This is a genomic window from Roseococcus suduntuyensis (genome assembly GCF_014196305.1).
Taxonomy (GTDB): Bacteria; Pseudomonadota; Alphaproteobacteria; order Acetobacterales; family Acetobacteraceae; genus Roseococcus; species Roseococcus suduntuyensis.
On sequence record NZ_JACIDJ010000001.1, the window covers coordinates 846,997 to 1,067,998 of the forward strand.

Here is a 221,002-nt window from a genome sequence, read left to right on the forward strand (position 1 = left end):
GAAGCTCGGCAGGCTGGCCCTCGGGCGTCAGGCCGCTCGCATCCATCCGCACGCGGGCATAGGCCAGGTCATAGCGTTGGGCGATGTCGGCCAGGCCCACCCGGCCGGCCAGCGCGTCCTCGATGCGGTTGGCGCGCTCGAAGGCGAGGTCGGCCGCGCGCTCGGCCGCGATCTCGTTGCGGAGTTCGTCGCGCACCTCGGCCAGTTCGCGCCGGCTGGGCGGCGTCACCTCCACCACCCGCAGCACATGCCAGCCGAAGGGCGACTGGATGGGGGGCGAGATGGTATCGGGCGCCAGCGCGAAAGCGGCATCGCCCAGGGTGGCGATGGGCAGTTCCGCCTGGGTGGTCGGGGGCAATTCACTGGCGGCGGCGCCCTCGGCGCGGGCGGCGGCCTGGAAGGTGGCGAAGTCAGGGGCGGCCGCCCAGGCCTCGGCCAGGGTGCGGGCCTGCGCCTCCTCCTGCACGATCACCTGCTGGATGCGCCGGCGCTCGGCCACCTCGAAGCGTTCGCGGGCGGCGGCGTAGGCATCCTCGATCTCGCGCTCGGTCACTTCCACCGCGGCCATCAGCCGCTCGGCGTTCATGGTGATGACGCTGACGTCGCGGTACTCCGGGGTGGAGAAGGCGGCAGGGTTGTTCTCGTGGAAGCGGGCGAGCTGCGCCTCGGTGGGCGCCTCGGGCTCGGGGGCCTGGGCGAAGGGCAGTTCCACCAGCGTCACGCTGCGGCGTTCCAGCGACCAGCCCAGCAGGCGGCGCCCGGCCGTCTCCGGCAGGGCGGCGCCCGCCCGCACCGCGCCCGACATCTGCTGCCGCGCCAGGTCGGTGCGGAGCAGGCCCAGGAAGAAGGCCTCGCTCATGTCGTTGTTGCGCAGGAAGCTGTTGAAGACCTCGCGCGAGAAGCGCCCATCCGCCCCCTGGAAGCCCGGGATGCGGAAGACGTAGTCCCGCACCGCGTCATCGGGCACCACCACGCCCATCCGCGCCGCCTCCTGCTGCAGCACGCGGTCGAGGACCAGGCCCTCCACCACCTGCTCGGCCACGGCGCGGCGCATGGCGGCGTCCGGCTCGAAGCGGCCCTGGAGCGCGCGGCTGATGCGCTGCAGCTCGCGCCGCGCCGCCTCCTGCGCCTCGGGCGCCTCGATGGCCTGGCCCGAGACGCGGGCCACGCTGTCATCGCGCCCGATGCCGCGGATCATGTCCTCGATCCCCCAGACCGCGAAGGACAGGATGAGGAGGATGAAGAGGAGCTTGGCGGCCCAGGTCGCGGCCAGCCGGCGCATGAAGGTGATCATGTCCGCGCGCATAGCGCGCCCACGGGCTGTTGCCAAACATCCGCCTCGGCTATCCCTCCCCCGCAAAGAAGGAAGCCCGCCCATGACCCAAGGGATTCGTCCCCTCATCGCCGGCAACTGGAAGATGCACGGGACCGTGCGTGAGGCCGCGCGCCTCGCCGAGGCGGTGCGCGAGGGGGTGGAGGGCGTGGACCTGCTGGTCTGCCCGCCCTTCCCGCACCTGCATACCGTGTCGGTGGTGCTGCTGGGCGGGCGCGTCGCGGTGGGCGGGCAGGATTGCCACGCCGCCGGCAAGGGGGCCCATACCGGCGATGTGAGTGCCGCCATGCTGCGCGACGTGGGCGCCACCCATGTCATCCTGGGCCATTCCGAGCGCCGGGCCGACCACGCGGAGAATGACGCCGCCGTGCTGGCCAAGACCAAGGCGGCGCTGGCCGCGGGCCTCATTCCCATCGTCTGCGTGGGCGAGACGGAGGCCGAGCGCCTGGGTGGGCTGGCCGAATCGGTGGTGCGCGGCCAACTGGAGGGCTCGGTGCCCTATGGCTTCGTGACCGCCGGCGGCATCGTGGCCTATGAGCCCGTCTGGGCCATCGGCACCGGCCGCACCCCCACCGAGGACGACATCGCTGCCATCCACGCCACCATGCGCGCGGCCCTGGTGGAACGCTTCGGCCCCGCCGCCCGCGCCACGCGGCTGCTCTATGGCGGCTCGGTGAAGCCTTCCAACGCCAAGCCCATCCTGGCCCTGCCCGAGGTGGATGGCGCCCTGGTGGGGGGGGCGAGCCTCGTCGCCGAGGATTTCCTGGCCATCGCCCGCGCCGCTCCCGTCTGAGAATCCCGCCCATGCTGAAGCCCGAACGCCCGCATTTCTCCTCCGGCCCCTGCGCGAAGCGGCCGGGCTTCTCGCTGTCCGCGCTGGAGGGGGCGCTGCTGGGCCGCAGCCACCGCGCCCCCGCCTCCCGCGCGCGCATGGCGGAGGTGATCGAACGCTCCCGCGCCATCCTCGGCATGCCGGCGGATTGGCGGCTGGGCATCGTGCCGGCCTCGGACACGGGGGCGGTCGAGATGGCGCTGTGGTCCCTGCTGGGGCCGCGCGGGGTGGATGTGCTGGCTTGGGAGAGCTTTTCCGCCGAATGGGCCAATGACATCACCCAGGCCCTGAAGCTGCCCGATGTGCGGCTGCTGAAGGCGCCCTACGGGAAGCTGCCGGACCTCGGCGCCGTGGACTGGGCGCGGGACTGCGTCTTCGTCTGGAACGGCACCACCTCCGGCGTGCGGCTTACGGATGGCGACTGGATTGCGCCCGACCGCGAGGGGCTGGCCATCTGCGACGCCACCTCCGCCGCCTTCGCCATGGAACTGCCCTGGGACAAGCTCGATGTCGTCACCTGGTCCTGGCAGAAGGTGCTGGGGGGCGAGGCCGCGCATGGCATGCTGGCCCTCTCGCCCCGCGCCGTGGCGCGGCTGGAAAGCCACACCCCGCCCTGGCCGTTGCCCAAGGTGTTTCGTCTCACCAAGGGCGGGAAGCTGATCGAGGGCATCTTCAAGGGGGACACCATCAACACCCCCTCCATGCTCTGCGTGGAGGATGCTTTGGACGGGCTGCGCTGGGCGGAGAGCGTGGGCGGCCTGAAGGGGCTGGTGGCGCGGGCCGAGGGCAACCTCAAGCTGGTGGCCGACTGGGTGGCGCGCAGCAAATGGGCGGAATTCCTGGCCGAGGACCCCGCCACGCGCTCCTGCACCTCCATCTGCCTGCGCTTCCGCGACCTGGCGCCTGACCACCAGGCCGAGATCGCGCAGCGAATGGTGACCTATCTGGAGGCCGAGGGCGTGGCGCTGGACGCCGCCCATTACCGCGATGCGCCGCCGGGGCTGCGCCTGTGGTGCGGGGCCACGGTGGAGGCCTCGGACGTGGCGGCGGTCCTGCCCTGGCTGGACGCGGCCTGGGGTGCCGCCAAGCGCGGCTGAACCTTCCGGACAGGGCAGGGCGGCCCCATCTGCCGGGCATGATCGTCCGCCGCGCCCTGCCCGCCCTGTTCTTCGCAACCCCGGCCCTGGCCCAGCGCCTGTCGCCGCTGGAGGCCACTTCGCCGGAGGCCGCGCCCCTGCTGGCCCGGCTACGCGCGGGCGGCCACACCCTGTTCTTCCGCCACGCCGATACCGCCGGCGAACCCTGTGACCGCAGCTACCGCGTGGGCGACCGCGGCGGGCAGCGCAACATCTCCCCGCGCGGGCGCGCGCAATCGGCCCGCATCGGCGCAAGGCTGCGCGAACTGGGCGTGCCGGTGGCGCTGCCCGTGCTGGCCGGCCCCGTCTATCGCGCGCGCGACACGGCGGAGCATGCCTTCGGCGCGGAGAACGTGGTGGTGACGGACGAGCTGCTGGCCGATGACTATTCCGGCCCGCGCCTGTCCTGGGTGCTGGACCAGCACCGCCGCCTGCTGGCCGAAATCCCGCCGCCGGGGGTGAACCGCGTGCTGGTGGGCCACCGCACGCCCCCCATCATGATCATGGGCGACCCGGTGGCCGGGCGCGCCTTCCCGGAGGGCGGCGCGCTGGTGGTGGAACCCCTGGGGCCGGAGGGCTTCCGCCTGCACGGCATCGTGGAATTCGCCCCCATCCCCGGGGGCGGGTTTCATGCCTGCTAGCGTCCGATCGCCTTCGGCGGGATCGCCGAAGGCGTGAATCGGCCGCTTCAGGTCGAGGCTGAAGCGGCCGCCACCACCTGGCGCTCCAGATGCGCCACCAACTCGGCCGGAATGCCGAGGCGGTGGGCCAGCGCGTCCAGATAGACGCGCTCGGCCGGCTGGTCGGGGTCCATGGCGAGGCGCGAGGCCAGCCAGAGTTCCGCCGCCTGCTCGGGCGAATTGGCGGCGGCGGCCACCTCCTCCACGCCGATGCGCTGGTTCAGCAGGGTGAAGACGAAGCCCTTGGCGGCGGGATCCAGCGAGGAACGCTCCACCTGCTCGAAGATCTTCGACCGTTCGGCGGCGTCGATATGCCCATCGGCCTGGGCGGCGCCGACCATGGCGCGGATGAGGGAAAGCTCGAAGGGCTCGCCCGCCGCGGCCTCGGTGGCACCAGGGATGAAGGCGGTGTCGGCCGCGGCATCGGGCGGCGCGGCCGGGGGCGCCGAGGCCGGCTGCTGCCCCGCCTGCCAGTTCTGCCAGGCGCGATAGGCCAGCGCGCCCAGCGCCGCCGCCCCGCCATGGGTCAGCACGCTGCGGGCCGCGCCGCGCTTGCCGCCGAACAGCGTGCCCAGCAGGCCACCGGCGGCCAGCCCGCCCAGCGCCGCCCCGCCAGGCCCGGCGCCGGCCAGCAGGTCCCGCGCACGGTCGGTCAGGCTGCCCTGGCCTTGCGGGGCGGGCTTGGTCTGCGGAGGGGCGCTCGGCCATTGCGCGGGCCAGGGCGACTGCGCCTTTGCCGGCGGCTTGCCGGGCGGGAGCTGCCAGGGGCTGCCGCCGTGCGCGGTGCCGCCCCTTCCCAGGAATTGTTCGAGCAGCGACTTCGGATCCATCATGGCGGCGCAGATGGCCCTGCGCGCATGGCACCACAAGCCCACCCCATCTTGCCCCCACCCCGCCCCCCTGCCACACAGCCGGGGCATGAACGACGCCTTCTCCCCTCCGCCCGGGCTGCTGCCCGCGGGCCTGATGGACGTGCTCCCGCCAGCCGCCGAGCGCGAGGCCGCGCTCGTCGAGGCGCTGATGGAGGGTTTCGCCCGCCACGGCTATGAGCGCGTGAAGCCCCCATTGCTGGAATTCGAGGACGGGCTGCTGGCCGGATCGGGGGCCGCCGTCTCCGAACAGATTTTTCGTCTCATGGACCCGGTCAGCCAGCGCATGATGGGTTTGCGGGCGGACACCACGCCCCAGGTCTCGCGCATCGCGGCGACGCGCCTCGGCGCGCAGCCCCGCCCGCTGCGGCTCTGCTACGAAGGCCCCGTGCTGCGCGTGCGCGGCAGCGAACTGGCCCCGGCCCGGCAACTGGCGCAGGCCGGCATCGAACTCATCGGCGGCGCGGCCCCGGAGGCGGATGCGGAAGTGGCCCTGGTGGCCGCCGAGGCCCTGGCGCGCGTCGGCGTCACCGGCATCACGCTGGACATCACCCTGCCGCGCATGGCCCAGGCCCTGCTGGAGGCGGCGGGGTTGGAGGACGCGGTGGCCCGGCGCCTGATCCGCGCGCTGGACCGCAAGGACGCCGCCGCCGTGGCCACCCTGGCGCGCGACGCCGGCCCGGTGGCCGCGTTGCTGCCGCCCCTGCTCGCCGCCGCCGGCCCGGCCGAGGGGGCACTGGCCGTTCTGCGGGGCCTCGACCTGCCCGAGGCGGCCCGCGCCATCGCGGAGAACGCGGCGCTGGTCATCGCCGCCATCGCCGCCCGCGCGCCGGCGCTGCGCGTCACGCTGGACCCCATCGAGTTCCGCGGCTTCCGCTATCATGTGGGCGTGGCCTTCACGATCTACGGGCCAGGCGCCACGGGCGAGATGGCGCGCGGCGGCCGCTACCAGTCCGCGAATGACGAGCCGGCCACGGGCATGACGCTCTACCCCGACGCGGTGCTGCGCGCCGCACCCAAGCCCGCCAGCCGCCCGCGCTGCTTCCTGCCCATCGGCACCGCGCCCGCGGTGGGCGAGGGGCTGCGGCGCCAGGGCTTCGCCACCATCGCCGCGCTGTCCGCCGCCGACGCGCCCGCCGCGCTGCGGTGCAGCCATGTCTGGGACGGCACCGCGCCCGTTCCCGTTACCGAGGAAAGTTCCGTCTGATGGCCAATGTCACCGTGATCGGCGCCCAGTGGGGCGATGAGGGCAAGGGCAAGGTGGTGGACTGGCTGGCCAGCCGGGCCGACATCGTCGTGCGCTTCCAGGGTGGGCATAACGCGGGCCATACGCTCGTGGTCGGCAGCAACACCTACAAGCTGTCGCTGCTGCCCTCGGGCATCGTGCGCGGCAAGCTGGGTGTCATCGGCAATGGCGTGGTGCTGGACCCGGACGCGCTGCTCGCCGAGATCAGCAAGGTGCGCGCGCAGGGGCTGGATGTCGGCCCGCACAACCTCCGCATCGCGGAGAACGTGCCGCTGATCCTGCCGCTGCACCCGGCGCTGGACCGCGCGCGCGAGGCGGCGCGGGGCGAGGACAAGATCGGCACCACCGGGCGGGGGATCGGCCCCGCCTATGAGGACAAGGTGGGCCGCCGCTCGGTCCGCCTCTGTGATCTGTCCGAGCCGGAGACGCTGTCCGCCAAGCTCGATGAGCTGCTGCTGCACCACAACGCCCTGTTCCGTGGCCTCGGTGCGCCGGAGTTCGAGAAGGCGCCGCTGCTGGAGGCGCTGCTGGCGCTCGCGCCCAAGCTGCTGCCCTATGCGGAAGCCGTGTGGGAACGCCTCGACGCCGCCCGCCACGAGGGCAAGCGCGTGCTGTTCGAGGGCGCGCAGGCCGTGATGCTGGACGTGGACCACGGCACCTACCCCTATGTCACCAGCTCCAACACCGTGGCCGGCAGCGCGGCGGCGGGGGCGGGCGTGGGACCCGACCAGGTGGGCCTCGTGCTCGGCATCGCCAAGGCCTATGCGACGCGCGTGGGCAGCGGGCCGTTCCCCTCCGAACTGCATGACGAGACGGGCCGCCTGCTGGGCGAGCGCGGGCATGAATTCGGCACCGTCACCGGCCGGCCCCGCCGCTGCGGCTGGTTCGACGCCGCCATGGTGCGCCAGGCGGTGAAGATCGGCGGCGTGCAGGGCCTGGTGCTGACCAAGCTGGACGTGCTGGACGGGCTGCCGGAACTCAAGCTCTGCACCGGCTACCGCGTGGATGGGGAGGTGATGAAGCGCCTGCCCGCCGCCATGCGCGCCCAGGCCCGCGCCGAGCCCATCTTCGAGGTGATGGAAGGCTGGTCCGGCTCCACCCGCGGCGCGCGCAGCTATGCCGACCTGCCGGCCCAGGCGGTGAAGTATGTGCGCCGCATCGAGGAACTGGTGGAGGCGCCGGTGATGATGCTCTCCACCTCGCCCGACCGCGACGACACCATTTCGCTCAGGGATCCCTTCGCGGGATAGGGGGACGTTAACTCTCTGCCATCAAGGGTGCGGCGTTGGCGGCTGTAGCCGCGCCGACACCTGGCAGAGAGGCTTGTATGCAGATTCGGAAGCTCGTTCCCGCGGTCATGGTCGTGGTTTTCGCCGTGACCTCGCTCATGGCGGGACGCATGGCCTGGCAGGAATGGGGGCGCCGCGCGGAGGCCATCGAGGCCAGCCGCCAGATCGCCGCCGCGGAAAGCCTGCTGCGCCTCGCGGACGCCATGGGCTTCGAACGCTCCTTCGCCTTCATCCGGTCCAACTTGCCCGTCGCGGCCACGCCCACGCAGATCCAGGAACTGCGGGAGATGGCGACTGATACCGACCGCACGCTCGCCGCGGCCATCGCCGCCCTGCGCGTCGCCGCCCTGCCGGAGGTGGCGGCCCAGCAGCAGGCGCTGGAGAACGCCGCCGCGCGGCTTTCGGCGCTGCGCCCCCTCCTGTATGCCGCGATAGCCCTGCCGCTGGCCGAGCGCCGCACCCCCGAGGCGGAGCGCCCCGTGCCCACCTTCGACGCCCTGCTGGCGCAGGTGCAGGAAGCAACGTCCACGGTTCATGCCCGACTGACCCAGCAGGCGCCCGAGCTGGGCAACCTGCTGCAGGTGGCGCGCGGCACCCGGGAACTGCGCTCCGCCACCACCCGCGGCCTGCTGCCCATCAGCGGCGCCATCCGCGGCGGCCGCCCGCTGAACCCCGGCGAGGTGGAGGCCGTGCAGATCCATGGCGCCGTGCGCGACGCCATCTGGCAGCGGCTGCGCGAGGAGGTGGCCCTGTTGGGCGCCCCGCCCCGCCTGGCCGCGGCCGTGGCCGAGGTGCAGCGGCGCTTCGTGGATGAGGGCCTGTCCCAGGTGCGCGCGCTGTTCGATGCGGGCCGGGCGGGCCAGCCCTATCCCATGAGCCTGGAGGCGTATTCGGCCTTCGGGCCCCCGCTCAGCCGCATGCCCGTGGTGTTGATGGACGCCGCGCTGGCCGAGGCCGAGGCGCGCGCCACGGCCCTGCGCGAGGCGTCCGGCCGGGGCGTCCTCCTGCTGGCCGGCCTCGTCATCCTTGTCGCGCTGCTGCTGGCCGGCGCCACCTGGCTGCTGCTGCGCCGGATCGTGGCGCCGCTGGGCCGGCTGACGCCGGCCGTGCGCCTCCTGGCCGAAGGCCGCCACGAGGCGCCGATCCCGCCCCATGGCCACCCGGACGAGCTGGGCGCGCTGGCCCAGGCGCTGGAGGTGCTGCGCCACAACGCCCTGGCCGCGCAGGAGCTGGCCGCGGCGTCGGCGGCGGAACAGGCCGCGAAGATGGCCCGTGCCGAGCGCAACGAGGCCCTGATCCGCGACTTCGAGGACGAGCTGGGCCGCCTCCTTGCGGACCTTTCGAACGCCAGCATCCCGCTGGACGCGGCCGCGGAGTTGATCGGCCGCACCTCCGCCTCCGCGCAATCCCATGCGGAGGCCATGGCGGCGGCGGCCGGCACCGCCTCGCAGAACGTGCAGGCGGTGGCGGCCTCGACCGAGGAGCTGGCGGCCAGCGTCTCCGAGGTCGCCCGTCGTGTGACCGAGAGCGCCGAGCTCGCGGCCCGTGCCGAGCAGGAGGCGCGCACCACCAACACGGTGGTCGAGGGTCTGGTGAAGGTGACGGACCGCATCAACGACGTGAGCGGGCTGATCGGCTCCATCGCCGGCCAGACCAACCTCCTCGCGCTGAACGCCACGATCGAGGCGGCGCGGGCGGGCGAGGCCGGAAAGGGCTTCGCCGTCGTGGCGAGCGAGGTGAAGACCCTGGCGGCCCAGACCGGCCGCGCCACGGAGGAGATCGGGAAGCAGATCCAGGCCATGCAGGCCGAGACGGGCCAGGCGGTGGCCGCCATCCGCAGCATCGGCGGCTCGATCGAGGCGCTCAGCGCGCTCGCGACCCAGGTGGCCGGCGTGGCGGAGGAGCAAGCCATCGCCACCAAGGAGATCGGGCGCGCGGTGGCGCAGGCCGCGTCCGGCACCAGCGAGGTGGCCGGGCAGACGGACGAGGTGCTGACCGGTGCGCGGGCGGCGGCCTCGGCCGGGTCGGAGCTGCGGACCGTGTCCACCCAGCTGACCAGCCAGGCCACCACGCTGCGCGCGCGGGTGGATCGCTTCCTGGAGGCCCTGCGCGCCGCGTGAGCCTCAGCGCGGCAGGCCCTGCTCCACGACGGTGATGGTGGGCGCGCCGGGCGGCAGCTTGAAGGTGTCCATCAGCACCGCGTCCTCGGTGCCGAGGTTGGCGGCCGTCATCGGCGTGTTGGCCGGCATGTAGTAGCAGGTGCCGGCGGGCCAGACCGTGTCCGGGTGGCCTTCCACGAAATCCGTGATGGTGCCGGACAGCACGCAGGTGTGCCCGCCATGCTCGTGCACATGGATGGGCGCGCGCGTGCCGGCGCGCCGAATACCGCGCGTGACCACCAGGCGCTGCCCGTCGGAGGCCGTGATGTCGAGCAGCACCACCACCTCCTCCAGCGGGCGGTAGACGCCGCGCGGGACGACGCCGTTGATGGTGGTGAGCTCCGTGTGGCCCGCATGCCCCGCGTGCTGGGCGGTCAGGGCGGTGGGAAGGGCGAGGGCCGCGCAGAGTGCGACGGCGAAAAGGCGGGTGGGCATGGGGTTCCTCATCTCCGGCGCGCCTGGAAGGGCGGCGCCGGTTGGCGAATGATGTCGCTTTTTCCCGGGGTGGCGGCAACCGCCGCGAAATGGGCGCCGCCCACGCGGGGCGGCGCCAGTGGGGCGATCAGACGCTACAGCCGCACCTTCAGCCAGTTGCCGATCTCGCCCACGATGCCGCGGCGGAAGGCCAGCACGCAGAGCACGAAGATCACGCCCTGGATCACCGTCACCCAGGCGCCGAATTCGGCCAGGTAGTTCTGCATGGTGATGATGACGACCGCGCCCATCACCGGGCCGAAGATGGTGCCCAGGCCGCCGACCAGCGACATCAGCACCACCTCGCCCGACATGGTCCAGAACACGTCCGTCAGGGTCGCGATGCCGAAGACGATGGACTTGGTGCCACCCGCCACGCCCGACAGCGCGGCGGACAGCACGAAGGCCATCAGCTTGTAGTCATCGGTGCGGTAGCCGAGCGAGGTGGCGCGCGGCTCGTTCTCGCGGATGGACTTCAGCACCATGCCGAAGGGCGAGTGGACGATGCGGTGCACCAGCAGGAAGCCGATGAGGAAGACGCCGGCCGTCAGCCAGTACATCGTCATGTCGGAGTTCAGGTTGAACACGCCGAACAGCATGCCGCGCGGGATGGACTGGATGCCGTCCTCGCCGCCCGTGAAGGGCGCCTGGAGGCAGAAGAAATACACCATCTGCGCGAAGGCCAGAGTGATCATGGCGAAGTAGATGCCCTGCCGCCGGATGGCGATGGCGCCGATGACCAGGCCCAGGATGGCCCCCGTGGCGCCACCGATCAGGATGGCGATCTCGGGCGGCAGCCCCCATTCCTTGGCCGCGTGGCCGGCGAGGTAGCCGCCCATGCCGAAATAGGCCGCATGCCCGAAGCTCAGCAGCCCCACATACCCGATCAGCAGGTTGAAGGCGCAGGCGAAGAGCGCGAAGCACAGCACCTTCATCAGGAAGACGGGGTAGAGGAAGAAGGGGCTGATGACGACCAGCGCCACCATCAGCCCGAAGGCGATGAGCTGGGTGCGGGTGAAGCCGAGGAACACCTGTTCCTCGTGCTTGAAATCCCCTCCGGAGAAGCCGGGACCGGCCATGGCTTAAGCCCTCCCGAACAGGCCGGCGGGCCGCAGCAGCAGCACGATGGCCATGACGACGAAGATCACGGTAGCGGATGCCTCCGGATAGAAGACCCTGGTGAAACCCTCGATGACGCCGAGGCCGAAGCCCGTGACGACGGAGCCGAGGATGGAGCCCATGCCGCCGATGACGACCACGGCGAAGACGATGATGATGAGGTTGGCGCCCATCTGCGGGTTCACCGAATAGATCGGCGCCGCCAGCACGCCCGCGAAGGCGGCCAGTGCCACGCCCGCGCCGTAGGTCAGCGTCATCATCCGCGGCACGTTGATGCCGAAGGCCTGGACCAGCGCGGGGTTCTCCGTCGCGGCCCGCAGGTAGGAGCCGAGCTTCGTTTTCTCGATGACCAGCCAGGTGGCCAGGCACATGACGATGGCCACGATCACGACCCAGCCGCGATAGACCGGCATGAACATGAAGCCGAGGTCCCAGGCGCCCTGGAGTTCCGGCGGGATGCGATAGGGCATGCCGGAGCTGCCATACTGGTTGCGGAACAGCCCCTCGATGATGAGGCCCACGCCGAAGGTCAGCAGCAGCCCGTAGAGGTGGTCCAGTTTGTACAATCGACTGATCATTGTCTTTTCAATGACCACGCCGGTGAAGCCCACGATCAATGGCGCCAGCAGCAGGGCCCACCAGTAGCCGATGCCGAGATAGTGCAGCAGCATCCAGGCCACGAAGGCGCCCATCATGAACTGGGCGCCGTGGGTGAAGTTGATCACGTTCAGCATGCCGAAGATGACGGCGAGGCCGAGCGACAGCAGGGCGTAGAAGGCCCCGTTGATCAGCCCCAGCAGAAGCTGGCCGAACAGCAATGGCGCGGGTATGCCGAAGATCTCGTCCATCGGAATCAGTCATCCCTGGCAAGGGTTCGGCCGCCCCACCACGCCCGGCGCAAACGTGCCGGGCAGGGCGGGGCGGCCGTGCCCCGGTGAAGTCACACGCGCCCCCGGGCCGGCCGGCCCGGGGGTATTCCTCAGCTGCGGACCAGGGCGCAGTTGCCCTCGCCCACCGGGCGGAAGGCCTCGGCGGCCGGGGTGGTCTGCAGCAGTTTGTAGTAGTCCCAGGCGCCGCGGCTTTCGGCCGGCGTCTTCACCTCGAAGAGGTAGACGGGCTGCATGCGGCGGCCATCGGGGCGGATCGTGCCCTCGCCCATCGCGTCGTCATTGGTGGGCTGGGCCTTCATGCGGTTGACCGTGTCCACGCCGCTGGCGCGCGCCGCCGGCACCCCCATCTCCGCCACCGTCTTGAGGTAGTGCATGATGGCCGAGTAGCAGCCCGCCTGGCCCATGCCCGGGCGCAGCCCGCCCGGCATGGAGGGCAGCACGCGCTGGGTGAAGGCGCGGGTGCGGTCGTTCAGGTCCCAGTAGAAGCTCTCGGTGCAGACGAGGCCCTGCGCCGTCTCCAGCCCCAGGCTGTGCACGTCGCTGATGAACATCAGCAGCGCGGCGAGCTTGGTGCCGCGGCGCGTCACGCCGAATTCGGCCGCCTGCTTGATGGAGTTGATGGTGTCGCCGCCCGCATTGGCGAGGCCGATCACCTTGGCGCGCGAGGACTGCGCCTGCACCAGGAAGCTGCTGAAATCGGTCGTGCCCGGGAAGGGCGTCCGCACCTGGCCCAGCACCCGGCCGCCGGCCGCGCGCACGAAGCCCGAGGTGTCGCGCTCCAGCGCGTGACCGAAGGCGTAGTCGGCCGTGATGAAGAACCAGGTGTCGCCGCCCGCCCGCACCATCGCGCCACCCGTGCTCTTGGCGAGCATGTAGGTGTCATAGGTCCAGTGGATGGTGTTGGGGCTGCACTGCGCGCCCGTCAGGTCCGAGGTCGCGGCGCTGGAATTGAGGAAGATCTTGTTCCGCTCGCGCACGATGGTGTTGACGGCGAGTGCGACGGAGCTGGTCGGCACGTCCAGGATCACGTCCACATTGTCGCGGTCGATCCATTGCCGCGTGATGGTGGAGCCGACATCGGGGCGGTTCTGGTGGTCGCCCACCACCACCTCGACATTGACGCCGCGCGCGGCCACGCCGGAATCCTGGATGGCCTGGCGCACGCAGGCGACGGAGCCCGGCCCGTTCACGTCGCGATAGAGGCCCGACTGGTCGTTGAGGATGCCGATCTTGACGGTGTTCGCGGCCTGCGCCCGCGCCACATGGGCGGGCAGGGCGCCGAAGGCGGCGGTGGCGGCCGCGCCGCCCAGCAGCGCGCGGCGATGGAATTGGGACATTTTTCGTTTCTCCCGGGAGGTGCAGGCAGGGCAGGCGGGGGCGGGGTTGTTGCCCCCGCCCCCTCACGCGTCAGTTCAGCTGCGGACGAGCGCGCAATTGCCGGCGGCCATGGGGCGGAAGGCTTGGTCGGCGGGCACGGTCTGCAGCAGCTTGTAGTAGTCCCAGGCGCCGCGGCTCTCCTCCGGCGTCTTCACCTGGAACAGGTAGGCGGGGTGCAGCTTGCGGCCATCGGCGCGGATGGTGCCCTCGCCGAAGGCGTCATCGCTGGTCGGCATGGCCTTCATGCGGGCCACCGCCTCGGCGCCATTTGCCTTGGCCGCGGCCACGCCCATCTCGCCCACCGCCTTCAGGTAGTGCAGCACGGAGGAGTAGCAGCCGGCCTGCACCATGGAGGGGCGGGTGTCATTGGGCATCGCGCCCAGGCGCTGGGTGAAGGCGCGGGTCTTGTCGTTCAAATCCCAGTAGAAGGTCTCGGTCAGCACGAGGCCTTGCGCCGTCTGCAGGCCCAGCGCATGCACGTCGGTCGCGAAGACCAGCAACCCCGCCAGCCGCACGCCGCGCCGCGTGATGCCGAATTCGGCGGCCTGCTTGATGGAGTTGATGGTGTCGCCGCCGGCATTGGCCAGCCCGATCACCTGCGCGCGAGAGGCCTGGGCCTGCAGCAGGAAGCTGCTGAAATCCGTCGTGCCCGGGAAGGGTGTGCGGACATTGCCCAGGATGCGGCCGCCAGCCTGGCGGACGAAGGCGCTGGTGTCGCGCTCCAGCGCATGGCCGAAGGCGTAGTCGGCCGTGATGAAGAACCAGGTCTGGCCGCCGGCCGCCACCATCGCGCCGCCGGTCGAGTTGGCCAGCATCCAGGTGTCATAGGTCCAGTGGATGGTGTTGGGGCTGCACTGCGCGCCCGTCAGGTCGGACGTGGCGGCACCGCTGTTCAGGAACACCTTGTTCCGCTCGCGCACGATGGTGTTGACCGCCAGCGCCACCGAGCTGGTGGGCACGTCCACGATCACGTCCACATTGTCGCGGTCGATCCATTGCCGCACCACGGTGGAGCCGACATCCGGGCGGTTCTGGTGGTCCGCCTGGATGACCTCGACAGTGACGCCGCGCTGCGCGATGCCGCTTTCCTGCACCGCGAGGCGCACGGCCTGGGTGGAGCCCGGCCCCGAGAGGTCGCGGTAGAGGCCCGACTGGTCGTTCATCACGCCGATGCGGATGGTGTTGGCCGCCTGGGCGCGGGCCGAGCGGTAGGGCAGCGCGCCCCACACGGGCGCCGTGGCGGCGGCGCCGAGCAGGGTGCGGCGGGAAGTGGTGCTCATGGGGGGAACTCCTTCCTCTGTTGCGCTTGGCCGCTTCAGCTGCGGATGAAGCCGCAGCCGCCCTCGGCCAGGGGCCGCCAGGGCTCCTCGGCGTCGGTGGACTGCAGCAGCTTGTAGTAGTCGTGCCGGCCGCGGCTTTCGGCCGGGGTCTTCACCTCGAAGAGGTAGGCGCGGTTCAGCTTGCGACCATCCTCGCGGATGCGGCCCTCGCCGAAGGCCAGGTCATTGGTCGGCATGGCCTTCATCCGCGCCACCGTGTCGCGCCCGCTGGCCTTGGCGGCGGCGACACCGAGGTCGGCCACGGCCTTCAGGTAGTGCAGGTTGGCCGCGTAGTCGCCCGCATGGCTCATCGCCACCGGCATGTCGCCGCCGGCCAGCGCCAGGATGCGCCGCGACACGTCCCGCGTGCCGTCGTTCAGGTCCCAGTAGAAGGTGTTGGCGCAGACCAGGCCCTGCGCCACCTCCAGCCCCAGCGCATGCACGTCGGTGATGAACAGCAGAAGCGAGGCGATCTTGGTGCCGCGCCGCGTGATGCCGAATTCCGCCGCCTGCTTGATGGAGTTGATGGTGTCCACGCCGGCATTGGCCAGCCCGATCACCTTCGCGCGGCTGGCCTGGGCCTGCAGCAGGAAGGAGCTGAAGTCGGTCGTGCCGGGGAAGGGCGTGCGGACGCTGCCCAGCACACGGCCGCCGGCGGCGCGCACGAAGCCCGTGGTGTCGCGTTCCAGCGCATGGCCGAAGGCGTAGTCCGCGGTCAGGAAGAACCAGGTGTCGCCGCCCGCGCGCACCATGGCCGCACCCGCCACCTTGGAGAGCATGTAGGTGTCATAGACCCAGTGGACGGTGTTGGGGCTGCACGCCCGGCCCGTCAGGTCCGAGGTGGCGGTGGAGGTGGCGATGGCCACCTTGTTGCGCTCGCGCGCCAAGTCCGCCACGGCCAGCGCCACGGAGGAGGCGGCCAGGCTGCTCACCACGTCCACATTGTCGCGGTCGAACCACTGGCGGGCGGTGGCCGTGGCGACATCGGGGCGGTTCTGGTGGTCGGCCACCACCACTTCCACGTTGAAGCCGCGCGCCGCGAATTCCTGCACGGCGAGGCGCGTGGCCGCCACCGTGTTCGGCCCGTTCAGGTCGCGGAAGGTCCCGGACATGTCGGTCAGCACGCCGATGCGGATGGTGTTGGCCGCCTGCGCGCGGGCGCGCGACATCGGCAGCGCACCCCAGGCCGGCGCGGTGGCGGCGGCCCCGAGTAGGGTGCGGCGGGTGGTGGTGGTCATTTCCTTGGGTTTCCTTCCTTGGGGTTTCCGGTCCGGCCGCTTCTTGTCGGTCTCAGACGCCCAGATATTCGTGCAGGCGATCCAGCGAGGCGTTCAGCTCCGCATTGCCCACCATGTCCACGACCCGCCCGTGTTCCATCACGTAGTGGCGGTCGGCCACGGTCTGCGCGAAGCGGAAATTCTGTTCCACCAGCAGCACCGTGAAGCCGCGGCTCTTCAGCTCGCGGATGGTGCGGCCGATCTGCTGCACGATCACGGGGGCCAGCCCCTCGGAAGGCTCGTCCAGCAGCAGCAGCTTGGCCCCGGTGCGCAGGATGCGGCCGATGGCCAGCATCTGCTGCTCGCCGCCCGAGAGCTTGGTGCCTGGGCTGTTGCGACGCTCCAGCAGGTTGGGGAACAGCTCGTAGATGGTGCCGACCGGAAGCCCGCCCGGCAGCACCTCGGGCGGCAGCATCAGGTTCTCGTAGACCGAGAGCGAGGCGAAGATGCCGCGTTCCTCCGGCACATAGCCGATGCCCGCGCGCGCGATGATGTCCGACCGCGCGCCGATCAGCTCCCGCCCGTCATACTTCACGGAGCCCGCGCGGCGCCCTACCAGCCCCATGATGGAGCGCAGCGTGGAGGTCTTGCCCGCGCCGTTGCGGCCCAGCAGCGTCACCACCTCGCCGGCGTTGATGTGGATGTCCACGCCGTGCAGCACGTGGCTTTCGCCATACCAGGCCTCAAGGCCCTTCACCTGGAGCAGCGGGGCGTCAGCCATGGTGCGCGCCCTCCGGAACGCCGACGGAGGAGGGGTCGGTGCCGAGATAGGCCGCCTGCACCTCCGGGTTGCGGCTGACGGCGGCATAGTCGCCCTCGGCCAGGATCTGTCCGCGGGCCAGTACGGTGATGCGGTCGCACAGCCCTTCCACGACCTTGAGGTTGTGTTCCACCAGCAGCACCGTGCGGCCCGCCGAGACGCGCTTCACCAGGGTGACGATGCGGTCCACATCCTCATGCGTCATGCCGGCCGTGGGTTCGTCCAGCAGCATCATCGCGGGGTCCATCGCCAGCGTGGTGGCGATTTCCAGCGCGCGCTTGCGGCCATAGGGAAGCTGACCCGCGCGCAGATCGGCGTATTCGGTCAGCCCCACATCGGCCAGCAACTCATGCGCGCGGTCGTCATATTGCCGCAGCACCTTTTCCGAGCGCCAGAAGTCGAAGCTGGCGCCGCGCTGGCGCTGCAACGCCATGCGGACATTCTCCAGCACGGTCAGGTTCGCGAAGACCGCCGAGATCTGGAAGGACCGCACGAGGCCGAGCCGCGCCACCTCGGCGGGCTTCATCCGCGTGATGTCGCGCCCGTCATAGGTGATGCTCCCGCGCGTCGGGATCAGGAATTTCGTGAGCAGGTTGAAGCAGGTCGTCTTGCCCGCGCCATTGGGCCCGATCAGCCCATGGATGGTGCCCCGCTGCACATTGATGTTGACGTCCTGGACGGCCAGAAAGCCGCGGAACTCCTTCGTCAGATTCTCCGTCTGAAGGATGATGTCGCTCACCCGGATCCGTCCCCCACGCCATTGTTGAATCCGGGGTTTGCCCCGGCGGCTTGTGTCCCTGCCGGGTTGCTTATTCCGCAGCCCAGCCATGCCTGTATGGCCAAGCCCGCAGCGACATGCAAGCGCCTTTACGGCCCCGATTTTATTGCCTTTAAATTGAGCAGAAGCCGCTCCGGCGTGGCTGGCAAGTCGAGGTGGACCAGCCCCGCCGCGTCGCGCAGCGCGTTCACCACGGCGGTGGCCAGCAGCAGCGGCGGCTCCCCCACCGCCTTGGAGCGGAACAGTGTCCGCGCCCGCCCGGCCGAGCCCGCCAGCAGCCGCGTCTGCAGCACCGGGGGCACGTCACGCGAGCCGGGAATCTTGTAGGTGGAGGGACCGAGCGTGCGCTGCCGGCCCTCGCCGTCCCACCACAACTCCTCGGTGGTGAGCCAGCCCATCCCCTGCACGAAGGCCCCCTCGATCTGGCCGATGTCGATGGCCGGGTTCAGGCTGCGCCCGCAATCCTGCACGAGATGCGCGGACAGGCAGCGATGCTCGCCCGTCAGCGTGTCCAGCAGCACCTCGGCCACGGCGGCGCCATAGGTGAAATAATGGAAGGGTTCGCCCTTCAGCGCCTCCGCGTCCCAGTGGATGTCCGGCGTCTTGTAGAAGCCGGTGGCCGAGAGGCTGACGCGCGCCTTCCAGCACAGCTTCGCCAATTCCCCGAAGGTCAGGCGCTTGTTGCTGCCGGCGCGGCTCGCGAAGACCTGCCCCTCCTCGAAGACCACCTCCTCCACCGGGCAGCCGAAATGCTGCGCGGCCACCTCGGCCATGCGTTCGCGCAGGGTCGTCGCCGCCGCATGGGCGGCCCAGCCGTTGAGGTCGCTGCCGGTGCTGGCCGCGGTGGCGCTGGTGTTCGGAATTTCGGCGGTGGAGGTGGCGCTGAGGCCCACCGTCTCGACTGGCACGGAGAACACCTCCGCCACCACCTGCGCCACCTTGATGAACAGCCCCTGGCCCATCTCCGTCCCGCCATGGGCCAGCCGGATGGAGCCATCGGTGTAGACATGCACCAGCGCGCCCGCCTGGTTCAGGTGGACGATGCCGAAGCTGATGCCGAAGGCGCAGACGAAGGAACCGAGCCCGCGCCGCAGCGTGGGGTGGGCGGCGTTGAAGGCGGCGATCTCGGCGCGCTTGGCGGCCCAGCCGGCGTCCTGCTTCGCCTCGGCCAGCACGCGGCGCGTGAGGCTCGGGTCCAGCGCCTGGCCATAGGGGGTGCGGCTGGCGAAGTTCGCCTCGCGCACCGCGTCCACCTCGCGGCCCAGATGCGCGGCGACCGCGTGCAGCACCTCCTCCATCAGCAGCGCGCCCTGGGGTCCGCCGAAGCCGCGGAAGGCGGTGTTGCTGACATGGTTGGTCTTGACCGCGCACGCGGTGATGCGGTGCGCCGGCACGCCGTAGCAGTTCAGCGCATGGGTCAGCGCCCGGAACACCACGCCGGCCGACATGTCCACCGAATGCCCGCCATCACCCGCCAGCAGCGCATCCAGCCCGAGCAGCCGCCCCGTATCGTCGAAGCCCACCTCCCAACGATAGAGGAAGGGGTGGCGCTTGCCGGTAGCCGCCATGTCGGCACGGCGGGGCAGGCGCAGCTTCACGGGCATGCCCGTCAGCCGGGCGGCGACGGCGGCGGCGGCGGCGATCCAGCTGGCATTGCTTTCCTTGCCGCCGAAGGCCCCGCCCATGCGGCGGCACTGCACCGTGACGCGGTGATAGGGCACGCCCAGCACCCGCGCCACGATGTGCTGCACCTCGGTCGGGTGCTGGGTGGAGGAATGGACCAGCATCTCCTCCCCCTCGCCCGGGATGGCCAGCGCGATCTGCCCCTCCAGGTAGAAATGCTCCTGCCCGCCGGCGCGGAACTGGCCCGCGAGGCGGTGCGGTGCGGCCTCCAGCGCGGCCGCCGCATCGCCCGCCACCATGGTCTGCGGCTTGATGATCCAGGCCTCGCGCGCCAGACCCTCCTCGATGCTCAGCACCGGCGGCAGGGGTGTCACGGCGGTGGTCACGGCGGCCGCCGCGCGCAGGGCCTCGTCGCGGGTATGGGCGACCACGATGGCCAGCGCCTGGCCGTGATGCTCCACCACCGCCTCGGCCAGCATCACCTCGCCCGTCGCGATGGGGGCGATGTCGTTCTCGCCCGGGATGTCCATGGGCGTGATGATCCGCACCACGCTGGGCATCGCGGCGGCGGAGGCCGTTTCCAGCGCGTCCAGCTTCCCATGCGCCACGGGCGAGAGCACCAGCGCCGCGTGCAGCAGGCCCGCAGGTTCCGCCAGGTCGTCGAGGAAGCGGGCCTCGCCGGAGGCGTGCTTCAGCGCGCTGTCATGGCGCATGGCCTGGCCGGCATGCTTCAGGCGGAAGCTGCCGCCATCCATCATGCGAAGACCTCCGCCGGCAGCCCGGCATGGCGAAGTGCGAGGCGCCGCAGCAGGCCGCGCGCCGCTTCCAGCCGGTATTCGGCGCTGCCGCGCCAGTCCGCCATGGGCGCGAAGTCCAGCGCCTGGCCGGCGCCCGCCAGCGCCCCGTCATCCAGTTTCCGGCCGCGCAGCGCGGCCTCGGCCGGGGCGCAGCGGCGTGCCGTCGCGTCCATGCCGCCGAAAGCCAGCCGCGCCTCCCGCACCACGCCATCCTCGAAGGTGATCAGCGCGGCGAGCGAGACGGCGCTGATGTCCTGGTCATGCCGGCGCGAGAGCTTTTCCGCCGCCAGGAAGGCGCCCTCCGGCGGGCGTGGCAGGTGGATGGCGACGATCAGTTCCTCCGGCGCCAGCGCGTTGCGGCGATAGCCCGTGAGGAATTCGCCCACCGGCACATGCCGCACGCCGCGCAGCTGCGCCACCTCCACCACCGCGCCCAGCGCCAGCAGCACCGGCAGCGCATCCCCGATGGGCGAGGCCGTGCCGAGATTGCCCGCCACCGTCCCCAAGCCCCGGATTTGCCGCGACCCCAGCCGCGACAGATAGGGCACCAGCGGCGCCCAGGCGGCATCGGCCCGGCAGGCGCGCAGCCATTCGGCGTAGCTGGCGGCGGCGCCGATGCGCAGGCCGGTGGGGCGGACCTCCACCCCCTTCATCTCCGCCACGTTCAGCAGGCAGAGCACCTGGGCCGGATGCTCCCGGTGCTCGGAAAAGCGCAGGCCGAGATCGGTGCCGCCCATCAGCACCAGGGCCTCCGGCCGCACGGCGCGCAGCGCCAGCGCCTCGTCCAGCGAGGCCGGCAAATGGAAGCCGCCGAACTTGGCGCTGTCCGGGACCACGGGGGCGGGCGGCGCCGCGCCGTCATCCTGTAGGCGCGCCATGGCGTCCAGGATGGGGCGATAGCCCGTGCAGCGGCAGAGATTGCCCGCCAGCGCCTCATGCGGATCGCCGCCCTCGCGCGTATGGGCCCAGGCGGACATGACGATGCCGGGGGTGCAGAAGCCGCATTGCGTGGCGTCCGCCTCGGCCAGGGCGCGGGGGACGGTGTGCTGCGGCCCGAGCCCCTCCACCGTGCGGATGGCGCGGTCATGTAGCTGGCCCAGCACGCAGAGGCAGGCATTGACGGGGGTGCGGCCGCCATCGGCGCCCTCCAGCACCACGGTGCAGGCGCCGCAATCGCCCTCGGCGCAGCCCTCCTTGGCGCCGGTCAGACCCTCGGCGCGGAGCCAGTCCAGCAGGGTGGTGGTGGGGCTCTGGTGCGGTGGCAGGGTGCGGGGCGCCCCATTCAGCACGAGGCGAATCTGGTCATCCATGGCGCGGCCGGCGGTTGGTCATCGCAAACCATCCGTCCCCACGATGTCCTTCACCTCCAGCCCCCCAATGCGCGGCAAGGGCCGCCCCCCGGTGGTCAGCGCCAGGCAGAGCAGGATTTCGCCCGCCATGGGCGCATCCGTGCAGCGGAACTCGATGGCGTCGAAATGCGAGCGGACAAAGGCCGCGTCCTTGTGGCCGAGCGGGATATCAATGGCCGTGCCCATGCCGCCGCGCTTCTTCGCGGAAGGAATCAGCGCCGGCCCCTTGCCCAGCGCGGTGCGCACCGGCGCGCCCATCCTGGGGTGCAGCAGGGCGGCGGCGTGTTCCAGCTCGCCGCCCTCGCCCACCACGGCGGCCTTGCCGAAGCTGTGGACCTGCTCGCCCGGGATGCCCAGCGCGGCCACGGCGCGCGCGGCCAGTTCCGCGCCCAATGTCTCGCCCGCCTCGATCAGGGGCGCGAGGTCCTCGACATAGCGCCCCGCGAAGGGGTTCAGCAGCACGCAGGCGGCCACGGCGCGGCGGATAGGGGGCGTCACGGTCTGGCCCTGTTCCAGCGCCACCTCCTCCACCAGCGCGATGTATTTCCGGATGATCATGCCACCACCTCCGGGATGCGCGCGGCGGGCGGCGTGTTGCGGCTGCGGGCGGTCTTCACCTCGCCATCCACCATCACCATGCCGATGCCGGGCAGTTCGCCAAAGCTGAAGGCCTGGGCGGCATCGCTGCCCGCCCCGCCGATGGGGGCATCCAGGAACACCAGGTCCGCCGCGCGGCCGACGGCGATTGTCCCCGCCTCGATCCCGCGCCAGCGCGCCGTGTTGCCGCCCGCCGCCGCGATGGCGATGGCCGGATCAAGCCCGCCCAGGCTGCACAACAGCGAGATGGTCCGCATGACACCCAGCGGCTGCACGCCCGACCCCGCCGGGCTGTCCGTGCCCAGCACCAGCCTGTCGAGCCGCCCCATCTCGCGCAGCACGTTCATGGCGTGGATGGCGTTGCGCGGGTTGCCGTTGTGCACCACCTCGATGGCGCGCCTGGTGCCCTCGATCACCTTGGTCAGTTCGGCGGCGGGCAGGCTGGTGGGCCCGCCATTGATGTGGGCGACGATGTCCGCATCGGCCGCGATCACCACCGGCGCCTGCATCAGGTTGGACCCCGCGATGGAAGGCCCGCCGCAATGGATCATGGCGTTCAGCCCGGCGGCGCGGACATGGCCCATCACCTCCACCACCTCGGCCTCGTCCTTCACGGTGCCCAGGCCGAACTCGCCCACGAAGCGCACGCCGGCGGCCGCCATCTCGGCGTAGTCGGCGGCGGTCAGGCCGCGCTCGGGCACCGGGGCGCCGGCCAGCACCCGCGCCCCCATGGGGCGGAAGGCGCTGAAGCAGCGCTGGGCGGCGATGGCGAGCGCCTTCACCCCCACCGGGTCCTTCGGACGGCCGGGCAGATGCACCTCGCCCGCCGAGATCAGGGTGGTGGTGCCGCCATGCACCATGGCCTCGATCCAGCCCAGCTGGTTCTGGCGCGGGGTCCAGTCGCCGAAGGCCGGATGCACATGGTTGTCGATCAGGCCGGGCATGACGGCGCAGCCCTTGGCGTCAATGACCGTGGCACCCTCCGCGTCGAAATCCGCCGCGCGGCCGATGCCGGCCACCTTCCCGCCCTCGATCAGCAGGGCGTCGGCGTCCCGCAGGGGGGTGTCCATCTCGCCCGTGAAGAACAGTCCAATGCCACGCACCAGCACCCGCGCCATCCAATCCCCCTTGCGCCTGATTTCCCAGCCTAGTTTCCGATTGAGCGTGTCGCCAAGGGAAAGCACAATCCGTTGCGATGACGGAGGCAGGATTTGCGACACCCCCACCTGGCGGCCCGCCCATGACCGACCGGACCGAGCAGTTCGGCGCCCGCGAGGGGAATGAGGGCATCGTCCGCTGCGACGCCTGCCCGGTGCTGTGCCGCATCCGCCCCGGCCGCGCCGGGGCCTGCCACCGCTATGCCAACGAGGACGGGCGCCTCATCCGCACCGACCCGCTGGTGCTGCTGCACCAGGCGGTGGAGGAGGGCACGCCGCTGGTCCCCTTCCTCGACGCCGCCGAGGATTGGGCGGGCGATGTCACGCCCCCGCCGCAGGTTTTCGTCACGGCGATTGGCGCCGGCACCACCTATCCCGACTACAAGCCCGCGCCCTTCATCGTGGCGCAGAAGCATGAGGGGGTGGACACCGTCACGGTCGTGACCGAGGGAATCTTCAGCTATTGCGGGCTGAAGGTGAAGATCGACACCGACCGCCATCTCGGCCCCGAATGCGCCCCCGTGCTGCATGAGGGCGAGCAGATCGGCCATGTCACCACCGCCGAATATGGCTCGCAGATGCTCTCGCTCGGCGGCGTGCGGCACCTGACCGGCGGCTCCAAGCGCGAGGGCCAGGTCACCTGCGCGGCCATGCTGGCGCTGTGTCGCAAGCAGGCGATCGAGGTGACGATCCCGGGCGGTTCCCGCGTCATCTTGCAGGCCGGCGCGGCCCCCATCGTCAACGGCGTGGCCGAGACGCGCATGCGGGTGGGCTGCGGCAGTGCCGCGGTCGGCATCTTCGCCCAGCAATGGCAGGGCCATGTGGACGAGGTGGTGGTGGTGGACGACCACATTACCGGGGTCCTCACCGAGCACCAGGCGGGGCGCTGCCTGAACATGCGCCCCTCCGGCCTGCGCGTGCGCGGCCGCCGCTCCACCCCCGGCCGCTATTTCCAGGTGGCCCACCCCGGCACCGGCTGGGGCGGCACCGACGTGACGGACCCGCTGACGCTGATCGAGAGCCTGGACCCCAAGCTCGCCTGGCCCGGGATGCGCGTGCTGATGACCAGCACGACGGGCGAGGACAGCCTGTGGCTGGAACTGGACGAGGCCCTGCGCCCCGTCCCCGCCCCCATGCCCGACGCCGTGGCCCAGACGGTCGCCCGCATCGGCGAGAATTGCGAACCGGCGCTGACTTCCATCCTCTTCATGGCGGGTGCCGGCGGTTCGCTGCGCGCGGGTGTGACGGACAACCCCATTCTGCTGACCCGCGCCGTCCAGGCGGGCGAGGTGCGCGTCACCATGGGCGGCGCGCCCTGCACCCTCTGGCCCGGCGGGGGCATCACCATCATGGCCGATGTGCTGGCCATCCCGGACAACGCCTTCGGCCATGTGCCGACGCCCGCCCTGGTGGCGCCCATCGAATTCACCTTGCGCGCCGGGCTTTACGCCGCACTTGGAGGGCATGTGGACCAGGCCATCGCCCTCGAGACCCTGCTTGCCCGCCACGCGGAGGCCGCGGTGAACGCCCCCTGGCCCCGCGCCAACCCCTGGCCCGACGCGCCCTCATGACCGATGGGGGCATGAGCGCCTGGCCCGCGCCCCGGCGCGCCATGCTGCCCGATGGGCGGTTGCATCTGCAGGACGGGCCCATAGACCTCGTCATCGGCATCGAGGGCCTGCGCCCCGCCGTGCTCCAGGCGCGCGAGGCCGCGGCCGCGGCTCTCACCGGCCTGCTGCCTGCCCTCGCGATGGAATTGCCGCTGCTGCGGACGCCCCTGCTGGGCCGGATGCCCAGCTTCCGCCACCCCGTCGCCCGCCGCATGGCCGAGGCCGCATGGCCGCACCGCGCCATCTTCATCACCCCCATGGCGGCGGTGGCGGGTGCCGTGGCCGAGCATGTGCTGGCCGCCATCGCGGCCGTGCCGGGCGTGCAGCTCGCGCATGTGAACAATGGCGGGGACATCGCGCTGCACCTGTCCCCCGCCAGCACGCTGCGGGTGGGGCTGGTGGAGGGGCCGGAGGCCGGTGTGCCCGATGGGCTGGCCGTGATCCGGGGGCGAGATGGGGTGCGGGGCATCGCGACCTCCGGCTGGCGCGGCCGCAGCTTCTCGCGCGGGATCGCCGATGCGGTGACGGTGCTGGCCGACCGCGCGCCCGAGGCCGACGCCGCCGCCACCATCATCGCCAATGCGGTGGATGTGGACCACCCGGCCATCCTCCGCGCCCCGGCGGAAAGCCTGGACCCCGACAGCGACCTGCGCGACCTGCCCGTGACCACGCATGTGGGCGAATTGCCCCCGGCGCTGGTGGCCGAGGCGCTGGATCACGGCGAGGCCTGCGCCGAACGCCTGCTGGCGCGCGGCCTGGTGCTGGGCGTCTGCCTGCGGCTGCAGGGCCAGGTGCGGCTGCTGGGCGCGGCCGATGCGCTGGCGGCGATGGACCGCGCGGCTTCCATCCGATGATGGCGGTGCGGCGTTGACGAGGATCGGGCCGGGACGGCGCCGCCCTTGGCGCTCCGGAACGCGGAGGAACGGACATGGATGAACACGGGCGGCTGAAGCGGCGGCTGCTGATCTTGCGGGTGCCGGTCGCGACCGCGTTGCTGCTGCCGGCCGGCGCGGCCCTGGCGCAGAAGACGCCGGCCCCGCCCGAGCCCGCGCCGAAGGCGCCACCGGAGCCCCGGCGCGCCCCGCCGCCGGTCACCGATTCCGACCCGTCCGATCCGCCTGGCCAGGGGCGGGGAGGTGGCGGCGGACGAGGCGGTGTCACCGATTCCGATCCCAATGATCCGGTGGGGCGCGGGCGGGGCGGTGGGCGTGGCGTGACCGACTCCGACCCGGACGACCCGGTGGGGCGCGGACGCGGCGGTGGGCGCGGCGTGACCGATTCCGATCCGAATGACCCGCCGGGACGCGGACGCGGCGGGCAGCGGCCCCAAGGCCCGACCGACAGCGACCCGCATGACCCGGTGGGCCGCGGCCGCGGCAGCGGGCCCCGCACCTACAGCACCTGAACGCCCCGCCTCAGCCGCGTGCCGCGCCCCGCGCGCATTCCAGCGCGAAGACGCGCAGCCGGCTGGTCAGCGGTTCCGCCGCATCGGTGCGCGTCGCGTCCTGCTCGGCGATGAGGGCCGCCAGCGGCATGGCGCGGCGGGCGGCCTCCTCCTCCAGCGCGGCCCAGAAGGCGGGCTCCAGCGCGATGGAGGTGCCATGCCCCGCCAGCCGCAGGCTGCGCTTCACCAGATGCCCGGTCACGGCCGCAGCATCGCCTCCGGCTTCACCCAGGCGTCGAAATCCTCGCCCGCCACGCCCTCGCGCGCGGCGGCGTCCCGCAGCGTCAGGTCCTCGTGCAGCGCGAGCTTGGCGATGGCGACCGCGCGGTCATAGCCGATATGCGGGTTCAGCGCGGTGGCGAGCATCAGCGACTTCGCCAGGTTCTCGGCCAGGCGCGCGTGGTTCGGTTCCAGCTTGTCCACCATGTGGCGGGCGAAGCTGGTGGCGGCCTCGGCCATCAGGGTCGCGGATTGCAGCACCGCCTGGATGATGACGGGCTTGAAGGTGTTGAGTTCCAGATGCCCCTGGGACGCGCCGATGGTGACCGTCACCTGGTTGCCCATGACCTGGGCGCAGACCATGGTCAGTGCCTCGCTCTGGGTGGGGTTGGTCTTGCCGGGCATGATGCTGGAAGACAGGCCATCATCGGGCACGATCAGCTCCGCCAGCCCCGCGCGCGGGCCGCTGCCCAAGAGGCGGATGTCATTGCCGATCTTCATCAGGGACGCCGCGATGGTGTTCATCGCCCCGTGCAGTTCCAGCAGCGCGTCATGCGCCGCCATGCCCTCGGACTTGTCGGGGTTGGGTGTGAAGGGCAGGCCCGTGCGGGTGGCCACCACCTCGCAGAAGATACGGTCGAAATCGGGGTGGCGGTTCAGGCCGGTGCCGGCCGCAGTGCCGCCCTGGGGCAGTTGCAGCAGGCGGGGCATGGCGGCATCGAGCCGCGCCACGCCATGGATCACCTGCCGCGCCCAGGTGGCGAATTCCCCGCCGAGCGTGACGGGCACGGCGTCCATCAGGTGGGTGCGGCCCATCTTGATGATGCCGGCCCATTCCTCCGCCCGCGCGTTCAGGCTGGCGGCGAGCGTCTCCAGCGCGGGCTTGAGGCGGCGCTGCGCGGCCTCGGCGGCGGCGAGATGCATCACCGTCGGGAAGCTGTCGTTGGAGGATTGGCCGCGGTTCACATGGTCGTTGGGATGCACCGGCGCCCGTGCGCCCAGCTTCGCGCCCAGCAACTGGTTGGCGCGGTTCGCGATCACCTCGTTCGCGTTCATGTTGGTCTGGGTGCCGGAACCCGTCTGCCAGATGGTCAGCGGGAAATCCGCGTCGCGCTGGCCCGAGATGATCTCCTGCGCGGCCTGCTGGATGGCATCCGTCAAATGGCGGGGCAGTTCGTCCAGCCGCGCATTGGCCTCCGCCGCCGCCCATTTCTGCTGGCCCAGCGCGCGCAGCAGCAAAGGCGGGAAACGCTCGGTGCCGATGGCGAAGAGGTGGCGGGCGCGTTCGGTCTGCGGGCCCCAGAGGCGCTCGGCGGGAATCTCGACCGTGCCGAGGCTGTCGGTTTCGGTGCGCGTGGTCATGTGGCCTCAACCCCTTGTGGTGGGGCGGAGAATAGCACGGCACCCCCACCCGCGCGCCAAACGCGCGAGAGGGGCGCGCGGATGACGAACCGCGCCGGTTTTCAGTCGGAGTAGGTGGCGATCTCGATGAGGTTCTGGTCCGGGTCGCGGCAATAGACGCTGGTGATGGGCCCCAGCGCGCCATCCTTGGGCACCGGCCCCTGTTCCACCATGACGCCGCAGCGGTGCAGGTGTTCCACCACCTGCAGCGCGCTGACGGTGACGATGAAGCAGAGATCCTGCCCACCCGGCGCCGTGGCCACGCCCGAGAACCATTCGGATTGCGTGGCCTCGACGGGGCGCAGGTTCATCTTCTGTCCGCCGAAGCGCAGCGTGGTGCGGCGGTGCGGGCCGAATTCCACGCGCTCCATCCCCAGCACGCGCTGGTACCAGGCGGCGGTGATCTCCACGTCCTTGCAGGTCATGACCAGGTGGTCGAGGCGGTCCACGGCGAAGCGCATGGGGGCGGTCCTTAAAGCGGGATGCGTTGAGGTGTCGTCACCGAAAACGCTGAATCCCACGGCAAATGGCGGGCTGGGGCAGGCGGCGTGAACGCGGCATGCCCTAGCCTCGGGGCTGGCGCCGCGCGGTGACTTCGATCTCGATGCGCATGGCATCGGTCTGCAACTGCGCGTGGATGAGGGTGGAGGCGGGGCGCGTCTCGCCGAAGTATTTTTTCAGTATGGGCCAGCAGGGGGCCCAGTCCTCGCGGCGGGGCACGATCACCAGCATCCGCACCACATCCGACAGCGTGGCATCGGCCTGGGCGAGGGCGGCGCTGATGTTCTTCAGCGTCTGCTCGCACTGGGCCGCCACGTCGTCCACGATGGTCATGGTGGCGTAGTCATAGCCGGTGGTGCCGGAGAGGAAGATGAAATCCCCATCCACCACGGCGCGCGAATAGCCGATCTCTTCCTCGAACTTCGAGCCGGAGGAGATGAGGCGACGGGTCATGGGATGTTCCTCAGGCCAAATTTCTCAGGCGGGGGCGACGAAGCGTGCGACAAGCCGCCGCACCAGCGGCAGCACGACGAGCACGGTGGGGAAGGCGAAGACCCAGGAGGTGAGCCAGGCCGGCGGCCAGGCGGCCAGCATGGCCTGGGTGGGACCCAGCGCCATGAGGGTCGAGATGCCGGAGATCACGAAGGTCATGATCGCCGTCAGGAAGAAGCCCGTCACGGGGAGGGTGTAGCGGGCGGGCAGGCGACGGTCGGTCACTCTAGGCCTTCGTGGAAGTCGTTGCCAGCAGGTCCTGTGGACGCCGCCGGCGGCCACGGGCCAGCAAAAGGGAAGGGCAAAGCGACGCCGGCTGCATCACTCCAGCCCCTCGTAGAAATCGTTGCCCTTGTCATCCACCACGATGAAGGCCGGGAAATCCTCCACCTCGATCCGCCACACCGCCTCCATGCCGAGCTCCGGGTATTCCAGCACCTCGACCTTGCGGATGCAGTCCTGCGCCAGCCGCGCCGCCGGGCCGCCCACGGAGCCCAGGTAGAAGCCGCCATGCTTCTGGCAGGCCTCGCGCACGGCGCGGGAGCGGTTGCCCTTGGCCAGCATCACCAGCGAACCGCCGGCGGCCTGGAAGGCCGCCACATAGCTGTCCATGCGCCCGGCCGTGGTGGGGCCGAAGCTGCCGGTGGCCATGCCCGTCGGCGTCTTGGCCGGGCCCGCGTAATAGACGGGGTGGTTCTTGATGTAGTCGGGCAGGCCCTCGCCGCGGTCGAGCCGTTCCTGCAATTTCGCGTGGGCGATGTCGCGCGCCACCACGATGGTGCCGGTCAGCGAGACGCGGGTCTTCACCGGGTGCTTCGCCAGCTCCGCGCGGATCGCGTCCATGGGCCGGTTGAGGTCGAGCTTCACCACCTCCCCGCCCAGGATGTCGTCGGTGGCCTCGGGCAGGTATTTCGCGGGGTCGTGCTCCAGCTCTTCCAGGAACACGCCCTCGGCCGTGATCTTGGCCTTGATCTGCCGGTCGGCGGAGCAGGAGACGCCGATGCCGATGGGCAGTGAGGCGCCGTGCCGCGCCATCCGCACCACGCGCACATCATGGCAAAAATACTTGCCGCCGAACTGCGCGCCGATGCCGAGGTTCTGCGTCAGCTTGTGGATCTCGGCCTCCAGCGCGCGGTCGCGGATGGCGTGGCCGGACTTGTCGCCCGTCTCCGGCAGCCCATCCAGGTAGCGCGTGGAGGCGAGCTTCACGGCCTTGAGGTTGGCCTCGGCACTCGTGCCGCCGATGGCGATGGCCAGGTGGTAGGGCGGGCAGGCGGAGGTGCCCAGCGTCTTCACCTTTTCCTCGATGAAGGCCAGCAGCTTGGGCTTGTTCAGCACCGCGCGCGTCTGCTGGTAGAGGAAGGTCTTGTTGGCCGAACCGCCGCCCTTCAGCACGAACATCAGGTGGAATTCGTCAGCATGGTCCTCGCCGGGCGAGGCCAGGATGGTGAACTCCACCGGCATGTTGTTGCCAGTGTTCGCCTCGTCGAACATGGAGAGCGGCGCCATCATGGAATAGCGCAGGTTCGTCTCGGTGTAGGTGCGGGCGACGCCGTAGGACAGCGCCTCCTCCTCATTGCCCTCGACCCAGACGCGCTGGCCCTTCTTGCCGAAGACGATGGCGGTGCCGGTGTCCTGGCACATGGGCAGCTTGCCGCCGGCGGCGATGTTGGCGTTCTTCAGCAGGTCCAGCGCCACGAAGCGGTCATTCGCGCTGGCCTCCGGGTCCTTCAGGATGGAGGAGAGCTGGGCCAAGTGGCCGGGGCGCAGCAGGTGGGAGACGTCGCGGCAGGCGGCGAAGGCCAGCTCCTCCAGCGCCTGGGGCGGCACCTTCAGCACGCGCTTGCCGTCCACCTCGATGACCTTCACCCCCTCGATCGGCAGGCGGCGATAGGGGGTGGTGTCCTCGGCGAGGGGGAAGGTCGGGCTGTAGTGGAAGCCTTCGGGGCGGGCGGGGGTGGCGCTGTCGAGCAAGGTGTGGGCTCCGGGCGGGGTGTCAGTCGCGCTTGCGGCGGAAGGCGTCGAGGCTGACGACCTGTGGCTGGGGGGCGGGTGCGGGGTCTTCTTCGGGGGCCGTGGCGGTGGGTTCGGGCGGCGGCAGGTCCGCCGCGTCCTCCTCGCCGTCATATTCGGGCTGGAAGCGCAGGCCGAACTGGGCATGCGGGTCCTGGAAGGCGGTGAGCGCCGCGAAGGGCACGACCAGCGAGGCCGGGATGCCCGAAAAGGACAGCCCCACCGAGAAGCGCTGCGCCACGCGGTCCACCTTCAGGTCCCAGAAGCGGTGCTGGATCACGATGGTGATCTCGTGCGGGTATTTCGCCTTCAGGAACGCCGGCACCGAGGTGCCCGGGTGGTCCGTGCGGAAGGAGATGTAGAAGTGGTGTTCGCCCGGCAGGCCCTCGCGCGCCGCGTATTCGAGCGCGTCCACGACCACCGAGCGCAGCGCGCGCGTGGCCCAGGCTTCGTAGGGGAGCAGGCTGGGGGTGTTGGTGTCTGTCATCGGCTATTCCTGGCGCTGCACCATATGGCGGGTGGCGGCGCAAGGGAAGGAAGGGGAGTGACGGGCGGCGAACGCGCCGTAAATCGCCTGCGCCGCCCGGCGCCTGAGGGCGATCAGTACACCTTCCCCACGCTCCGGCTGCACAGCGGCCGGCGCGCCCTTCAGGGCGCGAAAGCCAAGGCCGCGGACGCGGCCGCCCGGCGCCTGAGGGCACAAAAAAACTTGATCCCTGTGCCGAGGCCCGATGGGCCTCGGCACAGGGATCAAGCGGGGGGCTTCTGTTGCCCGGTGCCCCCCAAACCGCGCTTACCTATTCCTAGGCAGCGAGCGCCACGTCCTCGCGGACGTTATCGTTGGCACTTGTGATTTAGCCCGATAACGGCGGTACAATGCCGGGCAAAAGCTGCGTCTTTACCACGCACGTCGAGCCTGTTTCGTCCCCGTGCCACGCGCCCCGATAAAGGCGGTTGGAGTGGTGGAGACGCCGGGCACTGCCCCCGGGTCCGTAACGATTATTCCACGCAACGTTTATCACCATAGCCGCAAGCGGCACCCCGACATGTAGGGCATCGGCGCCGCGATTGCCAGAGGCGGGCCGGCCCTTGCGCCCGGCGCCGGCCCCGTTCAAATCCCCGCGCACAGAAGGGGCACCCCATGGCACTCACCCAAGCCCAGCAGGCGGAACTGACCGAGGCCCAGGCCGCGCGCCACGAGACGCGCCGCGCCACCGTGCCCGCGCTCGAGGCCATGCTGTTCACGCCCATCCCCGTGCTCGACCACGGCTTCGTGCGCGTGGTGGACTACATGGGCGATGACGGCGCCGTGGTGCAATCGGCCCGCGTCTCCTACGGCCGCGGCACCAAGGCCGCCAACGAGGACCGCGGGCTGATCCGCTACCTCATGCGCCACCGCCACTCGACCCCCTTCGAGATGTGCGAGATCAAGTATCACGTGAAGCTGCCCATCTTCGTGGCGCGGCAATGGATCCGGCACCGCACCGCCAATGTGAACGAGTATTCGGCGCGGTATTCGGTCATGGACCGCGAATTCTACATCCCGGCGCCGGAGCAGCTCGCCGCGCAATCCGCAAGCAACCGCCAGGGCCGGGGCGATGTGCTGCAAGGCGCGGAGGCGGAAGAAGTGTTGCGCCTGCTGCGCGAGGACGCCGCCCGCAACTACGACCACTACGCCTGGATGCTGAACGAGGACGAGGCGGGGAACGTCCAGGACGAATCCCGCTCCGGCCTCGCCCGCGAACTGGCGCGGATGAACCTCACGCTCAACGCCTATACGCAGTGGTACTGGAAGACGGACCTGCACAACCTGCTGCATTTCCTCAGCCTGCGCGCCGACGCCCACGCCCAGTATGAAATCCGCGTCTATGCCGAGGCGATGCTCAAGATCGTCCAGGCCTGGGTGCCGCACAGCTACGAGGCCTTCGCCGACTACCGCATGGGCGCCGTGACGCTGTCGGCGCAGATGCTCGCCATCGTGAAGCGCATGCTGGCCGGCGAGGGCGTGACGCAGGAGACGAGCGGCCTGTCCAAGCGCGAGTGGCGCGAGTTGATGGAGACGCTGGGCCGTGCCGCCTGACCGGCTGGCCGCCATCCAGGGCTTCCTGAACCTGTGCGACCGGCTGAAGCACGTCCACCGCGCCGCCCGCACCCAGGGCCGCCTGGAGAACAGCGCCGAACACGCCTGGCATGTGGCGATGATCGCGGTGCTTCTGGCGGAGGAGGTGGACCCTCGCCCGGACCTGGCCCGGGTGCTGTCCATGATCGCGGTGCATGACGTGATCGAGATCGAGGCCGGCGACACCTTCGCCTTCGACGAGGCGGGCCTCCTCACCCAGCAGGCGCGCGAACAGGCGGCGGCGGCGCGCATCTTCGGCACTTTGCCGCCCGATCTCGCCGCGCGGCTTTCCACCCTCTGGGCCGAGTTCGAGGCGCAGGACACCCCCGATGCCCGATTCGCCATGGGCTGCGATCGGCTGCAGGGCTTCGCCCAGCAGGTGGATTGCGGCGCGCCCGCGTGGAAGGAAGTGGGCCTGACCCGCGCGCGCAGCCTGAAGCGGATGCAGCCCGCCCTCGACCTCGGCCCGCCCTTCGCACCGATGATCGAGGCGCTCTACACCCGCGCCATGGCGGAGGGGCTGCTGCGGGAGTGAGGCCGCGCCCTCACTCCATCACGATGCGCGGCCCGGCGGGGGCCACACCCGCCTCCAGCTTTTCCCAGATGCGCGCGGCGATGGCGCGGTAGAGCCCGGCCTCCTCGCTTTCGGGCGCGGCCAGCACGATGGGCGTGCCGGCATCCGAGGTCTCGCGGATGGAAAGCTTGAGCGGCAATTCGCCCAGGAAATCCAGACCCAGCCGCGCCGCCTCCGCCCGCGCGCCGCCATGGCCGAAGATGTCGCTGCGGTGGCCGCATTGCGGGCAGCAGAAGAAGCTCATGTTCTCGATCAGGCCCAGGACCGGAACGTTCACCTTCTCGAACATCTTCACGCCGCGGCGGGCGTCGATCAGCGCCATGTCCTGCGGCGTGGAGACGATGACCGCGCCCGCCAGCGGCACGCGCTGGCTCATGGTGAGCTGCGCGTCGCCGGTGCCGGGGGGCATGTCCACCACCATCACGTCCAGCTCGCCCCAGTCCACCTGGCCCATCATCTGCTCCAGCGCGCCCATCACCATGGGGCCGCGCCAGATCATCGCCGTCTCCTGCTCCACCAGGAAGCCGATGGACATGGCCTTCAGCCCCCAGCGCGCGATGGGCTGGATGCGGTTGTCCACCGCGCGGGGCTTCTCCTGCGTGCCCAGCATCAGGGGCAGGGAGGGGCCGTAGATGTCGGCGTCCAGCAGCCCCACGCGCAGCCCCTGCGCGGCCAGCGCGACGGCGAGGTTCACCGCGGTGGTGGACTTGCCCACACCGCCCTTGCCCGAGGCCACGGCCACGATCTTCCGCACGCCCGGCAGCAGCATCTGCCCCTGGCCCGGCGGCGGGCGGGTGGAGGTGGCGGGGCCGGCCGGGGTCTGCACCTCGCGGTGCGCCGTCATCACCACCGTGGCCGAGATCACGCCCGGCACCGCGGCGGCGGCGCGTTCGGCCGCATGGCGCAACGATTCCAGCTCCCGCGCGCGCTCCCGCGGGACGGCGAGGGCGAACTGCACCAGGCCGTCGCGCACGCTGACGGTCTCGACCATTCCGTTCTCGATCACGCTTTGGCCGGTCTTCGGGTCTCGCACGGCGCGCAATGCGCGTTTGACCCCTTCCACGATGGCTTCCGACATGCGGTTGACCTTTCCTTGAGCGCTGGGCGTCCTCATATGCACGGCCAGACGGGTTGTGCACCCACCCCCCTGCGGGGCATGTGTAGGACAGGTAATGCAGGCGGTGCGCCATGGTGCGCGCCAGACGGGAGATCACCACAGAGATGGCGTGGAACAATGGCGGCCCCAGCCCTTGGGGCAACCCCCGTCCCGGTGGCGGGGGACCCTGGGGCGGACCGCCACAGGGCGGTGGCGGGGGTGGCGGCGGTGGCCGTGGCCCGGGCCAGGGGCCCGACATCGAGGAAATGATCCGCAACGCCCAGAACGCGGTGCGGCGCTTCCTGCCGCGCGGCACGGGTGGCGGCCGCGCCATCGGCGCCGTTCTGCTGATCGTGGTCGCGATCTGGGGCGCCTCGGGCTTCTACCGGGTGCAGCCGGATGAGCTGGGCGTGGTCATGCGCTTCGGCGCCTTCAACCGCACCACGCCGCCGGGCCTGAACTACGCCATCCCCTGGCCGGTGGAGCAGGTCACCACGCCGCGCGTCACCCGCATCAACCGCGCCGATGTGGGCTTCCGCGCCGGGGCGGACAACACGGGCCGCATTATCCCCGCGCGCGACGTGCTGGCCGAAAGCCTGATGCTGACGGGCGACGAGAACATCATCGACGTGGACTTCTCGGTGTTCTGGCGCATCCGCGACGCGGGCGAGTTCCTCTTCAACACGCGCAACCCGGAAGAAACGGTGAAGTCCGCCGGTGAGAGCGTGATGCGCGAGGTCATCGGCCGCACGCCCATCCAGCCCGCGCTGACCGAGGCGCGCGCCGCCATCGAGCAGGAGGTCCGCCGCCTGACCCAGGCGATGATGGACCAGTATGGCTCCGGCGTGGAAATCACGCAGGTGCAGCTGCTGAAGGTGGACCCGCCGGCGGCGGTCATCGAGGCCTTCCGCGACGTGCAGCGCGCCAACACCGACCGCGAGCGCCTGCGCAACGAAGCCGAGAGCTTCCGCAACGACATCATCCCCCGCGCCCGAGGCGAGGCCGAGCGGATGGTCCAGGAAGCGACCGGTTTCCGCGACAGCCAGATCGCCCGCGCCCGAGGCGAGGCCGGCCGGTTCAACGCCGTGCTCGGGGCCTACAGCCTCGCGCAGGACGTGACGACGCGACGCATCTACCTGGAAACGATGGAGGAAATCCTCCGCCGCAACAACATGATCCTGGTGGATGACCGGCTGCAGGGCCTGGTGCCCTTCCTCCAGCTCGAAGGTGGGCAGCAGGCACGCGGTCAGGGCGGCACCCGGCAGCCGCAGGCGCAGCAGCAGCTCTCGCCGGCCGTCATGGCGCCGATGATGAACCAGCAGAGACCCGCCAACCAGGGAGGCACACGATGAACAAGCTCGCGATCCTGGGCGGCGTCGTATTCGTCGCCCTCATCACCCTGGCCAGCACGCTCTTCACCGTGCACCAGACCCAGCAGGTGCTGATCACGCAGTTCGGCGAGCCCGTCCGCGTGATCCGCGAGCCGGGGCTGAACGTGAAGCTGCCCTTCGTGCAGAACGTCATCACCTTTGACCGCCGCCTGCTCGACTTCGAGGGCGGTGGCGAGGAGGTGATCCTGGGCGACCAGCGCCGCGTCATCGTGGACAGCTTCACCCGCTACCGCATCACCGACCCGCTGCTGTTCTTCCAGACGGTGGGCGCGACCGAGCAGGGCATCCGGGGGCGGCTGAACTCCATCGTCAGCTCCTCCATGCGCCGCGTGCTCGGCAGTGAATCCCTGCTGTCCATGCTCTCGGCCGACCGGCCGCGCATCATGGGCGCCATCCGCGACCAGGTGAACGACGAGGCCTCGCGCTTCGGCATCGTGGTGACGGATGTCCGCATCCGCCGCGCCGACCTGCCGGAGGAGAACACCCAGGCCATCCTGGCGCGCATGCAGTCCGAGCGTGAGCGCGTGGCGCGCGAGGCCCGCGCGGAAGGCGCCGAACAGGCCCAGCGCATCCGTGCCCAGGCCGAGCGTGACCGCACCGTGCTGCTGGCGGAAGCCGAGGCCAATGCGGCCATCCTGCGCGGTGCGGGTGAGCAGGAAGCGATCGGCATCTTCGCCGAGGCCTTCAGCCGTGATCCGGAATTCTTCCAGTTCTGGCGCACCATGCAGGCCTATCGCACGGTCTTCGGCGAGGGCGAGGCACGCCTCGTGCTCACCCCGGACAGCGATTTCTTCCGCTTCTTCCGGGATATGCCCGGGATGACCCCGGTCCAGCGCTGATTGCGCGCTGGCCTTGCGGCACCGGCGGCGTGTAACCGCCGGTGTCCGAAGGGGACAAGTTGCAACCCTCGCAACTTCCCCGCCCCACGACTGTTGCGGTGCGGTGCCGTCGTGACACATCCTGGGCTCCCGGCCCGGCCCCCCGTTGCCGAACAATGATGAGGTTCCGCCGCATGCGTCGTCTCTTCCTGGCCATCTTCCTCCTGGGCGCGCTGCCAGTGGCGGCGCAGCAGGCGCCCGCCCCGGCGCCGCAGGCAGCACCGGCACCCGAGGCGACTCCCGCCCCGGGCACCACCGGCCCGGCCAGCCCGCCGCCCGGCGCGCCCGAAAGCTTCGCGCCGCTGGTGCGCCGCCTGCTGCCTGCCGTGGTGAACATCTCCACCACGCAGAATGTGGGCGCGCGTCCCGGCCCCGGCGGCCGTCCGGACGCGCCCGCGCCTCAGGCCCCGCCCGGCTCGCCCTTCGAGGAATTCTTCCGCGACTTCTTCAATCGCCAGCGCCCCGGCCCCCAGGGTGAGGCGCCGCCCGCCCCGGGCCGCCCGCCCCAGGGCGCGCCGCAGCGCCGCGCCCAGTCGCTCGGCTCGGGCTTCGTGGTGGATGCCTCTGGCATCGTCATCACGAACAACCACGTCATCGAGGGCGCGGACGAGATCAACGTCATTCTCCAGGACAACACGACGCTGCGCGCCACGCTGCTGGGCACCGACCCGCGCACCGACCTGGCCGTGCTGCGGGTGAACCATTCCGCGCCGCTGCCCTATGTGGCCTGGGGCGATTCCGACACGGCCGAGGTGGGCGACTGGGTGCTGGCCATCGGCAACCCCTTCGGCCTGGGCGGCACCGTGACGGCGGGCATCGTCTCGGCGCGCGGCCGTGACATCCGCCAGGGCCCCTTCGACGACTTCATCCAGACCGACGCCGCCATCAACCGCGGCAATTCGGGCGGCCCCCTGTTCAACCTGCGCGGCGAGGTGGTGGGCATCAACACCGCCATCTATTCGCCGACGGGTGGTTCCATCGGCATCGGCTTCTCCATCCCCTCCAACCTGGCGCGCGGCATCGTGCGGCAGTTGGCCGATGGTGGCCGGGTGCGGCGTGGCTGGCTGGGCGTGAACATCCAGCAGGTGACCGACGAGATCGCCGAGAGCCTGCAGCTTCGCAACGGCACCCGCGGCGCGCTAATCGCCCGCGCGCAGGAAGGTGGCCCCGCCGCCGCCGCGGGCCTGCGCGCCGGCGACGTGGTGCTGCGCTTCAACAACCAGGAGGTGCGCGAGATGCGCACCCTGCCGCGCATCGTGGCCGACACGGCCGTGGGCACGCGCGTGCCCGTGGTGGTGTGGCGCGATGGCCGCGAGGTGACGGTCGAGGTCACGCTGGGCGAACTGCCTTCGGAGCAGGCCCAGGCCGGCGCGACGCCGGAGCCGGCCCGCCCGGATCAGCCGGTGGAACTGGCCGGCCTCGGCATGCGGGTGGCCGGCGTGACGCCGGAGCTGCGGGAACGCTTCCGCCTCCGCCCCGAGGCGCGCGGCGTGGTGGTGGTGGACGTCACCGGCGGCTCTCCCGCCGCCGAGCGGGAAATCCGCCCCGGCGACATCGTGCTGGAAGTCCAGCAGGAGCGCGTGACCACCGCGCAGGAGCTGCAGGAACGGATCGAGCGGCTGCGCCGCCAGAACCGCGCCACCGCCCTGTTCCTGATCGAGAGCCAGCAGGGCCAGCGCTTCGTGCCGCTGCGCCTGGCCGCGCCCTCGCGCTGACGAAGGCCGGAGGCTGACAAAAGGGGCCGCCCGTGGTTGCGGGCGGCCCTTTCCCGTGGTCGCATCCCTCATCGCCTTGTTGATGGATGGAGCCCGCGCATGAACACCGAAAGCATCGAAGCCAAGATCACCGCCTGGCTCGCCACCCAGCAGCAGGCGATGCTGGACGTGCTGGCGGATCTCGTGAACACCGATGGCGGCAGTTACGACAAGGCGGGCGTGGACGCGGTCGGCGCGCGCATCAAGGCATTCTGCGAAAGCCACGGCCTGAAGGTCGAGACGGTGAAGGGCGAGCGCTTCGGCGACTGCCTGCGCGCCATCCTGCCGCACGAAGGCACGGCGCCCACCCGCGGCAACCACGCGGCCAACATCGTGCTGATGGGCCACCGCGACACCGTCTTCCCCAAGGGCGAGCCGGAGCGCCGCCCCTTCACCATCAAGGATGGCCGCGCCTACGGGCCCGGCGTGGCCGACATGAAGGCCGGGCTGGTGATGAACATGTTCGTCCTCGCCGCCTTCGCGAAGTTCGGCGGCGCGCCGGGACCGATGGTGGGCCTGTTCACCGGCGACGAGGAGATCGGCAGCCCCGAGGGCCGCGCCGTGATCGAGGAGGAGGCGCGCGGTGCCCGCGTCGTGTTCAATTCGGAACCCGGCCGCCCCTCGGGCAATGTCGTCACTGGCCGCAAGGGCGGCGTGTTCATGGTGTTCGACATCGAGGGTAAGGCCAGCCATTCGGGCGGCAATTTCCAGGCGGGCATTTCCGCCATCGGCGAACTCGCGCACAAGATCGTGGCCATCCATGCCCTGACGGACCTGGAGCGCGGCATCACCTTGAATGTGGGTCTGGTGCAGGGTGGGCAGAGCGTGAACACCGTGGCCCCCAGCGCCCAGGGCCAGATTGACCTCCGCTACGTGAAGCCCGAGGACCGCGAGGAGGTGATGGCCAAGATCCATGAGATCATCGGCCGCAGCTACGTCCCCGGTACCAAGGCGAAGCTCACCATCAAGGGCGAGTTCAACGCGCTCACCCAGGATGCGGCGGCGAAGAAGCTGTTCGGCCTCTACCAGGGTGCCGCCGCCGATGCCGGGTTGAAGGTGGAGGGCGAATTCTCGGGCGGCTGCGCCGACAGCGGCTTCACCGCCCAGCAGGGCGCGCCCACCATCTGCGCCGTGGGGCCGGTGGGCGGGCTGGCGCACAGCCCGGAGGAATACCTGGAGATCAGCAGCTTCGTGCCCCGCGCCCAGGCGATGGCGCGGGCGGTGCTGCGGCTGGAGCACGCGGGGCTGTAGAGCATGCGGCGTTCACATGCGTTCACGCCGCCTGCTCCAACCTTGTTGAGAGCGGGATTCAGCGTTTTCGGTGATTCCACCTCAACGCATCCCGCTCCAGGCCAGGCTTGAGGCGGCTGATGGCCTTCGGTGTCTCCATCGAGGGCCATCACGCCGCCCATATGGCGGCTTACCCCGTCTGGATGCCGTTCTCCCGCACCACGCGGCCCCATTTCTCCCAGTCGGCGGCATAGGCGCGGGCGAAACCGGCGCGGCCACCCTGCCCAGGCTCGCCCCCGAAGCCACGGATGCGGTCAATCACATCCTGCTGGCGCAGCACCGCTTCCACCTCATCCGCCAGGCGGTCGAGGATGGCCGGCGGCGTGGCGGCGGGCGCCAGCAGCCCGCCCCAGAAGATGACCTCATGTCCCGGCACGGTTTCCGCGAAGGTGGGGATGTCGGGGTGCGTCGGCAGGCGTTCGGCGCTGGTGACGGCGATGGCGCGCAGCCTTCCCTCCAGCAATTGCGGGCGCGGGGTGGAAAGCCCGTCATGCGCCAGGTCCACCTCGCCGCGCATCAGCGCCGTGATGGAAGGCTGGTTGCCGGTATAGGGCACCAGCGTCGGGTCAATGCCCGTCTGCCGTGACAACAGCACCATGGCCAGGTGGTTGATGGCGCCGGTGCCGGGGTGGGAGACGGTGAGCGCCTGGCCGCGCGCCCGCGCCAGTTCCAGGAATTCCGGCACCGTCCGCGCGGGGAAATCCGCCCGGCTGACGAGTGCGAGCGGCGCGGATTGCGCCATGATGACCGGCGCCAGGGCCCGCATCGGGTCAATGGTCGCCGTCCGGTTCACCAGCACGCTGATGAGGGTGGAGGGCGAGGTGTAGAGGAAGGTCAGCCCGTCCGGTGCCGCCCGCGCCACATGGTCGGCCGCGACCTGGGTGCTGGCACCGGGGCGGTTCTCCACGATGAATTGGCTGCCGGCCATCCGCTCCGTCAGCTTGCCCGCGATGATGCGGGCCATGATGTCGTTCACGCCCCCCGGCGCGAAGCCCACGACGAAGCGCACCGGCCGCGCGGGCCAGGCCTGGGCGCGCGCGATGCCGGGGCCAAGGAGGAGCAACGGCGCGGCGAGGCGGGCCGCCTTGCGCCGGGTGATGACGGACATGGATGGACGCTCCGGTTTATGGTTGCCCGAAGCGTGGCGCCCGGCGGGGCGGGAGTCCATGGCGAAGACGGCCCACGGCATGCAGTTTGCATAACCCTCTGTGAACCGGAGGGTTTTTCATGCTTCGCCGTGGTATTTTGTCCTTGCCCGCCCTGCTGCCATTCGCCGCCGCGCGGGCGCAATCCTTCCCCGACCGGCCGCTGCGGCTGGTCGTGCCCTTCCCGCCCGGCGGCGCGGCCGACTTCCTGGGCCGCGTGGTGGGCGAGCGCCTGTCGCGCGGGGTCGGCCAGCCCGTCACCATCGAGAACCGCAGCGGCGCCGGCGGCAATATCGGCACCGCGGCCGCCCTGGCCGCCGAGCGTGATGGCCACACCCTCATCCTGAATGGCGTTCCGGTGGCGGTGAACCGCTTCCTCTTCGCCCGCCTGCCCTTCGACCCGGATGCGGACCTGGTGCCGGTGGCGATGATCGCGCTCTCGCCCAACATCATGGTGGTGCCCAACAGTCTGCCGGTGAACAGCGTGGCGGAATTCGTGGCCTTGGCGCGCACGCGACGGCTGAACTACGCCTCGATCGGCAATGGCACCTCGCTGCACCTGGCCGGCGCGCAGTTCGCCATCGCGGCCGGGCTTGAGATGGACCACGTGCCCTATCGCGAGACGGGGGCGGCCAATACGGACGTGATCGCCGGGCGGGTGGAGGTGATGTTCCAGACCATCGCCGCCGCCGCCGACCTGGTGCGCTCCGGCCGGATGAAGGCGCTGGCCGTGACCAGCGCCGAACGCGCGCCGGGCTTTGACGACGTGCCCACCCTGCGCGAAGCGGGGGTGGATCTGGTGTCGGTGGGGTGGTTCGGCCTCTTCGCCGGGCGCGGCACGCCCGCCGAGCGCGTGGCGGTGCTGGAGCGCGAGGCGCTCGCCGCCGTGCGGGACGAGGCCGTGGCCACGCGCATCCGGGGCAGCGGCAGCATCCCGCGCCCCATGGACGGGGCGGAGTTCCGCGCCTTCATCGCCTCCGAGGTGACGCGCCTCAGCGAGACCGTGCGCGTGGCGGGCATCCGGGCGGACTGAGCTCGCCCTCTTTTCACGCGACAAGAATGTGCATATGCCCCGCCCGGATATTCCGAGGCGGGGCCGTATGTCGTTGCGCGTGAATGTGCTGCTGGGGCTGCTGCTGCTTTGCGGCGGTGCCGTGGCCCTGGGGATGTCCCAGGGCGGCCGGGTGGCCTTGCTGTGGCTGATCGGCGCGGGGCTGGGGGTGGCGCTGTTCCACGCGACCTTTGGCTTCGCGGGCGCCTTCCGCCGTCTGCTGGCCGAGGGCAGGGGGGCTGGGCTGCGCGCCCAGATGCTGCTGCTGGCCGTGCTGGTCGCCTTCTTCCTGCCGGCACTGGAAGCCGGCGAGGTGCTGGGCGCGCCCGTGCGCGGCTTCGTCTTCCCCGTGGGCTGGGCCTTGCTGCTGGGCGCCTTCCTCTTCGGCGTGGGGATGCAGATGGGGGGCGGCTGCGCGTCGGGCACGCTCTACACGGCGGGCGGCGGGGCGGTGCGGATGTGGATCACGCTCGCCGCCTTCGTGGCCGGGGCGACGCTGGCGGCGTGGCAGGCTGATTTCTGGCTGCCCTGGCGGACCCTGCCGGCGCTGTCCCTGCCGGGCGCGCTGGGCCTCTGGCCGGCGCTGGGGCTGAGCCTGGGGGTGCTGGGCTTGGTGGCGCTGGCCTCACGCGCGCTGGAAAAAGCACGTCATGGAAGTGTGGAACCCCTGGCCTGGCGGGGCGGCGACCCGTTGCGCGGCCCCTGGCCCCTGGCCTGGGGCGCCGTGGCGCTGGCCGTGCTGGGCATTGCCACGCTGGTGGTGGCGGGGCGGCCCTGGGCCATCACGGCCGCCTTCCCGCTCTGGGGTTCCAGCCTGGTCGAGGCGCTGGGCTGGGACGACCCCTCCTTCTGGACCTATTGGGAAGACCCGACGCGCGTCGAAGCCTGGCTGCGCCCCGTGTGGACGGACCGTATCACCTTGATGAACCTGGGCCTCATGGCCGGTGCCTTCCTCGCGGCGGCGCTGGCGGGGCGGGCCTCCGGCTGGCGGCTGCCGCGCCTGGGCGAGGTGGCCACCGCCATCCTGGGCGGCTTGCTGCTGGGCGTGGGCGCGGTGCTGGCGACGGGGTGCAACATCAGCGCCTATGTGGCGGGCATCGCCTCGGGCAGCATGCATGGCTGGGTGTGGATTGTGCCCGCGCTGCTGGGGAATTGGGTGGGACTCAAGCTGATGAATCTGGTGAATAGACGAACGCCTAATTGACAAGATAAAATCGTTCAAATAGCAGGGTGGGGCCATGTCAAATCCACGCCTGCGCCGACGCGCCCTGCTCACCCTTCTCGCCCTGCCCTGGCCCGCCGCCGCGGCCGGGCTGCAGGAGGCGATCCGCGACGCCGTGGGCGAGGGCGCGTTCACTGAAGCCGGCATCACCCTCGCCCTGCCCGCCACCGCCGAGAATGGCGGCCAGGTTCCACTCACCGTCCAGGTGGAAAGCCCGCAGACCGAGGCGCTGCACGTCACCGCCATCCACATCTTCGCCACCCGCAACCCGACGCCGGGCGTCGCCAGCTTCCGCCTGACGCCGCTGCTCGCCCGCGCCGAGGTGCAGACGCGCATCCGCCTCGCGGAACACCAGCAGGTCATCGCCATCGCGGTGATGAGCGACGGCACCCGCCGCCGCGCGGTGGCCGAGGCAAGGGTCTCCACCGGGGGGTGCCTGGCATGAGCGCGCCGCTGGCCACGCCCCGCCTGCGCGTGCCCCGCAGCGCCCGCCGCGGCGAGGCCTTCGAAATCCGCTGCCTGATGACGCACCCCATGGAAACCGGGTTGCGGCCGGATGCCCCGCCCCGCGACATGCTCAACCGCCTGCTGGTGCGGGTGGAGGGCCAGGTCGCGCTGGATGCCACGCTGCGCAACGGCACCGCCGCCAACCCCTACCACGTCTTCTTCCTGCGCCTGGAGCGCAGCAGCGAGATCGAGTTCATCTGGTCCGACGAGGGGGGCCGCAGCGTGCGCGCCACCGCGCGGGTCACCATCGCCTGACAGCCGGAACCGCCGCCCCATGATCCAGCTTCGCCGCCTGACCTTGGCCCTGCCGATACTGCTGGCCGCGCCTGCTCTCGCGCAGCCCGCCTCCAACGGCCCGCTGCTGGCGCAGGCCTGCCTGGGCTGCCATGGGCCGGGGGCGGCGGGGCAGGATGGCGTGCCGGCCATCGCCGGCCGCCCGGCGCCGGAGCTTGTCGCGCAGATGACGGCGTTCCGCGCCAATGAACGCCCCGGCACCATCATGGGCCGTATCGCCCGCGGCTACACGCCCGAGGAAATCACGGCCGTCGCCGCCTATCTCGCCCAAGCCCGCTGATCTCGTCCCGTTGAGAGGCGCCCCGCACATGACCTTCACCACCCGCCGCGCCCTGCTGGGCGCCGCCCCGGCCCTGATGGCCGCCCCCGCCCTTGCGCAGAACCAGGGGCAGGCGCGCCTCGTGGTGGTGGGGGGCGGCTTCGGCGGCGCCTCCGCCGCCCGCTTCGCGCGCATGACCTACCCGTGGCTGGACGTGACGCTGATCGAGCCCAAGACGCGCTTCGTCACCTGCCCCTATGGCAACCTGGTCCTGGCCGGGACGCGGCGGCTGGAGCAGATCAGCCACGGCTATGACGGGCTGCGGGCGCGCGGGGTGAACGTGGTGCATGACTGGGTGGCGGGCATTGATCCCGCCGCGCGCAGCCTGCGCCTGCGGGGTGGTGCCACGGTCGCCTATGACCGGCTGATCCTCTCGCCCGGCATCGCGCTGCGCTGGGATGCGCTGCCCGGCTATGACGAGGCCGCGTCGGAAATCTTCCCCCACGCCTGGGTGCCCGGCGAGGGCGCGCAGACCACGCTGCTGCGCCGCCAGATCGAGGCGCTGCCCGAGGGCGGCGTGGTGGGTCTCGCCATCCCCGACAACCCTTTCCGCTGCCCGCCCGGCCCTTATGAGCGCATCAGCATGATCGCGGCGCACCTCAAGCGGCACAATCCGCGCGCCAAGATCCTGGCCTTCGACGCGAAAAACGCCTTCAGCAAGCAGGGCCTGTTCCAGGACGCCTGGGGCGAACTCTATCCCGGGATGATCGAATGGGTGCCGGCCAGCCAGGATGGCCGCATCACCCGCGTGGACCCCGGCGCGCGCGAGTTCGAGAGCGAGTTCGGCACGCGCCACAAGGTGGATGTGGGCAATGTCATCCCGCCGCAATCCGCCGCGCGCATCGCCATCGAGGCGGGGCTGGCCAATGCCGGCGGCTGGGTGCCGGTGGACCCGCTGACCTTCGAGGCCCGCCAGGCGACGGGCATCCATGTGATCGGCGATGCCAACGTGGCACCCCCCATGCCCAAGTCCGGCTATGTGGCGAACAGCACGGCGAAGCAGGCGGTGGCCAGCGTGGCCGCCCTGCTGCGCGGCGAGGCGCCGCCTGCGGCCCCGGTCTATTTCAACACCTGCTACAGCCATGTGGGCGAGGACTACGGCATCTCGGTCGTGGGCGTGTTCCGCCCCAACCCCGATGGCAGCGGCTTCGTCGAGACGCCGCAATCGGGCGGCGTCTCCCCGCGCGGCAACCACCCGGAGCAGCGCCGGCTGGAGGCGCTCTACGCCGATGCCTGGTATGCCAGCATCACCCGGGACATGTTCGGCTAGCGTCTGATCGGCTTCGGTGGAATCGCCGAAGCCGTGAATCAGCCGCTCGGCGCTAGCGTCTGATCGCCTTCGGCGGAATCGCCGAAGGCGTGAATCAGCCGCTCCGATCACATGTCCCGGCCGGGCTTCAGCCCAACTGGCGTTCCGCCGCCGGCGGCAGGAAGCGGTCGGTGAAGAAGCGGTCCGGCGTGGGCATGTCGCCCAGGCTGAAGGCCGCCTTCACCGCGTCGATCTGCCGCTGGAAGCGCGGGGCCTCCATCATGCCCAGGCCCAGGCGGCGGACATTGGGGCTGTCCACCAGCTCGGCCATCGCCATGTCCTGGCGGATGGTCTCGATGGCCACATCCGTCAGCGCCTCCCGCGCGCGCAGCGCCTGGATGGCGGCGGGGCGGTTGGCGAAGGACCAGCGCAGCGAGCGGATCATGCCATGCACCACGGCGCGCACCGCATCCGGGTTCGCGTCCATGTAGCGCCGCGTGGTCAGCAGCACCGAGCCGTAGAAGAAGTCCAGCCCATGCTCGCGGTAGCGGAAGATGCGCTGCGCCGGCAGGTCCATGCCCAGCGCGCGAAGCGACAGCGCGGTGGAGGTGACGAAGCCCGTGATGCCGTCGGCGCGGCGCTGCACCAGCATGGTCTCGCGCAGTTCGGGCGCCACGCTCATCCAGGTGATGGAGCTGAGCGGGATGTTGTTCACCGCCGCGAAGGCCGGGAACACCTGCCGCCCGCCGTCGAACTCCGGCGCGGCCAGCGTCTTGCCCGCCAGGTCCGCGATGCTGTTGATGGGGCCGTCCGCGCGCACGGTCACGGCCGTCGGCGCCTGGTCCCAGAGCAGGCCCACCGCCACCAGGTCGTTGTTGGGGTTCTGCGACATGAAGCGCAGCACGGGCGTGGGGTCGGCCATCGCGATGTCGAAGGTGCCGGCCGCCATGTCCAGCGGCACGCGCGCCGAGCCGAAGCCGCGCTGGATGGTGATGTCGATGCCCGCCTCGCGGAAGAAGCCCTGGCGTTCGCCGGCGATGCCGAAGGCGTAGGGGCCGTTCAGGATCCAGTCATAGGCGAAGCGCACGGTGGGGCGCGCCTGGGCGTTCGCCACATGCGGGGCGGCCAGCAGGCCCGTGCCGGCGCCGAGCGCGGCCCGGCGGGTGAGACGCAGCGTCATGAAATGCTCCTGTTCTCCGGCCCGTGATAGAGCCGCGCGACTGTCCCGGAAATTGGCGAGGTGGGCCGGGGCGCGGCAAGGGCGAAGGCGGGCCCGCTTGCGGCGTCGCGCACCGCTTCGCCGCTTCCGCGGGCAGATGCGCCGCCGCCTGCCTCTTGATCGGGCGTTCATCGCGCCGCGCCGCCGCGCAGGTCGCGCTGCACCCATGGCAGGCCGCGCCCGGCATTGCGACATAAAAGGGCCGGGAGAGGAGTTGGTGCCCATGCAGGTCGGCGTGTTCATTCCCATCAACAACAATGGCTGGCTGCTGTCCGAAACGGCGCCGCAATACATGCCGAGCTTCGACCTGAACCGCGACATCACCCTGGCGGCGGAGCGGCATGGGCTGGACTTCGTCCTGTCCATGATCAAGCTGCACGGCTTCGGCGGGAAGACGGAGTTCTGGGACCACGGGCTGGAGAGCTTCACGCTCATGGCCGGCCTCGCCGCCGTCACCACGCGCATCAAGCTGTTCGCGTCCGTCGCCACGCTCACCATCCCGCCCGCCATCGCGGCGCGCATGTCGGTCACGATCGACAGCATCTCGGGCGGGCGCTTCGGGCTGAACCTCGTCACCGGCTGGCAGAAGGCCGAGTACGACCAGATGGGCCTCTGGCCCGGCGAGAGCCACTTCTCCCGCCGCTACGAGATGCTGGACGAATACGCCACCATCCTGCGCGAGTTGTGGGAGACGGGCGAAAGCGACCTCAAGGGCGACTTCTTCACCATGGACAAGTGCGTGCTGTCGCCGCGCCCCTCCGTGCCCATCAAGATGATCTGCGCGGGTTCCTCGACCGAGGGGCTGCGCTTCACGGCCAGGCACGCCGACTACAGCTTCTGCCTGGGCAAGGGCATCAACAGCCCGACCGCCTTCGCGCCCGTGGCCGCGCGCATGCAGGAATTCGCGAAGGAGACGGGGCGGCCGGTGGAGACCTTCGTCCTCTCCATGGTCATCGCCGCCGAGACGGATGAGGAGGCCTGGGCGCGCTGGGAGCACATCAAGTCCGGCGCGGACCACGAGGCGATCCGCTGGATGCAGGGCCAGGCCGCCGCCGATGCCCGCCCCAACGCCGACACGAACGTGCGCCAGCTGGCCGACGCCACCAGCGCGGTGAACATCAACATGAGCACCTTCATCGGCAGCTACGCCAGCGTGGCGCGGATGCTGGACGAGGTGGCGGAGGTGCCGGGCACCGGCGGCGTGCTGCTCACCTTCGACGACTTCCTGAAGGGCGTGGAGGATTTCGGCACGCGCATCCAGCCACTGATGCGCTGCCGCCAGCATGTCGTGAAGGAGGCCGCGTGATGACCGCCACCGATTCACGCCTCCGGGCTTGCGCCCTCCAGCGATCGGAGGCCGCGTGATGACCGCCGGATACGCCCCCGAAGCACCTCCGCGCTCCCCCTTCATCCTGCCCGCGCGTCCCGAGCCCATCCGGTTGAACCCGGCCGAGACGGCGCTCATCATCGTGGACATGCAGAACGCCTATGCCTCGCCGGGCGGGTATCTGGACATCGCGGGCTTCGACATCGCGGGGGCGGCCGCCTGCATCAGCCGCATCGCGACCGCGGCCGATGCGGCGCGGAAGGCCGGCATGCCGGTGCTCTATTTCCAGAACGGCTGGGACCCGGAATACACCGAGGCCGGCGGCCCCGGCTCGCCCAACTGGCACAAGTCCAATGCGCTCAAGACCATGCGCAAGAAGCCCGAACTCCAGGGCAAGCTGCTGGCCAAGGGCGGCTGGGACTATGCGCTGGTGGAGGCGCTTGCACCGAAGCCCGGCGACATCGTGGTGCCCAAGACGCGCTATTCCGGCTTCTTCAACACCAACATCGACAGCCTGCTGCGCGCGCGCGGCATCCGCAACATCGTCTTCACCGGCATCGCGACGAATGTCTGCGTGGAATCCTCGCTGCGGGATGCCTTCCACCTGGAATACTTCGGCATCGTGCTGGAGGATGCGACGCATGCGGCCGGCCCGGACTTCGCGCAGAAGGCCGCCCTCTACAACATCGAGACCTTCTTCGGATGGGTCTCCACCGTCGCGGATTTCTGCGGCGCGATCGGACAACGCCCCCAGGCGCAAAGCGAGGACTGAACCACCATGCCCTTCACCCCCGTCATCCCCGCCGGTTCCGGCAAGCCGCTCGCCCCCTACTCACCCGGCGCCACCGCCGATGGCGTGGTCTATGTCTCGGGCACTCTGGCGCTCGACAAGAACAACGACGTGGTGGCCCCCGACGACGCCACGGCCCAGACGCGCCATGTGCTGGAGACCATCAAGTCCGTGCTGGAAGCGGCCGGCGGCGGCATGGCGGACGTCGCCTTCAACCACATCTTCCTGAGCGACTGGAAGCACTACGCGCCGATGAACGCCGTCTATGCGGAGTATTTTCCAGGCGACAAGCCCGCGCGCTACTGCATCCAGTGCGGCCTGGTGAAGCCCGGCGCGGTCGTCGAGATCGCCACCATCGCGCATATCGCCAAGTCGTGAGGGCCTGGTGAAGTATCGCCTGACCGGGGTGCCGGAGGGGGAGGTCGTCATCCTCTCCGCCGGCCTGGGCGGGGCCGCCACCTTCTGGGCGCCGCAGGTGCCCGCGCTGGAACAACACTTCCGCGTGCTGCACTACGACCACCGCGGCACCGGCGCCAACCGCGAGGCGCTTCCGGACCAGTACAGCATCGCCCACATGGCGCGCGATGTGGCCGAGATCCTGGACGAGGCCGGCATCGCCCGCGCCCATGTCCTGGGCCATGCGCTGGGCGGTCTGGTCGGGCTGGAGATGGCCCGCCGCGTGCCGGAGCGCGTGGGCAAGCTGGTGCTGGTCAATGCCTGGGCCAAGGCGGACCGCCACACGGCGCGCTGCTTCGACGTGCGGCTGGGCATCCTGGCCGCGCAGGGGCCCGCCGCCTATGTGGCCGCGCAGCCGCTCTTCCTGCACAGCGCGGCCTATGCCTCGGCGCATCACGAGAAGATCCTGGCCGAGATCGCCCATGGCACGGAGAGCTTCCAGGGCGAGGACACGCTCACGAAGCGCATCGCCGCGCTGCGCGCCTTCGACGCCACGGCGGATTTGCCGCGCATCATGGCCCCCACACTGGTCGCCGCCGCGAAGGATGACCTGCTGGTGCCCTGGACCGCCTCCGAGGCCCTGGCCGCGGGTCTGCCCGACGCCACCCTCTGGCTGACGGACCACGGCGCCCATGCCTGCACGGTGGAAGACCCTGAGACCTTCAACCCCGTGATGATGGCGTTCCTGAGGGGATAGCATCGTTTGAGCGACTGATTCGCCGCTCCGGCGATTCCGCTTCCGCGGAGCAGTCGCTACTCCTCGCCCTCCAGCCTTTCGATGTCCTCGTCCGAGAGGCCGAAATGATGCGCGATCTCATGGATCAGCACGTTGCGGACCAGGGCGAACAGGTCCTCCCCCGTCTCGATCCATTCCAGCAGGATGGGTTCGCGGTAGAGGAAGATGGTGTCCGGCTCGCGCGGGGTGTCCAGGCTCGATTTCTGCGTCAGCGGCACGCCGCGATACAGCCCCGTCAGTTCCCAGGGGCTGTCCAGTTCCATGTCGGAGATGGTCTCGTCATCGGCCACCTCCTCGACCACAATGGCGGTGCCGCGCACCATGTCGCGCAGCGGCTGGGGGATGGCCGCGAGCGCATCCTCCGCCATTTCCAGGATGTCCTCGGTCGACGGGGGCGTGGTGGGGCGCATGCCCCCGCTTTGGCACAGGAAGGGATGCATGGTCGAGAAGCTCGATGCCGCGGCGCGCGCCGGCCTGGCCGCCGAACTGCCCCAATGGCGCCTGGTGGAGGGGCGCGACGCCATCACCCGCGCCTTCCGCTTCCAGGATTTCAGCGCGGCCTGGGGCTTCATGGCCCGCGTGGCCCTGCTGGCCGAGGCGCAGGACCACCACCCGGAATGGTCCAATGTCTACAACCGCGTCGAGATCACGCTGACCACCCATGACGCGGGCGGTCTTTCGGCGCGCGACGTGAAGCTGGCGCGGAGCATTGACGCCCTGTGCTGACGCTGGATGCGCCCCAGCGCACGCTCCGCGTCACCCGCGCCGCCACGCGCTTCTGCCTGGCGCAAGGCTGGGCGCCGGTGACGGAGGTGCCATTGCCCGATGGCCGCCGCGCCGATGTGCTGGCGCTGCGCCCCGATGGCGGCATCGTCATCCTGGAGGTGAAGTCCTGCGCGCGGGACTACCTGACGGATGCGAAATGGCAGGATTACTGCGCCTGGTCCGATACCTTCCTCTTCGCCGTGGACGCCGACTTCCCGCAGGAGCTGATCCCGCCCGAGGTCGGCCTGCTGCTCACCGATGACCGTGAGGCCGCCCTGCTGCGCGACGGCGCCTGCGCGCCACTGCCGGCCGCGCGCCGCAAGGCGCTGACGCTGCGCGTGGCGCGGCTGGCCGCACAGCGCCTCGCCTTCCAGCTGGACCCGGCCGGTGCCGTGGAGATGCGCGCGGCGCTGCGGCTGGAGTGATGACGAGCGGACGCTACCCCCGCATCGGCGTGGCGCGCAGCAGGGGCAGCCAGGTCTCGCGTTCGCGCGCGTAGAAGGCGTCCACCTGCTCGGGGCTGGGCGGGCCATCGGGCAATTCGCTGCCCATCTCGGCCAGGCGCTGCCGCAGCCCCGGGCGGGCGAGGGCCGCGTTGAACCCCTCGGCCAGCGCCGCCAGCCGCGGCGCGGACAAGGCGGCCGGCCCCGCGATGCTGTTCCAGGTGCTGCCGGTGAAGCCGTCCATCCCGGCCTCGATCATGGTGGGCAGGTCCGGCGCGGCGGGCAGCCGTGTTTCGGCCGCGACACCCAGGATGCGGATGCGCCCCGCGCGGTGATGCGGCAGGGCCGTCAGTGCCGCGTCGAACATGAAGGTCAGCCGCCCGGCCATCAGGTCGGTCAGGGCCTGGGCGCTGGAGGGGTAGGGCGCATGCACCAGGTCGCCCCGCGCCAGCCCCGCCTGTTCGACGAAGCGGGCCCCCACGATATGCGTGGTGGTGCCGATGGGGCCGGAGCCATATTGCACCGGCCCGCCCTGGCGCAGCCGGCCCAGCAATTCGGGCAGGTTCCGCGCCGGGTCGGTGCCGGAGACGCAGAGCACCATGGGCACGCGGTTCACCATGGCGATGCCGCGGATGGCGGTGGCGACGTCCACCGGTGGGTTCGGGAACAGCGCCAGGTTCATCACGAGTTGCGAGGCGGTGCCGAAGAGCAGCGTCTCGCCATCGGGCGCGGCGTTGGCCACGGCCTCCACGGCGCGCATGCCGGAGGCGGCGGGCATGTTCTCCACCAGGATGCGGCGTTCGAGCACGCCCTCGGCCTCGGCGGCCAGCAGGCGGGCGACGACATCGGCGTTGGCCCCCGCCGCCGAGGCGACGATGAGGCGCATGGGGCGTGCCTGCGCCAAAGCGGGGAGGGCCAAGGGCAAGGGCAGGGCGAGGGCGGCGGCCAGGGCCGCACGGCGTGGGATGACCATTTCTTCATTATGATATTGCGAGGCATTATCATCAAGGGAGACTTTGCGGACAATCGCAAGTTCGGTATTGGCGTGCATGCCCTCCCTTGCGCGCCTGGCGGCCGGTTTCATTCCCTTGACGCCCTACGCCTACCAGGGCCGCGCGGACGCATGCTGCATCTGCGGGGGGCGGGAAACCCTGCCCCTCTCGGCGCATGACAGGCGGCTGAAGCGCCTCACCACCGTCATCTGCGCGGGCTGCGGGCTCATCCGCACCGACCCCATGCCGACCGAGGCGGAGCTGGCCGACTACTACCGCCACCACTACCGCGCCGACTACCAGTTGGTCGGGCGCAGTCCGCCGCGCCGCCACCTGGCCCGCACCCGCGCCGAGGCCGCCCGCCGCGTGGCCCTGATGGGCCTGCCGGCGGGCGCGCATGTGCTGGACTATGGCTCGGGCTCGGGCGAGTTCCTGGAGGCGGGTGCCCGGGCCGGCTGGCGCATGGAAGGCGTGGAGCCGGGCGAGGCCTATTCCACGCATGCCCGCGGCCAGGGCGCCGTGGTCCATCCCCGCCTGCCGCCCGAGGCCGGCCCCTTCGACGCCATCACCGCCCACCATGTCTTCGAGCATCTGCGCGACCCGCTGGCGGTGCTGCGCGAACTGGTCGCGGCTTTGAAGCCGGAGGGTGTGGTCTATCTCTCGGTGCCCGACATGGGCCCCAACCGCCGCCCCGCCTTCGACCGGCTGCACTTCGCCCATGTCCATGGCTTCGTGCCCGAGACGCTGGACCTGCTGGCCGCCCAGGCCGGCCTGGTGCCCGATCCGCGCTTCCCGCGCGAGCGGACCACTTCCGTCTATGCCCGTGGCGAGGCGGTGGTGGCGCCCGACCCCGGCCTCGCCGCGCGCATCCGGGCGGGGTTCAACATGACCACGCCGTTGCGCCATGTGGCCAGTTTCGGCTGGCTGGCGCCCACGCTGCGCCGCCTCTCGCGCGACGTGCGGGACAGTTTTCGGCCGTAGAGCGCGATCCGCGAAGGCGGCAGCGCCGGAGCGGTGAATCGCCCTCTCATCCCCGGGCTTGCCCAGCCGCGCGCGACGGGTCCACCCTTCGGCCAACGCTAAGGGAGAAGACGATGCGCCGGGCATTCCTGATCTGCGCCATCACCGCCATGGCCATGCCCGCGCTGGCCCAGCCGACTCCCCTGGTGGAGGAGGGCGCCCGCCTGGCCCAGCAATGGTGCGCCAATTGCCACGCCATCGCGCCCGGCCAGCAGCCGCCCATGGGCGATGCCGCGCCCACCCTGCCTGCCGTGGCGCGCCGCGCCAGCGACGGCTCGCTGCGCGCCTTCCTCCAGCGGCCCCATGCCAACATGCCGGACCACAATTTGACCCGCGCCGAGCTGGACGCGGTGGTGGCCTATATCCTCTCCCTGCGGCCATGACGCTCTTCTTCCACCCGGGCAGCCCCTACGCCCGCATCATCCGCATGCTGTGGCGGGAGCGCGGGCCGGCGCTGGCCGAGCAGGAGGTCACCCTCCGCGCCGCCGATTCCGCCCTGCTGCCGCACAACCCGGTGGGCCGCGTGCCCTCGCTGCTGCTGGCCGACGGCACGCTGCTGTCCGAAACCCTGCTGATCCTGGCCCACCAGGGCTGGCTGCCACGCGACAATGCGGGCATGGCGCGCCTGGGCCGCGTCATGGGCATGCTGGACGGCATCGCCATGTGGAACCGCGAACTGCGCCGCGTGGAGCACGAACGCGCCCCCGGCGTCATCGCGCTGGAGGCGACCCGCGCCGACCGCATCCTGGCCAGCCTCGACCCCGCGCGGCATGACATGGCCAGCCCGGAGGGCATCGCCCTTGCGTCCGCTTTGGGTTATGGCGAACGCCGTCACACCGTCTGGAATTGGCGCGCGGCGAACCCTTCGCTGGCGCCCTGGTTCGAGGCGGCCGCACGCCGTCCCGCCTTCCAGGCGACTCTACCACCCGTCTCAGGAATTTGACCGATGCAGAACAGCGAACCCGTCTGGCGCCACGTGGATGAGAAGGCGGGCCCCGCCATCGAGCTGTCGGACCGCGTCTGGGGCATGCCCGAGCTGGCCTACAACGAACACCGCTCCGCCGCCGAACACACCGCCTACCTGCAGGCCGAAGGCTTCCGCGTGACGGAGCAGCTCGCCGGCATCCCCACCGCCATGATGGGCGAAGCCGGCGAGGAAGGCCCCGTCATCGCCATCCTGGGCGAGTTCGACGCGCTGCCGGGCCTGTCCAACGAGGCCGGCGTGGCCCAGCACACCCCCGTCCCGGGCGACGGCAACGGCCATGCCTGCGGCCACAACCTGCTGGGCGCGGCCAGCCTGCTCGCCGCCACCGCGGTGAAGGACTACCTGGCCGCCAACGGCATCAAGGGCCGCGTGCGCTACTATGGCTGCCCGGCCGAGGAAGGCGGCGCCGCCAAGGGCTTCATGGCCCGCGCCGGCCTGTTCGACGATGTGGACATCGCCATCTCCTGGCACCCTTCCGCCTTTGCCGGCGTGAACGAGCCCATCTCGCTCGCCAACACGCGCATTGACTTCACCTTCCATGGCCGCGCCAGCCACGCCGCCGCCGCGCCGCATCTCGGCCGCTCCGCCCTCGACGCGGTGGAGCTGATGAGCGTGGGCGTGAACTACCTGCGCGAGCACATCCCCTCCGAAAGCCGCATCCACTACGCCTATCTCGACGCCGGCGGCGTGGCGCCCAACGTGGTGCAGGCCAAGGCGAAGGTCCGCTACCTGATCCGCGCGGCCGATGTGCAGAGCCTGAACCGCCTGGTGACGCGCGTGCGCAAGATCGCGGACGGGGCCGCGCTGATGACCGAGACGCGGGTGGAGACGCAGGTGATTTCCGCCGTGTCCAACCTGCTCGGCAACACGCCGCTGGAGCGGCTGATGCAGGACAGCCTGGACCGCCTCGGCCCGCCCCCCTTCGACGCCGAGGACATGAAGCGCGCCGCGGAATTCCAGGCGACGCTGAGCGAAGAGGACATCGAGAGCGCCTACAAGAAGGTGGGCATGCCGCGCACCGACTCGCCGCTCGCGGACCGCATCGTGCCGCTCGACAGCCCGCGCGCGCCCATGGTGGGCAGCACGGATGTGGGCGATGTGTCCTGGAAGGTGCCCACCGTGCAGGCGCGGGGTGCGACGCATGCCATCGGCACGGCGCTGCATTCGTGGCAGGCGACGGCGCAGGGCAAGCTGCCCCACGCGCACAAGGGCATGGTGCATGTGGCGAAGGTGATGGCCGGCACGGCGGTGGACGCGCTGAAGCGCCCCGAGATCATCGCCGCCGCCAAGGCCGAGCACCACGCCAAGACGGGCGGCGTCTATCACTGCCCGCTGCCCGAGGACGCCACGCCGCCCATCGGCATGTCGCTGACGGTCTGAGCCTGACGGGGCGGCGCAAGCCGCCCCCCATGAACGAGGTTGGGAGGACGCCATGAAGGTGGTGCGGGATGCGGCGGCGCTGGCCGCCGCCGTGGGGGAATGGCGGGCCGCCGGGCAGCGCGTGGCCGTGGTGCCCACCATGGGCTACCTGCACGAGGGGCACCTCGCCTTGGTGGCGCGCGCCCGCGAACTGGCGCCGCGCGTGGTGGCGACCATCTTCGTCAACCCGACGCAATTCGCCCCGCATGAGGACCTCGGCCGCTATCCGCGCGACGAGGCGGGGGACATCGCGAAGCTGGAGGCGGCGGGGTGCGACCTGCTCTTCGCGCCGCCGGTGGAGGTGGTCTACCCGCCCAGCTTCGCCACGCGCATTGCCATGGAAGGCCCGGCGCTGGGGCTGGAGGGCACGCACCGGCCGCAGATGTTCGGCGGCGTGGCGCTGGTCTGCACCCGGCTGTTCGGCCTGACGCGGGCCGATGTGGGCGTCTTCGGCGAGAAGGATTGGCAGCAGGTGATGGTGATCCGCCGCGTGGTGGCGGACCTGGCGCTGCCCATCGAGATCGTGACAGTCCCCACCGTGCGCGCGGCGGATGGCTTGGCCCTGTCCTCGCGCAATGCCTACCTGGATGCGGGCGCGCGGGCGAAGGCGGTGGCGCTGCATGCGGCGCTGGTGTTCGCGGCGGAGCGGTTGCGCGCGGGCGAGACGGCGGGCGAGGCCTGCGCGGCGGCGGAGAAGCGGCTGCTGGAGGCGGGGTTTGACCGGGTGGATTATGTGGCGGTTCGGCGGGAGGGGGATTTTTTTGAATTGGACCGGTTGGAGGGGGCTGCGCGGGTGTTGGGGGCGGCTTGGTTGGGGAGTGTGCGGTTGATTGATAATTCGACAACATAACGTACATGTTTGGCGCACAGCGGATTGTCAGAACGGTGGAGGTATCTTTATTTCCTCCTTATGATCGTAATCTAAATCGTCTGGATCAAGCGCATTATTGACGTTTTCATATTCACTTACATCTACGTTGGCGAATGCAAGCGGCAATGCGTTGTGATTTATGATATTGCTATTTGCTAGAGAGCTTTCCACGAAAAATGCCTCTTGCAAATTTATTCTATTAAAGGCGGGCCATTCTTGTGCCTTCCATTCATAAAATATCGGCCAATCTTCACGGCTATCCTCAGTAGGTTGAAGCCTTTCAAATGGCAAGGCGTACTCTTCAGCGCCCCAATTAAGGCGATGATGCGCATGATCCAAGGCTGCAATGACCGATAGCGCGTGGCCACTTTTCATGATACTGAGAAGGAGGTCACTATGAATATCGATTTCGAGTATATTCGCGGCATATATGGTCCAAATTATTTCGGAGTCATGGCGAAGATCGGCATGAATACGAATAAATCTGTCGAATACATCTGACCATAATTCTTCATCGATGGCGCCAAAAGTAAATTTCCGCCATATCAAAATAGCGTATACATAATCGCAGCAATGACTGGAAATTTGCATGAACCGCAATAAGTACGGCTCGATTATATGCCAATAAAGACCTTTCTTTCCCCACTTATCTATTTTTCTTAATGTATATTTTAACGCACCATCGTCGTTTGATTTCTTCACGTACTGCAACGCAAATTCTAAGGCATCACGCACCTTCTCGGGTTTCTCTGACATCGACTCCACAGCGTGGTCAAATCGTAAATCGATTTCTGCTATGCCAAGATCAATAAAATCAAAGTTAGAGTCAAAAATCTTTGTTTTGCTTTCATTTATATCAAGCTCAAAGCTTTGTATGGCTGTTCTATAGAATCCCAGAATAGATTCAGCAGTTTCGTAGCTATGGGCACCAATCCATACGTCATCAACATGGCGAACAATAGTTGCAGATCGATCTAAAATCAGATTTTTAGCCGTTAAATCTATCGCGCAAGAGACGATTTCCGCGGTAATTCGAGAGGCATCTGGCCCTACGGGTATCCCAATTGTTTGACCATCTTGCCCGTTCCTAAATATTCTATCTAGTTGATTAAATAAAAGAGAGTCAGTTTTATTTGCTTTCGCTTGCACTTTCCCATGAACCGCCCATGGGATGGTGTGCGTATAAAGAGAGTGATAAAATCGCGAAATGTCAGTCTTCGCAATGTATCGGTATCTTGATAGTTTTTCGAGCTTTGTTTGATCCATTTCATGCTGTGAAGTTATTACCACAGCCCGCCGCGAACTAGGCAATACTTGGGGGATTGAATAAGAGAAAGTGTCCTGACTGAATATTTGTGAGACATCGCGCCAATTACGCTCTAAAAATAAAGAGGAATTATACGCCATTGATGGGTGAATTGCAGAAAAAATTCGCCTATGTCCGCCCCGTTTTGAAGCGTTATATGGGGAATGCTTATTTAATTTTTTTGATAAATCGCTTCCTGAATAATATTCGGCGAGTCGGGTGCCAAGTAGATGCGATCCAAACGAAGGGGGAAGATTTTCTGGCAGCATCCCTTTTCTGAGTAGATCAAGCTTCGAAATAATGTCCATTCCAGCCACCACGCTTGTATGCAGGGAAATTAGCTTTGAGCGTTACCGGGCACAACGTGTTTCGGCTGCCATTAGCCACCCCAAACCCCCCTCCTCACCGCCCCAGCCGCCAACACCCCATAAGCCGTAATTCCCAGCGCCACCGCCAAAAACTGCCCCGCCATCCCCATCCCCACCACGTCGCTCAGCAGCCACCCACCCACCACGGCAATCCCCAGCCGCGAAAAGCCGGCCACCACCGGCCAGCCCATCTTCCCCGCGCCCATCGCCGCGAAATACATCGCCATCCCCAGGCCGAAGCCGCCAAAGGCCGGGCCGATCCAGCGCAGCGCCTCCGCCGCGATGCGCGCCACCTCGGCGTCCGAGGCGAACAGCATCGCGAACCCCATCGGCCACACCGCGACACTCACCCCGATGGCCGAGCACAGCGCCAGCGCCATGCCCCCGCCCACCCAGGCCGTGCGCCGCGCCGTCTCCCAATCGCCCCCGCCCACCGCGCGCCCCACCAGCGCCGTCAGCGCCGAACCGACGCCGAAGGCCAGCGGGATCATCATGAATTCCAGCCGCGCCGCCACGCCATAGGCCGCCACCGCCGCCGCCCCATGCACCGCCAGCCGCGCCGTCACCAGAATGGTGGTCAGGTTCGCCACGAAGGCCAGCAGGCAGGCCGTGGCGCCCACGGCCAGGATGCGCTGGAACCGCGCCCAGCGCAGCGGCACGCGCAGCTTCACGGCGAAGCCCGCCGCCCCGCTCGCCACCACCGCCGCCATGACGCCCGCCGCCACCCAGAAGCACAGCGCGAAGCTCAGCCCCAGCCCCACCAGCCCCATCCCCAGCGTGTCCGCCAGCAGGAAGCCCAGCGCGGGGTAAGCGAGCCAGGCCAGGTTCAGCACCCGCGCCGCCAGCCCATGCCGCCCGCCGCCCCGCAGGATGGAGGCCAGCGTATTGGCCAGCCAGGCCGGAATGGCCCCCAGCCCGAACATCACCGCCGCATAGGGCGCGCCGGCCGCGGCGGCCACCGGCCCGCCGATCCAGCCCAGCACCGTCCAGGGAAACACCGCCAGCACCACCACGAACATCATGGCGAAGCCCAGCGCGATCAGCAGCGCGTGCAAAGCCAGCGCCGCCGCTTCCTCCGGCTGCTTCGCCCCCAGCGCGCGGGCGATGGCGCTGACCACCCCGCCCCCCATCGCGCCCGCCGACATCTGCCCCAGCAGCAGCGCGAAGGGCAGCACCACCGCCCAGCCCGCCAGCGCCTCGCGCCCCAGCCGCGCCGCGATCCAGGTCTCGACCAGCAGCGCCGCCACTTGCAGCGCCGAGAGCAAGGTGGTCGGCGCCGCCAGCGCCAGGATGCGTCTGGCCAGTTCGCGCGCGCTGGGCCTCATGCGAAGCGCTCCGCGGCGAAGGGCGAGAGGTCCGTGTTCGGGGTCGGCCCCAGCATGGCCCCCGCGATCAGCGCGCCGGTGGGGGCCGAGGCCGTCAGCCCCAGATGCCCATGCCCGAAGGCGCACCACAGCCCGGGATGCGCGGCCACCGGCCCCATCACGGGCAATGTGTCGGGCAGGCAGGGGCGGTGGCCCATCCAGTGCGGCTGGGCGCCTTCCGTGCGCGCCTGCGGATAGACCTTCCGCAAATCCTCCAGCAGCAGGGCGGCGCGGGCCGGGGTGGGGGGCGCCTCGGTGCCGCCGAACTCGACGGTGCCGGCGATGCGAAGCCCGCCCTCCATGGGGGTGATGAAGGCCTTGCGGTCGGCCGGCACCAGCGGGCGGGTGGGCATGACGCCGGGGTCGGGCAGCATGACGTGGTAGCCGCGCTGGCTCTCCAGCGGGATATGGATACCAAGCGGCGCCAGCAGCCTCGCCGACCAGGCGCCGGCGGCCAGCACCACGCGGTCGGCCGGCAGCGTCTCGCCGCCCGCGCGCACGCCCACCACGCGCGGGCCATCGGTGGCCAGCGCCTCGACGGTCGCGCGGCGGATGGTGCCGCCCATGCGCTCGATCCCGCGCGCGACGGTGCGGGCGTGGCGCAGCGGGTTCACGCAATGGCTTTGGTCGGGGAGGAAGACGCCGACCCGGTAGGCCTCCGCCACGCCGGGTTCCAGGGCCAGCACCCCGGCGCGGTCCAGCACCTGCGTCACCTGGCCGTATTCGCGCCGCAGCGCCCAGGCGGCGTCGTCCTTCTTCAGGTGTTCGGCGTCCCGGTAGAGGTAGAGCTGGCCGTGCTCCTGGATCAGGTCCAGCGCGCCCTCTGCGGCGAGGATTTCGCGATGCCGGTCCTCGGCGCCGCGCAGCAGGGTGGCCATGCCGGCGGCGATCTCGCGCACGCGCTCGGGCTTGGCGCTGAGGACGAAGCGCCACAGCCAGGGCAGGGCGGCGGGCCAGTAGCGGGCCGGAATGTGCAGCGCGCCCTTGGGGTCCAGCAGCATGGAAGGCACCTGCTTCAGCACGCCCGGCATGGCGAGCGGTGCCACCGATCCTGCCGAGATGGCCCCGGCATTGCCGGAGGAGGTGCCCTCGCCCGGCCCATCACGGTCCAGCAGCGTGACCCGGGCCCCTCCGCGCGCCAGGTGCCAGCCGACGCAGAGGCCGACAATGCCGGCGCCCACGATGATCACATGTTGCGGAGGTTCCATTGGGGGATGCTTGCCCAAAGCCAGGCGCACGTGAAGCCGTTGACCCCGTGCCCAGGCGCGCGGAAGGTCCATGCCGGGACAAGGGGACACGCCATGAACGCCACGCACCAATCCGTCCGCGCGCAGATCACCGCCATCCTGCTGGCCTGGGGCAGCCCGCCGGCGCTGGCCGAGACCACGGCCGAGGTGATGACCGAGACGGACCTGATGGGCGTGGACAGCCACGGCATCTCGATGCTGATGGGCTATGAGGAATTGCTGCGCCTGGGCCAGCTGCGCATCGCCGGCCAGCCGCGCGTGGCGCGGGAATTCGGGGCCACGGCCCTGGTGGATGGCGGCGACGCGCTGGGCCACCCGCCCGCCGTCCTGGCCATGCGGATGGCGGTGGAGAAGGCGCGCATCCATGGCATCGGCGCGGTGGGCGTGGTGAACAGCCACCATTTCGGCGCGGCAGGCTATTATGCCCGGATGGCGGCGGCCTCGGGCTTTGTGGGGATGGTGTTCTCCTCCACGCGCGGCATCAGCATGGTGCCGCCGCGTGGCGCGGAACCGGTGCTGGGCACCAACCCCATCGCCTTCGCGGCGCCCAATGGCGAGGGGCAGCCCATGGTGCTGGACATGGCCACCACCACCGTCGCGGCGAACAAGGTGAAGGTCTATCACCTGAAGGAGAAGGACGTGCCGCCCGGCTGGGTGGTGGATGGCGCGGGCAACCCCGTGACGGACCACGCCGAGGCCAACGACTACGTGTTCAAGCGGCAGGAAGGCGGGCTGACGCCGCTGGGCGAGCACAAGGGATACGGGCTGGCGCTGATGGTGCACATCCTGGCGGGCACCATGGTGGGCGCCAGCTTCTCGCCCATCCGCAACCGCAGCCAGCGCAGCGACGAGCCGAACAATATCGGCCACATGATGCTGGCGCTGGACCCGCGCGCCTTCCGCGACATGGACGCCTATACGGCCGACATGGCCGGCGTTGTGGAGGTGCTGCGCGGCGCCCGCCCGGCCAACCCGGAGGAACCCGTGCTGATCCCCGGTGATCCGGAGGACATGTCGCGCACGGAGCGGCTGGAAACGGGCATCCCCATCCCGGCGAGCCTGGAGCGGCATGTGCGGGAGATCGCGGAACGGGCAGGGGTGCCCTTCGTGCTGGAGGCGGTGCCCGGCGCCTGAGGGCCGGGAACATCACCCCGCCGCCTTACTAACTTACCATCTTACGATCTTACCGCGGGGAAGGTGCCGACCCCGCGGCGTCGGCCTAGCTTCATGCCAGGAACGCCCTGAAAAGTCAAGAAAATCATGGCATGCCAGTGGCCCTGGAGCGGGTGCGACGCTGCCACCTCCGCCAGGTAACGCCGCCTTGCGAGGATGCGCCGGCACAGCCGGCGCCGCGCCCGGACCGACCGCACGGCCAGCGCGCCTTACGCGGCGCGCAAGCCAAGCGGCCGGAGGCCGCGCCCGGCGCTTGAGGGTCAAAAAATCAGTGTCGCCTTGCGAGGATGCGCCGGCACAGCCGGTGCCGCGCCCGGACCGACCGCACGGCCAGCGCGCCTTACGCGGCGCGCAAGCCAAGCGGCCGGAGGCCGCGCGTCACGCGAAGGCGTGCCTCCGGCACGACGCGCTTGAGGGCTTAAAAAATCACACCGAACGGAGTTCGGTGTGAAAGCTCTTCGCCACGATCCGCCAGCCCTCATTCGTCTTCAGCAGCAGCAGAAAGTCCGTGAAGTAGCGCGGCGGGATGCAGCAATTCACCTTCACGCAGGCCGCGTCATCGCCCGCCATGTCAATCGCCAGGATGCGGTCCTCCCGCGCCAGCCCCTGCGACTGCGGCGAGGGCCGGCCCTTGATGGCCGTCAGCCAATCGGCGCGGGGGAAGTCCACCACCTCGCCCTTGGGGGCGCTGTAGAGATGCGCGCAGGGGTGGAAGGCGGCGGCGATCTTGTCGGCATCGCCCTCGTGCAACCCGTCGAGATAGGTGCGGACCACGGCCTCGATGGCGGCGAGGGCGGGCAGGGTCATGGAACCTTCGGGCATGGCGTCCTCCTGTCGTGTTCCTGGCAACATGCCACAGGTGCAGGGCTTCCGCACGCGGGGATGACGGGGGAGTATGCCGCCCAGGAGGACCATCCATGGCCAGACCAGCCCACAAGGCGGCATTCGACCAGCGCCCACCCCTGACGGAGACCACGCCATGAAGGACGTGCAGGCCCTGGTGTTCGACGTGTTCGGCACGGTCGTGGATTGGCGCAGCGGCGTGGCCCGCGCGCTGGCCGAGTTCCTGCCCGCCCGTGGCGGCGCGCATCTCGACCCCTTCGCGGTGGCCGATGCCTGGCGCCGCCGCTACCAGCCCGCCATGGAGGAATGCCGCGCCGGCCGCCGCCCCTTCACGCGGCTGGACGTGCTGCACCGGGAAAACCTGGAACTGGTGCTGAAGGACCATGGCGTTGACCTCGCCTCCTGCACCGAGGCCGATCTGGACCACCTGAACCGCGCCTGGCACCGGCTGGACCCCTGGCCGGACGTGCTGCTCGGCCTCTCGCGGCTGCGTCGCAAATACTTCCTGGCGCCGGCCTCCAACGGCAACATCCTGCTGCTGGCGAACATGGCCAAGCGCGCGGGCATTCCCTGGGATGCGGTGCTGGGGGCCGAGGCGACCCAGGCCTACAAGCCGCAGCGCGAGGCCTATACCCGCACCGCCGAAATCCTGGGCCTAGCGCCGCACCAAGTATGTCTTGTCGCCGCGCACAATGGCGATCTGCGCGCGGCGCGGAAGGCAGGGCTCGCCAGCGCCTTCGTGGCACGGCCGACCGAGCATGGGCCGGCGCAGGGCACGGACCTCGTGGCTGAGGACCCGTGGGATTGCGTGGCGGAGAGCTTCGTGGACTTGGCGGCCAAATTGGATTGTTGACCGCGTCCGATCGCCGCAGGCGTGAATCGGCCGCGCAGTTGCTTCACGCCGCCTGCTTCGCCACCTTCAGCACGTTGGAGACCAAGCCCCGCGCGGCCTTGATCCGCGCGTCGAACGGCAGTTCGCGGGCCAGCACCATCTTCCCGTCCGGGCGCAGCACCACCACGCCCTTCTGCGCCTGGACCCAGTTCACCAGCCCGCCCGGATTGGCGAAGCGCCCCTTGTGGAAGGCCAGCACCACGCCCTTGGGGCCGGCATCCACCTTCTCCACGCCGGCGGCGCGGCAGGCGAGCTTCAGCGCCACCACCTGCAGCAGGTTCTCGACCTCGGGCGGGATGGGGCCGAAGCGGTCGGCGAGTTCGGCGGCCATGGCCTCCACCTCGCCCTCGGTGGCGAGGCTGCCGATGCGGCGGTAGAGGCCGAGGCGCACCGGCAACTCCTGCACGTAGCTTTCCGGGATCAGCACGGCGAGGCCGAGGTTGATCTGCGGCGTGAAGTTGCCCTCGGACTCGCGCTTGGCGCGGGAGCCGGCGCGCAAATCGGCCACCGCCTCCTCCAGCATCTCCTGGTAGAGCTCGATGCCGACCTCGCGGATCTGGCCCGACTGTTCCTCGCCCAGCAAATTGCCCGCGCCGCGGATGTCGAGGTCGTGGCTGGCCAGCGTGAAGCCGGCGCCGAGATTGTCCAGCGTCTGCATCACCTCGAGGCGCTTCTGCGAGGTGGGCGCGAGGCGATGATGCGCGGGCCAGGTCAGGTAGGCATAGCCGCGCTGCTTGCCGCGCCCCACGCGGCCACGCAGCTGGTAGAGCTGGCCGAGGCCGAACATGTCCGCGCGATGGATGATGAGCGTGTTCACCGCCGGCATGTCGAGGCCGGATTCCACGATGTTGGTGGCGAGCAGGATGTCGTATTTGCCATCCGCGAACTCGGTCATCACCTGTTCAAGCTCGGTGGCGGAGAGGCGGCCATGCGCCTGGACCACGCGTGTCTCGGGCGCGATCTCGGCCAGGCGCTCGGCCATGCGGGCCATGTCCTCGATGCGCGGCACCACGCAGAAGATCTGGCCGCCGCGGAAGCGTTCGCGCTGGATGGCCTCGCGCAGCACCAGCCCGTCCCAGGGCATGATGAAGGTGCGCACCGCCAGGCGATCCACGGGCGGGGTCGCGATCACGCTCATTTCCCGCACGCCGGAGAGCGCCAGTTGCAGCGTGCGCGGGATGGGCGTGGCGGTCAGCGTCAGCACATGCACGCCGGCCTCCAGCTCCTTCAGCCGTTCCTTGTGCTTCACGCCGAAATGCTGCTCCTCGTCCACGATGACGAGGCCGAGGTCGGCGAAGGTGATGCCCTTGCCCAGCAGCGCATGGGTGCCGACCACGATGTTCACCGTGCCATCGGCGAGTGCGGCCTTCACCTCGGCGGCCTCCTTCGCCGTCACCATGCGCGAGAGCTGCGCGATCCGCACCGGCAGGCCTTCGAAGCGGGCGGTGAAGGTGCGGTAGTGCTGGCGGGCCAGCAGGGTGGTCGGCACCACCACCGCCACCTGGGAACCGGCCATGGCGACGGTGAAGGCGGCGCGCAGCGCCACCTCCGTCTTGCCGAAGCCCACATCGCCGCAGATCAGCCGGTCCATGGGGCGGCCGGCGGCGAGGTCCTCCAGCACGTCGGCGATGGCGCGGCCCTGGTCTTCCGTTTCGGCATAGGGGAAGCGGGCGCAGAATTCGTCGTAGCTGCCTTCGGGGGGCGCGATGACGGGGGCCTCGCGCGTCTGGCGTTCGGCGGCGATGCGGATGAGGCCGGCGGCCATGTCCGCGATGCGCTGCTTGGCCTTGGACTTGCGCGCCTGCCAGGAGGCGCCGCCCAGCTTGTCCAGCGCCACGCCCGCCGTCTCGGTGCCGAAGCGCGAGAGGATTTCGATGTTCTCGACCGGCACGAACAGCTTGTCGCCGCCATCATAGATCAGGCGCAGGCAGTCATGCGGGGCGTTGCCGACATCGAGCGTGGCCAGGCCGTCATAGCGGCCGATGCCGTGGTCGCCATGGACCAGCAAGTCGCCCACCTCGATCTGCGTGGCGTCGGCGATGAACTGGTCGGCGCGCTTGCGGCGGCGGGCGGGGCGGGCGATGCGCTCGCCCAGCAGGTCCTGCTCGGCGGTGATGGAGAGGCCTTCCGCGAGGAAGCCGCGTTCCAGGCCCAAGATGCCCACGCCCACCACGCCGGGGGCGAGCTTCTGGAAGGCGTAGTAGTCCTCCACCGGCTCGGCCGGCACGCGGTTTTCGCGCAGCAGCGTGACCAGGCGCTCGCGCGAACCACGGGTCCACGCGGCCAGCATGGGGCGGCGGCCGCGGCCCTGCTCGGTCTCGGCATGGGCGGCATAGGCGCGGAACACGTTCTCGCCGGCCTGGCGGATGTCCACGAACAGCCGCCCCGGCCGCCCGCCGGCATCCATTCCCGCGGCGCCCGAGGCCTGGGCGAAGGGCGAGAAGCGCAGCACCTGCAACCCGTCCAGCATCGCATCCCAGCCGCGCTGATCCAGATACAGCAGGCGGGGCGGGGCGGGCCGGTAGGGCACCTCGTTCTCGTTGAGGCGGGAGGGGGTGCGGCGGGCCTCGTAGTGGTCCGCGATCATCTCCAGCCGCGCGGCCAGGGCGTCCTCGGCCTGGTGGTCCAGGCTGACGCTGGCGCCGGGGAGGTAATCCAGCAGCGTCTCCATGCCGTCATGGAACAGCCCGGCCCAATGCTCCATGCCCGGATGCCGGCGCCCGGCGCTGATGGAGGCATAGAGCGGGTCCTCGGCCGAGGCATTGCCGAACAACTCGCGGTAGCCGACGCGGAAACGTTCGATGGAGGCGGGGTCGAGAAACACCTCGCCCACCGGTCGCAAGGTCAGCCGGTCCACCTGGGCGCCGGAACGCTGGGTGCCGGTGTCGAGCTTGCGCAGGCTCTCGATCTCGTCGCCGAAGAAATCAATGCGGAGCGGCTCCGCCTCGCCCGAGGGGAAGAGGTCCAGGATGCCGCCGCGCTGCGCGTATTCGCCCGGCTCCATCACGGTGCCGGTGCGGTTGTAGCCGTTGGTTTCCAGGAATCCCGTCACGGCTTCGATCGCCACGCGGCCGCCCTTGCGGAGTGCCAGCGCCGCACCGGCGAAGACCGCGCGGGGCGGCACGCGCTGCACCAGGGCGTTGATGGTGGTCAGCACGATGCGCGGGCGGGCGGCGGGCGCCGCCAGTTCGGCCAGCGTCGCCACCCGCTCGGCCACGATCTCGGGGTTGGGCGAGACGCGGTCATAGGGCAGGCAATCCCAGGCCGGCAGGCGCAGGATCTCGGCCTCGGGCATGAAGAAGGCCAGCGCATCGGCCAGGCGGGCCATGCGGGCATCGTCCCGGCACACATGCAGCACGGGGGCCTGGCTTTCCGCCCGGCGCGCCCGGATCAGCAGGGCGTCATAGCCCTCGGGCGTGCCGTGGACGTCCAGTGTCATCGCAGGTGGTCCGGCTTGCCCGCGCCGGGGGTGGCCGATTCGGCGGCGATCCGCAGCAGCAGGGGACCACGCGCCTCGGGCGGGATGGGGCGGCGGCCGGAGAGCCAGTCCGCGAGGTCCACATCGGGCATTTCCAGGATGGCCTCCAGCTCCTCCAGCGCGGCCGGGTCCAGGCTGGCGATGTGGCGGCGGACGAAGCCGCCCAGCATCAGGTCGCATTCCTTGGTGCCGCGGTGCAAGGCGCGGAACAGGAGGCGGCGTTGGCGGGGCGGAAGCTCGGGGGTTTCGTCAGTCGGGGTCACGGGTGGCATATAGGGGCCTGTGCCCAATCCTGTCAGCCTCCCTGCCCTGTTCGCCGCCCTGGACACCCTGCCGGGGGTCGGGCCCGCGCGCGCGGCTCTGATCGAGAAGGCGGCGGGCGGCGGCCGGGTGCTGGACCTGGTCTTCCACCTGCCGGAGCGCATCACCGAGCGCGTTTCCGTCGCCCGGCCGGAGGAGGCGCCGGAGGGGGTGGACGCCATCCTGGCCGTGACCCCGCTCGCCGCCCGCGCCGCGCAAAGCCGCGTCACCCGCCGCCGCTATGTGGAGGTCCGCACCGAACAGGGCGTCACGCTGCGCTTCATGGGCGGCTTCCTGGGCACGGTGGAGCGGCAATTGCCGCGCGGCCTGCCCCGCTGGATCGCGGGCCGCATCCGGCCGGAGGGCGACGGGTTTTCCTGCATCAACCCCGAGGTGGCGGCCGACCCCGCGGCCCTCCCCACGCTGGAGGCCATCTGGCCCCTGACCGAGGGGCTGAGGCGCGGCTACATCGCGCCCGCCATCCGCGCCGCGCTCGCTTTGCTGCCAGACCTGCCCGAATGGCATGACGCCCCCCTGCTGGCGCGGGAGAAATGGCCGGGCTTCGCCGCCGCCCTGCGCGCCCTGCATCTGCCCGACCAGCGTCCCGGCCCTGCCCCCTGGGAACGCCTGGCCTATGACGAGGTGCTGGCGGACCAGCTGGCGCTTGCCCTGCTGCGCCGCCGCAACCGCGCCGTGCCGGGCCGCGCCCTGGTGGGGGACGGCAGCCTGCGCGCCGAGGCCCTGGCCCGCTTCGGCCATGAGCCCACCCCGGGGCAGGCCATGGCCCTGGCCGAGATCGGCGCCGACATGGCAGCCCCCCACCGCATGCTGCGCCTGCTGCAGGGCGATGTGGGCTCGGGGAAGACGCTGGTGGCGGTGCTGGCCATGCTCCAGGCCGCCGAGGCCGGGGCCCAGGCGGCGCTGATGGCCCCCACGGAAATCCTCGCCCGCCAGCACCTGCGGACGCTGGAGGCTTTGAGCCCCGTGCCCGTCGCCCTGCTGGCCGGCAGCGTGAAGGGGGCGGAGCGGCGGCGGGTGCTGGCGGGCTTCGCGGACGGGTCCATCAAGCTCGCCGTCGGCACCCATGCGCTGTTCCAGGAGGGGGTGGCGTTCCAGGACCTCGGCCTCGCCGTGGTGGACGAGCAGCACCGCTTCGGCGTGGCTCAGCGCCTTGAGCTGGCCGCCAAGGGCGCGCGGGCGGACATGCTGGTGATGACCGCCACCCCCATCCCGCGCACCCTGCAATTGACCATGTGGGGCGAGATGCAGGTCAGCCGCATCGCCGAGAAGCCGCGCGGGCGCCAGCCCATCGCCACAAGGGTGGTCAGCGCGGCCCGCCTGCCCGATGTGATCGAACGCCTCGACGCCGCCCTGGCGCGGGGCGAGCGCGCCTATTGGGTGGTCCGCGCCATCACCGGCGGCGAGCATGACGACAGCATCGCCGCCGAGACACGCTTCGCCGAACTCAGCGAACGCTTCCCCGGTAAGGTGGGCCTCGCGCATGGCGAGCTGGACATGCCGCTGCGCGAGGGCGCCCTGGCCGATTTCGCCGCAGGCCGCACGCAGATCCTGGTGGCCACCACCGTCATCGAGGTGGGGGTGGACGTGCCGGAGGCGACCATCATCCTGATCGAGCAGGCGGAACGCTTCGGCCTTTCCGCCCTGCACCAGCTGCGGGGCCGGGTGGGGCGGGGGTCGCGGCCTTCTTCCTGCCTGCTGGTCCATTCCGAGGAATTGTCCGAGCGGGAAAAGGAACGCCTGCTGATCCTGCGGGACACCGAAGATGGCTTCGTGATCGCGGAGGAAGACCTGCGAATCCGCGGCGGGGGGGACGCGCTGGGCACCCGCCAGGCCGGCCAGCTTCTTTACCGCCTGGCCCTGCGGGGCGAGGACGAATCCGACGCCCAGCGCGCCGCCGCCCGGATGCGCGACCTGATCGCCATGGCCGCCCAGGACGCGGAATTGCTGCTGCACCGCGACCCCGTGCTGGACACCCCGCGCGGCCAGGCCGCCCGCCTGCTGCTGGCGCTGTTCGGCAAGGAGGAGGCGGCGGCCTTCCTGGCGGCGGGTTGAATTCTTGGCTTGGCACGCCGCCGCCCGCCAACCGGCGTGCGCCATGCGGCCGGCCGCATGGCTTGCATTGCCGCCCCAGGCTTTTAAATCGAGGCGCCGGAGTATGCAGGGGGCATCGTGACCGCACTGATCGAGATCGAGGGCCTGACGAAGCGCTTCGGCGGCTTCACCGCCGTGGACGGCGTGTCCTTCACCGTGGCGCGGGGCGAGGTGGTGGGCTTCCTCGGCCCCAACGGCGCCGGCAAATCCACCACCATGCGGATGCTGGCGGGCTTCATGCTGCCCAGCGCCGGCACGGCCCGCATCTGCGGCGAGGATGTGGTGGAACGCCCCGTTGCCGCCAAGCGCCATTTGGGCTTCCTGCCGGAAGGCGCCCCCACCTATCCCGAAATGGCCGTCGAGGATTTTCTTCGGTTTTGCGCGCGCATCCGAGGCGTGGGCCGCGCCGAGGTGGCCCGCGCCATGGCGCTGACGCAACTGGAAGGCGTGCGGCTGCAGCCCATCGAGACGCTGTCCAAGGGCTTCAAGCGCCGCGTGGGCCTCGCGCAATCCCTGCTGCATGACCCGCCGGTGCTGGTGCTGGACGAGCCGACGGACGGGCTCGACCCCAACCAGAAGCATGAGGTGCGCGCGCTGATCCGCGAGATGGCACCGCAAAAGGCCATCATCATCTCCACGCACATCCTGGAAGAGGTCGGCGCGCTCTGCACGCGGGCCATCATCATCGCGCGCGGCCGCGTGCTGGCCGATGCGACGCCCGCCGAACTGGTGGCCGATGGTCGCAGCATGGACGAGGTGTTCCGGGAACTCACCATGAGGGATGCGGCATGAGACGAGCGACCCAGCAGCCTCATCTGCGGCGGCCGACGGCCGCCGAGGCGCCGAATGGCGCCCGCCGCAAATGCGGCGAGCCAAGCGCGCGGAGCGCGCGCCCGGCGCCTGAGGGCAAGGAATGCCATGCCCGCGGCCATTACGAATGGCCGCGGGCATGAGGGCCATGCTCGCCGTCGCGCGGCGCGAATTCGCCGCCTATTTCGCAACCCCCGTCGCCACCGTCTTCATCGTGATCTTCCTGGTGATGTCGGGCACGCTGACCTTCACGGTGGGCGGCTTCTTCGCGCGCGGGCAGGCGGATCTGCTGCCCTTCTTCAACTTCGTGCCCTGGCTGTTCCTGTTCCTGGTGCCCGCACTCACCATGCGGCTCTGGGCCGAGGAAAGGCGCCTCGGCACCGTCGAACTGCTGCTGACGCTGCCCATCACGGCCGGGCAGGCGGTGGTGGGGAAATTCCTCGCCGCCTGGGCGTTCTGCGCGGTGGCGCTGGCGCTGACCTTCCCGCTGGTCATCACCGTCAACTACCTGGGCGAGCCGGACAATGGCGTGATCCTGACGGGCTATCTCGGCTGCCTGATGGTGGCGGGGGCCTATCTCGCGGTGGGGGCGGCCATCTCGGCCATGACGCGCAACCAGGTCATCGCCTTCGTCCTCGCGGTGGCGGGGTGCTTCCTGTTCGCGGCGGCGGGCTCGACCATCGTGACCGAGTTCCTCTCCACCAACCTGCCCTGGCTGGCCGAGGTGGCGCGCGGGCTTTCCGTCGCCGAACGCTTCGCGGGCTTCGCGCGCGGCGTGATCGCGGCGCGCGACGTCGTCTTCTTCGCGAGCTTCATCGCGGTCTGGCTGCTGCTGAACGCCGCCATCCTCGAACACAGGAAGGCCGATTGATGCGCCGCACCCGTCTTGCCTTCTCGACATTGGGCGTGCTGGCCGCGCTGCTGCTGGCCATCGGCGTCAATTTGCTGGCCGACCGGCTGCTCTCCTCGGCCCGCCTCGATCTGACGGAAAACCGCCTCTACACCCTCTCGCCCGGCACGCGGCAGGTGCTGGAAGGGCTGCGCGACCCGGTCACGCTGCGCTTCTTCTACTCCCGCCGCCTGGGTGCGGAGATCCCGCAATACGGCGCCTATGCCGAGCGCGTGCGCGACATGCTGCGCGAATATGTTGCGGCCTCGCGCGGGATGGTGCGGCTGGAACTCTATGACCCCGAGCCCTTCTCCGAGACCGAGGACCGTGCCATCGCGCTGGGCCTGCAGGGCGTGCCGCTGGACCAGGGCGGCGAGCAGGTCTTCTTCGGCCTGGCCGGCGCCAACCTCGTGGACACCGAACGCGCCATCCCCTTCTTCCAGCCCGAGCGCGAGCGCTTCCTGGAAGCCGACCTGACGCGTGTCGTCTTCGAACTGTCCAACCCCGAGAAGCCCGTGCTGGCCGTGCTCTCGCCTCTGCCGTTGAGCGGCGATCCGCGCGCGATGATGATGCGCCAGCCGCAGCTCGCCCAGCCCCAGGTCGTGATCCGCCAGCTGCGCGAGGCCTATACGGTGCAGGACCTCGGCTATGACGCCCAGGTGATCCCGCCCGAGGTGCAGGTGCTGCTGCTGGCCCATCCGCAAAACCTACCGGAAGCGGCGCAATACGCGGTGGACCAGTTCGTGATGCGCGGCGGGCGGCTGATCGTGATGATCGACCCGCACAGCGAGATGCAGGCGACGCGCCCCGGCCCGACCGGCCAGCCGCCCACCGACACGGCCTCGCGCCTCGACCGCTTGCTGGAAGCCTGGGGCGTGGAGGCCCCGGCCGACCAGGTGGTGCTCGACCTGCGCGGCGCCTGGCGCGTGCGCGCGGGCCCGAATGAGCGCGTGCAGGCGGTGGACTACGTCGCCTGGTTCAACCTGCAGGGCGACAGCCTGAACCGCGACGAACAATCCACCGCGCTGCTGGAACAGGTGAGCGTGGCGTCCGCCGGGCATCTGCGCGCGCGGCAGGGTGCGGGCATCGAGTTCATCCCGCTGCTGACCAGCTCCGCGCAGTCCATGCTGCTGGACGCGGCGCAGGTGCGGCGCGAGCCCTCGCCCACACGCATTCTTGCCGAGTTCCGCGCCGATGGGGAACGCCGGGTGATCGCGGCGCGCATCCGGGGGAACCTGCTCTCGGCCTTCCAGGACGGGCCGCCGGCCCTGGCCGAGGGCGCCACGCGGCCGGAGGGTTTCCCCGCGCATCTGGCGCGCAGCAATGGCCCCGCGAACCTCGTCGTCATCCATGACAGCGACATCCTGGAGGACCGCTTCTGGGTGCGCGTGCAGGAGTTCTTCGGGCAGCAATCCATCGCGCCCTTCTCCAACAACGGGCCCTTCGTGGTGAACTTGGCCGACAGTCTCTCGGGCAGCGACGCCATGATCGGCCTGCGCTCGCGCGGGGAGAGCCAGCGGCCCTTCGAGGTGGTGGAGGACATCCGCCGCCGCGCCGACGCCCAGTTCCGCCAGACCGAGCGGCAACTGACGGAACGCCTCCAGGCCACGGAACGCCGCTTGCGCGACCTGCGCCAGGGCACGCCGGGCGAGGGCGCGCGCAACACCAACCAGGTGGTCATCACCGAGGCGCAGCGCGCCGAGATCGAGCGCGCGCGCGAGGAGATCGCGGCCACGCGCAGGCAGCTCCGCGCCGTGCAGCTGGAGCTGCGGCGCGACATCGAGGCGCTGGACCGCAACCTGCGCATCCTGAACATCGTGGCGGTGCCGCTGCTGCTGACGCTGCTGGCCATCGTGCTGGGCGTCCTGCGCGCGCGGCGTCGCGCGGCGGCGCGCGCATGAGCCGGTTGCGGCGGCGCGCGCATGAGCCGGCATCTTGCGGCGGCGCGCGCATGAGCCGGCACCTTGCGGCGGCGCGGGCGTGATGCGCCGGCGCAGCGTGATCGTCGTCGGTGGGCTGGGGGCGGTGGCCGTGGGGGCCGCCATCCTGCTGGCGCCGGCGGGCGAGCGGCCGGGCCAGTTCACACCGGGCGCGCCGGCCTTTCCGGACCTCGCCGCGCGGCTGCCGCAGGCGGCGCGCGTCGAGATCATCCGCCACGCCGAGCGCAGCACCATGCTCCGCATGGGCGAGGGCTGGGGGGTGGAGGAACTCGCCCTCTACCCCGCGCGCGTGCCGAAGCTGCGCGAGTTGCTGTCGGGCGTGAGCGAACTCCGCCTTGTCGAGGAACGCACCAGCGACATGTCCCTGCACGCGCGCCTCGGCGTGGATGACCCAGCCACGCCGGGCAGCACGGCCACCCGCCTGCGCGTGCTGGACGCGCAGGGCGGCGTGATCCTGGACGTGATCCTCGGCACGCGCCGCACCCGCCCCCAGGCGCAGGTGCCGGACGCCGTCTTCCTGCGCCGCGAGGGCGAGGCGCGCTCCTGGCTGGCCGAGGGCCGCGTGGTGCCCGATGGCGACCCGCATCTCTGGGTGGACCGAGAGATCGCGATGCTGGCGCCCGACCGGCTGCGCCGCGTGGACATCCAGCGCGCGGGCGAGGCACCGCTGGTGCTGGAACGCGCGGGCGAGGTGGACGCGCCCTTGCGCGTCACCACGCCCGCCGAGGCCCCCGGCACCGCGCCCGCGGCACTTGAGGATGTCGGCCGCGCCTTCGACCTGCTGACCTTCACCGATGTCCGCCCCGCCACGGCGCTGGCGGGAGAGGCGCTGGGCGAGGCCCGCTTCACCTACACCGACGAGGTGAACATCACCGCCTGGCCACGCCTGCTGGACGGCCAGCTCTGGGTCGTGCTGCGCGCCGATGGCGGGCCCGAGGCCCAGGCGCTGCACGCGCGCTGGCAGGGCTGGGCCTACCAGGTGGGCGAGTGGAAGGAAAAGGCGCTGATCCCGCGCCTCGCCGACCTGCTGCCCTGATGAGCCGCGAATATCCGGACCGTCCCTGGATCGGCATCGGTGTCATCGCCTTCCGTGGGGATGAGGTGCTGCTGGTCCGCCGCGGCAAGCCGCCGCGCCTGGGTTCCTGGTCCTTGCCCGGCGGCGCGCAGCATTTGGGCGAGACGGTTCAGGAGGCCGCGCGGCGCGAATTGCTGGAGGAGACGGGCATCGAGGTCGGCCCCCTGCTGCTGGCCGATGTGGTGGACGCCGTCACGCATGATGACGCTGGCGCGGTGCGCTACCACTACACCATCGTGGATTTCTGCGGCGAATGGGCGGGCGGAGAGGCCCGGCCCGGCGATGACGTGGACGCGGTGGCCTGGGCGCGCCCCGAGGCGCTGGACGCCTATGCCCTGACGCGCGAGGCCCAGGCGGTGATCGCGCTCGCCCGTCTCAGGATGCAGGCTGAAGCGGCTGATTCACGCCTTCGGTGATTCCACCAAAGGCGATCAGACGCCTTCGTCCTGACGCGGCGGATTCACACCCTGGTCGAAGCCGGCCAGGGTGATCCGACGCTACCGCCGCTTCATCGCCCGTGTCAGCGCCACAACCGGCAACAGCCCCGCCACCACGATGAGCAGCGCGGAGGTGCTGGCCTCCGCCAGCCTTTCGTCGGAGGCGAGGTTGTAGACGCGCACCGCCAGCGTGTCGAAGTCGAAGGGGCGCACGATCAGCGTGGCCGGCAGCTCCTTCATCGTGTCCACGAAGACCAGGATGGCGGCGGTGAAGATGGCCCCGCGCGAGAGCGGCAATTCCACGCGCCGCACCGCCTCGCCCGGCCCGCAGCCGAGCGAACGCGCGGCCATGCCGAAGGAGGGCTTGAGGCGTGTCAGCCCGCTTTCCACCGCCTGCAAGGCCACGCCCAGGAAGCGTGCGAGATAGGCGAAGACCAGCGCCACGATGGTGCCCGACAGCAGCAGCCCCGTGCTGATGCCGAAATTGGCGCGCATCCAGGCGTCCAGTGCGTTGTCGAACAGGCCGAAGGGCACCAGCACCCCCACCGCGATGACCGAGCCCGGCACGGCATAACCCAAGGATACCAGCCGGTTCGCCGCGCGCTGCCCCCGCCCCGGATGCAGCCGCGCCGCCCATGCCAGCCAGGCGGCGATGATCACGGCCAGGAAGGCGGTGATGGAGGCGAGCGTCAGCGAGTTCAGCAGGAAGGGCAGGAAGCGGTGCGGCGAGAGTGGGTCCCCCGCCTCCAGCATCAGGGCGAAGAGCGCGCCGGCCGGCACCAGGAAGCCCAGCGCCAGTGGTGCCAGGCAGGCCAGCAGTGCAAGCCACGCCTTTACGCCGCGCAGGGGCACGGGCTGGAAGGGGGCGTGGCGCGTCGTCATCGGGTGGAAGCGGCGGCCGCCGCGGCTCGCGTGTTCCAGCGCCAGCAGCAGGGCCACGCACATCAGCAGCACGGCGGCCAATTGGCTGGCCGCACCCCGGTCGGCCATGCCGAACCAGGCCTCGTAGATGCCGGTGGTGAAGGTGCGCAGGCCGAAATACTGCACGGTGCCGAAATCGGCGAAGGTCTCCATCAGCACCAGGGCCACGCCGGCGGCCAGGGCAGGCCGCGCCAGCGGCAGCGCCACATGCCAGAACACCCGCCCGAGCGAATGCCCCAGCGTGCGCGAGACCTCCACCAGGCAGGTGGATTGCGCGAGGAAAGCGGCCCGGCACAGTAGGTATACATAGGGGTAGAGCACCATGGAGAGCACCAGCGCGGCGCCCTCCAGGCTGCGCATCTCGGGGAACCAGTATTCGCCGAAGCGCAGCCCCGTCACGTCGCGCACCAGGCTTTGCGCGGGGCCCGCCACGTCCATCAGCCAGGTCCAGGCATAGCCGGCCACATAGGCCGGCATGGCGAGTGGCAGCAGCAGCGCCACCTCCAGCACGCGATGGCCCGGAAAGCGGCAGCAGGTGACCAGCCAGGCGGTGACGGCCCCCGCGCTGCCGGCCAGCAGCGCCACCAGCAGCCCCAGCACCAGGGTGGTGGCCAGCATCTCGGGCAGGAAGGTGGTGGCGATGTGCCACCACACGGCGCCCGCCGGCGTCACGGCCGCCGCCAGCACCGCCCCGATGGGCATGGCCAGCACGAGCGCCACCAGCAGCGTCAGCCGCGCCCAGGCCGGGGTGCGGCGGGGGCGGGCCATGCTGGGGGGGGCCGTCGTTACGCCCATGGGAAGGTGCGAGGCATTCTCATCTCGCGCAGCCTTACCCGAAGGCGGCCGGGCCCGCCATGCCCCTGCGGGTCATGGCCTGCGGCGGGCGGCGCCTGCCGCCGGTGCCGCGCAGCCAGGCGCGCGGATGCGCGCGCCCGGCGATGGAGGGCAGGAAGGGCCTCAACCCTTCTTGCGGGCCTCCCACTCCGCCATGGTCAGGCGGGGCACCTCGACCCGGTCGGTGGTGCGGGCATACCAGCCGCGGCCGTGCATGCGGCCCACGAGGTCGAGCTTGGGGGTGTCGATGTAGTGGCGGGCGGGGTCCATCACCGCGTCGTCGCGCACATGCATGCCCACGACCTTGCCGAGCACGATGGTGTGCTCACCGGCCTCGACCAGCTGGAAGGTCTCGCATTCCAGGGCGACGGGGCTTTCGCCGATGCGGGGCGGCTTCACCTTGGCGGAGGGCACCTGGGTGAGTTCCGCCTCGGCCAGCTCGTCCACGCCGGGGGCGAAGTCGGTGGCCGTGATGTTCATGTGCTGGATGTGCGAGAAGGGCACCAGGCACACCACGAACTGGCCGGTGGCCTTGATGTTGGCCAGCGTGTCCTTCGGGCTGCCCTCGGGGCGCGGCCCGCAGCCGATGCCCACCACCACGGGGTTCGAGGAGAAGGCATTGAAGAAGGAATAGGGGGCGGCGTTCACCACGCCCGCCTCGTCCTGCGTCACCACCCAGGCGATGGGGCGCGGCACCACGGTGCTGACCACCAGCTTGTAGCAGTCGGCGGGGGACATCTTCTCGAAATCGAACATCATGGGCGGGGGCCTCCGGTTGTGGCCGCAAGTTGGGCGGGGTCGCCCTGCCTGTCGAGGGGGTGGTGTTCATCGTCGCTTAAGCGGCGTGGGCGATCCTGGGCCCGATCGGCCTGCGAGGAAAACCCATGCGTGTCTTCAATAACCTGCGTGTCGCGACGAAACTGTCTATCAGCGCGGGCCTGACCATCACGCTGCTGACGGCGCTCGCCGCGGCCGTGATGTTCCAGGCCAACCAGCTGGAGCGCGCCAATGGCGAGGCGCGGCAGGGCAGCGAGGCAAGGCACTATTCCATCGAGGTCGGCCAGGGGGTCTGGCGTGCCTACAGCCACGAACGCGGCGTGGTCCTGGCCCAGTCGGCGCCCGAGCTGGAGCGGGAGGCGGAGGCCCAGCGCCGCGCCCTGGCCGATGCCGCCGCCGCGCTGGGTGCGGCGCGGGACCGCGCGGGCACGGCCGGCCCCGCCGTGCTGGCGGCACTTTCCGCCGCCGAGGCCCGGCTGCGCGAGCTGGAGGCGCTGGCCGCCTCCCTGGTGGAGGCGCGCGCCGCGCTGCTGACCACGCGCGATGGGGAATTCTTCGCCCGCCAGCCGGATTTCGACCATGCCGTGGAATCCTCCAACGCCAATGTGCAGTTCGCCGCCGAGGGCGAGCAGCGCGAGGAACTGCGCGACACGCTGAATACCTATGTGCAGGCGGTGAATGAGACGCGCCTCAGCGCCCAGCGCTTCCTCGCCACTGGCGATGCCGCGGCGGTCAACCGGCTGCGGCGCGCGGCCGCGCAGTCTCGCGTGCATGGGCGGCGCTTCGCCTCCCAGGTGCCGGAGAGCATGCGCTTCGAGGCGGAGCGCCTGACCGATGCCGGCGCCGCCGTGGCCAGTGCGGCCGAGGCGCTGGCGACCCGCAATGCCGAGATCGCGACCATCCAGTCCGAGCGCCTGGCGCCGGCGCGCGACGCGCTGATGTCCACGCTGGACACCGCCGGGGCGGGGCTGCGCGCCAGCAGCGAGGACCTGGCCGCGGAGGCCATGCAGAGCGCGTCCCTGCTGCAACAGGTGGTGGTGGTGACGGGCGGCGTCATCGTGGCCTTCATGCTGGCCTTCGCCGTCCTCACCACGCGGGCCATCGCCACGCCGCTGTCGCGGCTGGCCGGCGCCATCCGCGACATCGCGGCGGGCGACACCGCGGCCAGCGTGCCGCACCAGGACCGCAGCGACGAGATCGGCCGCATCGCCGGCGCGCTGGAGGGGCTGCGCGGCGAGGTGCGCAAGGCCTTCGCCCAGGGCCAGATGCTGGAACAGCTGAACATCGGCGTCATGACCGCCGACCCGCGCAATGACTTCCGCATCACCTATGTGAACCCGGAGGCCGTGCGCGTGATCCGCGCCGTGGAGCATGTGCTGTCGGTGAAGGCCGATGCGCTGATGGGCGCCAGCATGGACAGCTTCCACAAGAACCCCGCGCACCAGCGCGAGATGATGACCGATGACCGCCATCTGCCGCACCGCACCCGCATCAGCCTGGGCGGCGAGGTGATCGAGCTGAACGTCACCGCCATCCGTGACCGTGAGGGAACCTATGTCGGCCCCATGCTGACCTGGCAGCTGGTGACGGCCCAGGCCCGCCTGGCCGACAGCTTCGAGGTCGAGGTGGGTGGCGTGGTGGATGCCGTGGCCAATGCGGCGGGGCAGATGCAGAGCTCCGCGAACGGGCTGACCCAGGCGGCCGCGCTGTCGGGCCGCGAGGCGGAGGCGGTGGCCGAGGCCTCGGCCCGCGCCGGCGCCGATGTGCAGGCCGTGGCGGCCAGCGCCGAGGAATTGGCCGCCTCGGTCGCCGAGATCACGCGCCAGGTCTCCGAAGGCGCGCAGGTGGCGCGCAGCGCGGCCGAGGAAGCGCGGGCGACGGATGGCACGGTGCAGGGCCTGGCCCAGGCCGCGCAGCGCATCGGCGATGTGGTGCGCCTGATCAGCGACATCGCGGGCCAGACCAATCTTCTGGCGCTGAATGCCACCATCGAGGCCGCGCGCGCCGGTGAGGCCGGCAAGGGCTTCGCCGTGGTGGCGAGCGAGGTGAAGAACCTCGCCGCCCAGACCGCCAAGGCCACGGAGGAGATCGCGGCGCAGATCGGCGGCATCCAGGGCACGACCGAGCAGGCGGTGACCGCGCTGCGCTCCATCACCGCCACCATCGAGCGCATGAACGAGGTGACGGCCGCCATCGCCGCCGCCGTCGAGGAGCAGGGGGCCGCCACGCGCGAGATCGCCCGCAGCGCCACCCTGGTCGCCGACGGCACGGCCGTGGTGGCGCGCCGCATCGAGGATGTGCGCCGCGTCTCGGGCGAGACGGGCGGCGCGGCCGGCCATGTGCTGGAAGCGGCCAATGATCTGGCGGACCAGGCCGGATCGCTGCGCGGCAAGGCCTCCGAATTCCTGCGGCAGGTGCGGGCGTAGGCTTGTTGCGCGACTGATTCACGCGGCCGGCTGTGCCGCCCGCGATCAGGCGCGGGTCGCTGCGCGACTGATTCACGCGGCCGGCTGCGCCGCCCGCGATCAGGCGCGGGACAGCGGGTGGTGCTCCGCCAGCACCGCCCGCAGCTTCTCCTCCATCACGCGCGTGTAGATCTGCGTGGTGGCGATATCGGCATGGCCCAGCAGCATTTGCAGGCTGCGCAGATCGGCGCCGCGCGCCAGCAGGTGCGTGGCGAAGGAATGGCGCAGCACGTGGGGGCTCACGCGCTCGGGGTCGAGCCCCGCCGCCTCGGCCGCCTGCTTCAGCAGCAGCCCCACGCTCTGCCGCGTCATGTGGCCATTGGCCCCGCGCGAGGGCAGCAGGTAGCGCCCCGTGCGCGGTCTGCCCTTGGTGCTTTCCACCAGCCCCGCCCGTGCCTGGGCCGCCGCCTCCTTCGCGCGGCGTGACAGCGGCACCAGCCGTTCCCGCCCGCCCTTCCCGCGCACCATGACCAGCGGCGTGTCCTCGCGCAGCGCGCCGGCGGGCAGCGTCACCAGCTCGGAGACGCGCAGGCCGGAGGCATAGATCATCTCGATGGCGGCCACGGCCAGCGCGGCCTTGCTCTCGGGCAGGGTTTCGGCGCCGGCCAGCAGGGCTTGCACCTCGGCCTCGGTGAGCGCCCGGGGGAGGGGGGCGGGCAGCTTGGGGCTGTCCAGCAGCTCGGTCGGGTCGTCGGCGCGGTGGCCCTCGCGCGCCAGGAAGCGGTAGAACTGCCGCAGGGCGGAGAGGCGCCGCGCCTGGGTGCGGGGCGAGAGACCGATGGCGGCCAGGCCGCGCAGATAGGTCCGCAGCGAATCGGGGTCGGCCGTGGCGAGGTCGCCGCCCAGGGCGACCAGCGCATCCTCCAGGTCACGGCGATAGGCATCTGTGGTGTTGCGGGCGGCGCCGCGCTCGGCCGCCATCATCTCCAGGAAGGCTTCGAGCAGCGCGCCGGACACGCTACCTCACCTGGAAGCGATCATTCGGAATGATGCGTTCCACCGCGGTGGGCGTCACCGGCGGGGGGAAGGCGGCGAACCACAGCACGGCCCCCGCGGCACCGAGCAGCAGAAGCAGGATCAAGGTCAGGATGGGGCGGCGGAACATGATGGGCGGTGCGTCCCCTCGCGCGAACAGGCCCGTGTGCTACCTTCCGTCGCCGTGTCACGCAACCTCGCCCCCCTGAGCCCTTTTCCCGAAACGCCATCCGCGCGCAGCATCGTGCTGGTGGGCATGCCGGGCGCCGGCAAATCCTCCATCGGCAAACGCCTGGCGGCGCGCTGGGGCATGCCCTTCCTCGACGCCGATTCGGAGATCGAGCAGGCGGCCGGCATCCCCATCACGGAAATCTTCGCCCGCTATGGCGAGGCGCATTTCCGCGAGGGCGAACGCCGCGTCATCGCGCGGCTGCTGGCGCGGCCGGAGCCCATCATCCTGGCCACCGGGGGCGGCGCCTGGCATGACCCCGTCACGCGCGCCGCGGTGCGCGAGGCGGGCGCGCTCTCCGTCTGGTTGAAATGCCGCCTGTCCGTCCTGCTGCGCCGCGTGGCGGGCCGCGAGCACCGCCCGATGTTCCAGAACGCCGACCCGCGCGCGGTGCTGGAGCGCCTGATGACGCAACGCCACCCGAGCTATGCCGAGGCCGACATCACCTTGCTCTGCACCGACGAGAACCCCGAGGTCACGACGCGCCGCCTCGCGGAGGCCATCGGCGCGCACCGCCCGCCCGCGCGCATGCAGGTGGCGCTGGCGCGCGGCGCCTATGACATCCTGATCGGCCCCGGCCTGCTGCGGCGCGCGGGCGCCGAGATCGCGCAGCGCGTCGAAGGCCGCCGCGCCGTGGTGGTCAGCGACGCCGCCGTGGGGCCGCTGCACCTGCCCGCGCTGCGCGAGGGGCTGGCGGATGGCGGCATCCAGCTCGCCGCCGAAATCCTGGTGCCGCCGGGCGAGGCCAGCAAATCCTTCGCGGAATTCGAACGTGTGGTGGATGCCATCCTGTCCGCGCGTGCCGACCGGCGGCTGGTCGTGATCGCGCTGGGGGGTGGCGTGGTGGGGGATCTCGCGGGTTTCGCCGCGGCCTCGGTGCTGCGCGGCCTGCCCTTCGTGCAATGCCCCACCACTTTGCTGGCCCAGGTGGACAGTTCGGTGGGCGGCAAGACCGGCATCAACACGTCGCACGGCAAGAACCTGGTGGGCGCCTTCCATCAGCCCAGGCTGGTCCTGGCCGACACCGCCACGCTGACCACCCTGCCGCCGCGCGAACTGCGCGCGGGCTGGGCGGAGGTGGCCAAGCACGGGCTGCTGCAAGGCCCGCTCTGGGATTGGTGCGAGGCGAATGGCGCCGCCGCGATGCAGGGCGACGCCGCCGCGCTGACGCACGCCGTGCTGGAAAGCTGCCGCCTCAAGGCCGGCGTGGTGGCGGAGGATGAGTTCGAATCCAAGGCGGAGGGCGGCCGCGCGCTGCTGAACCTCGGCCACACCTTCGGCCACGCGCTGGAGGCCGAATGCGGCTATGGCGGCGAGCTGCTGCATGGCGAGGCCGTGGCGGTGGGCCTGGGTCTCGCCGCCGAGATCTCCGCGCGCATGGGGCTGTGCAGCCAGGAATGGCCCGGCCGCGTGCGCGAACACCTGCGCGAGGTGGGCCTGCCCGCCCGCATCGCGACGCTTCCGCGCGTGTTTTCGGCGACGAGGCTCATCGCGCGGATGAAGGCCGACAAGAAGGCACGCGAGGGCGCCATGCGCTTCGTGCTGCTGCGCGGCGCGGGCGAGTGCTTCACCGATTCCTCGGTGCAGGAAGACGCCGTGCGCCGCCTGCTGGTGGATGAAGGATGTTCCGAATGACCGATAAGAACCTGCAGGTCCTGCTGCGCCGCCGCCCCCAGGGCGCCCCCGTGCCCGAGGATTTCGAGGTGGTGGAAACCGCCATCCCCACCCCTGGCCCGGGCCAGGTGCTGGTCCGCGCGCATTTCCTCAGCCTCGACCCCTATATGCGCGGCCGGATGAGCGACGCGAAGAGCTACGCCAAGCCCGTGGCGCTGGGCGCCGTCATGGAAGGCGCCACGGTGGGCGAGGTGGTCACCTCCAACGACCCGTCCTTCAAGCCCGGCGATGTGGTGATGGGCGGCCAGGGCTGGCAGCGCTTCTGCGTGATGGATGCGGCGCGGCTGCGGAAGGTGGATACCTCGGTGGCGCCGCTTTCGGCCTATCTCGGCCTGCTGGGCATGCCCGGGCTGACGGCCTGGGTCGGCCTTGAGGATATCGGCACGCCCAAGGCCGGCGAGACGGTGGTGGTCAGCGCCGCCTCCGGCGCTGTGGGCCAGGTGGTGGGGCAGCTCGCCAAGGCGCGCGGCTGCCGCGTGGTGGGCATCGCCGGCGGTGCGGCCAAGTGCGACTTCGTGGTGAAGGAGCTGGGCTTCGACGCCTGCCTCGATCACCGCCAGCCGCTCGACCCGCAGCTCGACGCCGCCTGCCCGGACGGCATTGATGTCTATTGGGAAAACGTGGGCGGCCATGTGCAGGAGGCGGTCTTCCCCCGCTTCAACGATTTCGGCCGGATGGTGATGTGCGGGATGATCGCGCAGTACAACATCGCCCCCGGCGCCGATGCGGCCGGCGCGCCGCCGGGCCCCAACCTCGGCCCCGTGGTGCGGAAGCGGCTGCGCATCCAGGGCTTCATCGTGAGCGACACGGGCTGGGGCCGCTATGACGCCTTCCTGGCGGAGATGACGCCGCTGATCGCCGAGCGCCGCATGCGCTGGCGCGAGGATGTGGCCGACGGCCTGGCCGCCGCGCCGCGCGCCTTCATCGGCCTTCTGCAGGGCGAAAACTTCGGCAAGCTGGTGGTCCGCATCGGCTGAGTTGCGCGCGGGGCCACAAGGCCCCGCGCAAGTTCTCTTCGACATAATTTGGGCGTTTTTTCGGAACCCGCGCGCCGCTGGCGGGTTGGTTCAGCACGGGCCGCCCACGTGGCGGCACCGTAGCGGGGGCTTCAGCCGATGACGGCGACGCCCACCCCAAGACCAAGGGACCCGTGAACCAACGCGCCGCAAGGCGCGGAGGAAGAACTGCGGCCTCCGGGCCGCAAACACACCCGTCTCGAGGAGAACAGTTGCATGAAGAAGCATTTCATCACCACCACCGCGCTCGCGGGCGTCTTCGCCATCGGTATTGCTGGTGCGCCTTTCGCGCAGGGTGTGAACCCGAGCGCCCCCGGCAGCGCCGCCGGTGGCACCATGGCCCAAGGTGGGACCCAGGGCGGAACCGCTGGCACGCAGGGCGGCACCACCGCGCCGGGCGCCGGCCAGGCTGGCACGCAGCGCGGCCCGACTTCGCCTGACGCCCGCAGCGGCACGCTGGGCGGCGCGACCACGCCGGGCGGCCAGGCTGGCACGCAGGGCGGCACCACGACCCCCGGCGGCCAGACCGGCACGCAGGGTGGCCAGCGCGGCACCCAGGGTGACGCCACGCGTCCCGGCCAGGGCACGCAGGGCGGCGCGACCCAGCCCGGTGGCCAGCGCGGCACGCAGGGCGGTTCGCTGATGCAGGACCAGCCCATTCTCGCCCAGGCCACCGTGCCCGGGCAGACCGGCGCGCAGCCCGGCCAGATGGGCGCCCAGCCCGGTATGACCGGCGCGCCGCAGGCCGGTGCGACGGGCCAGCGTGACCCCATGCGTCCGGGCGGTGCGGCCCCCGGCCAGCAGGCCACGATGAACGAGGAGCAGATCCGCGGCATGCTCTCCGCCCGCGGCTACACCGACATCAGCGGCGTCGAGCGTGATGGCGATCACTTCAAGGTGAGCGAGGCCAAGCGTTATGGCCGCGACGTCGAGGACCTGCGCGTCAATGCCCGCACCGGCCAGGTGCAGGACGAGGCGCGGCTGAACGAGGACCAGGCCCGCAACCTGCTGGAGCAGCGCGGCTACACCGAGGTCAGCGACGTCTCGCGCGATGGTGACACCATCACCGCCCAGGCGAAGCGCGATGACCGCGAGATGCGCGTCCGCATTGACGGCAATACCGGCGCGGTGATGCCGCAGCCCGCCTCGAACTGAGGCATGGCACCGGCCGGGCGGGGGCATCCCCGCCCGGCCATCTCCGATGAATGGCCTGTCCGAACACGGCAACCGACGCCCCCGCGCCGGCGCTATGCCTCCAAACACAAGGACGCAGAACATGAACCACGAGATCACACGGCGACCCCCCGGGCGGGCCAGCCTGCTGGCCACCGCCGCCATGGGCGCGACGCTCGCCTTCGGCTTTACCGGCATGGCCCAGGCCCAGCAGACCCAGCCGCAGCAGCCCCCCGCCCAGGCCCAGCAGGGCCAGCAGCAGGCCGCGCAGCAGTTGCAGCAGGCCGAACAGCGCCTTCAGCGGGCGCAACAGCAATTCCAGGGCAGCGGCAATGCCCAGCCCCAGGCCTTGCAGCAGGCCCGCCAGGCCGTGCAGCAGGTGCAGCAGGCCATGGGTCAGGTGCCCGAGGCGCAGCGGCAGGAGCAGGGCTATCGCCTCGCCCAGCAGCATGTGGCCGCGGCGCAGCAGACGCTGCAGGGTGACAATGTCAACGCGCAGCAGGCCCGCACCGCCGTGCAGAACCTCCTGGGCGTGATCCCTGCGATGCGCGCGCAGCTCGCCGGCGGGCAGCCCGCCCCCGGCCAGGCCCAGGCGCAGGACCAGGGCGCGCGGGAATCCGCGGTGGTCGTGGAGCAGCCGACGGCGCAGCTCCAGGTCACGCAGGCGCCGCCGCAGGTGACGGTGACGCAGCCCGAGCCCGTGATCACGGTCATCGTGCCGCAGCCCGAGATCATCGTGCGCCAGCCCGCCCCGCAGGTGACGGTGCAGATGCCCGACCCGCAGGTGCAGGTGGAGCAGGAGCAGCCGCGCGTGGCCCTCTCGGAAGCCGCGCAGCCGCAGGTGCGCGTCTCGGAAGGCCAGCCGCGCGTGCAGGTGCAGCGGGTGGAGCCGCGCGTGATCGTTCGGCAGGCCGAGGGCCAGCCGCAGATCCGCTACGAACAGCAGGGCGAGGCCACGGTGCGGCATGAGCGCCAGGCCGAGGCCCAGCAGCCCGCCGCCGCGGCGCAGCAGCCCGCCCCGGCGCAGCAGCCCGCCCCGGCCCAGCAGGCCGAGGCCCAGCCGCGGCCCGCGACTGGCGTCACGGTCGAGCAGGCCTCCGGCCTGATCGGCACCAATGTCGTCGGCGCAAATGGCCGCGATGCCGGCGAAGTCGAGAATCTTCTCGTGGACAACCAGGGCGTCGTGCGCGCCGCGGTGGTCGAATGGGGCGGGTTCCTGGGCATCGGCACGCGCCAGGCGGTGGTGCCGATCGAGAACATCAACATCAATGGTGACCGCGCCGAGATGAACCTCACGCGCCAGCAGCTCGAAGAGCTGCCCCGCTACGAGCGCGGCAACGTGGCGCAGGTCGGCCAGCAGCGCGGCTGGGACGGCGTGCGGATGTACCGCTAAAAGCGGGCGGGGCTGTAGGGCGAGGGGTCCAGCCAGGGCGCCTCGCCCGTCATCATCTCCGCCAGCAGACGCCCCGTGCTGGGGCCGAGTGTGAAACCCTGGTGCGCGTGTCCAAACGCGCACCAGGCATTCGCCTGTCCGGGCATCGGGCCGATCACGGGCAGCATGTCGGGTGTGCAGGGGCGCACGCCCATCCAGGGCGTCTCCTCCACCGCATCCGCCAGTGGCAGCAGGCCGCGCGCGATGGGCTCGGCGCGGGCCAGTTGCACGGGCGTGGGCGGTGCCTCGTCGCGGGTGAATTCGGCGCCCGTGGTCAGCCGCACCCCCGCGCGCATGGGCGCCAGCAGGAAGCCGCTGCCCACATCCAGGATGGGCCGGTTCAGCACCGCATTCCCCGACAGCGCGAAATGCCGGTGATAGCCGCGCTTGCCGAACAGCGGCGGCGCATAGCCCAAGGGTCGCGTCACCCGCCCGGCCGCGGCGCCCAGCGCCACCACCACATGCGCCGCCTCCTCGCCGCCCGCGCGCCATCCGGCGCCGGCGCGTTGCAGCGTGGTGGCATCACCGCGCACGAAGCGCCCGCCCGCCTCCTCGAAGCGCCGCAGATAGGACAGTGTCAGCGCATGCGGATCGCTGACCGAGACGGGGTCGGTGAAATGGATGGCGCCCAGGCGCGGCACCTTCAGGTGCGGCTCGGCCGCCGCCAGGGCCGCGCCGTCCAGCAGGGTGTAGTTGATGCCGTAGCCCTGGCGCGCGGCCTCGGCCTGGGCCAGCGCGGCGTCGAGCTTGGCCTGGTCGTTGTAGAGGCGCATCCAGCCGATGGGCCGCAGCAGCGGCATGGCCTCGGTGCCCTGAGCGAGCGCCATGTGCTCATCCAGGCAGGTCGCGATCAGGGCGGCATGGCCGGCCACGGCGGCGGCATAGCGGCGCGGTTCGGAATGCCACCAGTAGCGCAGCAGGGGCGAGGCGAGGCCGGCCAGGGCGGAGGGGTGATAGGCCACCTCCACCGTGCGGTTGGAGGCCATGCGGCGCAACTCGGAAAAATCCCGCGGGAAGGGGTGGGGAAAGACCGCCTCGCGCTGGATCAGCCCGCCATTGCCGAAGGAGGCACCTTCGCCCGCGCCATCACGGTCCAGCAGCGCCACATCCCAGCCGCGGCGTTGCAGGTGCAGCGCCACCGAGACGCCCACCATCCCCGCCCCCAAAACCAGCGCCGACTTCGCCATCACAGCCCACCCGTTCCCCAGGCTGCCACGCTGCGGAAAACCGCAGAGCGCGGCAAGCCCCGCGCGCGGAGCGCGGAAAGCCCCGCGCGGGTCAGGCCCGTTGCGGGCGCTTGCCGGGCGGGCGGCCCATGGGCTGCATGGGTTCCACGCGGATATTCGCATCCTCGCCCACCGCGCGGCGGGCGGCGGTGGCGAAGCGGCCGGCGGCATAGGGCGCCACCTCGAACTGCGTCTCGCGCTCCATGATGCGCATGCGGCCGATCTCCTGCCGCGTCACATGGCCGCGGCGGCAGAGGAAGGGCAGCAGCCAGCGCGGATCGGCGTTCTGCGCGCGGCCCACATCCATGCGGAACCACACGCCCTGGCCGCCGCCCTCTTCCGGCGTGGGGCGCGGGTCGCGCGGCCCAGGGTCGCGCGGAAAGGTGCCGCGCGGGGCGGGGCGTTCCTGGATTTCCGACAGCTCCTCCGGCGCCGGCAGCGGCGCGCGCAGCACGCGCACCAAGGCGGCCGCCAGCGCCTCCGTCCCGCGCCCGGCCAGCGCCGGGTCCGCCATCAGGCGCCGCGCGATGGCGAGATCCTGTTCCGCCGGTTCCTCGGCGGCCAGCGCCAGGGCTTGTTCGGCCAGGCGCTCGGCATCGCGCGCGCGGATGGCGTCGGCCGAGGGCGCGGGGCCCCAGGACGCCTTCACCTTCGCCGCCTGCAACAGCCGCTCCGCGAGGCGCCGGCGGATGTGCGGCACCAGCAGCAGGCTGACACCCTTGCGCCCGGCGCGCCCCGTGCGGCCGCTGCGATGGAGCAGCGTCTCCGGATCACGCGGCAGCTCGGCGTGGATGACGAGGCCGAGATCGGGCAGGTCGATGCCGCGCGCGGCCACGTCGGTCGCCACGCAGATGCGCGCGTGCCCGTCGCGCAGGCTTTGCAGCGCGCGCAGCCGCTCGGTCTGGGACAGCTCGCCGGAAAGCGCCACGGTGGAGAAGCCGCGTTCCGACAGATTGCCGCGCAGCCGCGCGACCGTGGCGCGGGTGGCGCAGAAGATCATGGCGATGCGCGGGTTCTCCAGGCGCAGCACGTTCACCACCGCGCGCTCCAGCTCATGCGGAGCGACGAGGGCGGCGCGGTATTCGATGTCGCCATGCGCCTCGCCCTGGCTGGTGGCCTCGATGCGCAGCGCGTCGCGCTGGTAGCTCTTGGCCAGGGCCGCGATGCCGCGCGGCACGGTGGCCGAGAACATCAGCGTGCGTCGCTCGGCCGGCACCTCGTCGAGGATGGCCTCCAGCTCCTCGCGGAAGCCCAGATCCAGCATCTCATCCGCCTCGTCCAGCACCACGGCGCGAAGCGCGGCGGGGGCGAGGTTGTTGCGCTCCAGGTGGTCGCGCAGCCGGCCCGGCGTGCCGACGACGATGTGCGCGCCCTGCATCAGAAGTCTTTTCTCCGCCACCGGGTCCATGCCGCCCACGCAGGAGACGATGCGCCCCCCGGCCGGCGCGTAGAGCCAGGTCAGTTCCGCCTTCACCTGCAGGGCGAGTTCGCGGGTGGGGGCGACGACGAGGGCGAGCGGCGCGCCGGCGGCGGGCAGGCGGGCGGCCTCGCCCAGCAGTTCGGGCGCCAGCGCCAGCCCATAGGCCACGGTCTTGCCTGAGCCGGTCTGGGCGGAGACCAGCAGGTCACGCCCCGCCGCCTCCGGCTGGAGCACGGCGGCCTGGACGGGAGTGGGGGCGGCGTAGCCGCGGCCGGAGAGGGCGGCCTGCAGCGGGGCGGGCAGATGGTCGAAGGACATGAGGCGGAGGGGTGTGCCCGCGCGCGGGCCGCGTCAAGCGCGGATCGCGCGGGGCAGCCACCTGATTCGCGGCCGATTCACGCCCGGCTATGCCGGGACGATCGGGCGCTACCCCGCCAGCTCCGGAATCACCCAGAACGGCTTCTGCCCCCGCGCCACGCGCTGGCAATTGTCGAAGGCGTTGCGGAAGCGGGCGAGGACGTTGTCGGCCGTGGGGCCGGCCAGATGTGGCGTCAGCACCACATTGTCGAGCGTGAAGAGAGGGTTGGCGGGCGAGGGTGGTTCCTGCTCGAACACGTCCAGCCCCGCGCCCGCGATGCGGTTCGCGGCCAGCGCGTCATGCAGCGCCACCTCGTCCACCACCGGGCCGCGGCTGGTGTTCACCAGGATGGCGCTGGGCTTCATGGCGGCGAGTTCGGGCGCGCCGATCATGTGCCGGCTCGCCGCCGTCAGCGGCACGTGCAGGGTCACGATGTCGGACAGCGCCAGGATTTCCGGCAGCAGGCGGAAGCGCACCTCCAGCGCGTCCTCCGCTTCTTCGGTCAGGCGGGCCTGATCGAAATAGATGACGTGCATGCCGAAGGCGCGCGCCAGCCGCGCCACCTTCTTGCCGATATTGCCCAGCCCCACGATGCCGAGCGTGCGGCCGCGCAGCTCGATCAGCCCCGGCTGGTCGTTGGACTGGCCGCGCCAGCCGCCGGCGGTGACGGTGCGGTGCTGCCAGATGAGGCGCTTGCCCACCGCCAGCATCAGCATCAGCGCGTGCTCGGCCACCGCATTGCCGTTGGCGCCGCCATTGGTGCTGATGGGCACGCCCGCACCCCGGGCCGCCTCGATGTCGCAGCGGTCATAGCCGGCGCTCAGCAATTGCAGCAGCCGCAGCCTGGGCGCGCCGGCATAGAAGGCGGTGTCCAGGCCCGCGCTGGCGAAGCCCACCAGGAAGTCCGCGTCCTGCACGGCCTCCGTGAAGGCGGGCGTGCCGGGGCGGGCCACCACCATGTCGAAGCCGCGCGGCAGGATGTCGCGCGCCATCTCGGCGGGGCTCATGGGGTTTTCCATCAGGACGAGCTTGTGGGTCATCGGGCGTCTTTCTCCATGCCGGAATGATGGGCATGGACGCGGCCCGGCGACCAGCCGCGTTGACTTCGCTTCGGCGCGCACGGACCATTCCGCCATGCAGGAGAAACGTTGGGCCGCGGTGGCGGAGCTCTACCACGCCTATTTCACCGGGCTGATTCTCACGGTCAGCAGCCGGCGCGGCGGGGCCGACGCCGCCAAATGGGTGTTCCGCCTGTTCCGCCACCAGCACCACGAGAAATTCCTGGCGAGCCTGGGCAAGCTCGGCCTGTCGCATTTGCCGGACGCGGTGCGGGCGGCGGCCTATCACTACCTCTCCAACCAGGTGGGCGGCGTGTCCGTCGAGTTCATGCGCGAGAGCGACCGGAAGGCCTGGGTGCGCTTCGTGCCGCCGCGCTGGGTCTACCCCGGGGCGTCCATCTGCGGCGTGCCGTCCGAGGTGTCGCGCGCCATGCTGCGCGGCTGGTACGCCCAGAACGGGGTGTCGCTGGGCAACCCGAGGCTGGGCTTCGTCTGCACCGCGCAGACCACCGACGGCCAGCACGGGCTTTCCGGCTACTTCCTGGAACACGACCGCGACCTGGCGCCGGAGGAACGGCTGCTGTTTCGCCCCGGCGAGGACCCGCCGCCCTTCGATCCCGATGCCGCCCCCCGCCTGCCGGCGGCCGACTGGCCCGCCGAGCGCCAGGCCAAGGCCGCGCGCAACTACGCGATGGAATATATCCGCAGCGGATTGCCGCGCCTCGCGGAGGTGCTGGGCCCGGCCGAGGCGCGGCACCTGGGCAATGTCGCCGGCCGCCTCGTCGGCGCGCAGAGCTTCCACGCCACCGCCGAGGGCCTGGGCGTGGCGGGCGAGGGAGGGGCGATGGGCTTCGCTCGCCTGCTCGTCGCCTGGGCGGAGGCGGAAGGGGATAGCGCCGAAATCACGCAGGAGGGCGCATCGGTGCTGGTCCGTCGCACCGGCTTCCGCCTGCTGCGCGGCCTCGGTTCGCTGCACCCCTGCGTCTTCGAGGGCTGGCAGGGGCTGGTGGAGGGCATGCTCCAGGTCCATGACCGCTTCCTGCTGCTGGACACGCCCGAGCGCGCCGACTGGGGCGACCCCCACACCACCTGGCGCATCCGCAGGAGGCCCGCCGCATGAGGTTCAACCACGTCGCCAACCGGATCGACGCTGCGCATTTCGAGCTGGTGGTGGCGATGCTGCGCGAATGCCTGGGCTTCGTGGAATTGCGCCGCACCGAACGCGCCATCTGGCTGCGTCAGCCCGGCGCCAATGTGGACCTGCAATTCAGCCGCAGCGCCACCACGGCGCGGGACGACGACAAGCTGCGTTCCCAGGTCGCCTTCCTCAGCGACACGCCGCGCGCGGACTTGCAGGCCCTGGCCGATTGGCTGGGCGCGCGCGGGCTGGAGGCGATGGTGGGCGCCTATTCGGACCGCGAATTCTACCTCGACGCGCCCTCCGCCTTCGTGGATTTCGTGATCGAGGCCATGCGGCCCGAATTGGCGGACTACGACATCCCCGCCTGACGGCTTGCGGCGCGCCCCGCCCGCACGGAGACTGGCCGCCGGAGGGAACCCATGCCGGATGCTGCCGAGGCCAGCGTGGAGACGCGCGCCTCCTGGACCATCGCCTTCGCCACCACCACCATGCTGGCGCTCGCGGCCGGCGCGCCGCTGACGGTGGTCATCGGCCTCGTTCCCATCGCGGAGGATCTCGGCACCGGTCGGTCCTTGCCCTCGCTCGCCACCTCGCTCGCCTATCTGGGCACGGGCGTGGGCGGGGTGATGTGCGGGCTGCTGGCTTCGCGCTTCGGGCAGCGGGCGGTGGCCATGCTGGGGGGCTTCGCCATCCTGGCCGGGCTGACGCTCGCCTCGCTGGGCGAGGCCTGGTCGCTGCTGGTGGGCATCGGGCTGGGGGTGGGGCTGTTCGGCAATGGCGCGTTGTTCGCACCCATGGTCGCCTATGCCTCGCTGTGGTTCGACCGGCGGCGGGGGACGGCGCTGGCGCTGGTTTCGTCGGGGCAATACATCGCGGGCTTCGTGTGGCCCTTTGTCTTCGAGCGCGCCATCGCCTGGGTGGGGTGGCAATGGACGATGCTGGGCTATGGCATCTTCGCCTCGGCGGTGGTGGTGACGCTGGGCGCGCTGGTGATCCGCCCCGCGCCGGTGCCGGTGGGGGGATATGGCGGGGTGCGGGCCTCGGCCGGGCGGCGGGTGTTGGGGATGCGGCCCAATGTGGCGCTGGCCGTCATCGCCTCAGCCTCCTTCCTCTGCTGCATCCCGATGGCCATGCCGGCGGCGCATCTGGTGGCCTTCTGCGGCGACCTCGGCATCGCGGCCTCGCGGGGGGCGGCCATGCTGTCGGTGCTGCTGCTCTGCGCCTTCCTGGCGCGGCAATTCTGGGGGTGGCTCTCGGATCGGATCGGCGGGCTGTGGACGGTGATGTTCGGCTCGCTCGCGCAGGTGGTCGGCATGCTGGGCTTCCTGGCGACGCAGGACGAGGCGGGGCTGTTCTTCGTCTCGGCCGCCTATGGCTTGGGCTTCGGCGGCATCATTCCCGCCTATGTGCTGGCGGTGCGCGGGCTGTTCCCGGCGCTGGAGGCGGCGTGGCGCGTGCCGGTGCTGTTGTTCGTGTCGCTGTCCGGCATGGCGGCCGGCGCCTGGCTGGCCGGCTTCATCTATGACCGGGTGGGCTTCTACGCGGCCGCCTGGTGGGTGGGGATCGCGGTGAACCTGGTGCAGCTGGTGATCATCGCGGAGCTGCTGCGGCGGCAGCACCGCGAGGGGCGCAGCGCCTGATCCGCGGAGGCGGAATCGGCGGAGCGGTGAATCAGTCGCGGCAAAGCGCCTGATCCGCGGAGGCGGCAGCCGGCGCGGTGAATCAGTCGCGGCAAAGCGCCTGATCCGCGGAGGCGGCAGCCGGCGCGGTGAATCAGTCGCGGCAAAGCATGGCGCAGCGCCTGATCAGGCAGGGAGTATCGCCTCGATCTTCTCGGCAAGGGCCTCGGGTTTGGTGGTGGGCGCGAAGCGGTCCACGACGCGGCCCTGCGGGTCCACCAGGAACTTGGAGAAATTCCACTTGATGGCGCTGCCCAGCACGCCGCCCTTCTCCGCCTTCAGCCATTGGTAGAGCGGGTGGGCGCCCTTGCCGTTCACCTCGATCTTCTGGAACAGCGGGAAGGTCACGCCGAAATTCTTCTCGCAGAAGGTCGCGATCTCGGCATCGGTGCCCGGTTCCTGGTGGCCGAACTGGTCGCAGGGGAAGGCCAGGATGTCCAGGCCGCGCGGGTGCAGGCGCTCATACAGCGCCTGCAAACCCTTGTATTGCGGGGTGAAGCCGCATTTGGACGCGACATTCACCACCAGCACCGCGCGGCCGCGATAGGCCGAGAGCGGCTGCTCGGTGCCGTCGTTCAGCGTCGCGGTGAAATCATGGAAGCCCATCTGCCCCTCCCTTCCGGTCAGCGCGGCTTTTGCGCCACCGCCAGCACGTAGTCGAGGGCCGCATAGACCCGTTCCGCAGGTAGCCGCCGCAGCAGCCGGTAGGGCAGGCGGCCCGAGGCGGGCAGGCGGGCGAAGAGCGCGGGGTCCTCGGCCAGGGCGCGGTGCCAGCCGGGGAAGACGTCGTGGCCAATGGACGTGGCGGTGGTGCCCTCGAAGCCCGCCGCGCGGAACTTTTCCAGGTAGGCGTCGCGCGTGTCGGCATTGGCGGCGGGGATGTCGAACTTGGTGGCGAAGCCGCGCCAGCTCACCTCCTGCCAGCGGCGGCGCATGGGGTCCGCGTCAGGGGCCGCGCGGATGATATCGGCCAGCACCAGCCGCCCGCCCGGGCGCAGCACGCGGAAGGCCTCGGCCAGGAAGGCCTCGCGCGTGTGGAAGTGGAAAGCGCATTCCACGGCCGTCACCACGTCGCAGCTCGCATCAGGCAGGGGCATTTCGGTGGCCGAGCCCAGGCGCAGCGTGATCCGGTCGGCCAGACCCGCCCTCCGCACCCGCGCGCGGCCGAGCCGCACATGGACCGGTGTCACATTCAGCCCGGTGATGTGTCTCGGCCCGAAGCGCCTTGCCCAGAGAATGTCCTGGTCGGCGAAGCCGAAGCCCACATCCACCACCTCATCCGCGGGCCCCATCGCGGCGGCCTCGGCCACAAGGGTGGCGAGCGCGGGGCACGCCTCGTCAATGGTGCGGGCGGTGCGCCAGAGGCCGAGGTTCAGGTAGAGCCCCTCCCGCGTGAAGGCGCGGGTGGCGAGGTTTTCGTAGAGATCGGCCGCCGCCAGCCGCCGCCAGGGCGTCCAGGCCCAGAGCAGCAGGTCGGCGGCGGCGGGGAGGGGGCTGCGTGTCACCCCCTCCAGATGGGGTGTCCTACAGCCGCCAGAAGGGCTTTTGCGCTTCGGCCGCTGCTTCGCTGCGCGAGATGCCGATGTCGTGCAGCTGCCGGTTGTCGAGCTGTGCCAGGAGGCGACGGGTGCGGCGGCGTTGCGCGGCGTCCTGGCACCAGGCGACGAAGCGGTGCCAGGCGCCACGCGGCGCCGGCGGGGCCCAGGGATCGCGCGCGCTGGCCTGCGGCTCGCGCAACGGGGGGAAGGGGCGGGTGGGCAGATGTGTCATGGTACACTACCTCCTTGCGGAGACACATCGGGCCAGTGTCACGCTGATGTGTCAATCGAGCATTTCGCAGCGCAGCAACATCCGGAGGATATGGGAATGATTGATATTCAAGGGTTTCACACCATCCATGTGCGACTCGACGGGCAGCCACGCCTTGGCTACAAGTGTATTGGCACATCCCTAGCCAGGAGCCCGGGACACTGACCGACTGGACCCCCCGCCTCTCCCCCGGAACCGGCCTCGCGCATGAGCGGCTGTCCGCCGCCCTCGCCGAGGACGTCACGCGCGGCCACCTGCCGGTGGGCGCCCGCCTGCCCGCCCACCGCGAACTCGCGCGGGAGCTGGGCCTGAGCGTCGGCACCGTCACCCGCGCCTATGCCACCTTGCAGCGCCGTGGCCTGGCACGGTCCGAGCATGGGCGGGGAATGTTCGTGCTGGCCGCCCCCCGCCGCGCGCCGGACCGGCTGGATTTCAGCGTGAACCTGCCCGCGGCCACCCTCACGCCGCGCATGCTGTCGGACATGCTGGACGCCGCCGCAGCGGCGCTCGACCCCACCCTCTTCGCCAGCTACAGCCCGCCCGCCGGCACCGCGCAGGACCGGCAATTCCTCGCCGCGCACCTCGCCGCCGCGCGAGGTCTGCGGGTGGAGCCGGGGCATCTGCTCATCACCACCAGCGCGCAGCACGCCATCTTCATCGCCCTGGCCACCGCGCCGCCAGGCCCCGTGGCGGTGGAGGCGCTGAGCTACCCCCAGGCGCTGACCGCCGCGCGCCGGCTGGGTCGGCGCCTCGTGCCCATCGCGCTGGATGCGGAAGGCGTCTGCCCGGACGCGCTGGAGGCGGCACTGCGCGCGCCCGACCCGCCGCGCGCCCTCTACCTCGTTCCCACCTTGCAGAACCCGACGGGTGCCGTGATGTCCGCCGCGCGCCGCGCGCGCATCGTGGCGCTCGCCCGGCGGCACGACCTGATCCTCATCGAGGACGATGTCTATGCCTGCCTGGCGCCCGAGGCGGGGCCCTCGCTGGCGGAACTGGCGCCGGAGCGGGTGTTCCACGCCTCCAGCTTTTCCAAGAGCCTCGCTCCCGGCCTGCGCCTCGGCTACCTGGCCTGCCCGCCCACCCTGGTGGACCCGGCCTGCGACTGGCTGCAATCCACCACCTGCATGACCAGCCCGCATTCCTGCGCGCTGATGCGCCACGCGGTGGCCGATGGGCTGCTGGATTCGGTGGCCACCTCCATCCGCGCCGAGACCGCCCGCCGCCACGCCCTGGCGCTGGAGGTGCTGGGCGATGCGGTCTTCCCCACCGCGCTGCCGGGGCTGCAGGTGTGGCTGCCCATGCCGGTGGGGCGCGCGCGCGACATCGTGCGCCGGGCGGGGCAGCGCAACATCCAGATCGCCTCGCCGCTGGCCTTCATGGCGGACCCTACGGCGCAAGATGCCGGGCTGCGCCTCTGCCTGGGCAATGTGACCGAGGCGGAGCTTGGCCCCGCGCTGGAGATCATCGCCGGGCTGGTGCGCGACGAGGCCGCGGCGCGGCTGGACGAGGGCGCGGTGATCTAGCGTCCGATCGTCGCCGCGCAGCGGCGGCGTGAATCGGCCGCGTGGCCAAGGCGCCCGATCGTCGCCGCGCAGCGGCGGCGTGAATCGGCCGCTCAGCCCGCCGCGATCCACTCCGCCAGCACCGCGATGGCCTCCATCAGGTCCGCCGTCTCCATCGCCTCGCGCGGGTTGTGGCTGCCATTCGCGTTGCGGACCAGCAGCATGCCCGTGGGCACGCCGGCCGCCGCGAAGTTGTTGGCGTCATGGCTGCCCGGGCTGTTCAGCCGGGGTGCCGCGACACCCAGCCGCGCGGCCGCGCCCGCCAGCCCCTCCACGATGGCGGCATCCATGATGCCCGGCGCCGCCCAGCTGCGTTCGCCCAGCACGATGGTGACGTGGCGGCGTTCCGCCACCTCGGCCGCGATGGCGCCGAGCTGTGCCTCCAGCGCCTGCAGGTGCCCCGCATCATAGGCGCGCAGGTCGAGGCTGAGGGTGAAGTCGCCCGGCACCACCGTCATGCTGTGGCGGTCGGGCAGGGTGTGGAAGCGGCCGATGGTGACGGCCATGGGGTAGCCCGCATCCTCCTCGGCCAGCCAGAAGCGTTCGAGGGCCAGCGCGAAATCCGCCCCGGCCATCGCGGCATCGCGGCGGAAGCGGTGCGGCAGGCCGGTATGCGCGTCCTCGCCCAGGATGCGGATGCGCGGGTGGCGCAGATTGCCCGGCGTGGCGAGGCAGATGCCGAGCGGCGCGCCGGCCTCGATCAACTGCGGGGCCTGCTCGATATGGATTTCCAGGTAGGCCCCGATCTCGCGCGGGTCGCGCAGGGGCAAGCCCGCGCGCAGCCGCGCGGGGTCGCCGCCGCAGGCCGCGATGCTTTGCGCCAGGTTCAGGCCGGTGCGGGCGTGCGGCAGGTCCAGCGCGCCCGGAGGCAGCCGCGCCAGCATGCCGCGCGAGCCCACCAGGCCGAGGCCGAACCACACCGCCTCCTCGCAGCGCAGGGCCAGCACCTCGATGTCGCGGCGCGGCGTGATGCCGGCGGCCTGCAGCGCCGCCACCGCGCCCAGCCCCGCGATGACGCCCGCGGCCCCGTCGAAATTCCCGCCCTGCGCGATGCTGTCCAGATGCGAGCCGATCAGCAGGGGTTTGCCGGCGGGCTCGCGCGCCGCCCAGCGCAGCGAGAGGTTGGCGGCGGCATCCGTGCTGGCCGCGAGGCCCAGTGCCGCGCCGGCCTCGGCCACCAGGGCGAAGGCGGCGTTCTCGCCGGGGCCGAAGGCCTCGCGCGTGATGCCGGGCGGGTCGGCACCCACCCTCGCCACCTCATCGAGCAGCCGCTGCACCAGGGGCGCCTGCGCGGCCACGGCGTCGCGCAGCCCGAGGGAGGGCAACGCCATGGGCGGGAGGACGGGGCCGGGGCCGCCGCGCGGCCTCATGCGCGCGGGGCCTTTGCCGCCTGGGTGCGGGCGCGGTGGTCCAGGATGCGCTGCCTGAGCCCCGGCCGCGCCACGGAACGCGCCAGCGCCGCGAGATCGCCCGCGTCATCGGCGCGGCGCGTGCGGCCATGCAGCGCGGCGACGGTGGGAGCATCGAGGCGCAGCGCGGCGGTGCGCGCGGCGGCGATGGCCTTGGGCAGCGCGTCTTCCGGCAGGTGTTGCGTGGCGAGGCCGATATGGGCCGCCTCCTCCGCCGGGAGGGCGCTGCCCGCCAGCAGCAGGCGCCGCGCCACGCCATCGCCCACCAGCCCGGCCAGCCGCCCGGTGCCCAGCACCAGGCCGAAACCGGCGCCGGGGAAGGCGAAGCTGGAGCCTTCCAGGGCGAGGCGGTGGTCGCAGACGGCAAAGAGGTCCGCCCCCGCGCCCATGGCCCGGCCCTGTGCGATGGCGAGCGTCGTCACCGGCAGGGCGTGCAGCCTTTGCAGCAGCAGCTCGATCCGCAACACGCGCAGCGCCAGGTCGCCTTCCGAGGCGGTGTCGAGGTCCGAGAGATCGAAGCCCGTGCAGAAATGCCGCCCCTCGCCGCGCAGGATGATGAGGCGCGTGCCGGCGGCGAGGCTCGCATCAAGCGCCGTCTCCAGCGCCTCCACCAGCTCCGTGCCCAGCGCGTTGCCGCGCGCGGCGCGGTTGAGCCAGAGGGTGGTGACGGGGCCATCATGCTCCGCCCGCACGGCATCCGTGGTCGTGTCGTTCAAGGGCCTTCCTCGTCCTGCCTCAGCGGCAAGGGTGACGCGGAATGCGCGTCGCGTCGAGGCAAAGCAACCGGTCAGAACGCCGAGGCAATGACGAGGAAGAACAGGATGAACAGCGGCGGCACGCCCAGGAAGCCGTCGCCGAACAGGAACAGCTTCAGGAAGAAGAACAGGAAGGCCCCGTAGAGCGAGACGGCGAAGGGCAGCAGGAAGCCCGGCGAGAGGGGGGCGACCAGCGCCAGCATCGGGTCCGTCAGGCGCCGCAGCACCACGAAGAAGGCGATGTCGCGGTCCACGCCGATGGCGAATTCCAGCACCCCGCGCGAGAAGAGCAGCGCCGTGATGGCCGTCAGCGCATAGGTGCCGCCCAGATAGATGGCGACGATGGGCGGCGCGCCCCCGATCAGGAAGGTGCCCACCGCCAGCACATAGGCCAGCGCCAGGTAGAATAGGCCACGAAGGGCGGAAGCCTGCATCCGGTTGCCTCATGCGGAAGGGGCGCGGGACCATGATGGACCCCGCGCCCCAGATGATGTTCGGTAAGAACGGGGCGGCCGGCAAGCCGGCACGCCCCGCCCCGTTTCAGTGCGTCTGCACCATCATGTTGCCGCCCTTGGGCAGCCGCAGCCGGTCCACGAAGTCCTGCATTTCAGGACTGGGTGGCGGCGTCACCAACGAGACCACGATGGTCACGATGAAGGCCACGGGCACGCCGAAGATGCCCGAGGAGATGGCGGCGACGCCGAACCAGCTGATCTCGTCGCCGGTGCGTGGCGTGAGGTCCATGCCGTAGACGCTGCCCACCAGGTAGAACATCGTGACCCCGAAGCCCGCCGCCATGCCGAGGATGGCGCCTGCATTGGTCGTGCGTTTCCACCACACGCCCAGAACAAGGGGCGCGAAGAGGCCCGCGGCCGCGATGGAGAAGGCCCAGGCCACCATGGACAGGATGTCCGATGGCTGGGTTCGCGCCAGCAGCGCCGCCGCGATGGCGACGACCACCAGCAGGATCTTCGCCACCAGCAGCCGGCGCTTCGTGTCGGCCTTGGGGTCGATCATCTTGTAGTAGACGTCGTGGCTGAGCGCGTTGGCGATGGCCAGCAGCAGGCCATCGGCGGTGGACAGCGCGGCCGCGAAGCCGCCCGCGCCCACCAGCCCCACGACCCAGATCGGCATGCCCGCGATGGAGGGCGTGGACAGCACGATCATGTCGTTGTTCAGCCGCAGCTCGCTGTAGGGGAAGCCCCCCACATGGCCGCGCGCCTCGCAGGCCGCCTGGATGGCCATGACGCTTTCCGCCTTCACCCCGCAGATGGTGACGAGCTGGTGCCCCGCGATGGAGCCCCATTCGAGCATCCAGGCCGGGATGGCGGTGAAGGCCAGCCGGTAGCCCTCCGCGTTCACGAAGAGGCCCATCAGGTTGAACTTCGAGAAAGCGGCGTAGGCGGGCGCCGTGAAGTACAGCAGGAAGATGAAGAACAGCGACCAGCCGACCGACTTGCGCGCCTCACGCACGGTGGGCGTGGTGAAGAAGCGCATCAGGATGTGCGGCAGCGAGGCGGTGCCGACCATCAGGCAGAAGATCAGGAAGAAGAAGTCGCGCGCGCTGTAGGTCTGGAACGGGGCCACATGGGTCCGCGCCACGTTCAGGATGCGCTCGTATTCCGCGATCTGCGTCAGCGCGCCGCCATACATGATCTGCGGCAGCGGGACGCCGGTCTGCACCGTGGACATCCAGATGGCCGGCAGCAGGTAGGCCACGATCAGCACGATGTACTGCGCCACCTGCGTCCAGGTCACCGCCTTCATCCCGCCCAGCATGGAGCAGACCAGGATGCCCGCGAGGCCCGCGAAGACCGCCCAGCGGAAGTCGATCGCCAGGAACTGCGAGGCGATGATGCCGGAGGCATAGACCTGCGCCGTGATGTAGGTGAAGGAACAGGCGAAGAGCACGATGATGCCGACCAGCCGCGCCGCGTTGCCGCCATAGCGCGTGCCCAGGAAGTCCGGCACGGTGTAGGCGCCGAATTTCCGCAGATAGGGCGCCAGCAGCACGGCCACGAGCACATAGCCGCCCGTCCAGCCGAGCACGAAGGCGAGCCCGTCATAGCCCAGCACGAACAGCGTGCCCGCCATGCCGACGAAGCTCGCCCCCGACATCCAGTCGGCGCCGGTGGCCATGCCGTTGTAGACCGCGGGCACCGAGCGTCCGGCCACGTAGTATTCCGAGACCTGCGCGGTGCGCGACATGATGCCGATGAAGGCATAGATGCCGATGGTCGCGGCCATATAGGCCCAGAGGATCCATCGGTCGGGCACGCCGACCATGGACGCGATGGCCATCAGCACGACGAAGGCGGCAAAACCACCGACATAGATGCCGTAGATCTTGCCCAGGTTGTCCGTGAAATCACCCTTCATGGAGAGGGACATGTTCATTCCTCCCCTCAGTCTTCGGCCACGCCGAATTCCTCGTCGATCTGATTTTGCCGGTGCGCGAACCAGAAAATCTGAATGACGAAGACAATCAGCGACCCCTGCGCGGCCATGTAGAAGCCAAGCGGGAAGCCCGCGATCACGACGCCGTTCAGCACCGTGACGAACATATGGATGAAGAAGCTGAAGACCGCCCAGATGGCCAGCGAAACCCACATCAGGTTTCGCGTCTTGGCCCAGTGCGCCTCCGCCACTTCCGGTGGCAGTTTGTCCGACAACGCCCATCCCTCCCATCGTGATGGGGAGAAGGCCACGCGAAGACGCCAGTCCGTGCGTCTTCGGACCCACCCCCTGGTTGCACGCGCAAACATCCCGGGCCTTGGCCGGAGTCAGAATTTCGGTTCCGCACGGTGTCTGACGACCGATTGCTGCGCGAAACAATGGTCTCGCAGCAAGGCAACGGGCGTCAAACAGAAATTCTGTCAATTTTCATGTGAAATTGTCGGTGTGCTTGCGGCGGCCCTCCGGCCCCCTGCACACTGGGCGCAAATGGGGGGGTGACATGGCGGTGCAGGGCTGGATCGGGGCCATCTTCAAGGAGGCGCGCGGCCGCGCGGACTGGCCCGCCGCCGTGGAGGCCATCCGCGCCGGCGCGGCCTACCTGGCCCAGGGCGCGAGCTATTCCTACCTGCGCGCCCGTACATTGCTGGCCGGGCCGCGCCTGTTCCAGGACGCGGATTTCGGCTTCGCGCTGACCATCTGCAAATGGGAGGGCTTCGGCGTCGCCGCGCAGGACCTCATCCTGATCCTGGAGGCGGAACTGCGCGACCGCCTGCCGCCCGACCCCGAAGCCCGCGCCCCCGTGCTGGCCGCGCTCTACCGCGAGGTGCTGGAGAGCGAAGCCCTGCCCGAGCACCGCGCCGCCGCGGGCTGGGATGACCTGGTGGCGGAGTTCGACGCGCGCCTGCCCGTCTTCCTCTCCCGCCCGCCCTTGAAGCCCGACGCCATCTCCATCGCCACCGCGCTGCGCCTGCTGGAACACGCCCCCATCGAGGAGAGCGTGCGCCAGGCCGACAAGATGATGGTGGTGAACAACGTGGCGTTCCGCTTCATCGAGTATCAGGCGAAGCTGCGCCGCAAGCTCGACCTGCCCGGCCTGGCCGAGGAGCTTTCGGCGCGGATGCGCGTGCCGTGACCATCTCCGCCGCCACGCCGCTGATCGCGCTGGAGGTGGCGGTACTGGACACGGAAACGACCGGCCTCGACGTGCGGCAGGACCGCATCGTGCAGATCGGCGCGGTGCGGATGCGCGGGGCGGAGCTGGTGCCGGATGCACCCTTCGACCGCATCGTGAACCCCGGCCGCCCCATCCCGCCCGTGGCCAGCCGCGTGCATGGGCTGACCGATGCCGACGTGGCCCAGCACCCACCGCTCCCCGCCATCCTGCCCGAATTGCTGGACTGGCTGGGCGATGCGGTGGTGGTCGGCCACTCCATCCATTTCGACCTGGCGGTGCTGCGCCACGAGGCGCGGCGCCACGACCTCACCTGGCGCGAACCGCGCGTGCTGGACGTGGCCTTCCTGGCGGCCGGGCTGGATCGCGGGCTGGTGGACACCTCGCTGGACGGGCTGGCGCTCGGCCTCGGCATCGCGGTGGAGGGGCGGCACACCGCCTGGGGCGATGCCCAGGCCACGGCCCGCATCTATGCCGCGCTGCTGCCGCGCCTGCAGGAAGCCGGCATCCGCACCCTGGGCGAGGCGGAGACGCTCTCCCGCCGCGCCACCGATCTCATCGCGCGGCAGGAACGCGCGGGCTGGTTCGACCGCATGGCTGGCGGCGGGCGGCCGGACTACGCCCTGGCCGCCATGCGCGCGGGCGGGCAGCGGGCGACGGACAGCTTCCTCTACCGCACGCGCCTTGGGGATGTGATGTCGAGCCCCGTCATCGCCATCGCGGAGACGGCGACGGTGCACGAGGCCGCGCAGCTCATGCACGCGCGCGGCATCGGCAGCGTCTTCGTGGAGACCGCCGAAGGCCACGGCATCGTCACCGAACGCGACATGCTGCGCGCCATGTCCCAGATGGGGGCGGAAGGCGGCGCCATGGCCGCCCCCATCGCGCGCTTCATGAGCCGGCCGGTGCTGTCCGCGCCCGCCGACACCTTCCTCTACCGCGCGCTGGGGCTGATGGCGCGGCGCAACCTGCGCTACCTGGGCGTGACCGAGGGCGGGCGGCTCTGCGGCATCTTCACGCTGCGCACCCTGCTGCGCGAACGCGCGCTGGCCACGCTCGCCGTGGGCGACGAAATCGCGGCCGCGACGGGGGCCGCCGACCTCGCGCGGGTGCAGGCGGCGCTGCCGGGCCTGGCCGCCGGGCTGCTGGCCGATGGGCTGGAGGCGCGCGCCGTCGCCGCCATCATCGCCGCCGAGAACCGCGCCATGACCGCCCGCGCCGCCGAACTGGCCGAGGCCGAGCTGGGGTCGCCCCCGGCCGACTACGCGCTGCTGGTGCTGGGCTCGGGCGGCCGGGGTGAGAGCCTGCTGGCCCCGGACCAGGACAACGCCCTGGTCATCGCCGATGGCTACACCGGCGACCTGGATGCGGCCGAGGATTGGTTCACGCGCCTCGCCACCCGCGTGAACGCGATGCTGGACCAGGCGGGCATTCCGCTCTGCAAGGGCGGCGTGATGGCGCGCAACCGCCCCTGGCGGCGGCGGCTGTCGGAATGGCGGGCGCAGCTGGCGGAATGGGCGCGGCGGCCGGAGCCGGCGGCCATGCTGAACCTCGACATCTTCTATGACTTCACGCCGGCCCATGCGCCCACGGCGGGCGGCGCGGCGCTGGCCGAAGGTTTGCGCGTGGCCGCCACCGAGACGGCGCGCGGTGCGCCCGCCTTGCTGCGCGCCATGGGCGAGATCGCGGGCGGGCACACGGCGCCGCTGGGCCTGTTCGGCCGCATCCGGCGTGATGAGGCCGGGCGGGTGGATCTGAAATCGGGGGCGCTGCTGCCCATCACGGCCGGGGCACGCGTCATCGCGCTGCGCCATGGCGTCACGGCGCTCGCCACGCCGGAGCGGCTGCGCCAGGCGGCGGCCCAGGCCGGGCGCGGCGAGACGGATGCCGCGTTGCTCGCCGATGTGCACGGCTTCCTGCTGCGCCTGTTGCTGGCGCAGCAGATCGCGGATCTGGAGGCCGGCATCACCCCCGGCAACCGGGTGGAACTGGCGCGGCTGTCGCGCCAGGACCAGGACCACCTGAAGGACGCGCTGGGCCGCATCGAGACGATGCGCGAGATGCTGCGCGACTTGTTGCAGGGGGTGTGAGCCGGCGTCAGGCCAGCGCGGCCTGGATCGCCTCCGCCACCAGCCGCCCGCTCTCGGCCGCGCCGTTCATGTAGCCGGAGTGGTCCTCGCTCATGTGTTCGCCCGCGAAATACAGGCCGGCGCGCGGGGCCAGGGCCTCGGCGAATTCCGTCATCTGCCCGGGCGCGAAGCAGGTGTAGCTGCCGCCCGCATAGGGGTTGGAGGGCCAGTGCATCCGGTTGGCGCGGCCGTTGAACCCCGCCCCGGCCCCCGCCAGCGCCGGGTCCACCGAGGCCATGGCGGCGCGGGCGCGCGCCTCCGGGCGGCCCGTGCGGAAGCCGAGCCCCGCCTGGCCGCCTGCGAAGATGGTCATGGCCCCCGCGCCCGTGCCGGGGCGGGCGTGGTCCTCCCAGATGGTCTGGTAGCCCAGATCGTTCAGGCATTCGCCGCTCTGCCCCGCCGCGCGCCAGGGGCGGGCATTCGTGCCGGCGAAGAGCTTCGCGTTGGTGCCGTAGCGCGTCTCCGCGATGGCGCGCCGCGCGAGCGGTGGCAGGTCCAGCGTGATCTCCACCTGGCGCAGCATGGTCAGCGGCAGGGCGAGGACCATCATCTCCGCCTCCACCGCCCCGCCGCCCGCGAAGACGGCGCGATACCCCTGGCCCGCGGGGCGCAGCGCCACCAGCCGCCGCCCCGTCTCGATCCGTCCCGCATGGAGCCGCGCCAACGCCGCCGGCACGCGGTCATTGCCGCCCGCCACCTGGTAGCGCTGGTCGGAGGCGAAGAGGCCGCGACGCAGCATTTCCGGACCCGGCGTGAAACTGTGGGAGAAGTAGAGGCCGGACATCAGCTCCGGCTCCAGCCCCATCTCCTGGGTGAGGCCGATGTCGAGCAGGCGGCGCAGCCAGCCGGTGATGCCCGCCCTGTCCATCATCGCCGCCGCCGACATCGCATCCTGTTCCGCCTCGGGCAGGGATTTGAGGCGTTCGAGTGCGGGCATGAAGCCGCCGGCCTCGGCCACGATCTCGGCCACGCCCCGCCGAGCGCCCTGCACGAAATAGGTGGTCTCGAGGTCGGCGGCGGGGCCTTCCTCGCCATCCTCCAGCGCGAGGCCGAGGCGGCGGGCCATGGCCAGCATGTCCTCGTGCTCGGAGTTGATGAAGCTGCCGCCCAGCTCCACCACCGTGCCGGCGCCCAGCAGGTCGGGTCCGCTGTGGATGCGCCCGCCGAGCCGGGTGTTTGCCTCGTGCAGGGTGACGCGGGAGAGGCCGGCGGTGACCAGACGGTCCAGCACCACCAGCCCCGCCAGCCCACCGCCGATAATGGCGACGCGCCGGTCGCTCCGCGCCAGCCCAGGCTGGGGGCGGGCGATGGCCAGGGCCGCGCCGCCGCCCAGCAAGGCGCGCCGGGGCAGGCGGTGATGGAGCAGGGCCTCGGCGGACGGTGCGCCGGGGCGCCGCGCCCAGGCGGCCAGCGCGAGGGCGCGTTGCAGATGGCCGAAAAGCGGGGTGCGTGCCATGGCCTTCGGCCCTTCTCCTGGACGTGCGGCTGTTGCCGCTTGCGGCCAAGGTTAAGGTTCCGGGCACGCGCCCTGCAACCAGGACGTGTGCGGCGGCCTGGGTCGCGGGTTGGGCGGCCGGTCAGGCCGCCCTCGCGGGCGCGACTAGATCCGCAGGTTCAGGCGCCGGATCATCACGCCCTCCTCCTCGAAGGTCCGGCGGGCGAAGGCGGCGTAGTCCTCGCTGTTCATGTACCAGGGCAGCATGTCGTAGCGGTCCAGCACGTCCAGATGCGCCCGGTCCTCCAGCGCCTCCTTGAAGGCGTCGTGCAGCTTGGCCACGATCTCGGCCGGGATGCCCTTCGGGCCACCGAAGCCATAGGGCGAGGCGGAGACGACGGGCACACCCACCTCCTGCAGCGTCGGCACGTCGGGGAAGCGCTTCGCGCGCTCACGCCCCCACACCGCCAGAACGCGCACGCGGCCATCGAGCGCCAGCGGCGCCCAGCCCGAGCTGTCGGCCAGCACGTCGATCTGCCCGCCCAGCAGGGCCGCGATGTTCTCCGCGAAGCCGCGGAAGGGCACGTGCAGGAACTCGGCATCGGCGGCCAGCGCGATCTGCTCCATCGTGATGTGCAGCGAGGTGCCCACGCCCGGCGAGCCGTAGGAGAGGCGGCCAGGCTGCGCCTTCGCGCGCTCGATCAGCTCCTGGTGGGTGCGGATGGGGCTGTCGGCGCGCACCACCGTGCCGAACAGGTAGCCCGTCAGGTGGATGACGTAGGTGAAGTCCTCCAGCGGGTTGAACAGCGGGCGCTGCACCATCTGCGGGTGACGGAACACGCTGATGGGCAGCTGGCCCAGCGTGTAGCCATCGGGCTGCGCCTGCGCGACCGCCTGCGGGCCGATGACGCCGCCGGCACCGGGCCGGTTTTCGATGGAGATGGGCTGGCCCAGCTTGCGCGACGCGATTTCCGCGATGGCGCGCATCTGCATGTCGGTGCTGCCACCCGGCGTCCAGGGGCAGATCAGGCGGATGGGGCGGTTGGGGAAGGGCGACTGGCCGATGGCGGGCGTGGCGAGGGATGCGGCGCCCGCGGCGCCCAGCATGAAGGTGCCACGGCGGCTGATGCCGCCCGCGCGGATGATGGTCATGGGTTTTTATCCTCCCGGTGGATCGCCGGACATGCCGAGGCAGTCCGTCTGGTCGAGGCGCAGTTTGGAACCGCGAGCCCCCGGGCGCAACCCGCGCCCCCCGCCTCAGCCGCCGGCCAACGAGAGGGTGCGCCGCGCGCGGATCAGGATGGGTTCGTCCACCATCATCCCGTCCACGACGAAGGAACCGCGCCCTTCGCGCGCCGCCGCCTCCGCGGCCGCGAGCTGCCGCCGCGCGAGGTCCACCTCCGCCGCACCGGGCGAGAAGCCCTCGTTCAGGATGGGCACGACGGAGGGGTGGATGCAGCTCGCCCCCACCAGCCCCGCGCGGCGCGAACGCGCCACCAGGGCGCGCAGCTTCTCGGCGTCGCGATAATCGGCCACGGTGCCGAGCGTGCCCAGCGGCGCGACACCCGCCGCGACGGCGGCCAGCACCATCTGCCGCTTGGCCAGCGCGATGATCTCGTCATCCGGCGCCGCGCCGATCTCGGCGGCCAGGTCCTCCGCGCCGATCAGCAGGCCCGCGACCAGCGGCGAGGCGCGCGCCATCTCCGTCATGCGCGGCAGGGCGGCGGCGGTCTCGATCATCACGATCATGCGCATGGGGCGGGGTGCGGCGGCCAGCATTTCGGCCGCCAACTGCACATGGTCTGGCCCCAGCGCCTTGGTCAGCAGGATGCCATCGGCCCCCGCCGCCATTGCGGCCTCGATGTCGCCCACGGCCAGGGCGAGGGGCCGGTTCACGCGCACCAGCACATCCGCGCCGCCGCCGCGCGCGGTGGGCACCGCTTCGGCGAGAGCCGCGCGGGCCTCCGCCTTGCGGTCGGGCGGCACGCTGTCCTCCAGGTCCAGCAGCACGGCATCGGCGCCGGCCGTGGCCGACTTCGCCACGAAACGCGGCACGTTCGCCGGCACATAGAGCATGGAGCGCCAGATGCGGTTCATGGATTGCGTCCTCCATCGAGCACCACGCCGGCCGCGCGCAGGCGGGCGAGTTCGGCCTCGCCCAGCAGCGGCGCCAGCAGCGCGTCATTGTCTTGCCCCAGCGCGGGGGCCGGGTTGCGCTGGATGCCGGGGGTGGCGGAAAGGCGCGCCGTCTCGCCCGCCGTGGGCAGCCAGCCGCCGGGCATCTCTTCGTCCGGCACCTCGATCAGCGCCTCGCGTCCGGCCACGTAGCGGTCCTGCGCCAGGCCCGCCACGTCCATGATGGGACCGATGGTGACGCCGTCGCGGTCGAACTGCGCCAGGGCCTGTTCCATGGTCAGCTCCGCGATGGCGTCGCGCACCACGCCATCGATCTCGTCCAGATGGCGGATGCGGTCGGCATTGGTGCGGAAGCGTGGGTCATCCACCAGCTCGGGCCGGCCGATGCTGCGCATCAGCTTCACGAACATGGCCTGGGTGGAGCTGGACAACCCCACCCATCCGCCATCCTTCGTGCGGTAGGCGTTGCGCGGCGCGGTGTTGGTGCTGCGGCTGCCGGTGCGCGGCTTCACCTTTCCGGTGATGCGGTGGTTGGCCATCTGCGGCTCCAGCACCGTGAAGATCGGCTCGAAGAGCGAGAGGTCCATCACCTGGCCTTGCCCGGTGGCCTCGGCATGGCGCAGCGCGATCATGGCCGTCGCCGCGCCATAGAGGCCGGCATAGGCATCGGCCATGAACATCGGCGGCAGCACGGGTTCGCGGTCCTCGAAGCCGTTGATGGCGGCGAAGCCCGAATAGCCCTCGACCAGCGTGCCGAAGCCCGGCTTGTGCGCGAAGGGCCCCGTCTGCCCCCAGCCCGAGATGCGCGCGATGACGAGGCGCGGGTTGATGGCGTGCAGCGTGGCGGGGGCGAGGCCCATCTCCTCCAGCACGCCGGGGCGGAAGCTTTCCACCAGCATGGCGGCGTCTTCCACCAGGCGCTTGATGATGGCGATGGCGTCCGGCTGGCGCAGGTCGAGGCAGAGGCTGCGCTTGTTGCGGCACCAGGTCTTCCAGGAGGTCTCGATGCCGCCGACCTTCCAGGCGCGCAGCGAATCCCCTGCCGGCGGTTCGACCTTGATGACCTCGGCGCCGTGGTCCGCCAGCACCTTCGTGAGCATGTTGCCGGCGACGAGGCGCGAGAGGTCCACGACCCGCACACCCTCCAGCGCGCCACGCGCGCTCGCGTCGAATTCCCGCCGCGTGAGCATGGGCGTTGCCTCCTCCAGACTGGCGGGGCGACGCTATGGGCTGCCCCGGGGCGGGTCAATGCGACCCGCCCCGGTGCGATTTAGCGACTGATTCACCGCTTCGGCGATTCCGCCTCCGCGGATCAGGCGCGTATTTTCAGCGACTGATTCACCGCTTCGGCGATTCCGCCTCCGCGGATCAGGCGCGTTGCCTCCTCAGGCGCCGACGAGGTTGTCGGGGATGTTCTGGCCCACTTCGCGCAGGTAGCGCGCCGCACCCGGGTGGTAGGGCAGGAAGGTGTTCTTGCTGGCGTTCTCGGCCAGCGTCTCCGAACCCGCCGCAATGGCCTGGCGCAGCCGCGCATTCTGGCCCAGCACCGCCTTCGTCATCTCATAGGCCAGCGTCTCGGGCAGGCTGTGATGCGCGATGGCGAAGTTGAACATGCCCACCACGTTCAGCGCGCGGCCGGCCGTGCGATAGGTGGTGGTGGGCAGCGTGCTGGCCGTCAGCTCGGGGAAGCGCTCGGTCAGGGTGCGCGTCTCGGCCGCGGTGAAGTCGATGAAGTTCACCTCGCCCTGCGTCTCGGCCTCGGAGAAGGCCGGCACCGGCACGCCGGAGGCGAAGAGGAAGGCGTCCAGCAGCCCGTCCTGCAACTGGCCCGACATGTCGCTGCCCGAGCCGAAGCGGATGGCGGCGGGGCGGATGTTCAGCGCCTCGAACATCAGCGGGAAATAGGTGCCGGGCGTGCCGCCGCGCGGCCCCACGCCGACATTCTTGCCCGCCAGCGCGGCCATGTTGGTCAGCCCGCTGCGCTTCAGCGTGATGCCGTGGAAGGGCGTGTCATACATGGGGAACAGCGCGCGGATGTCGCGGAAGCGGTTGCCCTGCGTCCAGGGCGCCGTGCCGTTCCACGCCTGCAAGGCCACACCCATGGTGACCATGCCGACTTCCACTTCGCGGCGCTGCACCAGGATGATGTTCTGGTTCGGGCCCTGGGTGGTGCGGTAGGAGATGTTCACACCCGTGGCTTCCTGCGCGAGGCCGCCCCAGGCGGGTCCATACAGCGCGTAGGTGCCGCCGGGTGCCGCGGTGCCCATGTTGATGGCGCGGGGCCAGGAAGGATCGCGGGGCTGGGCGAAGGCCCGGCCCATCAGGGCGGGCGCGGCGAGGCCGAGCGCGGTGCCGGCCAGCAGGATGCGACGTTGCATGTTTCTATAACCTCCCGTGACATGATCGCGCCGCGTATCAGTCCGCGCGGCGCTGTGCCTCATTTGTGGCGACCTGTCGGGTTAACCACGGATGGCCCGGCCAGATCAATGCGCGAGGGAGTGGGGCATGCGTCTCAGGGACAGGGTGGCGATCGTGACGGGCGGGGCCTCGGGCATCGGGCGCGCCATCGCGCGGCGCTTCGCGCAAGAGGGCGCCGTGGTCGTCATCGCCGACGTGACCGAGACGGTGCGCGAGGGCGGTGAGCCCACCCGCGCGCTGATCGAGGCGGCGGGCGGCACGGCGCGCTTCCACAGCTGCGACGTGGCGCGCTGGCCTGACATGGACGGGTTGGTGACCGCCACGGTGGCGGAATTCGGCCGGCTGGACGTGATGGTGAACAACGCGGCCATCGGCGGGCGCGGCGGCCGACTGCTCGATGTGGATGACGGCGAATGGGACCGTGTGATGGCCGTCAACGCCAAGGGCGTCTTCTTCGGCTGCAAGCGTGCGGTGCAGCAATTCCTCACCCAGCCCGTGCTGGGCGAGGCGCGGGGGCGCATCGTCAACATCTCCTCGCAGCACGGCATGGTGGCCGCACCCGCCGACATCGCCTATGGCACGGGCAAGGCGGCGGTGGTCTATCTCACGCGGCAGGTGGCGGTGGACTACGCTTCGGACCACATCCTTTGCAATGCCGTGGCGCCAGGCCGCATCCTGACCGGCAAGCCGCTGGGCGATGCGCCGGACAGCCTGGAATATTCGCACATGCGCACACCCTGGCCACGGCTGGGAAGGCCGGATGACGTGGCCTCGGCCGCGCTGTTCCTGGCGAGCGACGAGGCCACCTACATCACCGGCCACAACCTGATGGTGGATGGGGGGTGGATGGCCTACTGACCGCGCCCGACCTCAGCCGAGCCCCACCCGCTTCGCCAGCCGCCCGCGGATCAGCGGCACGGCCAGCACCACCAGGATCATCGCGATCACGATCTGCGACACCACCGAGGAGACGAGCTGGATGTAGTCCCCCTGCGCGATGATGAGTGCCAGGCGCAGATTGCTCTCCGCCATGCCGCCCAGCACCACGCCCAGCACCACCGGCGCCAGCGGGAAGCGCAGCCGGTCCATCGCGTAGCCGATCAGGCCGAAGCCGAACATCAGGTACACGTCGAACATGCTGTCCTGCACGCTGTAGACGCCCACCACGCAGAGCCCCAGCACGCAGGGCGCCAGCAGCGCGGAGGGGATGCGCAGCACATTGGCGAAGAGCCGGCTGGCCACCACGCCGCCGAAGAAGATGATCAGCACGCTGGTGATCAGCATCTGGATCATGAAGCCATAGACCACGTCGCCATGGTCGCGGAACAGCGCCGGCCCGGGCTGCAAGCCATGGATCAGCAGCCCGCCCAGGATGATGGCCGTCACCGCGCTGCCCGGGATGCCGAGGGTGAGCGCCGGGATCAGCGCGGCCGCGTTGTCGGCGTTGTTGCCGCACTCGGCGGCCGCGATGCCGTTCTCATTGCCCTGGCCGAAGCTGTCCGGGTCCTTCGAGGCGCGCTTCTCCTCGTTGTAGGCGAGGAAGGCCGCGAGCGAGCCGCCCGCCCCGGGCAGGATGCCGATGGCGATGCCGATCAGCGAGGAGCGGATCCAGGTGCGGATGAACTTCGTCCAGCCATGGAACAGCCCCACCGAGGCGCGCAGCACGGCCATGCCTTCCCCGGCCTTTCGCCGCGCGGCGTCCTCGGCCAGCATGAAGATGGGCGGCAGCGCGTAGAGCCCCGTCAGCACCACCACCACATGCAGGCCGCCGGCCAGGTTCATGTCGTCGAAGGTGAAGCGTTCATGGCCCGAGACGCCGTCAATACCCACCGTGCCCAGCAGCAGCCCGAAGCAGGCGGCGATGAGGCCCTTCACCGGGTCCTTGCCCAGCAGCACCGAGACGCTGCACAGGCCGAACACCGCCACCCAGAAATACTCCGCCGGGCCGAACAGCAGCGTGACCTGCACCAAGGGCGGGGCGAGCGCGATCAGCGCGATGGCCGACGCCATCCCCCCCACGGTCGAGGACAGGCAGGAGATCTGCAGCGCGCGCGCCGCATCGCCCCGCTGCGCCATGGGGTAGCCGTCCAGCGTGGTGCAGACGGCGGCCGGCGTGCCGGGAATCCGCAGCAGCACGGCGGGGATGGCGCCGCCATACATGGCGCCATTGTAGATGCCGGCCATCATGCCGAGTGCGACCAGCGGCTCCATGCCGAAGGTCAGCGGGATCAGCACCGCGATGCCCATGGTGGCGGAAAGCCCCGGCAGCGCGCCGATGACGATGCCGCCGATGGTGCCCACCACCATGGCCAGCACATTCTGCCAGGCGAAGACGCCCGGGATCGCATGGAGCAGCCCGTCCCACATGGCGCGTTGTCCGTCCGGTCAGTTGTCGAAGAGGAAGCCGGGCGGCAGGCGCCGGCTGAAGGCGGCGACGAAGACGAGCCACACCGCGCCCGTGAAGGCCGCGCTGGACGCCAGCACCAGGAGCGGCCGGCGCAGGCCGAGGGTGAAGGCCAGCACCGCCACGAAGACGAAGGTCGCGGGGAAATACCCCACCGGCTCCACGGCGATGATGTAGAGGGCCGTCAGCCCCACCGTGATGGCGAGGTTGCGGGCATGCTCGACGAAGGGCATGTCCGGCGCGGCACGGCGCAGCCCGGTCGTGAACATTACCACGGCCAGGATGCCCATGGCGCCCAGGATCAGGCGCGGGAACATGGCGGCGTCGGTCGCCACCCCTTGCAGATCGTACCAGCCCCCCGCCACCAGCAGCAGGATGAACAGGGCGGCGATGCTGTCGCGGTGCAGGACCATGGCGGGATCAGCGGCGCCAGGGGTCCTCGCGCCAGAGTCGCCCGATCTCCTCGTTCAGCCCGGTGAGGTAGGTGCGGTATTCCGCGCGCGGCATGGGGGCCAGGAAGAGCAGCTGCTCGCGCGCCTTCACCTGGAATTCGGGGTCCGCCAGCGAGGCGGTGACGGCGGTGGACAGGCGCTCGATGATCTCGGTCGGCGTGCCGGCGGGCACGGCGAGGCCACGGTCGGACCCCGCGACGACATCAATGCCCTGCTCGCGCATGGTCTTGGCGTCGGGCAGCTCGTCCCAGCGGTTGGCGGCCATGAAGCCGAGGTTGCGGATCTGCCCTTCCTTCACGAAGGGCGCCGCCTCGCCGATCCCGAAGGTGCTGGCCATGATGTGCCGGCCCAGCAGCGCGGTGCGGTTGGGCGCGGTGCCGGGGAAGGGCACCAGCGTGGCGCGGATGTCCACCTTCCGCATGAAGGCCAGCGTGGCCAGGTGCATGGCGGAACCCGTGCCCTGCATGCCGATGGTCATGCGGCCGGGGTTCGCCTTCGCCCAGGCCACCAGCTGGTCAATGGTCTGGAATTCGCTGGACGGATGGACGTTGATCGAGGCCGGGTCGGAGACGAGGTTCGCGACGAACTCGAAGCTCTCGAAGGTGTATCGCGTGCGCCGCTCGTGCGGGATGGTGATGAAGGCGGGCGCGTTCAGCATGCCGATGGTGTGGCCATCGGGCCGCGCCTGCGCGAGCTGCGTGAAGCCGATCTCACCGCCCGGCCCCGGACGGTTCACCACGCCGATGCGCGCGCCGCCGCCCAGGTGCTTTTCCATGAAGGGGGCCAGGGTACGGGCCAGGATGTCCGTGCCGCCGCCCGCCGCGAAGCCGATCAGCAATTCGATGGGGCGCGAGGGCCAGGTTTGCGCGCTGGCGTGGGGCGCGATCGCGGGCGTGGCGAGCACCCCCATGGCCGTGGCGGACAACAGGCTGCGTCGGTGAAGGCGCATCATGGCGTTGGCTCCCGTTCTGTTCTGTTTCATGGACACAGGCGCCCGATGGCGCCCGCCTCCCCCTGTGCTGGCGCACGGTAACACGGGAGGGCGCGCGGTCAACGTGAACGCGGCCTCAGGCCTCGGCGCGGGGCGTGGCGCGGGCGATGCCGCCATAGGCGTCCAGCAGGCGTTCGCGCCAGGACCACACCGGATCATCCTCGGCCAATAGGCGCAGCGGGCTTGTGCCGCGCGCCCACATGAAGGCGCCCATCACGACATGATCGGCGTAGTCGGGCGCATCGCCGCCGAGGAAGGGCTGCGCCAGCACCGCGTCGCGCAACGGGCTGAGCATGGCGCGGAATTCGGGCAACCGCGCCTCGCGGTCGCGCGTCACTTCCGCCAGCTTCATGCCGAAGCGCTGCTGCCGGCTCTCGATGAAGTAGCTCCGCGCCTTCTCGTCCAGCAAAGGCGGCACGTCCGAGACGATCAGCCGGATCAGCGCGGCATGGAACACCGTGCCGGTCCAGGACTGGATGAACCGATAGGCGTGGGCGCGGCCGTGCATCAGGCTGGGCCGTTCCGGATAGGCCTCGTCGAGATACCGCGCGATGGCGAAGGAGTCCGGCACCACCCGCGCGCCATCCACCAGCACCGGCACCTTGTCGTGCTTCGCGAAGGCAAGGCGCTCCGTCTCCGTGAAGCGCCAGGGGATGCTCTCGAAGTCGAGCCCCTTGTGCGCCAGCGCGAAACGGCTGCGCCAGCAGAAGGGGCTGAAGACGCGGGCGGGGTCGGTGCCGCAGAGTTCGTAGAGTTGCCGCGCCATGGCTCAGCCCTCCCAGGCCACGACGCGCTGCGCCGCCGCGCGCCAGGCGGTCCAGGCGGCGTCGGCCGCGCGGCCGCTGCGTTCCGCCGCCACCGAGGCCGCGTTCAGCGCCACGCGCGCCGGTTCGCGCTCCGCGCCCGTGCGGTCCTCCAGCGCGCGGCGGGCGCGCAGCAGGGTGGCCTCGGCGGCGGCGTGGTCGCGGGCGGCGGTGCGGAAGGCGTCCATCAGCCGCAGCGCCTCGGCATAGGCGGCGATCAGCCCTTCCAGCCCGGCGCGGCCGGTGGCGTCCGCGGGGAGGCGCTGCAGCACCTCGCGCAGCGCGGCCAGGCGGTCGGTGCCGCCGGGCAGGCGGGCGGTGTCGCGGTCGAGGCTGAGGTCACGCCAGATGGGCGGCAGGGGCTCGGGCAGGGCCGGGTCCCAGAGGGGGATGATGCGGGTGGAACGGCGTTCCCATTCGTAGCCATGCTCGGCGGCGGCGCCGGCCAGCGTCACCTCCACGCGCAGGCCGAAATCCCCTTCGGCGACGGGCTGGAATTGCGGGGTCTCGCCGCGCCGCGCGGGCAGGTCCAGCATCAGCGTGCCGCGCTGGGCACCGCCATCCACCGCCAGCCGCAGCCGGTGCACCGCGCGCTGCGCCACCAGCACCGCGCCGCGCCGGAAGGTGACGCCGGTGGGCTCGGTGCGGTCGTCGCGCGCCGTGCTGAGCTGCACGCCCTGGTCGCGCCCGAAGGCCAGCAGCCGCGTGGCGCCCGCCGGCATGCCGGGCAATTGCGCGTCGCCCAGGAAACCGTCCGTCTCGGCGCCCTGGCTGCCATAGATGGTGGCGAGGCCCGGCGGCAGCGGGTGGTCCGCCGCGTTGCGGAGGCGCAGCGCCTGGAGCGGGTGGCGCGCGGCGAGGTCCTGCACCCACCACACCCGCTCGGCCGGCAGGCGCATGTCGAGGAAGGGGACGTTCGCCGTCTCGCCCGCCTGGATGGTCACGGGGTCCACCAGCACGAAGGCCACCCGGCCGAGGGAGGCTTCTGTCGCGACCGGGGGTGCGGCGGGGGCGGCCTCCGCCACGGGTGCCGCCGCCGGCGCGGGGGCGGGCAGGGCGAAGGCGCGGGCCAGGCGGGCCGGCGGGGGCGTGGGCTGGGGGCGGTCACCCGTGTCGGGCCGCACCTCCACCTGGCCGCTGCCCTCGATGGGCAGTTCGATGCGCGGCAGCAGCACGGGGGTGTAGAGCGCCTGCCGGAAGGCCGCCGCCTCGCTGGAGACGAGGGAGAGCCGGATACCCGACCAGTCCGCGCCCGTGTGGTTCTCCACCACGGCCCAGCCCATCAGCCGTGCCTCGGATCCCGTCTCGCCGAAGCCCGGCACGGTGATCCGCCAGGAGGGCTTCCACAGCGGCGCGCCGGCCACATAGACGGCGGCGATCTCGCGCGGGGCATTGGCGCCCGCGCGCAGCGCCACGGTGACCGTGCGGGTGTCGGCGGTGCGCGTCTCGGCCAGCGCGGCGGCGGCGCGGGCCAGGCGCGCGGCCAGGCCGGCGTCGCGCAGCTGCACCTCATCGGCGGGGTCGAGCGCCAGGGCGCGCAGCCCCGTCGCGGTCAGCAGCGTCAGGCGCAGGCGGCCCTCATGCTCGCCCGCCTCAGCGATGCGGCCCTCGATGGCGCCGACCGTCACCTCCTGCCCGCGCAGCGCGTTGAACAGCGCGGCGCGGCTGTCGAAGTCGTGGGGGCGCAGCGGCAGGCCCCGGAAGGCCTCGGCGGCAAGGTCCTGGGCGGGCAGGCGCACGCCCTCCACCCGCCCGGCCGGGTCCGCGACCACCAGCGAGCGCAGGATGTCGTCCACATCGGCCAGCGGGACGCGGAAGGTCACGGCGCCCGCATCGGGCGCCACCATGCCCCCCCGCATGATCTGCGCGAGGCCGGAGGAGGAGAGCATCACCCCCCGCACCGGCAACTCCGTCGCCAGGGCCGGCGTGGCGAGAACCAGCAGGAGGGCAGGCAGCAAACTGCGGCGGATCATGGGCTTGGCCTCCGTGTGCATGCGGGGCGCGTGGGCGCCCGACACGGCATCTGACCATGGCGGCCCGCCCCCGGCCACCCGCCTGCAACCGTCCAGGCGGCGGCCACGTTTAAACTCATGTGACATTCGGTCTTATCTATTTTAATTGAAAGTTGAGCGTCGGAGCGATATTTTTCATTAAAGTTTAGGGGAAACGCCATGGACAGCGTCGCAGCGGATCGGGTCGCGGCAGGCCGCCTCTGGCAGGGCCTTTCCGAGCCCAGCCATGCCATACGGGCCGCCGATCGCTACTTCGCCCTTATGGGCCGGCCGATGATGCAGGTGCGCCGCGCGAATGGCGAAGCCGTGCTCTTGGCGCTGGACCCCGCCACGGGCGCGTTTCTCCCCAGCTACGCCTTGCAGAACCGGTTCCGTGACGGGCTGCTCGACGCGCAGCCGCTGGATCACGCCGCGTTCCACGCTCTGGTGCGGCGTTGGCGTGCCCGGGCGCTGGCCGAGTGCGAGGCCAGCCCCATCCTCTGGACGCGCACGACCGATGCGGATTTTCCCTATGCCGCCACCCGCGCGGGCCAGAAGCTGGCGCTGCGCTGCGGGGGGCATCTGGCGGAGCCGTCCTGGACCCTCTTCGCCGCCGGCGAGGAGGTGGGCGAACTCACCGCCTGGCCCGCCGCCTGGAACTGCGAGGAACCCCGCGTCAGCGGCGCTCGAGCCGCATGGGCAGCGTCTCGCCTGGCCGCAGGCTGAGGCGGCTGACGGCCTCCGCCACATGGCCGGGGCGCAGGCGCGGGCGGAAATGCTGGGCCAGCGTCGCCACCGCGATCATCGCCTCGTAGAGCCCGAAATGCTGGCCGGTGCAGATGCGCGGCCCCAGCGCGAAGGGCAGATAGGTGAAGCGCGCGGGCGCAGGCGCGCCGGGCAGGAAGCGCTCCGGCTTGAAGGCGTCGGGGTCGTGCCAATGGGCGCGGTGGCGGTGCACCACCCAGGGGGCCACGATGACGATGCTGCCGCGGGGCACCGGCACGCCCGTCACCTCCGTGTCGGTCGCCGCTTCGCGCGCCAGCAAGGGGATGGGCGGGTAGAGGCGCAGCGTCTCTTCCACCACCGCCCGCGTGTAGGGCAGGTTCGGCAAATCCTCGAAGCCCGGGGCGCGGCCACCCAGCACGCGGTCCAGCTCCCCGTGCAGCGCGGCCTCGGCCCAGGGCGCCTGGGAGAGCAGGTACCACACCCAGGCCATGAGGTTGGCGGTGGTCTCGTGCCCGGCCATGAAGATGGTGATGGCCTCGTTGCGGAAGGCCTCGCGCGTCATGCCGGGGTGGGAGGCCATGCCGGCCACCAGGGAAAGCTCGCCCCCCGCGGCGTTCAGCACCTCCTCGATCAGCCCGTCCACCACGCGATGGATGCGCCGCACCTCGCCGCGCCGCAGCAGCCCGTTCAGCCGGGGCGTCCAGTCGGGCAGGCCGATGATGGAGGTGAGGTCCGTGTTGGAAATCCGCGCCTGGTAGCGCGCGAAGGCCCCGACCACGGTCGAGGTGGCGCGCCGCCCCACCGCCGTGCCGAAGATGGTGCGGCCGATGACCTCGGCGGTGAAGCGGCCCATCTCCTCCAGCATGTCCAGCTCGGCGCCCTCCGGCAGGGCGGCCCAGGCGTCGCGGGTTTCAACGGCGACCGCCGTCATCACGGGGGTGAGGCTTGCGATGCGCGAGGGGTGGGTGACGGATTGCACCACCCGCCGCCTCTCCTTCCACACCAGCCCGTCCGAGATCAGCAGCCCGTCGCCCAGCAGGGGTTCGAGGGCGTGGCGCATCTGGGGCGACTTGCGCTCGAACACCTCCGGCTGGCCGATCATCACCGACTGGATGGCCGGCGGCATGTTGAAGACGAAGATGTTCCGGCTCAGCACCTTCATCCGGATGTGCGGCTGGTCGAAGAACTGCTCGCTCCAGACGCCGAGCAGGTTGCGCCGCGCGATCAGGAACAGCCGCCAGATGGGCAGCCGCCCGCGGTGCCGGGACGGCCTGGGGGGCAGGTAGGGCTCGGCCGGGGGGAGGGAAATGCTCAGGCGGCGGCCTCGGACCAAGGGGAGGGAACCCAGGCGGTAGACCAGCCCCGGGCGCGATGTCCAGGATGATGGCCCAGATGCGTCACATGCGGCCGCGTCACATGGGGAAACGCGATGTGAACACTCCCCGCGCTGCGGGCACCTGGCTAAAATGCCATATCCCAGGCTTGTCAGGGTCGCGGGAGCGGCCTAGTGGCCCGCATCCTTTCATGATAACCCGCCCGAACAAGACTCGGGGGGAAGCCGGCCCGGATGTCGGGCCCGCGGCAGCAGGAGATTTTCGCGATGAGTGAGACCGCCGAAAAGGTGAAGAAGATCGTGGTCGAGCATCTGGGCGTCGAAGAGGCCAAGGTGACCCCCGAGGCCTCCTTCATTGACGACCTGGGCGCGGACAGCCTCGACACTGTCGAGCTGGTGATGGCCTTCGAGGAAGCCTTCGGCGTGGAAATCCCCGACGATGCGGCCGAGAAGATCCAGACCGTCAAGGACGCGATCGAGTTCATCGAGAAGCAGCAGGCCGCGGCCTGAGCTTTCTCCGCGGGGTTTCATAACGTGTTTGCGCCAGGATTCGCGCCGCGTCGCGTCGTTGTCACCGGCATGGGAATCACGGGCCCGCTCGGGCTCGGGGTGGAGCGCTTCTGGCGCCGGCTGGTCAATGGCGAAAGCGGCATCTCCGCCATCCAGTCCTTCGACGTGAAGGACCTGCCGGCCAAGATCGCGGGCCAGGTTCCCCCCGGAACCCGCGCCGAGGGCGGCCTGGACCTCAACGAATGGATCCCCGTCAAGGAACAGAAGAAGATGGGCCGCTTCATCCAGCTTGCCTGGGTGGCCGCGGCCGAGGCCATCGAGGACAGCGGATGGGCCCCCGAGGATGAAGCGGGTCGTTGCGCCACCGGCGTGATGATCGGCTCCGGCATCGGCGGTCTGGAAGTGATCCAGGAGGCCGGCCTGCTGGTGGCCGCGGGCAAGTCCCGGCGCCTCTCGCCCTTCTTCATCCCCTCCGCGCTGGTGAACCTCGCCTCCGGGCAGGTCTCCATCCGCTACGGCTTCAAGGGCCCGAACCATTCGGCCGTGACCGCCTGCGCCACGGGCGTGCATGCCATCGGTGACGCCGCGCGCCTCATCGCGCTGGGCGATGCCGATGTGATGGTGGCCGGCGGGGCCGAGGCGGCCATCTGCGAACTGGGCATCGGCGGCTTCTGTGCCGCGCGCGCCCTGTCCACCACCTACAACGACACGCCGGCCGAGGCCTCCCGCCCCTGGGACAAGGGCCGCGACGGCTTCGTGATGGGCGAGGGCGCGGGCGTGGTCGTGCTCGAAGAGTATGAGCACGCCAAGGCGCGTGGCGCCAAGATCTACGCCGAGATCATCGGCTACGGCATGAGCGGCGACGCCTACCACATCACCTCCCCCACCGAGGATGGCGAGGGCGGCTACCGCGCCATGAAGGCCGCGCTGGCCTCGGCCGGCATCACGCCCGACCAGGTGCAGTATGTGAACGCCCACGGCACCTCGACGCCCATGGGCGACGACATCGAGCTTTCGGCCGTGGAGCGCCTCTGGGGTGACGCGGCCCGCGGCCTCGCCATGTCCTCCACCAAGTCGGCCACGGGGCATCTGCTGGGCGCGGCGGGCGCGGTGGAGGCGATCTTCTCCATCCTGGCCATCCGCGACAACGTGGCGCCCCCCACGCTGAACCTGGACGAGCCCTCGCGCCCCTCCCCGATCGATCGGGTGGCCAAGACCGCGCAGGAACGCAAGATCGAGGTGGCGCTGTCCAACAGCTTCGGCTTTGGCGGCACCAACGCCTCGGTGGTGTTCCGGGCGGCGCCTTGACGCGGGTTTCCGGGCGCCCCTCGCGGCGGCGCCCGGGCTTTCCCCTGCCGGTCAACTTCTGATGTTGCGCGTGCTGCGCCTGTTGGGGACGCTTGTGCTCGCGCTGGCGGTGCTGGCCGGCATCCTGGCCTTCATGGCTTGGCGCGAGGTGGATGCGCCCGGCCCCCTGGCCGAACCCGCCCAGGTGGTGATTCCGCGCGGCGGCACGGGGGCCATCGCCGATGCCCTGGCCGAGCGGGGTGTCATTTCCGACGCCCGCCTCTTCACCGCCGCCGCCGTGCTGACCCGCAGCGAAGGCCCGCTGCGCGCCGCCGAATTCGCCTTTCCCGCCCGCGCCTCCATCCGCCAGGTGCTGACCGTGCTGCGCGAGGGAAGGCCCGTGCAGCGCCGCCTGACCATCGCCGAGGGGCTGACGGCGCGGCAGATCACGCTTCTCATCGACAACATGGAAGGCCTGACCGGCGAGACGCCCCCCATCGCGGAAGGCGCCCTGCTGCCGGAGACCTATGCCTTCACCCTGGGCGACAGCCGCGCCTCCCTCGTGCGCCGCGCCACCGCGGCCATGGAGCAGGCGGTGGAGGAGGCCTGGGCCGCCCGCACGCCCAACCTGCCACTGGCCTCCCCGCGCGAGGCGGTGATCCTGGCCTCCATCATCGAGCGGGAGACGGGCGTGGCGGGGGAACGCGGCCTGGTGGGCGGCGTCTTCATCAACCGGCTGCGGCGCGGGATGATGCTGCAATCGGACCCGACGGTGGCCTATGGGGCGGGGCAGGGCATGCCGCTGGACCGCGCGCTGACGCGGGCGGATTTGAACGAGGACCACCCCTTCAACACCTACCGCATCCGTGGCCTGCCGCCCGGGCCCATCGCCTCGCCGGGCCGCGAATCCCTGCGCGCCGCCACCCAGCCGGAGACGACGGACTACCTGTATTTCGTGGCGGATGGCACGGGCGGCCACGCTTTCGGCCGCACGCTGGAGGAGCACAACAGGAATGTCGCACGCTGGCGCGCGCTGCGCAGGGCGCAATAAGGGCGCGCTGGCGTGCGCTGCGCAAGGCGCAACAAGGGCGCGCTGGCGTGCGCTGCGTCGGGCGCAATAAGGGTGCCCTGGCGCGCGCTGCGCAAGGCGCAGTAACGCCCGCCGAAAAGGCGAAGGGGGCGCGAAGCCCCCCATCCCTCAGCCCGGCTGTTCTTCCTGCTGCGGCGCGGCCCGGCGGGATTGCGGCATGGGCAGGGATTCCGCCTCGCCGGCCAGCTCGGCCTCCAGCGGGTGGGAGCCGCCATTGCCGTTGTCCTGGCCTTCGCCCTCGCCCTCCTGCGGGGAGGAATCGGGGGTCTCGCGCTGGCGGCGTTCCTGCGGCGGGGGCTGCTGCTGGGCCGCGGCCATGGCGCCCAGGATGCGGAAGTAGTGTTCCGCGTGCTGGAAATAGCCCTCGGCTGCCACCCGGTCCCCGGCGCTGGTCGCGTCCCGGCCGAGCTGGAGGTATTTCTCGAAAAGTTGCTGGGCGGTGCCGCGAAGACGGACATCAGGCCCGCTGGAATCAAAGACGTGATTCCGGTTGAGGGGTTGGTTTCCGCTATTGCCGCCGCCCGTGTGCCGGAACTGACCGCCACCGCCGCCGCCACCACCGCCGCCATGGCGATGGCCACGGCGCATGCGCTTCATGTTCATCCGCTGCTGTGCTTTTGCTGTCTCATGAAGGCGGGCCGGCCGAACCGGTCGCGCCATTCGCTGCACTTCACCGAGGCCCCGCGGGCCCGAGCGTTGTTCACCGGCCTTCCGACCCCTGTGAACATGCCAACCTTAGCCCCTGTGCGCGTCGCCGCCAATGGCTTTCTGCCCGGATTCCAGAAGGATTGCGCGCGGAATGCCCGAAAGATCGGCGCGCAGGCCGGCCACGGACAGTCCGGCGGCCCGGGCCAGCGCGCCCACCGCCCCGTCCTGGCCCTGGCCAAGCTCCAGCACCGCCACCCCGCCGGGGGCCAGCAGGCCGGGCAGGGCGGTGGCGAGGGCGCGGTAGGCGTCCAGCCCATCCGCCCCGCCATCCAGCGCGGAGGTGGGTTCATGGCGCGCCACCTCGGGCATCAGCGCCGGGATTTCGCCGGCCGCGATGTAGGGCGGGTTGGACAGCACCAGGTCGAAGCGGGCATCGAGCGCCGTCGCCCAATCCCCGGCCAGGAAGGCCGCGCGGTGGGAAAGGCCCAGCCGTGCCGCGTTGCGCGCGGCCAAAGCCGCCGCCTCGGGCTTCAGGTCCACGCCCAGGCCGGTCGCCTCCGGGAATTCGGACAGCACCGCCAGCAGCAGCGCCCCCGTGCCGGTGCCGAGGTCCAGCACCCGGCGCGGGGCCACGCCGCGCGCCATCACGGCCTCCACCAGCGTCTCGGTGTCGGCGCGCGGGATGAGGGTGTGGGGGGCCACCTCCAGCTCCAGCGTCCAGAAGCCCGCGCGGCCGGTGATGAAGGCCAGCGGTTCGCGCGCCGCGCGGCGGGTCAGCGCCGCCTCGAAACGGGCGGCGGCGTCCTCGCCCACGGGCGCCTGGGGGTCGCGCAGCAGGGTTTCGGGCGTCGTGTTCAGCACATGGGCCAGCAGCCAGCGCGCCTCCATCCGGGCATTCTCGATGCCCGCCTCCCGCAGCGCCGCCCCGCCCCGGCAGAGCAGGGCGCCCACGCCGGGCATCAGGCCTCCGCGGCCAGGCGCTGGGCCTCGTCCTCGCTGATGAGGGCGTCGAAGATGTCGTCGAATTCGCCCATCATCACCCGGTCCACCTTGTGCAGGGTGAGGCCGATGCGGTGGTCCGTCACGCGCCCTTGCGGGAAGTTGTAGGTGCGGATGCGCTCGCTGCGGTCCCCGGTGCCGACCTGGCTGCGGCGGTCGGCGGCGCGGGCGCTGTCGAGGGATTGGCGCTGGGCGTCGAAGATGCGCGCGCGCAGCACCTTCATGGCCTTGGCGCGGTTCTTGTGCTGGGACTTCTCCTCCTGCATCGCGACCACGATGCCGGTGGGGAGGTGCGTGATGCGCACCGCGCTGTCCGTCTTGTTCACATGCTGCCCGCCAGCGCCCGAAGCGCGGTAGGTGTCGATGCGGAGGTCCTTGTCCTCGATCTTCACATCCACCTCCTCCGCCTCGGGCAGCACGGCGACGGTGATGGTGGAGGTGTGGATGCGGCCCTGCGTCTCGGTGGCCGGCACGCGCTGGACGCGGTGGACGCCGCTTTCGAATTTGAGGCGGGCGAAGACGCCGCTTCCCTCGATCTCGGCGGTGGCGCCCTTCACGCCGCCCAGCTCGTTCTCGTCATATTCCAGCACGGTGAAGCGCCAGCCGCGGGTTTCGGCGTATTTCTGGTAGGCGCGGAAGAGTTCGCTGGCGAAGAGCCCCGCCTCGTCGCCGCCGGCGGCGGGGCGGATTTCCAGGATGGCGCTGCGCTCATCCGCCGCGTCCTTCGGCAGCAGCATCAGGCGGATTTCGCGCTCCATCAGCGGCAGGCGCGCCTTGGCGTCGTGGAACTCGGCCTCGGCCAGCTCGCGCATCTCGGGGTCCGAGAGCAGGGATTCCGCCTCGGCCTGGGCGTTTTCCAGGGCGCGGTATTCGGCGACCTTCTCGACCAGCGGCTCCAGCGTGGAGAGCTCCTTGGAGAGCGCGCCGAATTGCGACCCGTCGGCGGTTTCCAGCTCCGCGCGGAGTTCGGCGGCGCGCGTCATCAGGCGGTCGAGGCTTTCGGGGAGAGGCATGGGGTGGGCGATGCCCCAGGGGGCGCGCCAGCGCAAGAGGTTGGGCGCGTCAGCGCAAGAGGTTGGGCGCGTCAGCGCAAGAGGCTGGCGCCTCAGCCAACCTTCCCCGCGCGCTTCAGCCAACCCTCCCCGCGCGCCTCAGCCAGCCTTCCCCGCGCGCCTCAGCGCGACCCCGCCGCGGCGATGAGCTGCTCGGCGGTCACGAAGCCCAGGAATTGCCAATCCGCGCCGCGCGGGCGGAACAGGCCCATGGACCCTTCCGGGAATTCCGCCTGGGCGAGGCCGCGCCCCAGGATCATGCCCAGCGGCACGATGTGCCCGACCATGACGCGGTTCCCGCCCGTGGCAGGCTGCGCCAGCCGGCGCGAGACGGCGCGAGCATCCTCGGACGCGCTGCCCGGCGTATAGTCATCGGCGATCAGGTCGCGCTCCACCCGCGCCTGGCCGAAGGCGAGGTCCGCGGTGTCGGCGGCGCGGAAGACCTCGCTGGTCAGCACCTCCGCCACCGGGATGTCCAGGGCGCGGAAGGCCTGGCCCAAGGCGCGGGCCTGTTGGCGCCCGGCCTCGCTGAGGTTGCGCTGCCCCGCACGGTCGCCGCGGCGGCCGGTGTCCATCTGGGTGCGGTCGGTGATGGCGTGGCGGATGTAGAGGTTCAGCCCGCCCGCCCGCAGCAGGGAAAGCGCCTCGGGCGTCGGGATGAAAGCGTGCTGGGCGGTGGCGGGCGCGGCCAGCAGGGGCAGGGCCAGGAGCGTGCGGCGGTGCAACATGGGCAAACAGATGGGTTTCACGCCCGCCCGAACAAGCGCGCCATCTCGCCCGCGCCCAACCGCAGATAGGTGGGTCGCCCATGGCTGCAGGTGGCGGCGCGGGGCGTGCGCTCCATGGCGCGGAGCAGGGCGTCCATCTCGGCGGGGGTCAGGCGCCGGCCGGCGCGCACCGACCCATGGCAGGCCAGCCGCGCCACGGCGGCATCGAGGCGCAGCGCCAGCGCCTGGCCCTCGCCGCCCTCGGCCAGTTCCTCCGCGAGGTCGCGCAGCATGGGCGCGGGGTCGGCGGTGCCGAGCAGGGCTGGCAGGGCGCGCACCAGCACGGCGCCCTGGCCGAAGCCCTCCACCTCCAGCCCTAGGCGGGCGAGGTCGGGCGCGGCCTCTACCAGCCGGGCTGCACCCGGCAGTTCCACCACGGCGGGGATCAGCAGGGGTTGGGACCGCACGCCGCCTTCCAGCAATTCGGCGTTCAGGCGTTCATGGGTGAGGCGTTCATGCGCGGCGTGCTGGTCCACCAGGATCAGCGCGCCATCGGGCGCCTCGGCCAGGATGTAGGTGTCCATCACCTGCGCCACCGCCCGGCCGAGCGGGTGGTCCGCCGGCACGGGCTCGGCGGGCGCCTGTTCCACCGGCGCGGGCGGGGCAAAGGTGAGCGGGAGGCGGGCCTCCGCGAAGCCCGTCAGCGGCGGCGGCGGCGTGGAGAAGCGCAGGCCGGAAGGCCCCGCATAACCCAGCGAGCCGCCCCCCACCCCCCCTTGGCCGACCCCCTGGCCCAGCGCGCGGCGCAGCGCCGAGATCACCGCGCCCCTTACCCCGGCCGAATCGCGGAAGCGCAGTTCGGTCTTCATGGGGTGGACGTTCACATCCACCTCGGCGGGGGGCACTTCCAGAAAAAGCGCCGCCACCGGGTGCCGCCCGGGCGCGGTGACGTCGCGATAGGCGGCCCGCAGCGCCATCCGCAGCATGGGGTCCTTCACCGGGCGGCCATTCACCACGAAATGCTGTTCGGCCGAGGTGGCACGGGTGAAGGCCGGGCCGCCCGCGAGGCCCGTGATGCCGGGCCCCTCCACCGGCCGCGCGGCGGCGGCGAATTCGGCACCCAGCAGCGCCTCGATCCGCGCCTCGCGGCTGGACGGCGCGAGGTTCAGCACGCGCCGGCCGTCCTGGCTGGCCTCGAAGCCCACAAGCGGCCAGGCGAGCGCCAGGCGCCGCAGCGCGTCCATCGCCGCCTCGCCCTCGGCACGCGGGGAGCGCAGGAATTTCCGCCTGGCCGGGGTGGCGAAGAAGAGGTCCGTTACCTCCACCCGCGTGCCCGGCGCGCCGGAGGCCGGCTGCACCAGCCCCTTGCGCCCGCCCTCGACGGTGATGCGGTGGGCGACGCCGTCGCGCGATCCTGACGCGGCTCCGCCGCGGGGTGCGGTCGTGATGAAAAGCCGCGCCACCGCGCCGATCGAAGGCAGCGCCTCGCCCCGGAAGCCCAGCGTGCCGATGGCGAAGAGGGTCGCTTCCTCGGGCAGCTTGGAGGTGGCGTGGCGCTCCACGCACAGCTCCAGGTCCTCGGGCGACATGCCATGGCCGTCATCCTCGACCAGCACGCGGCCTATGCCGCCTTCCTCCAACTCCACGCGGATGTGGCTGGCGCCGGCGTCCAGCGCGTTCTCCACCAACTCCTTCACCACGGCGGCGGGGCGCTCCACCACCTCGCCGGCGGCGATGCGGTTGGCGGTGGCGTCGGGGAGGAGACGGATCATCCCCCGCGCAGCCGCAGCAATTCTGTCAGCAGGCCGGCCGTGCTGGCATCATGCGCGCCCACCTCGCCCGTCTCCAATTCGCGCACAATGGGCGTCGCCATCACCTTGCCCAGCTCCACCCCCCATTGGTCGAAGGGGTTGATGCCCCAGAGGGCGCCCAGCACGAAGACCTTGTGCTCATAGAGGGCGATCAGCGCGCCCAGCGCCGCCTCGTCCATGCGCGGCATCAGGATGGTGTTGGAGGGCCGGTCGCCGCCGAAGACGCGGTGCGGCAACAGGCGCGTGATCTCGGCCTCGGCCACGCCCGCGGCTTCCATCTCGGCCCGCACGGCATCCGCGTCGCGGCCCATCAGCAGCGCCTCGGCCTGCGCCAGGCCGTTCGCCAGCAGGATGTTGTGGTTGTCGGCATGGGTGTGGTCGGGGCACGCCACCAGGATGAAGTCCACCGGCACATGGCGCGGCCCCTGGTGCACCAGCTGCATGAAGCTGTGCTGGGCATTGGTGCCGGGCTCGCCGAAGACCACGGGGCCGGTGGCGCGGGGCACGGGCGCGCCGTCCACGGTCACGCCCTTGCCGAGGCTTTCCATCTCCAGCTGCTGCAAATGCGCGGGCAGGCGCCGCAGCCGCTCGTCATAGGGCAGCACGGCGCGGCGGTGCAGGTCGAGGCCGTTGACATGCCAGGCCTCCACCAGCGCCAGCAGCACGGGCAGGTTGGATTCGAGCGGCGCGTCGAGGAAATGCCGGTCCATCGCCCGCGCCCCGGCCAAAAGTGCCGCGAAACGGTCCCAGCCCAGCGACAGCGCCAGCGAAAGCCCGATGGCCGACCAGAGCGAGAACCGCCCCCCCACCCAGTCGCGGAAGGGAAACACCCGGTCCTCGCCGATGCCGAATTCCGCGGTGGCCTTCAGGTTGGTGGAGAGGGCGGCGAAATGCGAGGCCGCCCCATTCGGCCCCACGCTGGCCTCCATCCAGCGCTTCACCAGATGGGCGTTGGCCATGGTCTCCTGGGTGGTGAAGGTCTTGGAGGCCACCAGCACCAGGGTCCGCCGCGCATCGAGCTGCGGCAGCACCGTCTCCCACCCATGCCCGTCCACATTGCCGAGGTGGATGGGCCGCATCGGGTCGCCCGCCCGCCACAGGGCGCGGCCCACCATGACCGGCCCGAGGTCCGAGCCGCCGATGCCGATGTTCAGCACCGTGTCGAAGCGCTGGTTGGTGGCGCCGCGGATTTCGCCGCGATGGATGGCGGTCGTGAAGGCCTCCATGCGGGCCAGCACCTCGGCCGCCTCGCGGTGGGCCTCGCCGCCCGCGCCGGGGAGGTCGCCGCGCAGGGCTATGTGCAGGGCGGCGCGGCGCTCGGTGCTGTTCACCGCCTCGCCGCGCGCCATGGCGTCGCGGCTTCCCGCCACATCGGCCGCGCGGGCCAGGTCCAGCAGCGCGGCCAGCACCGTGTCCGAGACCGAGGTCTTGGAGATGTCCAGCAGCAGCCCGCCGCCCTTGTGGTGGAAGCGGGCGAAGCGGTCCGGATCGGCCGCGAAGAGCGGGCGGATGGCGGCCGCCCCGGGCGATGCCGCCAATGCCTCGACCTTCGCCCACGCCGCTGACACCGCTGCCGCCATCCTGGCCTCTCCTGAAAACCTTTGCCGGACGGAAGGTTACAGCCCTTGCGGCTGCCCCGCCACTGCAAGGGCCAGGGTGTTCGCGCGCAGGAAGCGCCGCCCCGCGCGCATCACATCCTCGCGCGTCAGCGCCGCCAGCCGCGCCGGCCGCCCGGCCAGCCATTCCGGCGTGCGGCCCGTCTGGCGCAGCCCCAGCAGCAGCGAGGCGCTGCGCCGGCTGTCGGTGAATTGCAGCGGCAGCGAACCGGCCAGGAAGGCCACCGCGTCGCGCAGCTCCTCCTCCGTGGGGCCGTCCTGCGCCATCTCGGCCCAGCCTTCGCGCACCAGGCGCCAGACCTCGCTGGCCCGGGCGTTCTCGGTGGAGACGACGCCCTGCACCAGCGCCTGGCCGAAGGCGACGGACAGCCCGGCGCCGATGCCATAGGTCAGCCCGCGCTGCTCGCGGACGGTCCGCATCAGGCGCGAACTGAAACCCCCGCCCGCCAGGATGCGCAGCGCCACCTGGCTCGCCTCCCAATCGGGGTCGGTGGGGGGCAGGGCGTCCTGGCCGAAGACCATGTGGGATTGCGGGCCCGGCATGGGGCGCAGCACCTTGCCGAACATCTCCATGGGGCCGGGGGGCGTGAGCTCGGGCGGGGTGCCGGCCGGCAGGGCGCCGAACAGCTCGCCCAGCAAGGCGCGCAGCCCGGCCGCGTCCAGCGCGCCGGCCGCCACCACCTGCACGCCGCCGCGATGAAGCTGGGCCTCCAGCGCCGTGCGGATGTCGCCGGTGGTGAGGGTGGTGATGGTCTCGGGGGTGGCGGCGCGGCCGAGGCTGGAGCGGGGGAAACCCGCCTCCCAGAAGGCGCGGCGGGCCACGGCGCCGGGGCTTTCCGTCTGCTGCCGCGCGGCCAGCAGGGCGCGGGCGCGCACGCGGGTCACGGCGTCCTCATCCAGCCGCGGCGCCGTCATGGCCAGCCGGGCCAGCGGCACGGCCTGGGGCAGGGCGTCGGTCAGCGCGCGGAAGCTGCCCTCGAAGACATCGGCGCGGGCGGAGAAGCCGAGGCCGATCCCTTCATCGGAGAGCGCATCGCTGAACTCGGTGGCGCGCAGATCCCCCGCGCCCTCGGTCAGCAGCGAGGCGGCCATGCCGGCCAGCCCCTCGCGCCCCTCGGGCTCCAGCGCCTGCCCGCCGGCCCAGGACCAGGCGACCGAGACGACGGGAACCGAATGATCCTCCACGAGCCAGGCGGTGACGCCGCCCGCCTCGACGATCTGGATGGGCACGGAGAAGCCGCGCCGCGCGGGCAGCGTCACGCCGAACTGGGTCTCGGACATCAGGCGTCTCCGGGCAGCAGCCAGCCGGCCATGTTGGCCCCCGGCGTGCCCAAAACCTGGCGCGCGGCGGCATTGACCTGTTCAAGGGTGACGGAGGCGAGGCGTTGCGGCCAGAACTCCACGGCGTCCAGCGGCAGGCCGATGGACAGCGCGCCGCCCAGCATGCGGGGTGCGGCGCCCAAGCCATCCAGCGCCAGCAGGGCGCCGGCCGTCTCCTGGCGGATGGAGCGGCGCAGTTCCGCCTCGGTCGCGCCGGAATCCAGCAGTTCCGACAGCACGGTGTTCAGCGCCTGCTCGATCCGTTCCGGGCTCACGCCCGGGCGGGGCGAGGCGTAGAGGAAGAAGCTTCCCACCCCCAGCACCTGGCCCGAATAGGAAGCGCCGGCGCCGACGGCCAGCCCTTCCTCCACCAGCGCCTTGTGGATGCGCGAGCCCGCGCCGCCGCCCAGCAGATGCGCCAGCACGTCCAGCGCGTCATGGAGCGAGCGGTCGCCCCAGGTGGCGGAGGGCGCGGCGAAGGTGCGCAGGAAGGAGGGTTCGCGCACGCCCGGGTCGCGGCGGATCAGGCGCGCCTCGCCGGCCGCCTCGGGCGGGGCCGCGCGGTCGCGTGTCACCTCGGGGCGGGAGGGGACGGGGCCGTAGAATTCCTCGGCCCAACGGCGCAGATCGGCCTCGCGCACATCGCCCGCCACCACCAGCGTGCAGTTGGAGGGGGCGTAGAAGCGGGCGTGGAAGTCGATCATGTCCTGCCGGGTGATGGCGCGGATTTCATCTTCCCAGCCGATGATGGGGCGGCCGCGCCAATGCTGCGGGCCCCATAGGGTGGCGTCGAATTCCTCGCGGAAGCGGCTGCGCGGGTTGGATTCGATCACCTGGCGCCGTTCTTCCAGCACCACCGCGCGCTCGGCCTCGTATTCGTCGGGCGGCATGAGGGGGGAGGCCAGGCGGTCGGCTTCCAGGCGCATCATCAGCGGCAGGCGCGAGGCCTCGACCGTCTGGAAATAGGCCGTCATGTCCCGGCTGGTGAAGGCGTTGTCCTGCCCGCCCTCGCGCGCCACCACGCGGCTGAAGGCGCCGGAGGGCACGTTGGGGCTGCCCTTGAACATCATGTGCTCAAGGTAGTGGGCGATGCCGGACTTGCCGGCCGGGTCCTCGCCCGAGCCCGCGGCCACATAGAGGTAATGGGCTGCGACGGGCGCGCGGCGGTTTTCGGCCAGGACCACGCGCAGCCCGTTGTCGAGCGTCCAGGTCACGGCGCCGAACAGAGGCTGGTCCGGCCCGCGGCGAGCGGTGCGGAGCGGGGTTGTGGCCGCCTGCGCCAGCCCCTCGCGCGGGGTGGCGAGGGCGGGCAGGGCCAGGCTGGCGGCGGCGCCCTTCAGCGCGGTGCGGCGGGTCAATGCGATCATACGCCGCATGTGGGGAGGCGGGGGCGGCTTCGCCAGAATGCCGCCAAGCTTCCCATGGCCTGGATCACCAGAAGCGCAGGCGATCCAGGCTGAGGCTTTCCAGCACCCCGCGCCGCTCGGGCTGGATGATGGGCGTCTCGCCCTCCGCCACGGGGCGGCCCAGGGCCGCGTTTTCGCGCAGGCGCTGGGCCTCGCGGTTCGGATCCACCGGCACGCCGGGGGGCGGCGGGTCGCGCCAGAACAGGGCGCGGTCCACCAGGGTCCGGTTCACGTTCTCGGTCCGGGTGGCTTCCTGGTCGAGGGTGGAGCGGATGTCCTGCGGCACGGGGGTGGCGGTCTGGGCCAGCAGGGCGGCCTCGCCCGGGGTGGGGGCGGCGGGACGGCCGGGCACGCCGCCGGTCAGCAGCGCCTCGGCCTGTTCGCGCGCGGCGCGTTCCTGCGGGCGGGTGCTGCCCGGGCGCGGCGGCGGCAACTGCCCCAGCGAGGGCGGCATGGACAGCGGCGCGCGCGTCATCACCTGGAATTCATCCGGCGCATCGCGCGTCAGGCCCAGGGTGCGGGAGGTGTCCTGGCCGCAGCCGGCCAGCAGGCCCGCGACCAGCAGGGCGCCCAGCAGGGGGCGAAATTGAGGGGCAAGCTTCATGACGCTTCCTTGCGCTTGCTTTCCGGCCGGATCAAGGCGTCCCCCACCAGGGCGACGACCCCGCACACGATGGCCGCGTCCGCGACGTTAAACACATACCAGTGCCAGCCCCAGCCGTGAACGTCCACGAAGTCCACCACCGCGCCAAATCGCAGCCGGTCAATGACATTGCCGATGGCCCCGCCGATGACGGCGCCCAGCGCCAGGGCTACCAGCCGCGTCTCGGCGCGCGACAGCCAGCGCAGCAGGAACCCCGCCACGACCAGGGCGATGCCGGCCAGGATGACGTGGTTCCAGGCGCCCTCGCCCGAGAACAGCCCGAAGGTGACCCCCCGGTTCCAGACCATGGTGAGGTCAAGCCCCACCGGGCCCAGCGCCAGCAGCGGGATGTGCTGGCGCAGCGGCAGTTCCACGACCTCCAGGATCCACCACTTGCTGGCCTGGTCGGCCAGCAGCAGCAGGGCGGCGAAGACGAGGCCGGTTCGCAGCGGATGGGTCACGGCCCGACCACGGCCTCGCAGCGGCGGCACAGCGTGGGGTGGGCGGCGGATTGGCCCACCTCTTCCAGCACCTTCCAGCAGCGGTCGCATTTGTGGCCGGGGGCCAGCGCCACGTCGAGGCTGGTTTCCGCCCCCTCCGCCAGCGTGACCTTCGAGACGATCAGCGTTTCTGCCCAGGTCGCGGCGTCCAGCGTGGCGGCGGCATCCTCCGGCGCCAGCGTCAGGGTGACCGCGGCCTGGAGCGAAGAGCCGAAGGTGCCATCGCGCCGATGGTCCTCCAGGCTGCCCGTGACCAGCTTCCGCAGCCGGCGGATTTCCGCCCACTTCGCCGCCAGCGCGTCATCCCGCCAATTCTCCGGCAGTTCGGGGAAGAGCTGGAGATGCACGCTGCCCGCGCCCTCGCCGAAGCGGGCCGTCCAGGCTTCCTCCGCCGTGAAGACCAGCACGGGGGCCAGCCAGGCGCAGAGGCAGCGGTGCAGGCTGTCCAGCACCGTGCGCGCGCTGCGGCGGCGGAGACTGTCCTTGGCGTCGCAGTAGAGGCTGTCCTTGCGGATGTCGAAGTAGAAGGCGCTGAGGTCGGTGGCGCAGAAATTGTGGATCTCGGGCAACACGCCGTTCCAGTCATGCGACCGCACGGCGCGGCGCACGCGGGCGTCGAGTTCCGTCAGGCGGTGCAGCACCCAGCGTTCGAGTTCCGGCATCTCGGCCACCGGCACGCGCTCATGCCCGTCGAAGCCGGCCAGGTTGCCCAGCAGCCAGCGCAGCGTGTTGCGGATGCGGCGATAAAGCTCCGCCTGCTGCTCCAGGATGTTCTTGCCGATGCGCAGGTCTTCGGCCGTGTCGGAGTTCATCACCCACATGCGCAGGATGTCGGCGCCATACTTGGCGATGACCTCCTGCGGGGCGGTGACGTTGCCGAGCGACTTGGACATCTTCCGCCCGCCTTCGTCGAGGACGAAGCCATGGGTCAGCACGGCCTTGAAGGGTGCGACCCCGCGCGTGCCGACGGATTCCAGCAGCGAGGACTGGAACCAGCCGCGATGCTGGTCGGAGCCCTCCAGGTAGAGATCGGCCGGGAAGGGCAGGTTCCGCGGCGGCAGGACGAAGGCGTGGGTGGAGCCGGACTCGAACCAGACATCCACGATGTCCATGACCTGCTCGTAGTCGTCCGGGTTGCGGGTATTCCCCAGGAAACGCGCCGCCGCATCGGGCTGGTACCAGGCATCCGCGCCCTCGCTGCGGAAGGCGTCCACGATGCGCGCCATCACGTCGGGGTCGCGCAGCACCTCGCTGGTGCGCTTCTCGACGAAGACGGCGATGGGCACGCCCCAGGCGCGCTGGCGGCTGATGCACCAGTCCGGCCGCGAGGCCACCATGCCGCCGATGCGGTTGCGGCCCACATCGGGGATGAAGGTGGTGGCGGCGATGGCGTCCAGCGACTTTTGCCGGATGGCATTGCTGTCATCCATGGCGATGAACCATTGCGGCGTGGCGCGGAAGATGACGGGCTTCTTGGAGCGCCAGCTGTGCGGGTAGCTGTGCGTCAGCTTCGACTTCGCCACCAGCGTGCCGGCCGTCTCGCAGGCGGCATAGACCGCCTCATGCGCGCGGAAGACGTGCAGGCCTTCGAAGCCCGGGGCATGGTGGGTGAAGGTGCCGTCGTCGTTCACGGTCTCGGGCACCGGCAGCCCATGGGCGCGGCCGAGGTTGAAGTCGTCCTCGCCATGGCCGGGGGCGATGTGGACGAAGCCGGTGCCGGCCTCGGTGGTGACGAAGTCGCCGGGGAGGAGGGGGACGTCGAAATCGTAACCCGCCCCGCGCAGGGGGTGGGCGGCGATGGCGCCTTCCAGCTCCGCGCCCTTCAGCACGCGATGGAGGCTGTGCGCGCCCAGCCCCGCATCCTCGGCAAACTTCGGCAGCAGCGGCAGCGCCACCAGCAGCGTCTCGCCGACGCGCAGATGGCTGCCCTCGGCCACGCCCTCCACATGCACCAGCGCGTAGTCGATCTCCGGCCCATAGGCCACGGCGCGGTTGCCCGGGATGGTCCAGGGGGTGGTGGTCCAGATCACGACGCTGGCCCCGGCCTCCGGCCCGGAGACGATCGGAAACCGCGCCCACAGCGTCGGGCTCACATGGTCGTGGTATTCGATCTCCGCCTCGGCCAGCGCCGTCTTCTCGACCGGGCTCCACATCACCGGCCGCAGCCCGCGATACAGGCTGCCATTCATCAGGAAGCGGCCGATCTCCTCGACGATCACGCTCTCCGACGGGAAATCCATCGTGGCATACCGGTTCGCCCAGTCGCCCGCGACGCCAAGCCGGGCAAACTCCTCGCGCTGCACCTCCAGCCAATGCGCGGCATAGGCGCGGCATTCGGCGCGGAATTCCAGGACGGGCACCTCGTCCTTGTTCTTCTTCTTCGCGCGATACTCCTCCTCGACCTTCCACTCGATGGGCAGGCCGTGGCAGTCCCAGCCGGGCACGTAGTCGGCATCATAGCCCGACATCTGCGCCGCGCGGTTGATGACGTCCTTCAGGATCTTGTTCAGCGCGTGCCCGATGTGCAGCGGGCCGTTCGCATAGGGCGGGCCGTCATGCAGCACGAATTTCGGCCGCGCGGCCGCGCCGTCGCGCAGCTTCCGCCACAGATCCTGCTGCGCCCAGCGGGCCAGCATGGCGGGCTCGCGCTTCGGCAGGTCGCCCTTCATGGGGAAGGGGGTCTGCGGCAGGAAGACCGTCTGCCGGTAGTCGCGCGGGGGAGGGGCGTCGTTCATGGAATGTCTCATCCCCGCCGGGGCGGGGCGTCAGGGGTGGCGCGCGAAAGGGTCCCGGCCCTCAGCGGAGGACCGGGCCGGGAATTCGGAAAGGCCGCGCCGGGTGCATGCGTGGGATATGCGTGCCCCCCGGCCCCCTGGTCAAGCCAGCAGGGCCCGGGCGGCCGCCGCATCGGCCGCGATCTGGGTGGTGAGTTCCTGGAAGCTCGCGAACTTCCGCTCGTCGCGGATGAAGGCGAGCAGCGCGACCTCCACTTCCTGCCCGTAGAGGTCGCCCTGGAAATCAAACAGATGCGCCTCCAGCCGCGAGACGGGGTCGCCCCCCAGGGTCGGCCGGCGGCCCAGGTTGGCCACGCCCGGCACCACCCGCCCATCGGCCAGGGTCGCGCGCACGGCATAGACGCCCCGCGCCGGTTCCAGGTGCCGCCCCAGTGGGATGTTGGCGGTGGGAAAGCCGATGGTCCGCCCCCGCGCATCGCCATGGGTCACGGGGCCACGAATGGCCCAGGGCCGGCCCAGCAGCACCGCCGCGCGCTCCGGATAGCCATCCTGCAACTGTCGGCGGATGCGGGTGGAGCTGATGGGCCCCTCCGCATCGGCCAGATGCGGCACGATGGAGAGGCCGATGCCCCGCGCCTCGGCCGCCGCCTGCAGCACGCCGATATTGCCGCCGCGCCGGTGGCCGAAGGCGAAGTCGCCCCCGCAGGCCAGGTGCCTGGCGCCCAGGCCCTGGTGCAGCACGCCCTCCACGAATTCCTCGGCCGACATGGCGCTGAACGCCCCGTCGAAGGGCACGGCCACCACCGCGCGCACGCCGAGTGCGGCCAGCGCCGCCGCCTTGGCGGGCAGCAGTGTCAGGCGGAAGGGCGGGTCGTCGGGCCGGAAATGCTCGCGCGGGTGAGGCTCGAAGGTGAGTGCGACCAGGGGCAGGTCGGGCCGCGCCTGGTGGGCAGCCGCCAGCACGGCCGCATGGCCGCGGTGCACCCCGTCGAAATTGCCGAGCGCCACCGTCCCGCCGCGCGCCTCGGGCGGCAGGGCGCGCCAATCGCTGTGGATCATGTCTCGGTCTTCGTCATCCAGCGGGTGATGGCGGGCGGGGTCCATTGGGCCAGGGCATCCAGCGCGGCCTCGGGCGAGCCGGCGCGGAGTGCGAGGCCGGCATGGCGCGCCTGTACGAAGCCGCCCTTCACCATGCGGTCCAGCAGGGCGAAGAAGGGCGTCCAGTAGCCATCCGTGTCGAGATAGACCAACCCCTTCCCATGGATGCCAAGCTGCGCCCAGGACTGGATTTCCACGCTTTCCTCCAGCGTGCCGATGCCGCCGGGCAGCACCACGAAGCCGTCGGAGAGCTCGTTCATCATCTGCTTGCGGACATGCATGGACGGCACCACGCGCAGTTCCGTGACACCGCCATGGCCCAGCTCGCGGTCCATCAGCGCCTCGGGGATCACGCCGATCACCTCGGCGCCGGCCTTGATGGCGGCGTCCGCCACGATGCCCATCAGCCCCACCTTGCCCCCGCCATAGACGAGGCCCAGCCCCCGGGCGGCGATGGCGCGGCCGAGGGCCACGGCCAGTTCGGCATGGCGCGAGTCGGTCCCCGGCTGGGCGCCGCAGAAGACGCAGACGCGGCGGAATGCCGGGGTCGTCACGGCCTCATCCACGGGCGGGCACCATGACCGTGGCCTCGCCCTCGATCACCGGCTTGCCGCCGACGAGGCAGGTGGTGGAGAGGGTGGCGCGGCGCTTGGCCGGGTCCAGCGCCGTCACCTCCACCACCGCCGTCACCGTGTCGCCGATCTTCACGGGCGCGCGGAACTTCAGCGTCTGACCCATGTAGATGGTGCCCGGCCCCGGCAGCCTGGTGCCCAGCACGGCCGAGATCAGCCCGGCCGAGAGCATCCCATGCGCGATGCGCTGCTTGAACATGGTGCCGGCGGCGTGCTCGGCATCAATATGGACGGGGTTGGTATCGCCCGAGACGGCGGCGAACATCAGGATGTCCGCTTCGGTGATGGTCTTGGCGAAGCGCGCCGTCTGGCCGACGCTGAGTTCCTCGAAGGCGAAACCATCCATATTGCCGCTGCCCCTTTCGGCCTTTGCCAGGCGGCCGATTCACGGCTTCGGTGAGCCCACCGCAGCCGATCGGACGCCTGCGGCCAGGGTGTAGCCGCTCAGGCGGGGCGCGCAACAGGGTTCAGCGGCGCGTCTCGGTGCGCCCCACCTGGCGGCCCTGTGCGTCGTAATGGCGCGTCACGCCGCCCCGCGTCTCGGAACGCCCGGTCTGCCGGCCCTGGGCGTCGTAGTGGCGCGTGGTGTCCCCGCGCGTTTCGCTGCGGCCCGCGGCGCGGCCCTGGGCGTCATAGAGGCGGGTGGTGTCGCCCCGCACCTCCGCCCGGCCCTGGGCGCGGCCCTGCGCGTCGTAGTCGCGCCGGGTGTCGCCGCGCAATTCGCTGCGGCCGATCGGGCGGCCCTGCGCGTCATATTGTCGCAGCGTGGCCCCTCGCTGCTCCTCGCGCCCCAGGCTGCGCCCCTGCGCGTCATATTCGCGCTTGGACTGCGCCGAGGCATCGAGGGCCGGCAGCGAGAGGAGGAGGGCGGTGAGGAAAGCGGGCCACATGGGGCGAAGCCTTCCCTGCCCTCATGGCGTCAAGAAGGCAGCAATCGGGCGATGGTGACTTCGCGCAGCGTGCGATCCTCCAGTTCCAGGGAGGTCGGCACGGCGTGGCGGGAGAGGGGTTCCAGCCCCTCGCGCGGGAGATAGGCGCGGCCCGGATCGGCCAGCCAGACCTCGACGCCCGCCGCCGCCATGGCGCGCAGCCAGGGCAGGATATGGGCGGTCATCGGCGCCTCGTAGCAGACATCGCCGGCCAGGATGACGTCCCAACGGGGCGGATCACCCACCACGTCGCGGTCCAGCGCGGTCACGGACACGCCGTTCAGCACGGCGTTCAGGCGGATGGCGGCGACCGCCATGGGGTCAATCTCGGCGGCCTCGACCTGTGCCGCGCCGGCCTGGGCGGCGGCGATGGCGGCGATGCCGCAGCCCGCCGCGAAATCCAGCACCCGCCGCCCGCGCACCCGTTCGGGCGCGTCGAGGATGCTGCGCGCCAGGGCCTGCCCGCCCGGCCAGGCGAAGGCCCAGAAGGGGGGCTCGATGCCCGTTTGCGCCAGGAATTCCTCGCTGGCGTGCCAGATGGGGGTGATCTCGCTGGCCAGGTGCAGCCGGATTTCGGGCACCAGGGGGGCCACGCCGATGGTGGTCTGCGCCGTGATGAAGCCCTCGGCGTTCAAACCCGGCCGACCAGCATGGCCAGCGCCACGGCGAAGCCCACCTCGCGGTTGAACTTGAACAGCGCGAGGCAGCGCGCGGGATCATGGATGTCCAGCGCGCGGATCTGCCAGGCCAGCATCCCCGCCGGGACCAGCAGGGCCACGTAATACCACGCGGAAAGCCCCGCCACCGCCCCGGTCAGCGCCAGCAGCGCCACCGTCCCGGCATAGCAGGCGGCGAGGAAGGGGCGCGTGCGCTCGCCGAACTTCAGCGCGGTGGAGCCGATGCCCAGCATCGCGTCATCCTCGCGGTCCTGGTGCGCGTAGATGGTGTCGTAGCCGAGAATCCAGAGGATGGTGGCCGCGTAGAGCGGCAGCACCTCCCACCCCAGCCCGCCCGAGGCCGCCGCCGGCCCCATCACCGCGCCCCAGCCGAAGGTGAAGCCCAGTACAAGCTGCGGGTAGTCCGTCACGCGCTTGGCCGCCGGGTAGAGCAGGATGGGCAGCAGCGACAGCACGCCCAGCCAGATGGCGGTGGCCGAGAGTTGCAGCAGCACCACCAGCCCGATGGTGCAGAGAAGTGCGAGGAAGGCCACCGCCTGCCGCGGCGTGACGGCGCCTGAAGCGAGCGGCCGGCCCCGCGTGCGCTCCACCTTCGCGTCAATGTCGCGGTCCCACAAATCGTTCACCACGCAGCCCGCCCCGCGCATCACGAAGGCGCCCAGCAGGAACAGGAAGGCCAGCCACAGGCCGAAGCCCCAGGAGGGCGCCAGCAGCGCGATCCCCCACAGCCCCGGCAGAAACAGCAGCCAGGTGCCGATGGGCCGGTCGGCGCGCATCAGCAGCGCATAGGGCCGCCAGGACGCGGGTAGATGCGCGACCCAACCCTGGGTTCGGATGTCGGTGTAGCCTTGCACGGCGCCATGCAGCACGGCACATCGGGCCATGTCCATCCCTCGGGTCCACATGGAACAGGCGCTGGCGGAGGGCGCGGAATGCGCCCTCACCCCCGCCCAGGCGCATCATCTGGGCGTGGTGCTGCGCCGCGCGCCGGGTGCCGCCCTGCGCGCCTTCAACGCCACCGATGGCGAGTTCGAGGCGGAACTCACCGCCCTGCGGAAGGAACGCGGCGCGGTGCGGATCGGCCCCCGGCGGCGCGAACCCGTGGTGGAGCCCGAATTGCGCGCCCTGATCGCCGGCCTCAAGCGCGACGCCATGGGCTGGGCCGTCGAGAAGGCCACGGAACTGGGTGCGACGCGCATCATCCCCGTGCTGACCCGCCGCTGCGTGGCCGAGGGCGGCAAGACCGAACGCCTGGCCACCATCGCCCGGGGTGCCGCCGAACAATGTGAGCGCCTGTCGGTTCCGGTCGTGGACCCCGCCCGCCCGCTCCATGCCGTGCTGGACGCCTGGGACGGCGCGCCCCTGCTGGTGGCCGCCGAACGCCGCGAGTCCCGCCCCCTGCTGGAATTTTTGCCAGGACTGTCAGCGCCTTGTGCCTTCCTGGTCGGCCCGGAGGGCGGCTTTGAACGGGCCGAACTTGACGATCTGGCCCGGCGGCCCTTTGTTTCACTGGCCTCGCTCGGGCCGCGCATCCTCCGCGCGGAGACGGCGCTGGTGGCGGGTCTGTCGGCGATGTCCCTCTCGCTCGACCACCCGCCTGACGCATCAGGAACACGAGCACCGCATGTCCAACCCCGGCCAGGCTGACCCGACGCCGATCACCCACGCGCGTCAGTTGGCGGAGTGGTTCGCCGCCGGCTCCAAGCCGCGCGACGCCTGGCGCATCGGCACGGAGCACGAGAAGTTCGGCTTCCGCCGCCAGGGTGGCACGCCGCCCAGCTACGAGGACCAGGGCATCCAGGCCATGCTGGAGGGCATCCAGGCCAAGGGCTGGGCGCCCATCACCGATGCCGGGAACGTCATCGGCCTGACGCGGGATGGCGAATCGGTCAGCCTGGAGCCGGGCGGGCAGTTCGAGCTGTCCGGTGCGCCGACGCAGACCCTGCACGAGACGCGCCTGGAACTGGCCGCGCATCTGCGCGACGTGCACGAGATCGCGGCGCCGCTGGGCCTCGGCTTCGCCGGCATGGGCTTCCACCCGGTGGCGACGCGCGAGGCGATGCCCTGGATGCCCAAGTCCCGCTACAAGATCATGCGCCGCTACATGCCGCTGAAAGGCGGCCTCGGCCTCGACATGATGCTGCGGACCTGCACCGTGCAGGTGAACCTCGACTTCGGCGACGAGGCCGACATGGTGGAGAAGCTGCGCGTCTCTCTGGCGCTACAGCCGCTGGCCACGGCGCTCTTCGCCTCCTCGCCGCTGCTGGAGGGCACGCCCTCCGGCTTCAAGTCGCTGCGCGGCCGCGTCTGGACCGACACCGACCCCGACCGCACCGGCATCCCCGCCTGCGTCTTCGAGGAGGGCTTCGGCTTCGAGCGTTTCGCGGAATATGTGCTGGACGTGCCCATGTATTTCGTGGCGCGCGACGGCATCCTGCACGACGTGGCGGGTGCGTCCTTCCGCGACTTCATGGCCGGCCGCGTGGAGGCCCTGCGCGGCATCCCCGCCACCATGGGCGACGTGGCCGACCACGTGACCACCGTCTTCACCGAGGTGCGCCTCAAGAAATTCCTGGAGATGCGCGGCGCCGATTCCGGCAGCGCCGCCATGGTGCTGGCCAAGCCCGCCTTCTGGGTGGGGCTGCTCTATGACGACGCCGCGCAGAAGGCCGCGCGCGCGCTGACCCGCAGCTGGACGCTGGACGAGATCATGGCCATGCGCGCCGAGGTGCCGCAGCAGGCCCTCCAGGCGCGCATCGCGGGACGCGAGTTGCGCGACGTGGCGCGCGAGGTGCTGGCCATCAGCGCCGACGGGTTGCGCGCGCGCGGCCTGGGCGAGGAGGCCTATCTCGCGCCCCTGTGGGAGATCGCGGAAAGCGGCATGACGCAGGCCGACCGCATCCTCCAGCTCTACCACGGCCCCTGGGCGGGTGATGCCGCCCAGGCCCTGCCTTTCTGCGAGATGTGACCATGCTGCACGGTCGCCGGATCCTGCTGGTCGTCTCGGGCAGCGTCGCGGGGTTCAAGGCGCTGATGCTGGCGCGGCTGCTGCGCGCCGAGGGCGCCACGGTGCGCGCGGTGCTGACGGCGGCGGGCGCGCGCTTCGTCACGAAGGAATCGCTGGCCGCCATCACGGGCGAGGCGGTGCAGGACGACCTCTGGGCCGCCGAGGCCGAGATCGGCCATATCCGCCTGGCGCGCTGGGCGGAGCTGGTGGCGGTGGTGCCCGCTTCCGCGAACCGCCTGGCGCAGATGGCGCATGGCCTGGCCGATGACCTGGCGGGCTGCATCCTGCTCGCCACCCGCGCGCCGGTGCTGGTGGCGCCGGCCATGAACCCGGCCATGTGGGAACACCCGGCCACGCGTGCGAACATGGCGCTGCTGGCCGCGCGCGGCGTGCGCTTCGCCGGCCCCGTGGAGGGCGCCATGGCCGAGCCGGAGAGCGGCGCCGGACGCCTGATGGAACCCGATGCCATCGCCGCTGAAATCCGCGCCGTGCTGGCGGGCGGGCCTTTGTCGGGGCGCCATGTGCTGGTGACCAGCGGGCCCACGCATGAGCCGATAGACCCCGTGCGCTACATCGCCAACCGCAGCAGCGGCAGGCAGGGCCATGCCATCGCGGCCGCGCTTGCCCGGCTCGGTGCGCGCGTCACGCTGGTCAGCGGCCCCGTGCAGGTGCCGGACCCGGCGGGCGTGACGGTCCGCCGCGTGCAGACGGCGCGCGAGATGCTGGCCGCCTGCGAAGCGGCACTCCCCGCCGACGCCGTCATCTGCGCCGCCGCCGTGGCCGATTGGCGCGTGGCGGCGGAGGCCGGGCAGAAGATGAAGAAGGAACCGGGTGCCGCGGCGCCCACGCTCGCCATGGCGCTGAACCCGGACATTCTCGCCACCCTGTCGTGCCACGCGCAGCGCCCGCGCCTGGTGGTGGGTTTCGCCGCGGAGACGGAGAAGGTGGTGGCGCACGCGCGGGACAAGCTGGCGCGCAAGGGCTGCGACTGGATCGTGGCCAATGACGTGTCCGGCGATGTGATGGGGGGCGCGGAGAACGCCGTCCACCTCGTCACCGCATCCGGCGTGGAAGACTGGCCGCGCGCGCCGAAGGAGGAGGTGGCCGCCCGCCTCGCCGCGCGCGTGGCGGAGGCACTGGCATGACGCGCCTGATCGTCGAGCGGAGCGAGACGTGAATCAGCCGCGCATCAACCCGCGCCTGATCGTCGAGCGGAGCGAGACGTGAATCAGCCGCGCATCAACGTCCTCGTGCAGCGCCTGCCGCACGGCGCCGATCTGCCGCTGCCCGCCTATGCCACCGAGGGCGCGGCGGGCATGGACCTGCTGGCCGCGCGCGACCTGACGCTGCCGCCCGGCGGGCGCGCCCTGGTGCCGACCGGCCTCGCCATCGCGCTGCCCGAGGGCTACGAGATGCAGGTGCGCCCGCGCTCCGGCCTGGCACTCAAGCATGGCGTGACCGTGCTGAACGCGCCCGGCACGGTGGACGCGGATTATCGCGGCGAGGTCGGCGTCATCCTGATCAACACCGGTGATGCGCCCTTCGCCATCGCGCGGGGTGACCGCATCGCCCAGGCCGTCTTCGCGCCCGTGACGCGCGCCGGCTTCGAGGAGGTGGTGGTGCTGCCCGAGACGCGGCGCGGCACCGGCGGCTTCGGTTCCACGGGCTGAGCCGCCATGAATCTCGATTTCACCGAGGACGAACTCCAGCGTTACTCCCGGCACATCCTGCTGCGCGAGGTGGGCGCCATCGGCCAGGCCAGGCTGCGTGCGGCGCGGGTGCTGATCGTGGGCGCGGGGGGGCTGGGGTCGCCGCTGGCCATGTATCTCGCCGCCGCCGGCGTGGGCACGTTGGGGCTGGTGGACCATGACGTGTTGGAACTGTCCAACCTGCAACGGCAGATCGCGCACAGCACCGCGCGCATCGGCCAGCGCAAGGTGGACAGTGCGGCCGAGGCGCTGCGGGGCCTGAACCCCGAGGTGACGCTGGAACTCCATCCCCGCCGCATGGACGCCACCGCCGCGCGCGAACTGATCCCCCGCTACGACGTGATCTGCGACGGCACCGACAACTTCCCCACCCGCTTCCTGCTGGGCGATGCCTGCCACCTGCTGGGCAAGCCGCTGGTGAGTGCAGCCGTGCTGCGCTTCGAGGGCCAGCTTTCGGTGTTCCGCGCGCATGAGGGCGCGCCGCATCCCTGCCACCGTTGCCTGAACCCCGAGATGCCGCCACCCGGCCTTGTGCCCAGTTGCTCCGAGGCCGGCGTGCTGGGCGCCGTGGTGGGCGTGATGGGCACGCTGCAAGCCACCGAGGTGCTGAAGCTCATCATGGAGGTGGGCGAGGGCATGTCCGGCCGCCTACTGCTGTGGGACGCGCTGGATGCGCGCTTCCGCACGGTGCGCCTGAGGCGCGACCCGGGCTGCGCGCTGTGCGGCGAGCACGCCACCATCCATGACCTCTCGGCGCATGAAGCGCCATGAGCGCCCCCCCCATCCAACCCAGCATGGGCGTGCTGCTGATCTCGGGCGGGCATGAACGCGCGCATTACGCGCTGATGGTCGCCACCGCCGCCGCCGCCATCGGCCGCGAGGTGACGCTCTTCGCCACCAATGCCGGATGCCGCGCCCTCCTGGCCGACAACCCCCTGTTGCTTGATGCGCGCGAAGCGATGTTGGCGGAAGCGGGCGTTGCCACGCTTGCCGAATTGCTGGAAGCGGCCGAGGCGCTGGGCCTGCGCCGCATCGTCTGCGAATCCGGCCTGCGCGCCGAAGGCCTGCAGGAGGCGCCACTCGCGCCCGGCGTGGAGCTCGCGGGAATCGTGACCTTTCTCGCCGCCGTGGGGCCAGGCCAGATCGTCACCTTGTAATCCCAGGCTTGCGCCGCCACGGGCCGATGCGGCAGCCTTCCGGCAAGAAACCCACCGGGGGGTGAGAACTTGGCCTACGCGCTGCAACAGCTGATCAATGGTGTGGCCCTGGGAATGATCTACGGCCTCATCGCCGTGGGCTACACCATGGTCTACGGCATCATCGGCATGATCAACTTCGCCCATGGCGACATCTTCATGGTGGGCGCCTTCGTGGCGCTGATCACCATCGTGCTGCTGCTCTCGGGCGGGATCATGGAGGGGCCGGGCGCCATCATGCTGGTGCTGCTGGTCTCGATGTGCGTCACCGCCCTCTATGGCTGGACGGTGGAGCGCGTGGCCTATCGCCCGCTGCGCGGGTCCTTCCGGCTGGCGCCGCTGATCTCCGCCATCGGCATGTCCATCGTGCTGCAGAACTATGTGCAGGTGGCGCAGGGGGCGCGGGTGAAGCCGCTGGAACCCATCGTGCCCGGTGGCTTCACGGTGATGACGGAGGGCACCTTCGTCGTGCAGGTGAGCTGGATGCAGCTGGTCATCGTGCTGGTCACGCTGGCGGTGCTGGCGGTCTTCACCTGGCTGGTGACGCGCACCGCACTCGGCCGATCCATGCGCGCCTGCGAGCAGGATCGGCGGATGGCGCAGCTTCTCGGCATCAACACGGACCGCGTCATCAGCATCACCTTCGTGATCGGCGCGGCGCTCGCGTCCGTCGCGGGCATGATGTACCTGCTGCGCTATGGCGTGATTGATTTCTACATCGGCTTCCTGGCCGGGGTGAAAGCCTTCACGGCGGCCGTTCTCGGCGGCATCGGCTCCTTGCCCGGGGCGGTGCTGGGGGGCCTGTTGATCGGGCTGATCGAGACCTTCTGGTCCGCCTATTTCAGCGTGGCCTACAAGGACGTGGCCACCTTCGCCATCCTCGCCATCGTGCTGATCTTCATGCCGACCGGGCTGCTCGGCCGCGCCGAGGTCGAGAAGGTATGAAGGGCCTCGACCCCCAGGCGGCGCTGAAGGACATGCTGCTGGCCGGGCTCGTCGCGCTCGGCCTCTTCGCGCCGCTGGTGGGGCTGCGGACGGATGTCTCGCCCACCGGCGCGCTGTTCATCCGCACGCGCTGGACGGATGTGGCCATCATCGTGGGCCTCGTCATGGCCGGGCGCCTCGCGATGCACATCTTTCTCGCGCGGCGCGAGGCGCGGGCGGCCATGGCGGATTTGTCGAAGCCCGGCCGCTTCGCCACCCAGGCGGCCTTCCTCGCGCGCATCCTGGGGCCGGTGCTGCTGGGCGTGGCCCTGCTGCTGCCGGCCATCCCGGGGATCGGGCGCTATGAGCTGGACCTCGGCATCCTGGTGCTGACCTACATCATGCTGGGCTGGGGGCTGAACATCGTGGTGGGCCTGGCTGGCCTGCTCGACCTCGGCTACGTCGCCTTCTATGCGGTCGGCGCCTATTCCTATGCGCTGCTGGCGCAGTATTTCGGCTTCTCCTTCTGGCTGTGCCTGCCGCTGGCGGGCATCCTCGCCGCCTTCTGGGGCATCCTGCTGGGCTTTCCGGTGCTGCGGCTGCGGGGCGATTATCTCGCCATCGTCACGCTGGCCTTCGGCGAGATCATCCGCATCGTGCTGCTGAACTGGGTGTCGCTGACGGGCGGTTCGAACGGCATCTCCGGCATCCCGCGGCCGTCCTTCTTCGGCCTGCCCTTCTCCATGGAGGGCGGCCCCGGCACCTTCGCGGGCTTCTTCGGCATCGAACCCTCGCCGGTGCACCGCGTCATCTTCCTCTATTACCTGATCCTCGCACTCGCGATGCTGACCAACTGGGTCTCCATCCGCATCCGCAAGCAGCCGCTGGGCCGCGCCTGGGAGGCGATGCGCGAGGACGAGATCGCCTGCCGCAGCCTCGGCATCAACATCCGCAACACCAAGCTCTCCGCCTTCATGATCGGCGCGATGTTCGGCGGCTTCGCCGGAGCCTTCTTCGCCACGCGCCAGGGCTTCATCAGCCCCGAGAGCTTCACCTTCATCGAGAGCGCCATCATCCTCGCCATTGTCGTGCTGGGCGGGCTGGGCAGCCAGATCGGCGTCGCCATCGCGGCCATCGTCATGATCGGCGGCTTCGAGCTGTTCCGCGACCTGGAGGAATGGCGGATGCTGGTCTTCGGCGCCGCCATGGTGCTGATCATGGTGTGGCGCCCGCGCGGCCTGGTGGGCAGCCGCCAGCCCACGGTGGTGCTGCGCGAACGCCGCCGCATCGGCAGCGAGCATGTGGCCGAGGGGCGCGGCTGATGGCGGCCCCCATCCTGGAGGTGGACGCGCTCTCCATGCGCTTCGGCGGCCTCAAGGCGGTGGATGAGGTCAGCTTCACCGCGCATGCGGGCGACATCACCGCCGTCATCGGCCCCAATGGCGCGGGCAAGACCACGGTGTTCAACTGCATCACGGGCTTCTATCGCCCCACCTCCGGCCGGCTGCGCCTGCACCGCGACGGCCGCGCCACGGAATTGCAGAAGCTGCAGGGCCACGACATCGCGCGCGCGGGCATCGCGCGCACCTTCCAGAACATTCGCCTCTTTCCCGGCATGACGGCGCTGGAGAATCTGCTGGTGGCGCAGCACCGGCCGCTGATGCGCGCCTCGGGCTTCGCCATCGGCGCCATCCTGGGCCTTTCGGGCTATCCGGCGGCGGAACGTGCGGCCATCGCGCGCGCGACACGCTGGCTGGAGGCCACGGGCCTGATCGAGCGTGCGGACGATCCCGCCGGCGCGCTGCCCTATGGCCAGCAGCGGCGGCTGGAGATCGCGCGGGCCATGTGCACCTCGCCTTTGCTGCTCTGCCTGGACGAGCCCGCGGCGGGGCTGAACCCGCGCGAATCGGTGGACCTCGCACGGCTGCTGCGCGCCATCCGCGACGGGGAGGCCGCCGAGGGCGAGCCGCCCTGTTCCCTGCTGCTGATCGAGCATGACATGGGCGTCGTGATGGGCATCTCCGACCGCGTGGTGGTGCTGGACCACGGCAAGAAGATCGCCGATGGCACGCCCGCCGAGGTGCGCGCCGACCCGCGCGTCATCGCCGCCTATCTGGGCGAGGGCGACGAGGACGAAGTGCCCGCCGAGGCCGCGCCATGACCATGCTGCACCTGGACAATGTCACCGCCGGCTATGGCGCGGTGCAGGCGCTGAAGGGCGTTTCCATCGAGGTCCATCCCGGCGAGATCGTGACGCTGATCGGCGCCAATGGCGCGGGCAAGTCCACCCTGCTGATGACGCTGTGCGGCGACCCGCGCGCGCGTTCGGGCCGCATCAGCTTCGAGGGGCGCGACATCACGCAGATGCCCACCCACGAGATCATGCAGCTCGGCCTCGCCCAGGCGCCGGAGGGACGGCGCATCTTCCCGCGCATGACGGTGCGCGAGAACCTGCTGATCGGCGCGCAGGTGGCGGGCCACGACCCCGCGCCGGAGCTGGAGCGCGTCTTCGCCATCTTCCCCCGCCTGCACGAACGCCAGGCGCAGCGCGGCGGCACGCTTTCGGGCGGGGAGCAGCAGATGCTCGCCATCGGCCGCGCGCTGATGTCGCGCCCGCGCCTGCTGCTGCTGGACGAGCCCTCGCTCGGCCTCGCCCCGCTGATCGTGCGGATGATCTTCGACACCATCCGCCGCCTGAACCAGGAGGAGGGCCTGACCGTGCTGCTGGTGGAGCAGAACGCGAACCAGGCGCTGCGCCTGGCCCATCGCGGCTACGTGCTCGTCACGGGGCAGATCACCATGGCGGGCACGGGCGCCGAATTGCTGGCGCGGCCCGAGGTGCGCGAGGCCTATCTGGGCGGGCATTAGGCTTTGCCGGGAGGGCGATTCACCGCTTCGGCGATTCCGCCTTCGCGGATCGCGCTACGTTGCCGGGAGGGCGATTCACCGCTCCGGCGATTCCGCCTGCGCGGATCGCGCTCCCGAAGCTTTCCTGTTCCCCCGCGCGCCGCGCTTCGACTAGCCTTTCACCACGGGCCAGCAAGGCCCCATCCAGGAGGAACTCATGTTCAACAGACGTGTCCTGCTCGGCGCCACGGGTGCGGCGGCGCTCTCGGCGCCCTCCCTCGTCCAGGCGCAGTCGGGCCCCATCCGCGTGGCCTCGGTGGGGCCCATGACGGGCCAGTATGCCGCCTTCGGCACGCAGCTTCGCGTGGGCGCCGAGGCCGCGGTGGCCGACCTCAACGCCGCCGGCGGCGTGCTGGGGCGCCAACTGGCGCTGGAAATCGGCGACGATGCCTGCGACCCGCGCCAGGCGGTGAGCGTGGCCAACCAGCTCGCCTCGCGCCGCGTGCGCTTCATCGCGGGGCATTTCTGCTCCGGCTCCTCCATCCCGGCGCGCGACGTCTATGCGGAGGAGGGCGTGCTGATGATGAGCCCGGCCTCCACCAACCCGCGCTTCACCGAGGAGGGCAAGTGGAACACCTTCCGCGTCTGTGGCCGCGACGACCAGCAGGGCATGGTGGCGGGCACCCACATCGCGCGGCAGATGGGCAACCAGCGCGTCGCCATCCTGCACGACAACTCCGCCTATGGCCGCGGCCTCGCGGAGGAGACCAAGAAGGCGATGAACGCGGCCGGCAAGCAGGAGGAGATCTTCGCCGCCTACACGCCCGGTGAGCGCGACTACAACGCCATCGTCTCGCGCCTGCAGGCGGCGAACATCCAGGTGCTCTACATCGGCGGCTACCACACCGAGAGCGGCCTCATCCTGCGCCAGGCGCGCGAGCGCGGGCTGAACCTGACCCTCATCGGCGGCGATGCGCTCGTGACGAACGAGTTCTGGCAGATCGCGGGCCCGGCGGGCGAGGGCACGCTGATGACCTTCGCCTCCGACCCCCGCCGGCGCCCCACGGCGGCCGAGGTGGTGGCCCGTTTCCGCGCCCGCAACGTGGATCCGGAAGGCTACGTTCTCTACACCTACGCCGCGATGCAGATCTGGGCGGCGGCCATGGCGCGCACCAATGCCGATGACCCGCGCCGCATCGCCGCCACGCTGAAGTCGGGCGGGCCGTGGCAATCGGTGCTGGGCCCGATCAGCTTCACCGACAAGGGCGACCCGACCGAGCCCGACTACGTCTTCTACCGCTGGAGCAACGGGGCCTACGCCGAAATCTCCTAAAATCCAGCGGTCAGCCGCAGCCCCAGCAGCACCGCGTCCGGCAGGGCGCGCGTGTTGCTGCGGCGGGTGTCCGGTTCGCCGGCGGCGGGGTTGAACATGGCCTGCACGAAGGGCCGCACCGCCAGCCGGTCCTCGATGACCGAGAGGTTGTAGTTCACCTCCAGCACCGTCTCGTGGCTCCGCACGGGGCGGTCCTCGCCGAAGGCGATCAGGTCGCGGTCCAGGCGGCGCGACCGTGCGCCGATCCGTGCGTGCGAGACGCCGACCGAAAGCGTATCCGCCTCGCGCCCGAAGGGCCCGCTCCAGGCCAGGCCCGCATCCAGTTGCAGGGAGACGGCGTTGCGATCCCCGGGCTGGGCGAAGCCGCGCGCGAAGACCGCGACATGCTGCCCCTCGCCGCGCCAGACCACCGCCTCGGCCACGGCATAGCCGCCGTAGTTGCCCGCGCGGCGGCGGGGCTGGCCGCTGCTGTCCGGGTCCGCCAGGGAGAGGCCGATCTCATCCCGTCGCACATCGTCGAAGCGCGCGGTGTGGTACCAGCCGCCCAGCTTCACCGCCCAGGGGCGCGGGGTGTGGGCCTCGGGCGCGCTGCCGCCCGTGACGGCCTCGGCCATGAGGAAGGCGCCGCCGCGGGTGCTGAAGTTCAGCCCATGGCGGTTGTGGCGCTGCGGGTCCGCATCCGCGAGATACCGCCCGCCCGGATCGCCCGAGAAGACGCCGATGCGGAACCCCGTCGCGTCCTCCGGGTCGCCCAGGGCGAGGCGCAGGCCGGGTGTCGCCAACGGATAGGCCGGCCCGCCCGAGGGCAGGGCGCCGGCCAGTGCCACCGGCCAGCCGAAGGTGCCGTTGACCAGGTGCTCGGCCGCGCTGGCGGTGGCGAATTCGCTGTCGGCCGCCAGTTGGCCGAAGCGGAAGGAGCCAAGGCCGAAGAGGTCGCGCTCCAGCCACAACTCGAACAGGCGGAAGGTGGTCAGCGCCTCGATGTTGCTGGCGGGTGCCAGGCTGCCCACCCGGTCCAGCGTGGGCTGGCGGCCCCAGATGCCCATGGCGCTGGCATGGCCGCGCCAGCCATCCAGCCCCACCAGCACGCCGAAATCCGCCGTCAGCCCCAGCCGCACCTGGCCCACGGCCGAGACGCCGCGCCGCACCCCGCCGGTGGCAACGCCCACCGTGTCGAGGGTGCCCTGGACGCTGGCGCAGAGGCCAGGGGTGAGGGCCAGGCCCTCCTCGCAGCCATTGTCGCCATGGGCATGGGCGGTGGAGAAGGCCAGCAGCGGGGCCAGCAGCGCAGCGGGGAGGCAGCGAAACATTGAACGACCCTACATATGTTCAGGTATTGTTATATTATAACATGAAGTGCTCCTGACGACCAGCGGGCATGGGTCCGGAGGGGCCCGGCGCCTGATGGGCGTTGGCCCCTCAGGCGGCCGCCCGCCGTGGCAGCGCGATCAGGATGCCGCCCGCCGCGATCACCGCCGCCCCCACCAGCGTGAACAGGTCCGGCCAGTCGGCAAAGACCAGGATGCCCGCCAGCATCGCCCAGATGAGCTGGCTGTAGGAGAGCGGCGCCAGCAGGCTGGCCGGCGCCCGCGCATAGGCCAGCACCAGCAGCCCGTGGCTCAGCGCGCCCAGCAGCCCCACCATCACCAGCCCCACCCACTCGATCGGCGCGGGCGGCATGAAGACGAAGGGCTGCAGCAGGCTGGCGGCCAGGGCGGCGGCGATGGCCGTGTGCATGATGGTGGTGCGCGGGTCATCCAGCTTGGCCAGGCGCCGCGTCAGGATCTGGTAGAAGGCGAACATGGTGGCGGTGCACAGCGGCAGCAGATAGGCCCAGTGCAGCGCCTCGCCCGTCAGGAAGGGCGGCCGCACCGCGATCATCACCCCCACGAAGCCGATGGCCACCCCCGCCCAGCGCCGCCAGCCCACCGGTTCGCGCAGCAACACCGCCGCGAGTGCGACCGTGATGAGCGGCGAGGCGAAGCCCACGGCCGTGGCATCCGCGATGGGGATATGCGCCAGCGCCTCGGTGAAGGTCAGCGTGCAGCCCAGCAGCAGCAGCGATCGCAGCACCTGCAAGCCCGGCGCGCGGGAGCGCCAGGGCAGGCGGCCCATGACCAGCCGCAGCGTGATGGCGACCGCGAGCGCCGAGAAGGTGAAGCGGGCCCAGGCCAGCTGCACGGCGTGGAAGTCGGACAGCAGCTTGAACAGCGTGTCCATCACCACGAAGAGCATGAGTGCCGCGAGTTGCAGCGCCACGCCGTGAAGGGGCCGGTCCATCAGGGGCCTTTATCCGGCGCGGCCTGCGCGCCGGACCATGAAGCCTGGCGTGTTACGCCGCGTCCTCGCGCCGGTCCTTCACGCGGACATAGGCGACGGCCGCGTGCTCGGCGCAATAGGGCTTCCCGTTCAGGGATTCCGCCGTGCAGAAGCGGAAGCCGGGCGTGCCGGGCTCGCCGATCGGCCAGCAGCAGCTGCGCGCGCTGGCACGGGCGAAGGGCCGCAGCACATTGGCGGGCTTGGGCGCGCCGAGGGCGGCGGGCATCTCGGCCACGCGCGGCTCGGGCCGGCGCGCCTCCGGGCGCGGGGGCATGGGGGTGGCGGCGGGCGCGGCCATCACGGCGGCCGGCACCGGCGCCACGGGCGGGGCGGCGGCCACCACGCGCAGCGGCGGCAGCGTGGGGCGGCGGCCGGCCGCGACGGGGCGCGCGGCGGCGGGGTCGCGCCGGATGGGGCTTGGCCGCGCGGGCAATTGCAGGCGGTGCGCCTTACCCACAACGGAATTTTTCGAGACGCCCATGCGGCGCCCGATCTCCGCGGTGGAATGCCCTTCGGACCACAGCGCGCGAAGGCGCTCGATCGCTTCCGACGTCCAATCCATCTGGATGCCCCTTGGCTGAATACCAGATGATGTAGCAAAGCGGACTATTGACCTACAAGCACTGGATTGTCCCGAGTCGGCAGAAACTTGTGGAAAAGCCTTGTCACTCCACTTTGGGTGGTGGCCGAATCCTGCGGGACTCATTGGGAATCATTAACGCATTGCCATTTTATGGCGATGTCGCTGGATTTTCACGAAATGCAAATCTTTCAGCGCGTGCCCAGCAGCACCAGCACCACGCCCGCCACCAGGATCAGCGCGCCCAGAACGTCCTTGCCCTTGAGCCTCTCGCCCAGGAAGAAGCGGCTGAACAGCAGGGTGAACAGGATTTCCACCTGACCCACCGCGCGCACCAGGGCCACCGGCGCCAGCGCGAAGCCCATGAACCAGCAGGACGACCCCGCGGCGGACAGCGCCCCCACCTTCGCGCTGTCCCGCCAGGTGCGGAATACGGCGGTGAGCTGCCCGGGCTCCCGCCACAGCAGCCAGCCGCCCTGCATCACGGTCTGCATGGCGTTGGTCAGCACCACGGCGAAGAGCGCCTTCAGCAGCACATCCTCGCCCGGCAATTCGGCATTGGCGGTGCGGATGCAGATGGCCGTCAGCGCGAAGCAGAAGCCCGACGACATGCCGCGCAGCGCGGCCGGCTGGGTGGTGGCGCGCAGGATTTCGGCGGGGCTCAGCCCGCGGCCCGCCAGGGTCAGATACATCACCCCGCCCACGCTGATCGCGATGCCGGCCCAGGAGGTCAGCGACAGCACCTCGCCCAGCACCACCACCGCGATGATGGAGGCCTGCACCGCCTCGGTCTTGGAATAGGCCGTCCCCACCGCGAAGCCGCGCGGCCCGAAGGAGGAGATGAGCAGGTTGGTGCCGAAGATCTGCATCAAGCCGGCCATGGCGCAGAGCGCCAGGAACCACAGCGTCGGCGTGCCGAAGCTGCCGCCGAAGACCAGCCAATATGTGCCCAGGATCATCAGCCCGAAGGGCACGCCATAGAGGTAGCGCACCACCGCCGCGCCATTGAGGGAGAGCTGCCCGCGCAACCGCTGCTGCAAGGCCGTGCGCCAGGTCTGGAACAGCGCGGCGCAGAGCGTGATCAGAACCCAAAGCGACAAGTGGCGGCCCCCGAAGTCCGGCCACGCTAGACCCGGCGCGGGGCGGCGTCAGCCCCCCGGGCGCGCGATGCCGGTGTCAGGAACGCGGCCCATCCCGCTCCAGCCAGCGGGAAAGCCGGACGGGCACCTCGGCCATCCCGGCCTCCACGCCGCAATAGCTGAAGCGCAGGAAGCGGCCCCCGCGCGCGCGGTCGAAATCCACGCCGGGCGTCGCGGCAATGCCCGCGCCCTCCAGCATGCGGGTGCAGAATTCGAGGCTGTCATTCGTCAGGTGGCCCACGTCGCACCACAGGTAGAAGGCGCCATCGGCGGCGGCGATGCGGTCCAGCCCCGCGCGGGGCAGCCCTTCCAGCAGCAAGGCGCGGCTGCGGGCATAGCCGGCCTTGATGGCCTCCAGCTCCTCGGTGCAGTCCATCGCGGCTTCGGCCGCCACCTGGGCGATGTGCGGCGGGCTGATGAACATGTTCTGGGCCACGCATTCGGCCGGCCGCACCAGGTCCTCGGGCAGCACCATCCAGCCGATGCGCCAGCCCGTCATGCACCAGTATTTCGAGAAGCTGTTCACCACGATGGCGCTGTCGCTGAAGGCGGCGGCGCTGGCCTCGGGCACCGTGTCCCAGGAGAGGCCGTGATAGATCTCGTCCGATACCAGCCGCACGCCGTTGGCGTGGCACCAGCGCGCGATGGCGGCCAGTTCCTCGGGCGGCAGCATGGTGCCGGCGGGGTTGCAGGGGCTCGCGATGACCAGCCCGTCCGGGCGCGGGTCCATCGCCTCAAGCAGGGCGAGGGTGGGCTGGAAGCGCGTCTCGGGGCCGCATTCCAGCAGCACCGCCTCCATGCCCAGGCTTTCCAGGATGTTGGCGTAGGGCGGGTAGAAGGGGGTGGCCATGGCGATGCGGTCGCCACGGTCGAAGGCGGCCAGGAAGGCCAGCGGGAAGGCGCCCGAGGCGCCCACCGTCACCGCGATGCGCGACATCGGCACCACCAGCCCGTAATGGTCGAGGTAGTGCCGCGCGATGCGCGCGCGCAGCGAGGGCAGGCCGAAGGCCTCCGTATAGCCCAGCGCGTGGCCCGAGCGCATGGCGCGGGTGGCGGCCTCGACGGCCCCTTGCGGCGCGCCATGGCCCGGCTGGCCGACCTCCATGCGGAGAATGCCCGGCGCGCCGGGCGGCAGGGCCGCGGCGCGCGCATTGGCCGCCGCGATCACGTCCATCACCAGGAAGGGCGGGGATTGCGCCCCGCGCCCGACCTTCAGCACCTCAGCGGTCCGTGGCACCCAGCGCGACGCCGGCGCCGCGCGGGTCGGTCAGTGTGGTGCAGGCGCCTTGCAGCCCCGGCAGGTAGCGCGCGCAGGCGCCGAGCTGCACGCGCCCGGGCTCCGGCACCGCGGCGAGCGTGGCGTCGGGCGCCGCGCCTTGCAGCATGATGGCGTGGGTGGGCGCGGCCACGGCCAGCGGCGCCGCCCCCTGGCCCGAGCCCGCCGCCGCCATCCGGAAGGCGCGGATATTGGGCGACCAGCCGAGCGAGGCCGAGAGCAGCGGCGCGCGCCCCGGCTGCGGCGCGGCCGCCAGCAGGAAGCCCATGCCCGGCATGGTGCGCCCCGTGCCAAACAGGTTGTTCAGGGTGAAGGCGCAGCTCACGGCATTGCCGTTGCGGTCATAGACCATCAGCCCCGCGCTGGCCGGCAGCAGGGCCGGCTGCGGCGCGGGGGATTGTCCCGCCGCCAGCGCGCGGAAGGCCTGGGCCGCCGCCGCCTGGCCGCCATCGGCCTCGGCCGGCAGGAAGGCGATGCGGTCGCCGCCCCGGCCCTCGATCACCACAGGGTCCACCACGCGGGGCAGGGCGGGGCGGAGTTCCGCCACCGTGAAGGCGCCGCCGCCCGCCGCGCCGGAAAGTTCCTCCAGCCGCCGCGCCAGGTTGCCCTGGTGCAGGTCGCCCACGCCGGCCGTGCGCAACTGCGCCAGCGTGGCCGAGAGGGCCGGGTTCCGGAAGCTGCCGCCCACCGGGACCACGTCGCCGGCCGGCGTGCCATAGACGGCGCGCGCCTCGGCATCGGCGAAGAGGGGGCCGCGCACCGCCGTCAGGTCCTGGTGCAGGGCGCGCGACATGGGCGTGCCGAAACGGGCCAGTTGCTCGGCGGGGGAGATCAGCTCCTCGAAGGGCCGGCCGCCGCTGATGCGCGTGTGCAGGGCGAAAAGGCCGCGCGCCAGCATGGGCACCGCCGCCGGGCGGTCGCCGCCCGCCCCGGTGCGGGCGTCTGGCAGGAAGAGCAGCGCCTCGGTCGTGTTGCGCCGCGCGTCAAACACGAGGCAGGCGCCGCCTCCGCCCAGCCCCACGCGCGAGGGCAGGGTGTGCGCCATGGCGAAGCCCGCCGCCACCGCCGCATCCGCCGCGTTGCCGCCGGCCGAGAGCACGTTGCGCGCCACCGCCGCCGCCTGGGGTTCCTCGGCCGCGACCCCGCCCAGGAAGCCCTGCACGAAGCCGGGCGTGCCGGCGGGGATGCTGGGCTCGGCGCCCACCAGGTTGCGGGCGGTGCCGCAGCCCGCAAGCGCCAGCAGGGCGGCGCCCAGGACCAGGGGGCGAAGCGCCCGCGGGGCGGTGTGCGGAAATGTGGCCGTGCTGGTCATGCTGGCGTCGTGCGTCCCCTGCGTCGGCGGCGCCCGGGAGGGGCCGCGCCTGCGGTATTCATGATGCTCCGGGCATAGACGCCTTCCGCCCCAGCGGCAACCGCGCCCCTTTGGCCCCCCCTTGGCGCCCCCCCTTGGCGCCCCCCCTTGGCCCATGGCCCGCCCCGAGGGAACATGCGCCCGCACCAAGGAGCTTGCCCCATGAACCGACGCCGCCTGATCGCGCTGGCCGGCGCCGCGCTGCTGCCCGGCACCGCCCTGGCCCAGGGCCTCAACGAGGCGCAGCGGGCGGAGGTGCTGGACATCCTCCGCCGCGCCCTGCGCGAGGACCCCAGCATTCTCCGCGACGCCTTCGAAAGCCTGGAGCGCGCGGAGGAGGAAGCCCGCGCCGCGGCCCGCGCGCAGGCCATCGCGCAGAACGCCCAGGCCCTGTTCCAGGACCCCGCGGCACCCATCAAGGGCAACCCCCAGGGCCGCGTGGTGCTGGCCGAGTTCTTCGACGTGCGCTGCGGCTTCTGCAAGCAGCTGCACCCCGTCATGGACCAGCTGGTGCGGCGCGAGAGCGATGTGCGCGTGGTGCTGGTGGACCTGCCCATCCTGGGCCCGGCCTCGGTGCTGGGCGCGCGCGCGCTGCTCGCCGCGCAGCGCCAGGGCCGCTACGTGCCCCTCTATGACGCGCTGCTGCGCCTGCGCGAGGAGATCACCGAACCCGTGATCCGCCGCGAGGCCGAGCGCGCGGGTCTCGACTGGGCCCGGCTGCGGCGCGAGATGGACGAGGCCACGACCACCCAGCGCATCGAGCGGAATTTGGGCCTCGCCCGCGCGCTGGACATCCAGGGCACGCCCGCCATCCTGGGCGGCACCACCCTGCTGCCCGGCGCGGTGGACCTCGCCACCCTGCAACGCCTGACCGCGCAGCTGCGCGGCTGACCCACCCCCGGTAGACTGACCGCCACGCTTGGGTAATCTGCGCCCCATGGGTCTGGACCTTCCCCCGCGATGAGCCCGCCGCAGCCCACGCCGCTGGCCGCGCTGCTGGACGAGGCCGGCGCGCCGCCGCGCAGCCTGGTGCTGCGCGCGCCCGATATCGGGCCCTGGCGCGCCGGAAACGGCATCCCCGGCGTCTGGAGCTTCGCGGCCGAGGCGCCGGGCCCGCATGTCTGCGTGATGGCGCTGACCCATGGCAACGAGATCGCCGGCGGCATCGTGCTGGACCGGCTGCTGCGCGCCGCCACACGCCCAGCCGCCGGGCGGCTGACGCTGGTCTTCGCCAATCTCGACGCCTTCTCCCGCTTCGACCCGGACGACCCCACGGCCTCGCGCTTCCTGGAGGAGGACATGAACCGCCTCTGGGACATCGAGGTGCTGGAAGGCCCCCGCCGCAGCGCGGAGCTGCGCCGCGCCCGCGCCCTGCGCCCCGTGCTGGACACGGCCGATGTGGTGCTGGACCTGCATTCCATGCTCTGGCCGTCGGACCCGCTGTTCCTCGTCAGCGGGCGTTCGCCGGCGGTGGAACTGGCCACGCGCGTCGGCGTGCCGCCGCTGGTGGTGGCCGATATGGGCCATGTGGCGGGCAGCCGCGTCATTGACTACGGCCCCTTCGGCCAGCCCGGCAGCGGGCGGCGCGGCCTGCTGCTGGAAGGCGGCTGGCATTGGGAGAAGGCCACGGTGGCGCGCATGGAGCGCGTGACGCGCCGCCTGCTGCACGAGACGGGCGTGCTGCCCGGCGCGCCCCTGGCGCCCGACGCCCCGCCGCCGCGCCAGGCGCAGGTGACGCACACCGTCACCGCCCGCACGACGGAATTCACCTTCACCCGCCCCTGGCGCGGCGGCGAGGCGGTGCCGCGCGCCGGCACGCTGATCGCGATGGATGGGGGCGCGGAGGTCCGCACCCCCCATGACGACTGTCTGCTGGTCCTGCCCTCGCTGCTGCCGCAGCCGGGGCAGACGGCGGTGCGGCTGGCGCGCCTCGTTCCGCCCCCCGGTTGACGCCCTTCCCATCAGGCGGCGGAATGCCGGCAGATCAGTGAGGAAACCTCCATGAAGCTGCTGCGCCACGGCCCCAAGGGCCAGGAAAAGCCCGGGATGCTCGACGCCCAGGGCGTGATCCGCGACCTCTCTTCCGTGCTGAACGACATCAATGGCGACACGCTGGCGCCGGGCGTGCTGGCCAAGCTCGCTGCCATCAACCCCGCCGAACTGCCCGCGGTGCCGGCCGGCACGCGGCTGGGTTCGCCCGTCACGGGCATGACGAACCTGATCTGCATCGGGCTGAACTACGCCGACCACGCGGCCGAGACGGGTGCGGAGCCGCCCAAGGAGCCCATCGTCTTCCTGAAGTCGCTGGGCGCGCTGAACGGGCCCTTCGACGACATCATCATCCCGCCGCACAGCCGCAAGACCGATTGGGAATGCGAGCTGTGCGTGATCATCGGCACCACCGCGCGCTATGTCTCCGAGGCGGACGCGATGAACCACGTGGCCGGCTATGCCGTCGGCAACGACGTGAGCGAGCGCGAATGGCAGGCCGAGCGGGGCCCGACCTGGGACAAGGGCAAGGGTTTCGAGACCTTCGGCCCGCTGGGCCCCTGGCTCGTCACCAAGGACGAGGTGCCGGACCCGCAGGCCCTGCGGATGTGGACGGACGTGGACGGCAAGCGCGAGCAGGATGGCAGCACCGCCACCATGATCTTCAACGTGCGGCAACTGATCAGCTACGTCAGCCAGTGCATCACGCTCCATCCGGGCGATGTCATCTTCACCGGCACGCCGCCGGGCGTGGGCCTGGGCAAGAAGCCGACCCCCTGGTTCCTCAAGGCGGGGCAGGAGCTGCGCGTGGGCATCGAGGGGCTGGGCGAGCAGCGCAGCCGCACCGTGGCCTACCAAGGCGCCTATGCCAGCTGAGACCCCCACGGTCATCCTCCAGATGGACTTCGCCTCGCCCCCGCCCTGGGGCGAGGCACGGCGCGAGGCCCTGCGGGCGCTGGCCCATTCCATCGCGGCCGACACGCCCGGCCTCGCCTGGAAGATCTGGACCGAGGATGAGGCGGCCGGACGCGCCGGGGGCCTCTACGCCTTCACCACCCGCGACGCCGCGCAGGCCTACCAGGCCATGCACACGGCGCGCGTGACGGCGCGCGGCGCCACCGACATCCAGGCGCGCATCTGGGACATCAACATGGAACTTTCCGCCATCACCCAAGGCGTCCGCGCGTGAGGCGCGTGCTGGTCACCGGCGCATCCTCCGGCATCGGGGCGGCCGTGGCGCGCGCGCTGGCCGCGCCGGGCGTCTCCGTCCTGCTGCACGCCCGCCACAACCGGGAGGGGCTGGAGGCGGTGGCCGCGCAGGTGCGCGAGAAGGGGGGCGAGGCGCATCTGCTGCTGGCGGACCTCGCCGAGCCCGAGGCCCCCGCGCGGCTGGTCGAGGACACGGCGCGGCTGCTGGGTGGGCTGGACGTGCTGGTTTCCAACGCCGGCTTCGCCGACCGCACCCCCGTGGCCAAGCTGACCGATGAGGGCTTCGGCCGCAGCCTGGACGCCGTGCTCTGGGCCTTCCTGCGCCTGGCACGCGCGGCCCGGCCGCATCTGGAGGCGGGGGAGGCGCCGCGGCTGATCGCCATCTCCTCCTTCGTCGCGCACATGTTCCGCAACGACGCCGCGACCTTCCCGGCCACCGCCGCCGCCAAGGGCGGCGTGGAGGCGCTGGTGCGGGCGCTGGCCATCGAATGGGCGCCGCGCGTCACGGTGAACGCCATCGCCCCCGGCTACACCCGCAAGGACCCCGGCGCCCATGCCGCGATGACGCCCGAGCAATGGCAGGCCACCATCGCGCGCATCCCCATGGCGCGGCTGGGCACGCCCGAGGACGTGGCGCATGCGGTGGCCTGGCTGGCCAGCCCGGGGGCAGGCTATGTCACGGGGCAACTCGTGCATGTGAATGGTGGGATCGCGCTTTAAAAACCAAGCGCCCCACTCTCCATTGCGGCAATTTAAGCCCGTTCCCATCCCCTGGATGGCTCAAGACAAGCAATACTCACCCTGTCGTTCCGCGGTTCGAAAGAACTGCTGGCAATGACAACGGTGGAGGCTATTTCCCGGCAAGCCGAAGCCATACTGGCCTTTGCGCCACGGGCCGGCCGAATTCATTTCGGTCGGCCCGCTTCTTTTTGCGGTGCAAGAAAATCTAGCCGCCCATCTGCCGGATTTCCAACCGCCGCACCCGTTCCAGCATCTCGGCCCGCAGCGTCTCCAGCAGGTCATTGACGTAACCCACGGACAGCGCGGGCGAGAGCGCGGGGGCCGCCGGCAATTCGCCCGAAAGCCGGGCCTCGATGGCGGCCAGCCGCGCCTCCATCTCCCGCCGCAGCGCCGCCACCTCCTGGCGCAGCGCCATCACCTCCTCCAGCGTGGCCGGGTCATGGGCGGTGGCGGGGGCGGCGGCGTCGCGGCGCGCCAATTCCTGGCGGAACCACTCGGTGCGCAGCCGCATCTGCGTCGCCAGCGCCTCGTGCGGCGGCACGGCGACGAGGCTGGGGTCGAGCCTGGTGCCGCGGCGGCGCCCCTCCTCGCTGGCCACCATGGTCGCCAGCGCCTCGGCCCGGTGCTCGGGCCGGCCGCTGATGAATTCCAGGTAGTGGGCGAAGCCCTGCTCGTCCGGCCAGCGGCCCAGGATGCCGAGGTAGAGGTTCACCACCACATCCTCGTCGGAGCCATGCAGCAGGTCGGCGGCGCGCAGTGTCATGCGGGGGGCTCCGGCCAGGCCACGCCCAGCCTTGCGTGCAGCGCGGCCAGCCGCGCCGTGTGGCGCTCGGGGGTGAAGAGGGCGGCGCGGGCGGGGCCCTCGGCCTCCAGCCGGCACCGCAGGTCGTCATCGGTGTCGAGCGCGATCATCGCCTCGGTCAGGGCGCGCAGGTCCACGGGGTTCACCTTCAGCGCGGCATCGCCCACCACCTCCGGCATGCAGGAGGCGTTGGAGGTCAGCACCGCCGTCCCCGCCTGCATGGCCTCGATGGCGGGCAGGCCGAAGCCCTCATAGAGGGTGGGGAAGCACAGGCTGCGCGCGTGGCGCAGCAGCACGTCCACATCGGTGCGCGGCAGGTAGCCCAGGTGGCGGATGCGCCCGTCGCGGGAGCGGGTGCCGCCCGCCTCCGTCAGCAGGCGGAGTTCGGGCTCCGCATTGCCGCTCTTGCCGCCCACGATGATCATGGGCCGCGTGATGCCCGACGCCATGTAGGCGTCCAGCGCGCGGGCCAGGTTCTTGCGCGGGTCCACCGCCGAGAGGCAGAGGTGGTAGCCCCGGTCCTCCAGCCCGAAGACCGAGGCCAGCCGTTCTCGTGACATGCGCGGGTCTAGGCCGTGCGTGGGCGGATAGACGGGCTGGTAGATGTTGCTGATCCGCTCCTCCGGGATGCCCAGCAGCGAGATCAGGTCCCGCCGCGAATGCTCGGAGACGGTCAGGATATGGTCCGCCGTCGCGGCCACGGCGCGGGCGGTGCGGACCCAGGCGCCCTTGTGGTCCAGCGTGGCCCAGGGCAGGCGCAGCGGGATGGCGTCATGGATGGTGTAGATGTTGCGCGCGCCCTGAAGGCGCACGCCGTGCATGTGCGTCCAGTGCATCAGCGCCGGCGGCGGCGCGCCCTGCACCGAGACGCGCAGCAGCCGGCTTCGCACCCGCATGTTCACCACCGCGCGGCCGAAGATGTCGTGCGCGTTCCACAGCGCGTCGCAGGGCGGAACATTGGCGGTGGAGAAGGTCTGGTGCAGCCCGGTCGAGGTCAGCCCGCGCTCCACCGCCCCCGCGGCGGGCACGGGAATGGCCCGCTGCGGACCCCAGATGCCCGCCAGGCGGCGGGCCAGCCGGTAGTCCAGCTGGGTGCGGCTGTCGAAGAAGGCGATCTCGCGCGCCATGGGCGCGCCGCCCGCCCCAATCGGTCTGCCATAGAGCAGCCCCAGTCCGAGCCCGGTTTCGCCCAAAGTGGCGGCCAAACCTCGTGAATAGGTCGCGATGCCCGTGCCGCCCACGAGCGAGAGGCCGAAGCCATCCATCCAGACGCGGGGCGATCCCCGGGGCGCGTCGTTCGGCATGGGCGCAACTTGCCTCCGTCCCCCGATCGGGACAAGGTCAGCCCCGCCGCCGCGCCGCGCCCAGACCACAGGAAGTCACATTCGCATGAGCCTGAACGACATCGTGCCCGTCCTGCTCTCCGGTGGCACGGGAACGCGCCTGTGGCCCCTCTCGCGCGAGGGGTTTCCGAAGCAGTTCTGGCCGCTGGTCTCCTCCCGCAGCATGATCCAGGAGACGGCGCTGCGCGCGGTGGGCGAGGGGTTCGCGCCCGCCGTGGTGGTGGCGAACGAGGCGCATCGCTTCCTGATCGCGGAGCAGCTGCGCGAGGCCGGCATCGTCGCCCCCCGCATCCTGCTGGAGCCGGAGGGCCGCAACTCCGCGCCCGCCATCGCCGCCGCGGCCGCGCTGGTGGCCGAGGCCTCGCCGGGTGCGGTGCTCTGGATCATGGCGGCCGATGCCGCGATCAAGGACGTGGCGGCCCTGCACGCGGCCCTCGCCCAGGCCGCCCATGCGGCGCGCGAGACGGGGCGTATCGTCACCTTCGGCATGCGGCCCACCGCGCCTGAGACGAGCTTCGGCTACATCGAGATGGGCGCGCCGCTGGGCGATGCGCCGGGCGTGCACGCCGTGGCCCGCTTCACCGAGAAGCCCGACGCCGCCACCGCCGCCGCCCTGCTGGCCGATGGCAAGCATGTCTGGAACAGCGGCATGTTCGTGGCCACCGCCGCCACGCTGGTGACGGAGCTGGAGCGCCACGCGCCCGAGGTCATCGCCGCCGCCCGTGCCGCCCTGGCCGCCGCCACGCGCGACCTGGACTTCATCCGCCTCGGCGCCGAGGCCTTCCGCGCGGCGCCCTCCATCTCGATCGACTACGCGGTGATGGAGCGCACGGGCCACGCCGCCGTCATCCCCGCCGAACTCGGCTGGTCGGATGTGGGGAGCTGGGACGCGCTCTGGACCATCGCGGAGAAGGACGGGGCGGGCAATGCGCTGCAAGGCCCCGTCACCGCCGTGGATTCCCGCAACTGCCTGGTCCGCAGCGAGGGCATCCGCACCGCCGTGCTGGGGCTGGAGGATGTGGTGGTGGTCGTCACCGAGGACGCCGTGCTGGCCATGCCGCGCCACCGCGCGCAGGACGTGAAGAAGGTGGTGGAGACGCTGCGGGCCGAGGGCGTGGCCGAGGCGGGCGCGCACCGCCGGGTCTATCGCCCCTGGGGCCAGTATTCCGGCCTCATCATGGGCGACCGGTTCCAGGTGAAGGAGATCGTGGTGCGGCCGGGCGGCAAGCTGTCCCTGCAGAAGCACCATCACCGCGCCGAGCACTGGGTGGTGGTGAAGGGCACCGCGCGGGTGGCCCGCGACGCCGAGAGCCTGCTGCTGAGCGAGAACCAGTCGGTCTACCTGCCGCTCGGCTGCATCCATCGCCTGGAGAACCCGGGCATGATCCCGCTGCACCTGATCGAGGTCCAGGTCGGCTCCTATCTCGGCGAGGACGACATCGTCCGGATCGAGGACACCTACGGGCGAAGCTGAGGCATGGCGCGCCTCCTCGCCGACCTGACGGACCTGCTGCACTACTTCCGGATCAACCGGCTGCCGCTCGGCGTGCCGCGGGTCCAGATGGCGCTGACCGAGGCGGCTTTGGCGGCGCCCGAACCCCTGCTGGAGCCCATGGCCTTCGACCCGGCCAGCGGCCGCTTCCGCGCGTTGCCGGGCCAGGAGCTGCTGGCCCTGCTGGCCACCGCCCGCCGGGGCGCCGACATCGAGGCGCCCGACTGGGTGGCCGCCCGCGCCACTCTGGCCACGGCGCTCGAGGCGGCCCCCGAGATCGGCTTCGCCGCCGGCGACCGCGTCTTCACCCCCGGCCTGCCCTTCCTGGTGCCCGGCCAGATGCATCGCCTGCGGGAGCTGCGGCAGGCGCATGGCGTGGCGCTCTGCGCCCTGTTCCATGACGCCATCCCGCTGGTGGTGCCCGAGCATTGCACGCCCGAGCTCACCTCGGGCTTCGCGGACAATTTGCTCTCCATCTGCCTGCAGACCGACCGCGTGGTGGCCACCAGCGCCTGCGCGGCGCGGGATTTCCGCGAATGGCAGCGCCGCCTGCTGCCGGAGCTGGACATCCCGGTGGTGGCCATGCCGCTCGACGCACCGCTGCCGCCGGTGGGCGGCGAAGGCGAGGAGGCCCCCCCGCGGCCCGAGGCGCTGGCGGATGGGCGGCCCTATGTGCTCTGCGTCTCCACCCTGGAGAGCCGCAAGAACCATGTGCTGCTGCTGCACGCCTGGCTGACCCTGCTGCGCCGCCATGGCGAGCATGCGCTGCCGCGCCTGGTGCTGGTGGGGCGCCAGGGCTTCGGCGCCGATGCCGCGCTGCGCCTGCTGGAGCACGCGCCCGAGCTGCGCCGCAACGTCGTCTGGCTGCGCGACGTGTCGGACGCGCAGCTGGCGCGGCTCTACAAGGACTGCCTCTTCACCATCTTCAACAGCTTCTACGAAGGCTGGGGCCTGCCGGTGACCGAGGCGCTGTCGCACGGCAAGCTGGTGATCGCCCCCGACCATTCCAGCCTGCGCGAGGCCGGCGGCACCGCCGCCCTCTACTTCACCCCTCAGAGCGAGCCGGAACTGGCGGAACTCGCCTGGGGCCTCATCCGCGACCCCGCCCGCCGCGCGGCGCTGGAGGCGGCGCTGCCCGGGCGCGTGCGGCTGCGCGGCTGGCGCGAGGTGGTGGAAGGGCTGGCGCGGGAATTGGCGGCGCCGCTGGTGGCCCTGCCGGGACCCTTCGCCCGCGCGGGCGCCATCACCGGGCGGCGCATCGGCTTCGAGATCCAGCCCGCCATGCCGCCGGCCGCCATGCGCGCCGCCCATGTGGGCAACGCCCTGATCCTGGAGGGGGATGGCTGGAGCATTCCCGAGGCCTATGGCGTGTGGCTGACCAAGGGGCGGGCGCGGCTGCGCCTGCCCGCGCTGGAGCGCAGCGGCATGCGCCTCTTCCTTGAGGTCAGCGGCCCGCCCGTCGCCGCGGAGACAGGGCTGCGCCTGCACCTGCCCGATGGCACCACCGGGCCGTGGCTCAGCCTGCGGCTGGCCGCGCAGGAGCGCCGGCACCTGGAAATGACCCTGCCCGCCGGCCCGGCGGGGGTTGTCGTGGTGGAGTTCGACACCTCGGGCGCGCGGCCCATTCCGGATGACGACCGCCTGTTCTCCCTTATGCTGCACGGGCTGATGCTGATCGCCGACCACGACCTGCAGCGCACCTATGAATACCTGGGTGATCGCCTGCACCTGTCGCGCCTGGGCTGACGCCCCACTGCCTGCGCTGACGCCCTATCGCCTGGGCGGCCAATATCATAATTTTCGAGATAATGAGGCTGGTCTGGGTGATTTCAGGCATCCTGGTCGGCGCCGTCTTCATCGGCGCCTCCGGGACGGGACAGGCGCAGCCGCAACGCGGCCGCGCCGCGGAAGCGCTTTTGCCCCTGCCGCCGCCGCCCACGCCCGCCGCGCCCCCGATGCGGGCCGCGCCGCCCCCCCAACCCGCACCGGCCGCGCCGCCGCCCCCCGTCGCCACTGCCCAGCGCGGTGCGCAGACGCCGGTGGTCTGGGCCACCATCTATGCCGCGGCACCTCCGTCGCGCGCCTATGGCATCAGCCCGGCCACGCGCGACCGGCTCATCGCCCACCAGCGCGCCGAGGCGCAATGCCGCGCCGGGCCGGGCGGCAACACCTGCCGCCGCCTGGTCGAGATCCAGCAGGGCTGCGCCGTGCTGGTGCAGGGCGCGCGCGACGACCGGTTGCTGCCCTTCACCACGCCCGACCCCAACCAGCCGGTGATGCTGGCCGTGGCGGGCGCGGGCTTCACCGTGGAGGACGCGACGCGCGACGGCATGGACCAGTGCCAGCGCCGCCAGCGCGGCGCCATCTGCCGCGTCATCGCCTCGATCTGCGCGCGGTGAGCGTCTGAATCAGCCGCTCGGCGTGTCCGGGCGACTGATTCACCGCTCCGGCGATATCGCCTTCGCGGATCAGGCGCCCTCATCCTCCCGCGCCGTCGCCACCAGCCACTCCGCGAAGAGGGAGAGCGGCGCGGACACCCGACCCGGCGGCAGCACCAGCCAATAGCCGTCGCCCGCCGGCAGCGCCGCGGGCGCCAGCGGGACGAGGCGCCGGGCCCGCACCTCCTCCCGCACGAAGCCGGGCGGGCAGATCACGGTGCCCAACCCCTCCAGCGCGGCCTGGATGGCGAGGGTGGTGCTCTCATAGAGCAGGGGCGGCGTCGCCTCGGGCAGCCCGGCGCCTTGCCGCCAACGCGCCCAGTCGCCCGGCCGCACGCGGCTGCCCAGCATCCGCCCCGGGATGGGCGCCTCGGGCGTGCGCCGCGCCGCCAGCGCGGGGGCGGCGAAGGGCGCGATGGTGACGGGTTGCAGCGCCCGCGCCGTGGGCGAGGGGGGCGCGCCCAGCGGGCCGGTGCGGACGGCCGCATCCACGCCCTCCCGCGCGAAATCCACGGGGGCGATGGAGGTGCTGACCTCCACATCCAGCCCCGGGTGGCGGCGCTTGAACTCCGACAGGCGCGGGATCAGCCAGCGCAGCGCCCAGGTGGTGTAGGCGCGGATGCGCAAGGGCGCCGTCTCCGCCCGCATCTCCCGCGCCGCCGCCTCGATGCGGGCGAAGCCCTCGCGCAGGCCGGTGGCGAGGCGCGCTCCCGCCTCGGTCAGGCGCAGCGCGTTGGGGCTTCGGTGCACCAGGGCGCAGCCCAGCGCCGCCTCCAGCTCGCGCAGGCGGCGGCTGATGGCGGGCTGCGTCACCCCCAGCGCGGCGGCAGCGCGCGTCACGCTGCCCGTCTCGGCGATCAGGTGGAAGGCCCGCAGGCTGTCCAGCGGGGGCAGGGCGCTCGGCATGGCGCAGCATAACACAGGGTTGGGGCAGGGTGCGAAACTCTGCGGCTTCCCGCGCCGCGCCCGATGGTGCTTTGAATGGCAGGTGCCGGCCACGACCGGTGCGATGGAGGAACACCGAGAATGAACCGACGCACCGCCCTGCGGCTCGCCCCCGCGCTGGGCCTTGGCCTGCCCGCCCTGGCCAGCGCGCAGCCCGCCTTCCCCGACCGCGCGCTCCGCCTGGTCATTCCCTTCACCCCCGGTGGCAGCAACGACATCGTGGGCCGCCTCATCGCCGAGGGCATGTCGGCGCGGCTGGGCAAGCCCATCGTGGTGGAGAACCGTGGCGGCGCGGGCGGGCTGATCGGCAATGACCTGGTGGCCAAGGCGCCGGCCGATGGCCACACCCTGCTGCTGGCCGGCAGCGGCAGCTTCCTCATCTCCTCGCTGGTGCAGCCGCGCCTGCCCTATGACCCGGTGCGGGACTTCGCGCCGGTGGGCTATATCGGCGCCGCGCCCAACGTCATCACCGTCCATCCCTCGGTCGAGGCGCGCAACCTGGCCGACCTGCAGCGCGTGGCCCGCGCTGCGCGCACGCCGCTGCGCTTCGGCACGCCGGGCGTGGGCACCACCGGCCATGCGCTGGGCGCCATGATCGGCGTGGTGCTGGGGGTGGAGCTGGACGCCATCCATTACCGCGGCACCGGCCCCTCCATGGCGGACGCCATCGCGGGGCGCATCGACATCCTGACCAATGCCTCGGCGCCGCTGCTGCCGCCCATCGCGGCGGGGCAGTTGCGGCCGCTGGCCATCGCGGGCCGCACGCGCAGCGCCGCCCTGCCGGACCTGTCCACCAGCGTGGAGCAGGGCTTTCCGGACCTCGATTCCGCCACCTGGTATGCCATCCTGACCACGGCCGGCACGCCGCCCGACCGCATCGCCACGCTGCACGCCGCGCTGAATGCCGTGCTGGCCGAGCCCGAGGTCCGCCGCCGCCTGGTGGAGAGCGGCGTGGACGAGATCGCCCCCAGCGCCCAGCCCGCCGACCTGACGCGCTTCCTGGCGCAAGACCGCACGCGCTGGACGCAGGTGGTGGAGCGCGCGCGCCTGCGCGTCGAATAAGGAACACCGAGCATGACCGAAGACAGCGCCATCCTTCTCACCACCACCGAGGGCGTGGCCACGCTGCGCCTCAACCGTCCCGCGCGCCGCAACGCCATTGATGACGCGACGCGCGCCCTGATGATCGAGGCGCTGGAGGCGGCGGCGGTGGACCCTGCCGTGCGCGCCCTGGTCGTCACCGGCACGGGCAGCGCCTTCTGCGCGGGCGGCGATGTGCGCGGCATGCAGCAGCGCCTGTCGGCCCCGCCCGAGGAGGTGGCCTTCAACGGCTGGCGCCGCCAGGGCCGCACCCACCGCGCCGTCGCTTTGCTGCACAACTTTCCCAAGCCCACCATCGCGGCGGTGAACGGCGCGGCGGCAGGGCTGGGCTGCGACGTGGCCCTGTGCTGCGACTTCATCATGGCCGCCGAGAGCGCCCATTTCACCATGAGCTTCATCGCCCGCGGGCTGATCCCCGATGGCGGCGGCATGTATTTCCTGCCCCGCCGGGTGGGCCTGGCCCGCGCGAAGGAGCTGGTGTTCAGCGGCCGCCGTGTCGGCGCGGCCGAGGCGCTCTCCATGGGCATGATCGAGCGCGTGGTGCCCGATGACGCGCTGATGGCGGGCGCGGAAGCCTGGGCGCGCGAACTCTCCGGCGGGTCGCTGGCCGCGCTGGCCCTGGCGAAGTCGGTCATGGACCGCTCGCTGGAGATGAGCTTCGAGGATGTGCTGGCCGAAGGCTCCAAGGCCCAGGCCATGTGCTACACGACCGGCGAGCACCGCGCCTCGGTGGCGGAATTCCTCGCGAAGTCCAAGCGATGAGTGCACTTGCCCGGCTGCTGCGGCCGCGCAGCGTGGCCGTCATCGGCGCCTCGGCCGATGCGTCCAAGATGACCGGCCGGCCCGTGGGCTACCTGCAGCGCCACGGCTTCCCGGGCGACATCTGGCCCGTGAACCCGCGCGCCGAGACCATCGCGGGCCTGCCCTGCTTCCCCGATGTGGCCTCCCTGCCCGGCGCGCCGGACGCCGCCATCGTGCTGCTCGGCCCCGAGCGCGCCGAGGCGGCGGTGCGCGACCTCGCCGCGCGGGGCTGCGGCGCCGCCATCGTGCTGGCCAGCGGCTATGGCGAGGCCAATGCGGAGGGCGCGGCGCGGCAGGAGGCGCTGAAGCGCGCGGCCGGCCCTATGCGGCTGCTGGGGCCCAACACCATCGGGCTGGTGAACCTGACCGATGGCATCATGCTCTCGGCCACCGGGGCGCTGGAGGTGGGCGACCTGCCGGCGGGCGCCATTTCCGTCGCGTCGCAGTCGGGCGGCATCTTGGGCGCGCTGCTCTCCCGCGCGGCGGATCGCGGCATCGGCTTCGCCAAGCTCGTTTCCACCGGCAATGAGGCGGACCTGGACAGCAGCGACCTCATCGCGGAGCTGGTCGAGGACGAGGCCACGCGCGTCATCGCGGTCTACATGGAGGGGCTGCGCCGGCCGGAGGCCTTCCGCGCCGCCGCCCGCCGCGCCGCCGAACTCGGCAAGCCCATCGTGGTCTACAAGGTGGGGCGTTCGGAATCCGGGGCGCGGGCGGCGACCTCGCACACCGGGGCGCTGGCGGGAGCTGATCGCGTCTATGACGCGTTGTTCCGCCAATCGGGCGTGATCCGCGCGGAGAGCTTCAACGACCTGCTGGATATTCCGGCCGCCCTTGCCCATGGGCGGCGGGCGGCGGGGAACCGCGTGGCCATCCTGACCTCCACGGGCGGGGCGGGCACGCTGCTGGCCGACAATTGCGGGCTGGCGGGCATCGAGGTGCCGCCGCCCGATGCCGAGACCACCCAGCGCCTGGCCACCCTGCTGGACGAGGACCAAGCCACCATCGGCCGCAACCCGGTGGATGTGACGCTCGCCGGGCTGCGCCCCGATCTGTTCCGCGGCGCCATCACGGCGCTGCTGGACAGCCCGCTCTATGACGCGGTGGCGGTGGTGATCGGCTCCTCCGCGCTGGCGGCGCCGGACATCGTGGCGGGCGCCATCGTCGCGTGCCAGGCGACGAGCGCGAAGCCCATCCTGGCCTATGTCAGCCCGCACGCGCCGCACCTGGTGCGGCTGCTGAACGGCAAGGGCATCGCGGCCTTCGCCACGCCGGAGAGCTGCCCCACCGTGCTGCGGGCGCTGCGCGCGCCGGTGCTGCCGGCGGTGGCGGAGGGCGTGGTGGTGGATGCCTCGGCCCTGGCCGGGCTGCCCGCCGGCAATTTGAACGAGGCCGAGAGCAAGGCGCTGTTCGCCCGTTTCGGCCTGCCCGTGACGCGTGAGGCGGTGGCGCCCGACGCCGCCGCCGCGCAAGCCGCCGCGGAGGCGATGGGCGGCGAGGTGGTGCTGAAGATCCTCTCCCGCGCCATCGCCCACAAGAGCGAGCTGGGCGGGGTGAAGCTGGGCCTGACGCCCGCTGAAATTCCCGCCGCCTGCGCCGAGATGCTGGCGCGGGTCGCGGCCGCCGGCGCCCCCGCGCCCGAGGGTTTTTTGGTGCAGGAACGCCTGCGCGGTGGGGTCGAGATGATCCTGGGCTTCCACCGCGACCCGCAGCTGGGCCCCGTGCTGCTGCTGGGCGCGGGCGGCGTGGCGGCGGAGCTGTGGGAGGACACGGCGCTGCGCCTGCTGCCCCTGACCCGCGCCGATGCCCAGGCGATGCTGGAGGAACTGAAATCCGCACGCCTGCTGCGCGGCTTCCGGGGCGCCCCCCCCGCCGATGTTCCGGCCCTGCTCGACGCCATCATGGGTTTCGCCGCCATGGTGGGCGCGGCCGGCGAAAGGCTGGTGGAGGCGGAGATCAACCCGCTCTTCGTCCTGCCGGAGGGGCAGGGGGTCAGGGCGGTGGATGGGTTGGTCGTTTTGCGGTGACGCTCAGGCTTTCCGCCAGGTCAGCACCAGCACGTCCCGGCTGGAGGGCAGGGCGGGGTCGGCGGGTTCCACCGGCGTCACGCCGTGCATCACCCGCCGGTCATCCATCACGGCCAGGTCCAGCAGCCCGTCCAGGGTGAAGCGCGCCAGTTCGGCACCCTCCGGGTCCGTCACGCGGGTTTCGCCGCCGCGCAGGTTGCGGCGGGCCAGCATGGCGATCAGCACGACGTCCACGCCGTCATGGTGCACGCCCTCGGGCGTGGGCAGGCCGGGGGTGCCGGCGGCGGCCTCGATGCGGAACTGGTGCATTTCCACGAACCAGGGCGTGTCGGGGTGCAGGTTGTCCGCCACCTCGCGGCCCAGGGCCAGCAGGCCCTGGCAGGCGGGGTGGGCGATGGTGGCGTCCTCCACCGGGGCGAACCACCGGTCCACGCCGCCATTCAGCGTGTTGTGGACCACCGCCTGGAAATGCGGCCGGTGCAGGCCGCGCACATGGTCGGGCCGGCCGGGCAGGGCCAGGAAATTGGCGAGGCGGCGGCGGCGGTAGCGCCCGCCATCGGCCATGAAGGCGTCGGTTTCCAGCCGCTGCCAGCTCGCCGCGAAATCGGCCAGCAGGGGGGCGGGCAGACGCAGGCGGGCGAGGCTCTCCTCCGGCCGCAGCCGCGCGAAGCCGTGGGTGCGGACCTCGTCCAGCAGGGCCGTCATGACGCGTCTCCGATGGGCGGCGCCTCATGCGTCATGTCGGCCAGCACCTCGGCCACGTGGCGCACGCGCACGGGGCTGCCCTCGCGCTTCAGGCGCCCGGCCATGTTCAGCAGGCAGCCCATGTCGCCCGCCAGCAGGGTGTCGGCGCCGGTGGCCGCGATGTCGGCGGTCTTGTCGCTGACCATGCGCGTCGAGATCTCGGGGTATTTCACGCAGAAGGTGCCGCCGAAGCCGCAGCAGATCTCGGGCTCGCGCATCTCGGTCAGCGTCAGGCCCGCCACGCTGCCCAGCAGGGCGCGGGGCTGCGCCTTCACCCCCAGCTCCCGCAGGCCCGAGCAGCTGTCGTGATAGGTGGCGCGGCCGTCATAGCGCGCCGCCACCCCCGTCACGCCCAGCACATCGGTCAGGAAGGACACCAGCTCATGCGTCTTGGCCGCCAGACGCTCGGCGCGGGCGCGGCCCTCGGGGTCGCCGGCGGCAAACAGGCCCGGGTAGTGGTGCGAGATCATGGCCGCGCAAGAGCCGGACGGCGCCACGGTGAAGTCATAGGGCAGGAAGGCGTCGATCACCTGGCGGGCGATGTCCTGCGTCGTGCGCCGGTCTCCGGAATTGAAGGCGGGCTGGCCGCAGCAGGTCTGGAGCGCGGGCACCTCCACCTGGCAGCCGGCCTCCTCCAGCAGCTTGATCGCGCTGAAGCCGACCGCGGGGCGGTGCAGGTCCACCAGGCAGGTAACGAAGAGGGCGACGCGGGGCTTGGCCATGGTGGCAAATTAGGGGTGAACCGCCCGGTCGGGAATGGAGGGCATGCGCGATTTCCGCGCATGCCAGCCCCTCAGATGAACTCGCCCCGGAGAAAGCCCAGCGCGGGCAGCGGCCGCCACTTCCGCGGCAGGTCCGAACGCCGGATGGGCGTTACGGAATAATGCGGCACCGGCCGCTGGGAGCGGCGGAGGAAATCCTCATAGGCCCGCACCTGCTGCGCCCGCCAGGCGCGGTCTTCCAGGGCGGCGGCGCGGGAGCGGTAGATCTCGGCGACGCGATGCGCGCGGCCCACCGTGGCCACCACGGCCCACCAGCTGTCCTCATCGCCGCGCGGCACCGCCGCCAGATCGCGCATGGAACAATAGAAGGGAAGGCGGCCGCGCCGGGTCAAGCGGAAGCTTGAAAAAGAAAGGGCGCGCCGGAGTTTCCCCCGGCGCGCCCCTGATCACTGGCTGGAGTGCGATCCGCGAAGGCGGCATCGCCGAAGCGGTGAATCGCCCTCCCGGCAATCTGGAGTGCGATCCGCGAAGCGGTGAATCGCCCTCCCGGCAATGCCCAGGCGTCAGCCCAGGCGTTCGCCGTGCTGCGTGACGTCGAGGCCCTCGCGCTCTTCTTCCTCGGTGACGCGCAGGCCCACGATCACGTCCACGATCTTGAAGAGGATGAAGGAAGCCACCGCGGTGAAGACGAAGGTCGCGGCCACGGCGTAGAACTGCTTCACCAGCTGCTCCATCGAGCCGCTGATGCCGGCCGGGTCCGCCGTGGTGGCCGACAGCGCGCCATACGCCAGCACGCCGGTCAGCAGCGCGCCCACGATGCCGCAGACGCCGTGAACGCCGAAGGCGTCCAGGCTGTCATCGTAGCCCAGCGCCTTCTTGAGCGCGGTCGCACCCCAGAAGCCGAACAGGCCGCCCACCACGCCGATGATCAGCGCGCCGTCCGGCAGCACGAAGCCGGCCGCCGGGGTGATGGCGACGAGGCCCGCCACGGCGCCCGAGATGGCGCCCAGCACCGACGGCTTGCCCTTGAACATCCACTCGGCCAGCAGCCAGGAGAGGGTGGCGGCGGCGGCGGCGAGGTGCGTCACCAGCATGGCCATGCCCGCACGGCCGCCGGCACCGACGGCCGAGCCCGCGTTGAAGCCGAACCAGCCCACCCACAGCAGCGAGGCGCCCACGACGGCGAGGCCCAGGTTGTGCGGCGACATGTTGTCCGTGCCGTAGCCCAGCCGCTTGCCGATCACGATGGCGCCCACCAGGCCGGCCACGCCCGCGTTGATGTGAACGACCGTGCCGCCCGCGAAGTCGAGCGCGCCGAGGGCGAAGATCCAGCCGTTCGGGTGCCACACCCAATGCGCCACCGGCGCATAGACCAGCAGCGTCCAGAGCGAGATGAACACCAGCAGGGCGGAGAACTTGATGCGGTCCGCCAGCGCGCCCGTGATGAGGGCGGCCGTGATCACCGCGAAGGTGCCCTGGAAGGTGATGAAGACGCTTTCGGGGATGGTGGTGGCCACCGCGCTGTCACCGCTGCCCAGGGTGAAGGGCGCGCTCCAGTTGGTGCCCACGCCCGCCAGCATGAAGCGCGACAGGTCGCCGATATAGGCGCCGCCCTCGCCGAAGGCGATGCTGTAGCCGGCCACGACCCACAGGACGGAGACCAGCGCGCACACCACGAAGGACTGCGCCAGCGTGGACAGCACGTTCTTCTTGCGGACCATGCCCGCATAGAACAGCGCGACGCCGGGGATGGTCATCATCAGCACGATGGCCGTCGAGATGAGCATCCAGGCGGTGTCGCCCGTGTCCACCGTCGCCTCCTGCGCGAAGGCGGGCGCGCCAGACAGCGCCAGCAGCGGTGCGGCCATGAGCGCGCCGCGCAACCAGGACTTCATGTTCGGAATTCTCCCAAGGTTGGGCGCGCGCATCACAGCGCCGCCGCGTCGGTTTCGCCGGTGCGGATGCGGAGCGCGCGATCCACATCCAGCACGAAGATCTTGCCGTCACCGATCTTGCCGGTGCGGGCGGCGGCGGAGATGGCCTCGACCACCGCGTCCACCATCTCGGCCGGCACCGCGACCTCGATCTTGAGCTTCGGCAGGAAGCTCACCTGGTATTCGGCGCCACGGTAGATCTCGGTCTGGCCCTTCTGCCGCCCGAAACCCTTCACCTCTGTCACCGTCAGCCCCTGCACGCCGAGCGGGGTGAGCGCGTCGCGCACCTCGTCCAGCTTGAAGGGCTTGATGATCGCCATCACGAGCTTCATCAGCCTGCCTCTCTCCCGATACGCGGCGGTGCCGCACCGCCGGTCAACCTACGGGTATCCAAATCCCGTGCCATTCGGTTCGGGCACGATTCATCGGGGGGTTGCGCGGGGGTTGCCTGTTTTGCGTGCAGAGTGACCCCATGCCACGGCGTCGGAACGCCCGACTCTTGCGCGTTCACGGAATCAACTAAGCTGTCGCTCATGAACCAGACGCTCGAAACCGAAGTCGCCATCCTGGGCGCCGGCCCCGTGGGGGCCACGCTGGCCGCCGCCCTCTCCGCCCGCGGCGTGCCCTGCGCCATCCTGGACGCCGCGCCCCTGCCGCCCATGGAACTGCAGGGTTTCGACGGGCGGGCCTATGCCATCGCGCTGGCCTCGCGCCGGGTGCTGGAGGCTGCGGGCATCTGGGACCGCCTGCCCACCACCCCCTGTCCCATCCAGGGCATCAAGGTGGCCGATGGGCGCATCGGCGAACGCCCCTCCTCGCTGGACCTCGACTTCGAGGCGGCCGAGGTCGCCGAAGACCCCTTCGGCTGGATGGTGGAGGCGCGCGCGCTCAGGGTCGCGCTCAACGCCCGCCTGCCCGAGCTGCCGGGCGTGCAGGTCTTCGCGCCCATGACGGCCGAGGTGGCGCGCGACGCGGACGGCGCCACCCTCACCCTGCGCGACGGGCGGCGCCTGCGCGCGCGGCTGGTGGTGGGGGCGGAGGGGCGCAATTCGCCGCTGCGCGCCTCGGCCGGCATCGGAAGCGCGCGGCACGACTACGGGCAGATCGGCATGGTGGGCGCCTTCGCCCATGAAAAGCCGCACAATAACCGCGCGCTGGAGCTGTTCCTCCCGGCCGGCCCCTTCGCGCAACTGCCGCTGAACGACCAGCACGAGTTCGGCACCAGCCACCTGCCGCACGCCTCGGCCTTCGTGCTGGCGGAAAGCCGCGGTGTCGCGCAGCGCCTGCTGGCCATGGACGATGCCCGCTTCAAGCGCGAACTCCAGCGCCGCCTGGGCGACTGGCTGGGCGAGATCGAACCCATCGGCCGCCGCTGGTCCTATCCGCTGACCGCCATGCACGCGCTGCGCTACACGGCCGAACGCATGGCGCTGGCCGGCGATTCCGCCCATGGCATGCACCCCATCGCGGGGCAGGGGCTGAACATCGGCTTCCGCGACGTGGAATCCCTGGCCCGCCTGGTGGGCGACGCCCATGCCGCCGGCGAGGATGTGGGCAGCCCGGCCCTGCTCCGCCGCTACCAGGCCGAGCGCCGGCCCGATGCGCTGATGATGATCGGCGCGACCCACGCGCTGGAGAAGCTGTTCGGCAACGACATCGGCGTGGTGCGGCTGGCGCGGCGGCTGGGCATCGCGGCCGTGGACCGCATCCCCGCGCTGAAGCGCGCCTTCGCGCGGCAGGCCATGGGGTTGCCCCTGCGCGCATGAAGCTGTCACGGAGGTGACGTAAAAGTTTCATTCACACGGGCTATGATGGCTGTTCGCGTCGCGAATTGGCGGTTTGGCGCGGCATTCCCAGCTTCCTGGACAAGGGGACCACAGGGTCCCGCGGCCTCCGGGCCGTCATTTCGACAGGAGTTTGGTCATGACCGTGAATATCCGCACCCTCGCCGCCGGCGCCGCCCTGCTGCTGGCCCCCGCCTTCGCCGCGCCCGCCCTGGCGGCGGACAGCGTGGTGGTGTCGCCCCAGTTCGGCACCCCCGCCTATTCTTCGGACAACCGCAACGTGGTGGGTGGCGGCGAGGCCCGTCTGGTCGGCTCGGGCGAAAGCCAGCGGGTGGTCCATATCGGCCCCACCCAGGCGCAGGAGCCGGTCTTCGCGCATATGGTCGGCACGGGCGAGGATGCGCGCATCATCTACAGCGCCACGCCCGACCGCGCCCAGGCGCTGAGCGAGGCGGGCTACCTGCCCGGCACGCGCGGCTGATCCAGGCAAGGCGCTGAAACAGGGGGCGGCGGGGCGAAGGCCTCGCCGCCCTTCGTGTTGAGCCTTCCAGGCGCCGACAGGTGGCACCTGCGCGCGGACGATGCCCGCAGCCTGCGCGGCATCGGCCCGGCATGCCCTCGGGCATGCCCTTGACCGCATGGCGCCATGAGCATGTGGACGTCCATGCTCCATTGGCGATGGTGATGATGATCCTTCACGGTCGTGACTTGAAAGATACCGACCGGTCACTCACATTGGGCGGCAACGGGATCGTCGATCCCATCGGCCCAAGGGCCACCCCGACAGGAGACCACCATGACCATCAACTTCCGCACCATCGCCGCCGGCGCCGCCCTTCTGCTGGCGCCCGCCTTCGCCCAGGCGCAGGAGAGCGTCGCCTACCCCCGCGACTTCGGCACGCCCACCTATCAGGCGCCGCAGGGCTCCAACGTGCTGGGCGCCAACGTGCTGGGCGGTGGCGAGGCTCGGCTGGTCGGCAACGGTGAGGACGCCCGCGTCGAATACACCGGCCCCGTCCGCAGCCAGGCGCCGATCTACTCGCACATCGTGGGCTCGGGCGAGGACGCGCGCATCATCTACAGCGCCTCCCCGGACCGCGCGACGGCATTGAGCGAGGCCGAGCGCGCGACGCGCGGCCAGCGCGGCTGACGCGCCGGGCAACCGGCTCAAGGGGGCGGCGGGGCGAAGGCCTCGCCGCCCCTTTTGCGTTCAGCTCTTGCTGACGCCCCAGAAGAACGGCACCGGCGCATTGACGATGCCCTGCACGTTCCGGCGGAAGGCGGTGGGCTGGATGATGGTGCCCAGCGGCACGAAGGGCACGCTCTCGAAGGCCCGCGCCTGGAGCGCCATGGCGATGCGCTGGCCCTCCGCCGGGTCGGTGGCCGCGATGAATTGCGTGCGCAGGCTTTCGATCTCGGGGTCCGTCGGCCAGCCGGCCCAGGCGGGGGCGCCATGGGCGCGCAGCGGCAGATGCAGCGCCGGACCCGCGACATCCAGCCCCACCCAGGAGGTGTGGAAGATGCTCCACCCGCCCCGGTCCGGCGGGTTGCGGTTGGCGCGGCGGGCCAGCAGGGCGGACCAGTCGGTCGCCACCAGCTCCACATTCATGCCCATGCGGCGCAGCAGGTCGGCCGTCACCTGCGACATCTGGCTGTTGGCCGGGTTGTCCATGGCGGCCAGGATCACCACCGGCTCGTTGTTGTAGCCGGCCTCGCGCAGCGCCGCGCGGCCGCGTTCGAGGTTGCCCGGCATCACCCCCGTGCCCTGGTCCGTGCCGATGGGCGTGCCGCAGGCATACATGCTGCGGCACAGCGCCGAATATCGCGGGTTGCCCACCACCGCGTCGAGATAGGCCTGCTGGTCCGTCGCCATCAGCACGGCGCGGCGGATGGCCGGGTTGTCGAAGGGCGGGTGCAGCTGGTTGAAGCGGATCATCATCAGCGAACCCATCGGGTCCGTGATCTCGATGCGGACGTTGCGGTTGCGCGAGATGACCGGCAGCAGGTCGAAGCTGGGCTGCTCATACCAGTCCACCTCGCCCGTCTGCAGCGCATTGGCGGAGGTGGAGGCGTCGGGGATGATGCGCCACTCCACCCGGTCCACCAGCACGCGCTTGCCGCCGGCCGCCCCGGAGGAGGGCTCGGCGCGCGGCACATAGCCCGCGAATTTCTCGAAGGCGGCCAGGCTGCCCGGCACCCACTCGTTGCGCAGGAAGCGGAAGGGGCCGGAGCCCACCGTCTCGTTGTTGGGCACCTGCGGGTCGGAGTTGCCCACGCGCTCCGGCACCACGAACAGCGCCTGGGTGGAGAGCTTGCCCAGACTGTCCAGCATCAGCGGGAAGGGCTGCTTGAGGCGCATCTCGAAGTCGCGGTCCGAGGTGGCGCGCATCTCGTCCATCACGGTCATGAGCGTCTGGCCCATGGTGTCGCGGGCGCCCCAGCGCTTGATGGAGGCGATGGCATCCACCCCGCGGACGGGTTCGTTGTCGTGGAAGCGCAGTCCCTCGCGCAGGCGGAAGCGCCAGGTCCGGCCATCGGCCGAGGTCTCGTGGCTTTCCACCATCTGCGGCTGCACCTTGAAGTCGGTGTCCACCGCGAAGAGCGTGTCATAGACCATGAAGCCGTAGTTGCGGACGATGTAGCCCGAGGTCGCCACCGGATCCACCGCGCCCAGATTGGCGTGCGGGATGAAGCGCAGCGCGCGGGCGGCGGCGCCCTGGGACAGCGCGGGGGTGGACAAGGCGGCAAGCCCGGTGCTGGCGAGGAAGGCGCGGCGGGAGGTGGCCATGGTCGGTCTCCGGTCTAGGTGCCCGGGGAGGGGACCACGCAGGAAACCGTCATCGCAAGGCGAAACTGACTCTTTTTGAGGCGAATCCCCAATGCGGGGTCATGTCTGCCCGATGTGCGGGCAAGGCTGCCTTAGCGCCCCGGCGGGTCCCGGCTCAGCCCCTTCTCCGCCAACGCCACCTCATAAGCCGCCCAGCGCGTGCCTTCCTCCTCGCCCAGCTTCCGCAGCCAGGCCCAGGAGTAGATGCCGCTGTCGTGCAAATCGTCGAAATGCAGCCGCACGGCGTAATGCCCCACCGGCTCGATCTTCATGATGCCCACATGGCGCCGCCCGGCGATGAGGCGCTTCTGCTCGGGCGAATGGCCCTGCACCTCGGCCGAGGGGCTCTCCACGCGCAGGTATTCCGCGCTCAGCGCGAAGCGCGCGCCATCGTCGAAGGCGATGTGCAGCACACGGTCCGCCGCGCGGTAGCGCAGCTCCGTTACCGTCATCAGGGCAGCTTGCGCGCCTGGTCGGGCAGCATGATGGGAATGCCGTCGCGCACCGGATAGGCCAAGCCCGCGGCGTCGCTGATCAGCTCGCCCCGGTCGCGGTCATAGCGCAGCGGTTTCTTCGTGACCGGGCAGACCAGGATTTCCAGGAGCTGCGGGTCCACGGCGCCGCCGGCGGGAGGGGGGGTCTGGTTCATGGGAAAGTTCTAGCTGGGCCGCGCATCGGGCGGAAGGTCGCCGCCATCATGGGCGTCCATCCGCAGCAGGGTGACGAGGGTGGAGACGCGCTCGGTCAGGGTCGGAGCCTCCAGCAGCGCCTGCTTTTCCGGGATGGCGAAGGGGCAGACCATGGCGAGCGTGGTCACCAGCGTGGGCCCCGACATCTCCTCAATGGCGGACCAGTTGGCCTCGATGCCCTTGGCCGCGAAATAGGGGCGCAGCGCGTCCAGGATCTCCGCATGGGGCACCGGGTCCACGGGCGGGTCGAGGTCGGCCAGATAGGCGTCGTAATCCGCCCGCACGCGGCGATAGCCGCGCCGCATCTCGATTTCCTCGGCCACGCGGAAGCGCAGCACGCCGGTCAGCGTCACCAGCAGCCGCCCATCCTCCGTCTCCGAGAAGGAGGAGACGCGGCCGAGGCAGCCCACCCCATAGGGGACGCTGCCGCGCTCGCCGCGCGGCTTGGACGGGTCGCCCTGGATCATGCCGAACAGCCGGCCATGCGCCAGGCTGTCCAGCGTCATGGCGAGATACCGCGGCTCGAAGATGTTGAGCGGCAGCCGCCCGCCCGGCAGCAGCAGCGCGCCGGACAGCGGGAAGATCGCGATCTCGGCGGGAAGCTGCTCCGGCGCGGGCTGGAAAGGGTCCATGCTCAGCGGAACAGGATGGTCGAGAGGCCGCGCCGGGCCTTCATGGTGGCGGGGTCGTCGAAGCCCCAGGCCTCGAAGAACTTGAGAAGCTGCTTGCGCGCGGCCTCCTCGTTCCAGGCGCGGTCGCGGCGGATGGCCTCCAGCAGCGCGTCGGCCGCCTCCTGCCGCTTGTTCATGCCGGCCAGCGCCACGGCGAGCTCGATGCGCGCCTCATGGTCATCGGGGTCGGCGGCGATGCGCTGCTCATACTGGCCGAGCATGCCCGCGGCCGCGCGGCCCTGGGCCGCCAGTTCCATGGCGGCGCGCACGGACGAGATCTCGGGGTGGGCCTTCAGCTTGTCGGAGAGGCTGTCGAGCATCTGCTGGGCCTGCTCCTCCTCCTCCAGCGCGATGAGGCAGCGGGCGAGGCCGGCCAGGGCCTCGGCATTCTCGGGTTCCTGCTGGGCGAGGCCCGCGAAGAGTTCGAGCGCGCCCTGGGCGTCGCCGGCTTCCAGCAGGGCCTTGGCTTCCGCCAGAATCTCGGTGGCGGGCATCTGCCCGCCGGCGAGCTTGAGCAGGTTCTCGATGAACTTCTTCACCTCGCCCTCGGGCAGGGCGCCCTGGAAGAGGTCCGCGATCTGCCCCTTGTAGAAGGCGGCGACCGTCGGCACCGATTGCAGCGGCAGGCCGAGCTGGGCGAGCTGCTGGACGAGGGCCGTGTTCTTGTCGATGTCGATCTTGACCAGCTTCACCCGCCCGCCGGCCGCGCGCACCACCTTCTCCAGCGTCGGCGTCAGCGTCTTGCAGGGCCCGCACCAGGTCGCCCAGAAATCCACCAGGACCGGCACCTCGCGCGAGGCGTTGATGACGTCCTGCATGAAGGTCTTCTGGTCGCCATCCGACACGGGGTCGGGGCGCTGGGACGGGTTCTGGGGGTCGAGGATCACTTCCATGGGAATTTCCTGGGGCCGCCTGTAGATGTTCCGGCGCAGGGATAAGGCAAGAGCGGCATCTTGTCTTGTCCGGTTGTCCCGTATGGGGCGCGCGACAACCCGTCCGGACCATTGCGGCGGCGGCCCAGCCATGGCTAGCATCCCTTCATGGACAGCCCCGACCCCGATCGCCCCGCGACCCACGACCTCGGCGGAAACCCGCGCTTCCGCTGCACCCCCGTCGAGCCGGATGACGACGCGCCGCCCAGCGCCTTCGACAAGCGGGTGGACGCCGTGCGTTCGGTCCTGCGGGAGAAGGGGTTGTTCACCGTGGACGAGATGCGCTTCAACATCGAGGCGCTGCATGAAACCGAATATTTCGGCCTGACCTATTACGAGAAATGGCTGCGCTCGGTAACGGCCGTGATGGTCCGCAAGGGTGTCATCACCTGGGAGGACATCAAGTGAGCCACGGTGTGCAGGACGTGGCCGAGGCCCGCTTCGCCCCCGGCGCGCGGGTGCGGGTGAAGCCCGGCCGGCCCGAGCGCATCGCCCCCATGCACCTGCGCACGCCGCACTATGTGCGCGGGCGCGAGGGCGTGGTGACGCGCGCGCTGGGCCGCTTCCCCAACCCCGAGGACCTGGCCTTCGGCCGCCCGGGCACGCCGCGCATCCTCTACCATGTCGAGTTCGCGCAACCGCCCGTCTGGGGCGAGGGCGAGGCCGGCGACACCGTGCTGATCGAGATCTTCGAACATTGGCTGGAGGAAGCCTGACATGGCCGGAACCCCGCTGCCCGAGAGCGTCGAACTCCTGGACAAGCTCGTCGCCGCGCTGAAGCGCCGGGGCGTGCTGGTGGAGGAGGACATCGTCCGCTGCCAGACCCAGGCCGAGCGCGCCCAGCCCGAAACGGGCGCCCGCATGGTGGCCCGCGCCTGGCTGGACCCCGAATTCCGCGCGCTGATGCTGCGCGACGGCACCGCCGCCGCCGAGGCCTTCGGCGTGGGCATGAAGGGCGCCCCCCCGCTGGGCGTGCTGGAAGATACGGACAGGCTGCATCACCTTGTCGTGTGCACGCTGTGCTCCTGCTATCCGCGCGCGGTCATCGGCTACCCGCCGCACTGGTACAAATCCGCCGCCTATCGCGCGCGGGCGGTGCGTGAGCCGCGTGCCGTGCTGGCCGAATTCGGCACGGTGCTGCCGGCGGGCGTGCAGGTGCGCGTGGTGGACAGCACGGCCGACTACCGCTGGATGGTGCTGCCCACCCGCCCCGCCGGGACCGAAGGCTGGAGCGAGGAGCAGCTCGCCGCCATCGTCACGCGCGATTGCCTGGTGGGTGTCACCCTCCCGCAGGCGGAGAAGCGTCAAATCGCGGCGTGAGTGGCTCCGACGCCGATGGCCTGCCCCCCGGACGGCGGGGGCTGGCCTCGGCCTGTATCGCCGCCGGCATCACCGTCACCGTGCTGGACGCGGCGATGCTCAACATCGCCCTGCCTTCCGCCGCGGCCGATCTCGGCCTGACGCCGGCCGAGGCGGTCTGGATCGTCAACGCCTACCAGATCACCGTGGTGGGCACCCTCATCCCCATGGCGGCGCTGGGGGAAATCTTCGGTTTCCGCCGGGTCTGGGCCTGGGGGCTGCTGGTGTTCTCGCTGGCGGCCATGGTGTGTTCGGTCGCGCCCAGCTTCGAGGCGCTGCTGGCCGCGCGCATGGTCCAGGGCCTGGGCAGTGCGGCGGTGATGAGCCTGACGGCGGGGCTGGTGCGCCACACCTATCCGGCGGCGCAACTCGGCCGCGCCATCGGGGTGAATTCCATGACGGTGGGGTTGGCCTCGGCGGCGGGGCCAAGCCTGGGCGCGGCCGTGCTGGCCGTGGCGCCCTGGCCCGCCGTCTTCATCGCGCATGTGCCGCTGGGCGTGGCCGCGCTGATCCTCGGCCTGAAATTCGTGCCCCGCGTGCCGGGGCGCCGGCGGCCCTTCGACATCACGGCGGCGGGGCTGAACGTGGCCGCCTTCGGCCTGGTGTTCCTGGGGATGGATTTGCTGCTACACGCGCCCTGGGTGGCGGTGCCGGCGCTGCTGGGAGGCATGCTCTGCGCCGCGGCGCTGGTGCGGCTGGAAATGGCGCGGCCCGTGCCGCTGCTGCCGCTCGACCTGCTGCGGATCCGGGTGGTGCGCTTCGCCGTCTCGGCCTCGGTGCTGATGTTCGCGGCGCATATGCTGCTGGTCATCAGCCTGCCCTTCCACCTTTCGGCGGCGGGGTTCAGCCCGGTGCAGATCGGGCTGATCATCACGCCCTATCCGCTGGCGGTGGGGTTGCTCGGCCCCATCGCGGGGCGCTGGGCGGACCAGGCCAATTCGCCGCTGACCTGCGTGCTGGGCGGCGTGTTTCTCGCGACGGCGCTGGTCATCCTGGCGGTGGTGCCGCCGACCATGGTCTGGGCCGTGTGCGGGGCGCTGCTGCTGGCCGGGATTGGCTTCGCCGGGTTCCAGTCACCCAACAACCGCGCCATGCTCTCGGCGGCACCCCGCGCGCGGGCAGGCAGCGCGGGCGGCATGCAGGCCACGGCGCGGGTGCTGGGGCAGAGCACCGGCGCCGTCACCGCCGCCGCCTGCTTCACCCTGGCGGGGCCGTGGCTGGGCTTCCTGTGCGGGGTGGGATTCGCGCTGGCGTCCAGCACTTTGAGCCTGGTGCGGGGGAGGGGTTAGCGGCTGGCGCTACAGGAACCGCAGCGCCACGAACCCGCCCACCAACAGCACCACGAACAGCGTGAACATCAGCCCCAGCCGCTTCTCGATGAATTGCTGGATGGGTGGGCCGAACTTCCACAGCAGCGCCGCCACCAGGAAGAAGCGCAGCCCCCTTGCGGCGATGCTCGCCACGATGAACACCGGCAGCGACAGCGCCGTGGCGCCCGAGAGGATGGTGATGACCTTGTAGGGGAAGGGCGTCACCCCGGCGATAAGCACCGCCCAGGCGCCCCATTCGTTGTAATGGCTGGAGAATTCCTCGAAATAGGCCGCCTTGCCGTAGAACTCCAGCACCGGCCGGCCCAGCGTCTCGAACATGCCGTAGCCGATGAAATACCCCGCCACGCCCCCCAGCACCGACGTCACCATGGCCACCCCCGCGATGACGAAGGCGCGCGAGGGCCGGGCGATGATCATGGGAATCATCAGCACGTCGGGCGGGATGGGGAAGACGGAGCTTTCCAGGAAGGACACCACCGCCAGCGCCCAGAGCGCATGCGGCGTGCGCGCGAGCGAGAGTGTCCAGTCATAGAGGCTGCGAATCATTCCAGGAGGCGTCCTCGGCCAGGGCCCGGCGCGAGGCCGGGGGTGGTTGCCCGGGGCGGGAACCCGCAGACGCCCCGGCCCTTAACACCGAAGGCGGGTGGGGCGCCATGCCGGGCGGCGCTGACAAATGCCCTTTGCCCGGCCTATCCTGCCCGCAACACCGGAGGACAATGCCATGCTCGACGCCACCGCGAAGCTGCCGCTGAAGGACCCCTCGCTGTTCCGCGAGGCCAACCTCATCAACGGCGAATGGGTCCAGGCCGACAGCGGCAAGACCGTCGCTGTCCGCAACCCCGCTACGGGCGAGGTCATCGGCCATGTCCCCGCCATGGGCGTGGCCGAGACGCGCCGCGCCATCGAGGCCGCGCACGCCGCCTTCGGCGCCTGGCGCAAGCTGCTGGCCAAGGAACGCGCCGCCATCCTGCGCCGCCTGCATGACCTGATGCACGCGAACGCCGATGACCTGGCCGCCATCATGACGGCCGAGCAGGGCAAGCCGCTGGCCGAGGCCAAGGGCGAGGTGGCCTATTCCGCGAGCTTCCTCGAATGGTTCGCGGAGGAAGCCAAGCGCGTCTATGGCGACACCATTCCGCCCAACGCGCCGGGCCGCCGCGTCATCGTGATGAAGGAGCCGATCGGCGTCTTCGCCGCCATCACGCCCTGGAATTTCCCGAGTGCGATGATCACCCGCAAGGCCGGCCCCGGCTGGGCCGCGGGCTGCACGGGCGTGATCCGGCCCGCGAGCCAGACGCCCTTCTCGGCGCTGGCGCTGGGCGTGCTGGCCGAGCGCGCGGGGATGCCGCCCGGCGTGTGCAACGTCATCACCGGGCCCGCCGCCGCGACGGGCGGGGAGCTGACCTCCAACCCGCTCGTGCGCAAGTTCAGCTTCACGGGCTCCACGGAAGTGGGGCGGCAGTTGCTCGCGCAATGCGCCACCACGGTGAAGAAGACCAGCATGGAGCTGGGCGGCAACGCGCCCTTCCTGGTGTTCGAGGACGCGGACCTCGATGCGGCGGTGCTGGGCGTCATGGCGTCCAAGTATCGCAACACCGGGCAGACCTGCGTCTGCGCCAACCGCATCCTGGTGCAGTCGGGCGTCTATGACGAATTCGCGGCCAAGCTGAAGGAGGCGGTGGAGGGATTGAAGGTCGGCAACGGGATGGAGCCGGGCGTGACGCAGGGCCCGCTGATCAACGCCGATGCGGTTGCCAAGGTGGAGGAACACATCGCCGACGCCACGTCGAAGGGGGCCAAGGTGCTGACCGGCGGCAAGCGCCACGGAAATGGCGGCAATTTCTTCGAGCCGACCATCCTGACCGGCGTGCCGGCGGGTGCCCTGTGCTTCCGCGAGGAGACCTTCGGTCCCGTCGCCCCGCTCTTCCGCTTCGAAACGGAGGAGGAGGGCATCGCTCTCGCGAACGACAGCGAATTCGGCCTGGCCGCCTATTTCTACGCGCGCGACGTGGGCCGCATCTTCCGCGTGGCCGAGGCGCTGGAGAGCGGCATCATCGGCATCAACGAGGGCATCATCTCGACCGAGATCGCGCCCTTTGGCGGCGTGAAGCAGTCCGGCCTGGGCCGCGAGGGCAGCAAATACGGCATCGAGGACTATCTCGAGATCAAGTATCTTGCCCTGGGCGGCGTCTGACCGCCATGCGCGACTTCGACGAGGCCAGCATCACCGAGGCGGTGCTGGCCCGTTTCGAGACCACGCCCGACCCACGCCTGCGCCAGGTGATGCAGGCGCTGGTGCGCCATCTGCACGGCTTCGTGCGCGAGGTGGAGCCGAGCTTCGAAGAATGGCAGGCGGCAATTTCCTTCCTCACGCAGACTGGCCAGAAATGCGACAACACGCGGCAGGAATTCATCCTGCTGTCGGACACGCTGGGCGTGTCCATGCTGGTGGACGCCATCAACCACCGCCTGCCGGAGGGGGCCACGCCCACCACCGTGCTCGGCCCCTTCCATGTGGCGGGTGTCGCGGAAAAGCCGCTCGGCAGCGTGCTGGCGCAGGGCGTGGGCGGCGAGCGGCTGCACGTCTCGGGCCAGGTGACGAGCGCGGATGGCACGCCGCTGGCGGGCGCGCTTCTGGACATCTGGCATTCGGACGCGGAGGGCTTCTACGACGTGCAGCGCGCGGAAGGCCCGGTGCCCGAATTGCGCGCCGTCTTCCGCACCGACGCCGAGGGCGGCTTCCACTTCTGGACCATCACCCCCACCGCCTATCCCGTGCCGACCGATGGCCCGGTGGGCGCCATGCTGGAGGCCACGGGCCGCCACCCCATGCGCCCGGCCCATGTCCACTTCATGATCAGCGCGCCCGGCCACGAGACGCTGGTGACGCATGTCTTCGCCGAGGGCGATGAATACCTCGACAGCGACGCGGTCTTCGGCGTGAAGGACGCGCTGGTGGTGCCCTTCGCGCCGCAGCCGCGGGGCGTGGCGCCGGACGGCACGGTGCTGGACGCGCCCTGGCGGGTGCTGCGCTATGACTTCGCGCTGAAGAAGCTGGGGTAGCGTCCGATCGCCTTCGGTGGAACACCGGAGGCGTGAATCGGCCGCGTGGCAAAGCGTCCGATCGCCTTCGGTGGAACACCGGAGGCGCGAATCGGCCGCGTGGCAAAGCGTCCGATCGCCTTCGGTGGAACACCGGAGGCGTGAATCGGCCGCTCGGGCTTCAGCCCACCAACGCCGTCGCGATGGCCGGCACGAAGGCGATCAGCACCAGGGCGGCGCCCATCACCAGCACATAGGGCAGGGCGCCGGCGAAGATCGTCTCCACCCCCACCCGCGGGTCGCCGAGCGTGGCTTTCACCGTGAAGACCGAGATCCCGAAGGGCGGCGTCAGCAGCCCCATCTCGACGGCGATGATGACCATGATGCCGAAATGGATCAGGTCGAACCCCATGGCCTGCGCGATGGGCGCGCCGATCGGCACCATGATCAGCAGGATGGAGGTGCTGTCCAGGATCATCCCCATCAGCAGCACGATCACCACGAAGGCGGCGAGGAAGCCGTAGGGGCCGAGGCCCATGGTCTCCACCATCTCGCCGATGGCCTGGGGCACGCCCGCCATGGAGAGCATGCGCGAATAGAGGCTCGCCGCCACCAGCAGGAACAGGATGGAGGCGGAGACCAGCCCCGTCTCGCGCAGCACCTGCCAGAAGCGCGCCCAGCCCAGCTGCCGCCGCGCGAGTGCGATCACCAACGCGCCGGCCGCCCCCACCGCGCCGGCCTCGGTCGGCGTGAAGAAGCCGGTGTAGAGCCCGCCCAGGATCAGCACCACCAGCGAGAGGATGGGCACGGCCTTGGCCACCATCTCGCCCACCGGCATGTCGCGTTCCGGCATGTCACGTTCCGGCGGGGCGGGCGCGGGGGCGGCGGCGGTCATGATCTGGTGCGGGAAGAAGGCCGCGCGCACCCAGATCAGCGCGACGAAGCCCAGCGCGATGAGGAGGCCGGGCAGGATGCCGGCGATGAACATGCGCCCGATGGAAACCTCGGCCAGCACGCCATAGACGATCATGAGCAACGAGGGCGGGATCAGCATGCCCAGGATGGAGCTGCCCGCCACCGTGCCCGTGGCGAAGCGCAAGGAATAGCCATGCCGCACCATCTCCGGCACCGCGACCTTGGTGAAGACGGCGGCGGAAGCGATGGAGACGCCCGTCACCGCCGCGAAGATGGCGTTCGCCCCCACGGTCGCCATGCCCAGCCCGCCGCGCACGCGCCGCAACAGGGCCTGCGCCACCTCGAAGGTGTCGCGCCCCACATTGGAGACGCTGACCAGCAGACCCATCAGCACGAAGAGCGGGATGGTGGCAAACAGGTAGTCCTGGATGCCTGAATAGGTGGACATGGCCGTGAAGCGGAAGGCCAGGTCCGGATTGTCGCGGATGAGCCAGACGCCCACCGCCCCCGTGCCGATGAGCGTGATGCCGATGGGCAGGCCCAGCATGATGAGGCCCACCATGACGCCGATCAGCGTGAAGCCCAGCGTGATGTCTTCCATCGCTCAGCGTCCCCGGATGGCATTTGGCAGCAGGGCCAGGTGCGCGATGGCGCCCGCCGCACCCCCCAGCACGATCAGCGCGCGGAAGGGCCAGGTGGGCACAGTGAAGAGGCCCTGCACGCCGAAGAATTCCCGCAAGGCCAGCGAATTCCACACACCGGGCCAGGCCGCCCAGGCGATGAACGCCATCACGGCCGCACCGACCAGCAGGAACACGACCTCCATGGCGCGGCCCAGCGCGGGCGCCGTGCGGACGATGCGGTCAATGAGGAAGTCGGCCCGCGTCATGCGGCGCTGGTAGATGGTGGCGCCGATCTGCAGGAAGACGATGCCCACCACGGAATGCGCCGCGATCTCGGCGACGCCCGTGATGGGCGCGTTCAGGAAGGAACGCCCGATCACATCCGCGCAGATCAGCAGCATCAGCCCGAAGGTCCAGATGGTGCCGATGGCGGCCAGCGCATCGAGCGCGAGCCGCACCGGGTCGAAGCCCCGCGGTCCGGGCGCGGCGTCCAGCGCCGCCATGTTCGTCTCATCGGCCATGGCGGCGCTTTCCTTCCGGCTTCAGGCGGTCACTTCGCGGTCCCAGTCGCGGCCGGGCGTCTGGCCCGCGCCACGGATGGCGGCGAAATAGGCGTTCAGCACGTCGCGCGAGGCGGGGCCGGAACTGCGCGCCCAGGTCTGCGCGATGTTGGGCAGCCCGCTGATCCAGCGCTGGCGCTCGGCGGGGGCGAGCGTGGTGATGATGGCACCCTTCTGCACCATCTCGGCCTCGGCGGCCGCGATGCGCGAGGACACGTCCTGGATATGCGCGACGGTGCTGGCCTTGCCCGCCGCCGTCATCGCGCGCCGCACCGGCTCGGGGAAGCGGCCGAAGCGCTGGCGGTTGGCCGCGATGCCGCCCACATACATCGCGCCCACATCGCATTTGCAGATGTGCCGCGCGACCTCATAGACGCGCGTGGGCAGGATACCCACGAAGAAGGAGAGCGCCCCTTCGGACACACCCGTCTGGATGTCCGTGTAGTAGGTGGTCAGCGCGCCATCCACCGGCGTCGCCCCTGTGCCGGAGAGCCAGTTCGCGCTGGTGCCGGGCGCCGAGATCTTGCGGTTCCGCAGATCGTCCAGCGTCCGCACCGGGAAGGTGGACCAGATGTGGTAGGTGTCCGTGATGAAGGACGACAGCGGCACCATGTTCAGCGAGGACCAGTTCTCGCGGATGGCCGGCACGTTCTCGTTCATCGCCTCGAAGGCATTGGCCACCACGGCGTGGTCGCCGGTGGCGAAGGGCGTGAAGTAGGTGACGTTCTGGAGGGGCATGGTGCTGCCCTCCCACAGCGTGCCGACATAGCCGATGTCGGTGATGTTGTCGCGCACCGCCTCCATCGTGTCCTGGAAGCGATAGAGCGTGCCGCCATAGGCCTCGCGCCAGTTGATGCGGTGGGTGTTGCCGTTGTCGCGCAGGAATTTTTCCGTCTCCGGCTGGAAGACGTTCTTCATCATGGACACCCAGAAGTTGGCTACCGGGTGGGATGAGGCGATGGTGACGTTGAGCGCCGTCTGCGCCTGCGAATGCACGGCGAACAGCGGCAATGCGGCGGCGCCTGCCGCCAGGCTGCGGCGATGGATGGACATGTTGTTTCCTCCCGTTCCCGGCATCAGATGCGGCCCAGCGCGGCCAGGATGCGCGCGGGGGTGAAGGGTTGTTCCAGCACGCGCGCACCCAGCGGCGCCAGCGCGTCATTGATGGCGTTCATCAAGGCACCCGGCGCGCCCGCCGTGCCGGCCTCGCCCGCGCCCTTGGCGCCAAGCAGGCTTTCCTTCGTGGGCGTCTCGACATGGCCCACATGGATGTCCGGCATCTCGGCCGACATGGGCACCAGGTAGTCGGCCATGGTGGTGGTGAGCAAATTGCCGCGCTCGTCATAGACGCAGTGTTCGTAGAGCGCGCCGCCCAGCCCCTGCACCACGCCGCCGCGCACCTGCTCATCCACCAGCAGCGGGTTCACGACGCGGCCGCAATCCTCCACCACCCAATGCTCCAGCAGCTTCACCATGCCGGTGTCGGTGTCCACCTCGGCCCAGCAGGCCTGGATGCCGTTGGTGAAGGCGAAGGGGTATTCCTTGGTGATGAAGTGGCGCGTCTGCACCAGCTCGCGCGGCAGGTCACGCGGCAGGGTGTCGCCGCGGAAATAGACGATGCGGCCGAGTTCGTGCAGCGACATGCGCTGGGCGCCGCTCGCGCGGTCGGTGATGTGGCCCATCACGATGTCGAGACTCTCGGGTGCCGCCTGGAGCATGGCGCCCGCCACCTCCAGGATCTGCGCCTTCAAGGCCAGCGCCGATTGCAGCGCCGCCTCGCCGCCGATGCCCGCCCCGCGGCAGGCCCAGGTGCCGCCGCCATAGGGCGTGTTCAGCGTGTCGCCGGTGATGATCTTCACGCGCTCCACCGGCACGCCCACGCCGTGGGCCACGATCTGCGCCAGGATGGCTTCGGTGCCCTGGCCCTGTTCCGTGACGCCCGAGGACGCCACCACGGAACCATCCGGGTCCATCCGCACCGTGCAGCCATCCTGTGCCGAGATGCGCGCGCCGCCGATGCCATACATGAAGGGCGAGGGGTTGGTCAGTTCGATGAAGGCCGCGAAGCCCAGGCCCCGGTGCACGCCTATCGCGCGCTGTTCCGCCTGGTCCGCGCGGATGCGCGCCACCGGCACCATCTCCAGCAGCTTGTCGAGGCTCGCATGGTGCGACAGCCCCTCGAAGCGCATGCCGGGCGGCGAGGTGAAGGGATAGGCGTCGTCGCGGATCATGTTGCGCCGGCGCAGGTCCAGCGCGTCCATGCCGAGCTCGCGTGCCGCCATCTCGACCAGCCCCTCGGTCACGGCGGTGGCAATGGGGTGGCCGACGGCGCGATACTGGCAGGTGGGCGCCTTGTTCTGCAGCACCACGCGCGTCGTGCAGCGGTAATGCGCGAAGTCATAGGGCCCGCCCACCAGGTTCACCACCTGGTTGCCCTCCATAGCCGAGGTGCGCGGATAGACGGAATACGGCCCGATGCCCGTCAAATCATCCACGTCGAAGCCGATGATGGTGCCGTCCGCATTCACCGCCATGCGCGCCTTGATGCGATGGTCCCGCGCATGGATGTCGGAGGCGAAGCTCTCGAAGCGGTCGGCGATGAACTTCACCGGGCGCCCAAGCACGCGCGCCATGGCGGCGACGGCCACCTCGTCCGGATAGACATGCACCTTGATGCCGAAGCTGCCGCCCACATCCTTGCAGATGACGCGGACCTGGCTCTCCTCCAGCCGCAGGTGCTTCGCGAATACGTTCTGCATCATGTGCGGCGCCTGGGTGGCTTGGTGCACCGTCAGCATGCCGTCCGCGCGGTTGTAGTCCGCGATGATGGAGCGGGGTTCCAGCGTCACGCCCGTGTGGCGACCCGTGACGAAGGTGGCCTCCACCACCTTGTGCGCGGCGGCGAAGGCCGCGTCCACATCGCCCTTGGTGGCGGTGCGGGTGAAGACCAGGTTGTCACCCAGCTCGGGGTGGATCACCACGGTGCCGGCGTCCAGCGCCGTCTCCATGTCGGTCTGGGCGGGCAGGGGGTCCCAGTCCACCTCGATGGCGGCCACGCCATCCTCGGCGGCGGCGCGGGTGTCGGCCAGCACGGCGACCACCGCCTCGCCCTGCCAGGTGGCGCGGTCCAGCGGCAGCGGGTGCTGCGGCGCGGACTTCATGCCCTTCAGGTGGTCCAGCACCGCCACCCAGGGGTCACAGACCTTCGCCAGGTCGGCGCCGGTGAAGACGCGCACCACGCCCGGCACCGCCAGCGCCGCCTCGATGCGGATGGCGAGAATTCGCGCATGCGCGTGCGGGCTGCGCAGGAAGGCCGCGTGCAGCATGCGCGGCAGCACCACGTCATCCGTGTAGGTCGCGCGGCCCTGAACCAGCTTGGGCAGGCTTGGCCGCGGCACCGAACGGCCGATGTAGGAGTTGGGCAGATCCTCGCGCGAGAGGCCGATGCTGGCCGGCGTGGGAATCTCGTTCATCGGCGGGCCTCCCGCGTGCGATCACCTCGGCCGGCATCGGCCGAGGTGTGAATCGCCCGCTCCGAGAGCGTTGCGGCTACCGCCTCCACGATGGCCTGGTAGCCGGTGCAGCGGCAGTAGTTGCCGGCGAGATGCTCGCGGATCGCGGCGCGGTCGGCATCGGCGTGGTGGGCCAGGATGTCGGCCGCCGCCATCACCATTCCCGGCGTGCAGAAGCCGCATTGCGCGGCGTTTCTCGCCACGAACTGGTCCTGCAAATCGGCCACCTCGCCGCTGTCGGTCAGGCCCTCGATGGTGGTGACCTCGGCGCCGTCCAGGCTGGCGGCCAGCACCAGGCAGCCGCGCACGATCTCGCCATCCACGCGCACCGTGCAGGCGCCGCAGACCCCATGCTCGCACCCGGCGTGCGAGCCGGTGAGGCCGAGGTCCAGCCGCAGGAAGTCGATCAGGTGGCGGCGGGGTTCGACATGGCGCGTCACGCGCTCGCCATTGACGGTCAGGGTGATCATCATGCGGCCTGCTCCGTGGCGGGCGTGAGGGATTGCAGCGCGCGGCCCAGCAGCACGCGGCAGAGGTGGCGCTTCATGGCGGGCGGGCCGTGCAGGTCGGCCGGCGGGTCGAGGTCCGCGTCCAGCGCGGCCTGCGCGGCGGCGATGGCGGCGGCATCCAGCGCGCGGCCTTCCAGCGCGGCATTGGCGCGCGTGGCCAGCACCGGGCCGTCGCCCACGCCGAAGAAGGTGAGGCGCGGGGCGGTCACGCGGCCATCCGCGCCGAGGTCCAGCACCGCCGCCAGCCCGGCCATGGCATAGTCGCCGCTGCGCCGCGCCACTTCCAAAATCACCGCGCGCTGCGACGGCCCGGCCAGGGGAAATTCCACGGCGGCGATGATCTCGCCCGGTTCCAGCGCCGTGGTCAGCAGCCCGGTGAAGAAGTCGGTCGCCTTCACGCGCCGCTCACCCCCCTCGCGCGCCAGCACCAGCGTGGCGTCCAGGGCCACGGCGCAGGCCGGCAGCTCGGCGGCCGGGTCGGCATAGGCCAGGCTGCCGCCGATGGTGCCGCGGTTGCGGATGGCGGGGTGGGCGATGTGCGGCACGGCCTGCGTCAGCAGCGGCGCGTGGCGCGCCACCAACGCATCCCGCCCCAGCTCCGCATGGCGGGTCAGCGCGCCCACGCGCAGCACGCCGCCCGTGACGGAGATGCCGCGCAGTTCGGGAATGCGGGTGATGTCCACCAGCGTGCCGGGCTCGGACAGGCGGAAGGCGAGGGTGGCCAGCAGCGTCTGCCCGCCCGCCAGGATTTGCGCCCCATCCCCCAGCGCGCGCCACAGCTCATCCAGGCTCGACGCGCGCAGATATCCCAGTGCGGGCCACTTCATGAACGCTGCTCCCTGCGCGAGACTTGCCGCCACGCGCCACTTGTTGATCAATTGATCAGCGGCGGGCAGCATGTTGTCAAGCGAGAGGAAGCAGAGGTTTGGACGGACCCCCGCCGCCATCGCCACGCCGCCGGCTGGAGCCCGAGGCGCGGCGCGAACAGATCCTGGACGCCGCCGTGGCCCATTTCGCCGAGGTGGGGCTGGGCGGCACCACGCGTGACCTCGCGCGACGCGCGGGCGTGACCCAGGCGCTGGTCTACCAGTATTTCGGCAGCAAGGCGGAGCTGACCGAGGCCGTCTTCGCCCGTGTCTACCTGGGCCGGCTGGAACCCGGCTGGCCCGACGCCATCCGCGACCGCGCCACCCCTATCGAGGCCCGCCTCTGCGCCTTCTATGCCGAATACACCCGCGCCATCTTCACCTATGAGTGGATGCGCATCTTCATGTGGGCGGGGCTGACCGGCGAGGTGCTGAACCGCCGCTACCTCGACCATGTGGGCGAACGCCTGCTGGCGCCGCTGCGCGAGGAGATCGCGGCGAGCCCTGGCCTCATGGCCCCCTCCATGGAGGACATGTGGAACCTCCATGGTGGCATCGTCTATATCGGCATCCGCCGCTTCATCTACCATCTGCCCACGCCGGAGGACCCCGCGCCGGCCATCGCCTCCGCGGTGCGGCGCTTCCTGGCGGGGCTTGCCGCGCCCGCTTGAATCCGGGCCGCGCGCCGCGCATATCGCCGCCGCCCAAGACCTTTGTTGAGGACCAGATCATGACCGAATCCGTCGAACGGCACAGCTTCGGCGCCGAGGTGGGCCGGCTGCTGGACCTGGTGGTCCACGCCCTCTACTCCGAGCGCGAGATCTTCCTGCGCGAACTGGTGGCCAACGCCGCCGACGCGGTGGACCGCCGGCGCTTCGAGGCGCTGACCAACCCCGACCTCTCCCTGCCCGACGCGCCGCGCGTGCGCGTGGTGCCTGACAAGGCGGCCCGCACGCTCACCATCAGCGACAACGGCATCGGCATGGACAAGGCCGAGCTGGCGCAGCATTTGGGCACCATCGCGCGTTCCGGCACGCTGGCCTTCACCCGCGCGATGGCGGAGAGCCAGGCCAGCGACAAGCCCAGCCTCATCGGCCAGTTCGGCGTGGGCTTCTACTCGGCCTTCATGGTGGCGGAGCGGGTGGAAGTGACGTCGCGCCGCGCGGGCCAGCAGGAAGCCTGGGCCTGGGCCTCCGAAGGGCGCGGCGAATATACTTTGGCGCCGGCCACGCGCGAGGAGGCCGGCACCGACATCGTGCTGCACATGAAGGCCGACGCTGAGGAATTCCTGGAACCCATCCGCCTGCAGACCATCATCCGCAAATGGGCGGACCACATCACCCTGCCCATCATGGTGGTGAAGGATGGTGAGGAGCAGGCGGCGAACGAGGGCACGGCACTTTGGCGCAAGCCCAAGTCGGAGATCACCGAGGAAGCCTACGCCGATTTCCACCGCCATCTGGGCCATGTCTTCGACACGCCCTGGGCCACGCTGCACTGGCGCGCCGAGGGCACGCTGGAATTCACCGCGCTGTTGTTCATCCCCGGCATGAAGCCCTTCACGCCGGTCGAGGAGGCGCGCGAAAGCCGGCTGCGCCTGCATGTGCGGCGGATGTTCATCACCGACGAGGCGGCCCTCCTGCCGCCCTGGCTGCGCTTCGTGACCGGCGTGGTGGACACCGAGGACCTGCCGCTGAACGTCTCGCGCGAGATGCTGCAGGCCACGCCCGTGCTCGCCCGCATCCGCCGCGCCGTCACCGCCCGCGTGCTGTCCGAGCTCAAGACCCGCGCGAAGGACGCCGAGGCCTACACGCCCTTCTGGGAGAACTTCGGCGCCACGCTGAAGGAAGGCGTTTGGGAGGATGCCGAGCACCGCACGGAACTGGCCGGCCTGCTGCGCTTCCGTTCCTCCGCGCAGGAGGGTTGGACCTCGCTCGCCAACTACGTCGCGCGCATGAAGGACGGCCAGCAGGAGATCTACTTCCTGGTGGGCGATGACGCGGCGGCCCTGGCGAAATCGCCCCAGCTGGAGGGCTTCCGCGCGCGCGGGCTGGAAGTGCTGCTGCTCTCCGACCCCATTGACGCCTTCTGGCCCGAGCGCCTGGCGAGCTTCGAGGGCAAGGCGCTGCGCAGCATCACCCAGGGCCAGGTGGACCTCTCCGAACACAAGGTGGAAGGCGAGCCGGCGCCCGATCTCGCCGCGCTCCTGCCCCTGCTGCGCGAGGCGCTGAAGGAGGATGTCGCCGCCGTCGAGGAAACCGCGCAGCTCGTGGACAGCGTCGCCGTGCTGGCCGCCCAGGCCGGCGCGCCCGATCTGCAGATGCAGCGCATGATGCGCCGCGCCGGCCGCGCCTTCGGGCCGGACCGTGCCGTGCTGCGCCTCAACCCGCGCCATCCGCTGGTGCGCCGCCTGGCAGCAGGGGCCGAGGCCGGCGAGGACGTCACGGAGATGGCCGGGATGCTGCTCGACCTCGCGCGGGTGCAGGATGGCGACGCCCCGCGCGACCCCGCCGGCTTCGCGCGGCGCGTGGCGGCGGCGCTGGCAGACGTCCGATCGGCTTCGGCGGAATCGCCGGAGCCGTGAATCGGCCGTCCAGAAAGCGTCCGATCGGCTTCGGTGGAATCGCCGGAGCCGTGAATCGGCCGCTCGGCAGGCGTCCGATCGGCTTCGGCGGAATCGCCGGAGCCGTGAATCGGCCGCCCAGAAGGATCTGATCAGCCCAGCCGCGCCGAGCCCCGCCGCACCACCCGGGCGCCCAGCGTGATGGTCTCGTCGGGGGCGAAGGGGTTGGCGATGCGCGCCTCCAGCAGGTCCAGCGCGCGCGTCACCATGGCGGAGAGCGGCTGGGCCGCGGTGGTCAGCGCATAGGCGGGGCGGGCGGCCTCGGCGATGTCGTCGAAGCCGGTGACGGAGACATCCTCCGGCACGCGCAGCCCGCCGGCGCGCAGCGCGTCCATCACGCCCAGCGCGATGATGTCGCTGACGGCGAAGACCGCATCGGGCCGCACATCCACCAGCCGCTGCCCGGCCGCATAGCCGGCCTCGTAGGAGGACACCGCCTCCTCCCGTGCCACCGGGGTGAGGCCGGCCTCGGCCAGGCGTTCCAAGAAGCCGTGCTCCCGCTCCAGCCCCGGGGAGCTGCGGCCCCCCACATGCACCACGGCGAAGCGCCGGTGCCCGGCCTCCAGCAGCAGGCTCGCCATCTCGCGCGCCCCGGCGCGATTGTCGCAGGTGACGGCGCTGGCGTGCAGCCGCGCCACGCGGCTGACCATGACGACGGGCACGCGATGCCGCGCGCAGATTTCCGCCGCGCGCGAGGACAGGTCCGCCGAGGTGATGAGGCAGCCATCGAGCTGATAGCCGAGGATGGCGCCCGCCGTGTCCTCGTCCACCGCGCCCTCGCCCGCATGCATCACGAGGAAGCGCAGCCCGCGCGTCGCGGCCTCCTGCACGGCCAGTTGCAGAAGCTGGGTGTAGAGCGGGTTCTCGGTGGGCCCCAGCGCCAGGCCGATCAGGCCGCTGCGCCCGGAGGCCAGGCCCCGCGCCACGGCATTGGGCAGGTAGCCCTCCTCCGCCGCCAGGGCCGCGATGCTGCGGCGCACGGATTTGGAGATGCGCGGATCACCCCGCAGCGCGCGCGAGACGGTGGAGGGCGAAACGCCGGCGCGGCGCGACAAGGTCACGATGGTCACGCGTGGGCCGTTGCTGTCGTCCATGCCTGTCTCTGTTCTCCATGCGGCGGGGATGCGCAAGCGTCAGCGCAGCTTACCGCAAGCTGGCACCAAGAAGGCACGCAAAACCTCGGAAAAATTTGTGCGAACGTTTGCGCAAAACCGCTGGACGTCTCCCCGCCCCCGCGCCTAGGTTCGGACCAGAGGAAACAAAGGTGCCACGCCCCATGTCCATGAAAGATGGCCGCCAGATCGCCATGGTCGGCTTCCTGCAGGCGCAGAACTGCTCCATCGCGCCCGGCTCCTGGCGGCACCAGGCGAACCCCATGGACTTCCTGACGCCGGCCTATTTCCAGCGCATCGGCCGCGTGCTGGAGGAGGGGAAGTTCCACCTGGCCTTCTTCGACGATCGCCTGGCCATGCCCGACATCTATGGCCACGACCACCGCGAGGCGGTGGAGAACGGCATCCGCGTGGTGAAGATGGACCCGGCCACCATCCTGGTCTCCATCGCGGGCGCCACGAAGCATCTGGGGCTCGGGGCCACCTACTCCACCACCTATTACGAGCCCTTCCACGTGGCGCGCCTCTTCGCCACGCTCGACCTGATGACGGAGGGCCGCGCGGCCTGGAACATCGTCACCTCGCTGAATGATTCCGAGGCCGCGAATTTCGGCCGGGCCGAACACCTGGAGCATGACCTCCGCTACGACCGGGCGGATGAATTCGTCGAAGTCGTCATAGGCCATTGGGACAGCTGGGAGGAAGGCGCCATCATCGGCGACAAGGCCAGCGGCCGCTTCGCCGATGGGTCCAAGGTCCATGCGCTGAATCACCAGGGCGAGTATTTCCGCTCCAAGGGTCCGCTGCCGGTGCCGCGCTCGCCGCAGGGGCATCCGGTGCTGATCCAGGCGGGGCAGAGCGGCCGCGGCCGCCGCTTCGCCGGCCGCTGGGGGGAGCTGATCTTCGTCGTCTACCCGACCATCGAGGCGGGCCGGAAGCAATATGCCGACCTGAAGCAGGCCGTGGCCGATGCGGGGCGTGATCCGGACAAGGTGACCGTGGCGCCCGCCTGCTATGTCTGCGTGGCCGAGACGCGGGCGGCGGCCGAGGCGAAGCGCGACTATGTGCTATCGCTGGCCAAGCCCATGGACGCGCTGGTGCTGCTCTCGGAAGTGACCAATTTCGACTTCGCCAGCAAGGACCTCGATTCCGAATTCACGGACGAGGAACTGCGCAAGATGTCCTGGACCGGCTTCAAGGACCGCGTGGTGGCGCTCAGCGGCAAGCCCAACCCGACCGTGCGCGACTTCGTGCATTTCTCGGGCCGCGGCACCATCCGCGAATTCCCCATCTTCTGCGGCACGCCCACCGACGTGGCCGACCAGATGGAGGAATGGTTCACCAGCCGCGCCTGCGACGGCTTCGTGCTGGTGGCGACGCAGATGCCCGGCGCCTTCGAGGATTTCGCCCGTCTGGTGGTGCCGGAACTGCAGCGGCGCGGCCTCTATCACAAGGACTACGCCGGCAACACGCTGCGCGAGAACCTTGGCCTGACCCGTCCGAACGCCGGGGATTGGAAGAAGACCGATCGCGGCCGCTGAACGCCGCGACGCCACAAGGGAGAAACGACACATGACACATGGCATCACCCGCCGCGCCGCCTTGGGCGCGGGCCTCGCCTTGCCCGCGCTGGCCACGGCTGGCGCGCAGGAAGCCTGGCCCGCGCGCCCCGTCCGCATCATCGTCCCCTATGCCGCGGGCGGTGGCACGGACATCACGACGCGCGCCATCGCGGAGGGCCTCGCCACCCGCTTCGGCCGCAACTTCGTGGTGGAGAACCGCCCGGGTGCGAACGGCATCGTGGGCACCGAGGCCGTGACCCGCAGCCCGCCCGATGGCTATGTGCTGGGCGCGCAGACCAGCACCCATGTCATGGCGAAGTATCTCGGCCCGCTGCCCTTCGATCCGTTGAATGACGTGACGCCCATCGCGCTCACGGCGCGCTACCCGCTGGTGCTGATGGCCTCGGCCCGCGCGCCCTTCACCGATGTGGCGGGGCTGCTGGAAGCCGCCCGCGCGCGGCCGGGCGTGGTGGCGCAGGCCAGTTCGGACGCGCAATCCTCCATCACCGCGCGCCTCTTCGCGGCGCGCGCGGGCGTGGAGATCATCGAGGTGCCCTATCGCGGCAGCGGCGCCTATATCGCGGACCTCACGGCGGGCCACCTGCCCGTGGCCTGGGGCAGCCCGGCGACGGCGGCGCCGCTGGTGGCGGCGGGGCATATCCGCATCATCGCCGTCTCCTCGCCCGAGCGCTCGCCCTTCCTGCCCGACGTGCCCACGCTGCGCGAGGCGGGCGTGCAGGGTGCCGACTTCATCGGCTGGTTCTGCTGGCTGGCCCCCAAGGGCCTGCCCATGGAGATCGCCAACCGCCTCAACACCAACATCAACGAGTTGCTGGCCGAGCCCGCCATGCGCGAACGCTGGCGGACGCTGGGCATGGAGACGGTGCCGCTGACCGTTCCGCAATTCGCGCAACTCCTTCGCGACGATGACGCCAAATGGGCGCAGGCCGCGCGCGAGGGCCTGCTGAGGCCGGCCACATGAACGAAATCCGGATGCTCTCGACCAGCGGGATCCTCGGCTATGGCTATGCCGAGGACTCGCTCCGCCGCGGCATGGCGCGGGAGCCGCACATCATCGGCGCCGATGGCGGCAGCACGGACCCGGGGCCGCACTACCTCGGCGCCGGGACCAGCTTCTGCAACCGCATGGCGGTGAAGCGCGACCTGAAGCTGATGCTGCAAGCGGCCGTCGCCGCGCGCATCCCCTGCATCATCGGCACCGCCGGCGGCGCGGGGGGCGAGCCCCACCTGCAGGACACCGCCGCCCTGGTGCGCGAGATCGCGCGGGAGGAGGGCCTCTCCTTCCCCATGGCGCTGATCCATGCGGAACCCGACCGGGCGACGCTGCACCGCATGCGCGAGGGCGGGCGCACGAAGCCGCTGGCCAGCCTGCCCGAACTCGACGCCGCGACCATTGATCGCGCCGAGCGCATCGTCGCCATGATGGGCCCCGAACCCATCGCCCGCGCGCTCGATGAGGGGGCTCAGGTCATCCTCTGCGGCCGCAGCAGCGACCCCGCGCAATGGGTGGCGCCCGCGCTGCGCGCCGGCATCCCGCCGGCCCCCGCCTGGTATGCCGGCAAGATGCTGGAATGCGGCGCCGAGCCCGCCGTGCCCAAGGAGCCCGACTGCCTCCTCGTCACGCTGCGCGACGACCACCTGGTCTGCGAGCCGCCCAACCCCATCCGCCGCTGCACGCCGCTCTCCGTCGCGAACTTCGCCCTGCACGAGAACGCGAGCCCCATCCATCACCTGGAGCCGGGCGGGATGCTGGACACGGAGCATGTGCGCTTCGACCCCGTCTCGGACCGCGCCGTGCGCGTCTCCGGCATGACCTGGACGCCGGCCGACACCTACACGGTGAAGCTGGAGGGCGTGGAGCGCGCGGGCTATCGCGCCATCACCCTCTGCGGCACGCGCGATCCGGTGCTGATCGGCCAGATGGACGACTACCTGGTGGGCCATCGCGAACGCGTGGTGATGAAGACCACCGCCATCGGCATTCCAGGCGCGGCCTGGCAGATGAAGGTGCGCGTCTATGGCCAGGACGGCGTGATGGGCGCCTGGGAACGCGCGCCGCGCAACACGCCGCATGAGCTGGGCTTCGTGGTGGAGGTGCTGGCCGACAGCCAGGAGATCGCCGACGGCGTGCTGGCCGTGGCGCGCACCAGCCTGCTGCACGCGGACTTCCCCGGCCGCCTGTGCCGCGAGGGGAACATGGCCTTCCCCTTCTCGCCCTCCGACATTCCGCTGGGGCCGCTGTATCGCTTCAGCGTGTTCCACCTCTGCGTGCCGGATGATCCCTACGCGTTGTTCCCCATCGAGCATGAACGGGTCTGACGACATGCCACGCATCCGCGACATCGCGCAGGTCTGCAAGAGCAAGAATGCCGGCCCCTTCCTCGTCACCATCGACGTGCTGTTCGAGGATGCGGCCGTCTATCGCCAGGTGAAGGCCACGGGGGTGCTGAACGCGGCGCTCTTCGCGCGCCTTTACGGCGTGCCGGAGGAGAAGGTCCTCTTCACCCCCTATGACGCGGCGCTGGCCTTCAAGGCGACGCTGCCGCGCCTGGTGCCGGCCGGGGATTTCGGCGACACCGACGTCTATGGCGCCCAGCAGCACGCGCCGCTGCTGGAGGTGGAAATCCCGCTGAACGCCTGAGCGGGATGCGTCGAGGCGCGGCAGCGGCGAAGATGTGGAATCCCGCGCTTCGATATTGACCCGACCCAGCCCCGCCCCTACCGCTGCGCCCCGCAACGGAGACGACGCATGGGCATGGCCTGGCTGACCCTTGGCGCCGCGGGCCTCTTCGAGATCGCCTGGGCGGTGGGGCTGAAATACACGGTGGGCTTCACGCGGCTCTGGCCGTCGGTCTTCACCGTGTCCGCGATGGTGGCGAGCTTCTGGCTGCTGTCGGTGGCGCTGAAGGTGCTGCCGATCGGCACGGCCTATGCGGTCTGGACCGGCATCGGCGCCACGGGCACGGCCATCATCGGCATGGCCTTCCTGGGAGATGCGGTGAGCCTGCCGCGCCTGCTGGGCATCGGCATGATCGTGGGCGGGATCCTGGTGCTGAAGGCGGCCGGCTAGGGCTCAGCCCCCAGGCGTCTCCTCATGCAGGTAAGGCTCCACCGGCCCGGTCAGCTTCAGGGTCAGCGGGCGGCCCTTGCGATCCACGCTCTTGCCCATGCTGACGCGCACCCAGCCTTCGGAGACGCAATACTCCTCGACATTGGTCTTCTCCTGCCCCTTGAAGCGGATGCCCACGCCGCGCTTCAGCAATTCCTCGTTGTAGAAGGGGCTGGTGGGGTCGCTGGAGAGACGGTCGGGGAGGGTCGGGGTGTCGGACATGGTGGAACCTCATAGCGTCTGATCGCCTTCGGTGGAATCACCGAAGGCGTGAATCAGCCGCCGGGCTGTCTAGCGTCTGATCGCCTTCGGTGGAATCACCGAAGGCGTGAATCAGCCGCCGGGCTGTAGGCCAGGCTGGCGGCCTTGCCAACGGGTTCCATCAGCGCCAACCCCTCCGCCACCGAGACGAAGGCGCCACCCGCCACCACGCGCGCCGCGCCGAAGCGTTCCGTGAAGATGGCCCGCACCGCCGGCACCAGCGAGGTGCCGCCCGTCAGGAACACCCGGTCCACATCCTCCGCGCCGATTCCGGCGTCCACCAGCGCCGCATCCACCGCCGCGCCGATGCGCGCGAGTTCGGGCGCGATCCAGCCCTCGAACTCCGCGCGGGTGATGGGCGCATCGAGGTGCAGCCCGGCTTCGTGGAATTGCAGCCGCGCCTCCTCCGCCCCCGATAGAGCGGCCTTCACGCCCGAGACGGCGCGATACAGCGCATAGCCCGCCTCCTCCTCCAGGAAGCGCAGCAGGCGGTGCAGGGCATCGGGCTCCTCGGCGGTGGCGGCCACCTCGCGGATGTCGCGCAGGGTGCGCGGCGCGCGCATCAGCGACAACTGGTTCCACCGCGCGAAGGCCAGATACCAGGCGGGCGGCACCGGCAGCGGGTTGCCCCCCATCACACGATAGGTGCCGCCCTTGCCCAGATGCGGCGACACCACGTGGTCAATGATGCGGAAATCCAGCGCATCGCCCGCGATGCCCACGCCCGATTGGCCCAGCGCCGTGACGCGGCCTTCGTGGGGCGCGAAGCGCAGCACCGAGAAGTCACTGGTGCCGCCGCCGAAATCGGCCACCAGCACGGTGGCGGGCCCATCCAGGTCGCGCGCGAAAAGCTGGCCCGCGCCGGCGGGTTCCAGCGCCAGCGTCACGTCATGCAGCCCGGCCTGGGCGAGCGCCGCGCGCAGCCGGGCCTCGCCCAGCGCGTCATCGGCGCGCTCGCCCACGAAGCGCACGGGGCGGCCCACGATGACCTCGGCCTCGTCCAGATGCGCGCGGAAGGGCGCCAGCCATTCGCGCAGGAACAGGGAAATCAGCGCGGGCAGGTCATAGCCGCGGCCCAGGATGCGCGTCTCGGTGAAGCTGGCCTGGGCCAGGTAGCTCTTCATGGACATGATGAGCCGGTTCTCGAAGGGCTCCTCCAGATAGGCCGCGATGGCCGCGGGCCCGGCCGCGTGCAGGGGCCGCCCGCCCGCGCCGCGCCAGAAGCTGAGGACGGAGCGGAAGACCTCGCCGGTCGGGTGGCGCAGCACCTCCACGCGTCCATCGGGGTGGCGCAGGGCGGCGACGCTGTTGGTGGTGCCGAAGTCGAGACCAAGACGCGGGCGCATGGGGCGGGCTTCCGAAAGGGGGCGCGGGTTGAAGCCCATCGCGCCGTGGCTGGCAAGTCGCGCCATGTGAGCGACTGATTCACCGCTCCGGCTTCGCCTGCGCGGATCAGGCGTCGCGTTCGCGCGACTGATTCACCGCTCCGGCTTCGCCTGCGCGGATCAGGCGCCGAGCGCGTCCCTTCGAAGCTCTTTTGGGCGGCGTCCCGCCGCAGGGGCATGGTCAGGCAATGCGCGCCGCCACCGCCGCGCGTGATGACGCGCAGATCAGGGTCCAGCACCGTGATGCCCTCCGCCCGCAGCGCCGCGTTCAGCCGCGCGCTGTGCAGGGCCGAGATCACCCGGTCATTGCCCAGCGCCAGCAGGTTGCAGGAGAGGTCCATCACCTCGCGGTAGCTCGTGTCCAGCAGGGCGATGCCGTGGCCCGACAGCCACGCCACGAAATCGGGGTCCAGCACCTGGGTGCAGCCCACCGCCAGCCGGTCGTTCACCATGCAGAACACCACGTCGAGGTGCAGGAAATGCTCGTCCAGCGGGACGAGGCGCACCTCCCACCCCTCGGCCGCGAACCAGCCGGCCAGTTGCCGCGCGCCGTCGAGGTCCGTGCGGGTGCCGGTGTGGCCGATGGCCAGCAGCCCGGGGCGGATGATGGCGATGTCGCCGCCCTCCACATGGCCATGGTTCGCATAGCGCCAGATGGGGCAGCCCAGCGCCTGGTAGAAGTGGATCACCGGCGCGTATTCGCCCTGGCGCTCCGGCTTGAACATGTGGGTGACCATGGGGCCCCAGGGCGTCATCTGGCTGCTGTCGCGCGCATAGACCTGGTAGCCCAGATGGGGTTCGGGCGTCAGGTAATGGCGTCGCACGCCGGCCCCTTCCAGCGCATCCTCCAGCTCCCGGAACTCGCGGCGCACGGCCTGGGGGTCGGGCCGCGCGCCGCTCGCGATGTTCGCCCGCGCCACCGCGTTCAGCGGCAGCCAGTCGTAGTTGTCGGGTGGGCAGAGCAGCACGTCGCGCAGCACGCCCGTCTCGGAATCCACGCCCCATGTGCTCATGCCGGAAACTCCCTCTACCATCGCGCCATGACAGCCCCTTTGCGCCCGCGCGGCCAGAGACGATGAACCGCCTGGCGCTCTGGCGCATGGGCGTGGTGGGCTTCGGCAGCCTGGTGGTGCCGCTGGACAGCGCGCTGAACATCGCCTTCCCGGCCATCACGGCGCATTTCGGCCTGGCCCTGCCGGGCATCCAGTGGATCGTCATCAGCTATGTGCTCACCTATGGCAGCCTGATGCTGGGCATCGGCCGGCTGGGCGACATCCTGGGTCATGCGCGCGTCTTCCGCGCGGGGCTGGTGGTGAGCGCGGTGGCCTGCCTGCTCTGCGCGCTGGCGCCGAGCTATCCGGTGCTGCTGGCCTGCCGGGTGTTGCAGGGGGTGGGGGCGGCGCTGGTCATCAGCTGCGGGCCCGCCTTGGTCACGGCGCAGGTGCCCGAGGCGCTGCGGCCCAGGGCGCTTGGCCTCTACGGGCTGATGTTCGCGGCCGGATCCGTGCTGGGGCCGCTGCTGGGGGGCGTGCTGGTGGCGGCGTTCGGTTGGCCCGGCGTGTTCTGGTTCCGCACGCCGCTCTCGCTGCTGGCGCTGCTGCTGGCCTGGCGGTTGCCCGGCGCGCCCTTGCCGGCGCGGCGCGAGCCCTTCGATGCGCTGGGCGCCGTGCTGCTGGCCGCCGCCATCGGCGGGCTGCTGCTGGCGGTGAACCAGGCCCGGCACCTGGAACAGGGTCTCGCCCCCGCCCTGCTGCTGCTCGCGGCGCTGGCCGGCTGGGGCTTCCTGGCGCGCAGCCGGCGCGTGGCGCATCCGGTGCTGGACCTGTCGGTGTTCCGCCTGCCGGGCTTCGCCGCGCTAAACACGGCCGTGGTGCTGGCGCATATGGCGGGCTTCGCCGTGCTGCTCTTCGTGCCCTACCACCTGGTGGGCGTGGCCGGGCTGCCGACGGGCTGGGGCGGGCTGGTGCTGGCGGTCTCGGCCACGGGCAGCATGGCGGCCTCGCTGGCGGCGGGCTGGGGCACGGGTCGCGTTCCCGCCGCCCTGCTGGTGCGGCTGGGGGTGGGCTGCACGGGGCTGGGGCTGGCTGCCATCGCCTTCTGGAGTGCCGCCACGCCGCTGCCCTGGATGCTGGCGGCGCTGCTGCTGCACGGGGCAGGGCTGGGCTTGCTGACGGTCGCCCATGCCGAGATCGTCACCGGCAGCCTGCCGCGGGCGCAGCGGGGCGTGGCGGGAAGCCTCGCGATGATGACGCGCACGCTGGGGGTGGTGATGGCGGCCTCGCTGCTCACCCTGGTCTTCGAGCAAGTGCCGGGCGGGTTCCAGGCTGGCTTCGCCGCCAGTCTCGGCGTGGCGGCAGCCCTCTGCGCCCTGGCGCTGGTGCTTCTCGCGCGGCGCTGAGGCCTGGAGCGGGCTGCGTGCACCTGGGTTCACGCAGCCCGCTCCAGCCATTGTCGAGAGCGGGATTCAGCGTTTTCGGTGATGCCACCTCAACGCATCCCGCTCTATTCCCGCCGCAGCACCTTGTCCGTGAACCAGGACGCCACGGCGCGCGGGCGGAAGCGGGCGCGCAGCGCCACCTCGTCGTAATCCTGCGCGAGCCAGGTCTCGAAATCGCGCCCCTGGGCCTCTGCCTTGGCGTATTCCGCGAAGAATTCGTCCAGGATGCCGGTCTTGGCCGCCGCGAAATGGCCGTGCCGCAGCGAAAGCTCCGCCGCCGCCCGCGCCGCCCCATGCCCCTGCAGCAGCCGCCACACGCCCGCCGCCAACCCCGCGCGGTCGGCGCCCGATTTGCAATGGATCAGGATGGGCTCGGGCAGGGTGCGGTAGAGGTGGATCAGCCTTTGCAGCCTATCCTTGTGCGGCGCGCCGCGGCTTTCCAGCGGTTGGTCGGCATGGACGAGGCCCAGCGCCGGCGCCGCCTCCCGGCTCAGATGGTCGGAGCCACAGGCGGCGCGGTGGCCGCGCAGGTTGATGACGCTGGCGATGCCATGCCGCCGCGCGGCGGCCGCCAACTGCCAGGGCAGGGGGTGGTTCGACCGGTAGAGCCGGCCGCTCTCCACCACCCCCCAATTGCGCCACGCGACGCGCAGCACCGCGTGGTCCACGAAAAGGGCGTTCATCCAGCGGGACATGCCCGCCCCTATACTACCCCAGGCGCGCGCCGGTAATCCGGGCCATCTCCTCCCACATCGGGCGCTCGCGCCGGGCGCGTTCCCACACGCCGTCGGGCGTGGAGGCCATGGCGCGGCCGCCGGCGCGGATGAAGCGCTCCTGGATGGCGGGATCGTTGTGGATGTCCTGCATGAGCTGGTTGGCCCGCTGCAGGATGGGCGCGGGCACGCCGGCCGGGAAGGCATAGGCGCACCAGGAGGCGACGGTGAAGTTCTCGATGCCCGCCTCGGCCATGGTGGGGGTGTCGGGCAGGGCCGGATGGCGCTCGGCGCTCGTCACCGCCAGCGCGCGCATGCGGCCATCGGCGATGACGGGCACGTAGCTGGCCAGGTTGTCGATGGCGAAGTTCACATCACCCTGCAGCATGGCCGGGATGGTCTGCGCGGCACCCCGGAAGGGCACATGCGTGGCATCGAGGTTGTTGCGGTTGGCAAACAGCGCGCCCGAGAGGTGCGGGCTGGTGCCCACCCCCGGCGAGCCATAGGCCACGCCCTGCCGCCGCGCGCGCGCCCATTCGATGAACTCGCGCGGGTTGCGGGCCGGCACATGCGCGCTGGGCACGGCGAAGACATTGGGCAGTTCCCAATGCATCGAGATGGGCTGGAGTTCCGTGTCCGGATTGAAGGGCATCCGGTCATACAGGAACATGTGGATGGCCCAGACGGTCAGCGTCAGCGGGCCCATGGTGTAGCCATCGGGCGTGGATTTCGCGATGGCGTCGGCGCCGATGTTGCCGGCCGCACCCGAACGGTTCTCGACGGCGAAGGGCTGGCCCGTGATGGCCTGCATGCGCTCGGCCACGATGCGCGCCAGCACGTCGGTGCTGCCGCCCGGCGGCCAGGGCACGATCACGCGGACGGGGCGGTTGGGCCAGGGCGACTGCGCCAGCGCCGGGGCGGCCAGGGGGCTGAGAAGGCCGGCCGCGAGCAGGGCGCGCCGCGCGGGGCGGATGATGCTTGTCATGCGTTTTCTCCCTAGTTGATGGGAGAAACATGGGACATGGATCGCACTCCGGCAATCCGCCGTTCATCTTTTGGTGCCATAGGAATGCCATTGAGACGGCCCGAAGCGGCCTCATCCCTGGCCCATGAGGGGCCATGCGCGCCCGAGCCCCCGCCATGTTCCAAGCCCTGATCCGTCGTCTTTCCCGCTGGTTCGGCTATCGCCCCGAACGCCGCTACATGCGCGGGCGCGGGTGATTCACCACGCCGCCTCCGGCGTAGGCGTCACCACGCCGCCTCCGGCGTAGGCGCTACCAGGCCGCCTCCGGCGTGGGCGTTACCAAGCCGCCTCCGGCGGCAGGGACATCAGGATCGCCTCCACATTCCCGCCCGTCTTGAGGCCGAAGATGGTGCCGCGGTCATGCAACAGGTTGAATTCCACGTAACGGCCGCGGCGCAGCAGCTGGTGCTGGCGCTCGGCCTCCGTCCAGCTCTCGTGCATGCGCCGGCGGACGATGGCCGGATAGGATTCCAGGAAGGCGAGGCCCACATCCTTGGTGAAGGCGAAGTCCGCCTCGATGCCCTTGCCCGGCGTGCGGTCGCCCAGCCAGTCGTAGAAGATGCCGCCCAGGCCGCGCGTCTCGCCCCGGTGCGGCAGGAAGAAGTACTCCTCGCACCATTGCTTGAAGCGCGGGTAGTAGGTCGGGTCGTGCTTGTCGCAGGCGCGCTGGTAGGCGGCGTGGAAGAAGGCCGCGTCTTCCAGGCTTTCGGCGCTTTCCTTGTCCATGGGCGTGATGTCGCCGCCGCCGCCGAACCAGGCCTTGGTGGTGCAGATGAAGCGCGTGTTCATGTGCGCCGTGGCCGCGCGGGGCGAACGCGGATGCGCCACCAGCGAGATGCCGGTGGCGAGGAAGCGCGGGTCCTCCTCCGCGCCGGGAATCTGCTTGCGGAACTCGGGGCTGAACTCGCCATGCACGGTCGAGATGTTCACGCCCACCTTCTCGAAGACGCGCCCGCGCATCAGCCCCATGGTGCCGCCGCCCCCTTCCGCGCGCTGCCAGGGGGTGTAGGTGAAGCGGCCCGCCGGCAGCCCGGCATGCGGCCCTTCGGCCAATTCATCCTCGATCGCCTCGAAGGCGGCACAGATGCGGTCCCGCAAGGTTTCGAACCAGGCGCGGGCCGGTTCGGCGAAAGGGTGGGTCACGTGGCTGCTCATGGTCATGGTCTGTGAATGAATACCCTGCAAATCACGGCCTTGCCCATGGCTGATGAGGTGGACAGGGCAGGGATGGGCGCCTATTAGCCCAACGCGAAGGTCGGGGTTGCGCGCCAAGGTTTGGCCGCCAAATCCCATCATGCAAGGCCCTGCCCGCCGATCCGGCCCAGGCGGGGCGCAGAGTTGAGATGGAGTGTCATGGCACAGACTTCGGCACCCAGCGGTGCGACGACCCATTCCCCCGCGGGGGCTCCGGCCGAGGCCGTCACCAAGCGTGACTTCCTGAAGCTCACCACGACAGCTTTTGCCGTGGTCGGCGTCGGCGCGCTCGCCTGGCCGTTCATTTCCTCCCTCGCCCCGGGCGGCGACGTGCTGGCGCTGGCCAGCACCGATGTGGACCTGGCGCCCATCGCGGAAGGCTCGGCCGTCACCGTGATGTGGCGCGGCAAGCCCGTCTTCGTGCGCCACCGCACGGCGGCAGAGATCGAGGCCGCCCGCGCCGAGCCGCTGTCCGGCCTGAAGGACCCCGCCGCCGACGACAGTCGCGTGCAGCAGGCGCCCTGGCTGGTGGTGGTGGGCATCTGCACCCATCTCGGCTGCGTGCCGCTCGGCCAGCGGCCGACCGATGCGCGCGGCGATTTCGGCGGCTGGTTCTGCCCCTGCCACGGCAGCCACTATGACACTTCGGGAAGGATTCGGCGCGGCCCTGCGCCCACCAACCTTGAAGTTCCCAGCTACACCTTCACCTCCGATACCGCGATCCGCATCGGCTGACGGCCCCTGGGCGGCGGGTATGGTCCCGTTCCGCCCGGTCCGTCCCCATTAGAGGACGAGCAAGATGGCCATCGGCCTGCACGACAGTTCGTTCAAGAACCCCGTGGTGCGCTGGGTTGACCAGCGCCTGCCGGTGTTCACCATGATCCAGAAGGAATACGGGACGTTCCCCACGCCCCGTAACTTCAATTACTTCTGGAACTTCGGTGCGCTGGCCATGATCAACCTGATGATCATGATCGCCACGGGCGTGTTCTTGGCGATGCATTACACCGCCCATGTGGATCACGCCTTCGAGAGCGTCGAGCGCATCATGCGCGACGTGCATTTCGGCTGGCTGATCCGCTATGCTCATATGAACGGCGCCCACCTGTTCTTCGCGGTGGTGTTCATCCACATCTGGCGCGGCATGTACTACGGCTCCTACAAGGCGCCGCGGGAACTGCTCTGGATCCTGGGCGTGATCATCTTCCTGCTGATGATGGCCACCGCCTTCATGGGCTACGTGCTCCCCTGGGGCCAGATGTCCTTCTGGGGTGCCACCGTCATCACCAACCTGTTCAGCGCCATCCCGCTGATCGGGCCGGAGATCGTCACCTACCTGTGGGGCGGCTTCAGCGTGGACAACCCGACGCTCAACCGCTTCTTCAGCCTGCACTTCCTGCTGCCCTTCGTGATCACGGGCGTGGTCTTCCTGCACGTGGCCGCGCTGCACATCACGGGCTCCAACAACCCGCTGGGCATCGAGCCCAAGGGCCCGCAGGACACGCTGCCCTTCCACCCGTACTACACGGCCAAGGACAGCGTCGGCATCGTGGTCTACCTGGCGGTCTTCGCCTTCCTGATCTTCTTCATGCCGAACTACCTGGGCCATGCTGACAACTACATCCCGGCCAACCCGCTGGTGACGCCCGCGCACATCGTGCCGGAATGGTACTTCCTGCCGTTCTACGCCATCCTGCGCGCGGTGCCGGACAAGCTCGGCGGCGTGATCCTGATGTTCGGCGCCATCGCGGTGCTGTTCGTGCTGCCCTGGCTCGACACCTCCAAGGTGCGCTCCATGCGGTTCCGCCCGATCGCGCGCATCGCCTTCCTGCTCTGGACCGTGAACTTCATGGTGCTGACCTGGGTGGGCGCCAAGCCGGCCGAGGGGCACTACGTCCTCATCGCCCAGATCGGCACGATGATCTACTTCGCGTACTTCCTGGTGGTGCTGCCGGCGCTGGGGCGCCTGGAACGGCCCCTGCCGCTGCCCGAGAGCATCGCCCGCGCGGTGCTCGGCCCCAAGGCGCAGCTCGGTGGCGGTCCCGTCCCGGGCGCTGCCACCGCCCAGCCGATGGAGAAGGCCTGATCCCATGCGTATCGTGAAGGCTCTCGCCGTCGCCCTCTCGCTCTCGTTCGCCAGCCCCGTGCTGGCGGCCGAGGCGCCGCCGCCGCCCGACGCCCGCTTCGGCTTCGCCGGGCTGTTCGGCACCTTCGACCGTGGCGCGCTGCAGCGCGGCTTCCAGGTCTACAAGGAGGTCTGTTCCGCCTGCCACAGCATGCGGCTGCTCTCCTACCGCAACCTGCTCGATATCGGCCTGACCGACGAGCAGGTGCGCGCCATCGCGGCCGAATACCAGATCACGGACGGCCCGAACGAGGATGGCGAGATGTTCGAGCGGCCCGGCCGCCTCTCGGACCGCTTCCGCCGCCCCTTCCCCAATGAGCAGGCCGCGCGCGTCGCCAACAACGGCGCCTATCCGGTGGACCTCTCGGTCATCACCAAGGCGCGCGCCGGCGGGGCGAACTACATCCACGCCCTGCTGACCGGCTATGTGGACCCGCCGGCCGGCGTCGAGGTGATGCCCGGCATGAACTACAATGCCTGGTTCGCCGGCAACCAGATCGCGATGCCCAATGTGCTCAACCCGGGCCAGCTGGAATTCGCGGATGGCACGGAAGCCACCGTCGAGCAGATGTCGCGCGACGTGACCACCTTCCTCGCCTGGGCGGCCGAGCCCGAGATGGAGCGCCGGCGCCAGATGGGCGTGAAGGTGCTGATCTTCCTGGCGATCCTGGGCGGGCTGGTCTATGCCACCAAGCGCAAGGTCTGGGCTGACGTGAAGCACTGAGACGCTGGAGGGCTATCCCTCCAGCACCCCGTTTCGCGCCACGACGCGCCCGCCCGAGACCACCAGGGCGGGCGCTTTGCGTTGGACCACCGCCTCGGCCAGGGAGGCGGCTTCCACCACCACCAGGTCCGCCCGCGCGCCGACGCCCAGCCCGTAATCCGCAAAGCCGCAGCCACGCGCGGCCAGGGTGGTCACGGCGTCCAGCGCCCATTCCAGCTCCGCATCGCGCCGCAGCTCGTATTTCAGCCCGACCATGGCGGCGCGGGCCAGCATGTCTGGGGCGTTGTAGGGGCTCCAGGTGTCGCGGATATTGTCGTTGCCGGCGAAGAGGGTGACGCCCAGCTCCCGCGCGCGGCGTAGGGGCGGCACGGCGCGCGAGGGGGGTGCGGAGGTGCAGAGCGCCACCCCCGCCTCCGCCAGCTTCCCCAGCAGCGCATCGGCCCGCGCCGCCGCCACATCACCCAGCGCGAAGCCGTGGCTGATGACCACGCGGCCCGCCATGCCCAGCGCCCGCGTGCGCTCCGCGATCAGCTCCATGCTGAAGGCGCCGAGTTCGCCGGCCTCGTGCAGATGGATGTCCACGGGCTTGCCGTGACGCTCCGCGAGGCGGAAGACGATGTCCAGGTGCCGCACCGGGTCGCGGTCAATGAGCGAGGGATCCAGCCCCCCCACCGCGTCGCAGCCCAGCCGCAGCGCCTCGTCCAGCCATTCCTCGACGCCCGGCGTGCGCAGGATGCCCGATTGCGGGAAGGCGACGAGCTGGATGTCCAGCACGTCGCGCATCGCCTCGCGCAGTCCCAGCAGCGCCTCGACATGGGTGAGGCGGCTTTCCTCATCCACATCCACATGGCTGCGCAGGCGGGTGGTGCCGGCGGCGAGGTGCGCCTCGGCCAGTGCGCGGCCCTCGCGCGCCGCCTCCATGCCGATGGCGCGGCGGGTGCGCTTCTCGTTCTCGATGCGGTCGGTCAGCAGGGGGCCGACATTGTTCTCCCACCAGGGGCGGCCCCAGAGCGTCTTGTCCAGGTGGCAATGGCCCTCGACCAAGCCGGGCAGCAGCAGGGGCGCGGGGCCGGGCGCGGTGCTGGGTGTGAAGCCGGTGATGCGGCTCTCGGCCACATGCACATCCGCCGGCGCCCCGCCCAGCGGGCGGACATGGTTCAGGATCACAGCACCCACTCCCGGAACAGGTCGAGATCAATGTTGCCGCCGCACAGGATGGTGGCGACCCGCTTGCCCGCCATGCGCGTGCGTTCCTGCATCAGCGCGGCCAGGGGCGCGGCGCCGGCGCCCTCGGCCAGGTTGTGCGTGTCGGTCCAATAGGCGCGGATGGCGTCGCGCACCTCGTCATCCGTCACGGTCACGATGCGCGCGGCGCCCTTCAGGATAATCTCCAGCGCGCCAGGGTCGGGGATGCGGGTGGCCATGCCGTCGGCGCGGGTGACGGCCTGGGCCGTCTCCACCACGCGGCCGGCCGCGAAGCTCTGGGCATAGGCGTCGGCGCCCGTGCTCTGCACGCCAATGACCTCGGTGGAAAGGCCCAGCAGGTCGCGCGCCAGGATGCAGCCGCAGATGCCCGAACCAAGCCCCACCGGCACATAGAGCGCATCGAGCCCCGGCACGGCCCGCAGCAATTCCAGCGCATAGGTGGCCACGCCCTTCACCAGGGGCGGCGCGAAGGAGGGCGCGAAATCCAGCCCGTGTTCCGCCGCATGGGCGGCGGCGAAGGCGCGCGCCGCGTCGAAATCCGCGCCATGCTCGATCAGCCTCGCACCCTGCGCCCGCATGGCCGCGTTCTTCTCCACGCTGTTGCCATGCGGCACCACGATGGTGACGGGAATGCCCGCCTTCGCCCCCGCATAGGCCAGCGACTGCCCGTGATTGCCGCGCGTGGCGGACACCACGCCCCTGGAGCGCAGCCCGTCGAAATACACGATGCCGCCGCGGACCTTGAAGGCGCCGGTGGGGGTGTGGTTCTCGTGCTTCACCCAGACCTCGCAGCCGGTGCGGGCCGCCAGCAGCGGCCAGGCAAATTGCGGGGTGGCGGGGAAATGGCGCCGGATCAGCGCCTCGGCGGCTTCGAGTTCGGTCAGGGTGAACATGGCGCCAAGCCTGCGCCGGCCCCACCTAAAATGCAAAAGGGCCCAAAACGCAAAAGGGGCGGCGGGATGTCCCGCCGCCCCTCGCTGCCATGGCCGGCCGAAGCCGACCGGGCTTTGTCAGCCGACCTTGAGGTTGACAGCCGAAACCCGGCCGCGCTCCTCGACGGCGTCAAAGCCGATGGACTGACCGTCCTTCAGACCCTGGAGGCCAGCGGCCTGCACGGCGGTGATGTGGACGAAAATATCCTGGCCGCCGCCGGCCGGGGCAATGAAGCCGTAGCCCTTGGTGGCGTTGAACCATTTCACGGTGCCCTGGGCCATCGTGATTCTCCTGAGTAGCAATCCGGGAGGGGAGTATCCCATCCCGGGCGCTTCAGGCTCACCGGACTTCACGTGGGGAACGTCCGGCGGCACTCCTGGGAGCATCGGTGGGCGGGCACGGCAAGGCGATTGGCAAGCACTGGAAGCGCCCAGGGATAGGCGCAGATATGCCGTCCCCTGTCAAAGGAAACCGGGCCCCATGGCCCGGAATTCCGAAGGCTTGTCCCGCCGCGTTGATTGGCGGCGGGGCGGGTCAATCGGGGGGCGCGGGTGCGCGCCCCACCCGTCAGGCCGCGCGGATATCGGCCAGGAAGCGGTCCACCTGGCCGCGCATCCGCTCGGACTGCTGGGCCAGCTCGGATGAGGCGCCCTTCAGGTCCTGCGCGGCGAGGCCGGTGCGCTCGGCACCCTCCTTCACATTGGCGGCGCTGCGGGAGGTCTCCTCGGCACCCTGCGCCGCCTCGGCCACGGCCCGGCCGATCTCGCGCGTGGCGGCCGCCTGCTCCTCCGACGCGGCCGCGACCTGGGCGGTGGTGGCGTTAAGCTCCTCCACCGTCTTGCCGATGGCGGCGATGGCCTCGACCGAACGCTGCGTCTCGGTCTGCATGGCGGTGATCTGCGCCGCGATCTCCTCCGTGGCCTTGGCGGTCTGGGCGGCCAGGCTCTTCACCTCGCTGGCCACCACGGCGAAGCCCTTGCCGGCCTCGCCCGCGCGGGCCGCCTCGATCGTCGCGTTCAGCGCCAGCAGGTTGGTCTGGCCCGCGATGTCGCTGATCAGGCGCACCACGTCGCCGATGCGGTTCGCCGCATCCGCCAGGCTGCGGACGGTGCCATCGGTCTGCCGCGCCGTCTCCGCCGCGCGGGTGGTGATGGAGGCCGTCTCGCGCACCTGGCGCGCCACCTCGGCGATGGAGCTGGACAGTTCCTCGGTCGAGGCTGCCACGGTCTGCACATTGCCGCTGGTCTGTTGCGAGGCGCTGGCCACGGTGGTGGCCTGGCGGCTGCCTTCCTCGGCCGTGGCGGTCATGCCGTTCGCGGTGGCGGAAAGCTCGGTGGCGGCGCTGCTGACGGCGCGCAGCACATCGGCCGCCTCCGCCTCGAACTCCTTCACCAGCCCATCCACGCGGGCGGCGCGGGCGGCGCGGCGCTCGGCGGCCTGGACCTGCTCGGCGGCCAGGCGGTCGGCCTCCTGCAGCCCGCCGCGGCAGGTCTCGACGGCGCGGGCCATGGCGCCCAGCTCGTCCTTGTCGGCGGTCTCCTTCAGGCTGAAGGCGTAGTCGCGCTTGGCGAGCTTCTCCATCGCACCCGACAGGTTCAGCAGGCGGCCGGTGATGCTGCGGGTGAGGTAGACCGCGATGACGATGCCGACCAGCAGGGCGATCAAGCCCAGCGCGATGATGAGGATTCCGCCGAACCGGCCCGCCGCTTCGACCTGGGTCCCGGCCCGCCGTGCCTCGTTCGAATTCAGGGTTCGCAGCCCGTCCAGGAGGGAAGTGATGGTGTTGATGCCGGGCCCGCCTTCGCCCGCCAGGGCCCGCACCTGCTCGATGTTACCCGCCGCATGCGCCTGCATCAGGCGCTGGTTCAGCGCGAGATGGGCGCGCAGCGCGACCTCAAACTCCCGGATGATGCGATGCTCCTCGGGGAGGACCATGAGTGGCCGGTACTGGTTGAGCGCGGCGTTCAGCCGTTCGGGCAGGGTCCGCATGGACTCCACGACGACCGCGACGCGCGCCGGGTCCGTCACGACAGCCAGGGTCAACTCGCGTCGGCGCAGGGTCAGGGCCAGGTCGTTCAGCTCGCTGGCCACATCCAAGGACGGCAGCCAGACCGTGGCGACCTGGCGGGAGGCAGCGTCCATGCGGTTGATGGCCAGCATCGCGCCGGCGGCCAGCAGCAGCAGCAGCGCCAATAGACCGCCAATGCCCAGGCGTAGCTTGTTGGCGACGGAAAGGTTGGTCAGCATCACGGCGGTTCCTTCAGTCCACGCGGCAGCTCCGCGCGCTGCTAGGTAATCGCCGGATCGTGAAATCTTCCTTGCACATGGCCGCGGCCATTGGGGGAGGCCGCCTTAAATGAATGACAGGTCCAGAACGAAAAGGGCGGCCCCCTGCGGGACCGCCCCTCTCGCCGAGGGGGGCCGAAGCCCCCGCCCGATCCGGACCTCAGAAGTCCATGTCGCCCATGCCGCCGCCGGGGCCGCCGGCCGGGGCCGACTTCTTCTCGGGACGCTCGGCCACCATGGCTTCCGTGGTGATCAGCAGCGAGGCGACCGAGGCCGCATCCTGCAGCGCCGTGCGCACGACCTTGGTCGGGTCGATGATGCCGGCTTCCACCAGGTTCTTGTACTCGTCCTTCTGGGCGTCGTAGCCGAACTCCCAGGTGTCGTTGCGCAGCGTCTCGCCGGCCACGACCGCGCCGTCCTTGCCGGCGTTGGTCGCGATCTGCTTCGCGGGCACCTGGATCGCCTTGCGGACGATCTCGATGCCGACCTGCTCGTCGTTGTTCAGGCCCTTCAGCGTGTGCAGGTTGGTGCTGGCGCGCAGCAGCGCGGTGCCACCACCCGGCACGATGCCTTCCTGGACGGCGGCGCGCGTCGCGTGCAGCGCGTCGTCCACGCGGTCCTTGCGCTCCTTCACCTCGACCTCGGTGCTGCCACCGACGCGGATGACGGCCACGCCACCGGCGAGCTTCGCCAGGCGCTCCTGCAGCTTCTCGCGGTCGTAGTCCGAGGTGGTCTCCTCGATCTGCGCCTTGATCTGCTCGCAGCGGCCCGTGATCTCGTCCTTCGAGCCGGCACCGTCCACGATCGTGGTGTTCTCCTTCTCGATGCGGATGGTCTTGGCCTTGCCAAGCATCTGCAGCGTGACGGTCTCGAGCTTGATGCCGAGGTCCTCGGAGATCAGCTGGCCACCGGTCAGGATCGCGATGTCCTCCAGCATCGCCTTGCGGCGATCACCGAAGCCAGGCGCCTTCACGGCCGCGATCTTCAGGCCGCCACGCAGCTTGTTGACCACGAGCGTCGCCAGGGCCTCGCCCTCCACGTCCTCGGCGATGATGACAAGCGGACGGCCGCTCTGCACCACGGCTTCGAGCAGGGGCAGCATCGGCTGCAGCTGCGACAGCTTCTTCTCGAAGATGAGGATGTAGGGCTGGTCCAGCTCTGCGATCATCTTCTCCGCATTCGTGATGAAGTACGGGGAGACATAGCCGCGGTCGAACTGCATGCCCTCGACGACGTCGAGCTCGGTCTGGATGGACTTGGCTTCCTCGACGGTGATGACACCCTCGTTGCCGACCTTCTCCATCGCCTGGGCGATCATCTCGCCGATCTCGGTCTCGCCATTGGCGGAGAGCGTGCCGACCTGCGCCACTTCGGCCGAGGTCGTGATCTTCTTGGTCTTGGCTTCCAGCTCGGCGACGATCTGGAGAACGGCCTTGTCCATGCCGCGCTTCAGGTCCATCGGGTTCATGCCGGCGGCCACGGCCTTCGCACCCTCACGGATGAGGGCCTGGGCCAGCACGGTGGCGGTGGTGGTGCCGTCGCCCGCGGTGTCGTTGGTCTTCGAGGCCACTTCGCGCACCATCTGGGCGCCCATGTTCTCGAACTTGTCGGCCAGCTCGATTTCCTTGGCGACCGTCACACCGTCCTTGGTGATGCGGGGCGCGCCGAAGGACTTGTCGAGGACCACGTTGCGGCCCTTCGGGCCCAGCGTGACCTTGACCGCATCGGCCAGGATGTCGACGCCACGGAGCATCTTGTCGCGCGCATTCGCGCCGAACTTCACGTCTTTCGCAGCCATGTGAATTACCTCATTCGTTGGTTGGGGGAAGGAAGGCGAGGGTTGGAAACCCTCAGGCCGCCTTCGCCGCGGGCGTCGCGTTCTCGACGATGCCCATCACGTCGGATTCCTTCATGATCAGCAGCTCTTCGCCGTCGATCTTGACCTCGGTGCCCGACCACTTGCCGAACAGGATGCGGTCACCGGCCTTCACGTCGAGCGGACGGACCTCGCCCTTCTCGTTGATGGTGCCGGCGCCAACCGCGAGGACTTCGCCTTCCTGCGGCTTCTCCTGGGCGGTGTCGGGGATGATGATGCCACCCGCGGTCTTCTCCTGGGCCGTGATGCGGCGGACGAGGACGCGGTCGTGCAAGGGGCGGAACTTCATGGCGGTTCTCTCTCCTGATGGTCTCAGGCATGTGGAACCTCCTCGCTTCAAAGGCTGCATCCGGGGCCTTGGCCCTGCGTTAGCAGTCTCCGGCGAGGAGTGCCAACGATCTAGAAGCCACCACGCACCACGTCAAGGGAGATGGCAGCACTCTCGGTGTGATAGTGCTAATGCATTGTCCGCGCGTGATTTTTCTGGAAATCGTCGCGCGCCCCATGTCACGCTCCGGTCATGGACGGCCCCGGAGAGGGTCGGCCGGGAGTGAAAGCGCCGGCCTTGCGGGTCCGTCCCCCTTGCGCCTGATCCGCGATGGCGAAACCGCCGGAGCTGTGAATCAGTCGCTTCTGATGGAGGCCTGTGCATGCTCGACGCGTTGGTTCCCATGGTGAAGATCCCCGACTGGCGGGTCACCACCGCCGAGATCCTCTACCACATGCCCGACCACCCGCATGTGCTCCAGACCTTCATCTGGCAGAAGACGGACCGTGCGCCGGAATTCCCGGAACTGACCCGTTTCCTCGATTTCTGGCGGCGCGAGATCGAAGGCCCGCTGCATTCGGTCCGCGTGGCAAGTGCCGCCTTGATCGAGCCCGCGCAGCTGCGCTACGCCAACGGGGTCTTCACCATCCACTGACGCCTGTCCGGCGCCAGCGGGTAAGATGGTAAGATCGTAAGATGGTAAGGCGGCGGCCTTATTCGGCCGCCAGCTTCGCCCCCTCAACCATGGCCAGCTTCAGCATCCCGTCCCGCGTCTGCGGCAGCTTGCGGCCCAGGATCTGCTCGGCCACCTGGTTGCGCAGGATCTGCGCCGTGCCGCCGGCGATGGGGAACATCCGCGCATCGCGCACCGCGCGTTCCATCGGGTTGTCGCGGGAATAGCCGGCCGCGCCCCAGACCTGCAGCGCCATGTTCGTGACCTCGACGGCGCTGTCGGCGGCCAGGACCTTGGCGCGGGCCGCCATCAGGCGGTCGGGGAAGCCATTGGGCCCGGCGCTGGCCGCCGCCTGCCAGATCAGGGCGCGGCTGGCCTCCAGCTTGATGGACATGTCCGCCAGCATCCAGCCCAGGCCCTGGAACTCCGCGATGGGCCGGCCGAATTGCTGGCGCTTCTGGGCAAAGGCCAGGGCATGGTCATAGGCGCCCGCCGCGATGCCGAGTGCGGCCGTCGCCGCGCCCACCCGCTGGCCGTTATAGGCGTCCATCAGCTTGCCGAAGCCGCGCTTGAAGCCGCCCCCTCCTTTTGCATCGGGCGCGCGCAGCACCATCGAATCGGGCACTTCCAGGTCGCGGAAATGCAGCTCCGCCTCCGGCATGCCGCAGAGGCCCATGGAGGGGATGCGCCGCGCCACCACCAGGTTCGCGGGGTCGTTCTCGCCATTGCGGACGATCAGGAAGCCGCCGATCCCCTGTTCCTCCCCATTCTCGATGGCGCGGGCGAAGATCAGGTGCAGCTTCGACACGCCGCCGCCCGTGATCCAGTGCTTCACCCCGTTGATGATCCAGCGGTCGCCGCGCTTGACGGCGGTGGTCGTCATCTCGGAGGCGGCGGAACCGGCCTCGGGCTCGGTGATGCAGATGGCGGGCTTGTCGCCGGCCAGCACGAGTTCGGCCGCGATCTTCTTCTGCG

Annotated in this window: 213 protein-coding genes, 1 other RNA gene and 1 pseudogene (2 of these 215 running past the window's edge); 99 read left to right on the forward strand and 116 right to left on the reverse strand. The window is 71.0% G+C overall.

Going from position 1 to position 221,002, the window contains the following annotated elements:
- On the reverse strand, nt 1–1,294 hold the 5' portion of the coding sequence (locus tag GGQ83_RS03935) for a peptidylprolyl isomerase (protein ID WP_184382278.1). Its footprint begins 608 nt before the window's first position; 1,294 of the gene's 1,902 nt are visible here — the first part of the coding sequence; its start codon is at nt 1,292–1,294; its stop codon lies off the left edge, out of view.
- A gap of 94 nt (nt 1,295–1,388) precedes the next feature.
- On the opposite strand from GGQ83_RS03935, the gene tpiA reads away from it, so the two are divergent.
- From tpiA to GGQ83_RS03950, 3 genes are read left to right on the forward strand one after another with little or no spacing between them, the layout of a single operon-like run.
- Nucleotides 1,389–2,126 carry a triose-phosphate isomerase gene (tpiA, locus tag GGQ83_RS03940; RefSeq protein ID WP_184382939.1) on the forward strand — a complete coding sequence of 246 codons (738 nt, stop codon included), beginning with the start codon at nt 1,389–1,391 and terminating at the stop codon, nt 2,124–2,126.
- A gap of 11 nt (nt 2,127–2,137) precedes the next feature.
- Nucleotides 2,138–3,262: a phosphoserine transaminase gene (locus tag GGQ83_RS03945; protein ID WP_184382279.1), complete on the forward strand. Its 1,125-nt coding sequence runs from the start codon at nt 2,138–2,140 to the stop codon at nt 3,260–3,262.
- A gap of 38 nt (nt 3,263–3,300) precedes the next feature.
- Nucleotides 3,301–3,942 carry a histidine phosphatase family protein gene (locus GGQ83_RS03950; RefSeq protein WP_184382280.1) on the forward strand — a complete coding sequence of 214 codons (642 nt, stop codon included), beginning with the start codon at nt 3,301–3,303 and terminating at the stop codon, nt 3,940–3,942.
- Nucleotides 3,943–3,989: 47 nt separating this feature from the next.
- Here GGQ83_RS03950 and GGQ83_RS03955 read toward each other — a convergent pair whose 3' ends face one another.
- Nucleotides 3,990–4,814 (reverse strand): tellurite resistance TerB family protein, encoded by an 825-nt coding sequence (locus tag GGQ83_RS03955; RefSeq protein ID WP_184382281.1) that lies wholly within the window; start codon nt 4,812–4,814, stop codon nt 3,990–3,992.
- Between the two features lie 85 nt (nt 4,815–4,899).
- Here GGQ83_RS03955 and GGQ83_RS03960 point away from each other — a divergent pair, with 85 nt between their 5' ends.
- From GGQ83_RS03960 to GGQ83_RS03970, 3 genes are all read left to right on the forward strand, one after another.
- A complete protein-coding gene (locus GGQ83_RS03960) occupies nt 4,900–6,057 on the forward strand; it encodes an ATP phosphoribosyltransferase regulatory subunit (protein ID WP_184382282.1) in 1,158 nt (385 codons plus the stop codon).
- The gene (locus tag GGQ83_RS03965; RefSeq protein ID WP_184382283.1) at nt 6,057–7,346 is read left to right on the forward strand and encodes an adenylosuccinate synthase; all 1,290 of its coding nucleotides are present in this window, start codon (nt 6,057–6,059) and stop codon (nt 7,344–7,346) included. Before GGQ83_RS03960 ends, GGQ83_RS03965 begins: the two co-directional genes overlap by 1 nt.
- A 107-nt stretch (nt 7,347–7,453) precedes the next feature.
- Nucleotides 7,454–9,505: a methyl-accepting chemotaxis protein gene (locus GGQ83_RS03970; RefSeq protein ID WP_184382284.1), complete on the forward strand. Its 2,052-nt coding sequence runs from the start codon at nt 7,454–7,456 to the stop codon at nt 9,503–9,505.
- Between the two features lie 3 nt (nt 9,506–9,508).
- Here the strand turns inward: GGQ83_RS03970 and GGQ83_RS03975 are convergent, their stop codons facing one another.
- From GGQ83_RS03975 to GGQ83_RS04030, 12 genes are all read right to left on the reverse strand, one after another.
- Entirely contained in the window at nt 9,509–9,979 is a 471-nt protein-coding gene (locus GGQ83_RS03975; protein ID WP_184382285.1) for a cupin domain-containing protein, read from the reverse strand.
- Nucleotides 9,980–10,113: 134 nt separating this feature from the next.
- Nucleotides 10,114–11,097: a branched-chain amino acid ABC transporter permease gene (locus tag GGQ83_RS03980; RefSeq protein ID WP_184382286.1), complete on the reverse strand. Its 984-nt coding sequence runs from the start codon at nt 11,095–11,097 to the stop codon at nt 10,114–10,116.
- Between the two features lie 3 nt (nt 11,098–11,100).
- Complete coding sequence (locus GGQ83_RS03985) at nt 11,101–11,985, reverse strand: branched-chain amino acid ABC transporter permease (protein WP_184382287.1); 885 nt, start codon at nt 11,983–11,985, stop codon at nt 11,101–11,103.
- Nucleotides 11,986–12,116: 131 nt separating this feature from the next.
- Entirely contained in the window at nt 12,117–13,364 is a 1,248-nt protein-coding gene (locus GGQ83_RS03990; RefSeq protein WP_184382288.1) for an ABC transporter substrate-binding protein, read from the reverse strand.
- 75 nt (nt 13,365–13,439) lie between these two features.
- The gene (locus GGQ83_RS03995; RefSeq protein ID WP_184382289.1) at nt 13,440–14,684 is read right to left on the reverse strand and encodes an ABC transporter substrate-binding protein; all 1,245 of its coding nucleotides are present in this window, start codon (nt 14,682–14,684) and stop codon (nt 13,440–13,442) included.
- Nucleotides 14,685–14,719: 35 nt separating this feature from the next.
- Complete coding sequence (locus GGQ83_RS04000) at nt 14,720–15,961, reverse strand: ABC transporter substrate-binding protein (protein ID WP_184382290.1); 1,242 nt, start codon at nt 15,959–15,961, stop codon at nt 14,720–14,722.
- A gap of 52 nt (nt 15,962–16,013) precedes the next feature.
- Nucleotides 16,014–16,721 carry an ABC transporter ATP-binding protein gene (locus GGQ83_RS04005; RefSeq protein WP_184382291.1) on the reverse strand — a complete coding sequence of 236 codons (708 nt, stop codon included), beginning with the start codon at nt 16,719–16,721 and terminating at the stop codon, nt 16,014–16,016.
- Nucleotides 16,714–17,499, reverse strand: coding sequence for an ABC transporter ATP-binding protein (locus tag GGQ83_RS04010; protein WP_184382292.1), 786 nt, complete (start codon nt 17,497–17,499; stop codon nt 16,714–16,716). The genes GGQ83_RS04005 and GGQ83_RS04010 overlap by 8 nt, the downstream gene beginning before the upstream one ends.
- Before the next feature lie 128 nt (nt 17,500–17,627).
- Nucleotides 17,628–19,919: a xanthine dehydrogenase molybdopterin binding subunit gene (gene xdhB / locus GGQ83_RS04015; protein ID WP_242535012.1), complete on the reverse strand. Its 2,292-nt coding sequence runs from the start codon at nt 19,917–19,919 to the stop codon at nt 17,628–17,630.
- Entirely contained in the window at nt 19,916–21,268 is a 1,353-nt protein-coding gene (locus tag GGQ83_RS04020) for a xanthine dehydrogenase small subunit (RefSeq protein ID WP_184382293.1), read from the reverse strand. The genes xdhB and GGQ83_RS04020 overlap by 4 nt, the downstream gene beginning before the upstream one ends.
- An 18-nt stretch (nt 21,269–21,286) precedes the next feature.
- Entirely contained in the window at nt 21,287–21,865 is a 579-nt protein-coding gene (locus GGQ83_RS04025) for an amino acid synthesis family protein (RefSeq protein ID WP_184382294.1), read from the reverse strand.
- Nucleotides 21,862–23,022 carry an amidohydrolase family protein gene (locus GGQ83_RS04030; RefSeq protein ID WP_184382295.1) on the reverse strand — a complete coding sequence of 387 codons (1,161 nt, stop codon included), beginning with the start codon at nt 23,020–23,022 and terminating at the stop codon, nt 21,862–21,864. Before GGQ83_RS04030 ends, GGQ83_RS04025 begins: the two co-directional genes overlap by 4 nt.
- A 122-nt stretch (nt 23,023–23,144) precedes the next feature.
- Between GGQ83_RS04030 and GGQ83_RS04035 the strand changes: the two genes are divergently transcribed.
- The 3 genes from GGQ83_RS04035 (at nt 23,145) to GGQ83_RS04045 (ending at nt 26,076) form a co-directional block, all read left to right on the forward strand.
- Nucleotides 23,145–24,632, forward strand: coding sequence for a 6-hydroxynicotinate reductase (locus tag GGQ83_RS04035; protein ID WP_184382296.1), 1,488 nt, complete (start codon nt 23,145–23,147; stop codon nt 24,630–24,632).
- 11 nt (nt 24,633–24,643) lie between these two features.
- Nucleotides 24,644–25,525 carry a UPF0280 family protein gene (locus tag GGQ83_RS04040; protein ID WP_184382297.1) on the forward strand — a complete coding sequence of 294 codons (882 nt, stop codon included), beginning with the start codon at nt 24,644–24,646 and terminating at the stop codon, nt 25,523–25,525.
- Between the two features lie 74 nt (nt 25,526–25,599).
- Nucleotides 25,600–26,076: a hypothetical protein gene (locus tag GGQ83_RS04045; RefSeq protein WP_184382298.1), complete on the forward strand. Its 477-nt coding sequence runs from the start codon at nt 25,600–25,602 to the stop codon at nt 26,074–26,076.
- A gap of 10 nt (nt 26,077–26,086) precedes the next feature.
- Here the strand turns inward: GGQ83_RS04045 and GGQ83_RS04050 are convergent, their stop codons facing one another.
- The 8 genes from GGQ83_RS04050 to ssrA form a co-directional block, all read right to left on the reverse strand.
- On the reverse strand, nt 26,087–26,317 hold the full coding sequence (locus tag GGQ83_RS04050) for a ribbon-helix-helix domain-containing protein (RefSeq protein ID WP_184382299.1): 231 nt from the start codon (nt 26,315–26,317) through the stop codon (nt 26,087–26,089).
- The gene (locus GGQ83_RS04055; RefSeq protein WP_184382300.1) at nt 26,314–27,696 is read right to left on the reverse strand and encodes a class II fumarate hydratase; all 1,383 of its coding nucleotides are present in this window, start codon (nt 27,694–27,696) and stop codon (nt 26,314–26,316) included. The genes GGQ83_RS04050 and GGQ83_RS04055 overlap by 4 nt, the downstream gene beginning before the upstream one ends.
- Before the next feature lie 101 nt (nt 27,697–27,797).
- Entirely contained in the window at nt 27,798–28,196 is a 399-nt protein-coding gene (locus GGQ83_RS04060) for a VOC family protein (protein WP_184382301.1), read from the reverse strand.
- 103 nt (nt 28,197–28,299) lie between these two features.
- A complete protein-coding gene (locus GGQ83_RS04065) occupies nt 28,300–28,689 on the reverse strand; it encodes a RidA family protein (protein ID WP_184382302.1) in 390 nt (129 codons plus the stop codon).
- Nucleotides 28,690–28,713: 24 nt separating this feature from the next.
- A complete protein-coding gene (locus tag GGQ83_RS04070) occupies nt 28,714–28,953 on the reverse strand; it encodes a DUF2798 domain-containing protein (RefSeq protein WP_311727155.1) in 240 nt (79 codons plus the stop codon).
- Between the two features lie 96 nt (nt 28,954–29,049).
- Nucleotides 29,050–30,702: a fumarate hydratase gene (locus GGQ83_RS04075; RefSeq protein ID WP_184382303.1), complete on the reverse strand. Its 1,653-nt coding sequence runs from the start codon at nt 30,700–30,702 to the stop codon at nt 29,050–29,052.
- A 22-nt stretch (nt 30,703–30,724) separates the two neighbouring features.
- A complete protein-coding gene (locus tag GGQ83_RS04080) occupies nt 30,725–31,228 on the reverse strand; it encodes an SspB family protein (protein ID WP_184382304.1) in 504 nt (167 codons plus the stop codon).
- A gap of 266 nt (nt 31,229–31,494) precedes the next feature.
- Nucleotides 31,495–31,819: a transfer-messenger RNA gene (ssrA, locus tag GGQ83_RS04085) on the reverse strand.
- A 63-nt stretch (nt 31,820–31,882) separates the two neighbouring features.
- Between ssrA and thyX the strand changes: the two genes are divergently transcribed.
- Together thyX and GGQ83_RS04095 are read left to right on the forward strand one after the other, a co-directional pair.
- On the forward strand, nt 31,883–32,821 hold the full coding sequence (thyX, locus tag GGQ83_RS04090; protein ID WP_184382305.1) for an FAD-dependent thymidylate synthase: 939 nt from the start codon (nt 31,883–31,885) through the stop codon (nt 32,819–32,821).
- The gene (locus tag GGQ83_RS04095) at nt 32,811–33,395 is read left to right on the forward strand and encodes an HD domain-containing protein (RefSeq protein WP_184382306.1); all 585 of its coding nucleotides are present in this window, start codon (nt 32,811–32,813) and stop codon (nt 33,393–33,395) included. Before thyX ends, GGQ83_RS04095 begins: the two co-directional genes overlap by 11 nt.
- A 10-nt stretch (nt 33,396–33,405) precedes the next feature.
- Here GGQ83_RS04095 and apbC read toward each other — a convergent pair whose 3' ends face one another.
- The gene (gene apbC / locus GGQ83_RS04100; protein WP_184382307.1) at nt 33,406–34,512 is read right to left on the reverse strand and encodes an iron-sulfur cluster carrier protein ApbC; all 1,107 of its coding nucleotides are present in this window, start codon (nt 34,510–34,512) and stop codon (nt 33,406–33,408) included.
- Between the two features lie 284 nt (nt 34,513–34,796).
- Here apbC and hflK point away from each other — a divergent pair, with 284 nt between their 5' ends.
- The 4 genes from hflK to GGQ83_RS04120 all read left to right on the forward strand — a co-directional run bounded on the left by hflK (nt 34,797) and on the right by GGQ83_RS04120 (nt 39,804).
- A complete protein-coding gene (gene hflK / locus GGQ83_RS04105) occupies nt 34,797–35,882 on the forward strand; it encodes an FtsH protease activity modulator HflK (RefSeq protein ID WP_311727160.1) in 1,086 nt (361 codons plus the stop codon).
- On the forward strand, nt 35,879–36,760 hold the full coding sequence (gene hflC / locus GGQ83_RS04110; protein ID WP_184382308.1) for a protease modulator HflC: 882 nt from the start codon (nt 35,879–35,881) through the stop codon (nt 36,758–36,760). Before hflK ends, hflC begins: the two co-directional genes overlap by 4 nt.
- A gap of 173 nt (nt 36,761–36,933) precedes the next feature.
- Nucleotides 36,934–38,514, forward strand: a complete 1,581-nt coding sequence (locus tag GGQ83_RS04115; protein WP_184382309.1) for a DegQ family serine endoprotease — start codon at nt 36,934–36,936, stop codon at nt 38,512–38,514.
- A 99-nt stretch (nt 38,515–38,613) separates the two neighbouring features.
- The gene (locus tag GGQ83_RS04120) at nt 38,614–39,804 is read left to right on the forward strand and encodes a M20 family metallopeptidase (RefSeq protein WP_184382310.1); all 1,191 of its coding nucleotides are present in this window, start codon (nt 38,614–38,616) and stop codon (nt 39,802–39,804) included.
- A 169-nt stretch (nt 39,805–39,973) separates the two neighbouring features.
- Here GGQ83_RS04120 and GGQ83_RS04125 read toward each other — a convergent pair whose 3' ends face one another.
- Nucleotides 39,974–40,951, reverse strand: coding sequence for a Bug family tripartite tricarboxylate transporter substrate binding protein (locus GGQ83_RS04125; protein WP_184382311.1), 978 nt, complete (start codon nt 40,949–40,951; stop codon nt 39,974–39,976).
- A gap of 119 nt (nt 40,952–41,070) precedes the next feature.
- Between GGQ83_RS04125 and GGQ83_RS04130 the strand changes: the two genes are divergently transcribed.
- From GGQ83_RS04130 to GGQ83_RS04155, 6 genes are all read left to right on the forward strand, one after another.
- Complete coding sequence (locus tag GGQ83_RS04130; RefSeq protein ID WP_184382312.1) at nt 41,071–42,021, forward strand: Bug family tripartite tricarboxylate transporter substrate binding protein; 951 nt, start codon at nt 41,071–41,073, stop codon at nt 42,019–42,021.
- A 67-nt stretch (nt 42,022–42,088) separates the two neighbouring features.
- Nucleotides 42,089–43,243, forward strand: coding sequence for a YeeE/YedE family protein (locus GGQ83_RS04135; protein WP_184382313.1), 1,155 nt, complete (start codon nt 42,089–42,091; stop codon nt 43,241–43,243).
- Nucleotides 43,244–43,277: 34 nt separating this feature from the next.
- Entirely contained in the window at nt 43,278–43,706 is a 429-nt protein-coding gene (locus tag GGQ83_RS04140) for a thiosulfate oxidation carrier protein SoxY (protein ID WP_184382314.1), read from the forward strand.
- On the forward strand, nt 43,703–44,023 hold the full coding sequence (locus GGQ83_RS04145) for a thiosulfate oxidation carrier complex protein SoxZ (RefSeq protein WP_184382315.1): 321 nt from the start codon (nt 43,703–43,705) through the stop codon (nt 44,021–44,023). Before GGQ83_RS04140 ends, GGQ83_RS04145 begins: the two co-directional genes overlap by 4 nt.
- Before the next feature lie 19 nt (nt 44,024–44,042).
- A complete protein-coding gene (locus GGQ83_RS04150; protein ID WP_184382316.1) occupies nt 44,043–44,342 on the forward strand; it encodes a c-type cytochrome in 300 nt (99 codons plus the stop codon).
- A gap of 28 nt (nt 44,343–44,370) precedes the next feature.
- Nucleotides 44,371–45,651 carry an NAD(P)/FAD-dependent oxidoreductase gene (locus GGQ83_RS04155; RefSeq protein ID WP_184382317.1) on the forward strand — a complete coding sequence of 427 codons (1,281 nt, stop codon included), beginning with the start codon at nt 44,371–44,373 and terminating at the stop codon, nt 45,649–45,651.
- Nucleotides 45,652–45,778: 127 nt separating this feature from the next.
- Here the strand turns inward: GGQ83_RS04155 and GGQ83_RS04160 are convergent, their stop codons facing one another.
- Entirely contained in the window at nt 45,779–46,810 is a 1,032-nt protein-coding gene (locus GGQ83_RS04160) for an ABC transporter substrate-binding protein (RefSeq protein ID WP_184382318.1), read from the reverse strand.
- Between the two features lie 262 nt (nt 46,811–47,072).
- Between GGQ83_RS04160 and rutA the strand changes: the two genes are divergently transcribed.
- Genes rutA through rutD form a run of 4 tightly spaced genes read left to right on the forward strand, consistent with a single transcriptional unit; the run spans nt 47,073 to nt 50,119 of the window.
- The gene (rutA, locus tag GGQ83_RS04165) at nt 47,073–48,155 is read left to right on the forward strand and encodes a pyrimidine utilization protein A (RefSeq protein WP_184382319.1); all 1,083 of its coding nucleotides are present in this window, start codon (nt 47,073–47,075) and stop codon (nt 48,153–48,155) included.
- A gap of 58 nt (nt 48,156–48,213) precedes the next feature.
- Entirely contained in the window at nt 48,214–48,948 is a 735-nt protein-coding gene (gene rutB, locus GGQ83_RS04170; RefSeq protein ID WP_184382320.1) for a pyrimidine utilization protein B, read from the forward strand.
- A 6-nt stretch (nt 48,949–48,954) separates the two neighbouring features.
- On the forward strand, nt 48,955–49,344 hold the full coding sequence (gene rutC / locus GGQ83_RS04175; RefSeq protein WP_184382321.1) for a pyrimidine utilization protein C: 390 nt from the start codon (nt 48,955–48,957) through the stop codon (nt 49,342–49,344).
- 7 nt (nt 49,345–49,351) lie between these two features.
- On the forward strand, nt 49,352–50,119 hold the full coding sequence (rutD, locus tag GGQ83_RS04180; protein ID WP_184382322.1) for a pyrimidine utilization protein D: 768 nt from the start codon (nt 49,352–49,354) through the stop codon (nt 50,117–50,119).
- Between the two features lie 56 nt (nt 50,120–50,175).
- Here rutD and GGQ83_RS04185 read toward each other — a convergent pair whose 3' ends face one another.
- The gene (locus GGQ83_RS04185) at nt 50,176–50,568 is read right to left on the reverse strand and encodes a metallopeptidase family protein (protein WP_184382323.1); all 393 of its coding nucleotides are present in this window, start codon (nt 50,566–50,568) and stop codon (nt 50,176–50,178) included.
- Nucleotides 50,569–50,596: 28 nt separating this feature from the next.
- Here GGQ83_RS04185 and GGQ83_RS04190 point away from each other — a divergent pair, with 28 nt between their 5' ends.
- Together GGQ83_RS04190 and GGQ83_RS04195 are read left to right on the forward strand one after the other, a co-directional pair.
- The gene (locus GGQ83_RS04190) at nt 50,597–50,884 is read left to right on the forward strand and encodes a 4a-hydroxytetrahydrobiopterin dehydratase (protein ID WP_184382324.1); all 288 of its coding nucleotides are present in this window, start codon (nt 50,597–50,599) and stop codon (nt 50,882–50,884) included.
- Nucleotides 50,878–51,348: an MmcB family DNA repair protein gene (locus GGQ83_RS04195; RefSeq protein ID WP_311727171.1), complete on the forward strand. Its 471-nt coding sequence runs from the start codon at nt 50,878–50,880 to the stop codon at nt 51,346–51,348. The genes GGQ83_RS04190 and GGQ83_RS04195 overlap by 7 nt, the downstream gene beginning before the upstream one ends.
- A 13-nt stretch (nt 51,349–51,361) precedes the next feature.
- Here the strand turns inward: GGQ83_RS04195 and GGQ83_RS04200 are convergent, their stop codons facing one another.
- Complete coding sequence (locus tag GGQ83_RS04200) at nt 51,362–52,339, reverse strand: Bug family tripartite tricarboxylate transporter substrate binding protein (protein ID WP_184382325.1); 978 nt, start codon at nt 52,337–52,339, stop codon at nt 51,362–51,364.
- A gap of 115 nt (nt 52,340–52,454) precedes the next feature.
- Here GGQ83_RS04200 and GGQ83_RS04205 point away from each other — a divergent pair, with 115 nt between their 5' ends.
- From GGQ83_RS04205 to panC, 5 genes are all read left to right on the forward strand, one after another.
- Nucleotides 52,455–53,339 (forward strand): class I SAM-dependent methyltransferase, encoded by an 885-nt coding sequence (locus GGQ83_RS04205; RefSeq protein ID WP_207018092.1) that lies wholly within the window; start codon nt 52,455–52,457, stop codon nt 53,337–53,339.
- 113 nt (nt 53,340–53,452) lie between these two features.
- A complete protein-coding gene (locus tag GGQ83_RS04210; RefSeq protein ID WP_184382327.1) occupies nt 53,453–53,761 on the forward strand; it encodes a c-type cytochrome in 309 nt (102 codons plus the stop codon).
- A complete protein-coding gene (locus tag GGQ83_RS04215; protein WP_184382328.1) occupies nt 53,758–54,321 on the forward strand; it encodes a glutathione S-transferase family protein in 564 nt (187 codons plus the stop codon). The genes GGQ83_RS04210 and GGQ83_RS04215 overlap by 4 nt, the downstream gene beginning before the upstream one ends.
- A 3-nt stretch (nt 54,322–54,324) precedes the next feature.
- The gene (locus tag GGQ83_RS04220; RefSeq protein WP_184382329.1) at nt 54,325–55,743 is read left to right on the forward strand and encodes a M20 family metallopeptidase; all 1,419 of its coding nucleotides are present in this window, start codon (nt 54,325–54,327) and stop codon (nt 55,741–55,743) included.
- 52 nt (nt 55,744–55,795) lie between these two features.
- The gene (gene panC / locus GGQ83_RS04225; RefSeq protein ID WP_184382330.1) at nt 55,796–56,632 is read left to right on the forward strand and encodes a pantoate--beta-alanine ligase; all 837 of its coding nucleotides are present in this window, start codon (nt 55,796–55,798) and stop codon (nt 56,630–56,632) included.
- Nucleotides 56,633–56,659: 27 nt separating this feature from the next.
- Here panC and GGQ83_RS04230 read toward each other — a convergent pair whose 3' ends face one another.
- The 3 genes from GGQ83_RS04230 to GGQ83_RS04240 all read right to left on the reverse strand — a co-directional run bounded on the left by GGQ83_RS04230 (nt 56,660) and on the right by GGQ83_RS04240 (nt 60,899).
- Nucleotides 56,660–58,267 carry an RNA-directed DNA polymerase gene (locus GGQ83_RS04230; RefSeq protein WP_242535037.1) on the reverse strand — a complete coding sequence of 536 codons (1,608 nt, stop codon included), beginning with the start codon at nt 58,265–58,267 and terminating at the stop codon, nt 56,660–56,662.
- Between the two features lie 71 nt (nt 58,268–58,338).
- Entirely contained in the window at nt 58,339–59,652 is a 1,314-nt protein-coding gene (locus tag GGQ83_RS04235) for an MATE family efflux transporter (protein ID WP_184382332.1), read from the reverse strand.
- Entirely contained in the window at nt 59,649–60,899 is a 1,251-nt protein-coding gene (locus GGQ83_RS04240) for an NAD(P)/FAD-dependent oxidoreductase (protein WP_184382333.1), read from the reverse strand. Before GGQ83_RS04240 ends, GGQ83_RS04235 begins: the two co-directional genes overlap by 4 nt.
- Nucleotides 60,900–60,992: 93 nt before the next feature.
- Here GGQ83_RS04240 and GGQ83_RS04245 point away from each other — a divergent pair, with 93 nt between their 5' ends.
- Nucleotides 60,993–62,072: an Ldh family oxidoreductase gene (locus tag GGQ83_RS04245; RefSeq protein ID WP_184382334.1), complete on the forward strand. Its 1,080-nt coding sequence runs from the start codon at nt 60,993–60,995 to the stop codon at nt 62,070–62,072.
- A 465-nt stretch (nt 62,073–62,537) separates the two neighbouring features.
- On the opposite strand, the gene GGQ83_RS04250 is transcribed toward GGQ83_RS04245, so the two are convergent.
- Nucleotides 62,538–62,933 (reverse strand): nuclear transport factor 2 family protein, encoded by a 396-nt coding sequence (locus tag GGQ83_RS04250; RefSeq protein ID WP_184382335.1) that lies wholly within the window; start codon nt 62,931–62,933, stop codon nt 62,538–62,540.
- 157 nt (nt 62,934–63,090) lie between these two features.
- Here GGQ83_RS04250 and GGQ83_RS04255 point away from each other — a divergent pair, with 157 nt between their 5' ends.
- Nucleotides 63,091–63,807 (forward strand): haloacid dehalogenase type II, encoded by a 717-nt coding sequence (locus GGQ83_RS04255; RefSeq protein WP_184382336.1) that lies wholly within the window; start codon nt 63,091–63,093, stop codon nt 63,805–63,807.
- 43 nt (nt 63,808–63,850) lie between these two features.
- Here the strand turns inward: GGQ83_RS04255 and mfd are convergent, their stop codons facing one another.
- A complete protein-coding gene (gene mfd / locus GGQ83_RS04260) occupies nt 63,851–67,285 on the reverse strand; it encodes a transcription-repair coupling factor (RefSeq protein WP_184382337.1) in 3,435 nt (1,144 codons plus the stop codon).
- Complete coding sequence (locus tag GGQ83_RS04265; protein ID WP_311727180.1) at nt 67,282–67,587, reverse strand: FAD assembly factor SdhE; 306 nt, start codon at nt 67,585–67,587, stop codon at nt 67,282–67,284. Before GGQ83_RS04265 ends, mfd begins: the two co-directional genes overlap by 4 nt.
- A gap of 19 nt (nt 67,588–67,606) precedes the next feature.
- On the opposite strand from GGQ83_RS04265, the gene GGQ83_RS04270 reads away from it, so the two are divergent.
- The 6 genes from GGQ83_RS04270 to GGQ83_RS04295 all read left to right on the forward strand — a co-directional run bounded on the left by GGQ83_RS04270 (nt 67,607) and on the right by GGQ83_RS04295 (nt 74,866).
- Nucleotides 67,607–69,697 carry an ATP-dependent DNA helicase RecG gene (locus GGQ83_RS04270; protein ID WP_184382339.1) on the forward strand — a complete coding sequence of 697 codons (2,091 nt, stop codon included), beginning with the start codon at nt 67,607–67,609 and terminating at the stop codon, nt 69,695–69,697.
- A gap of 117 nt (nt 69,698–69,814) precedes the next feature.
- Nucleotides 69,815–70,528, forward strand: coding sequence for an ABC transporter ATP-binding protein (locus GGQ83_RS04275; protein ID WP_184382340.1), 714 nt, complete (start codon nt 69,815–69,817; stop codon nt 70,526–70,528).
- 157 nt (nt 70,529–70,685) lie between these two features.
- On the forward strand, nt 70,686–71,417 hold the full coding sequence (locus tag GGQ83_RS04280; protein WP_184382341.1) for an ABC transporter permease subunit: 732 nt from the start codon (nt 70,686–70,688) through the stop codon (nt 71,415–71,417).
- The gene (locus GGQ83_RS04285) at nt 71,417–73,336 is read left to right on the forward strand and encodes a Gldg family protein (RefSeq protein WP_184382342.1); all 1,920 of its coding nucleotides are present in this window, start codon (nt 71,417–71,419) and stop codon (nt 73,334–73,336) included. Before GGQ83_RS04280 ends, GGQ83_RS04285 begins: the two co-directional genes overlap by 1 nt.
- 82 nt (nt 73,337–73,418) lie before the next feature.
- Nucleotides 73,419–74,411: a DUF4340 domain-containing protein gene (locus GGQ83_RS04290; protein WP_184382343.1), complete on the forward strand. Its 993-nt coding sequence runs from the start codon at nt 73,419–73,421 to the stop codon at nt 74,409–74,411.
- Nucleotides 74,411–74,866 (forward strand): NUDIX hydrolase, encoded by a 456-nt coding sequence (locus tag GGQ83_RS04295; protein ID WP_184382344.1) that lies wholly within the window; start codon nt 74,411–74,413, stop codon nt 74,864–74,866. Before GGQ83_RS04290 ends, GGQ83_RS04295 begins: the two co-directional genes overlap by 1 nt.
- An 81-nt stretch (nt 74,867–74,947) precedes the next feature.
- On the opposite strand, the gene GGQ83_RS04300 is transcribed toward GGQ83_RS04295, so the two are convergent.
- Entirely contained in the window at nt 74,948–76,576 is a 1,629-nt protein-coding gene (locus tag GGQ83_RS04300; protein ID WP_184382345.1) for an ABC transporter permease, read from the reverse strand.
- Nucleotides 76,577–76,765: 189 nt separating this feature from the next.
- Nucleotides 76,766–77,401, reverse strand: coding sequence for a flavin reductase family protein (locus GGQ83_RS04305; RefSeq protein WP_184382346.1), 636 nt, complete (start codon nt 77,399–77,401; stop codon nt 76,766–76,768).
- Between the two features lie 125 nt (nt 77,402–77,526).
- Here GGQ83_RS04305 and GGQ83_RS04310 point away from each other — a divergent pair, with 125 nt between their 5' ends.
- Nucleotides 77,527–79,845: a methyl-accepting chemotaxis protein gene (locus tag GGQ83_RS04310; RefSeq protein ID WP_184382347.1), complete on the forward strand. Its 2,319-nt coding sequence runs from the start codon at nt 77,527–77,529 to the stop codon at nt 79,843–79,845.
- Between the two features lie 99 nt (nt 79,846–79,944).
- Here the strand turns inward: GGQ83_RS04310 and GGQ83_RS04315 are convergent, their stop codons facing one another.
- Nucleotides 79,945–80,841 (reverse strand): tyrosine recombinase, encoded by an 897-nt coding sequence (locus GGQ83_RS04315; RefSeq protein ID WP_184382348.1) that lies wholly within the window; start codon nt 80,839–80,841, stop codon nt 79,945–79,947.
- Nucleotide 80,842: 1 nt separating this feature from the next.
- Entirely contained in the window at nt 80,843–80,989 is a 147-nt protein-coding gene (locus GGQ83_RS04320) for a hypothetical protein (protein ID WP_184382349.1), read from the reverse strand.
- 54 nt (nt 80,990–81,043) lie between these two features.
- Here GGQ83_RS04320 and aroB point away from each other — a divergent pair, with 54 nt between their 5' ends.
- The 4 genes from aroB to GGQ83_RS04340 all read left to right on the forward strand — a co-directional run bounded on the left by aroB (nt 81,044) and on the right by GGQ83_RS04340 (nt 86,344).
- On the forward strand, nt 81,044–82,723 hold the full coding sequence (gene aroB, locus GGQ83_RS04325) for a 3-dehydroquinate synthase (protein WP_311727188.1): 1,680 nt from the start codon (nt 81,044–81,046) through the stop codon (nt 82,721–82,723).
- Entirely contained in the window at nt 82,720–83,739 is a 1,020-nt protein-coding gene (locus GGQ83_RS04330) for an NADP-dependent oxidoreductase (protein ID WP_184382350.1), read from the forward strand. Before aroB ends, GGQ83_RS04330 begins: the two co-directional genes overlap by 4 nt.
- A gap of 255 nt (nt 83,740–83,994) precedes the next feature.
- Nucleotides 83,995–84,933 (forward strand): hypothetical protein, encoded by a 939-nt coding sequence (locus tag GGQ83_RS04335; RefSeq protein ID WP_184382351.1) that lies wholly within the window; start codon nt 83,995–83,997, stop codon nt 84,931–84,933.
- Nucleotides 84,934–85,054: 121 nt separating this feature from the next.
- A complete protein-coding gene (locus GGQ83_RS04340; protein ID WP_184382352.1) occupies nt 85,055–86,344 on the forward strand; it encodes a PRC-barrel domain-containing protein in 1,290 nt (429 codons plus the stop codon).
- Here GGQ83_RS04340 and GGQ83_RS04345 read toward each other — a convergent pair.
- The 3 genes from GGQ83_RS04345 to GGQ83_RS04355 all read right to left on the reverse strand — a co-directional run bounded on the left by GGQ83_RS04345 (nt 86,341) and on the right by GGQ83_RS04355 (nt 90,427).
- The gene (locus tag GGQ83_RS04345) at nt 86,341–87,570 is read right to left on the reverse strand and encodes an NAD(P)/FAD-dependent oxidoreductase (RefSeq protein WP_184382353.1); all 1,230 of its coding nucleotides are present in this window, start codon (nt 87,568–87,570) and stop codon (nt 86,341–86,343) included. The genes GGQ83_RS04340 and GGQ83_RS04345 overlap by 4 nt on opposite strands.
- A 91-nt stretch (nt 87,571–87,661) precedes the next feature.
- Entirely contained in the window at nt 87,662–89,347 is a 1,686-nt protein-coding gene (locus GGQ83_RS04350) for a DEAD/DEAH box helicase (protein WP_184382354.1), read from the reverse strand.
- A 108-nt stretch (nt 89,348–89,455) separates the two neighbouring features.
- The gene (locus GGQ83_RS04355; protein ID WP_184382355.1) at nt 89,456–90,427 is read right to left on the reverse strand and encodes a 2-hydroxyacid dehydrogenase; all 972 of its coding nucleotides are present in this window, start codon (nt 90,425–90,427) and stop codon (nt 89,456–89,458) included.
- A 94-nt stretch (nt 90,428–90,521) separates the two neighbouring features.
- Here GGQ83_RS04355 and GGQ83_RS04360 point away from each other — a divergent pair, with 94 nt between their 5' ends.
- The 3 genes from GGQ83_RS04360 to GGQ83_RS04370 are packed head-to-tail and all read left to right on the forward strand — an operon-like array spanning nt 90,522 to nt 93,226.
- Nucleotides 90,522–91,565: a hypothetical protein gene (locus GGQ83_RS04360; protein WP_184382356.1), complete on the forward strand. Its 1,044-nt coding sequence runs from the start codon at nt 90,522–90,524 to the stop codon at nt 91,563–91,565.
- The gene (locus GGQ83_RS04365; RefSeq protein WP_184382357.1) at nt 91,562–91,954 is read left to right on the forward strand and encodes a hypothetical protein; all 393 of its coding nucleotides are present in this window, start codon (nt 91,562–91,564) and stop codon (nt 91,952–91,954) included. Before GGQ83_RS04360 ends, GGQ83_RS04365 begins: the two co-directional genes overlap by 4 nt.
- 51 nt (nt 91,955–92,005) lie before the next feature.
- Entirely contained in the window at nt 92,006–93,226 is a 1,221-nt protein-coding gene (locus GGQ83_RS04370; protein WP_184382358.1) for an MFS transporter, read from the forward strand.
- A 165-nt stretch (nt 93,227–93,391) separates the two neighbouring features.
- Here the strand turns inward: GGQ83_RS04370 and GGQ83_RS04375 are convergent, their stop codons facing one another.
- From GGQ83_RS04375 to GGQ83_RS04385, 3 genes are read right to left on the reverse strand one after another with little or no spacing between them, the layout of a single operon-like run.
- Nucleotides 93,392–93,871 carry a glutathione peroxidase gene (locus GGQ83_RS04375; RefSeq protein ID WP_184382359.1) on the reverse strand — a complete coding sequence of 160 codons (480 nt, stop codon included), beginning with the start codon at nt 93,869–93,871 and terminating at the stop codon, nt 93,392–93,394.
- 17 nt (nt 93,872–93,888) lie between these two features.
- Nucleotides 93,889–94,770: a class I SAM-dependent methyltransferase gene (locus GGQ83_RS04380; protein ID WP_207018088.1), complete on the reverse strand. Its 882-nt coding sequence runs from the start codon at nt 94,768–94,770 to the stop codon at nt 93,889–93,891.
- A 19-nt stretch (nt 94,771–94,789) separates the two neighbouring features.
- Complete coding sequence (locus GGQ83_RS04385) at nt 94,790–95,035, reverse strand: DUF1127 domain-containing protein (protein ID WP_184382360.1); 246 nt, start codon at nt 95,033–95,035, stop codon at nt 94,790–94,792.
- A gap of 164 nt (nt 95,036–95,199) precedes the next feature.
- On the opposite strand from GGQ83_RS04385, the gene GGQ83_RS04390 reads away from it, so the two are divergent.
- On the forward strand, nt 95,200–96,597 hold the full coding sequence (locus tag GGQ83_RS04390; protein ID WP_184382361.1) for an aminotransferase-like domain-containing protein: 1,398 nt from the start codon (nt 95,200–95,202) through the stop codon (nt 96,595–96,597).
- Between the two features lie 92 nt (nt 96,598–96,689).
- Here the strand turns inward: GGQ83_RS04390 and GGQ83_RS04395 are convergent, their stop codons facing one another.
- From GGQ83_RS04395 to GGQ83_RS04415, 5 genes are all read right to left on the reverse strand, one after another.
- The gene (locus tag GGQ83_RS04395; protein ID WP_184382362.1) at nt 96,690–97,967 is read right to left on the reverse strand and encodes a Zn-dependent hydrolase; all 1,278 of its coding nucleotides are present in this window, start codon (nt 97,965–97,967) and stop codon (nt 96,690–96,692) included.
- A gap of 35 nt (nt 97,968–98,002) precedes the next feature.
- Nucleotides 98,003–98,761, reverse strand: a complete 759-nt coding sequence (locus tag GGQ83_RS04400) for an enoyl-CoA hydratase/isomerase family protein (protein ID WP_207018086.1) — start codon at nt 98,759–98,761, stop codon at nt 98,003–98,005.
- A 71-nt stretch (nt 98,762–98,832) separates the two neighbouring features.
- Entirely contained in the window at nt 98,833–99,234 is a 402-nt protein-coding gene (locus tag GGQ83_RS04405; RefSeq protein WP_184382363.1) for a hypothetical protein, read from the reverse strand.
- A gap of 106 nt (nt 99,235–99,340) precedes the next feature.
- Nucleotides 99,341–101,191, reverse strand: a complete 1,851-nt coding sequence (locus GGQ83_RS04410) for a sodium:solute symporter family protein (RefSeq protein WP_184382364.1) — start codon at nt 101,189–101,191, stop codon at nt 99,341–99,343.
- 14 nt (nt 101,192–101,205) lie between these two features.
- Nucleotides 101,206–101,472, reverse strand: coding sequence for a DUF4212 domain-containing protein (locus GGQ83_RS04415; RefSeq protein ID WP_242535011.1), 267 nt, complete (start codon nt 101,470–101,472; stop codon nt 101,206–101,208).
- Between the two features lie 284 nt (nt 101,473–101,756).
- On the opposite strand from GGQ83_RS04415, the gene GGQ83_RS04420 reads away from it, so the two are divergent.
- Both GGQ83_RS04420 and GGQ83_RS04425 read left to right on the forward strand, forming a co-directional pair.
- Nucleotides 101,757–102,389 carry an esterase gene (locus GGQ83_RS04420; RefSeq protein ID WP_184382366.1) on the forward strand — a complete coding sequence of 211 codons (633 nt, stop codon included), beginning with the start codon at nt 101,757–101,759 and terminating at the stop codon, nt 102,387–102,389.
- Nucleotides 102,386–104,518 carry a DUF294 nucleotidyltransferase-like domain-containing protein gene (locus tag GGQ83_RS04425; RefSeq protein WP_184382367.1) on the forward strand — a complete coding sequence of 711 codons (2,133 nt, stop codon included), beginning with the start codon at nt 102,386–102,388 and terminating at the stop codon, nt 104,516–104,518. Before GGQ83_RS04420 ends, GGQ83_RS04425 begins: the two co-directional genes overlap by 4 nt.
- A 7-nt stretch (nt 104,519–104,525) precedes the next feature.
- Here GGQ83_RS04425 and GGQ83_RS04430 read toward each other — a convergent pair whose 3' ends face one another.
- From GGQ83_RS04430 to GGQ83_RS04450, 5 genes are all read right to left on the reverse strand, one after another.
- Nucleotides 104,526–106,013, reverse strand: coding sequence for a flavin monoamine oxidase family protein (locus tag GGQ83_RS04430; RefSeq protein ID WP_184382368.1), 1,488 nt, complete (start codon nt 106,011–106,013; stop codon nt 104,526–104,528).
- Between the two features lie 144 nt (nt 106,014–106,157).
- Nucleotides 106,158–107,144: a tripartite tricarboxylate transporter substrate binding protein gene (locus tag GGQ83_RS04435; RefSeq protein WP_184382369.1), complete on the reverse strand. Its 987-nt coding sequence runs from the start codon at nt 107,142–107,144 to the stop codon at nt 106,158–106,160.
- A 105-nt stretch (nt 107,145–107,249) separates the two neighbouring features.
- Nucleotides 107,250–108,089, reverse strand: a complete 840-nt coding sequence (locus GGQ83_RS04440) for an HpcH/HpaI aldolase/citrate lyase family protein (RefSeq protein ID WP_184382370.1) — start codon at nt 108,087–108,089, stop codon at nt 107,250–107,252.
- Nucleotides 108,086–109,318, reverse strand: coding sequence for a CaiB/BaiF CoA transferase family protein (locus GGQ83_RS04445; protein ID WP_184382371.1), 1,233 nt, complete (start codon nt 109,316–109,318; stop codon nt 108,086–108,088). The genes GGQ83_RS04440 and GGQ83_RS04445 overlap by 4 nt, the downstream gene beginning before the upstream one ends.
- A gap of 195 nt (nt 109,319–109,513) precedes the next feature.
- Nucleotides 109,514–110,506 (reverse strand): TAXI family TRAP transporter solute-binding subunit, encoded by a 993-nt coding sequence (locus tag GGQ83_RS04450; RefSeq protein ID WP_184382372.1) that lies wholly within the window; start codon nt 110,504–110,506, stop codon nt 109,514–109,516.
- 127 nt (nt 110,507–110,633) lie between these two features.
- Between GGQ83_RS04450 and GGQ83_RS04455 the strand changes: the two genes are divergently transcribed.
- Entirely contained in the window at nt 110,634–111,404 is a 771-nt protein-coding gene (locus GGQ83_RS04455; RefSeq protein WP_184382373.1) for an SDR family NAD(P)-dependent oxidoreductase, read from the forward strand.
- A gap of 12 nt (nt 111,405–111,416) precedes the next feature.
- On the opposite strand, the gene GGQ83_RS04460 is transcribed toward GGQ83_RS04455, so the two are convergent.
- From GGQ83_RS04460 to GGQ83_RS04480, 5 genes are all read right to left on the reverse strand, one after another.
- Nucleotides 111,417–112,913 (reverse strand): tripartite tricarboxylate transporter permease, encoded by a 1,497-nt coding sequence (locus tag GGQ83_RS04460; protein WP_184382374.1) that lies wholly within the window; start codon nt 112,911–112,913, stop codon nt 111,417–111,419.
- Nucleotides 112,914–112,931: 18 nt separating this feature from the next.
- Nucleotides 112,932–113,363: a tripartite tricarboxylate transporter TctB family protein gene (locus GGQ83_RS04465; protein ID WP_184382375.1), complete on the reverse strand. Its 432-nt coding sequence runs from the start codon at nt 113,361–113,363 to the stop codon at nt 112,932–112,934.
- A gap of 7 nt (nt 113,364–113,370) precedes the next feature.
- Nucleotides 113,371–114,354 (reverse strand): Bug family tripartite tricarboxylate transporter substrate binding protein, encoded by a 984-nt coding sequence (locus GGQ83_RS04470; RefSeq protein WP_184382376.1) that lies wholly within the window; start codon nt 114,352–114,354, stop codon nt 113,371–113,373.
- 115 nt (nt 114,355–114,469) lie between these two features.
- Nucleotides 114,470–115,159 carry a glutathione S-transferase family protein gene (locus GGQ83_RS04475; RefSeq protein WP_184382377.1) on the reverse strand — a complete coding sequence of 230 codons (690 nt, stop codon included), beginning with the start codon at nt 115,157–115,159 and terminating at the stop codon, nt 114,470–114,472.
- Nucleotides 115,160–115,162: 3 nt separating this feature from the next.
- Nucleotides 115,163–117,169, reverse strand: coding sequence for a DUF4139 domain-containing protein (locus tag GGQ83_RS04480; protein ID WP_221223421.1), 2,007 nt, complete (start codon nt 117,167–117,169; stop codon nt 115,163–115,165).
- A 198-nt stretch (nt 117,170–117,367) separates the two neighbouring features.
- Here GGQ83_RS04480 and GGQ83_RS04485 point away from each other — a divergent pair, with 198 nt between their 5' ends.
- Nucleotides 117,368–117,913: a hypothetical protein gene (locus GGQ83_RS04485; protein WP_184382378.1), complete on the forward strand. Its 546-nt coding sequence runs from the start codon at nt 117,368–117,370 to the stop codon at nt 117,911–117,913.
- Here the strand turns inward: GGQ83_RS04485 and GGQ83_RS04490 are convergent.
- Nucleotides 117,864–119,246, reverse strand: coding sequence for a cytochrome P450 (locus GGQ83_RS04490; RefSeq protein WP_242535009.1), 1,383 nt, complete (start codon nt 119,244–119,246; stop codon nt 117,864–117,866). The two genes, GGQ83_RS04485 and GGQ83_RS04490, sit on opposite strands and share 50 nt — an antisense overlap.
- Before the next feature lie 267 nt (nt 119,247–119,513).
- Here GGQ83_RS04490 and GGQ83_RS04495 point away from each other — a divergent pair, with 267 nt between their 5' ends.
- The 3 genes from GGQ83_RS04495 (at nt 119,514) to mltG (ending at nt 122,094) form a co-directional block, all read left to right on the forward strand.
- Nucleotides 119,514–119,756, forward strand: a complete 243-nt coding sequence (locus tag GGQ83_RS04495; RefSeq protein WP_184382379.1) for an acyl carrier protein — start codon at nt 119,514–119,516, stop codon at nt 119,754–119,756.
- A gap of 24 nt (nt 119,757–119,780) precedes the next feature.
- Nucleotides 119,781–121,064 (forward strand): beta-ketoacyl-ACP synthase II, encoded by a 1,284-nt coding sequence (fabF, locus tag GGQ83_RS04500; protein ID WP_311727209.1) that lies wholly within the window; start codon nt 119,781–119,783, stop codon nt 121,062–121,064.
- A 61-nt stretch (nt 121,065–121,125) separates the two neighbouring features.
- Nucleotides 121,126–122,094 carry an endolytic transglycosylase MltG gene (mltG, locus tag GGQ83_RS04505; RefSeq protein WP_184382381.1) on the forward strand — a complete coding sequence of 323 codons (969 nt, stop codon included), beginning with the start codon at nt 121,126–121,128 and terminating at the stop codon, nt 122,092–122,094.
- A 147-nt stretch (nt 122,095–122,241) separates the two neighbouring features.
- Here the strand turns inward: mltG and GGQ83_RS04510 are convergent, their stop codons facing one another.
- The 17 genes from GGQ83_RS04510 to ubiA all read right to left on the reverse strand — a co-directional run bounded on the left by GGQ83_RS04510 (nt 122,242) and on the right by ubiA (nt 139,796).
- A complete protein-coding gene (locus tag GGQ83_RS04510; RefSeq protein ID WP_184382382.1) occupies nt 122,242–122,736 on the reverse strand; it encodes a DUF4167 domain-containing protein in 495 nt (164 codons plus the stop codon).
- 132 nt (nt 122,737–122,868) lie between these two features.
- Nucleotides 122,869–123,741 carry a peptide chain release factor N(5)-glutamine methyltransferase gene (gene prmC, locus GGQ83_RS04515; protein WP_184382383.1) on the reverse strand — a complete coding sequence of 291 codons (873 nt, stop codon included), beginning with the start codon at nt 123,739–123,741 and terminating at the stop codon, nt 122,869–122,871.
- Nucleotides 123,741–124,793, reverse strand: coding sequence for a peptide chain release factor 1 (gene prfA, locus GGQ83_RS04520; protein ID WP_184382384.1), 1,053 nt, complete (start codon nt 124,791–124,793; stop codon nt 123,741–123,743). The genes prmC and prfA overlap by 1 nt, the downstream gene beginning before the upstream one ends.
- Before the next feature lie 161 nt (nt 124,794–124,954).
- Nucleotides 124,955–125,560, reverse strand: a complete 606-nt coding sequence (locus tag GGQ83_RS04525) for a histidine phosphatase family protein (protein WP_184382385.1) — start codon at nt 125,558–125,560, stop codon at nt 124,955–124,957.
- A gap of 17 nt (nt 125,561–125,577) precedes the next feature.
- Entirely contained in the window at nt 125,578–127,311 is a 1,734-nt protein-coding gene (mutL, locus tag GGQ83_RS04530; protein ID WP_184382386.1) for a DNA mismatch repair endonuclease MutL, read from the reverse strand.
- Nucleotides 127,308–128,930 carry a glucose-6-phosphate isomerase gene (pgi, locus tag GGQ83_RS04535; RefSeq protein WP_184382387.1) on the reverse strand — a complete coding sequence of 541 codons (1,623 nt, stop codon included), beginning with the start codon at nt 128,928–128,930 and terminating at the stop codon, nt 127,308–127,310. The genes mutL and pgi overlap by 4 nt, the downstream gene beginning before the upstream one ends.
- 36 nt (nt 128,931–128,966) lie before the next feature.
- Nucleotides 128,967–130,247: a M16 family metallopeptidase gene (locus GGQ83_RS04540; protein WP_184382388.1), complete on the reverse strand. Its 1,281-nt coding sequence runs from the start codon at nt 130,245–130,247 to the stop codon at nt 128,967–128,969.
- On the reverse strand, nt 130,247–131,662 hold the full coding sequence (locus GGQ83_RS04545) for a M16 family metallopeptidase (protein ID WP_242535008.1): 1,416 nt from the start codon (nt 131,660–131,662) through the stop codon (nt 130,247–130,249). The genes GGQ83_RS04540 and GGQ83_RS04545 overlap by 1 nt, the downstream gene beginning before the upstream one ends.
- Before the next feature lie 55 nt (nt 131,663–131,717).
- Nucleotides 131,718–132,296: a DUF3035 domain-containing protein gene (locus GGQ83_RS04550; protein ID WP_184382389.1), complete on the reverse strand. Its 579-nt coding sequence runs from the start codon at nt 132,294–132,296 to the stop codon at nt 131,718–131,720.
- Entirely contained in the window at nt 132,293–132,796 is a 504-nt protein-coding gene (gene lspA, locus GGQ83_RS04555) for a signal peptidase II (protein ID WP_311727217.1), read from the reverse strand. The genes GGQ83_RS04550 and lspA overlap by 4 nt, the downstream gene beginning before the upstream one ends.
- A complete protein-coding gene (gene ileS / locus GGQ83_RS04560) occupies nt 132,793–135,570 on the reverse strand; it encodes an isoleucine--tRNA ligase (protein ID WP_184382391.1) in 2,778 nt (925 codons plus the stop codon). Before ileS ends, lspA begins: the two co-directional genes overlap by 4 nt.
- A 141-nt stretch (nt 135,571–135,711) precedes the next feature.
- A complete protein-coding gene (locus GGQ83_RS04565) occupies nt 135,712–136,629 on the reverse strand; it encodes a bifunctional riboflavin kinase/FAD synthetase (RefSeq protein WP_184382392.1) in 918 nt (305 codons plus the stop codon).
- Entirely contained in the window at nt 136,626–137,222 is a 597-nt protein-coding gene (locus tag GGQ83_RS04570) for an LOG family protein (RefSeq protein ID WP_184382393.1), read from the reverse strand. Before GGQ83_RS04570 ends, GGQ83_RS04565 begins: the two co-directional genes overlap by 4 nt.
- A 4-nt stretch (nt 137,223–137,226) precedes the next feature.
- Nucleotides 137,227–137,646 (reverse strand): MaoC family dehydratase, encoded by a 420-nt coding sequence (locus GGQ83_RS04575; protein ID WP_184382394.1) that lies wholly within the window; start codon nt 137,644–137,646, stop codon nt 137,227–137,229.
- A gap of 121 nt (nt 137,647–137,767) precedes the next feature.
- A complete protein-coding gene (locus GGQ83_RS04580; protein ID WP_184382395.1) occupies nt 137,768–138,190 on the reverse strand; it encodes a type IV secretion protein Rhs in 423 nt (140 codons plus the stop codon).
- Nucleotides 138,191–138,219: 29 nt separating this feature from the next.
- A complete protein-coding gene (locus GGQ83_RS04585; protein ID WP_184382396.1) occupies nt 138,220–138,864 on the reverse strand; it encodes a class I SAM-dependent methyltransferase in 645 nt (214 codons plus the stop codon).
- Nucleotides 138,861–139,796, reverse strand: coding sequence for a 4-hydroxybenzoate octaprenyltransferase (gene ubiA / locus GGQ83_RS04590; RefSeq protein WP_184382397.1), 936 nt, complete (start codon nt 139,794–139,796; stop codon nt 138,861–138,863). The genes GGQ83_RS04585 and ubiA overlap by 4 nt, the downstream gene beginning before the upstream one ends.
- On the opposite strand from ubiA, the gene GGQ83_RS04595 reads away from it, so the two are divergent.
- The 11 genes from GGQ83_RS04595 to GGQ83_RS04645 all read left to right on the forward strand — a co-directional run bounded on the left by GGQ83_RS04595 (nt 139,789) and on the right by GGQ83_RS04645 (nt 149,922).
- Nucleotides 139,789–140,553: an RsmE family RNA methyltransferase gene (locus GGQ83_RS04595; RefSeq protein WP_184382398.1), complete on the forward strand. Its 765-nt coding sequence runs from the start codon at nt 139,789–139,791 to the stop codon at nt 140,551–140,553. The genes ubiA and GGQ83_RS04595 overlap by 8 nt on opposite strands.
- Nucleotides 140,531–141,874 (forward strand): glutamate--cysteine ligase, encoded by a 1,344-nt coding sequence (locus GGQ83_RS04600; RefSeq protein ID WP_184382399.1) that lies wholly within the window; start codon nt 140,531–140,533, stop codon nt 141,872–141,874. The genes GGQ83_RS04595 and GGQ83_RS04600 overlap by 23 nt, the downstream gene beginning before the upstream one ends.
- 2 nt (nt 141,875–141,876) lie before the next feature.
- Nucleotides 141,877–143,058 carry a bifunctional phosphopantothenoylcysteine decarboxylase/phosphopantothenate--cysteine ligase CoaBC gene (gene coaBC / locus GGQ83_RS04605; RefSeq protein ID WP_184382400.1) on the forward strand — a complete coding sequence of 394 codons (1,182 nt, stop codon included), beginning with the start codon at nt 141,877–141,879 and terminating at the stop codon, nt 143,056–143,058.
- Between the two features lie 78 nt (nt 143,059–143,136).
- Nucleotides 143,137–143,583 carry a dUTP diphosphatase gene (dut, locus tag GGQ83_RS04610; RefSeq protein WP_184382401.1) on the forward strand — a complete coding sequence of 149 codons (447 nt, stop codon included), beginning with the start codon at nt 143,137–143,139 and terminating at the stop codon, nt 143,581–143,583.
- Nucleotides 143,584–143,589: 6 nt separating this feature from the next.
- The gene (locus GGQ83_RS04615; protein ID WP_184382402.1) at nt 143,590–144,393 is read left to right on the forward strand and encodes a HesA/MoeB/ThiF family protein; all 804 of its coding nucleotides are present in this window, start codon (nt 143,590–143,592) and stop codon (nt 144,391–144,393) included.
- Complete coding sequence (locus GGQ83_RS04620; protein ID WP_184382403.1) at nt 144,390–144,779, forward strand: DsrE family protein; 390 nt, start codon at nt 144,390–144,392, stop codon at nt 144,777–144,779. Before GGQ83_RS04615 ends, GGQ83_RS04620 begins: the two co-directional genes overlap by 4 nt.
- A gap of 69 nt (nt 144,780–144,848) precedes the next feature.
- On the forward strand, nt 144,849–145,763 hold the full coding sequence (locus GGQ83_RS04625; protein WP_184382404.1) for an ABC transporter permease subunit: 915 nt from the start codon (nt 144,849–144,851) through the stop codon (nt 145,761–145,763).
- A complete protein-coding gene (livM, locus tag GGQ83_RS04630; RefSeq protein WP_184382405.1) occupies nt 145,760–147,064 on the forward strand; it encodes a high-affinity branched-chain amino acid ABC transporter permease LivM in 1,305 nt (434 codons plus the stop codon). The genes GGQ83_RS04625 and livM overlap by 4 nt, the downstream gene beginning before the upstream one ends.
- Complete coding sequence (locus GGQ83_RS04635) at nt 147,064–147,903, forward strand: ABC transporter ATP-binding protein (protein WP_184382406.1); 840 nt, start codon at nt 147,064–147,066, stop codon at nt 147,901–147,903. The genes livM and GGQ83_RS04635 overlap by 1 nt, the downstream gene beginning before the upstream one ends.
- Complete coding sequence (locus tag GGQ83_RS04640; RefSeq protein ID WP_184382407.1) at nt 147,900–148,610, forward strand: ABC transporter ATP-binding protein; 711 nt, start codon at nt 147,900–147,902, stop codon at nt 148,608–148,610. Before GGQ83_RS04635 ends, GGQ83_RS04640 begins: the two co-directional genes overlap by 4 nt.
- A gap of 196 nt (nt 148,611–148,806) precedes the next feature.
- Nucleotides 148,807–149,922: a branched-chain amino acid ABC transporter substrate-binding protein gene (locus tag GGQ83_RS04645; protein ID WP_184382408.1), complete on the forward strand. Its 1,116-nt coding sequence runs from the start codon at nt 148,807–148,809 to the stop codon at nt 149,920–149,922.
- On the opposite strand, the gene GGQ83_RS04650 is transcribed toward GGQ83_RS04645, so the two are convergent.
- From GGQ83_RS04650 to GGQ83_RS04675, 6 genes are all read right to left on the reverse strand, one after another.
- Nucleotides 149,919–151,232, reverse strand: coding sequence for a carbohydrate porin (locus GGQ83_RS04650; RefSeq protein ID WP_184382409.1), 1,314 nt, complete (start codon nt 151,230–151,232; stop codon nt 149,919–149,921). The genes GGQ83_RS04645 and GGQ83_RS04650 overlap by 4 nt on opposite strands.
- 109 nt (nt 151,233–151,341) lie before the next feature.
- On the reverse strand, nt 151,342–152,202 hold the full coding sequence (locus tag GGQ83_RS04655; RefSeq protein ID WP_184382410.1) for a DMT family transporter: 861 nt from the start codon (nt 152,200–152,202) through the stop codon (nt 151,342–151,344).
- A 52-nt stretch (nt 152,203–152,254) separates the two neighbouring features.
- Nucleotides 152,255–152,803, reverse strand: coding sequence for a GcrA family cell cycle regulator (locus GGQ83_RS04660; RefSeq protein WP_184382411.1), 549 nt, complete (start codon nt 152,801–152,803; stop codon nt 152,255–152,257).
- Between the two features lie 209 nt (nt 152,804–153,012).
- Nucleotides 153,013–153,921, reverse strand: coding sequence for an EamA family transporter (locus GGQ83_RS04665; RefSeq protein ID WP_184382412.1), 909 nt, complete (start codon nt 153,919–153,921; stop codon nt 153,013–153,015).
- Between the two features lie 76 nt (nt 153,922–153,997).
- Complete coding sequence (locus GGQ83_RS04670; protein WP_184382950.1) at nt 153,998–155,134, reverse strand: pyridoxal phosphate-dependent aminotransferase; 1,137 nt, start codon at nt 155,132–155,134, stop codon at nt 153,998–154,000.
- A gap of 46 nt (nt 155,135–155,180) precedes the next feature.
- Complete coding sequence (locus tag GGQ83_RS04675; RefSeq protein ID WP_184382413.1) at nt 155,181–156,548, reverse strand: gamma-glutamyltransferase; 1,368 nt, start codon at nt 156,546–156,548, stop codon at nt 155,181–155,183.
- A gap of 201 nt (nt 156,549–156,749) precedes the next feature.
- Here GGQ83_RS04675 and GGQ83_RS04680 point away from each other — a divergent pair, with 201 nt between their 5' ends.
- From GGQ83_RS04680 to GGQ83_RS04700, 5 genes are all read left to right on the forward strand, one after another.
- Entirely contained in the window at nt 156,750–157,478 is a 729-nt protein-coding gene (locus GGQ83_RS04680) for a DsbA family protein (protein ID WP_184382414.1), read from the forward strand.
- A 69-nt stretch (nt 157,479–157,547) separates the two neighbouring features.
- Entirely contained in the window at nt 157,548–158,537 is a 990-nt protein-coding gene (locus tag GGQ83_RS04685) for a M14 family metallopeptidase (RefSeq protein ID WP_184382415.1), read from the forward strand.
- A 51-nt stretch (nt 158,538–158,588) separates the two neighbouring features.
- Nucleotides 158,589–159,452: a fumarylacetoacetate hydrolase family protein gene (locus tag GGQ83_RS04690; RefSeq protein WP_184382416.1), complete on the forward strand. Its 864-nt coding sequence runs from the start codon at nt 158,589–158,591 to the stop codon at nt 159,450–159,452.
- The gene (locus tag GGQ83_RS04695; protein WP_184382417.1) at nt 159,442–159,765 is read left to right on the forward strand and encodes a monooxygenase; all 324 of its coding nucleotides are present in this window, start codon (nt 159,442–159,444) and stop codon (nt 159,763–159,765) included. The genes GGQ83_RS04690 and GGQ83_RS04695 overlap by 11 nt, the downstream gene beginning before the upstream one ends.
- Nucleotides 159,762–160,505 carry an SDR family NAD(P)-dependent oxidoreductase gene (locus GGQ83_RS04700; RefSeq protein ID WP_311727230.1) on the forward strand — a complete coding sequence of 248 codons (744 nt, stop codon included), beginning with the start codon at nt 159,762–159,764 and terminating at the stop codon, nt 160,503–160,505. The genes GGQ83_RS04695 and GGQ83_RS04700 overlap by 4 nt, the downstream gene beginning before the upstream one ends.
- Nucleotides 160,506–160,731: 226 nt before the next feature.
- Here the strand turns inward: GGQ83_RS04700 and GGQ83_RS04705 are convergent, their stop codons facing one another.
- Nucleotides 160,732–161,289: a DUF4214 domain-containing protein gene (locus tag GGQ83_RS04705; RefSeq protein ID WP_184382418.1), complete on the reverse strand. Its 558-nt coding sequence runs from the start codon at nt 161,287–161,289 to the stop codon at nt 160,732–160,734.
- Nucleotides 161,286–162,632 (reverse strand): glycosyltransferase family 4 protein, encoded by a 1,347-nt coding sequence (locus GGQ83_RS04710; protein WP_184382419.1) that lies wholly within the window; start codon nt 162,630–162,632, stop codon nt 161,286–161,288. The genes GGQ83_RS04705 and GGQ83_RS04710 overlap by 4 nt, the downstream gene beginning before the upstream one ends.
- A gap of 85 nt (nt 162,633–162,717) precedes the next feature.
- Between GGQ83_RS04710 and GGQ83_RS04715 the strand changes: the two genes are divergently transcribed.
- The 3 genes from GGQ83_RS04715 to GGQ83_RS04725 all read left to right on the forward strand — a co-directional run bounded on the left by GGQ83_RS04715 (nt 162,718) and on the right by GGQ83_RS04725 (nt 166,562).
- Nucleotides 162,718–164,145, forward strand: coding sequence for a mannose-1-phosphate guanylyltransferase/mannose-6-phosphate isomerase (locus tag GGQ83_RS04715; RefSeq protein WP_184382420.1), 1,428 nt, complete (start codon nt 162,718–162,720; stop codon nt 164,143–164,145).
- 3 nt (nt 164,146–164,148) lie between these two features.
- The gene (locus GGQ83_RS04720) at nt 164,149–165,909 is read left to right on the forward strand and encodes a glycosyltransferase (protein WP_184382421.1); all 1,761 of its coding nucleotides are present in this window, start codon (nt 164,149–164,151) and stop codon (nt 165,907–165,909) included.
- 62 nt (nt 165,910–165,971) lie between these two features.
- Nucleotides 165,972–166,562: a DUF4189 domain-containing protein gene (locus GGQ83_RS04725; protein ID WP_184382422.1), complete on the forward strand. Its 591-nt coding sequence runs from the start codon at nt 165,972–165,974 to the stop codon at nt 166,560–166,562.
- A 69-nt stretch (nt 166,563–166,631) separates the two neighbouring features.
- On the opposite strand, the gene GGQ83_RS04730 is transcribed toward GGQ83_RS04725, so the two are convergent.
- The gene (locus GGQ83_RS04730) at nt 166,632–167,507 is read right to left on the reverse strand and encodes a LysR substrate-binding domain-containing protein (RefSeq protein ID WP_184382423.1); all 876 of its coding nucleotides are present in this window, start codon (nt 167,505–167,507) and stop codon (nt 166,632–166,634) included.
- 120 nt (nt 167,508–167,627) lie between these two features.
- Between GGQ83_RS04730 and GGQ83_RS04735 the strand changes: the two genes are divergently transcribed.
- From GGQ83_RS04735 to GGQ83_RS04745, 3 genes are read left to right on the forward strand one after another with little or no spacing between them, the layout of a single operon-like run.
- The gene (locus GGQ83_RS04735) at nt 167,628–168,608 is read left to right on the forward strand and encodes a Bug family tripartite tricarboxylate transporter substrate binding protein (RefSeq protein ID WP_184382424.1); all 981 of its coding nucleotides are present in this window, start codon (nt 167,628–167,630) and stop codon (nt 168,606–168,608) included.
- 12 nt (nt 168,609–168,620) lie between these two features.
- Nucleotides 168,621–169,409 carry an enoyl-CoA hydratase/isomerase family protein gene (locus tag GGQ83_RS04740; protein WP_184382425.1) on the forward strand — a complete coding sequence of 263 codons (789 nt, stop codon included), beginning with the start codon at nt 168,621–168,623 and terminating at the stop codon, nt 169,407–169,409.
- Nucleotides 169,406–171,475, forward strand: a complete 2,070-nt coding sequence (locus GGQ83_RS04745; protein WP_184382426.1) for an acetate--CoA ligase family protein — start codon at nt 169,406–169,408, stop codon at nt 171,473–171,475. Before GGQ83_RS04740 ends, GGQ83_RS04745 begins: the two co-directional genes overlap by 4 nt.
- 3 nt (nt 171,476–171,478) lie before the next feature.
- On the opposite strand, the gene GGQ83_RS04750 is transcribed toward GGQ83_RS04745, so the two are convergent.
- The 5 genes from GGQ83_RS04750 to GGQ83_RS04770 all read right to left on the reverse strand — a co-directional run bounded on the left by GGQ83_RS04750 (nt 171,479) and on the right by GGQ83_RS04770 (nt 175,207).
- Nucleotides 171,479–172,180, reverse strand: a complete 702-nt coding sequence (locus tag GGQ83_RS04750) for a 2OG-Fe dioxygenase family protein (protein WP_184382427.1) — start codon at nt 172,178–172,180, stop codon at nt 171,479–171,481.
- A complete protein-coding gene (locus GGQ83_RS04755; RefSeq protein ID WP_184382428.1) occupies nt 172,177–172,941 on the reverse strand; it encodes a (Fe-S)-binding protein in 765 nt (254 codons plus the stop codon). The genes GGQ83_RS04750 and GGQ83_RS04755 overlap by 4 nt, the downstream gene beginning before the upstream one ends.
- A 71-nt stretch (nt 172,942–173,012) precedes the next feature.
- Nucleotides 173,013–173,297 (reverse strand): hypothetical protein, encoded by a 285-nt coding sequence (locus tag GGQ83_RS04760; RefSeq protein ID WP_184382429.1) that lies wholly within the window; start codon nt 173,295–173,297, stop codon nt 173,013–173,015.
- Nucleotides 173,298–173,504: 207 nt separating this feature from the next.
- Nucleotides 173,505–174,836, reverse strand: coding sequence for an ammonium transporter (locus GGQ83_RS04765; RefSeq protein ID WP_184382430.1), 1,332 nt, complete (start codon nt 174,834–174,836; stop codon nt 173,505–173,507).
- A gap of 32 nt (nt 174,837–174,868) precedes the next feature.
- Nucleotides 174,869–175,207, reverse strand: a complete 339-nt coding sequence (locus GGQ83_RS04770; protein ID WP_184382431.1) for a P-II family nitrogen regulator — start codon at nt 175,205–175,207, stop codon at nt 174,869–174,871.
- A 201-nt stretch (nt 175,208–175,408) separates the two neighbouring features.
- Here GGQ83_RS04770 and GGQ83_RS04775 point away from each other — a divergent pair, with 201 nt between their 5' ends.
- From GGQ83_RS04775 to GGQ83_RS04785, 3 genes are all read left to right on the forward strand, one after another.
- A complete protein-coding gene (locus GGQ83_RS04775) occupies nt 175,409–176,641 on the forward strand; it encodes a UbiH/UbiF/VisC/COQ6 family ubiquinone biosynthesis hydroxylase (RefSeq protein WP_184382433.1) in 1,233 nt (410 codons plus the stop codon).
- A 157-nt stretch (nt 176,642–176,798) separates the two neighbouring features.
- Nucleotides 176,799–177,140: a hypothetical protein gene (locus GGQ83_RS04780; protein WP_184382434.1), complete on the forward strand. Its 342-nt coding sequence runs from the start codon at nt 176,799–176,801 to the stop codon at nt 177,138–177,140.
- Between the two features lie 315 nt (nt 177,141–177,455).
- Nucleotides 177,456–177,809: a hypothetical protein gene (locus tag GGQ83_RS04785; protein ID WP_184382435.1), complete on the forward strand. Its 354-nt coding sequence runs from the start codon at nt 177,456–177,458 to the stop codon at nt 177,807–177,809.
- Between the two features lie 60 nt (nt 177,810–177,869).
- On the opposite strand, the gene GGQ83_RS04790 is transcribed toward GGQ83_RS04785, so the two are convergent.
- The 5 genes from GGQ83_RS04790 to GGQ83_RS04810 all read right to left on the reverse strand — a co-directional run bounded on the left by GGQ83_RS04790 (nt 177,870) and on the right by GGQ83_RS04810 (nt 181,739).
- Nucleotides 177,870–179,447: an ABC transporter substrate-binding protein gene (locus tag GGQ83_RS04790; protein WP_184382437.1), complete on the reverse strand. Its 1,578-nt coding sequence runs from the start codon at nt 179,445–179,447 to the stop codon at nt 177,870–177,872.
- 131 nt (nt 179,448–179,578) lie between these two features.
- The gene (locus tag GGQ83_RS04795) at nt 179,579–179,938 is read right to left on the reverse strand and encodes a gamma-butyrobetaine hydroxylase-like domain-containing protein (RefSeq protein WP_184382438.1); all 360 of its coding nucleotides are present in this window, start codon (nt 179,936–179,938) and stop codon (nt 179,579–179,581) included.
- Nucleotides 179,938–180,135 carry a Trm112 family protein gene (locus GGQ83_RS04800; RefSeq protein WP_184382440.1) on the reverse strand — a complete coding sequence of 66 codons (198 nt, stop codon included), beginning with the start codon at nt 180,133–180,135 and terminating at the stop codon, nt 179,938–179,940. The genes GGQ83_RS04795 and GGQ83_RS04800 overlap by 1 nt, the downstream gene beginning before the upstream one ends.
- 9 nt (nt 180,136–180,144) lie before the next feature.
- Nucleotides 180,145–180,807: an LON peptidase substrate-binding domain-containing protein gene (locus GGQ83_RS04805; protein WP_184382442.1), complete on the reverse strand. Its 663-nt coding sequence runs from the start codon at nt 180,805–180,807 to the stop codon at nt 180,145–180,147.
- A gap of 2 nt (nt 180,808–180,809) precedes the next feature.
- Entirely contained in the window at nt 180,810–181,739 is a 930-nt protein-coding gene (locus GGQ83_RS04810; RefSeq protein WP_184382444.1) for a thioredoxin family protein, read from the reverse strand.
- A 147-nt stretch (nt 181,740–181,886) separates the two neighbouring features.
- On the opposite strand from GGQ83_RS04810, the gene GGQ83_RS04815 reads away from it, so the two are divergent.
- The 4 genes from GGQ83_RS04815 to GGQ83_RS04830 are packed head-to-tail and all read left to right on the forward strand — an operon-like array spanning nt 181,887 to nt 184,426.
- Nucleotides 181,887–182,186: an SH3-like domain-containing protein gene (locus GGQ83_RS04815; protein ID WP_184382446.1), complete on the forward strand. Its 300-nt coding sequence runs from the start codon at nt 181,887–181,889 to the stop codon at nt 182,184–182,186.
- A complete protein-coding gene (locus tag GGQ83_RS04820) occupies nt 182,183–182,494 on the forward strand; it encodes an SH3-like domain-containing protein (RefSeq protein WP_311727238.1) in 312 nt (103 codons plus the stop codon). The genes GGQ83_RS04815 and GGQ83_RS04820 overlap by 4 nt, the downstream gene beginning before the upstream one ends.
- 1 nt (nt 182,495) lies before the next feature.
- Complete coding sequence (locus GGQ83_RS04825; RefSeq protein WP_184382449.1) at nt 182,496–183,098, forward strand: nitrile hydratase subunit alpha; 603 nt, start codon at nt 182,496–182,498, stop codon at nt 183,096–183,098.
- The gene (locus GGQ83_RS04830; RefSeq protein ID WP_184382451.1) at nt 183,095–184,426 is read left to right on the forward strand and encodes an MFS transporter; all 1,332 of its coding nucleotides are present in this window, start codon (nt 183,095–183,097) and stop codon (nt 184,424–184,426) included. Before GGQ83_RS04825 ends, GGQ83_RS04830 begins: the two co-directional genes overlap by 4 nt.
- A 9-nt stretch (nt 184,427–184,435) precedes the next feature.
- Here the strand turns inward: GGQ83_RS04830 and GGQ83_RS04835 are convergent, their stop codons facing one another.
- Nucleotides 184,436–185,014, reverse strand: coding sequence for a YqaA family protein (locus tag GGQ83_RS04835; protein WP_184382452.1), 579 nt, complete (start codon nt 185,012–185,014; stop codon nt 184,436–184,438).
- A gap of 175 nt (nt 185,015–185,189) precedes the next feature.
- Here GGQ83_RS04835 and GGQ83_RS04840 point away from each other — a divergent pair, with 175 nt between their 5' ends.
- On the forward strand, nt 185,190–186,662 hold the full coding sequence (locus tag GGQ83_RS04840; RefSeq protein WP_184382453.1) for an NAD-dependent succinate-semialdehyde dehydrogenase: 1,473 nt from the start codon (nt 185,190–185,192) through the stop codon (nt 186,660–186,662).
- A 5-nt stretch (nt 186,663–186,667) separates the two neighbouring features.
- A complete protein-coding gene (locus GGQ83_RS04845) occupies nt 186,668–187,531 on the forward strand; it encodes an intradiol ring-cleavage dioxygenase (RefSeq protein WP_184382454.1) in 864 nt (287 codons plus the stop codon).
- A gap of 160 nt (nt 187,532–187,691) precedes the next feature.
- Here the strand turns inward: GGQ83_RS04845 and GGQ83_RS04850 are convergent, their stop codons facing one another.
- Genes GGQ83_RS04850 through GGQ83_RS04875 form a run of 6 tightly spaced genes read right to left on the reverse strand, consistent with a single transcriptional unit; the run spans nt 187,692 to nt 194,456 of the window.
- Complete coding sequence (locus GGQ83_RS04850) at nt 187,692–189,026, reverse strand: TRAP transporter large permease (protein WP_184382455.1); 1,335 nt, start codon at nt 189,024–189,026, stop codon at nt 187,692–187,694.
- Nucleotides 189,027–189,029: 3 nt separating this feature from the next.
- Nucleotides 189,030–189,569, reverse strand: a complete 540-nt coding sequence (locus GGQ83_RS04855) for a TRAP transporter small permease subunit (protein ID WP_184382456.1) — start codon at nt 189,567–189,569, stop codon at nt 189,030–189,032.
- 21 nt (nt 189,570–189,590) lie between these two features.
- On the reverse strand, nt 189,591–190,661 hold the full coding sequence (locus tag GGQ83_RS04860) for a C4-dicarboxylate TRAP transporter substrate-binding protein (RefSeq protein WP_184382457.1): 1,071 nt from the start codon (nt 190,659–190,661) through the stop codon (nt 189,591–189,593).
- Between the two features lie 23 nt (nt 190,662–190,684).
- Nucleotides 190,685–193,081, reverse strand: a complete 2,397-nt coding sequence (locus GGQ83_RS04865; protein ID WP_184382458.1) for a xanthine dehydrogenase family protein molybdopterin-binding subunit — start codon at nt 193,079–193,081, stop codon at nt 190,685–190,687.
- Nucleotides 193,078–193,593 carry a (2Fe-2S)-binding protein gene (locus tag GGQ83_RS04870; protein WP_184382459.1) on the reverse strand — a complete coding sequence of 172 codons (516 nt, stop codon included), beginning with the start codon at nt 193,591–193,593 and terminating at the stop codon, nt 193,078–193,080. The genes GGQ83_RS04865 and GGQ83_RS04870 overlap by 4 nt, the downstream gene beginning before the upstream one ends.
- Nucleotides 193,590–194,456, reverse strand: coding sequence for an FAD binding domain-containing protein (locus GGQ83_RS04875; protein WP_184382460.1), 867 nt, complete (start codon nt 194,454–194,456; stop codon nt 193,590–193,592). Before GGQ83_RS04875 ends, GGQ83_RS04870 begins: the two co-directional genes overlap by 4 nt.
- A gap of 98 nt (nt 194,457–194,554) precedes the next feature.
- On the opposite strand from GGQ83_RS04875, the gene GGQ83_RS04880 reads away from it, so the two are divergent.
- Both GGQ83_RS04880 and htpG read left to right on the forward strand, forming a co-directional pair.
- Nucleotides 194,555–195,166: a TetR/AcrR family transcriptional regulator gene (locus tag GGQ83_RS04880; protein WP_184382461.1), complete on the forward strand. Its 612-nt coding sequence runs from the start codon at nt 194,555–194,557 to the stop codon at nt 195,164–195,166.
- 59 nt (nt 195,167–195,225) lie between these two features.
- Complete coding sequence (gene htpG / locus GGQ83_RS04885; RefSeq protein ID WP_184382462.1) at nt 195,226–197,079, forward strand: molecular chaperone HtpG; 1,854 nt, start codon at nt 195,226–195,228, stop codon at nt 197,077–197,079.
- Nucleotides 197,080–197,210: 131 nt separating this feature from the next.
- Here the strand turns inward: htpG and GGQ83_RS04890 are convergent, their stop codons facing one another.
- Nucleotides 197,211–198,212 carry a LacI family DNA-binding transcriptional regulator gene (locus GGQ83_RS04890; RefSeq protein ID WP_184382463.1) on the reverse strand — a complete coding sequence of 334 codons (1,002 nt, stop codon included), beginning with the start codon at nt 198,210–198,212 and terminating at the stop codon, nt 197,211–197,213.
- A 182-nt stretch (nt 198,213–198,394) separates the two neighbouring features.
- Here GGQ83_RS04890 and GGQ83_RS04895 point away from each other — a divergent pair, with 182 nt between their 5' ends.
- The 5 genes from GGQ83_RS04895 (at nt 198,395) to GGQ83_RS04915 (ending at nt 202,883) form a co-directional block, all read left to right on the forward strand.
- Nucleotides 198,395–199,771 (forward strand): LLM class flavin-dependent oxidoreductase, encoded by a 1,377-nt coding sequence (locus GGQ83_RS04895; RefSeq protein ID WP_242535007.1) that lies wholly within the window; start codon nt 198,395–198,397, stop codon nt 199,769–199,771.
- 31 nt (nt 199,772–199,802) lie between these two features.
- Nucleotides 199,803–200,774 carry a Bug family tripartite tricarboxylate transporter substrate binding protein gene (locus GGQ83_RS04900; protein WP_184382464.1) on the forward strand — a complete coding sequence of 324 codons (972 nt, stop codon included), beginning with the start codon at nt 199,803–199,805 and terminating at the stop codon, nt 200,772–200,774.
- Nucleotides 200,771–202,132, forward strand: a complete 1,362-nt coding sequence (locus GGQ83_RS04905; protein WP_242535006.1) for an acyclic terpene utilization AtuA family protein — start codon at nt 200,771–200,773, stop codon at nt 202,130–202,132. The genes GGQ83_RS04900 and GGQ83_RS04905 overlap by 4 nt, the downstream gene beginning before the upstream one ends.
- A gap of 4 nt (nt 202,133–202,136) precedes the next feature.
- Nucleotides 202,137–202,454: a DUF4387 domain-containing protein gene (locus tag GGQ83_RS04910; RefSeq protein WP_184382466.1), complete on the forward strand. Its 318-nt coding sequence runs from the start codon at nt 202,137–202,139 to the stop codon at nt 202,452–202,454.
- Nucleotides 202,455–202,568: 114 nt separating this feature from the next.
- Entirely contained in the window at nt 202,569–202,883 is a 315-nt protein-coding gene (locus GGQ83_RS04915) for a DMT family transporter (RefSeq protein ID WP_184382467.1), read from the forward strand.
- A 3-nt stretch (nt 202,884–202,886) separates the two neighbouring features.
- Here GGQ83_RS04915 and GGQ83_RS04920 read toward each other — a convergent pair whose 3' ends face one another.
- The 3 genes and pseudogenes from GGQ83_RS04920 to GGQ83_RS04930 form a co-directional block, all read right to left on the reverse strand.
- Complete coding sequence (locus GGQ83_RS04920) at nt 202,887–203,144, reverse strand: DUF3297 family protein (protein WP_184382469.1); 258 nt, start codon at nt 203,142–203,144, stop codon at nt 202,887–202,889.
- Nucleotides 203,145–203,239: 95 nt separating this feature from the next.
- Nucleotides 203,240–204,568, reverse strand: a complete 1,329-nt coding sequence (locus tag GGQ83_RS04925; protein ID WP_260170365.1) for an Hsp70 family protein — start codon at nt 204,566–204,568, stop codon at nt 203,240–203,242.
- A 176-nt stretch (nt 204,569–204,744) separates the two neighbouring features.
- Nucleotides 204,745–205,602: pseudogene (locus tag GGQ83_RS04930) on the reverse strand (dimethylarginine dimethylaminohydrolase family protein); the annotation flags it as partial.
- Between the two features lie 41 nt (nt 205,603–205,643).
- Between GGQ83_RS04930 and GGQ83_RS04935 the strand changes: the two are divergent.
- Nucleotides 205,644–206,966, forward strand: a complete 1,323-nt coding sequence (locus tag GGQ83_RS04935; RefSeq protein WP_184382470.1) for an MFS transporter — start codon at nt 205,644–205,646, stop codon at nt 206,964–206,966.
- Between the two features lie 104 nt (nt 206,967–207,070).
- On the opposite strand, the gene GGQ83_RS04940 is transcribed toward GGQ83_RS04935, so the two are convergent.
- From GGQ83_RS04940 to hemF, 3 genes are all read right to left on the reverse strand, one after another.
- Nucleotides 207,071–207,688: a protein-tyrosine phosphatase family protein gene (locus GGQ83_RS04940; protein ID WP_242535005.1), complete on the reverse strand. Its 618-nt coding sequence runs from the start codon at nt 207,686–207,688 to the stop codon at nt 207,071–207,073.
- Nucleotides 207,689–207,713: 25 nt separating this feature from the next.
- Entirely contained in the window at nt 207,714–208,703 is a 990-nt protein-coding gene (locus GGQ83_RS04945) for a Bug family tripartite tricarboxylate transporter substrate binding protein (protein WP_184382476.1), read from the reverse strand.
- A gap of 315 nt (nt 208,704–209,018) precedes the next feature.
- Nucleotides 209,019–209,897, reverse strand: coding sequence for an oxygen-dependent coproporphyrinogen oxidase (gene hemF, locus GGQ83_RS04950; RefSeq protein ID WP_375781505.1), 879 nt, complete (start codon nt 209,895–209,897; stop codon nt 209,019–209,021).
- 198 nt (nt 209,898–210,095) lie between these two features.
- Here hemF and petA point away from each other — a divergent pair, with 198 nt between their 5' ends.
- From petA to GGQ83_RS04965, 3 genes are all read left to right on the forward strand, one after another.
- Nucleotides 210,096–210,671, forward strand: coding sequence for a ubiquinol-cytochrome c reductase iron-sulfur subunit (gene petA, locus GGQ83_RS04955; RefSeq protein WP_184382478.1), 576 nt, complete (start codon nt 210,096–210,098; stop codon nt 210,669–210,671).
- A gap of 64 nt (nt 210,672–210,735) precedes the next feature.
- Complete coding sequence (locus GGQ83_RS04960) at nt 210,736–212,022, forward strand: cytochrome b (RefSeq protein WP_184382479.1); 1,287 nt, start codon at nt 210,736–210,738, stop codon at nt 212,020–212,022.
- Nucleotides 212,023–212,026: 4 nt separating this feature from the next.
- A complete protein-coding gene (locus GGQ83_RS04965; protein WP_184382481.1) occupies nt 212,027–212,785 on the forward strand; it encodes a cytochrome c1 in 759 nt (252 codons plus the stop codon).
- 12 nt (nt 212,786–212,797) lie between these two features.
- Here GGQ83_RS04965 and GGQ83_RS04970 read toward each other — a convergent pair whose 3' ends face one another.
- The 6 genes from GGQ83_RS04970 to groES form a co-directional block, all read right to left on the reverse strand.
- Nucleotides 212,798–213,952, reverse strand: a complete 1,155-nt coding sequence (locus tag GGQ83_RS04970; RefSeq protein WP_311727254.1) for an amidohydrolase family protein — start codon at nt 213,950–213,952, stop codon at nt 212,798–212,800.
- The gene (locus GGQ83_RS04975) at nt 213,949–214,884 is read right to left on the reverse strand and encodes a threonine dehydratase (RefSeq protein WP_184382484.1); all 936 of its coding nucleotides are present in this window, start codon (nt 214,882–214,884) and stop codon (nt 213,949–213,951) included. Before GGQ83_RS04975 ends, GGQ83_RS04970 begins: the two co-directional genes overlap by 4 nt.
- 117 nt (nt 214,885–215,001) lie before the next feature.
- Complete coding sequence (locus tag GGQ83_RS04980) at nt 215,002–215,205, reverse strand: cold-shock protein (protein WP_184382485.1); 204 nt, start codon at nt 215,203–215,205, stop codon at nt 215,002–215,004.
- 286 nt (nt 215,206–215,491) lie between these two features.
- Nucleotides 215,492–217,171 (reverse strand): methyl-accepting chemotaxis protein, encoded by a 1,680-nt coding sequence (locus GGQ83_RS04985; protein ID WP_184382487.1) that lies wholly within the window; start codon nt 217,169–217,171, stop codon nt 215,492–215,494.
- Between the two features lie 199 nt (nt 217,172–217,370).
- Nucleotides 217,371–219,008, reverse strand: a complete 1,638-nt coding sequence (gene groL / locus GGQ83_RS04990) for a chaperonin GroEL (protein WP_184382489.1) — start codon at nt 219,006–219,008, stop codon at nt 217,371–217,373.
- Between the two features lie 52 nt (nt 219,009–219,060).
- A complete protein-coding gene (groES, locus tag GGQ83_RS04995; RefSeq protein WP_184382490.1) occupies nt 219,061–219,375 on the reverse strand; it encodes a co-chaperone GroES in 315 nt (104 codons plus the stop codon).
- A 361-nt stretch (nt 219,376–219,736) separates the two neighbouring features.
- On the opposite strand from groES, the gene GGQ83_RS05000 reads away from it, so the two are divergent.
- Complete coding sequence (locus GGQ83_RS05000; protein WP_184382492.1) at nt 219,737–220,009, forward strand: usg protein; 273 nt, start codon at nt 219,737–219,739, stop codon at nt 220,007–220,009.
- A gap of 58 nt (nt 220,010–220,067) precedes the next feature.
- On the opposite strand, the gene acdA is transcribed toward GGQ83_RS05000, so the two are convergent.
- Nucleotides 220,068–221,002 carry the 3' portion of a 3-sulfinopropanoyl-CoA desulfinase gene (gene acdA / locus GGQ83_RS05005; protein WP_184382494.1) on the reverse strand. Its footprint extends 307 nt past the window's final position, so 935 of the gene's 1,242 nt are visible here — the last part of the coding sequence; the start codon falls outside the window, past its right edge — the gene reads right to left on this strand; its stop codon occupies nt 220,068–220,070.

Excerpts from the sequence above, each read along its gene's own strand:
- GGQ83_RS03945 (WP_184382279.1), top strand. The coding sequence starts at position 2,138 with ATGCTGAAGCCCGAACGCCCGCATTTCTCCTCCGGCCCCTGCGCGAAG.
- GGQ83_RS03950 (WP_184382280.1), top strand. The coding sequence starts at position 3,301 with ATGATCGTCCGCCGCGCCCTGCCCGCCCTGTTCTTCGCAACCCCGGCC.
- GGQ83_RS03955 (WP_184382281.1), bottom strand. The coding sequence starts at position 4,814 with ATGATGGATCCGAAGTCGCTGCTCGAACAATTCCTGGGAAGGGGCGGC.
- GGQ83_RS03960 (WP_184382282.1), top strand. The coding sequence starts at position 4,900 with ATGAACGACGCCTTCTCCCCTCCGCCCGGGCTGCTGCCCGCGGGCCTG.
- GGQ83_RS03965 (WP_184382283.1), top strand. The coding sequence starts at position 6,057 with ATGGCCAATGTCACCGTGATCGGCGCCCAGTGGGGCGATGAGGGCAAG.
- GGQ83_RS03970 (WP_184382284.1), top strand. The coding sequence starts at position 7,454 with ATGGTCGTGGTTTTCGCCGTGACCTCGCTCATGGCGGGACGCATGGCC.
- GGQ83_RS03975 (WP_184382285.1), bottom strand. The coding sequence starts at position 9,979 with ATGCCCACCCGCCTTTTCGCCGTCGCACTCTGCGCGGCCCTCGCCCTT.
- GGQ83_RS03980 (WP_184382286.1), bottom strand. The coding sequence starts at position 11,097 with ATGGCCGGTCCCGGCTTCTCCGGAGGGGATTTCAAGCACGAGGAACAG.
- GGQ83_RS03985 (WP_184382287.1), bottom strand. The coding sequence starts at position 11,985 with ATGGACGAGATCTTCGGCATACCCGCGCCATTGCTGTTCGGCCAGCTT.
- GGQ83_RS03990 (WP_184382288.1), bottom strand. The coding sequence starts at position 13,364 with ATGTCCCAATTCCATCGCCGCGCGCTGCTGGGCGGCGCGGCCGCCACC.
- GGQ83_RS03995 (WP_184382289.1), bottom strand. The coding sequence starts at position 14,684 with ATGAGCACCACTTCCCGCCGCACCCTGCTCGGCGCCGCCGCCACGGCG.
- GGQ83_RS04000 (WP_184382290.1), bottom strand. The coding sequence starts at position 15,961 with ATGACCACCACCACCCGCCGCACCCTACTCGGGGCCGCCGCCACCGCG.
- GGQ83_RS04005 (WP_184382291.1), bottom strand. The coding sequence starts at position 16,721 with ATGGCTGACGCCCCGCTGCTCCAGGTGAAGGGCCTTGAGGCCTGGTAT.
- xdhB (WP_242535012.1), bottom strand. The coding sequence starts at position 19,919 with ATGATGGATGGCGGCAGCTTCCGCCTGAAGCATGCCGGCCAGGCCATG.
- GGQ83_RS04020 (WP_184382293.1), bottom strand. The coding sequence starts at position 21,268 with ATGGATGACCAGATTCGCCTCGTGCTGAATGGGGCGCCCCGCACCCTG.
- GGQ83_RS04025 (WP_184382294.1), bottom strand. The coding sequence starts at position 21,865 with ATGATCATCCGGAAATACATCGCGCTGGTGGAGGAGGTGGCGCTGGAA.
- GGQ83_RS04030 (WP_184382295.1), bottom strand. The coding sequence starts at position 23,022 with ATGGCGCGGGTGCTGGTGCGTGGCATTGGACTGTTCTTCACGGGCGAG.
- GGQ83_RS04035 (WP_184382296.1), top strand. The coding sequence starts at position 23,145 with ATGACCGACCGGACCGAGCAGTTCGGCGCCCGCGAGGGGAATGAGGGC.
- GGQ83_RS04040 (WP_184382297.1), top strand. The coding sequence starts at position 24,644 with ATGAGCGCCTGGCCCGCGCCCCGGCGCGCCATGCTGCCCGATGGGCGG.
- GGQ83_RS04045 (WP_184382298.1), top strand. The coding sequence starts at position 25,600 with ATGGATGAACACGGGCGGCTGAAGCGGCGGCTGCTGATCTTGCGGGTG.
- GGQ83_RS04055 (WP_184382300.1), bottom strand. The coding sequence starts at position 27,696 with ATGACCACGCGCACCGAAACCGACAGCCTCGGCACGGTCGAGATTCCC.
- GGQ83_RS04060 (WP_184382301.1), bottom strand. The coding sequence starts at position 28,196 with ATGCGCTTCGCCGTGGACCGCCTCGACCACCTGGTCATGACCTGCAAG.
- GGQ83_RS04065 (WP_184382302.1), bottom strand. The coding sequence starts at position 28,689 with ATGACCCGTCGCCTCATCTCCTCCGGCTCGAAGTTCGAGGAAGAGATC.
- GGQ83_RS04080 (WP_184382304.1), bottom strand. The coding sequence starts at position 31,228 with ATGACAGACACCAACACCCCCAGCCTGCTCCCCTACGAAGCCTGGGCC.
- thyX (WP_184382305.1), top strand. The coding sequence starts at position 31,883 with ATGGCACTCACCCAAGCCCAGCAGGCGGAACTGACCGAGGCCCAGGCC.
- apbC (WP_184382307.1), bottom strand. The coding sequence starts at position 34,512 with ATGTCGGAAGCCATCGTGGAAGGGGTCAAACGCGCATTGCGCGCCGTG.
- hflK (WP_311727160.1), top strand. The coding sequence starts at position 34,797 with ATGATCCGCAACGCCCAGAACGCGGTGCGGCGCTTCCTGCCGCGCGGC.
- hflC (WP_184382308.1), top strand. The coding sequence starts at position 35,879 with ATGAACAAGCTCGCGATCCTGGGCGGCGTCGTATTCGTCGCCCTCATC.
- GGQ83_RS04115 (WP_184382309.1), top strand. The coding sequence starts at position 36,934 with ATGCGTCGTCTCTTCCTGGCCATCTTCCTCCTGGGCGCGCTGCCAGTG.
- GGQ83_RS04120 (WP_184382310.1), top strand. The coding sequence starts at position 38,614 with ATGAACACCGAAAGCATCGAAGCCAAGATCACCGCCTGGCTCGCCACC.
- GGQ83_RS04125 (WP_184382311.1), bottom strand. The coding sequence starts at position 40,951 with ATGTCCGTCATCACCCGGCGCAAGGCGGCCCGCCTCGCCGCGCCGTTG.
- GGQ83_RS04130 (WP_184382312.1), top strand. The coding sequence starts at position 41,071 with ATGCTTCGCCGTGGTATTTTGTCCTTGCCCGCCCTGCTGCCATTCGCC.
- GGQ83_RS04135 (WP_184382313.1), top strand. The coding sequence starts at position 42,089 with ATGTCGTTGCGCGTGAATGTGCTGCTGGGGCTGCTGCTGCTTTGCGGC.
- GGQ83_RS04140 (WP_184382314.1), top strand. The coding sequence starts at position 43,278 with ATGTCAAATCCACGCCTGCGCCGACGCGCCCTGCTCACCCTTCTCGCC.
- GGQ83_RS04145 (WP_184382315.1), top strand. The coding sequence starts at position 43,703 with ATGAGCGCGCCGCTGGCCACGCCCCGCCTGCGCGTGCCCCGCAGCGCC.
- GGQ83_RS04150 (WP_184382316.1), top strand. The coding sequence starts at position 44,043 with ATGATCCAGCTTCGCCGCCTGACCTTGGCCCTGCCGATACTGCTGGCC.
- GGQ83_RS04155 (WP_184382317.1), top strand. The coding sequence starts at position 44,371 with ATGACCTTCACCACCCGCCGCGCCCTGCTGGGCGCCGCCCCGGCCCTG.
- GGQ83_RS04160 (WP_184382318.1), bottom strand. The coding sequence starts at position 46,810 with ATGACGCTGCGTCTCACCCGCCGGGCCGCGCTCGGCGCCGGCACGGGC.
- rutA (WP_184382319.1), top strand. The coding sequence starts at position 47,073 with ATGCAGGTCGGCGTGTTCATTCCCATCAACAACAATGGCTGGCTGCTG.
- rutB (WP_184382320.1), top strand. The coding sequence starts at position 48,214 with ATGACCGCCGGATACGCCCCCGAAGCACCTCCGCGCTCCCCCTTCATC.
- rutC (WP_184382321.1), top strand. The coding sequence starts at position 48,955 with ATGCCCTTCACCCCCGTCATCCCCGCCGGTTCCGGCAAGCCGCTCGCC.
- GGQ83_RS04185 (WP_184382323.1), bottom strand. The coding sequence starts at position 50,568 with ATGCGCCCCACCACGCCCCCGTCGACCGAGGACATCCTGGAAATGGCG.
- GGQ83_RS04190 (WP_184382324.1), top strand. The coding sequence starts at position 50,597 with ATGGTCGAGAAGCTCGATGCCGCGGCGCGCGCCGGCCTGGCCGCCGAA.
- GGQ83_RS04200 (WP_184382325.1), bottom strand. The coding sequence starts at position 52,339 with ATGGTCATCCCACGCCGTGCGGCCCTGGCCGCCGCCCTCGCCCTGCCC.
- GGQ83_RS04210 (WP_184382327.1), top strand. The coding sequence starts at position 53,453 with ATGCGCCGGGCATTCCTGATCTGCGCCATCACCGCCATGGCCATGCCC.
- GGQ83_RS04215 (WP_184382328.1), top strand. The coding sequence starts at position 53,758 with ATGACGCTCTTCTTCCACCCGGGCAGCCCCTACGCCCGCATCATCCGC.
- GGQ83_RS04220 (WP_184382329.1), top strand. The coding sequence starts at position 54,325 with ATGCAGAACAGCGAACCCGTCTGGCGCCACGTGGATGAGAAGGCGGGC.
- panC (WP_184382330.1), top strand. The coding sequence starts at position 55,796 with ATGAAGGTGGTGCGGGATGCGGCGGCGCTGGCCGCCGCCGTGGGGGAA.
- GGQ83_RS04230 (WP_242535037.1), bottom strand. The coding sequence starts at position 58,267 with ATGGACATTATTTCGAAGCTTGATCTACTCAGAAAAGGGATGCTGCCA.
- GGQ83_RS04235 (WP_184382332.1), bottom strand. The coding sequence starts at position 59,652 with ATGAGGCCCAGCGCGCGCGAACTGGCCAGACGCATCCTGGCGCTGGCG.
- GGQ83_RS04240 (WP_184382333.1), bottom strand. The coding sequence starts at position 60,899 with ATGGAACCTCCGCAACATGTGATCATCGTGGGCGCCGGCATTGTCGGC.
- GGQ83_RS04245 (WP_184382334.1), top strand. The coding sequence starts at position 60,993 with ATGAACGCCACGCACCAATCCGTCCGCGCGCAGATCACCGCCATCCTG.
- GGQ83_RS04250 (WP_184382335.1), bottom strand. The coding sequence starts at position 62,933 with ATGCCCGAAGGTTCCATGACCCTGCCCGCCCTCGCCGCCATCGAGGCC.
- GGQ83_RS04255 (WP_184382336.1), top strand. The coding sequence starts at position 63,091 with ATGAAGGACGTGCAGGCCCTGGTGTTCGACGTGTTCGGCACGGTCGTG.
- mfd (WP_184382337.1), bottom strand. The coding sequence starts at position 67,285 with ATGACACTGGACGTCCACGGCACGCCCGAGGGCTATGACGCCCTGCTG.
- GGQ83_RS04280 (WP_184382341.1), top strand. The coding sequence starts at position 70,686 with ATGAGGGCCATGCTCGCCGTCGCGCGGCGCGAATTCGCCGCCTATTTC.
- GGQ83_RS04285 (WP_184382342.1), top strand. The coding sequence starts at position 71,417 with ATGCGCCGCACCCGTCTTGCCTTCTCGACATTGGGCGTGCTGGCCGCG.
- GGQ83_RS04290 (WP_184382343.1), top strand. The coding sequence starts at position 73,419 with ATGCGCCGGCGCAGCGTGATCGTCGTCGGTGGGCTGGGGGCGGTGGCC.
- GGQ83_RS04295 (WP_184382344.1), top strand. The coding sequence starts at position 74,411 with ATGAGCCGCGAATATCCGGACCGTCCCTGGATCGGCATCGGTGTCATC.
- GGQ83_RS04300 (WP_184382345.1), bottom strand. The coding sequence starts at position 76,576 with ATGGCCCGCCCCCGCCGCACCCCGGCCTGGGCGCGGCTGACGCTGCTG.
- GGQ83_RS04305 (WP_184382346.1), bottom strand. The coding sequence starts at position 77,401 with ATGATGTTCGATTTCGAGAAGATGTCCCCCGCCGACTGCTACAAGCTG.
- GGQ83_RS04310 (WP_184382347.1), top strand. The coding sequence starts at position 77,527 with ATGCGTGTCTTCAATAACCTGCGTGTCGCGACGAAACTGTCTATCAGC.
- GGQ83_RS04320 (WP_184382349.1), bottom strand. The coding sequence starts at position 80,989 with ATGTTCCGCCGCCCCATCCTGACCTTGATCCTGCTTCTGCTGCTCGGT.
- GGQ83_RS04330 (WP_184382350.1), top strand. The coding sequence starts at position 82,720 with ATGACCGATAAGAACCTGCAGGTCCTGCTGCGCCGCCGCCCCCAGGGC.
- GGQ83_RS04335 (WP_184382351.1), top strand. The coding sequence starts at position 83,995 with ATGAAGAAGCATTTCATCACCACCACCGCGCTCGCGGGCGTCTTCGCC.
- GGQ83_RS04340 (WP_184382352.1), top strand. The coding sequence starts at position 85,055 with ATGAACCACGAGATCACACGGCGACCCCCCGGGCGGGCCAGCCTGCTG.
- GGQ83_RS04345 (WP_184382353.1), bottom strand. The coding sequence starts at position 87,570 with ATGGCGAAGTCGGCGCTGGTTTTGGGGGCGGGGATGGTGGGCGTCTCG.
- GGQ83_RS04350 (WP_184382354.1), bottom strand. The coding sequence starts at position 89,347 with ATGTCCTTCGACCATCTGCCCGCCCCGCTGCAGGCCGCCCTCTCCGGC.
- GGQ83_RS04355 (WP_184382355.1), bottom strand. The coding sequence starts at position 90,427 with ATGACCCACAAGCTCGTCCTGATGGAAAACCCCATGAGCCCCGCCGAG.
- GGQ83_RS04360 (WP_184382356.1), top strand. The coding sequence starts at position 90,522 with ATGCAGGAGAAACGTTGGGCCGCGGTGGCGGAGCTCTACCACGCCTAT.
- GGQ83_RS04365 (WP_184382357.1), top strand. The coding sequence starts at position 91,562 with ATGAGGTTCAACCACGTCGCCAACCGGATCGACGCTGCGCATTTCGAG.
- GGQ83_RS04370 (WP_184382358.1), top strand. The coding sequence starts at position 92,006 with ATGCCGGATGCTGCCGAGGCCAGCGTGGAGACGCGCGCCTCCTGGACC.
- GGQ83_RS04375 (WP_184382359.1), bottom strand. The coding sequence starts at position 93,871 with ATGGGCTTCCATGATTTCACCGCGACGCTGAACGACGGCACCGAGCAG.
- GGQ83_RS04385 (WP_184382360.1), bottom strand. The coding sequence starts at position 95,035 with ATGACACATCTGCCCACCCGCCCCTTCCCCCCGTTGCGCGAGCCGCAG.
- GGQ83_RS04395 (WP_184382362.1), bottom strand. The coding sequence starts at position 97,967 with ATGGCGTTGCCCTCCCTCGGGCTGCGCGACGCCGTGGCCGCGCAGGCG.
- GGQ83_RS04405 (WP_184382363.1), bottom strand. The coding sequence starts at position 99,234 with ATGCAGGCTTCCGCCCTTCGTGGCCTATTCTACCTGGCGCTGGCCTAT.
- GGQ83_RS04410 (WP_184382364.1), bottom strand. The coding sequence starts at position 101,191 with ATGTCCCTCTCCATGAAGGGTGATTTCACGGACAACCTGGGCAAGATC.
- GGQ83_RS04420 (WP_184382366.1), top strand. The coding sequence starts at position 101,757 with ATGGCGGTGCAGGGCTGGATCGGGGCCATCTTCAAGGAGGCGCGCGGC.
- GGQ83_RS04430 (WP_184382368.1), bottom strand. The coding sequence starts at position 106,013 with ATGGCACGCACCCCGCTTTTCGGCCATCTGCAACGCGCCCTCGCGCTG.
- GGQ83_RS04435 (WP_184382369.1), bottom strand. The coding sequence starts at position 107,144 with ATGACCATCATCCGCGCGGGCGGCATCAGCCGCCGTGGCACCTTCATG.
- GGQ83_RS04440 (WP_184382370.1), bottom strand. The coding sequence starts at position 108,089 with ATGAACCGCATCTGGCGCTCCATGCTCTATGTGCCGGCGAACGTGCCG.
- GGQ83_RS04445 (WP_184382371.1), bottom strand. The coding sequence starts at position 109,318 with ATGCTCACGCGGCGGGAATTCGACGCGAGCGCGCGTGGCGCGCTGGAG.
- GGQ83_RS04450 (WP_184382372.1), bottom strand. The coding sequence starts at position 110,506 with ATGCAACGTCGCATCCTGCTGGCCGGCACCGCGCTCGGCCTCGCCGCG.
- GGQ83_RS04455 (WP_184382373.1), top strand. The coding sequence starts at position 110,634 with ATGCGTCTCAGGGACAGGGTGGCGATCGTGACGGGCGGGGCCTCGGGC.
- GGQ83_RS04460 (WP_184382374.1), bottom strand. The coding sequence starts at position 112,913 with ATGTGGGACGGGCTGCTCCATGCGATCCCGGGCGTCTTCGCCTGGCAG.
- GGQ83_RS04465 (WP_184382375.1), bottom strand. The coding sequence starts at position 113,363 with ATGGTCCTGCACCGCGACAGCATCGCCGCCCTGTTCATCCTGCTGCTG.
- GGQ83_RS04470 (WP_184382376.1), bottom strand. The coding sequence starts at position 114,354 with ATGATGCGCCTTCACCGACGCAGCCTGTTGTCCGCCACGGCCATGGGG.
- GGQ83_RS04475 (WP_184382377.1), bottom strand. The coding sequence starts at position 115,159 with ATGGCGCGGCAACTCTACGAACTCTGCGGCACCGACCCCGCCCGCGTC.
- GGQ83_RS04480 (WP_221223421.1), bottom strand. The coding sequence starts at position 117,169 with ATGATCCGCCGCAGTTTGCTGCCTGCCCTCCTGCTGGTTCTCGCCACG.
- GGQ83_RS04485 (WP_184382378.1), top strand. The coding sequence starts at position 117,368 with ATGGACAGCGTCGCAGCGGATCGGGTCGCGGCAGGCCGCCTCTGGCAG.
- GGQ83_RS04495 (WP_184382379.1), top strand. The coding sequence starts at position 119,514 with ATGAGTGAGACCGCCGAAAAGGTGAAGAAGATCGTGGTCGAGCATCTG.
- mltG (WP_184382381.1), top strand. The coding sequence starts at position 121,126 with ATGTTGCGCGTGCTGCGCCTGTTGGGGACGCTTGTGCTCGCGCTGGCG.
- GGQ83_RS04510 (WP_184382382.1), bottom strand. The coding sequence starts at position 122,736 with ATGAACATGAAGCGCATGCGCCGTGGCCATCGCCATGGCGGCGGTGGT.
- prmC (WP_184382383.1), bottom strand. The coding sequence starts at position 123,741 with ATGCCCGGCGTGGGCGCCCTGCTCTGCCGGGGCGGGGCGGCGCTGCGG.
- prfA (WP_184382384.1), bottom strand. The coding sequence starts at position 124,793 with ATGCCTCTCCCCGAAAGCCTCGACCGCCTGATGACGCGCGCCGCCGAA.
- GGQ83_RS04525 (WP_184382385.1), bottom strand. The coding sequence starts at position 125,560 with ATGTTGCACCGCCGCACGCTCCTGGCCCTGCCCCTGCTGGCCGCGCCC.
- mutL (WP_184382386.1), bottom strand. The coding sequence starts at position 127,311 with ATGATCCGTCTCCTCCCCGACGCCACCGCCAACCGCATCGCCGCCGGC.
- pgi (WP_184382387.1), bottom strand. The coding sequence starts at position 128,930 with ATGGCGGCAGCGGTGTCAGCGGCGTGGGCGAAGGTCGAGGCATTGGCG.
- GGQ83_RS04540 (WP_184382388.1), bottom strand. The coding sequence starts at position 130,247 with ATGTCCGAGACCCAGTTCGGCGTGACGCTGCCCGCGCGGCGCGGCTTC.
- GGQ83_RS04545 (WP_242535008.1), bottom strand. The coding sequence starts at position 131,662 with ATGCGGCGTATGATCGCATTGACCCGCCGCACCGCGCTGAAGGGCGCC.
- GGQ83_RS04550 (WP_184382389.1), bottom strand. The coding sequence starts at position 132,296 with ATGAAGCTTGCCCCTCAATTTCGCCCCCTGCTGGGCGCCCTGCTGGTC.
- ileS (WP_184382391.1), bottom strand. The coding sequence starts at position 135,570 with ATGAACGACGCCCCTCCCCCGCGCGACTACCGGCAGACGGTCTTCCTG.
- GGQ83_RS04565 (WP_184382392.1), bottom strand. The coding sequence starts at position 136,629 with ATGATCCACAGCGATTGGCGCGCCCTGCCGCCCGAGGCGCGCGGCGGG.
- GGQ83_RS04575 (WP_184382394.1), bottom strand. The coding sequence starts at position 137,646 with ATGGATGGTTTCGCCTTCGAGGAACTCAGCGTCGGCCAGACGGCGCGC.
- GGQ83_RS04580 (WP_184382395.1), bottom strand. The coding sequence starts at position 138,190 with ATGTGGCCCGCTTTCCTCACCGCCCTCCTCCTCTCGCTGCCGGCCCTC.
- GGQ83_RS04595 (WP_184382398.1), top strand. The coding sequence starts at position 139,789 with ATGTCCATCCCTCGGGTCCACATGGAACAGGCGCTGGCGGAGGGCGCG.
- ubiA (WP_184382397.1), bottom strand. The coding sequence starts at position 139,796 with ATGGACATGGCCCGATGTGCCGTGCTGCATGGCGCCGTGCAAGGCTAC.
- GGQ83_RS04600 (WP_184382399.1), top strand. The coding sequence starts at position 140,531 with ATGTCCAACCCCGGCCAGGCTGACCCGACGCCGATCACCCACGCGCGT.
- coaBC (WP_184382400.1), top strand. The coding sequence starts at position 141,877 with ATGCTGCACGGTCGCCGGATCCTGCTGGTCGTCTCGGGCAGCGTCGCG.
- GGQ83_RS04615 (WP_184382402.1), top strand. The coding sequence starts at position 143,590 with ATGAATCTCGATTTCACCGAGGACGAACTCCAGCGTTACTCCCGGCAC.
- GGQ83_RS04620 (WP_184382403.1), top strand. The coding sequence starts at position 144,390 with ATGAGCGCCCCCCCCATCCAACCCAGCATGGGCGTGCTGCTGATCTCG.
- livM (WP_184382405.1), top strand. The coding sequence starts at position 145,760 with ATGAAGGGCCTCGACCCCCAGGCGGCGCTGAAGGACATGCTGCTGGCC.
- GGQ83_RS04635 (WP_184382406.1), top strand. The coding sequence starts at position 147,064 with ATGGCGGCCCCCATCCTGGAGGTGGACGCGCTCTCCATGCGCTTCGGC.
- GGQ83_RS04640 (WP_184382407.1), top strand. The coding sequence starts at position 147,900 with ATGACCATGCTGCACCTGGACAATGTCACCGCCGGCTATGGCGCGGTG.
- GGQ83_RS04645 (WP_184382408.1), top strand. The coding sequence starts at position 148,807 with ATGTTCAACAGACGTGTCCTGCTCGGCGCCACGGGTGCGGCGGCGCTC.
- GGQ83_RS04650 (WP_184382409.1), bottom strand. The coding sequence starts at position 151,232 with ATGTTTCGCTGCCTCCCCGCTGCGCTGCTGGCCCCGCTGCTGGCCTTC.
- GGQ83_RS04655 (WP_184382410.1), bottom strand. The coding sequence starts at position 152,202 with ATGGACCGGCCCCTTCACGGCGTGGCGCTGCAACTCGCGGCACTCATG.
- GGQ83_RS04660 (WP_184382411.1), bottom strand. The coding sequence starts at position 152,803 with ATGGATTGGACGTCGGAAGCGATCGAGCGCCTTCGCGCGCTGTGGTCC.
- GGQ83_RS04670 (WP_184382950.1), bottom strand. The coding sequence starts at position 155,134 with ATGGACGTGATCGCGGCGGCCAATGCGCGCGCCGCGGCCCTGCCGCCC.
- GGQ83_RS04675 (WP_184382413.1), bottom strand. The coding sequence starts at position 156,548 with ATGACCAGCACGGCCACATTTCCGCACACCGCCCCGCGGGCGCTTCGC.
- GGQ83_RS04680 (WP_184382414.1), top strand. The coding sequence starts at position 156,750 with ATGAACCGACGCCGCCTGATCGCGCTGGCCGGCGCCGCGCTGCTGCCC.
- GGQ83_RS04685 (WP_184382415.1), top strand. The coding sequence starts at position 157,548 with ATGAGCCCGCCGCAGCCCACGCCGCTGGCCGCGCTGCTGGACGAGGCC.
- GGQ83_RS04690 (WP_184382416.1), top strand. The coding sequence starts at position 158,589 with ATGAAGCTGCTGCGCCACGGCCCCAAGGGCCAGGAAAAGCCCGGGATG.
- GGQ83_RS04695 (WP_184382417.1), top strand. The coding sequence starts at position 159,442 with ATGCCAGCTGAGACCCCCACGGTCATCCTCCAGATGGACTTCGCCTCG.
- GGQ83_RS04705 (WP_184382418.1), bottom strand. The coding sequence starts at position 161,289 with ATGACACTGCGCGCCGCCGACCTGCTGCATGGCTCCGACGAGGATGTG.
- GGQ83_RS04710 (WP_184382419.1), bottom strand. The coding sequence starts at position 162,632 with ATGCCGAACGACGCGCCCCGGGGATCGCCCCGCGTCTGGATGGATGGC.
- GGQ83_RS04715 (WP_184382420.1), top strand. The coding sequence starts at position 162,718 with ATGAGCCTGAACGACATCGTGCCCGTCCTGCTCTCCGGTGGCACGGGA.
- GGQ83_RS04720 (WP_184382421.1), top strand. The coding sequence starts at position 164,149 with ATGGCGCGCCTCCTCGCCGACCTGACGGACCTGCTGCACTACTTCCGG.
- GGQ83_RS04725 (WP_184382422.1), top strand. The coding sequence starts at position 165,972 with ATGAGGCTGGTCTGGGTGATTTCAGGCATCCTGGTCGGCGCCGTCTTC.
- GGQ83_RS04730 (WP_184382423.1), bottom strand. The coding sequence starts at position 167,507 with ATGCCGAGCGCCCTGCCCCCGCTGGACAGCCTGCGGGCCTTCCACCTG.
- GGQ83_RS04735 (WP_184382424.1), top strand. The coding sequence starts at position 167,628 with ATGAACCGACGCACCGCCCTGCGGCTCGCCCCCGCGCTGGGCCTTGGC.
- GGQ83_RS04740 (WP_184382425.1), top strand. The coding sequence starts at position 168,621 with ATGACCGAAGACAGCGCCATCCTTCTCACCACCACCGAGGGCGTGGCC.
- GGQ83_RS04745 (WP_184382426.1), top strand. The coding sequence starts at position 169,406 with ATGAGTGCACTTGCCCGGCTGCTGCGGCCGCGCAGCGTGGCCGTCATC.
- GGQ83_RS04750 (WP_184382427.1), bottom strand. The coding sequence starts at position 172,180 with ATGACGGCCCTGCTGGACGAGGTCCGCACCCACGGCTTCGCGCGGCTG.
- GGQ83_RS04755 (WP_184382428.1), bottom strand. The coding sequence starts at position 172,941 with ATGGCCAAGCCCCGCGTCGCCCTCTTCGTTACCTGCCTGGTGGACCTG.
- GGQ83_RS04760 (WP_184382429.1), bottom strand. The coding sequence starts at position 173,297 with ATGCGCGATCTGGCGGCGGTGCCGCGCGGCGATGAGGACAGCTGGTGG.
- GGQ83_RS04765 (WP_184382430.1), bottom strand. The coding sequence starts at position 174,836 with ATGAAGTCCTGGTTGCGCGGCGCGCTCATGGCCGCACCGCTGCTGGCG.
- GGQ83_RS04770 (WP_184382431.1), bottom strand. The coding sequence starts at position 175,207 with ATGAAGCTCGTGATGGCGATCATCAAGCCCTTCAAGCTGGACGAGGTG.
- GGQ83_RS04775 (WP_184382433.1), top strand. The coding sequence starts at position 175,409 with ATGAACCAGACGCTCGAAACCGAAGTCGCCATCCTGGGCGCCGGCCCC.
- GGQ83_RS04780 (WP_184382434.1), top strand. The coding sequence starts at position 176,799 with ATGACCGTGAATATCCGCACCCTCGCCGCCGGCGCCGCCCTGCTGCTG.
- GGQ83_RS04785 (WP_184382435.1), top strand. The coding sequence starts at position 177,456 with ATGACCATCAACTTCCGCACCATCGCCGCCGGCGCCGCCCTTCTGCTG.
- GGQ83_RS04790 (WP_184382437.1), bottom strand. The coding sequence starts at position 179,447 with ATGGCCACCTCCCGCCGCGCCTTCCTCGCCAGCACCGGGCTTGCCGCC.
- GGQ83_RS04795 (WP_184382438.1), bottom strand. The coding sequence starts at position 179,938 with ATGACGGTAACGGAGCTGCGCTACCGCGCGGCGGACCGTGTGCTGCAC.
- GGQ83_RS04800 (WP_184382440.1), bottom strand. The coding sequence starts at position 180,135 with ATGAACCAGACCCCCCCTCCCGCCGGCGGCGCCGTGGACCCGCAGCTC.
- GGQ83_RS04805 (WP_184382442.1), bottom strand. The coding sequence starts at position 180,807 with ATGGACCCTTTCCAGCCCGCGCCGGAGCAGCTTCCCGCCGAGATCGCG.
- GGQ83_RS04810 (WP_184382444.1), bottom strand. The coding sequence starts at position 181,739 with ATGGAAGTGATCCTCGACCCCCAGAACCCGTCCCAGCGCCCCGACCCC.
- GGQ83_RS04815 (WP_184382446.1), top strand. The coding sequence starts at position 181,887 with ATGGACAGCCCCGACCCCGATCGCCCCGCGACCCACGACCTCGGCGGA.
- GGQ83_RS04825 (WP_184382449.1), top strand. The coding sequence starts at position 182,496 with ATGGCCGGAACCCCGCTGCCCGAGAGCGTCGAACTCCTGGACAAGCTC.
- GGQ83_RS04835 (WP_184382452.1), bottom strand. The coding sequence starts at position 185,014 with ATGATTCGCAGCCTCTATGACTGGACACTCTCGCTCGCGCGCACGCCG.
- GGQ83_RS04840 (WP_184382453.1), top strand. The coding sequence starts at position 185,190 with ATGCTCGACGCCACCGCGAAGCTGCCGCTGAAGGACCCCTCGCTGTTC.
- GGQ83_RS04845 (WP_184382454.1), top strand. The coding sequence starts at position 186,668 with ATGCGCGACTTCGACGAGGCCAGCATCACCGAGGCGGTGCTGGCCCGT.
- GGQ83_RS04850 (WP_184382455.1), bottom strand. The coding sequence starts at position 189,026 with ATGGAAGACATCACGCTGGGCTTCACGCTGATCGGCGTCATGGTGGGC.
- GGQ83_RS04855 (WP_184382456.1), bottom strand. The coding sequence starts at position 189,569 with ATGGCCGATGAGACGAACATGGCGGCGCTGGACGCCGCGCCCGGACCG.
- GGQ83_RS04860 (WP_184382457.1), bottom strand. The coding sequence starts at position 190,661 with ATGTCCATCCATCGCCGCAGCCTGGCGGCAGGCGCCGCCGCATTGCCG.
- GGQ83_RS04865 (WP_184382458.1), bottom strand. The coding sequence starts at position 193,081 with ATGAACGAGATTCCCACGCCGGCCAGCATCGGCCTCTCGCGCGAGGAT.
- GGQ83_RS04870 (WP_184382459.1), bottom strand. The coding sequence starts at position 193,593 with ATGATGATCACCCTGACCGTCAATGGCGAGCGCGTGACGCGCCATGTC.
- GGQ83_RS04875 (WP_184382460.1), bottom strand. The coding sequence starts at position 194,456 with ATGAAGTGGCCCGCACTGGGATATCTGCGCGCGTCGAGCCTGGATGAG.
- htpG (WP_184382462.1), top strand. The coding sequence starts at position 195,226 with ATGACCGAATCCGTCGAACGGCACAGCTTCGGCGCCGAGGTGGGCCGG.
- GGQ83_RS04890 (WP_184382463.1), bottom strand. The coding sequence starts at position 198,212 with ATGGACGACAGCAACGGCCCACGCGTGACCATCGTGACCTTGTCGCGC.
- GGQ83_RS04895 (WP_242535007.1), top strand. The coding sequence starts at position 198,395 with ATGTCCATGAAAGATGGCCGCCAGATCGCCATGGTCGGCTTCCTGCAG.
- GGQ83_RS04900 (WP_184382464.1), top strand. The coding sequence starts at position 199,803 with ATGACACATGGCATCACCCGCCGCGCCGCCTTGGGCGCGGGCCTCGCC.
- GGQ83_RS04905 (WP_242535006.1), top strand. The coding sequence starts at position 200,771 with ATGAACGAAATCCGGATGCTCTCGACCAGCGGGATCCTCGGCTATGGC.
- GGQ83_RS04910 (WP_184382466.1), top strand. The coding sequence starts at position 202,137 with ATGCCACGCATCCGCGACATCGCGCAGGTCTGCAAGAGCAAGAATGCC.
- GGQ83_RS04915 (WP_184382467.1), top strand. The coding sequence starts at position 202,569 with ATGGCCTGGCTGACCCTTGGCGCCGCGGGCCTCTTCGAGATCGCCTGG.
- GGQ83_RS04920 (WP_184382469.1), bottom strand. The coding sequence starts at position 203,144 with ATGTCCGACACCCCGACCCTCCCCGACCGTCTCTCCAGCGACCCCACC.
- GGQ83_RS04925 (WP_260170365.1), bottom strand. The coding sequence starts at position 204,568 with ATGGGCTTCAACCCGCGCCCCCTTTCGGAAGCCCGCCCCATGCGCCCG.
- GGQ83_RS04935 (WP_184382470.1), top strand. The coding sequence starts at position 205,644 with ATGAACCGCCTGGCGCTCTGGCGCATGGGCGTGGTGGGCTTCGGCAGC.
- GGQ83_RS04940 (WP_242535005.1), bottom strand. The coding sequence starts at position 207,688 with ATGAACGCCCTTTTCGTGGACCACGCGGTGCTGCGCGTCGCGTGGCGC.
- GGQ83_RS04945 (WP_184382476.1), bottom strand. The coding sequence starts at position 208,703 with ATGACAAGCATCATCCGCCCCGCGCGGCGCGCCCTGCTCGCGGCCGGC.
- hemF (WP_375781505.1), bottom strand. The coding sequence starts at position 209,897 with ATGAGCAGCCACGTGACCCACCCTTTCGCCGAACCGGCCCGCGCCTGG.
- petA (WP_184382478.1), top strand. The coding sequence starts at position 210,096 with ATGGCACAGACTTCGGCACCCAGCGGTGCGACGACCCATTCCCCCGCG.
- GGQ83_RS04960 (WP_184382479.1), top strand. The coding sequence starts at position 210,736 with ATGGCCATCGGCCTGCACGACAGTTCGTTCAAGAACCCCGTGGTGCGC.
- GGQ83_RS04965 (WP_184382481.1), top strand. The coding sequence starts at position 212,027 with ATGCGTATCGTGAAGGCTCTCGCCGTCGCCCTCTCGCTCTCGTTCGCC.
- GGQ83_RS04975 (WP_184382484.1), bottom strand. The coding sequence starts at position 214,884 with ATGTTCACCCTGACCGAACTCGAAGCCGCCGAGGCGCTGATCCGGCGC.
- GGQ83_RS04980 (WP_184382485.1), bottom strand. The coding sequence starts at position 215,205 with ATGGCCCAGGGCACCGTGAAATGGTTCAACGCCACCAAGGGCTACGGC.
- GGQ83_RS04985 (WP_184382487.1), bottom strand. The coding sequence starts at position 217,171 with ATGCTGACCAACCTTTCCGTCGCCAACAAGCTACGCCTGGGCATTGGC.
- groL (WP_184382489.1), bottom strand. The coding sequence starts at position 219,008 with ATGGCTGCGAAAGACGTGAAGTTCGGCGCGAATGCGCGCGACAAGATG.
- groES (WP_184382490.1), bottom strand. The coding sequence starts at position 219,375 with ATGAAGTTCCGCCCCTTGCACGACCGCGTCCTCGTCCGCCGCATCACG.
- GGQ83_RS05000 (WP_184382492.1), top strand. The coding sequence starts at position 219,737 with ATGCTCGACGCGTTGGTTCCCATGGTGAAGATCCCCGACTGGCGGGTC.